Source organism: Plantibacter flavus (genome assembly GCF_002024505.1).
GTDB classification, from domain to species: domain Bacteria; phylum Actinomycetota; class Actinomycetes; order Actinomycetales; family Microbacteriaceae; genus Plantibacter; species Plantibacter flavus_A.
The window spans coordinates 3804936-4032101 of the sequence record NZ_CP019402.1; the positions used below are offsets into that span (position 1 = coordinate 3804936).

General features: G+C 69.7%; 214 protein-coding genes, 2 tRNA genes and 3 pseudogenes (2 of these 219 running past the window's edge). 113 read left to right on the plus strand and 106 right to left on the minus strand.

The features are described 5' to 3' along the window. The 4 genes from BWO91_RS17550 to BWO91_RS17565 form a co-directional block, all read left to right on the plus strand. A protein-coding gene (locus tag BWO91_RS17550; RefSeq protein ID WP_153303540.1) for a hypothetical protein crosses the window boundary here: on the plus strand, positions 1-410 show its 3' portion. 235 nt of this gene lie to the left of the window's left edge; the window shows 410 of its 645 coding nt (coding positions 236-645); the start codon falls outside the window, past its left edge; the stop codon is at positions 408-410. Positions 411-484: 74 nt separating this feature from the next. After that, complete coding sequence (locus tag BWO91_RS17555) at positions 485-1123, plus strand: WhiB family transcriptional regulator (RefSeq protein WP_205847544.1); 639 nt, start codon at positions 485-487, stop codon at positions 1121-1123. 215 nt (positions 1124-1338) lie between these two features. After that, positions 1339-2193: a hypothetical protein gene (locus BWO91_RS17560; protein ID WP_205847545.1), complete on the plus strand. Its 855-nt coding sequence runs from the start codon at positions 1339-1341 to the stop codon at positions 2191-2193. 231 nt (positions 2194-2424) lie between these two features. Beyond that, positions 2425-2769 (plus strand): hypothetical protein, encoded by a 345-nt coding sequence (locus BWO91_RS17565; RefSeq protein ID WP_079003504.1) that lies wholly within the window; start codon positions 2425-2427, stop codon positions 2767-2769. A gap of 22 nt (positions 2770-2791) precedes the next feature. Here the strand turns inward: BWO91_RS17565 and BWO91_RS17570 are convergent, their stop codons facing one another. The 3 genes from BWO91_RS17570 to BWO91_RS17580 form a co-directional block, all read right to left on the minus strand. After that, positions 2792-3250 carry a hypothetical protein gene (locus tag BWO91_RS17570; protein ID WP_079003505.1) on the minus strand — a complete coding sequence of 153 codons (459 nt, stop codon included), beginning with the start codon at positions 3248-3250 and terminating at the stop codon, positions 2792-2794. Between the two features lie 204 nt (positions 3251-3454). Further along, a complete protein-coding gene (locus tag BWO91_RS17575; protein WP_079003506.1) occupies positions 3455-4057 on the minus strand; it encodes a toll/interleukin-1 receptor domain-containing protein in 603 nt (200 codons plus the stop codon). A 599-nt stretch (positions 4058-4656) separates the two neighbouring features. Beyond that, positions 4657-5736: a replication initiation protein gene (locus BWO91_RS17580; protein ID WP_153303542.1), complete on the minus strand. Its 1080-nt coding sequence runs from the start codon at positions 5734-5736 to the stop codon at positions 4657-4659. A 540-nt stretch (positions 5737-6276) separates the two neighbouring features. Between BWO91_RS17580 and BWO91_RS17585 the strand changes: the two genes are divergently transcribed. Then, positions 6277-6714: a hypothetical protein gene (locus BWO91_RS17585; protein WP_079003508.1), complete on the plus strand. Its 438-nt coding sequence runs from the start codon at positions 6277-6279 to the stop codon at positions 6712-6714. A 2-nt stretch (positions 6715-6716) separates the two neighbouring features. Here the strand turns inward: BWO91_RS17585 and BWO91_RS17590 are convergent, their stop codons facing one another. After that, positions 6717-7187: a hypothetical protein gene (locus BWO91_RS17590; RefSeq protein WP_153303544.1), complete on the minus strand. Its 471-nt coding sequence runs from the start codon at positions 7185-7187 to the stop codon at positions 6717-6719. 388 nt (positions 7188-7575) lie between these two features. Here BWO91_RS17590 and BWO91_RS17595 point away from each other — a divergent pair, with 388 nt between their 5' ends. Then, positions 7576-8757: a tyrosine-type recombinase/integrase gene (locus tag BWO91_RS17595; RefSeq protein ID WP_079003510.1), complete on the plus strand. Its 1182-nt coding sequence runs from the start codon at positions 7576-7578 to the stop codon at positions 8755-8757. Positions 8758-8769: 12 nt separating this feature from the next. On the opposite strand, the gene BWO91_RS17600 is transcribed toward BWO91_RS17595, so the two are convergent. From BWO91_RS17600 to serS, 7 genes are all read right to left on the minus strand, one after another. Next, a tRNA-Ser gene (locus BWO91_RS17600) sits at positions 8770-8858 on the minus strand. Positions 8859-8971: 113 nt separating this feature from the next. Next, positions 8972-10312, minus strand: a complete 1341-nt coding sequence (locus BWO91_RS17605; RefSeq protein ID WP_079003511.1) for an LCP family protein — start codon at positions 10310-10312, stop codon at positions 8972-8974. A 60-nt stretch (positions 10313-10372) separates the two neighbouring features. Next, positions 10373-11677 carry a hypothetical protein gene (locus BWO91_RS17610; RefSeq protein ID WP_079003512.1) on the minus strand — a complete coding sequence of 435 codons (1305 nt, stop codon included), beginning with the start codon at positions 11675-11677 and terminating at the stop codon, positions 10373-10375. Positions 11678-11893: 216 nt separating this feature from the next. After that, positions 11894-11978: transfer RNA gene (locus BWO91_RS17615), tRNA-Ser, on the minus strand. Positions 11979-12074: 96 nt separating this feature from the next. Continuing rightward, positions 12075-13322, minus strand: coding sequence for an LCP family protein (locus BWO91_RS17620; protein ID WP_079003513.1), 1248 nt, complete (start codon positions 13320-13322; stop codon positions 12075-12077). Positions 13323-13469: 147 nt separating this feature from the next. Further along, on the minus strand, positions 13470-14294 hold the full coding sequence (locus BWO91_RS17625) for an HAD family hydrolase (RefSeq protein ID WP_079003514.1): 825 nt from the start codon (positions 14292-14294) through the stop codon (positions 13470-13472). Beyond that, positions 14291-15556: a serine--tRNA ligase gene (gene serS, locus BWO91_RS17630; protein WP_079003515.1), complete on the minus strand. Its 1266-nt coding sequence runs from the start codon at positions 15554-15556 to the stop codon at positions 14291-14293. Before serS ends, BWO91_RS17625 begins: the two co-directional genes overlap by 4 nt. 57 nt (positions 15557-15613) lie before the next feature. On the opposite strand from serS, the gene BWO91_RS17635 reads away from it, so the two are divergent. Continuing rightward, positions 15614-16582 carry a diacylglycerol/lipid kinase family protein gene (locus tag BWO91_RS17635; RefSeq protein ID WP_064296871.1) on the plus strand — a complete coding sequence of 323 codons (969 nt, stop codon included), beginning with the start codon at positions 15614-15616 and terminating at the stop codon, positions 16580-16582. Positions 16583-16604: 22 nt separating this feature from the next. Here BWO91_RS17635 and BWO91_RS17640 read toward each other — a convergent pair whose 3' ends face one another. Next, positions 16605-18053 carry an aromatic amino acid lyase gene (locus tag BWO91_RS17640; protein ID WP_079003516.1) on the minus strand — a complete coding sequence of 483 codons (1449 nt, stop codon included), beginning with the start codon at positions 18051-18053 and terminating at the stop codon, positions 16605-16607. Between the two features lie 184 nt (positions 18054-18237). Between BWO91_RS17640 and BWO91_RS17645 the strand changes: the two genes are divergently transcribed. The 10 genes from BWO91_RS17645 (at position 18238) to BWO91_RS17690 (ending at position 28697) form a co-directional block, all read left to right on the plus strand. Continuing rightward, entirely contained in the window at positions 18238-18933 is a 696-nt protein-coding gene (locus BWO91_RS17645; RefSeq protein WP_240555564.1) for an IclR family transcriptional regulator, read from the plus strand. Beyond that, on the plus strand, positions 18930-20021 hold the full coding sequence (locus tag BWO91_RS17650) for an ABC transporter ATP-binding protein (protein ID WP_071260599.1): 1092 nt from the start codon (positions 18930-18932) through the stop codon (positions 20019-20021). Before BWO91_RS17645 ends, BWO91_RS17650 begins: the two co-directional genes overlap by 4 nt. After that, complete coding sequence (locus tag BWO91_RS17655; RefSeq protein ID WP_071260601.1) at positions 20018-20668, plus strand: ABC transporter permease; 651 nt, start codon at positions 20018-20020, stop codon at positions 20666-20668. Before BWO91_RS17650 ends, BWO91_RS17655 begins: the two co-directional genes overlap by 4 nt. Then, positions 20665-21399, plus strand: coding sequence for an ABC transporter permease (locus tag BWO91_RS17660; RefSeq protein ID WP_071260603.1), 735 nt, complete (start codon positions 20665-20667; stop codon positions 21397-21399). Before BWO91_RS17655 ends, BWO91_RS17660 begins: the two co-directional genes overlap by 4 nt. Positions 21400-21474: 75 nt before the next feature. Continuing rightward, positions 21475-22401 (plus strand): ABC transporter substrate-binding protein, encoded by a 927-nt coding sequence (locus BWO91_RS17665; RefSeq protein WP_064296877.1) that lies wholly within the window; start codon positions 21475-21477, stop codon positions 22399-22401. A 132-nt stretch (positions 22402-22533) separates the two neighbouring features. Then, positions 22534-24195, plus strand: a complete 1662-nt coding sequence (gene hutU, locus BWO91_RS17670; RefSeq protein WP_079003518.1) for a urocanate hydratase — start codon at positions 22534-22536, stop codon at positions 24193-24195. Continuing rightward, complete coding sequence (locus tag BWO91_RS17675; RefSeq protein ID WP_153303545.1) at positions 24192-25409, plus strand: allantoate amidohydrolase; 1218 nt, start codon at positions 24192-24194, stop codon at positions 25407-25409. Before hutU ends, BWO91_RS17675 begins: the two co-directional genes overlap by 4 nt. Beyond that, positions 25406-26875 carry a formimidoylglutamate deiminase gene (locus tag BWO91_RS17680; protein ID WP_240555565.1) on the plus strand — a complete coding sequence of 490 codons (1470 nt, stop codon included), beginning with the start codon at positions 25406-25408 and terminating at the stop codon, positions 26873-26875. The genes BWO91_RS17675 and BWO91_RS17680 overlap by 4 nt, the downstream gene beginning before the upstream one ends. After that, complete coding sequence (hutI, locus tag BWO91_RS17685; protein WP_079003519.1) at positions 26872-28068, plus strand: imidazolonepropionase; 1197 nt, start codon at positions 26872-26874, stop codon at positions 28066-28068. The genes BWO91_RS17680 and hutI overlap by 4 nt, the downstream gene beginning before the upstream one ends. After that, complete coding sequence (locus BWO91_RS17690; RefSeq protein ID WP_079003520.1) at positions 28065-28697, plus strand: HutD/Ves family protein; 633 nt, start codon at positions 28065-28067, stop codon at positions 28695-28697. The genes hutI and BWO91_RS17690 overlap by 4 nt, the downstream gene beginning before the upstream one ends. A 295-nt stretch (positions 28698-28992) precedes the next feature. Here the strand turns inward: BWO91_RS17690 and BWO91_RS17695 are convergent, their stop codons facing one another. The 5 genes from BWO91_RS17695 to BWO91_RS17715 all read right to left on the minus strand — a co-directional run bounded on the left by BWO91_RS17695 (position 28993) and on the right by BWO91_RS17715 (position 36075). Further along, a complete protein-coding gene (locus tag BWO91_RS17695; RefSeq protein WP_079003521.1) occupies positions 28993-30567 on the minus strand; it encodes an ABC transporter substrate-binding protein in 1575 nt (524 codons plus the stop codon). Beyond that, a complete protein-coding gene (locus tag BWO91_RS17700) occupies positions 30564-31790 on the minus strand; it encodes an FAD-dependent oxidoreductase (protein ID WP_079003522.1) in 1227 nt (408 codons plus the stop codon). The genes BWO91_RS17695 and BWO91_RS17700 overlap by 4 nt, the downstream gene beginning before the upstream one ends. Beyond that, complete coding sequence (locus BWO91_RS17705; RefSeq protein WP_079003523.1) at positions 31787-33079, minus strand: NAD(P)/FAD-dependent oxidoreductase; 1293 nt, start codon at positions 33077-33079, stop codon at positions 31787-31789. The genes BWO91_RS17700 and BWO91_RS17705 overlap by 4 nt, the downstream gene beginning before the upstream one ends. A 162-nt stretch (positions 33080-33241) precedes the next feature. Beyond that, entirely contained in the window at positions 33242-34597 is a 1356-nt protein-coding gene (gdhA, locus tag BWO91_RS17710) for an NADP-specific glutamate dehydrogenase (RefSeq protein ID WP_071260619.1), read from the minus strand. 188 nt (positions 34598-34785) lie between these two features. Beyond that, the gene (locus BWO91_RS17715) at positions 34786-36075 is read right to left on the minus strand and encodes an MFS transporter (RefSeq protein ID WP_430929513.1); all 1290 of its coding nucleotides are present in this window, start codon (positions 36073-36075) and stop codon (positions 34786-34788) included. Positions 36076-36168: 93 nt separating this feature from the next. On the opposite strand from BWO91_RS17715, the gene BWO91_RS17720 reads away from it, so the two are divergent. Continuing rightward, complete coding sequence (locus tag BWO91_RS17720) at positions 36169-36837, plus strand: GntR family transcriptional regulator (RefSeq protein WP_064296886.1); 669 nt, start codon at positions 36169-36171, stop codon at positions 36835-36837. A gap of 131 nt (positions 36838-36968) precedes the next feature. Here BWO91_RS17720 and pheA read toward each other — a convergent pair whose 3' ends face one another. Next, the gene (pheA, locus tag BWO91_RS17725) at positions 36969-37931 is read right to left on the minus strand and encodes a prephenate dehydratase (protein ID WP_079003524.1); all 963 of its coding nucleotides are present in this window, start codon (positions 37929-37931) and stop codon (positions 36969-36971) included. Positions 37932-38220: 289 nt separating this feature from the next. Between pheA and BWO91_RS17730 the strand changes: the two genes are divergently transcribed. The 4 genes from BWO91_RS17730 (at position 38221) to pgm (ending at position 42248) form a co-directional block, all read left to right on the plus strand. Then, positions 38221-39789 (plus strand): alpha/beta hydrolase, encoded by a 1569-nt coding sequence (locus tag BWO91_RS17730; RefSeq protein ID WP_079003525.1) that lies wholly within the window; start codon positions 38221-38223, stop codon positions 39787-39789. Positions 39790-39914: 125 nt separating this feature from the next. Beyond that, positions 39915-40157: a ribbon-helix-helix protein, CopG family gene (locus BWO91_RS17735; RefSeq protein ID WP_079003526.1), complete on the plus strand. Its 243-nt coding sequence runs from the start codon at positions 39915-39917 to the stop codon at positions 40155-40157. Positions 40158-40159: 2 nt separating this feature from the next. Further along, complete coding sequence (locus tag BWO91_RS17740; RefSeq protein ID WP_240555566.1) at positions 40160-40600, plus strand: type II toxin-antitoxin system VapC family toxin; 441 nt, start codon at positions 40160-40162, stop codon at positions 40598-40600. A gap of 28 nt (positions 40601-40628) precedes the next feature. Further along, positions 40629-42248 (plus strand): phosphoglucomutase (alpha-D-glucose-1,6-bisphosphate-dependent), encoded by a 1620-nt coding sequence (gene pgm, locus BWO91_RS17745; RefSeq protein WP_064296891.1) that lies wholly within the window; start codon positions 40629-40631, stop codon positions 42246-42248. 118 nt (positions 42249-42366) lie between these two features. Here the strand turns inward: pgm and BWO91_RS17750 are convergent, their stop codons facing one another. Next, positions 42367-43224, minus strand: coding sequence for a M15 family metallopeptidase (locus BWO91_RS17750; protein ID WP_240555569.1), 858 nt, complete (start codon positions 43222-43224; stop codon positions 42367-42369). Between the two features lie 81 nt (positions 43225-43305). Between BWO91_RS17750 and BWO91_RS17755 the strand changes: the two genes are divergently transcribed. The 4 genes from BWO91_RS17755 (at position 43306) to BWO91_RS17770 (ending at position 49208) form a co-directional block, all read left to right on the plus strand. Continuing rightward, entirely contained in the window at positions 43306-44400 is a 1095-nt protein-coding gene (locus tag BWO91_RS17755) for an alpha/beta hydrolase (protein WP_153303546.1), read from the plus strand. A 109-nt stretch (positions 44401-44509) separates the two neighbouring features. Next, positions 44510-46306: an MDR family MFS transporter gene (locus tag BWO91_RS17760; RefSeq protein WP_079003529.1), complete on the plus strand. Its 1797-nt coding sequence runs from the start codon at positions 44510-44512 to the stop codon at positions 46304-46306. Positions 46307-46608: 302 nt separating this feature from the next. Then, positions 46609-48057: a GH1 family beta-glucosidase gene (locus tag BWO91_RS17765; protein WP_079003530.1), complete on the plus strand. Its 1449-nt coding sequence runs from the start codon at positions 46609-46611 to the stop codon at positions 48055-48057. 173 nt (positions 48058-48230) lie between these two features. Then, on the plus strand, positions 48231-49208 hold the full coding sequence (locus BWO91_RS17770; protein WP_240555834.1) for a LacI family DNA-binding transcriptional regulator: 978 nt from the start codon (positions 48231-48233) through the stop codon (positions 49206-49208). Positions 49209-49286: 78 nt separating this feature from the next. Here BWO91_RS17770 and BWO91_RS17775 read toward each other — a convergent pair whose 3' ends face one another. Then, positions 49287-50153, minus strand: coding sequence for a DNA-methyltransferase (locus BWO91_RS17775; protein WP_064295765.1), 867 nt, complete (start codon positions 50151-50153; stop codon positions 49287-49289). 70 nt (positions 50154-50223) lie between these two features. On the opposite strand from BWO91_RS17775, the gene BWO91_RS17780 reads away from it, so the two are divergent. The 3 genes from BWO91_RS17780 to BWO91_RS17790 are packed head-to-tail and all read left to right on the plus strand — an operon-like array spanning position 50224 to position 52040. Beyond that, positions 50224-50517 (plus strand): GNAT family N-acetyltransferase, encoded by a 294-nt coding sequence (locus BWO91_RS17780; RefSeq protein WP_071260637.1) that lies wholly within the window; start codon positions 50224-50226, stop codon positions 50515-50517. 60 nt (positions 50518-50577) lie between these two features. Continuing rightward, on the plus strand, positions 50578-51498 hold the full coding sequence (ppk2, locus tag BWO91_RS17785) for a polyphosphate kinase 2 (RefSeq protein ID WP_079003532.1): 921 nt from the start codon (positions 50578-50580) through the stop codon (positions 51496-51498). 41 nt (positions 51499-51539) lie between these two features. Continuing rightward, the gene (locus BWO91_RS17790; RefSeq protein ID WP_079003533.1) at positions 51540-52040 is read left to right on the plus strand and encodes a hypothetical protein; all 501 of its coding nucleotides are present in this window, start codon (positions 51540-51542) and stop codon (positions 52038-52040) included. A 72-nt stretch (positions 52041-52112) separates the two neighbouring features. Here BWO91_RS17790 and BWO91_RS17795 read toward each other — a convergent pair whose 3' ends face one another. The 4 genes from BWO91_RS17795 to BWO91_RS17810 form a co-directional block, all read right to left on the minus strand. Continuing rightward, on the minus strand, positions 52113-52658 hold the full coding sequence (locus tag BWO91_RS17795; RefSeq protein WP_079003534.1) for a HEAT repeat domain-containing protein: 546 nt from the start codon (positions 52656-52658) through the stop codon (positions 52113-52115). Positions 52659-52749: 91 nt separating this feature from the next. After that, positions 52750-53799 carry a lipoate--protein ligase family protein gene (locus BWO91_RS17800; RefSeq protein ID WP_079003535.1) on the minus strand — a complete coding sequence of 350 codons (1050 nt, stop codon included), beginning with the start codon at positions 53797-53799 and terminating at the stop codon, positions 52750-52752. Between the two features lie 57 nt (positions 53800-53856). Next, on the minus strand, positions 53857-55275 hold the full coding sequence (locus BWO91_RS17805; RefSeq protein ID WP_079003536.1) for an NAD(P)/FAD-dependent oxidoreductase: 1419 nt from the start codon (positions 55273-55275) through the stop codon (positions 53857-53859). Between the two features lie 91 nt (positions 55276-55366). Continuing rightward, the gene (locus BWO91_RS17810) at positions 55367-56251 is read right to left on the minus strand and encodes an alpha/beta hydrolase (RefSeq protein ID WP_167620527.1); all 885 of its coding nucleotides are present in this window, start codon (positions 56249-56251) and stop codon (positions 55367-55369) included. A 309-nt stretch (positions 56252-56560) separates the two neighbouring features. Between BWO91_RS17810 and BWO91_RS17815 the strand changes: the two genes are divergently transcribed. From BWO91_RS17815 to BWO91_RS17825, 3 genes are all read left to right on the plus strand, one after another. Further along, positions 56561-57619, plus strand: coding sequence for a magnesium and cobalt transport protein CorA (locus BWO91_RS17815; protein WP_064295772.1), 1059 nt, complete (start codon positions 56561-56563; stop codon positions 57617-57619). Positions 57620-57732: 113 nt separating this feature from the next. Beyond that, complete coding sequence (locus BWO91_RS17820; protein ID WP_229939713.1) at positions 57733-58185, plus strand: MarR family winged helix-turn-helix transcriptional regulator; 453 nt, start codon at positions 57733-57735, stop codon at positions 58183-58185. A gap of 5 nt (positions 58186-58190) precedes the next feature. Further along, positions 58191-59606 carry an MFS transporter gene (locus BWO91_RS17825; protein ID WP_079003538.1) on the plus strand — a complete coding sequence of 472 codons (1416 nt, stop codon included), beginning with the start codon at positions 58191-58193 and terminating at the stop codon, positions 59604-59606. Positions 59607-59721: 115 nt separating this feature from the next. Here the strand turns inward: BWO91_RS17825 and BWO91_RS17830 are convergent, their stop codons facing one another. Then, positions 59722-60651 (minus strand): methyltransferase family protein, encoded by a 930-nt coding sequence (locus BWO91_RS17830; protein WP_079003539.1) that lies wholly within the window; start codon positions 60649-60651, stop codon positions 59722-59724. A gap of 34 nt (positions 60652-60685) precedes the next feature. Next, positions 60686-61066: a DUF3054 domain-containing protein gene (locus BWO91_RS17835; protein WP_079003540.1), complete on the minus strand. Its 381-nt coding sequence runs from the start codon at positions 61064-61066 to the stop codon at positions 60686-60688. A gap of 127 nt (positions 61067-61193) precedes the next feature. Between BWO91_RS17835 and BWO91_RS17840 the strand changes: the two genes are divergently transcribed. After that, positions 61194-61487, plus strand: a complete 294-nt coding sequence (locus tag BWO91_RS17840; protein ID WP_071260650.1) for a DUF4287 domain-containing protein — start codon at positions 61194-61196, stop codon at positions 61485-61487. A 200-nt stretch (positions 61488-61687) separates the two neighbouring features. Here BWO91_RS17840 and BWO91_RS17845 read toward each other — a convergent pair whose 3' ends face one another. The 5 genes from BWO91_RS17845 to BWO91_RS17865 form a co-directional block, all read right to left on the minus strand. Then, positions 61688-62500 carry a CPBP family intramembrane glutamic endopeptidase gene (locus tag BWO91_RS17845; RefSeq protein WP_079004046.1) on the minus strand — a complete coding sequence of 271 codons (813 nt, stop codon included), beginning with the start codon at positions 62498-62500 and terminating at the stop codon, positions 61688-61690. A gap of 225 nt (positions 62501-62725) precedes the next feature. Next, positions 62726-63571, minus strand: a complete 846-nt coding sequence (locus BWO91_RS17850; protein WP_064295754.1) for a transglutaminase family protein — start codon at positions 63569-63571, stop codon at positions 62726-62728. Beyond that, positions 63568-64497, minus strand: a complete 930-nt coding sequence (locus BWO91_RS17855) for an alpha-E domain-containing protein (RefSeq protein ID WP_064295753.1) — start codon at positions 64495-64497, stop codon at positions 63568-63570. Before BWO91_RS17855 ends, BWO91_RS17850 begins: the two co-directional genes overlap by 4 nt. After that, positions 64491-66194: a circularly permuted type 2 ATP-grasp protein gene (locus BWO91_RS17860; protein ID WP_079003541.1), complete on the minus strand. Its 1704-nt coding sequence runs from the start codon at positions 66192-66194 to the stop codon at positions 64491-64493. The genes BWO91_RS17855 and BWO91_RS17860 overlap by 7 nt, the downstream gene beginning before the upstream one ends. Before the next feature lie 73 nt (positions 66195-66267). Further along, entirely contained in the window at positions 66268-67209 is a 942-nt protein-coding gene (locus tag BWO91_RS17865; protein ID WP_079003542.1) for an aldo/keto reductase, read from the minus strand. A 157-nt stretch (positions 67210-67366) separates the two neighbouring features. Here BWO91_RS17865 and BWO91_RS17870 point away from each other — a divergent pair, with 157 nt between their 5' ends. From BWO91_RS17870 to BWO91_RS17880, 3 genes are all read left to right on the plus strand, one after another. Next, complete coding sequence (locus tag BWO91_RS17870) at positions 67367-67807, plus strand: GNAT family N-acetyltransferase (RefSeq protein WP_079004047.1); 441 nt, start codon at positions 67367-67369, stop codon at positions 67805-67807. Between the two features lie 103 nt (positions 67808-67910). Continuing rightward, positions 67911-68342, plus strand: a complete 432-nt coding sequence (locus BWO91_RS17875) for a hypothetical protein (RefSeq protein ID WP_064295749.1) — start codon at positions 67911-67913, stop codon at positions 68340-68342. A gap of 29 nt (positions 68343-68371) precedes the next feature. Continuing rightward, entirely contained in the window at positions 68372-69283 is a 912-nt protein-coding gene (locus tag BWO91_RS17880) for an SMP-30/gluconolactonase/LRE family protein (RefSeq protein ID WP_240555571.1), read from the plus strand. A 12-nt stretch (positions 69284-69295) separates the two neighbouring features. Here the strand turns inward: BWO91_RS17880 and BWO91_RS17885 are convergent, their stop codons facing one another. Continuing rightward, positions 69296-69445, minus strand: a complete 150-nt coding sequence (locus BWO91_RS17885; RefSeq protein WP_240555574.1) for a hypothetical protein — start codon at positions 69443-69445, stop codon at positions 69296-69298. Between the two features lie 451 nt (positions 69446-69896). Between BWO91_RS17885 and BWO91_RS17890 the strand changes: the two genes are divergently transcribed. Beyond that, positions 69897-70646, plus strand: coding sequence for a hypothetical protein (locus BWO91_RS17890; RefSeq protein WP_153303547.1), 750 nt, complete (start codon positions 69897-69899; stop codon positions 70644-70646). A gap of 82 nt (positions 70647-70728) precedes the next feature. On the opposite strand, the gene BWO91_RS17895 is transcribed toward BWO91_RS17890, so the two are convergent. From BWO91_RS17895 to BWO91_RS17905, 3 genes are all read right to left on the minus strand, one after another. Beyond that, positions 70729-71754 (minus strand): LacI family DNA-binding transcriptional regulator, encoded by a 1026-nt coding sequence (locus BWO91_RS17895; protein ID WP_079003545.1) that lies wholly within the window; start codon positions 71752-71754, stop codon positions 70729-70731. Between the two features lie 77 nt (positions 71755-71831). Beyond that, positions 71832-72272 carry a carboxymuconolactone decarboxylase family protein gene (locus tag BWO91_RS17900; RefSeq protein WP_205847546.1) on the minus strand — a complete coding sequence of 147 codons (441 nt, stop codon included), beginning with the start codon at positions 72270-72272 and terminating at the stop codon, positions 71832-71834. An 11-nt stretch (positions 72273-72283) separates the two neighbouring features. Next, positions 72284-73033 (minus strand): SDR family NAD(P)-dependent oxidoreductase, encoded by a 750-nt coding sequence (locus BWO91_RS17905; RefSeq protein WP_064295740.1) that lies wholly within the window; start codon positions 73031-73033, stop codon positions 72284-72286. 301 nt (positions 73034-73334) lie between these two features. Between BWO91_RS17905 and BWO91_RS17910 the strand changes: the two genes are divergently transcribed. The 5 genes from BWO91_RS17910 to BWO91_RS17930 all read left to right on the plus strand — a co-directional run bounded on the left by BWO91_RS17910 (position 73335) and on the right by BWO91_RS17930 (position 80878). Beyond that, positions 73335-74651: an ABC transporter substrate-binding protein gene (locus tag BWO91_RS17910; protein WP_079003547.1), complete on the plus strand. Its 1317-nt coding sequence runs from the start codon at positions 73335-73337 to the stop codon at positions 74649-74651. A gap of 128 nt (positions 74652-74779) precedes the next feature. After that, the gene (locus tag BWO91_RS17915; protein ID WP_064295739.1) at positions 74780-75661 is read left to right on the plus strand and encodes a carbohydrate ABC transporter permease; all 882 of its coding nucleotides are present in this window, start codon (positions 74780-74782) and stop codon (positions 75659-75661) included. Positions 75662-75665: 4 nt separating this feature from the next. Further along, complete coding sequence (locus BWO91_RS17920) at positions 75666-76610, plus strand: carbohydrate ABC transporter permease (protein ID WP_228507330.1); 945 nt, start codon at positions 75666-75668, stop codon at positions 76608-76610. Positions 76611-76635: 25 nt separating this feature from the next. Then, a complete protein-coding gene (locus BWO91_RS17925; RefSeq protein WP_240555576.1) occupies positions 76636-77649 on the plus strand; it encodes an aldo/keto reductase in 1014 nt (337 codons plus the stop codon). 169 nt (positions 77650-77818) lie between these two features. Further along, positions 77819-80878, plus strand: coding sequence for a glycoside hydrolase family 2 TIM barrel-domain containing protein (locus BWO91_RS17930; protein ID WP_079003548.1), 3060 nt, complete (start codon positions 77819-77821; stop codon positions 80876-80878). Here the strand turns inward: BWO91_RS17930 and BWO91_RS17935 are convergent. Both BWO91_RS17935 and BWO91_RS17940 read right to left on the minus strand, forming a co-directional pair. Beyond that, positions 80856-82112, minus strand: a complete 1257-nt coding sequence (locus BWO91_RS17935) for an NAD(P)/FAD-dependent oxidoreductase (protein ID WP_079003549.1) — start codon at positions 82110-82112, stop codon at positions 80856-80858. The two genes, BWO91_RS17930 and BWO91_RS17935, sit on opposite strands and share 23 nt — an antisense overlap. 14 nt (positions 82113-82126) lie before the next feature. Continuing rightward, on the minus strand, positions 82127-82432 hold the full coding sequence (locus BWO91_RS17940) for a DUF3072 domain-containing protein (RefSeq protein WP_064295746.1): 306 nt from the start codon (positions 82430-82432) through the stop codon (positions 82127-82129). A gap of 137 nt (positions 82433-82569) precedes the next feature. Here BWO91_RS17940 and BWO91_RS17945 point away from each other — a divergent pair, with 137 nt between their 5' ends. Further along, complete coding sequence (locus tag BWO91_RS17945) at positions 82570-83286, plus strand: NADPH-dependent F420 reductase (protein WP_079003550.1); 717 nt, start codon at positions 82570-82572, stop codon at positions 83284-83286. A 242-nt stretch (positions 83287-83528) separates the two neighbouring features. Here BWO91_RS17945 and BWO91_RS17950 read toward each other — a convergent pair whose 3' ends face one another. From BWO91_RS17950 to BWO91_RS17970, 5 genes are read right to left on the minus strand one after another with little or no spacing between them, the layout of a single operon-like run. Beyond that, a complete protein-coding gene (locus tag BWO91_RS17950; RefSeq protein WP_079003551.1) occupies positions 83529-84392 on the minus strand; it encodes an NAD-dependent epimerase/dehydratase family protein in 864 nt (287 codons plus the stop codon). A 10-nt stretch (positions 84393-84402) separates the two neighbouring features. After that, on the minus strand, positions 84403-84798 hold the full coding sequence (locus BWO91_RS17955) for an AraC family ligand binding domain-containing protein (RefSeq protein ID WP_079003552.1): 396 nt from the start codon (positions 84796-84798) through the stop codon (positions 84403-84405). Further along, positions 84798-85238 (minus strand): cupin domain-containing protein, encoded by a 441-nt coding sequence (locus BWO91_RS17960; protein WP_079003553.1) that lies wholly within the window; start codon positions 85236-85238, stop codon positions 84798-84800. The genes BWO91_RS17955 and BWO91_RS17960 overlap by 1 nt, the downstream gene beginning before the upstream one ends. A 45-nt stretch (positions 85239-85283) precedes the next feature. Next, positions 85284-86108 (minus strand): phosphoenolpyruvate hydrolase family protein, encoded by an 825-nt coding sequence (locus BWO91_RS17965; protein WP_064295733.1) that lies wholly within the window; start codon positions 86106-86108, stop codon positions 85284-85286. Positions 86109-86110: 2 nt separating this feature from the next. Then, on the minus strand, positions 86111-87409 hold the full coding sequence (locus BWO91_RS17970; RefSeq protein WP_079003554.1) for a Tm-1-like ATP-binding domain-containing protein: 1299 nt from the start codon (positions 87407-87409) through the stop codon (positions 86111-86113). 247 nt (positions 87410-87656) lie between these two features. Here BWO91_RS17970 and BWO91_RS17975 point away from each other — a divergent pair, with 247 nt between their 5' ends. Together BWO91_RS17975 and BWO91_RS17980 are read left to right on the plus strand one after the other, a co-directional pair. Further along, positions 87657-90332, plus strand: a complete 2676-nt coding sequence (locus tag BWO91_RS17975; RefSeq protein WP_079003555.1) for a glycoside hydrolase family 78 protein — start codon at positions 87657-87659, stop codon at positions 90330-90332. A gap of 5 nt (positions 90333-90337) precedes the next feature. Continuing rightward, positions 90338-91351, plus strand: coding sequence for an LLM class flavin-dependent oxidoreductase (locus BWO91_RS17980; protein ID WP_079003556.1), 1014 nt, complete (start codon positions 90338-90340; stop codon positions 91349-91351). 111 nt (positions 91352-91462) lie between these two features. On the opposite strand, the gene BWO91_RS17985 is transcribed toward BWO91_RS17980, so the two are convergent. Further along, entirely contained in the window at positions 91463-91828 is a 366-nt protein-coding gene (locus BWO91_RS17985) for a DUF952 domain-containing protein (RefSeq protein ID WP_079003557.1), read from the minus strand. 44 nt (positions 91829-91872) lie between these two features. Here BWO91_RS17985 and BWO91_RS17990 point away from each other — a divergent pair, with 44 nt between their 5' ends. Beyond that, a complete protein-coding gene (locus tag BWO91_RS17990) occupies positions 91873-92460 on the plus strand; it encodes a TetR/AcrR family transcriptional regulator (RefSeq protein ID WP_079003558.1) in 588 nt (195 codons plus the stop codon). On the opposite strand, the gene BWO91_RS17995 is transcribed toward BWO91_RS17990, so the two are convergent. The 4 genes from BWO91_RS17995 to BWO91_RS18010 all read right to left on the minus strand — a co-directional run bounded on the left by BWO91_RS17995 (position 92448) and on the right by BWO91_RS18010 (position 95523). Further along, positions 92448-92699: a type II toxin-antitoxin system RelE family toxin gene (locus BWO91_RS17995; protein WP_240555578.1), complete on the minus strand. Its 252-nt coding sequence runs from the start codon at positions 92697-92699 to the stop codon at positions 92448-92450. The genes BWO91_RS17990 and BWO91_RS17995 overlap by 13 nt on opposite strands. Before the next feature lie 8 nt (positions 92700-92707). Next, positions 92708-92971 (minus strand): type II toxin-antitoxin system Phd/YefM family antitoxin, encoded by a 264-nt coding sequence (locus tag BWO91_RS18000; RefSeq protein ID WP_079003560.1) that lies wholly within the window; start codon positions 92969-92971, stop codon positions 92708-92710. An 81-nt stretch (positions 92972-93052) separates the two neighbouring features. Next, positions 93053-94468: a carboxylesterase family protein gene (locus BWO91_RS18005; protein ID WP_240555580.1), complete on the minus strand. Its 1416-nt coding sequence runs from the start codon at positions 94466-94468 to the stop codon at positions 93053-93055. 134 nt (positions 94469-94602) lie between these two features. Then, a complete protein-coding gene (locus BWO91_RS18010; protein ID WP_079003562.1) occupies positions 94603-95523 on the minus strand; it encodes a C40 family peptidase in 921 nt (306 codons plus the stop codon). Positions 95524-95785: 262 nt separating this feature from the next. Here BWO91_RS18010 and BWO91_RS18015 point away from each other — a divergent pair, with 262 nt between their 5' ends. Then, positions 95786-96112: a FitA-like ribbon-helix-helix domain-containing protein gene (locus BWO91_RS18015; protein ID WP_064295724.1), complete on the plus strand. Its 327-nt coding sequence runs from the start codon at positions 95786-95788 to the stop codon at positions 96110-96112. Beyond that, positions 96109-96540: a type II toxin-antitoxin system VapC family toxin gene (locus BWO91_RS18020; protein ID WP_079003563.1), complete on the plus strand. Its 432-nt coding sequence runs from the start codon at positions 96109-96111 to the stop codon at positions 96538-96540. Before BWO91_RS18015 ends, BWO91_RS18020 begins: the two co-directional genes overlap by 4 nt. Before the next feature lie 18 nt (positions 96541-96558). Here the strand turns inward: BWO91_RS18020 and BWO91_RS18025 are convergent, their stop codons facing one another. The 3 genes from BWO91_RS18025 to BWO91_RS18035 all read right to left on the minus strand — a co-directional run bounded on the left by BWO91_RS18025 (position 96559) and on the right by BWO91_RS18035 (position 100011). Continuing rightward, the gene (locus BWO91_RS18025; protein ID WP_205847547.1) at positions 96559-97590 is read right to left on the minus strand and encodes a LacI family DNA-binding transcriptional regulator; all 1032 of its coding nucleotides are present in this window, start codon (positions 97588-97590) and stop codon (positions 96559-96561) included. 278 nt (positions 97591-97868) lie between these two features. Then, complete coding sequence (locus tag BWO91_RS18030; protein WP_079003564.1) at positions 97869-99302, minus strand: sensor histidine kinase; 1434 nt, start codon at positions 99300-99302, stop codon at positions 97869-97871. A 4-nt stretch (positions 99303-99306) separates the two neighbouring features. Then, on the minus strand, positions 99307-100011 hold the full coding sequence (locus BWO91_RS18035) for a response regulator transcription factor (protein ID WP_079003565.1): 705 nt from the start codon (positions 100009-100011) through the stop codon (positions 99307-99309). Between the two features lie 197 nt (positions 100012-100208). Here BWO91_RS18035 and BWO91_RS18040 point away from each other — a divergent pair, with 197 nt between their 5' ends. From BWO91_RS18040 to BWO91_RS18065, 6 genes are all read left to right on the plus strand, one after another. After that, positions 100209-101762, plus strand: coding sequence for a sugar ABC transporter ATP-binding protein (locus BWO91_RS18040; protein ID WP_079003566.1), 1554 nt, complete (start codon positions 100209-100211; stop codon positions 101760-101762). Further along, on the plus strand, positions 101759-102811 hold the full coding sequence (locus tag BWO91_RS18045) for an ABC transporter permease (protein ID WP_079003567.1): 1053 nt from the start codon (positions 101759-101761) through the stop codon (positions 102809-102811). The genes BWO91_RS18040 and BWO91_RS18045 overlap by 4 nt, the downstream gene beginning before the upstream one ends. Next, positions 102804-103916: an ABC transporter permease gene (locus tag BWO91_RS18050; protein WP_064294863.1), complete on the plus strand. Its 1113-nt coding sequence runs from the start codon at positions 102804-102806 to the stop codon at positions 103914-103916. The genes BWO91_RS18045 and BWO91_RS18050 overlap by 8 nt, the downstream gene beginning before the upstream one ends. Positions 103917-103986: 70 nt before the next feature. Then, positions 103987-105048 carry a rhamnose ABC transporter substrate-binding protein gene (rhaS, locus tag BWO91_RS18055; protein ID WP_079003568.1) on the plus strand — a complete coding sequence of 354 codons (1062 nt, stop codon included), beginning with the start codon at positions 103987-103989 and terminating at the stop codon, positions 105046-105048. A 126-nt stretch (positions 105049-105174) separates the two neighbouring features. After that, entirely contained in the window at positions 105175-105648 is a 474-nt protein-coding gene (locus BWO91_RS18060; protein ID WP_079003569.1) for a hypothetical protein, read from the plus strand. Further along, positions 105645-106244: a hypothetical protein gene (locus tag BWO91_RS18065; protein ID WP_079003570.1), complete on the plus strand. Its 600-nt coding sequence runs from the start codon at positions 105645-105647 to the stop codon at positions 106242-106244. Before BWO91_RS18060 ends, BWO91_RS18065 begins: the two co-directional genes overlap by 4 nt. A 33-nt stretch (positions 106245-106277) precedes the next feature. Here BWO91_RS18065 and BWO91_RS18070 read toward each other — a convergent pair whose 3' ends face one another. Next, entirely contained in the window at positions 106278-106691 is a 414-nt protein-coding gene (locus BWO91_RS18070; RefSeq protein WP_079003571.1) for a PLD nuclease N-terminal domain-containing protein, read from the minus strand. Between the two features lie 48 nt (positions 106692-106739). Here BWO91_RS18070 and BWO91_RS18075 point away from each other — a divergent pair, with 48 nt between their 5' ends. The 3 genes from BWO91_RS18075 (at position 106740) to BWO91_RS18085 (ending at position 110405) form a co-directional block, all read left to right on the plus strand. Then, complete coding sequence (locus tag BWO91_RS18075; protein WP_079003572.1) at positions 106740-107669, plus strand: aldo/keto reductase; 930 nt, start codon at positions 106740-106742, stop codon at positions 107667-107669. Between the two features lie 130 nt (positions 107670-107799). Beyond that, positions 107800-108861 carry a LacI family DNA-binding transcriptional regulator gene (locus tag BWO91_RS18080; RefSeq protein ID WP_079004051.1) on the plus strand — a complete coding sequence of 354 codons (1062 nt, stop codon included), beginning with the start codon at positions 107800-107802 and terminating at the stop codon, positions 108859-108861. A gap of 101 nt (positions 108862-108962) precedes the next feature. Further along, complete coding sequence (locus tag BWO91_RS18085) at positions 108963-110405, plus strand: L-fucose/L-arabinose isomerase family protein (protein ID WP_079003573.1); 1443 nt, start codon at positions 108963-108965, stop codon at positions 110403-110405. A gap of 47 nt (positions 110406-110452) precedes the next feature. On the opposite strand, the gene BWO91_RS18090 is transcribed toward BWO91_RS18085, so the two are convergent. Beyond that, positions 110453-111061 carry a DNA alkylation repair protein gene (locus BWO91_RS18090; RefSeq protein ID WP_079003574.1) on the minus strand — a complete coding sequence of 203 codons (609 nt, stop codon included), beginning with the start codon at positions 111059-111061 and terminating at the stop codon, positions 110453-110455. Between the two features lie 39 nt (positions 111062-111100). Here BWO91_RS18090 and BWO91_RS18095 point away from each other — a divergent pair, with 39 nt between their 5' ends. Continuing rightward, the gene (locus tag BWO91_RS18095; protein ID WP_079003575.1) at positions 111101-111970 is read left to right on the plus strand and encodes an NAD-dependent epimerase/dehydratase family protein; all 870 of its coding nucleotides are present in this window, start codon (positions 111101-111103) and stop codon (positions 111968-111970) included. A 19-nt stretch (positions 111971-111989) separates the two neighbouring features. On the opposite strand, the gene BWO91_RS18100 is transcribed toward BWO91_RS18095, so the two are convergent. Then, the gene (locus BWO91_RS18100; protein ID WP_079003576.1) at positions 111990-113282 is read right to left on the minus strand and encodes an MFS transporter; all 1293 of its coding nucleotides are present in this window, start codon (positions 113280-113282) and stop codon (positions 111990-111992) included. Between the two features lie 217 nt (positions 113283-113499). Here BWO91_RS18100 and BWO91_RS18105 point away from each other — a divergent pair, with 217 nt between their 5' ends. Both BWO91_RS18105 and rhaI read left to right on the plus strand, forming a co-directional pair. After that, positions 113500-113859 (plus strand): L-rhamnose mutarotase, encoded by a 360-nt coding sequence (locus BWO91_RS18105; RefSeq protein WP_167620528.1) that lies wholly within the window; start codon positions 113500-113502, stop codon positions 113857-113859. A gap of 82 nt (positions 113860-113941) precedes the next feature. Further along, on the plus strand, positions 113942-115108 hold the full coding sequence (rhaI, locus tag BWO91_RS18110) for an L-rhamnose isomerase (RefSeq protein ID WP_175118044.1): 1167 nt from the start codon (positions 113942-113944) through the stop codon (positions 115106-115108). A gap of 163 nt (positions 115109-115271) precedes the next feature. Here the strand turns inward: rhaI and BWO91_RS18115 are convergent, their stop codons facing one another. Then, positions 115272-116105 carry an alpha/beta fold hydrolase gene (locus tag BWO91_RS18115; protein WP_079003577.1) on the minus strand — a complete coding sequence of 278 codons (834 nt, stop codon included), beginning with the start codon at positions 116103-116105 and terminating at the stop codon, positions 115272-115274. A 148-nt stretch (positions 116106-116253) separates the two neighbouring features. Between BWO91_RS18115 and BWO91_RS18120 the strand changes: the two genes are divergently transcribed. From BWO91_RS18120 to BWO91_RS18150, 8 genes and pseudogenes are all read left to right on the plus strand, one after another. Next, on the plus strand, positions 116254-116844 hold the full coding sequence (locus BWO91_RS18120; RefSeq protein WP_079004053.1) for a TetR/AcrR family transcriptional regulator: 591 nt from the start codon (positions 116254-116256) through the stop codon (positions 116842-116844). A 196-nt stretch (positions 116845-117040) separates the two neighbouring features. Continuing rightward, positions 117041-117163: pseudogene (locus tag BWO91_RS20305) on the plus strand (hypothetical protein); the annotation flags it as partial. Between the two features lie 170 nt (positions 117164-117333). Further along, on the plus strand, positions 117334-117798 hold the full coding sequence (locus BWO91_RS20310) for a hypothetical protein (RefSeq protein WP_240555836.1): 465 nt from the start codon (positions 117334-117336) through the stop codon (positions 117796-117798). Between the two features lie 178 nt (positions 117799-117976). Next, a complete protein-coding gene (locus tag BWO91_RS18130; protein WP_079003578.1) occupies positions 117977-120016 on the plus strand; it encodes a bifunctional rhamnulose-1-phosphate aldolase/short-chain dehydrogenase in 2040 nt (679 codons plus the stop codon). Next, on the plus strand, positions 120013-121476 hold the full coding sequence (locus BWO91_RS18135; RefSeq protein ID WP_079003579.1) for a rhamnulokinase: 1464 nt from the start codon (positions 120013-120015) through the stop codon (positions 121474-121476). The genes BWO91_RS18130 and BWO91_RS18135 overlap by 4 nt, the downstream gene beginning before the upstream one ends. A 9-nt stretch (positions 121477-121485) precedes the next feature. Beyond that, positions 121486-122418: a 2-hydroxyacid dehydrogenase gene (locus BWO91_RS18140; RefSeq protein ID WP_071260430.1), complete on the plus strand. Its 933-nt coding sequence runs from the start codon at positions 121486-121488 to the stop codon at positions 122416-122418. A 121-nt stretch (positions 122419-122539) separates the two neighbouring features. Next, positions 122540-123376, plus strand: a complete 837-nt coding sequence (locus tag BWO91_RS18145) for a FadR/GntR family transcriptional regulator (protein WP_079003580.1) — start codon at positions 122540-122542, stop codon at positions 123374-123376. After that, positions 123369-124709, plus strand: a complete 1341-nt coding sequence (locus BWO91_RS18150; RefSeq protein WP_079003581.1) for an alpha-hydroxy acid oxidase — start codon at positions 123369-123371, stop codon at positions 124707-124709. Before BWO91_RS18145 ends, BWO91_RS18150 begins: the two co-directional genes overlap by 8 nt. A 234-nt stretch (positions 124710-124943) precedes the next feature. Here BWO91_RS18150 and BWO91_RS18155 read toward each other — a convergent pair whose 3' ends face one another. The 3 genes from BWO91_RS18155 to BWO91_RS18165 all read right to left on the minus strand — a co-directional run bounded on the left by BWO91_RS18155 (position 124944) and on the right by BWO91_RS18165 (position 133504). Next, positions 124944-131159: a DUF7507 domain-containing protein gene (locus tag BWO91_RS18155; protein ID WP_079003582.1), complete on the minus strand. Its 6216-nt coding sequence runs from the start codon at positions 131157-131159 to the stop codon at positions 124944-124946. Positions 131160-131226: 67 nt separating this feature from the next. After that, positions 131227-131601 carry a DUF3060 domain-containing protein gene (locus tag BWO91_RS18160; protein ID WP_079003583.1) on the minus strand — a complete coding sequence of 125 codons (375 nt, stop codon included), beginning with the start codon at positions 131599-131601 and terminating at the stop codon, positions 131227-131229. A gap of 181 nt (positions 131602-131782) precedes the next feature. After that, positions 131783-133504, minus strand: a complete 1722-nt coding sequence (locus tag BWO91_RS18165; protein WP_167620529.1) for a YncE family protein — start codon at positions 133502-133504, stop codon at positions 131783-131785. A 328-nt stretch (positions 133505-133832) separates the two neighbouring features. Between BWO91_RS18165 and BWO91_RS18170 the strand changes: the two genes are divergently transcribed. After that, positions 133833-134501 (plus strand): NAD(P)-dependent oxidoreductase, encoded by a 669-nt coding sequence (locus BWO91_RS18170; protein WP_167620530.1) that lies wholly within the window; start codon positions 133833-133835, stop codon positions 134499-134501. Between the two features lie 31 nt (positions 134502-134532). Here BWO91_RS18170 and BWO91_RS18175 read toward each other — a convergent pair whose 3' ends face one another. The 3 genes from BWO91_RS18175 to ddaH form a co-directional block, all read right to left on the minus strand. After that, positions 134533-135291, minus strand: coding sequence for a polyprenol monophosphomannose synthase (locus tag BWO91_RS18175; RefSeq protein WP_071260435.1), 759 nt, complete (start codon positions 135289-135291; stop codon positions 134533-134535). 114 nt (positions 135292-135405) lie between these two features. Beyond that, the gene (locus BWO91_RS18180) at positions 135406-135639 is read right to left on the minus strand and encodes a hypothetical protein (RefSeq protein ID WP_079003586.1); all 234 of its coding nucleotides are present in this window, start codon (positions 135637-135639) and stop codon (positions 135406-135408) included. Positions 135640-135765: 126 nt separating this feature from the next. Then, positions 135766-136647 (minus strand): dimethylargininase, encoded by an 882-nt coding sequence (gene ddaH, locus BWO91_RS18185; RefSeq protein WP_346425808.1) that lies wholly within the window; start codon positions 136645-136647, stop codon positions 135766-135768. 162 nt (positions 136648-136809) lie between these two features. Between ddaH and BWO91_RS18190 the strand changes: the two genes are divergently transcribed. Together BWO91_RS18190 and BWO91_RS18195 are read left to right on the plus strand one after the other, a co-directional pair. Continuing rightward, positions 136810-137247: an Lrp/AsnC family transcriptional regulator gene (locus BWO91_RS18190; protein ID WP_064294884.1), complete on the plus strand. Its 438-nt coding sequence runs from the start codon at positions 136810-136812 to the stop codon at positions 137245-137247. An 89-nt stretch (positions 137248-137336) separates the two neighbouring features. After that, a complete protein-coding gene (locus BWO91_RS18195; protein ID WP_079003587.1) occupies positions 137337-137687 on the plus strand; it encodes a GntR family transcriptional regulator in 351 nt (116 codons plus the stop codon). Between the two features lie 56 nt (positions 137688-137743). Here BWO91_RS18195 and BWO91_RS20440 read toward each other — a convergent pair. Then, a pseudogene (locus BWO91_RS20440) lies at positions 137744-141504 on the minus strand (proline dehydrogenase family protein). Positions 141505-141643: 139 nt separating this feature from the next. Here BWO91_RS20440 and BWO91_RS18205 point away from each other — a divergent pair. Beyond that, positions 141644-143431 (plus strand): phytoene desaturase family protein, encoded by a 1788-nt coding sequence (locus BWO91_RS18205; protein WP_079004055.1) that lies wholly within the window; start codon positions 141644-141646, stop codon positions 143429-143431. 29 nt (positions 143432-143460) lie between these two features. Here the strand turns inward: BWO91_RS18205 and BWO91_RS18210 are convergent, their stop codons facing one another. The 8 genes from BWO91_RS18210 to BWO91_RS18245 form a co-directional block, all read right to left on the minus strand. Beyond that, the gene (locus BWO91_RS18210) at positions 143461-144456 is read right to left on the minus strand and encodes a DNA-3-methyladenine glycosylase family protein (RefSeq protein ID WP_240555582.1); all 996 of its coding nucleotides are present in this window, start codon (positions 144454-144456) and stop codon (positions 143461-143463) included. An 88-nt stretch (positions 144457-144544) separates the two neighbouring features. Then, the gene (locus tag BWO91_RS18215; RefSeq protein ID WP_079003588.1) at positions 144545-146494 is read right to left on the minus strand and encodes a hypothetical protein; all 1950 of its coding nucleotides are present in this window, start codon (positions 146492-146494) and stop codon (positions 144545-144547) included. Between the two features lie 141 nt (positions 146495-146635). Further along, on the minus strand, positions 146636-147187 hold the full coding sequence (locus tag BWO91_RS18220; RefSeq protein ID WP_079003589.1) for an acyl-CoA thioesterase: 552 nt from the start codon (positions 147185-147187) through the stop codon (positions 146636-146638). 124 nt (positions 147188-147311) lie between these two features. Beyond that, positions 147312-147746: a hypothetical protein gene (locus BWO91_RS18225; protein ID WP_071260440.1), complete on the minus strand. Its 435-nt coding sequence runs from the start codon at positions 147744-147746 to the stop codon at positions 147312-147314. 85 nt (positions 147747-147831) lie between these two features. Next, the gene (locus BWO91_RS18230; RefSeq protein WP_153303548.1) at positions 147832-149658 is read right to left on the minus strand and encodes a hypothetical protein; all 1827 of its coding nucleotides are present in this window, start codon (positions 149656-149658) and stop codon (positions 147832-147834) included. A gap of 69 nt (positions 149659-149727) precedes the next feature. Further along, positions 149728-150852 (minus strand): bifunctional 2-methylcitrate synthase/citrate synthase, encoded by a 1125-nt coding sequence (locus tag BWO91_RS18235; RefSeq protein WP_071260442.1) that lies wholly within the window; start codon positions 150850-150852, stop codon positions 149728-149730. Positions 150853-150976: 124 nt separating this feature from the next. Next, positions 150977-151876: a methylisocitrate lyase gene (gene prpB / locus BWO91_RS18240; RefSeq protein ID WP_079004056.1), complete on the minus strand. Its 900-nt coding sequence runs from the start codon at positions 151874-151876 to the stop codon at positions 150977-150979. A 31-nt stretch (positions 151877-151907) separates the two neighbouring features. Next, a complete protein-coding gene (locus tag BWO91_RS18245; protein WP_240555583.1) occupies positions 151908-153431 on the minus strand; it encodes an MmgE/PrpD family protein in 1524 nt (507 codons plus the stop codon). A 256-nt stretch (positions 153432-153687) separates the two neighbouring features. Here BWO91_RS18245 and BWO91_RS18250 point away from each other — a divergent pair, with 256 nt between their 5' ends. Continuing rightward, complete coding sequence (locus tag BWO91_RS18250) at positions 153688-154149, plus strand: hypothetical protein (RefSeq protein WP_153303549.1); 462 nt, start codon at positions 153688-153690, stop codon at positions 154147-154149. Positions 154150-154234: 85 nt separating this feature from the next. Here the strand turns inward: BWO91_RS18250 and BWO91_RS18255 are convergent, their stop codons facing one another. The 5 genes from BWO91_RS18255 to BWO91_RS18275 all read right to left on the minus strand — a co-directional run bounded on the left by BWO91_RS18255 (position 154235) and on the right by BWO91_RS18275 (position 158446). Then, positions 154235-154567 carry a helix-turn-helix domain-containing protein gene (locus BWO91_RS18255; protein WP_205847548.1) on the minus strand — a complete coding sequence of 111 codons (333 nt, stop codon included), beginning with the start codon at positions 154565-154567 and terminating at the stop codon, positions 154235-154237. Between the two features lie 180 nt (positions 154568-154747). Next, complete coding sequence (locus tag BWO91_RS18260) at positions 154748-155572, minus strand: SDR family oxidoreductase (protein WP_064294896.1); 825 nt, start codon at positions 155570-155572, stop codon at positions 154748-154750. Beyond that, positions 155569-156402: an enoyl-CoA hydratase/isomerase family protein gene (locus tag BWO91_RS18265; protein WP_079003594.1), complete on the minus strand. Its 834-nt coding sequence runs from the start codon at positions 156400-156402 to the stop codon at positions 155569-155571. Before BWO91_RS18265 ends, BWO91_RS18260 begins: the two co-directional genes overlap by 4 nt. Before the next feature lie 49 nt (positions 156403-156451). Continuing rightward, on the minus strand, positions 156452-157231 hold the full coding sequence (locus BWO91_RS18270; protein WP_079003595.1) for a 3-hydroxyacyl-CoA dehydrogenase: 780 nt from the start codon (positions 157229-157231) through the stop codon (positions 156452-156454). Between the two features lie 33 nt (positions 157232-157264). Next, the gene (locus BWO91_RS18275) at positions 157265-158446 is read right to left on the minus strand and encodes a thiolase family protein (RefSeq protein ID WP_079004057.1); all 1182 of its coding nucleotides are present in this window, start codon (positions 158444-158446) and stop codon (positions 157265-157267) included. A gap of 150 nt (positions 158447-158596) precedes the next feature. On the opposite strand from BWO91_RS18275, the gene BWO91_RS18280 reads away from it, so the two are divergent. The 6 genes from BWO91_RS18280 to BWO91_RS18305 all read left to right on the plus strand — a co-directional run bounded on the left by BWO91_RS18280 (position 158597) and on the right by BWO91_RS18305 (position 164222). Then, entirely contained in the window at positions 158597-159580 is a 984-nt protein-coding gene (locus BWO91_RS18280; protein ID WP_079003596.1) for a rhodanese-related sulfurtransferase, read from the plus strand. 12 nt (positions 159581-159592) lie between these two features. Continuing rightward, positions 159593-160066, plus strand: coding sequence for an SRPBCC family protein (locus tag BWO91_RS18285; RefSeq protein WP_079003597.1), 474 nt, complete (start codon positions 159593-159595; stop codon positions 160064-160066). 144 nt (positions 160067-160210) lie between these two features. Further along, positions 160211-161164, plus strand: a complete 954-nt coding sequence (locus BWO91_RS18290) for an L-lactate dehydrogenase (protein WP_064294901.1) — start codon at positions 160211-160213, stop codon at positions 161162-161164. 214 nt (positions 161165-161378) lie between these two features. Then, complete coding sequence (locus tag BWO91_RS18295; RefSeq protein ID WP_079003598.1) at positions 161379-162284, plus strand: ATP-binding cassette domain-containing protein; 906 nt, start codon at positions 161379-161381, stop codon at positions 162282-162284. Beyond that, positions 162281-163105 (plus strand): ABC transporter permease subunit, encoded by an 825-nt coding sequence (locus BWO91_RS18300; RefSeq protein ID WP_079003599.1) that lies wholly within the window; start codon positions 162281-162283, stop codon positions 163103-163105. Before BWO91_RS18295 ends, BWO91_RS18300 begins: the two co-directional genes overlap by 4 nt. 100 nt (positions 163106-163205) lie before the next feature. Then, entirely contained in the window at positions 163206-164222 is a 1017-nt protein-coding gene (locus BWO91_RS18305) for an MDR family oxidoreductase (RefSeq protein WP_079003600.1), read from the plus strand. Positions 164223-164491: 269 nt separating this feature from the next. Here BWO91_RS18305 and BWO91_RS18310 read toward each other — a convergent pair whose 3' ends face one another. The 9 genes and pseudogenes from BWO91_RS18310 to hemQ form a co-directional block, all read right to left on the minus strand. Next, positions 164492-164782, minus strand: coding sequence for a hypothetical protein (locus BWO91_RS18310; protein ID WP_064294905.1), 291 nt, complete (start codon positions 164780-164782; stop codon positions 164492-164494). 111 nt (positions 164783-164893) lie between these two features. After that, positions 164894-165304, minus strand: coding sequence for a DUF4190 domain-containing protein (locus BWO91_RS18315; RefSeq protein WP_079003601.1), 411 nt, complete (start codon positions 165302-165304; stop codon positions 164894-164896). Positions 165305-165496: 192 nt separating this feature from the next. Continuing rightward, positions 165497-165844, minus strand: coding sequence for a hypothetical protein (locus BWO91_RS18320; RefSeq protein WP_064294907.1), 348 nt, complete (start codon positions 165842-165844; stop codon positions 165497-165499). Positions 165845-165952: 108 nt separating this feature from the next. Further along, positions 165953-167367 (minus strand): annotated as a pseudogene (gene hemL, locus BWO91_RS20325) (glutamate-1-semialdehyde 2,1-aminomutase). Next, on the minus strand, positions 167364-168371 hold the full coding sequence (gene hemB / locus BWO91_RS18330; protein ID WP_064294909.1) for a porphobilinogen synthase: 1008 nt from the start codon (positions 168369-168371) through the stop codon (positions 167364-167366). The pseudogene hemL and the gene hemB overlap by 4 nt, the downstream one beginning before the upstream one ends. A 61-nt stretch (positions 168372-168432) precedes the next feature. Next, positions 168433-169257, minus strand: a complete 825-nt coding sequence (locus BWO91_RS18335) for a uroporphyrinogen-III synthase (protein WP_079003602.1) — start codon at positions 169255-169257, stop codon at positions 168433-168435. Next, positions 169254-170201 (minus strand): hydroxymethylbilane synthase, encoded by a 948-nt coding sequence (gene hemC, locus BWO91_RS18340; protein ID WP_064294911.1) that lies wholly within the window; start codon positions 170199-170201, stop codon positions 169254-169256. The genes BWO91_RS18335 and hemC overlap by 4 nt, the downstream gene beginning before the upstream one ends. Then, entirely contained in the window at positions 170198-171448 is a 1251-nt protein-coding gene (locus BWO91_RS18345) for a ferrochelatase (RefSeq protein WP_064294912.1), read from the minus strand. Before BWO91_RS18345 ends, hemC begins: the two co-directional genes overlap by 4 nt. Beyond that, positions 171448-172170 carry a hydrogen peroxide-dependent heme synthase gene (gene hemQ / locus BWO91_RS18350; RefSeq protein WP_064294913.1) on the minus strand — a complete coding sequence of 241 codons (723 nt, stop codon included), beginning with the start codon at positions 172168-172170 and terminating at the stop codon, positions 171448-171450. The genes BWO91_RS18345 and hemQ overlap by 1 nt, the downstream gene beginning before the upstream one ends. Before the next feature lie 91 nt (positions 172171-172261). Between hemQ and BWO91_RS18355 the strand changes: the two genes are divergently transcribed. After that, a complete protein-coding gene (locus BWO91_RS18355) occupies positions 172262-172723 on the plus strand; it encodes a GNAT family N-acetyltransferase (protein WP_064294914.1) in 462 nt (153 codons plus the stop codon). A 16-nt stretch (positions 172724-172739) separates the two neighbouring features. On the opposite strand, the gene BWO91_RS18360 is transcribed toward BWO91_RS18355, so the two are convergent. The 6 genes from BWO91_RS18360 to hemE all read right to left on the minus strand — a co-directional run bounded on the left by BWO91_RS18360 (position 172740) and on the right by hemE (position 176607). After that, the gene (locus tag BWO91_RS18360; RefSeq protein WP_079003603.1) at positions 172740-172991 is read right to left on the minus strand and encodes a DUF3618 domain-containing protein; all 252 of its coding nucleotides are present in this window, start codon (positions 172989-172991) and stop codon (positions 172740-172742) included. Then, on the minus strand, positions 172981-173403 hold the full coding sequence (locus BWO91_RS18365) for a phage holin family protein (protein WP_064294953.1): 423 nt from the start codon (positions 173401-173403) through the stop codon (positions 172981-172983). The genes BWO91_RS18360 and BWO91_RS18365 overlap by 11 nt, the downstream gene beginning before the upstream one ends. Positions 173404-173420: 17 nt before the next feature. Beyond that, on the minus strand, positions 173421-173843 hold the full coding sequence (locus BWO91_RS18370; protein WP_064294916.1) for a hypothetical protein: 423 nt from the start codon (positions 173841-173843) through the stop codon (positions 173421-173423). 132 nt (positions 173844-173975) lie between these two features. Next, positions 173976-174623, minus strand: a complete 648-nt coding sequence (locus tag BWO91_RS18375) for a protoporphyrinogen/coproporphyrinogen oxidase (protein ID WP_079003605.1) — start codon at positions 174621-174623, stop codon at positions 173976-173978. An 11-nt stretch (positions 174624-174634) separates the two neighbouring features. Beyond that, positions 174635-175519: a protoporphyrinogen/coproporphyrinogen oxidase gene (locus BWO91_RS18380; protein ID WP_079003606.1), complete on the minus strand. Its 885-nt coding sequence runs from the start codon at positions 175517-175519 to the stop codon at positions 174635-174637. Further along, positions 175516-176607: a uroporphyrinogen decarboxylase gene (gene hemE, locus BWO91_RS18385; protein ID WP_240555585.1), complete on the minus strand. Its 1092-nt coding sequence runs from the start codon at positions 176605-176607 to the stop codon at positions 175516-175518. Before hemE ends, BWO91_RS18380 begins: the two co-directional genes overlap by 4 nt. A 120-nt stretch (positions 176608-176727) precedes the next feature. Here hemE and BWO91_RS18390 point away from each other — a divergent pair, with 120 nt between their 5' ends. After that, positions 176728-178170 carry a glutamyl-tRNA reductase gene (locus tag BWO91_RS18390; RefSeq protein WP_240555839.1) on the plus strand — a complete coding sequence of 481 codons (1443 nt, stop codon included), beginning with the start codon at positions 176728-176730 and terminating at the stop codon, positions 178168-178170. Positions 178171-178288: 118 nt separating this feature from the next. On the opposite strand, the gene BWO91_RS18395 is transcribed toward BWO91_RS18390, so the two are convergent. Then, positions 178289-178882 carry a DUF4190 domain-containing protein gene (locus BWO91_RS18395; protein ID WP_064294920.1) on the minus strand — a complete coding sequence of 198 codons (594 nt, stop codon included), beginning with the start codon at positions 178880-178882 and terminating at the stop codon, positions 178289-178291. A gap of 154 nt (positions 178883-179036) precedes the next feature. On the opposite strand from BWO91_RS18395, the gene BWO91_RS18400 reads away from it, so the two are divergent. Both BWO91_RS18400 and BWO91_RS18405 read left to right on the plus strand, forming a co-directional pair. Continuing rightward, a complete protein-coding gene (locus tag BWO91_RS18400; protein WP_139205363.1) occupies positions 179037-179837 on the plus strand; it encodes an esterase/lipase family protein in 801 nt (266 codons plus the stop codon). Then, positions 179834-180265, plus strand: coding sequence for an NUDIX hydrolase (locus tag BWO91_RS18405; RefSeq protein ID WP_240555587.1), 432 nt, complete (start codon positions 179834-179836; stop codon positions 180263-180265). Before BWO91_RS18400 ends, BWO91_RS18405 begins: the two co-directional genes overlap by 4 nt. A 64-nt stretch (positions 180266-180329) precedes the next feature. On the opposite strand, the gene BWO91_RS18410 is transcribed toward BWO91_RS18405, so the two are convergent. Next, positions 180330-181235 carry a serine hydrolase gene (locus tag BWO91_RS18410; RefSeq protein WP_064294922.1) on the minus strand — a complete coding sequence of 302 codons (906 nt, stop codon included), beginning with the start codon at positions 181233-181235 and terminating at the stop codon, positions 180330-180332. Between the two features lie 268 nt (positions 181236-181503). Then, complete coding sequence (locus BWO91_RS18415; protein ID WP_079003608.1) at positions 181504-182274, minus strand: SDR family NAD(P)-dependent oxidoreductase; 771 nt, start codon at positions 182272-182274, stop codon at positions 181504-181506. Between the two features lie 116 nt (positions 182275-182390). Here BWO91_RS18415 and BWO91_RS18420 point away from each other — a divergent pair, with 116 nt between their 5' ends. From BWO91_RS18420 to BWO91_RS18460, 9 genes are all read left to right on the plus strand, one after another. Further along, positions 182391-183119: an SDR family oxidoreductase gene (locus BWO91_RS18420; protein WP_079003609.1), complete on the plus strand. Its 729-nt coding sequence runs from the start codon at positions 182391-182393 to the stop codon at positions 183117-183119. Next, complete coding sequence (locus BWO91_RS18425) at positions 183116-183793, plus strand: FadR/GntR family transcriptional regulator (RefSeq protein ID WP_079003610.1); 678 nt, start codon at positions 183116-183118, stop codon at positions 183791-183793. Before BWO91_RS18420 ends, BWO91_RS18425 begins: the two co-directional genes overlap by 4 nt. Positions 183794-184033: 240 nt before the next feature. Next, positions 184034-185320, plus strand: a complete 1287-nt coding sequence (locus BWO91_RS18430) for a sugar ABC transporter substrate-binding protein (RefSeq protein ID WP_064294926.1) — start codon at positions 184034-184036, stop codon at positions 185318-185320. A 6-nt stretch (positions 185321-185326) separates the two neighbouring features. Beyond that, positions 185327-186298, plus strand: a complete 972-nt coding sequence (locus BWO91_RS18435; protein ID WP_369808448.1) for a carbohydrate ABC transporter permease — start codon at positions 185327-185329, stop codon at positions 186296-186298. 83 nt (positions 186299-186381) lie between these two features. Then, complete coding sequence (locus tag BWO91_RS18440; RefSeq protein ID WP_064294955.1) at positions 186382-187224, plus strand: carbohydrate ABC transporter permease; 843 nt, start codon at positions 186382-186384, stop codon at positions 187222-187224. After that, entirely contained in the window at positions 187221-188849 is a 1629-nt protein-coding gene (locus BWO91_RS20040) for a glycoside hydrolase family 3 protein (RefSeq protein ID WP_079003611.1), read from the plus strand. The genes BWO91_RS18440 and BWO91_RS20040 overlap by 4 nt, the downstream gene beginning before the upstream one ends. Further along, positions 188846-189787: an N-acetylglucosamine kinase gene (locus BWO91_RS18450; protein WP_079003612.1), complete on the plus strand. Its 942-nt coding sequence runs from the start codon at positions 188846-188848 to the stop codon at positions 189785-189787. Before BWO91_RS20040 ends, BWO91_RS18450 begins: the two co-directional genes overlap by 4 nt. Beyond that, positions 189771-190784, plus strand: a complete 1014-nt coding sequence (gene murQ / locus BWO91_RS18455) for an N-acetylmuramic acid 6-phosphate etherase (protein ID WP_079003613.1) — start codon at positions 189771-189773, stop codon at positions 190782-190784. Before BWO91_RS18450 ends, murQ begins: the two co-directional genes overlap by 17 nt. Next, on the plus strand, positions 190774-191643 hold the full coding sequence (locus BWO91_RS18460) for a MurR/RpiR family transcriptional regulator (protein ID WP_071260469.1): 870 nt from the start codon (positions 190774-190776) through the stop codon (positions 191641-191643). Before murQ ends, BWO91_RS18460 begins: the two co-directional genes overlap by 11 nt. A gap of 69 nt (positions 191644-191712) precedes the next feature. On the opposite strand, the gene BWO91_RS18465 is transcribed toward BWO91_RS18460, so the two are convergent. Both BWO91_RS18465 and BWO91_RS18470 read right to left on the minus strand, forming a co-directional pair. Beyond that, positions 191713-192432: an SDR family NAD(P)-dependent oxidoreductase gene (locus BWO91_RS18465; protein ID WP_079003614.1), complete on the minus strand. Its 720-nt coding sequence runs from the start codon at positions 192430-192432 to the stop codon at positions 191713-191715. Further along, positions 192432-193364, minus strand: coding sequence for a helix-turn-helix transcriptional regulator (locus BWO91_RS18470; RefSeq protein WP_079003615.1), 933 nt, complete (start codon positions 193362-193364; stop codon positions 192432-192434). Before BWO91_RS18470 ends, BWO91_RS18465 begins: the two co-directional genes overlap by 1 nt. 128 nt (positions 193365-193492) lie before the next feature. Between BWO91_RS18470 and BWO91_RS18475 the strand changes: the two genes are divergently transcribed. The 5 genes from BWO91_RS18475 (at position 193493) to BWO91_RS18495 (ending at position 200228) form a co-directional block, all read left to right on the plus strand. Continuing rightward, complete coding sequence (locus tag BWO91_RS18475) at positions 193493-194518, plus strand: zinc-dependent alcohol dehydrogenase family protein (RefSeq protein ID WP_205847549.1); 1026 nt, start codon at positions 193493-193495, stop codon at positions 194516-194518. Between the two features lie 80 nt (positions 194519-194598). Continuing rightward, positions 194599-195741 carry an MFS transporter gene (locus BWO91_RS18480; RefSeq protein WP_079004062.1) on the plus strand — a complete coding sequence of 381 codons (1143 nt, stop codon included), beginning with the start codon at positions 194599-194601 and terminating at the stop codon, positions 195739-195741. Between the two features lie 54 nt (positions 195742-195795). Next, positions 195796-196776: a hypothetical protein gene (locus tag BWO91_RS18485; protein WP_079003616.1), complete on the plus strand. Its 981-nt coding sequence runs from the start codon at positions 195796-195798 to the stop codon at positions 196774-196776. 160 nt (positions 196777-196936) lie between these two features. After that, positions 196937-198937 carry an ABC1 kinase family protein gene (locus tag BWO91_RS18490; RefSeq protein WP_079003617.1) on the plus strand — a complete coding sequence of 667 codons (2001 nt, stop codon included), beginning with the start codon at positions 196937-196939 and terminating at the stop codon, positions 198935-198937. A gap of 43 nt (positions 198938-198980) precedes the next feature. Next, complete coding sequence (locus tag BWO91_RS18495) at positions 198981-200228, plus strand: APC family permease (RefSeq protein WP_079003618.1); 1248 nt, start codon at positions 198981-198983, stop codon at positions 200226-200228. 88 nt (positions 200229-200316) lie between these two features. On the opposite strand, the gene BWO91_RS18500 is transcribed toward BWO91_RS18495, so the two are convergent. Then, complete coding sequence (locus tag BWO91_RS18500) at positions 200317-200967, minus strand: GntR family transcriptional regulator (RefSeq protein WP_064294938.1); 651 nt, start codon at positions 200965-200967, stop codon at positions 200317-200319. Between the two features lie 242 nt (positions 200968-201209). Between BWO91_RS18500 and BWO91_RS18505 the strand changes: the two genes are divergently transcribed. The 3 genes from BWO91_RS18505 to BWO91_RS18515 all read left to right on the plus strand — a co-directional run bounded on the left by BWO91_RS18505 (position 201210) and on the right by BWO91_RS18515 (position 206805). Further along, on the plus strand, positions 201210-203597 hold the full coding sequence (locus BWO91_RS18505) for an immunoglobulin-like domain-containing protein (RefSeq protein ID WP_079003619.1): 2388 nt from the start codon (positions 201210-201212) through the stop codon (positions 203595-203597). Positions 203598-203713: 116 nt separating this feature from the next. Next, complete coding sequence (locus BWO91_RS18510) at positions 203714-204379, plus strand: hypothetical protein (protein WP_079003620.1); 666 nt, start codon at positions 203714-203716, stop codon at positions 204377-204379. Positions 204380-204558: 179 nt separating this feature from the next. Further along, a complete protein-coding gene (locus BWO91_RS18515) occupies positions 204559-206805 on the plus strand; it encodes a DUF7507 domain-containing protein (RefSeq protein WP_153303550.1) in 2247 nt (748 codons plus the stop codon). Positions 206806-206935: 130 nt separating this feature from the next. Here the strand turns inward: BWO91_RS18515 and BWO91_RS18520 are convergent, their stop codons facing one another. The 3 genes from BWO91_RS18520 to BWO91_RS20505 all read right to left on the minus strand — a co-directional run bounded on the left by BWO91_RS18520 (position 206936) and on the right by BWO91_RS20505 (position 209150). Further along, positions 206936-207538, minus strand: coding sequence for a hypothetical protein (locus BWO91_RS18520; protein ID WP_079003622.1), 603 nt, complete (start codon positions 207536-207538; stop codon positions 206936-206938). A 133-nt stretch (positions 207539-207671) separates the two neighbouring features. Then, a complete protein-coding gene (locus tag BWO91_RS18525) occupies positions 207672-208007 on the minus strand; it encodes a nuclear transport factor 2 family protein (protein WP_079003623.1) in 336 nt (111 codons plus the stop codon). A 798-nt stretch (positions 208008-208805) separates the two neighbouring features. Continuing rightward, the gene (locus BWO91_RS20505) at positions 208806-209150 is read right to left on the minus strand and encodes a hypothetical protein (RefSeq protein WP_079003624.1); all 345 of its coding nucleotides are present in this window, start codon (positions 209148-209150) and stop codon (positions 208806-208808) included. A 56-nt stretch (positions 209151-209206) separates the two neighbouring features. Between BWO91_RS20505 and BWO91_RS20450 the strand changes: the two genes are divergently transcribed. From BWO91_RS20450 to BWO91_RS18545, 3 genes are all read left to right on the plus strand, one after another. After that, the gene (locus tag BWO91_RS20450) at positions 209207-209794 is read left to right on the plus strand and encodes an HNH endonuclease signature motif containing protein (RefSeq protein WP_079003625.1); all 588 of its coding nucleotides are present in this window, start codon (positions 209207-209209) and stop codon (positions 209792-209794) included. Positions 209795-209986: 192 nt separating this feature from the next. Beyond that, entirely contained in the window at positions 209987-210406 is a 420-nt protein-coding gene (locus BWO91_RS18540; RefSeq protein WP_153303552.1) for a hypothetical protein, read from the plus strand. 208 nt (positions 210407-210614) lie between these two features. Then, entirely contained in the window at positions 210615-211700 is a 1086-nt protein-coding gene (locus tag BWO91_RS18545; protein ID WP_079003627.1) for a GTP-binding protein, read from the plus strand. Positions 211701-211766: 66 nt separating this feature from the next. Here BWO91_RS18545 and BWO91_RS18550 read toward each other — a convergent pair whose 3' ends face one another. Then, positions 211767-212648 carry a LysR family transcriptional regulator gene (locus tag BWO91_RS18550; RefSeq protein ID WP_079003628.1) on the minus strand — a complete coding sequence of 294 codons (882 nt, stop codon included), beginning with the start codon at positions 212646-212648 and terminating at the stop codon, positions 211767-211769. A gap of 118 nt (positions 212649-212766) precedes the next feature. On the opposite strand from BWO91_RS18550, the gene BWO91_RS18555 reads away from it, so the two are divergent. Continuing rightward, positions 212767-213675, plus strand: coding sequence for an EamA family transporter (locus BWO91_RS18555; protein WP_240555589.1), 909 nt, complete (start codon positions 212767-212769; stop codon positions 213673-213675). Between the two features lie 8 nt (positions 213676-213683). On the opposite strand, the gene BWO91_RS18560 is transcribed toward BWO91_RS18555, so the two are convergent. Continuing rightward, complete coding sequence (locus tag BWO91_RS18560) at positions 213684-214349, minus strand: SIMPL domain-containing protein (RefSeq protein ID WP_079003629.1); 666 nt, start codon at positions 214347-214349, stop codon at positions 213684-213686. Between the two features lie 41 nt (positions 214350-214390). On the opposite strand from BWO91_RS18560, the gene BWO91_RS20345 reads away from it, so the two are divergent. Both BWO91_RS20345 and BWO91_RS20350 read left to right on the plus strand, forming a co-directional pair. Continuing rightward, positions 214391-214963, plus strand: coding sequence for a hypothetical protein (locus tag BWO91_RS20345; RefSeq protein WP_139205383.1), 573 nt, complete (start codon positions 214391-214393; stop codon positions 214961-214963). A gap of 62 nt (positions 214964-215025) precedes the next feature. Beyond that, on the plus strand, positions 215026-216174 hold the full coding sequence (locus BWO91_RS20350) for an NAD(P)-binding domain-containing protein (protein ID WP_240555591.1): 1149 nt from the start codon (positions 215026-215028) through the stop codon (positions 216172-216174). Between the two features lie 5 nt (positions 216175-216179). On the opposite strand, the gene BWO91_RS18570 is transcribed toward BWO91_RS20350, so the two are convergent. Beyond that, positions 216180-217115 (minus strand): EamA family transporter, encoded by a 936-nt coding sequence (locus BWO91_RS18570; RefSeq protein ID WP_079003630.1) that lies wholly within the window; start codon positions 217113-217115, stop codon positions 216180-216182. A gap of 90 nt (positions 217116-217205) precedes the next feature. Here BWO91_RS18570 and BWO91_RS18575 point away from each other — a divergent pair, with 90 nt between their 5' ends. Further along, positions 217206-217769, plus strand: coding sequence for a CGNR zinc finger domain-containing protein (locus BWO91_RS18575; protein ID WP_079003631.1), 564 nt, complete (start codon positions 217206-217208; stop codon positions 217767-217769). Between the two features lie 29 nt (positions 217770-217798). Here BWO91_RS18575 and BWO91_RS18580 read toward each other — a convergent pair whose 3' ends face one another. Beyond that, positions 217799-218347 (minus strand): DinB family protein, encoded by a 549-nt coding sequence (locus tag BWO91_RS18580; protein ID WP_079003632.1) that lies wholly within the window; start codon positions 218345-218347, stop codon positions 217799-217801. A 103-nt stretch (positions 218348-218450) separates the two neighbouring features. After that, positions 218451-219749 carry a serine hydrolase domain-containing protein gene (locus tag BWO91_RS18585; RefSeq protein WP_158596528.1) on the minus strand — a complete coding sequence of 433 codons (1299 nt, stop codon included), beginning with the start codon at positions 219747-219749 and terminating at the stop codon, positions 218451-218453. Between the two features lie 146 nt (positions 219750-219895). Between BWO91_RS18585 and BWO91_RS18590 the strand changes: the two genes are divergently transcribed. The 5 genes from BWO91_RS18590 (at position 219896) to BWO91_RS18610 (ending at position 222940) form a co-directional block, all read left to right on the plus strand. Further along, entirely contained in the window at positions 219896-220204 is a 309-nt protein-coding gene (locus BWO91_RS18590; RefSeq protein WP_314140491.1) for a DUF2470 domain-containing protein, read from the plus strand. A gap of 128 nt (positions 220205-220332) precedes the next feature. Further along, positions 220333-220743: a DUF4383 domain-containing protein gene (locus BWO91_RS18595; RefSeq protein WP_064294771.1), complete on the plus strand. Its 411-nt coding sequence runs from the start codon at positions 220333-220335 to the stop codon at positions 220741-220743. 1 nt (position 220744) lies between these two features. Continuing rightward, a complete protein-coding gene (locus tag BWO91_RS18600; RefSeq protein WP_079003635.1) occupies positions 220745-221359 on the plus strand; it encodes a hypothetical protein in 615 nt (204 codons plus the stop codon). Positions 221360-221453: 94 nt separating this feature from the next. Then, positions 221454-222113 (plus strand): heme oxygenase (biliverdin-producing), encoded by a 660-nt coding sequence (locus BWO91_RS18605; RefSeq protein WP_079003636.1) that lies wholly within the window; start codon positions 221454-221456, stop codon positions 222111-222113. Between the two features lie 122 nt (positions 222114-222235). Continuing rightward, positions 222236-222940, plus strand: coding sequence for an alpha/beta fold hydrolase (locus BWO91_RS18610; protein ID WP_079003637.1), 705 nt, complete (start codon positions 222236-222238; stop codon positions 222938-222940). A 51-nt stretch (positions 222941-222991) separates the two neighbouring features. Here the strand turns inward: BWO91_RS18610 and BWO91_RS18615 are convergent, their stop codons facing one another. After that, on the minus strand, positions 222992-223429 hold the full coding sequence (locus BWO91_RS18615) for a hypothetical protein (RefSeq protein ID WP_079003638.1): 438 nt from the start codon (positions 223427-223429) through the stop codon (positions 222992-222994). A gap of 89 nt (positions 223430-223518) precedes the next feature. After that, a complete protein-coding gene (locus BWO91_RS18620) occupies positions 223519-224778 on the minus strand; it encodes an ATP-dependent DNA helicase (RefSeq protein WP_079003639.1) in 1260 nt (419 codons plus the stop codon). A gap of 66 nt (positions 224779-224844) precedes the next feature. On the opposite strand from BWO91_RS18620, the gene BWO91_RS18625 reads away from it, so the two are divergent. Then, positions 224845-225912, plus strand: coding sequence for a hypothetical protein (locus BWO91_RS18625; RefSeq protein ID WP_079003640.1), 1068 nt, complete (start codon positions 224845-224847; stop codon positions 225910-225912). Between the two features lie 68 nt (positions 225913-225980). Here the strand turns inward: BWO91_RS18625 and BWO91_RS18630 are convergent, their stop codons facing one another. Then, positions 225981-227166, minus strand: partial view of a cytochrome c oxidase assembly protein gene (locus tag BWO91_RS18630; protein ID WP_079003641.1) — the 3' portion only. 809 nt of this gene lie beyond the right edge of the window; only the last 1186 of its 1995 coding nucleotides appear in the window; its start codon lies off the right edge, out of view; its stop codon occupies positions 225981-225983.

Sequence of the window (227166 nt, forward strand, 5' to 3'; positions counted from 1 at the left end):
ATGTCAAGCGTTGGTCCACCGGAGCTGCCTACTGGTCAATCCCCTGGCTCAATCTGCCGATGAAGAACCGCCGACCTCTGCTCAAGGAGCACTCCCGATCGGTTCGGTCGATTGGTGAGCTGGTCACCGCTTATCGCTCCCGTCAGTGGGCACTCAGCCGAAACATGGAGTGGGCGCTCACTCGCTACCGCGATGCGCTTCCGAGCGTGCACGTGAGCGCGATGGTCGTGTTCGTACCAACCTCGAAGGGCGGGATGCCTGAGAGCGTGAGCTGGCTGCTCTGGCCTGGGTTGATCCGCTCGTATAGGGCCGATCAGAGCTACGGCGAAATCCAGCATCGCCTCGGCCATAGCTCGAAGCCGTTGGCCCGAACTACCGCACTTTTGGACCGGCTTCAGATATCCGAATAGCTCACGACGCTTCTAACGAAAGGCACCCGCAAATGAACGCGCACCCTTTGGCCAATGAGGGCGAAGGCTCTCTCATGACGACGGGCCTCTTCCAGGATATTGTTGCCAACCTCGTCCCTGTTATGCCCGAAAGACTAGAACGATTCGATACCCCGCTTACATACACGGAGATTCGAGCGCAAGCTCGGCAAGTGCTTCTGGTGTGGTTGCGCGCTCGCCTCACCAAACAACCGTTGAGTTCGCACTTCACCGAGAGCCTCGCATGCTCGACGGAGTCCTCCCGCGACTGGTACTTCCCGGAGTGGCCCTCCGCGAACGACTACGAGGAGGGAGCAGAAGCGGAGGACTTCAAACATGCGTACGCACTGGCCGAGATCGCACAAGCAAGCGCGAAAGCCACCTGTGCGGACTGCCCGCTGCGAGTTCAATGCCTGGCTCTGTCGATCGGGGCAGATCCTTCGGAATCTGCACCCCCTGCCACAGAGGGTGTCTGGGGAGGCTTGGGAGAGCTTGCCAGGGAAGCGGTCGCCAACCGATTCAACATGAGCCGCCGCGCGTACCTGAATCGCCTATCCGTCATGGCCGACGCACCTCACAAGGGTGGGCCCCTGATGGACCCGTCCGAGGTAGAAGCCCTCGAGGAAGCAGCACTGCGCGGCCAGTCTTCCGTCCGGCAGCAGACCGGGAGTTCGCTCGATTTCGTTTCTCGATGAGGTCTCGAAAGTGTCTCGTACGCTCGAAGTAACGACTAAACGAAAGGAACGACTATGGCTAAGAGCAAGTCCGAAGGTGCACCAGGCGCACCGAAGGGTGGCAAGAAGTAACCTCGCCACCTAGCATCATCCCCGGCAGAACGCCGTCAGCCCCCCCCCCCCCCCACGCTGACGGCGTTCTGCGTTCGGCCAACGCGTGAGAAAGCGGAGCACCCGTGAGTAGCAACAACTCGCACGCTGCAGATCGGCAGCCAGCAGGCGGAGGACAAGGTCGTCCATCCAAGCCCTCAATCAGTGATGTCGCATCATCGCTCCTGATCGCGACAATCATCGCGGGCACTGTGGTGCTCGTCGCGCTTACTGCCGAGGCCCTCGCCGTTCTCAAGTGGGCCATCACTTTCTTCGTCGTCATGATGGCGAGTGTGGCCGATCCGCTCATCAGCCGTCGCCTCAATTCACGTGAGGGAAGAGCCGTGGATTGGATCGAACGAACGTTCCTAAACGGCCTCGAGACAGCCCGAGAAACCTCGATTGGTAGGGGGGCCACGAGCTTTGTGGCGTTCCGGATCTATGCCGCCATCGCATTCGGGTTCGCCGTTGCCACTGCTGATTGGCTCATCAACTGGTACATCTACCTCCCAGCCGGGCTAGCGCCCGAGGTTGCGTCGGTGCTCGCACTGAGCACCGTGCTCCTACCCTGCTACTGGGTTGGTGGGTACGAACGCACGCGGAGAGATCAAGGATCCTCGCTCCTCCAGCGCCTCGGCGCTGACCTACTGACCGACCTACATCTCCCCCAAGTGCATGCCGGTCCCATCGTGACCTCTCTGCTGAGCGCGACAGGTCGAGTAGCCGTAAGCGTCATCTGCCGGTCGGTCGGCACGTTCTTCTTCTCATGGATGCTCAGCGTGGAGTTTGGGCGATGGGCACTCCTGGCGGTGATCATCATGACAATCACCATAGGAACATACGTCGTGAGGATGATTCGCTGGTACGGGAGGAACAGAGTCATCCCGGGCTTCACCCCCACAAGCCGGCCCTTGTCCGTCGACGAGCGGAAACCGGACTAGAGCGCAGCGTCGCCGTTGTCGAACATCCTCGATCGCTCAGCGACGATTTGAGCGCACGAACGAATCGATCGATCGACGAACTCGCGCGCGATCTTCTTGGCGTCAGAGAGGGCCCTGCAGGGCTCGCGGATACGCAAACACGAGCGAGGCAGCTATGCAGGACCCGAGAAGCCAAGCGCGGGGGCTACGATCGAGTCGAAGTCACGAACCATCTATCGGAATCGAGTCGATATGAAATGGGACGAGCGCTCGATCTCACAGATCCCAATGTTTGAGCGTAGGACGCTGGTCCAGCAGCATGTCGAAGACATATGTGAGCTGCTGCACTCAGATCCGGTCAAGAGCAGTCTCGTTGAGGCGCTCATTTCGGGCGTGCTCGCCGATGGCGTCGCCGTGCCGGTCGAGCGGTACGTCAAGATCAGGGATAGCGCGCACGAGCTGGCGTTGAAAGCCGCCTTCGAGGATGCGAAGCGAGCGGACGGTTCGTTCGACTGGGAACGCGCTGGTCAAAGAATGGACGAATCCGCCATCTGGGTGTTCGAAGAGTGCGAAGCTCGCGGCTGGACCCCGCGCTAGAACCAGCAACCGCCGAAGCGAATCACCCAATGACTATCAGCTCGAAATCTCGTGCAGAAGCCCAAGCTTGCGCCTGCGAGATGACCGAGGCCTGGTCCAGCTCACCCTGGATCGGAGACTTGGCGCTGGAAGCTGCAGTGCACCAGTACCCCAGGAAGCTGAACACCATGACGACGCCACGCCCGATCTCCGTCTGCTTCTGGTCGACCAGCTGGTACATCTGCCCGAGGATTTCCTCATCGTGCAGACCGTCACCGTTGAACTGAGCGGCGAGGGAGTTGAACTGATCCGTGATCGACTGAACCACCGGGGCTGGCAGGGGCTGACTCGGATCGACGGCCACGACGCTACCGTCCGGAAGCGTGACCTCGCGAGGCCTCTTAGACTCGAGGATCTCCTTCTCGCGCTCCGATAGCTGACCGTTGCCGTCGAGGTCACCCTCGACCGGAGCAACTGCGGTCTCCGTGGGCACCGCCGTCACGGTCGGACCGTTGCCGACGCATGCTGAGAGACTCAATCCCACAATACAGACGGCGGCCGCCACGACGATCCCCAGACGAACCTGTCTACGCATTCCGTTCCCCCTCCCCCAAGGGCGCGAGCGTCAGAACGCTCGCGACTTCCGGACGGTCCTCCGATGTGACGGCCGCCGTAGACTTCGGAGCCTATCGCGAGCAAACGGCGGTCAGATCTCTCCGCCGTCATTCCAGCCGCACTTCTTGCATCGAACGCCCGCGTATTCATCGTCTCGTTCGTAGTCCGTTTCGTGGAAACCTTCGAGATCAACCGCACCGGCGCCACATTCCTTGCAGGCAACTGCCACGCCGTAACCCTCGAAGTACCTGAATCCGAGGTCAAGGGACTCGATGTACTCCTGCATGGCAACGAGCCGAGCCGAACCGGAGTAGCCCATGACCTGATCGACGATATGCCCTGCCCCCGGATTGCCTCGTCCGTCGATCCACTTGTGGTGACGGATGAGAGCTGGCACCGGTTCATCATCGAGCCGCACTACCACGAGGCGTCGACTCGACTTGGCCTCGTCGAGGAAGGTACTCACCGCTGAGCGGTACTCCGCTTTGGTCCAGGCGGATGCAGCCGCTTCCTTCGACCAGAACAGGACGAAGGTCTCATATTCACGGAGGGCGATGTCAATCGCTCCGGGGATTGATGCGCCGACATCGATCGACCATTCGTCGAAGAAGACCTCTTCACCGATCAACGTCAGCTGCGCACCGACATCTCTGACGAGAGGTTTATCGGATTTCGTGTGGGACAGGAATATCATTTACCGCTCCGGTAGTTCGAATGGACTTTGTGTAGATGACCGTACTATCCTGGCCGCCCCCTTGGCGGTCTGTTCGCCGTCGGCGTGCCAGTCCGCTTCTCGTGGCCAGTGGAATGGTCCACGGATGCACCCCCGGCTAGTCCACAAGCAAACCACTCGTCGGCACATACAACCAGCCGGCAAACGTACCTTGATAGGACCTCAATGCACTTCCCTCAGCGACGATCTGAGCGCCCACAATTCTTCGGTCGAGCGATTACTCGTTCGATCGATATACGGCGCCGTAGTGAGCCTTCAGCGTCTTCTGAGGCACAGCCGCGCTTCGCCACGCGCTTCATCGAACGTCTCGGGGCTCATCAAATTACTTCCAAGTACGACTACCTCTAGCGAGCCATAGCCCCGAAACTTTCGACTTGCGCGGAGCGATGATTCTGGTAACACAGCACCGCCAGTCTCGGCGGCGTTATTGACGACTCTCAAGAGACGCTCCGGCTTCTTGCATAGCTTCTTGATTGCTCTTCTATTGAGCTGCATGGAGAGGAAGAAGCGGAAAGAAATATATAGCTACAGTAAATGACGCACCATTGCGTGCGTGCAAGTCAATCCAGTTTTCGAGCACGGGTAATACTGGACCTTGATAACCCTGTGCGCTCCATGATATCTGCGACTGAGAGACCCTCACTCAGAAGCTTCCTCACTTCTTCCTTCCTGTCATTGCTCCGAGCCGCCCGTACCTGCCGACTAGCCTCTGCACCCCTCACCCGCCCGCCTTCCGCAATCCGGTCCCATAGCCCGCTGTCTCTCGTCTGAGCTGCACGCGTTTTACCCCCCGCCGAGCGCTGCGCTGCAGAATATTTCGGGCCACGCGCAATCAACGATCCGTCGTTCGCGTACCTCACGACCGAATCTGCGGCTCCAATAACACACCCCATTTCCCTTGGACCGCGAGGGTCAGCACGGCCCAGTTCTTGATTGATCCAACTGAGGTAGTCGACCATGTGGCGCATGGTGACCGGTCCCCCCGCCGAGAGGAGCCGGCGAGCTTCGGCCAGCCCTGCTCGAAAAATGGTTTCATTGCGCATCACCTGCCCCATCGCGTCAACACTGACGGCGAGGGCTCCCATGCTTATCGTGCGATACGCGGTGACTCCGCCGTGGCTTGATGAGTTCGTCCCCCTCTTTCGCGGCGAAGAAGCCGAGACGGGAGGCGTCGACACTCGCGCCTCCACGGCAAGCGAACCGCCTGCCGCTGCCTCCAGTTCGTCGAGACTGTGCGCCTCGTGATGCACAAGGTGCCAGCTGTACTCGCCGTTGGCCGATAGCGGATTCCGGGCGAGATTGCGGGCAAAGTGGCGATCACCACCATCGAGCACGCTGGAGAGGGATCGCTGAACGCGATTATAGCGACCTCTCTCATTTGAGAACCTCTCCTGCCCCATCACCGGACGATCGAGATAAGAGATCAGCTGGTAATGACCGCTCTTTGCGTTGACGCCGATCCAGTTTGGTATGACTCTGAGTTGCGCAATTGCCGAGAGCGCGAACTGTGCGTCTACATCGATCGTCATGACCGGAGCGTAAGTCTTCTTCGTGAAGGCAACATACTCATAGTTTGGTAGCTCGTCGTAACGCGATGGTCCAAGATGATGTTGACGCTTGAAGTCTCGATCCTTCGACACCAAAAGGCTAAATGGCCGCACCACCTCGTTGAGTAGATACTGGCGATCGCTGTCAGTTGAACCATTCAGTCGAATGTCTGAAGTCTTAATGATGCACCTCCATGAGAGGCACCAAGGTCGCTCATTTTTGGCGCGACAAAGCGACCGGCGTGCGAGCGCAGCTCGCGAGCGTACCGAGGAGCCTTCCTCTATTCCGATTCGTAGTTCGCTCGGCACGTTTCTATTGAGAAGCTGGAATCTTCACAATCGCGCGATCGAGCGAGTAAGAGTATGGTGACAGGCGCTAAGTCGCGTCCGTCGATTTATGAGATATCTAAAGACCGTCGGGGTCGGCTGATGCGAACCGGAGTCCCTTGCACTGTCAGCGGGGCCGTGTAGAATCGAGACGTAGGAGATCTAAGGGGCCTGGAATGCCTCGCTCTTCCGATTCGTTGGCCCCGGTCCCCTGGACCGGGGCCTTTTCGCATCCTCGAGTACCCTGGAGTGGTCTGAACCAGAGGAGTCGAGTTGTCTGACGGGGCATCACAGAAAGCCAGGTCGATGGACAAGGCCTCGGAGAAAACGCCAAACTTGTCCGCGCGCATTTCCGACGACACGCGTCGCGTGCTCAACGAGATCCGAAACACCTACGCACTCTGGCTCGACCATCCGATCTCCCTTGGACATGTCCTCCACATCCTGATCCGAATCCGCATGACCCCTGAGCCTGCCGATCTTCCTTCAGACAACTCCGACCGCACCGTTTTGACCGCGAGACTTCCAGAAGAGAGCCGAGAGCTGCTGGCTGAGATGCAGCTCTCTCTGGAGAGAGACGTTGGTCGGAAGGTCCCCTTGGGACACGTGATCGAATGCCTCATCACGCAGAGCCCGCCAGAGACGACCGACCTAGAGCTCCGCCACACGGAGCGAACGATGATGTCACGCCCAGGAGATCCCAGGCCTCCTGGCCCCGGTGGTCGACGCGAACAGCTGAAGTGAGATCATGCAGCCCATCGGAGGCGGTATCGGTCGATCCTGAGCCGGTGCATGACGATGGTGTGCGTCAGCCGATACTCATGATCGAGGTCCGCTTCCATGCGGGCAAGCGGAACACCGGATCGTCCGGCTAGCCACTCTCCGTTGACCCAAATGGAGAACACGGCTTCGTGTTCCCGGCACCCGAAAACTCGGCGTACGGTAGCTAGCTCCCAGCTCAGGCTGAGAAGCTCGAACGTCGTGGGTCCCTCGAAGTCGAGGCCCAGCTGACGCTTGAGCCAGTCGGGGGCTTCGGCGGGTTGGTGCTCGAAGCAGTACTCCAGGACGCTCGCGGGAACGCCGCCAATCGGAATGCCGCCGAGCTTCCGGAATGCGATCTCGCAGCTAGTGCACGAGTAGCTCGCGCAGACGTGAAGCTGTGCCCCTTCGAGCGAACGTGACGTCATTGGGGTGGTTGAGAAAGAGCTGGCATGCATGGGATCTCCTGTCGCTGTTATGTCCGAACGGTCGTTGCGGCAGGAAGAGATTGGCATCCAAATTCGCGCTCGTCCTATCACGGTGATAGCACCAATGACGAGATGCCTGCTCAACTTGAGACATGACGAAATCACCTCCACCACGGCACGACACAGCTTCGAATACGCACGGATCGGCAACTACCGTCCGGCGAAGTGGGGACCCGCGCGCAGCTGGCACCCCGCCGCTTTTCTATAACGAAAGCGAGACTGCCTCCATCTTGGGCATCCACCGCACGACGTTGCGGGCTCTCGCTCTTGCAGGGGACTGCCCCGTTCCGCCGGTCCAGGTCACGCCCCACAAGCGGCTCTACCGCGTCGTCGATGTTCACCGGCTTGCAGGTCTGCAGTGAGCATCGAGCGCAGGAGGACGAAGGCCGGCCAGGCGCGATTCGTGGCTCGGATCAAGCACAAGGGCGTCCTCGTCGACAGCAAGACATTCCCTCGGAAGGCCGACGCCGAGGCGTGGGAGCGGGAGCAGAAGAGAGCGCTCAACTTTGGGCAGTTCATCCCGTCTGCGCACGCTTCCGTCGTCTTCTCCAGCGTTGCCGACCAGTTCCTCAGCAGTCGTCAGAGCCAGGTGAGCCCGCACTCGTGGCGCACGGATCGCGACAACCTGGCCAGCGTCCCACGCTCCTGGCTGGACCGACCAATCGGCGCAATCAAGGAGCGCGACATCCTCCGGCATCTCACGGACGAGCTCAGCACCAAGGCACGTTCGACGGTCATGCGAGCAAGGACAACCCTGAGTGCGCTCTTCGCCTTTGCGGTACGGGAACGGAAGTTGAACACCAACCCTGTTCTCTCCGTCTCGGTTCCCAAAGGGGAGACGCAGCGATCCGAACGAACCCGAACTTTCAGCGATGCTGAGTTCGCCCAAACGATCCGTCTACAGGCGGCTCTTCGCCCGCAGCTTGCCGAGATCACGGAGTTCATCGGCCTGACTGGTCTTCGCTGGTCGGAGGTACGCGCGCTGCGCGTATCAGACCTGCAAGAGCTGCCGTTGAGGTCGGTCCGGGTCTGGCGAGCTCAATCCGAGGGCTACGCCGAAAAGGGCACCAAGACAATGAGGGAGCGGCGAGTTCCGCTGACCGCACGCCCCTGGGCAATAGCTCTTCCCAGAACCGTGGGCCGGTCACCGTCCGACTACCTCTTCACTACGAAGACCGGGCTTCAACTCCGGGCCAACACCTTCCGGCGCTTCCTTGATTGGGGCACGACAGCACATGGCCACACGATCCATGACCTCCGGCACTATGCAGCTTCCCGATGGTTGAGAGCAGGCATACCCGTGCACCAAGTTGCCGCGTGGCTCGGACACTCGAATCCCAACACGACACTTCGCGTCTATGCGCACGTCCTCGGTGAGTCTCAGGACCTGTCCGCAGTCGCCCGGCTCGATGCCCTAGAGATCGCACCGGGACACTCCCGGGACACTCCGCCCGTCCATGGACCCTCCGACGCTGTTCTTCTGCCTGTCGACGAGGGCCTGAAAATGGCGAAACCCCCTGCAGAACAGGGGGTTTCGTGAAGGATTCCAGTGCGGAGACGGCGGGATTTGAACCCGCGGTCCCCTTACGGGGACTCCACCTTAGCAGGGTGGTGCACTAGGCCGAACTATGCGACGTCTCCATGTGCGCTCGCAAGCGGACGCACGACGACCAGCATAACCGGAGATGGGCGTGGTGACGAATCCCCGGGTCCGCGACGCCCTTCGACACGCTCAGGGAACGAGGTCGGGACGCCTATTGGTCGTCGAGGGTGCGGCCTCGGGAGCAAGTGCGCTGGTCGGCGGTCTGGCCTGTCACCGTCGACGGAAGGACCACCGCACCGCCGGCGGACGTGTCGGTCGCATCGGCGGGCGGAGCCGTCGCGGCAGGATCGCCACCTGCATCCGCACCTTCGGCGGGATCGACCGCGGTCGGGTCGGTCGGGTTCGTCACCGCACCGGCGCCGGTCGCGCCCGAGAGCTGGATGGGCTGGTCGTTACCGAGGGCCTCGAAGAGCGCGGCGGCCGCGTCGTCGATCGGTTCGACCCCGCCCTCGACGGCCGCGTTCGGGTACTGCACGAACGCGATGTTCGACAGGTCGACGTCGCGCAGCGTCATGGCGATCGCGATCATCGTGTCGAGGCTCGTCAGGCTGTCGGACAGCTGCATGTTCTGCGCCGCCGCCTTGGCCAGGGAATAGAGGGTCCCAGGGTTGGTCAGCGTCTCGGCACTCTTGACCTGCTGCATCATCGCCGACAGGAACACCTGCTGGTTGCTGATGCGACTGAGGTCGCTGCCGTCCCCGACACCGTGCCTGGTGCGGAGGAACTGCAGCGCCTCGTAGCCCTCGAGCGTGTGTTCGCCGGCCGACAGGAAGGTGTTCGTGTACTCGTCCTCGATCGGGTCGGCGACGCACACCGTCACCCCGCCGAGTGCGGTCGACATCGCCATGACGCCGCTGAACTGCACCTCTGCGGCGAACGGGATCTCGAGACCGGTGAGCTGCGACACCGTCAGCGCCGTGCACGCGAGCCCGCCGTAGCTCAAGGACGTGTTGATCTTCTGCCGGCTCATCGAGTCGAACGAGCCGCCGGCCGGGTCGGGGCAGGACGGGATGGGGACGAACATGTCGCGCGGGAAGCTGACGACCGTCGCGTTGCTGTGGTCCTCCGAGATGTGCACGAGCATCGTGACGTCGTTGAGGTTGCCGGTCTCCTCCTCGGCGTCGCCGAAGACGGGGTCCTGGCCGGCGCGGGAGTCGCTGCCGACGATGAGGAGGTTGACGCCGCCCGGATACGCTCCGATCGCCGGCAGGTCGGTGACCGCCTCACCCTGCGAGTCGACGAGCGCGACACCGGGCTTCACCGAGGCGGCGACGTCCCAGAGGGCGATCCCCGCGACGATGCCACCGCTGACCAGCGCGACGGCCAGGGTCGAAGCGATGATCTTCAGGCCGGTCCGCACGGCGCTCGGTCGCTGCAACCGCCCGTGACGGGCGATGGTGCTGAGCTTGCGGGAACGTCCCTCACGACCGGTCGCGCCACGGCCCGTGCGGTTCCGCGCGGGCTCGACGGCGTCAGACGTGATCGGGGGCATCGGAACAGTAAAGCAGGTCCGGCTGTGAACGAGGGTGCGCGACCGGGTTTCCGCGACGCATCAGTCCCAGCGCACCACCGGGGTTCCCGAGGTGAAGTCCACCTGCGGGGAGCCGAGCGAGGGACCGAACAGGATGTCGCAACCGCCGGTCGCTCCGTTCTGCGTGCAGCTCGTCGAGGACGCCTTGACGCTCCCGATGTAGTCGCCATAGACCTGGAGCGGGTTGACGAACGTCTCGCGGGGTTCGAGGTTGGCGAGGTTGGCCTGCGCGTCCGCACTCAGCGTGCGCGTGATGGTGCCGTCCGCGACCGCCGTGCCGTCCGACAGTGTGGCCGGGATGTCGAGACCGCACCCTGCGGTGAGGCTGGTCGAGGCGATGCAGGCGTTCACCGCTTCCGTCACGGCGTCGCGGAACTGCTTGACGCCTGCCTCGTTGAGCTCGACCTTCACGTCCGAGAGGAGGTCGTAGGAGTCACCAGCGGCGACGAGGTCGTCTGCTCCGGAGATCGAGAACGATTCCTCGAGCGCCTTGGGGAGCGCGAGCTGGTAGGCGCCGGGGAACACCGTCCAGGAGTCGCCCTTCGCCTCCTGTCCGTTGACCGTAACGGCGACGCCGTCGAGCATCGACGGGTACAGGCTGACCGTTCCTCCCGAGAGGATGGAGTAGCCACCTTTGTACGCCTTGTAGACGGTGAACTCCTGGGTCACGGGGGTGGAACCGACCGAGAACGTCGCCGTGACCGTGGTGGTGGAACTGGATTCCTTCGCGGAGGTCAGCTTGACCTTGCTGATCTTGCCGAGCTTCGCGGACGCTTTCAGGACGTCGTCGGTGAGCAGCGTCTTGTCGCTGATCGACTCGTCGAGGTAGCTCAGTGCCTGCTTGGCGTCGCCGTCCTGCAGGGCGGTGAAGTAGTCGGTGACGATGCTCTTCGGGTCACCCTGCGCCCCGCGGATCGCGGAGCTGATGCCGATACCGGCAGCCGTGACCACGATGATGACGAGGACGACCGCACCCGCGATGATGCCGATGAGTCCGCCGCGGGACAACTTGCGCCGCTTGGCGGGACCGGCGACTCCGGGGGCGTAGGGGGACGGTGCACCGGCGTAGGGGTTCTGGGACGCACCGTACGGATTCTGCGGAGCGCCCGCCGGGCTCTGGGACGCGCCGTACGGGCCCTGCGGGACACTGACGGGATACTGGGACGCACCGTACGGATACTGCTGAGTCCCCGCACCGTTCTGCGGTGCATCGGCACGCGGCGTGGATCCGTCGGTCGACGGGTGCTGTGGGACGGGGCCCTGAGGCGGCGGCACCTGCCCGCTCGTCTCCTGGGGTCTCTCAGGCTGGTCGGAGGGCTCGGTCATCGCTGGTTCTGCTTTCGAATCGTCTGCCGACACGAGTCGACGAGTACGCACTCGAGCCGCTCCATGTCTGCATATCAGTCGATGAATATCATACCGATGAACGGTGCAGCGCAGGCCCACCCAGCCATTCCGAATACGTGCGGAGGGCGTGGGATTCGAACCCCGCGACGCGCCAGCGTTGCGCCGCCAGGCCCGCCCAGCGATCTCGAATACGTGCGGAGGGCGTGGGATTCGAACCCACGAGACATTTCTGCCCACCAGTTTTCAAGACTGGCTCCATCGGCCGCTCGGACAGCCCTCCTGATGGTCGATCGCCCGCCATGACGCAGCTGACGACCAGGATCGAGTGTACCGGATGGGGCCAGCGGCGAAGCGGCCCCATCCGATCACGCGGTGACTACTGGTCTTCCTCCGGACGACCGGCCGTGCAGGTGTTCTGCGCGGCGTTCTGGCCGGTGATCGTGTCGGGCAGGGCGACGGGGCCGGCGGCGGACGGGTCCGCGGGCGCAGCCGGGTCCGCCGTGGCAGCGGGATCCGCCGCCGCATCGGTCGTCGCCGGGTCTGGCGTGACCGGTGCGTTCGGGTCGGTCACGACGTACTTGCCGGTGGCGGACAGCGCGACGGCCTGATCACTCTGCAGCGCCGTCCACAGGACGTCGGCATCGGACGTCGCCGCGACCCCGCCCTCGACCGTGGCCGTCGGCGTCTGGACGAACGCGACGCGGTCGAGGGGGATGTCCTTGAGCGCTGCGGCGATCGACACCATCGTGTCGATGTTGTTCAGGCTGCTCGACAGGGTCACGTTCTTCAGCGCCGCACGGGCGATCGAGTAGAGCTTGATCGGGTCGGAGAGCGTGTCGCTGCTCTTCAGCGTGCGGACGAGCGAGGAGAGGAACACCTGCTGGTTCGAGATGCGCGAGAGGTCACTGCCGTCGCCGACGCCGTGACGCGAGCGGAGGAAGGCGAGCGCGGACGCACCCGAGAGGTCGTGGGTACCGACGTCGAGGTTGATGCCGCTCCAGGCGTCGTTCAGCGGCTCGGTGATGCAAACGGGAACGCCGCCGACCGCGTTGGACATCGAGATGACACCGTCGAAGCCGATCTGCGCGGCGAACGGGATGGAGAGCCCGGTGATGCCTTCGACCGTGGAGACCGCGCAGGCGAGCCCGCCGTCGGCCCCGCCGTACATGAGGGCGGTGTTCATCTTGTCGCGACCGTTGCCGCCGTCGGCGCAGTCGCCGATCTGCACGTACATGTCGCGTGGGAAGCTGACCACGGTCGCGCTCGAGTGGTCTGCCGAGATGTGCATGAGGATCGTGACGTCGTTGAGGTTCTCCTCGCGATCGCCGTACGCCGCATTGCCGTCGCCCGAGTCGCTACCGACGAGGAGCAGGTTGACGCCGCCCTCGATCGCGCCGATGTTGGGCGGCGGTGCACCCGGCGTCTCGTTGTCGAGGTGGGCGACGGGCTTCACGCTGTTGGCGAGGTCGAGTGCGGCCACACCGGCGACCGCGATACCACTCACGCCGACAACGGCGGCCGTCGCGGCGACGATCTTCGCGACGGTGACGAACGGGTTCGACTTGCGGAGTCTGCCGTGACGGACGGCGGCGCGCGGTTTGGACGCGTCGGCGTTGCGGGTCATGGATCTCGCTCTCGTCTCAGGAACAGGGGTTGCCGGAACCCTGGAGACCGGGCTGCGGCGAGTCGTCCGGCGGACACCTGCAGCAGGCTCGCACCGACGCCCCGTGCCCACCGGAAACGGCGTGACGACACGGAGCTTTGGACGATGCTAACCCGAAATGCTCCTCAGGAGCTGAGAGAGACCGTCGTCGGTGACCGTCCCGGTGACCTCCGACGCGACCGCGAGGACCTCCTCGGGTGCCTGGCCCATGGCTACACCACGTCCTCCCGCTGCCGCCCAGCCGAGCATGTCGACGTCGTTGCGGCCGTCGCCGACGGCGACCATCTGCGAGCGCTCGAGCCCCAGCCACTCCCGGACACGCTCCAGCGCGGTCGCCTTGTTGACGCCCTTCGGCGCGATGTCGAGCCACGCCGTCCACCCGATCGCGTAGCTCACCTGGCTGAGCCCGATCTCGTCGACGATGCGGAGGAACTCCTCCTCGTCGTGGCTCGGGGACACGACGACGACGCGCGTCACCGGGCTCGTCACGAGTTCCTCGAACGGCACCTCGATCGCGTTCTCGAGGTTCCAGTCCTCCATACCGACCGTGTACTTGCGGAAGCCGTCGGGGTACTCGACCATGTAGCTGCCTTCGGAGAGGTGCGGCTGGATGAGCCCGAGGACCTCGGTCGGGTCGAAGGTCTCCGTGAAGAAGCGCTCGTAGGAGTCGGGCTTCGACTCGTCGCGCTTCATGATGAGCGCACCGTTCGCGCAGACGACGTACTGCGGCGTCAGCTCGAGCTCCTCGAGCACCGGACGCGTGCTCTCCCAGCTGCGACCGGTGGCGAGCGTCACGATGTGGCCGAGGGAGACCACGCGACGCACCTCGTCGGCGACCGACAGGCTGAGCGAACCGTCCTCGTGCAGCACGGTGCCGTCGATGTCGAGGGCGATGAGCAGCGGGGTGGCGGTGGTGGTCACCTCGTCCGTCATCGGATCGGCCTCGCGACCTCGATGCCGCCCAGGTACGGACGCAGCACCTCGGGGATGACGACGCTGCCGTCCTCCTGCTGGTGCGTCTCGAGGATCGCGACGATCCAGCGAGTGGTCGCGAGCGTTCCGTTGAGCGTCGCGACCGGCGTGGTCTTGCCCGACTCCGTGCGGTACCGGGTGTCGAGGCGACGCGCCTGGTAGGTGGTGCAGTTCGAGGTGCTGGTGAGTTCGCGGTACGCGTCCTGCGTCGGCACCCACGCCTCGACGTCGAACTTGCGTGCCGCGCTCGACCCGAGGTCGCCGGCGGCCGTGTCGATGACCCGGTAGCTGAGGCCGAGCGACTGCAGCATCGCCTCCTGGTACGACAGCAGGCGCTCGTGCTCGGCGGCGGCGTCCTCCGGCTTGGTGTAGACGAACATCTCGAGCTTGTTGAACTGGTGCACCCGGATGATGCCGCGGGTGTCGCGCCCGTAGGACCCGGCCTCCTTGCGGTAGCAGGTCGACCAGCCGGCGTAGCGGAGTGCGCCCTGCTCGAGGTCGAGGATCTCGTCGGAGTGGTACCCGGCGAGCGCCACCTCGCTCGTGCCGGTGAGGAAGAGGTCTTCGCCGGCGATCTGGTAGACCTCGTCGGCGTGTTCTCCGAGGAAGCCGGTGCCCTTCATGATCTCGGGGCGCACGAGCGTCGGGGTGATGAGCGGGACGAAGCCGGCCTCGATCGCGCGGTCGAGCGCGAGGTTCATGAGGGCGATCTCGAGGCGGGCGCCGATGCCGCGGAGGAAGTAGAAGCGCGAGCCGCTGACCTTGGTGCCGCGCTGCATGTCGATGGCGCCGAGGAGTTCGCCGAGCTCGAGGTGGTCGCGGGGGGCGAAATCGAAGGAGGGGCGTTCGCCGACCTCGCGGAGCGTGATGAAGTCGGCCTCGCCGCCGGCGGGTACGCCCTCGAGGACAGGGTTCTGGATGCGGCCGGCGACGTCGGCGAAGTAGACCTCGGCCTCCGTCGCGACCTGCTGGGCCTCCTTGACGCGGGCGGCGAGCTGCTGCGCCTGGGCGACGAGGGCGGCCTTCTCCTCCTTGGGGGCCTTGGCGACCTGCTTGCCGAACGCGTTCTGCTCGGCACGGAGTTCCTCGAACCCGGTGATCGCGGCGCGGCGTGCGGTGTCGGCGTCGATCGCCTGGTCGACGAGGTCGACGGAGGACCCTCGCTTCTGCTGCGACGCTCGGAGGACTTCTGGCTGTTCGCGGAGGAGTAGGGGATCGATCACCCGGCAAGTCTAGCGATCGAGGTCGATGACGAGGCCCCGGGACAGTACCGTTGGGCCATGCCGACTCCCGCGCACGCCGCGCTCGTGTACAACCCGGTGAAGGTCGACGCCACCAGGCTGCGGAGCGCGTTGGAGGCGCGGTCGCAGGAGGCGGGATGGGCGGCTCCGCACCTGTATGAGACGAGTGTCGACGACCCCGGTGTCGGTCAGGCGCGGCGCGCGGTCCTCGACGGCGCCCGGGTGGTGCTCGTGGCCGGCGGCGACGGGACCGTGCGGGCCGTCGCCGAGGGGCTGCGCGGGAGCGGTGTGCCGCTGACCCTCATCCCCTCGGGGACCGGCAACCTGCTCGCGAGGAACCTGAAGCTGCCGCTCGGCGACCAGGTTGCCGCGATCGGGACGGCGTTCACCGGCGACACGCGCGCGATCGACATCGGCGTCGCCATGATCACCCGCGCCGACGGGTCGGAGGAGGAGCACGCGTTCGTGGTGATGGCCGGCATGGGCATCGACGCGATGATGATCGCCACCGCGAACCCCGACCTCAAGAAGTCGCTCGGCTGGCTCGCCTATGTCGAGTCCGGTCTCCGCTCGATCGCCACGGCCGCGCCGTTCCGCATCCACTACCAGTTGCGCGGACACCGTCAACATGCGGCGACCGTGAGTTCGGTGCTCGTCGGGAATTGCGGCACGTTGCAGGGCGGCGTGCAGCTCATGCCGGACGCCGAGCTCGACGACGGCTTCCTCGACGTCGCGGTGCTGCAACCGAAGGGCGCCTTCGGCTGGCTGCTCGTGTGGCGGAAGGTGACGTGGGAGAACCGGGTCCTGCGGCGGACGGCCGTCGGGCGGCGGATGATCCGGTTCACCGAGGGCCGTGGTGGGAACACCGTGACGAACCTGCGTGCTGAGGCGTTGACCGTGCGGGTCGACGAGGCGCAGGACCTCGAGCTCGACGGCGACGCGTTCGGTATGGCGACGATGGTCGCGTTCGACGCGCACCGCGGCGGGCTGCTCGTCAAGCTCCCGTAGTCGGCGACACCGCTGAGCCCGGCTACCCTCCTTCGACGAGGTCCGCGATCTCGGTGAGGAGCGCCGTCGCCCGCTCGAGGTCGGGGCGGAGGTCGCGGTCGGCGTCGTCCGAGCCGAGCGACGCCGATGCCCGGGCGAACACCTCGGCGAGCGCCCCGGTCAGTCGATCGGCCACACCGCGACGCCGCACGACCCGCACCGCTCCGAGGAGTTCGCAGGCGATGAGCGTCCTCGTGGCGACGACCGCGTCCTCCAACTGGGCGACGGCCTGCGCGGCGAACGGCGCGTCCTCCTCGGCTCCGCGCGACAGGACGACCGTGCCGAGCGCCGCCGGTTGCGCCGCGTGTCGGATGTCGGCGACCGCGCCCGCCGCGACGTACTCGACCATCAACAGTCCTGAGGCACCCGGTTCCCCGTCGCCGAGGAACGGCGGCAGCCCCGTGAACGCGGGCTCGTTCAACAGTCGCAGGCGGGAGAACGTGACCGTCGACGTCTGCGCGAGCGCGATCGCGGTCGCGTCGAGCTCGGCGGCGAGCTGCGCCTGGAAGAAGGCGCCATGGTGGAGGACCGCGCGTGATCCGTCATCGGCACCGAGGACGTACAGCGGGTTCTCCTGCGCGGCACCGATGAGCGCTTCCACCTGGTCCGCGAGCCGGTCCGCCGCCGTCACGACCACGCCCTGCGTGATCGCCGCGATGCGGAGTGCGAACGGGTCCTGGATCCGGGCCGGTTGCGGCACGGGTCCGATGAGCGCGCGCACCGCCGCAGCAGCGGCTTCGACACCGGGTGCGGCGGACGCACCCGCGGCCGCCTCGGCGTACGCCTGCGCGTTGCCGTCCAGCGCGTGGAAGCTGAGCGCACAGACCGCCGACCAGACCTGGTGGAGCTTCCGCAGCTCCGTGACCGCGAGCGCCGCGCGCGCGATGGTCAGGGCGCTGCTGCTGATGAACGACAGGGCGCTCTCCGAGCCCCAGGCGCCCAGCGGCTCCAGTGGCGTCGACGCCGGCCGTTCGCCGAGGAGGGTCAGCGCCGTACCGGCGAGCGCGGTGAGGTCGCCGGTCCCGATCGACCCGAGGGTCCGGACGGTCGGCAGTGCGTCGCGGCGCAGCATCTCGGCGAGCGCCGCGACGACCGCGGGCTCGACACCCGATCCGCCGACGGCGAGCTGGTTGAGCCGGACCGCGAGCATCGCCCGCACGACCCGGTCGGGGACGACCTCCCCCGCGTCGACCGCGTGGCTGCGGAGCAGGCGGCGTGCGTGGGCATCGCCGTCGTCGGCCACCGCGGTGTCCTTGTTCGCCCCCACGCCCGTGCTCCTGCCGTAGACGGCCGCGTGCTCGGCGAGGTCCCGCGCGTCGTCATGAGCGGTGGCCAGCCGGTCGAGCACCGCGCGAGGCACCGAGGCCTCCTCCTCGAGGTCCGCGATCCGCCGCAGCTCGTCGATGCCCAGTGCTCCCGCGATCTCGATCATCCCGACACCCTCTCTTGCGCTCCGCCGTCGTGTGCACCATCCTTGCTCACACGGCGAACGTCCCACCAGATGAAATTCGAGTTTTACCTGACGGAAACATTCGAGGCGGTTCGCTGAAACGGCGGAGCCATAACGTGGTGGCTCGACAGAGAGGGATCTGATGGCTGAATCATCGACTCGAACCGTGGAGCGTGCACTCTCGCTCCTCGCCGTGGTGTGCGACCGCGGCCGCACGACCCTCGCCGAAAGCGCGCGACTCGTCGACCTCTCGCCGAGCACCGCTCTCCGGCTCCTCCGCACCCTGGAGTCCACGGGCTTCGTCCGGAAGGACACCGACGGCAGCTACCGACCCGGCAGCCGCGTCGTCCAGCTCGGCACGCAGGCACTCAGCAACGAGTCGCTCGTCGGCTTCTGCCACACGGAGATGCTCGACCTCGTCGAACGCACCGGCGAGTCCGCCTACCTGAGCGTCGAGGGCCACGCGTCCACCGCGCTCTACCTCGCGATCACCGAGGGCACCCACTCCGTCCGTCACGCGAGCTGGGTCGGTCGCACGATCCCCCTCGACGGGTCGGCCGCGGGTGCCGCACTCACCGGTCGGACCCCCACCGCCGGCTACGTCACGGTCGAGCGGGGCGTCGAGTCGGACGTCACCGCGATCGCCGCACCCGTCCGCTCGGGAGCTCGGGTCGTCGCGGCGCTGAGCCTCGTCGTCCCGAGCTACCGGATGACCGACGACCTCATCGCCTCCTACGGCGAGCTCCTCGTCGCCGCCACGGACCGGCTGTCCAGCGGGCTCGCCTCGTACACCGGCCCCATCGACAACACCGCCGCGACCGTCCCCGACGACGCCGCTGACCTTCTGGAGGGACGCGCATGATCCGCTTCACGAACGTCAAGAAGGCCTACCCGGACGGCACGGTCGCCGTCCACGACCTCTCCTTCGAGGTGCCGACCGGATCCCTCACGGTGCTCGTCGGCCCGTCCGGCTGCGGCAAGACCACCTCGCTCCGGATGATCAACCGCCTCATCGATCCGACCTCCGGGTCGATCCTGCTCGACGACGTCGAGACCCAGTCGCTCGACCGCGTCACCCTCCGTCGTCGGATCGGCTACGTCATCCAGAACGCCGGTCTCTTCCCGCACCGCACCGTCGTCGACAACGTCGCAGCCCTCCCGCGCCTCCTCGGCGGCTCGCGTCGGGAGACACGCACGGCGGCCCTCGAACTACTGGAGCGCGTCGGTCTCGACGAGAAGTTCGCGAAGAAGTACCCGTGGCAGCTGTCGGGCGGTCAGCAGCAGCGCGTCGGCGTCGCCCGCGCCCTCGCGACGAACCCGCCGTTCCTCCTCATGGACGAACCCTTCAGCGCGGTCGACCCGATCGTCCGGACGCAGCTCCAGGACGAGTTCCTGCGTCTGCAGGCCGACATCTCGAAGACGATCGTCATGGTCACCCACGACATCGACGAGGCACTCAAGCTCGGCGACCAGGTCGCGGTCCTGCGCGAGGGCGGCCTCCTCGCGCAGATCGCGCCGCCGGTCGACCTCCTGACCCGCCCCCACGACGCGTTCGTCGCCGACTTCGTGGGCGAGGCCCGCGGCTACCGTGCACTCGGCTTCCTCGGACTCGACCACGACGACGCCCTCCACCGCGAGCCCGTCGCCCGGCTCGGCGACTCCGCCGTGACCGGCGTGCACGCGAGCGGCTGGGTGGTGGTCACGGACGATGAACGCCGTCCCCTCGGCTGGTTCGACACGGCAGCCGGTCACGGCTCCGTCTCGACCGACACGATCAGCGGTCACGGCCTGTTCGTCCCGCGCACGGCGTCGCTCCGCATCGCGCTCAACGCAGCGCTCGCGCACCCGAGTCGACGCGTCGGCCTCCTCGACGACGACGGCCGACTCACCGGCACCATCGCCGCCAGCGAACTACTCGAGCGTCCCGCCCCCGAGCGGAGCCTCCGATGACGATCGACTGGATCTGGGAGAACCTCCCGCTCATCGGCGACCTCACGCTCAACCACCTCTGGTTGACACTCACCCCGACGGTGCTCGGCCTCCTGGTCGCCCTCCCGTTCGGCTGGTGGGCGCACCGCTCGCGTCGCGGCCGTCCGTTCATCGTCGGTACCGCCGGGCTGCTGTACACGATCCCGTCGCTCGCGCTGTTCATCATCCTGCCGACGATCCTCGGCACGAAGATCCTCGACCCGATCAACATCGTCATCGCCCTGACCGTCTACACGGTGTCGCTCCTCGTCCGCGTCGTCTCCGACGGACTCTCCTCGGTGCCGGTGGACGCGGTGCAGGCGGCCGAGGCCATGGGCTACCGGTCCTGGCAGCGACTCGTGCTCGTGGAACTACCCGTCGCCGTCCCGGTGATCGCCGCCGGCCTGCGCGTCGCGGTCGTCTCCAACGTCAGCATCGTGACGATGGCCGCCCTGCTCGGCATCCCGCAACTCGGGACACTGTTCACGCAGGGCTTCCAGCTCCGCCTGTTCGTGCCGCTCGTCACCGGCATCCTGCTCTGCGTCGTCCTCGCCGTGATCCTCGACCTCGTCATCGTCCGGCTCGGCTCGCTCGCGACGCCCTGGCGTGATCGGACGGTGGTGGCATGAGCGTCATCGACTGGCTGACCGACCCCGCCAACTGGACCGGCCCCGACGGCATCCCCTCGCAGATGGGCTACCACCTGCTGTACACGGGCATCGCGCTCGTGATCGCCGCTGCGATCGCCGTGCCGCTCGGTGTCCTCGTCGGCTACACCGGCAAGGGCGAGCGCCTCGTCGCCGGATCGGCCAACGCCCTCCGCGCCCTGCCGACCCTGGGCCTCCTCATCCTGCTGTTCCTCCTCATCTCGCCGGTGGTCCCCGGGCAGCTCGTCTACGTCATCCCCACGATCGTCGTCCTCGTGCTCCTCGCCGTCCCGCCCATCCTGACCGGGACGTACACGGGCATCCAGAGCGCCGATCCCGACGCGGTGGGCGCCGCCCGCGGCATGGGGTACACGAGACTGCAGATCCTCTGGCACGTCCAGCTCCCCTGCGCCCTCCCCCTGCTGCTGTCCGGCATCCGCTCGTCCACCCTCCAGGTCGTCTCGACCGCGACGGTCGCCGCCTACCTCGGCCTCCAGGGGCTCGGCCGGTACATCATCGACGGCCGCGCCCAGGCCGACTTCTTCCAGATGGCCGGCGGTGCGATCCTCGTCGCCGCCCTCGCCTTCGCTCTGGAGATCGCCTTCACCCTCCTCGGCACCCTCATCGTCTCCCCCGGTCTGCGGCGCACCAGCCGCAGGCGGCGGACGGCGGCCCCGACCACCGTCACCGGGGCGATCCCCCGGCCGGCCTGAGCCGCACCCGCACCGCCCGACCACCCCCGCACGACCGTACCACCGATCCGTCCATCTCACCGAATCGAGGTCCTCATGCCCTTCCCCACCTTCCCCCGTCGACTCGCGGCCATCGCCGCGACCACCGCAGCCGCCGCTCTCGTCCTCACCGGCTGCGGCGGCCAGGACGCCCTCAGCAGCGACGGCGCGTCCGGCTCCTCCGGCGACGCCGTCATCATCGGCTCAGCCGACTTCACCGAGAGCCAGCTCATCGCCACCATCTACTCCCAGGCGTTGCAGGCCGAGGGCGTCACAGTGAAGGAGCAGTTCAACATCGGCAGCCGCGAGGTCTACATGGCCGCGCTGCAGGACGGCTCCATCGACCTCCTCCCCGAGTACTCGGGCGCACTGCTCAAGTACCTCGATTCCGAGTCGAAGGCCAGCACGAGCGAGGACGTCGTCGCGGAACTCGGCGACAAGCTCCCGAAGGGTGTCAGCATGCTCGACATCTCGCCCGCGGAGGACAAGGACGTGCTCGCCGTCACCCAGGAGACGGCCGACAAGTACGACCTCAAGACGATCTCCGACCTCGTGCCGTACATGTCCGAGCTCAGCCTCGGCGGCCCGCCGGAGTGGAAGACGCGCGTCAACGGCGTCGTCGGCCTCGAGCAGGTCTACGGTCTCACCTTCAAGGAGTTCGTCAGCCTCGACGCCGGTGGGCCGCTCACGATGACCGCGCTCACGAGCGGCCAGGTGCAGGTCGGCGACATCTTCAGCACCGACCCCGGGCTCACCGCGAACAAGCTCGTCGCCCTCGAAGACGACAAGTCGCTCTTCGCGGCCGAGAACATCGTCCCCGTCATCAGCACGAGCAAGCTCGACGACACGATCTCGAAGACGCTCGACAAGGTCTCCGCAGCCCTCACCACCGAGGACCTCATCGAGATGAACGGCAAGGCGTCCGACGGCACGAGCCTGAAGAGCATCGCCGAGGAGTGGCTGAAGGACGCCGACCTGGGCTAGCAGCACCCCTCGACGGGCTCAGGGGCCGAGAAGCAGCTCAGGGCAGAGAACCGGTTCAGGGCCGGCGACCCGCCCCTGAGCCCGTCGGAACCGCACCACCACCACCGCACCGCAGACGTAAAGGACCAGCGCATGCCGACCACCACCCGGACCATCCGTGCCGCCCGCGGCACCACCCTCACCGCCAAGAGCTGGCAGACCGAGGGCCCGCTCCGGATGCTCATGAACAACCTCGACCCCGAGGTCGCCGAGCACCCCAAGGACCTCGTCGTCTACGGCGGCACCGGGAAGGCCGCGCGGAACTGGGAGGCGTACGACGCGATCGTCCGCACGCTCGAAGGGCTGGAGGCCGACGAGACCCTGCTCGTGCAGTCCGGCAAGCCCGTCGGCGTCTTCCGCACGCACGAGTGGGCGCCCCGCGTGCTCATCGCGAACTCCAACCTCGTCGGCGACTGGGCGACGTGGCCCGAGTTCCGCAAGCTCGAGGCCGAAGGTCTCACCATGTACGGGCAGATGACCGCCGGCTCGTGGATCTACATCGGCACGCAGGGCATCCTCCAGGGCACCTACGAGACCTTCGCCGCCATCGCCGACAAGCGGTTCGGCGGCACCCTCGCCGGGACGCTGACCCTCACCGGCGGCGCGGGCGGCATGGGCGGCGCACAGCCGCTCGCCGTGACGCTCAACGAAGGCGTCGTGCTCATCGTCGACGTCGACCCGAGCCGCCTGGAGCGACGCGTCGAACACCGCTACCTCGACGAGATGACGGACGACCTCGACGACGCCGTCGAACGCGTGCTCGCCGCCAAGGCGGAACGGCGCCCCCTGTCGGTCGGTCTCGTCGGCAACGCCGCGACCGTCTTCCCCGAACTGCTGCGGCGCGGTGTCGCCATCGACATCGTCACCGACCAGACGAGCGCTCACGACCCACTCGCCTACCTGCCCGAGGACACGGCGCTCGCCGACTGGCAGACCGAGGCGGCGGCCGACCCGGTCGACTTCACGCGCCGCTCGCGACTCGCCATGGCGAAGCAGGTGCAGGCGATGGTCGACTTCCAGGACGCCGGCGCCGAGGTCTTCGACTACGGCAACTCCATCCGCGCCGAGGCGAAACTCGGCGGTTGCGAGCGCGCCTTCGACTTCCCCGGCTTCGTGCCCGCCTACATCCGACCGCTCTTCGCCGAGGGCAAGGGCCCGTTCCGCTGGGCGGCCCTCTCCGGCGACCCGGCGGACATCGCCGCGACCGACCGCGCCATCCTCGAACTGTTCCCCGAGGACGAGAAGCTGCGCCGTTGGATCACCTCGGCCGGCGAGAAGATCGCCTTCGAGGGGCTGCCAGCCCGCATCTGCTGGCTCGGCTACCAGGAGCGCCACCTGGCCGGCCTGAAGTTCAACGAGATGGTCGCCTCGGGTGAGCTGAGCGCACCCGTGGTCATCGGCCGCGACCACCTCGACTCCGGTTCCGTCGCCTCGCCGTACCGCGAGACGGAGGCCATGGCCGACGGCTCCGACGCGATCGCCGACTGGCCGCTGCTCAACGCCCTGCTCAACACGGCGTCCGGCGCGACCTGGGTGTCGATCCACCACGGCGGCGGGGTCGGCATCGGCCGGTCCATCCACGCCGGTCAGGTGATCGTCGCCGACGGGACGCCGCTCGCCGCCGAGAAGATCGCGCGCGTGCTCGTCAACGACCCGGGCACCGGCGTCATGCGTCACGTCGACGCCGGCTACGAGCGGGCGGCCGAGGTCGCCCGCGAACGCGGCCTGCGGGTGCCGATGTGGGAGGGCGAGTGACCGACGGCCTGATCGCCCACGGTCGACTCGCCGGGCTCGACGAGATCACCGGCGTCGGGGTCGATCCGGCACGCGGCGGGTACTCCCGGCACGTCTGGACGCCGGCCGAGTTCGAGCTGCGCGAGTGGTTCACCGCTCGCGCCGCCCGACTCGGTCTCGACGTCGAGACGGACCGGAACGGCAACCTGTGGGCGTGGTGGGGCGCGCCTGGGCCCGACGCGGTCGTCACCGGCAGCCACCTCGACTCCGTCCCGGGCGGCGGCGCGTTCGACGGGCCGCTCGGCGTGGTCTCAGCGCTGGACGCCGTCGCGCGTCTGCAGGCCACCGGGTTCCAGCCGTCGCGTCCCGTCGCCGTCGTGGTGTTCGCCGAGGAGGAGGGGTCCCGGTTCGGCGTCGCCTGCCTCGGATCCCGGCTCCTGTCCGGGGCGATCACCGCGGACGCCGCCCGAGCGCTGACGGACGCCGACGGAGTCACCGTGGCGGAGGCCGCAGCCGCTGCCGGGCTCGCTCCCGAGCACCTCGGCCGCGACGACGAGGCGCTCGGCCGCATCGGACTCTTCATCGAGTTGCACGTGGAACAGGGTCGCGGCCTCATCGACCTCGGCTCGCCCACCGCCGTCGCCTCGTCGATCCTCGCCCACGGCCGCTGGCGCCTCCGGGTGAGCGGTCAGGGGAACCACGCCGGCGCGACCGGCATGCGCGAGCGCCGTGATCCCGTGGTCGCCGCAGCACGCGCCGTCCTCGCGATCGAGCAGGCCGCCCTCGCGACCGACGACGCCCGCGCCACCGTCGGTCGCCTGCGCATCGTGCCGGGCGGCACCAACGTCATCGCCTCCGAGGTCGACGCCTGGGTGGACGCCCGCGCGGCCACCGACGCCGGCACGCGCGCCCTCGTCGCGGACATCGAGGGCCGGGTGCAGGAGGCCGTCGTCGACTCCGGCTGCGTGGTGGAGCTGATCGAGGAGTCCTGGTCGGGCGTCGTCGAGTTCGACCCCGAGCTCGCCGCGCGACTCGCCGGCACGCTCGGCGGGGTCCCACTGCTGCCGACGGGCGCAGGCCACGACGCCGGAGTCCTGAGCGGCGCGGTGCCGACGGCGATGGTCTTCGTCCGGAACCCGACCGGTGTCTCGCACTCGCCTGAGGAGTTCGCCGAGACGGCCGACTGCGTCGCCGGCGTCGAAGCGCTCGAGGCCCTGCTGCGGAGCGTGCTGTGACGGTCGCGAGCGTCGACCTCGGCGCAGCGGACATGCGGGCCCCCATCTGGGCCGCGACGGCGATCGTCGACGGTCGCCCGACCGGCCGCGTGCGCTTCACGTCCGACGACTCCGGACGTATCGCGACCGTCGAGCGGGGCGTCGAGCCGGAGGCGGGCGACCGACGTCTCGGAACGGTCGTCCCGGGCATGGGGAACGCCCACTCCCACGCGTTCCACCGTCTGCTGCGCGGACGCACCCACGCCGACGGCGGTGACTTCTGGCAGTGGCGCGAGGCGATGTACGCGGCGGCCGCGAGCCTCGACCCGGACCACTACGGCCGGGTCGCACGTGCCGTGTTCGGCGAGATGCTCGTCTGCGGCTGGACGGCCGTCGGCGAGTTCCACTACGTGCACCACCAGGCCGACGGCACCCCGTACCCGACCGCCCACGCGATGGAACTGGCGGTCGCCGAAGCCGCCGCCGACGTCGGCATCCGGCTCACCCTCCTCGACACGGCCTACCTCGCAAGCGGCCTCGGGCCCGCCGGGGGTCCTGCCGCACCGCTGCTCACCGAACAGCTCGCGTTCGGCGACGGCGACGCGGCCGACTGGCTCGCCCGCTGGCATCGACTGCGCGACGCACTGTCCGGCTCCGTCGGTACCGCCGGACTCGTCACGCTCGGTGCCGCGCTGCACTCGGTGCGTGCCGTGCCCGTCGACGCCATGCGTACGATCCTCGCCGGCCTGCCCGACGACGTCCCGCTGCACGTCCACCTGTCGGAGCAACCGCAGGAGAACGTCGACACGCTCGCCAAGACCGGCAGGACGCCGACGGGCGTGCTCGCCGCGCTCGGAGCGCTCGCCCCGCGCATCAGCCTCGTCCACGCGACACACCTGACCGACGCGGACATCACGGCGATCGGACGGTCCGGCGCGACCGTCGTCATGTGCCCGACGACCGAAGCCGACCTCGGCGACGGCATCGGACCGGCCCGCCGCCTCACGGACGCGGGGGCCCGGATCGCCGTCGGCTCCGACCAGAACGCGGTGGTCGACCCGCTGCTCGAACTGCGTGGTCTCGAAGCCGGGGAACGGCTCGCCTCCGGCAGACGCGGCCGGTTCTCGCCCGCCGAGCTCCTCCAGGCGGGCACCGACCACGGCTACCGTTCGCTCGGACTCGGGAGGCACGCGCTGGATGTTGGCGACCCGCTCGACCTCGTCGAGGTGTCGACGTCGAGCCTCCGCACCACCGGCATGGACCCGGCGCAACTCGCCCTCGTCGCGACCGCGTCCGACGTCGAGCGTGTCGTCGTCGGCGGGCGGCTCGTGGCGGAGCGAGGTCGGCTGCTTGCGACATCACGGGAGTCGACGCCGGAACAGCTCCTCGCGGTGGCGCTGGCTGAGCTGGCAGCATCGACGGAGACGCCCCGGGCAGCCGCCTCGCACCCGACACCCGATCACCCCTCGCAGGAGAGGCAGCCATGACCAGCGAACTCATCACCGGCATCGCCGAGCTCACGACCAACGCGGGCTCCGGGCCGGGCGACGTCGACGGCAACCGGATCACCGATGCGGCGGTCGTCATCGAAGACGGCCGGATCGCTTGGCTCGGCGCAGCGGCCGACGCACCCGACGCCGACACGCGGACCGACGTGGGCGGGCGCGCCGTGCTCCCGGGTTGGGTCGACACGCACACGCATCTCGTGTTCGCGGGCGACCGCTCGGCGGAGTTCGAGGCGCGCATGGCCGGCGGCCGGTACGCGGCGGGCGGGATCGCGACGACCGTGGCCGCCACTCGGGCCGCATCGGAGGAGCAGCTCGTCGCGGGTGCGCAGCGGTTGCGAGCGGAGGCGCTCGCGCAGGGGACGACCTTCCTCGAGGCGAAGACGGGCTACGCGCTCGACGTGGAGGGCGAGGCGCGATCCGCTCGGGCGGCGGCCGAGGTCGCCGACGTCGTCACCTTCCTCGGGGCCCATCTCGTGCCGGCCGGCGTCGACCGCCGCGACTACCTCGACCTCGTGACCGGACCGATGCTCGCGGCGGTGGCCCCGTTCGCGTCGTACATCGACGCGTTCTGCGAGGTCGGGGCCTTCGACGTCGAGGAGTCGCGTGAGGTGCTGCTCGCCGGTCGCGCTGCGGGCCTGGGCGTCCGGGTGCACGGGAACCAGCTCGGCGAGAGCGGCGGGGTGCGCCTCGCGGTCGAGCTGGAGGCTGCGAGCGTCGACCACTGCAACCACCTGTCGGACGTCGACGTCGACCTCCTGGCCGGTTCGTCGACGGTCGCGACCCTGCTCCCGGCCTGCGACCTGTCGACGCGCGAGCCGTTCCCGCCGGCGCGCGCGCTCATCGACGCCGGTGCTTCGATCGCGCTCGCGACCAACTGCAACCCGGGCACCTCGTACACGACGTCGATGGCGTACTGCGTGGCGACCGCCGTGCTGCAGATGCGGCTGACGATCGCCGAGGCGGTGTGGGCGGCGACGCGGGGGGCCGCGGTGGCGGTCGGTCTCGAGCACGGTGCCGAGGCCGTCGGATCGCTTCGCGTGGGTGGTCTCGCGGACCTGCAGGTGCTCGACGCGCCCTCGGTGTCGCACCTCGCCTACCGACCCGGTGTGCCGTTGACGGTCGGCGTCCGGCACCGCGGCGAGCGTGTCACGGCAGGGACGACGCAGCGGTGAGCGGCGCGACGGAGGGCCACGCACTCGTGTTGCTGCCGGCCGACCGGCATCGGAGCTACCGCTGGCGGAACGGGCTGGGGACCGCGACGGAGATCGCCGTCGAGGCCGTCGGGCTCCGGACCGATGGTGGGCTCGGCGACGGTGACGGTGACGCGCCGGCCGCTCCGGGGTGGACGCTGAGCATCGCGACGGTCGAGTCGGACGTCGCCTTCTCGTCGTTCCCGGGCGTCGACCGTCAGCTGATGGCGTTGTCGGCGGGTGGACTCGGACTCGTGATCGACGGTGAGCCGGTCGAGTTGGACCGGTGGCAGGTCGCCGCCTTCGACGGGGCCTCAGCGGTCTCGTCGCGGGGCGTGGTCGGGCCGACGCTCGATCTCAACCTGATGGTGTCGCGGGACCGGTTCCGTGGATCGCTCGAGGTCGGCGTCGTCGACGGCTCGAGGCTCGTCACCACGCCCCCGGGTGCCACCACGTTCGTCGTGTTCCTCGATGGGCTGCTGTCGGCGGAGGGGCCAGGTCTGGACCCTCGTGCGCTCCAGCGGCACGACACCCTCCGACTCGAGGCCGGCACCCTGTCCCTGACCGGCGATGCCACGATCGCGCTCGCCCGGATCCTCCCCCGTCGGTGATGGGTGCCAGCGCGGTGCGCTGACGCGAGCGCGCCCCACAGCCGCGAGCGCGGGTCTCCGGAGGGGTGCGCCCACGTCGCTGACCCGCACTCACGCCGACTCGACAGCTCTCGCGCCAGCGCACCGCGCTGACCTGAGACCTCCCCACCGGGTGCCGGCGCGGTGCGCCCGCGTGAGTGGCGCACACCCGGCGTGGGCGCTCCCCACGCGCGTGAGCGCGGGTCTCCGGAGGGGCGCGCTCACGTCACAGATCCGCGCCCACGTCAGCGCACCGCGCTGGCGCAACCAGACCGGGCTACTTCGTTCGGTCGAGGACCGCGAAGCGGAAGGTGTAGGTGGCGTCGAGCGTCTCCTCGAGGCCCGTCACGTTCTTCTGGGCGAGGACCGTCTCGGTGCCCTGGAGGAGCGGGATGATCGGAGCCGCGGTCGCGGTCAGCGCCTGGATCTGCTCGATCGCCGCGATGCGCGCCGCCGGGTCGGTCGCCGTCGCCTCGGTGTCGATGAGCGCGTCGACGGCCGGGTCCGAGTACCCGTTGGCGACGGACGCCCCGGTCGTCGAGTACGCCGAGCGCAGGAAGTTGTCGGGGTCCGGGTAGTCCGGGAAGAACCCCAGCTGGTACGCCGGGTAGCCCGACTCCGGGTTCAGCTCCTTCACGTAGCTCGTCCACTCGGTCGACTGCAGGTCGACGGTGAACAGTCCGGACTCCTCCAGCTGCGACTTGATGAGCGCGTACTCCTGGTCGGAGTCGGGGCCGTAGTGGTCGCTCGTGTACTGGATCGGCAGGGCGACCGGGGTGCTGACGCCCGCGGCCGCAAGGATCGCCGCGGCCTTCGCCGGGTCCGGCGCGTCACCGTACGCGGTCTGGAACGCGGGCGTCGCCCCCGTCTGCCCGTCGAGCACCACCGAGTAGGCCGGCGCGTAGGTGCCCTTGTAGACCTGGTCGGCGATCTCCTCACGATCGATGAGCGACGCGACCGCCTGCCGGATGGCGAGCTTCTGCGCGTCGTTCGCACCCGGTTGGGTGTTCAGGTTGAACGTGAGGAACCGCACCGAACCGCCCGGCCCCTCGACGACCTGCAGGTCGGAGTCGCTCCGGAGGTCGGCGACGTCCGTCGCGGTCAGCGAGCGGTAGGCGATGTCGACGTCGCCCTTCTCCAGGTCGAGCCGCAGGTTCGACGCCGTCGTGTACGGCTTGAGCACGACGTGCTGCGTCTTCGCGCGGGTCCCGGAGTAGCGCGAGTTCGCCTCGAGCGAGAGCAGCCCGCCCGCCTGGTAGCTGTCGACGGCGTAGGGGCCGGAGCCGATCACGTCGTCGTCGCTCAGCAGCTCGTCAGCCGGGAAGACCTCTTCGTCGACGATCGGCCCGGCCATGCTCGTGAGCACGTAGGGCCAGGTCTGGTCGTTCGGCACCGTGAGGTGGAAGACGACCTGGTTGTCGTCACCCTCCTCGACGCTGTCGAGGTTCGCGAGCAGCGGCGACGGTCCGTTGTCGGCGGCGATCTCACGGACGCGGGTGAAGGAGTAGACGACGTCCTCGGCCGTGAGCGCGTGACCGTTGGAGAAGGTCAGCCCCTCCTTGACCGTGCAGACGTAGGTGGTCTCGTCGGTGAAGTCGCACGATTCCGCCGCGTCGGGCGCGGGGACGACGTCGCCTTCGTCGTAGCTGAGGAGGTGCTGGTAGATCTGGTTCTGCGGCGTGAAGGATCCGCGATCCCAGGCACCGGCCGGGTCGAGCGAGACGATCTGATCGGTCGTGCCGATGACGAGCGCGGTGGTCGTGGTGGTGCCGCCCTGGGCTGTGCAACCGGTGAGGGCGGCGACGACACCGAGGCCGACGGCGACCGTGGTGAATCTGGCGGATCGGTTCATGGAGCGGTTCCTTCGGGTGACTGCGGGAGTGCTGATGCTGATGGCGCGACGGGTACCGCGTGGGCGGCGAGCGCGAACCTCGGGTGCGGTTCGGCTCCGTCGACGAGATCGGCGATGAGGCGTCCCAGCACCGGGCCGAACTTGAACCCGTGACCGGAGAATCCCGTCGTGACGATGATGCTGTCGATCCGGTCGATCACGAAATCCTCGCTGGGGCTCAGATCGTAGAGGCAGCTGATGGTATGGGGTGCGGACGCGTCGACGCCGGGCACCCATTCGGCGACGTAGGCGGTGAGCCGCGCGAGTTCCTCGGGTTCGGCGAGGCCGTCGCGTTCGTCGGGGTGGACGTGGACGGCACCGCCGTGCAGCCCGACCTTGACCCCCTCGCCCGGAGTCAGCAGGCCGTACACGCTCGACCCCTCGGCGGGGTAGTGGACGAAACTCGGCCAGGCGTCGGCGCGCAGTCCGCTCGGGAAGTGCGCGGGCTGGACCTGCGTCACGACGATCTCGGGCAGCGGACGACCGACGCTGCGAGCGAGTGCGCCGACGAGGTCGGGCGTCCAGGAGCCTGCCGCGACGACCACGTGGTCCGCGACGACGTCGCCCAGCTCGGTGCGGACGACGGCACCGCCGACACCGGCGGTCGGATCGTTCGACCCAGTCGGTTCGACACCCGACACCCGCACGCCGAAGCGCAGGGTCGCTCCGGCCACCTCGGCGAGGTCGAGCAGGGCCTCGATCGCTTCGGCGGAGTACAGTCGCCCGCCGGTCGCGTGGTGGAGGACCTCGCGGTCGAACCGCAGTCCGGGCCAGCGGTCGCTCGCCTGATCCGGGGTGAGGCGCTCCGACGCGACCCCACCTCGGGTCATCGCCGTCTCGATGGCCGCGAGCATCTCGGGGCGGCCGTGGTCGAGCGCGCCGGTGAGGTCGAGCAGCGTCCGCCCGCTCGCCGATTCGAGCGCCCGCCAGGCCGCGAGCGCCTCCGACGTCAGGGCGACGTAGTCGTCGGCGTCGTAGCCCTGACGGAAGATGCGGGTCGCTCCGTGGGAGGAGCCGTGCTCGTGACCGCGCGGGTACCGCTCGAGAAGCAGGACGTCGCGGCCCTGCTCGGCCAGCGAGCGTGCAGCCGCCGCACCGACGATCCCGGCGCCGATGACCACGACCTCGGCGCGCGCCGGCAGCGCGGTCGGCGTCGCGTCCGCTGCCGGACCCGACGCGGTCATCGGCCCGACTCCGCAGGCAGGCCCGACTCCGTCGTCACGCGCGTCGTTGCGGCAGCGCGCGCGTCGACCGCCCGACGAGCCGGCATCGCGGCGGCCACGGCGGCCTCGTCGGCGAACGGACGGGACGGGAACCGACCGGGGGCGTACCGCGACGCGTCGACGAAGGGGCTCTCACCCGTGACGATCAGTTCGGCGAGCATCCGGCCGAGTCCAGGGCCGTGCGTGACCCCGGACTCGTTGTCGCCGGCCACGACAAACAACCCGTCGAGCTCCGGGACGGACCCCGCGATGAAGCGGCGGTCTGCGGTGTACGACACGATCCCCTGCACGGCTTCGGCGTCGTCGACGACGGGCGCGGCGGCCGGGATGAGCTCGGAGACGATCGGCGACAGGTGCTCGCGCATCGTCTCGACGAGGTCGGGGCGGTCCGGACGACGATCCGCGGGGCTGTCGCGCACCGCGAGCGCCTCGTAGCCGACGCCGTTGCCGTACGTGAGACCACCGAGGTGTTCCCTGATCCACAGTCCGTCCAGCTCCGGGATCATGAGGGTCGGCACCTCGCCGAGGCCGAACGGGGCGGTGGTCAGGCGGCTCGCGATCACCCGCGCGAACGGCAGCACGCGGTCCGTCGCGGCGAGGAGCTCGTTCGTCCAGGACCCTGCGGCGAGGACGACCTCGTCGCCGAGGACGCGCTCGCCGGTGGCGGTCAGCACGCCGACGGCTCGGCCACCTTCGGCGAGGAGATCGACGACGGGTGTCTGCTCGATGATCTCGACACCCTCGGCCCGGGCGAGCGCCGCGAGCGCGATTCCGGCGTCGGGCGCGCTGATCTGGATGCCGTCGGGATGGATGAACGCCCCGACGATCGCTTCGGGGTCGAGACCCGGAACGAGTTCAGCGGTCTCGACGGCGGTGAGCAGGCGGGCGTCCTCGGGGCGGAGCGGGTGCTCGGCGAACGGCAGCAGGTGGTCGAGCACGGCCTGCTCGGTGAGGGCGAGCCACACGTTGCCCGTGTTCCGCAGCCCGATGTCGTATCCGGCAGCGTCGAGCCCGCGGTAGAAGTCGAGGCCGGCCTGCTCGAGGGCGAGTTCCGACTCGTCCCAGTACCAGGCGTAGCCCGCCGCCCAGAGGCCGACGAAGCCCGCTCCCGCTGCGGTCGTGGCGCCGACGGCGGTGCCCGACTCGAGGACCGTCACGCGGCGCCCGGCTCGGGCGAGGTGGACGGCGGTCGCCAGGCCGAAGAGGCCGGCGCCGACGATGACGGTGGTTGCGGGGCGGGGGTCGGTCACCCTTCGAGGCTAGTCACTCGCCGTCCAGGGGCCGACCACCCCGTCGCAATCGGACACGTGCGCGTTCGCAACTCAGGAACGCCGCCGGCGTGTCCGCACCCCGATGGACGAGATGGGGGCGACGCCCCGGCGGCGTCCTGAATTGCGAACGGGAAGAGCCGACTAGATGACCCCCTGGGCGAGCATCGCGTCCGCGACCTTCACGAACGCGGCGGTGTTCGCCCCGACGACGTAGTCGCCCGGCCGGCCGTAGCGCTCGGCGGCCTCATAAGCGGCGCGGTGCACGCCGTGCATGATGCCGCGCAGTTTCACCTCGCTGTCGTCGAAGGACCACCGCTGCCGGGCCGCGTTCTGGCTCATCTCGAGCGCCGAGGTCGCCACGCCACCGGCGTTCGCCGCCTTCCCCGGGCCGAAGAGGACGCCGGCCTGCTGGAACACCCGCACGGCCTCGGGCGTCGACGGCATGTTCGCGCCCTCCGCGACCGCGATGACGCCGTGCTTCACGAGGGCGATCGCGTCGCGTTCGTGCAGCTCGTTCTGCGTCGCGCTCGGCAGTGCGATCTCCCCCGGGACGTCCCAGACACTGCCGCCGGCGACGAAGTGGGCGCCCTGACGGCGGGCGGCGTACTCGGAGATCCGGCCGCGCTCGACCTCCTTGATCTGCTTGAGGAGCTCGAGGTCGATGCCGGCGTCGTCGACCACGTACCCGGAGGAGTCCGACGCGGTGACGGCGGTACCACCGAGCTGGTGGACCTTCTCGATCGCGTACGTCGCGACGTTCCCGGAGCCCGACACGATGACGCGCTTGCCCTCGACCCCGCGGCCGTCGACGGCGAGCATCTCGTCCACGAAGAACACCGTCCCGTACCCGGTCGCCTCGGTGCGCACCTCGGCGCCACCCCAGCCGACGCCCTTGCCGGTGAACATGCCCGACTCGTGACGGTTGGTGATCTTCCGGTACTGGCCGAAGAGGAAGCCGATCTCGCGCGCGCCGACGCCGATGTCGCCGGCCGGGACGTCGGTGTGCTCGCCGAGGTGGCGGTAGAGCTCGTTCATGAAGCTCTGGCAGAAGCGCATGATCTCGGCGTCCGATCGCCCGTGCGGGTCGAAGTCGCTGCCGCCCTTGGCGCCGCCGATGCCCTGCGCGGTGAGAGCGTTCTTGAAGATCTGCTCGAACCCGAGGAACTTCACGATCGACAGGTTCACACTCGGGTGGAAGCGCAACCCGCCCTTGTACGGGCCGAGCGCGGAGTTGAACTGGACGCGGAAGCCGCGGTTCACCTGCACCCGGTTGCGGTCGTCGGTCCACGGCACGCGGAACACGACCTGCCGCTCGGGTTCGACGAGGCGTTCGAGGATGCCCGCCTCGAGGTACTCCGGGTGTTCCTCGAGCGCCGGGCGGATGGACTCGAGGACTTCGAGGAGCGCCTGGTGGAACTCGGGTTCGCCCGCATTGCGCCGCAGGGCGGCCTCCGCGACGGCGTGGACGGGGTCGGTGGACGTGGTGGTGCCGGTCACTGTGGTGCTTTCTGATCGGCCGACCAGGCGTCTCCGGCTGTCGCTCGACGGTGGTCGAAGGCAGTGGAGCGCGACTCGCCGGCGGGGAGGTACACGGGCCGTCGTGGGGCCTCGGCAAGCCTGGCAGCCGCGATAGATATCCGTCAAACGTCGACTAGACGAGCCGACCGGACCGGTGGGACGACGGCCTAGAGGTGGTCGTGCTCCGCGGCCTCGCTCGGGATGATCGGGATCGCGAGGGCCGGGAGCACCGCGACCGCGAGGAAGGCGAGCGGATACCCGACCAGGCCGATGAGCGCACCGACCGCCGGCCCGACGACCGACGCGGCGATGAACTGGCCGGTGTTCTGCGCTCCCAGCGCCCGCCCCGCCCAGGTGGGGCCTGCCATCTCCGCGACCGAGGTGAAGGCGAGCCCGTTGTCGGCGACCGTCACCGCACTGGCGACGACGAGCGCGACGGCGACCGCCACCGGCCACTGCAGCAGCCCGACGCTGGCGAGGAGCAGCATGACGACGACCGCCGACACCGCCACCCAGCGCAGCGGCCGCACCCGGCTGCCGAGGCGGTCGCTCAACACCCCGACGCCGATCCGACCGATCGCTCCGACGAACTGCGCGACACCGACGAGCACGCCCGCCGCGAGCGCGTTCCAGCCCTGATCGGCGACGAGCCAGACGAGCGCGAAGGTCGTGAGGGTGAACTGCGGCACCACGAGCAGGATCGACACGGCGTGGATGCGCCAGAGGAAGCCGTCGTCTCGGTAGGGGTTGCGGGGTCGCGCGGCCACGGGGTTCGGCGTCGTCTCCGTCGGGACCGGCTTCGGCACGGCGGTCCGTGGCGGATTCCGGAGTCCGATCGTGCAGGCCACGGCGAGGACACCCGTCGCGACGAGCGAGATCACGAGGGCGGCGGAGATGCCCGACGCCGCCGCCACGGACGGCACCGTCACCGCGGCCGCCGTGACGCCGAGGGGCTGCGACATCTGGCGGATCCCCATCGCGAGACCGCGTCGGTCCTTCGGGAACCAGCCGACGACGATCCGGCCGCTCGCCGAGTTCGTGCTCGCGGAGGCGGCGCCACCGAGCAGGAGCAGGATTCCGAGCGGACCGTAGCCGAGCGACGGGATGAGGCCGTCCGCGGCGACCGCCCCGGCCGCGGCGACGGCGGTGAGGGCGAGGCCGCCGGCGATGACGATGCGCTCGCCGACACGGTCGGCCAGCCAACCCCAGGCGATGAGCGTCAGCACCATGCCGAGGGTGGGGGCGGCGGCCAGGACGCCGGCCTCGGCGAGCGACATGCCCCGATCGGCGTGCAGGAGCGGGATGAGGAACGCCGGGGTGCTGACGAAGAGCGTGCCGGCGGTCTGCGCGGCGACACCGAGCCCGAGGACGGTCCAGGCCCGACCGGCGTTCGGCATCGGTGGACGCGCCCCGCGAGCGGTCGCCGGGGCCTCGGGGGCTGGTGTCGATCCGGTCATCGTGCCGCTTCCTGCGGTGGGTGTCTCCCGCTGCTAGCATGACGGTACACCATTTTGGTATACCAATTGTCACCGGCCGGATCGGGAACACGGATGAGCACTCCGACGCAGACCACGCAGCTCTACGAGCGCCTCCGCGGGGCGATCCTGACCCTGGACCTCGCGCCCGGGCAGCCGCTCACCGAGCGCGGGCTCGAGCAACGGTTCGCGGCGTCACGGACGCCCGTGCGCGCCGCCCTCACCCGGCTCGAGGCCGAGGGTCTGGCGCGTCGGGACGGCCGCGGCTGGATCGTGGCACCCATCGACCTCGAGGAGATCGGGCTCATCGCCGAGGTCCGTGAGGCGCTCGAGACCGCCGGCGTCCGGCTCGCCGCCGAACGCGCGACCGAAGCGCAGCTCGCCGCGATCCGCACCCTCCTCGACGAGCCCCGCCCCGACGACGAGCACACGGTCCTCCGCGTCGGCGGCGACTTCCACGAGGAGCTCGCGGCGCTGTCCGCGAACCACCTGCTCGCCGAAGGGGTGCGCGGCGCGATGGTCCGGCTCGCCCGCACCCGTTGGCTCGAGGTGCGGACGCCCGAGGCCCGAGAGCAGGCCGCCACGGAGCACCGCGCCATCCTCGATGCGGTCGCGGCGCGCGACCCCGAGCGCGCGGCGGACCTCGTCGCGCGCCACATCCGCGGGACGAACGAGCGGCTCATCGCATCGCTCACCGCCGACCAGCGGCGCCTCCGCGGTCACGGTGTCGACATCGTCAGCTGAACCCCGGCGACACCTCGTCGGCGCTCACAACTCCTGCACCCCGCTGCGGATAGCGCCGACACGCCGTCCCCGACGTCGACCCCGTCCTCGAATACGGACCGACAGCAGGAGCTGCGCGCGAGCGTGACGGCTCAGTCCTCGAGTGGCTCCGCCGACAGCAGCCCGCGCAACCAGTCACGGGCCTCGATGAACACCTCGTCGTTGTAGCGCGAGTGGTAGTCGACGGCGGTGCGGTCGGCGCTCGGGTACGAGCCCAGGAAGATCACGTTCGGGCTGAACCGCCGGAGCCCGAGCAGGGCGTCGGCCATCCGCTCGTCCTCGATGTGGCCGAGGGCGTCGATCACGAAGCGGTAGCGGCCGAGCGCGTCGCCGATGGGCCGGGACTCGATGAGACTCAGGTTCACGCCTCGCGTGGAGAACTGCTCGAGCATGCCGAGCAGCGAGCCGGACTCGTCGTTCGGCAACTCGACGATGAGGCTCGTCTTGTCGGCGCCCGTCCTGGCCGGGATCTCCCGTGAACGGCTGACGACGACGAAGCGGGTCACGGCGTTCGGGTTGTCGCCGATGTTCTCCGCGAGGACATCGAGGTCGTAGTGGTTCACGATGCCGGGCGGGGCGACCGCGGCGTCGGCGGTCGAGGTGCCGTCGAGCAGGGAGGCTGCGGCGGCGACGTTGCTCGACGCCGGGATGTGTCCGTGCGAGGGCAGCTTGGCGTCGAGCCAGAGGTGGCACTGCCCGTAGGCGACGGGGTGCGCGTTCACGACCGCGACGTCCTCGAGGCGGGTTCCGGGGCGGGCGACGAGTACGAAGTTCACCGGCACGAGCACTTCGCCGACGATGCGGAGACCGAGCATCGTGGCGAGTGCATCCTGCGCCACCGACACGCCCCCGTCGACCGAGTTCTCGATGGCGATGACCGCGGCCGTGCTGCGGCCCTCGAGGACGTCGCCGAGCGCCTCGCCGACGTTCGACACGGGCTTCCAGATCTGACCCTTGGCCTCCTCGACCTGGCCGAGCGCCACCTCGGTGAAGGTCCCGCTCGGACCGAGGAAACTGTAGCTCCGGAGGGCGTCGTCGGCGGGTGCGGCTGGCATGCCTCCGAGCGTACCGTGTGCTTCGCGACACGCTCTGGAACGGCCGTTGACTCCCATCCAGGTCACATTCGGGTGATTTCCAGGAAGATCGGGCCATTTCGGCCCCGATACCCCCCGTTTTGAGCTATTCAAATCACGCCAATACCCGCCACAATGGATACAAGGGTGTATTGAGCGCTGCCGCTCGTCTCGGGAAGCGAGTTCACGGCCGTTCGTCTCCCCGATCTCGATGCGTGACCCATGTCGCGTGAGGCTCCACCCGACGGGCTGAGACAGGAACAGGAGTGACGTGACGAGTGTCTTCACCGACGCCGCCCCGCGGTCCACTCCACGGCTGAACCTGGCGAGCGGCGGCGAGGCCGTGTTCAGCCTCGGCTCCTCCTGGAACCTCCCGTCGTTGTCGCTGCCGGCCTGGGTGCACCGGCCGATCTCGGCGGCCCGCGCGACTCTCGTCAAGTCGCTCGTCATGACCATCGCGATCGCCGCGATCCTGGCCGGCGTCGTCACGGTGACGCAGACCTCGACCGCCGGCGCGACCGCGATCTCCGCCACCGACTTCGCACCGGTGGCCTCCTCCGTCCCGACGATGACGGCCGCCGCCTTCACCACCGCCTACGCCGGCGACCTCGCTGCGGCGGCGACGGCCCTCACGACGATGTCCTCATCGCAGGTCGCGCAGCTGTGGACCGAGCTCGCTCCCGGCTACCGCGCACTGCTCATCACCGGTTACCCGGCGGTCATCGGCAACCTCGAGGGCGTCGCCTACACGGATCGGGCGACGGCCAACGTCTCCCGCCTCGCCGGCCTCCTCGCCGACACCGAGGCGAGCTACCGCTCGCTGACGGTGAGCAGCGACCAGGTCGACGGGCAGGCGGACTCGGCGGCCCTCGCCACGACCCTGTCGCGCCTGGACGCGATCAAGCTGCTCGTCGACCGGTACTCGCCGGACGCGATCGCCGCCCGCCTCCAGCCGGAGTACCTCATCACCTTGCAGGCGGGCGGCTCCGGACCCCCGCGGGTCGCGGTCGCCGTGGGAGACGTGGACACCGCCGCCTACGTCACGGTGTTCGTCCCCGGGATGAACAGCAGCGCCCTCGAACTCGACGACTACCTGCGCGGGGCGAAGCGCATCCAGAGCGCCGCAGCCGACAGCGCGGTCATCCTCTGGATCGGCGGACACAGCCCGAGCGCGCTCGAGGTGCCGTCGAACGACCGGGCAGTCGAAGGGGCACCCCTGCTCGCCGGAGTGCTCGCCGGATACGACGCCGTCCGTTCCGCGCGCGGCATCGTCTCCCAGTTGAGCGTCGTGGCGCACTCCTACGGCACGGCGACGGCCTCGCTGGCGTTGGCGTCCGGCGACTACCACGTCGACGACTTCGTCATGCTCGGCTCGGCCGGCATCCCGACGGAGATCGGGATCGAGGATCTGCACGTCCCGGCCGGCCGCGTGTACGCCTCCCAGGCGAGCGCCGACACCCTCGCCGGTCTCGGCCAGTTCCTGTCCGGTCGGGCCGATCCTGCGATGAGCTCCTGGGGCGCGACCACCTTCGGCTCCGACGGCCTGACGCTCGGCGACGGCGACCACCTCGGCGCCGTCGACGGGCACAACGCGGTCGGGTCGAGCAACGCCGACGACCGGGGGAAGTACCTCGGGCCGGCGACCGAGAGCCTCTACGCGATCCAGCGCATCGTCACGGGTCAGGCGTCCGCGGTCGCCGATCTGACGACGCCCGGGTCGTCCCACCAGCGCGGCTCCATGCCGGATGCCGCGGGCGTCGGGGCGGGCGCATCCACGACGAGCTCCTCCACGACCACCTCCGCTTCCGCCTCGGCCGCGGCGCTCCTCGCCACGCACTAGTCGACGGCCCTCCACAGGTACCTGGAGCAGCGCCCACTCCACAGATCCGTGTCGGCTCACCCCTGCGCCGATGGGAGAAGGTAGCGTCGTTGACATACCGACATACGCCTTCGTAGGCTCGGGTCATGCGAACGACCATCCGACTCGCCGACGAGTTCTACGAGGCCGTCCGCGAGCACGCCTCGCAGGAGGGGAAGACCGTGACCGCCTACATCGAGGAGGCCCTGCGCGCGAAGCTGGCCGCGGCGGCCGCACCGCCCGAGCGGGAGCCGTACAAGGTCGTGCCGTACGGCCGGGGAGGACCCCACCCAGGAATCGACCTCACGAACAACGCGCAACTCGAGGACATCATGGACGGTTTCGAGTGAAGGTGGTCGACACCAACGTCCTCATCGGCGCGTTCCGACCCGACTCACAACACCACCGCGCGCTCGCAACCTGGTTGGAAGATGCCGTCCGATCGAGAGAGCCCCTGGGCGTCAGCGAAGCCGTGCTCGCGGGGTACATCCGGATCGTGACCCAGCGTCGGATCTTCGTCGATCCCACTCCGATCCCCGTCGCGCTGGACCAGATGCAGCGACTCCGCGACGAGCCCGGGGTACAGGTGGTCCGCCCTGGCCCGTCGTTCTGGACGGTCTTCACCTCGCTCTGCGCAGCGGTCGAGGCCCGAGGCAACCTCGTCTCGGACGCGGCCAATGCCGCACTCGCGATCGAACACCGGGCGACCTTCGTGACGCTCGATCGCGACTTCGCGCGCTTCCCGGACCTCCGGTGGGAATCGCCACTCGCCACGGGTCAAGCGCCTTCCTGACATCGGTCGTTCCTGCCAGACTGGTGCGATGAACGATCGCGCAGGTACCCCCGCCACCGAAGCAGATCTGATCGACGTCCCGTCGCTCATCGACGCCTACTACACACTGAAGCCGGACGTCTCGATCCCCGAGCAGCGGGTGGTGTTCGGCACCTCCGGCCACCGCGGCTCCTCGCTGAACACCGCGTTCAACCAGGACCACATCGCCGCGACCACGCAGGCGATCGTCGAGTACCGCACGAGCCAGGGGATCACCGGGCCGCTCTTCATCGGATCCGACACCCACGCGCTCAGTGGGCCGGCGCAGACGACGGCGCTCGAGGTCCTGGTCGCCAACGGTGTGCGCGTCCTGGTGGACGAGTTCGACGACTTCGTGCCGACCCCCGCGCTCAGCCATGCGATCCTCAAGTACAACGCCGAGGGCAACGGCGACCAGGCGGACGGCATCGTCGTCACGCCCAGCCACAACCCGCCGGCTGACGGCGGCTTCAAGTACAACCCCCCGCACGGCGGACCTGCCGACTCCGACGCGACCTCCTGGATCGCGAACCGCGCCAACGAGCTCATCGCCGGTGGGCTGCACGACGTCAAGATGGCGGAACCGTCCGCCGTCGAGACGTACGACTTCCGCGGCAACTACGTCGACGATCTGAAGCACATCATCAACCTCGACGCCATCAAGCGCAGCGGGATCCGCATCGGTGCCGACCCCCTCGGCGGTGCGAGCGTCCACTACTGGCAGGCGATCGCCGACCGTTACGAGATCGACCTCACCGTCGTGAACCCGCACGTCGACCCGGCCTGGGCGTTCATGACGCTCGACTGGGACGGCAAGATCCGCATGGACCCGTCGTCGCCCTCCGCCATGGCGGCGCTCGTCGCACGACGCGACGAGTTCGACCTCCTCACCGGCAACGACGCCGACGCCGACCGCCACGGCATCGTCACGCCCGACGCCGGGCTCATGAACCCCAACCACTACCTCGCCGTCGCGATCGACTACCTCTACGCGAACCGGCCGGGCTGGCGCGACGACGCCGCCGTGGGCAAGACCCTCGTGTCGTCGTCGGTCGTCGACCGCGTGGCCGAGTCCCTCGGACGCCGCCTCTGGGAGGTCCCGGTCGGCTTCAAATGGTTCGTCCCCGGTCTCGTCGACGGTTCGGTCGGCTTCGGTGGCGAGGAGAGCGCCGGCGCGAGCTTCCTCCGCTTCGACGGCTCGGTGTGGACCACCGACAAGGACGGCATCCTCCTCTGCCTGCTCGCCGCGGAGATCCTCGCCGTGACGGGCAAGACCCCGTCGGTGCTCTACCGCGAACTGACCGAGCGCTTCGGCGACCCCGTGTACGAGCGTGTCGACGCCGCAGCCTCGAAGGAACAGAAGGCGCGGCTCGGCAAGCTCGACGGCGACGCCATCACGGCGACCGAGCTCGCCGGCGACCCGATCGTCGCGAAGCTCAGCCACGCGCCGGGCAACGACGCGGCCATCGGCGGCGTCAAGGTCGTGACCGAGCACGCGTGGTTCGCCGCGCGTCCGTCCGGCACCGAGGACGTCTACAAGATCTACGCCGAGTCGTTCAAGGGCGCGGAGCACCTCAAGCTCGTCCAGGCGGAGGCGAAGCAGATCGTCGACGCCGCCCTCGGCGCCTAGCTCATCTCCTGGTTCCTGAGCCTGTCTAAGGGCGCACTTCGACAGGCTCAGTGACCGGTCTTCCCTGACGCCGCGCCGATCCCTGAGCCGACGCCCGGTCCCTGAGCCTGTCGGAGGGCTAGTTCAGGTACCCGGGAGCCGGCGGGAGCCCGAAGAACTCTTCGAGCGTCGTCACGCCCGTGTTGTGCATCTCGGTCGCGAGCGGCACGCCGATGTAGCGGTAGTGCCACGGCTCGAACGAGAAGCCGGTGACGTCGACCTTGTCGGCCGGGTACCGCAGGAGGAACCCGAAGCGGTAGGCGTTCGCGGCGAGCCACTGCCCCTCCGCCGTGTCGCCGAAACAGGTGTTGAGCGAGCAGTTGCCGCTCTCGGCACCGATGTCCATCGTCCAGCCGGTCTGGTGCTCGCTGTAGCCGGGGCGTGCGGTCGTCGAGTCGTCGGGTTCGCTGTCGTACACCGACACCTGGCTCGAGTAGCTGCGGTACGCGCTGTTCGAAGCGAGCGACAGGCCGGCCTCGGCTGAAGCGGTGTCGAACAGCTGCACGATCGCGGCGGCGGCCTCGGCACGCAGCAGCGGGTCCCAGGTGTGGGCGACGGGGACGGACACGAGGTCCGGTGGCGTGTAGTCGACCGGGTTCAGCGGCCGGGTCTTGTTGACGACCACCCACGGGCTCAGCGGGTCGTCGATCGAGTAGGCGGCCTTGTCGAACGCCGGCGGGGCGGGGGGCGCGACCGGAACCGTCTCCGTCGGCGTCGGCGTGGGCGTGGGGGTCGGCGTCGGGGTGACGGACGGGGTCGCACTCGGTGTCTTCGTGGCAGCGGCCGGGGTGGGCGTGGCGCCGCCGGCGATGTTCACGACGAGCACCACGAGCAGGATCGCGAGCGCGGCGGCCAGGACGCTCAACGCGATCACGCGGTTGCGTCGGACGCGCCGCGAGACCGGGCGTCGGTGGGAGGGCTGGTGGGCTGCGGTCACACGTCGAGCCTAACCGCGACACGGCGCATGCGCCTCTGCCACACTGTCGACAGGCTTGCACACCGGACGAGGGGCCCGACCATGACCGCAGGGACGCCAGCACACCACGCGCCGACGCACCGGAAGCGCCCGCGGTTCCGTCGGCTCCTGACCGCGGCCGCCGTCGTGATCGGTCTCGGCCTCGTCGTCGCGGTCGTCGCTGCCATCACCCCGTGGCCGTCCGCGCTCCTCATCCGCTCGGTGTTCGAACGCGGCGGTGCTGCGACGGTCGCCGAGATGGAACCGTACGTCCCCGACACGAAGCTCACGGAGTTCCGCGACATCGCCTACGCGGCACCGAGCGGCGGCCGACCACAGGTGGACACCACCCTCGACGTCTTCACCCCGGCGGACGGCACCGAACCGCTGACCACGATCGTCTGGATCCACGGCGGCGCCTGGATCTCCGGCGAGAAGGGGAACGTCGAGCCCTACCTCCGCATCCTCGCGGCCGAGGGGTACACGACGATCGCGGTCAACTACACGATCGCTCCCGAGGCCGTCTATCCGACGGCCGTGAACCAGCTCAACGACGCCCTCGCGTACATCTCGGAGCACGCCGCCGAGTGGAACGGGAACCCGGACCGCCTGGTGCTCGCGGGCGACTCAGCGGGATCGCAGCTCGCCAGCCAGCTCGCCGTCCTCACGACCAACCCCGACTACGCGACGCTGTCGGGCATGACCCCTGGCATCGCTGCGGACCAGCTCGTCGGGACGATCCTCAACTGCGGGGTCTACGACCTGCCGGCGATGGCCGAGCTCGACGGCATCGGCGCCTGGGGCCTCCAGACCGCCCTCTGGGCCTACGCCGGTACGAAGGACTGGTCGGAGACGTCGACCGGCGCGCTCATGTCGACGATCGACTTCGTCACCGCCGACTTCCCGCCGACCTTCATCACGGGCGGGAACGGTGACGCCCTCACCTGGCTGCAGTCGGTCCCGATGAGCAGTGCCCTCGAGGACGCCGGCGTCGACGTCACGAAGCTCTTCTGGGCCGCGGACCACGAGCCGGCGCTCCCCCACGAGTACCAGTTCCACCTCGACCTCGACGACGCCCACGTGGCACTCACGGCCACCCTGGACTACCTCGCGGCGCTCGACGCGGACCTCGCCGCAGCGCAGACCGCCACACCCTGACCGAAGCGGTTGCCGCGGAACTTGCGCCGGGTGTAAGTTTGCACACTACGCAAAATCCCCAACGTCGGTGCGCCTTCAGACCGGCGCGCCCAGAGTCGAACGAGACCGCATGTCATCCAGTTCCCCCGCCTCGACCGAGCCGTCGGGATCCGCCCCCGTCCTCAGCCACCGGCAGATCCTCTTCATCATCTTCGGCCTCATGGCCGGGATGTTCCTCTCCGCACTCGACCAGACCATCGTCGGCACCTCGATGCGCACGATCGCCGACGACCTCGACGGCATGGCCCTCCAGGCGTGGGTCACCACCGCGTACCTGATCACCTCGACCGTCTCGACGCCGATCTACGGCAAGCTGTCCGACATCTTCGGCCGCCGCCCGCTGTTCATCATCGCGATCTCGATCTTCCTCATCGGCTCGCTGCTCGCCGGTATGTCCGGTTCGATGTACGAGCTGGCGATCTTCCGTGCCATCCAGGGCCTCGGCGCCGGTGGCCTCATGGCCCTGCCGCTGACGATCATGGGCGACATGCTCGCCCCGCGCGAGCGCGCCAAGTACCAGGGGTACTTCCTCGCGGTCTTCGGTGTCTCGAGTGTCATCGGCCCGCTGATCGGCGGCCTGTTCGCCGGGGCCCCCGAGCTGCTGTTCATCACCGGTTGGCGCTGGGTGTTCCTCATCAACCTGCCGATCGGTGTCATCGCGCTCGCGATCGTCCTCCGCTTCCTGCACATCCCGCACACCCGCCACAGCGTCCGCATCGACTGGTGGGGTGCCGCAACGGTCGTCCTCGCCGTCGTGCCCCTGCTGCTCGTCGCCGAGCAGGGCCGCATCTGGGGCTGGGCCTCGGCAGGGTCCATCGCCTGCTACGCCATCGGGGTCGCCGGCATCGTCGGGTTCATCCTCGTCGAACGGGCGATGGGCGACGACGCTCTCATCCCGTTGAAGCTCTTCAAGAACTCCACCTTCCGGGTCGCCACCATCCTCGGCGTGCTCGTCGGGTTCGGGATGTTCGGCGCGATGATGACGGTGCCGCTGTTCCTGCAGCTCGTCGAAGGCGCGACACCGACCGAGTCCGGTCTGCTGATGCTGCCGATGATCCTCGGCCTCATGATCTCGTCGATCGCGAGCGGCCAGATCATCGCCCGGACCGGCAAGTACAAGGCGTTCCCGATCGTCGGTACCTTCCTGCTCCTGAGCGGCTTCTTCTACTTCAGCTTCGCGACGGCCGACAAGCCCGTCTGGTGGATGATGGGCGGCATGCTGCTCGTCGGCCTCGGACTCGGCCAGCTGATGCAGACGCTGACGATCGCGAGCCAGAACGCCGTCGAGGCACGCGACATCGGGGTGGCGACGAGCTCGTCGACCTTCTTCCGTCAGATCGGTGGAACGCTGGGCACGGCCGTGATCTTCTCCGTGCTCTACACGCGGATCCCGACGACCATCGCGGCGGCGTTCGCGGATCCGACGCTCAGCGAACGGGTCCGGGCCGCGGCGCAGGACCCGGCCGTGCTGTCGGACCCGGCGAACGAGGGCATCCTCAAGGTGCTGCAGCGGGCGCAGGAGAACAGCGGCTCGGCCGGTTCCGCGCTCGACGGCGACACCTCGTTCCTCGTCGGTGCGAACCACGACCTGGCCGCGCCGTTCCTCACGGGGTTCGCGGATGCGACCGTGACCGTGTTCTGGGTGAGCTTCGCGGTGGTCGCCGTCGCATTCGTGCTGAGCTGGTTCCTCAAGGCGCCGCCGCTGCGGGCGAAGTCGGCGCTGCAGGAGCGAACCGACGCCCAGGCTGCGGAGGACGCCGAGGGCGAGTTGTCGCTCGCCGCCCAGCGTGCCGCCGAGCTGGCGGGGTCGCAGCTGTCACCCGACACCGCGAGCAACCGCGTCGTCGATCCCTCCACCCGTCGCTGACCGTCGTTCGTCGGTTTGCCAGCGCACCGCGCTGACGTGACCGCGGGCTGACCGCCGCCAGCGCACCGCGCTGACGTGGTCATCCGGGTGCCAGCGCACCGCGCTGACGTGAGCGCTGTCGAATCGGCGTCACCGCGGCCCCAGCACGTGAGCGCGCCCCTCTGGAGGGGCGCGCTCACTCCGTAGACCCGCGCTCGCGTCAGCGCACCGCGCTGGCGCCACACCCCACCCACGCGAGACCGACATGAGAGCGCTCTCAGCAGGCGATAGCATGGGCGTGCACCCAGCCACGAGGAGCTTCGATGACGCACGCCCCCCAGCCCACCACCCGCCCGGCCCTGATCCTGCCGCCGTTCCTCTGGGGTTCCGCCACCGCGGCCGCCCAGGTCGAGGGGGCGGCACACGAGGACGGCAAGGAGGACTCCATCTGGGACGCCTTCGCCCGGGTGCCCGGAGCGATCGCCAACGGTGACGACCTCGAGGTCGCCGTCGACCACTACCACCGCACCGCCGGCGACATCGCGATCATGTCCGAGCTGGGCCTCGACGCCTACCGCTTCTCCACGAGCTGGGCGCGCATCAAGCCGGGCGACCGCGACGTCAACCCAGCCGGCCTCGACTTCTACAGTCGCCTGGTCGACCAGCTCCTCGACGCCGGCATCCTCCCCTGGCTCACCCTGTACCACTGGGACCTTCCGCAGGCGCTCGAGGAGCAGGGCGGCTGGACGAACCGCGACACCGCCCTGCACTTCGTCGACTACGCCGAGGCGACCTACGACGCGCTCGGCGACCGCGTCCGGCACTGGACGACCTTCAACGAACCGTTCTGCTCCTCACTCCTCGGCTATGCGGTCGGCGTGCACGCACCGGGTCGCCGCGACGAGGCCGCCGCGCTCGCCGCCATCCACCACCAGCACCTCGCCCACGGGCTGGCGACCACCCGCCTCCGCGAGCTCGGTGCCGAGCAGATCGGCATCACCCTCAACCTCACCAACGCGATCCCGGCGGACCCCACCGACCCGGCCGACGTCGACGCCGCCCGCCGCGTCGACGGCATCATGAACCGCATCTTCCTCGAACCGATCGTCCTCGGCGAGTACCCGGCCGACGTCGCCCAAGACCTCGAGGGCCTCGGCCTCGACACACTCATCCACGACGGTGACCTCGAGACCATCTCCGCCCCGATCGACTTCCTCGGCGTCAACCACTACCACGACGACCTCGTGTCGGGTCACCCCGACGACTCCGGCGCCGACGGCGGCCACTCCGGCGCGACCGAGCGCGAGGCAGGTTCGCCGTGGCTCGCCTCCCCCGACATCTCCTTCCCGAGCCGCGGACTCCCGCGCACCGCGATGGACTGGGAGGTGCACCCCGCCGGCCTCCGCACCCTGCTCGTCCGACTCGGCCACGAGTATCCGACGCTGCCGCCGCTGTACGTGACCGAGAACGGTGCGGCCTACGACGACGTCGTCGCGGAGGACGGCCGCATCCACGACGTCGACCGCGACGCCTTCATCCAGGACCACATCGACCAGGTGGAACTCGCGATCGCCGACGGCGCCGACGTGCGCGGCTACTTCGTCTGGTCACTGCTCGACAACTTCGAGTGGGCCTACGGCTACGACAAGCGGTTCGGCATCGTGCGGGTCGACTACGACACGCAGGAGCGCACGATCAAGGACAGCGGACTGGCGTACGCACGCCGCATCGCCGCCTCGCGTGTGGTGCCCACCGTGGCGGAGCTTCCCTGACGCAGGAACACTCCGGCGTGTCGCGATCGAGGGGCCGCGACACGCCGGTCACCTCCAGAGGAGCGACACCGGCCACGGACGTCCAGACGCCCGGCGATACACTGCACTCGGCACGCTCACCCGCTCGGAAGGGGACGATGATGCAGTCCGGTCAAGGGGCCCCGACACTCGAGATGGTGGCGGCACGCGCAGGCGTCTCCCGCGCGACCGTGTCGCGCGTCGTCAACGGCTCGCCGAAGGTCACGGCCGAGGTCGTCGCGGTCGTGAACGAGGCGATCGCCGCGCTCGACTACGTCCCGAACCGCGCCGCCCGGTCCCTGGCCTCCCGCCGGACCCAGGTCATCGCGCTCGTCGTCCCGGAGTCGACCGCCCGGGTGTTCTCGGACCCCTTCTTCGCGGCGGTCGTGCAGGGAGTGGCCCTCGAGCTGGCGGAGACCGACTACACACTCAACCTCCTCATCGCGAGTGAGGCGAACTCCGAGAAGACCCGCCGATACCTGCTCGGCGGCAACGTCGACGGCGCGCTCGTCGTGTCACACCACAGTGGCGACCACTCGTACACGCGGCTCGGCCAGGAGCTCCCGATCGTGTTCGGCGGTCGCCCGATGGGTGCCGACGTCGTCGACAGCACCTACGTCGACGTCGACAACGTCGAGGGCGCGAGGACCGCGGCCCGTCACCTCATCGAGGCCGGCCGGACCCGGATCGCGACGATCGCGGGCCGTCAGGACATGCCGGGTGGAGTCGACCGACTCGCCGGGTGGCGCGCGGAGCTCGAGCTCGCGGGTCTTCCGCACGACCTCGTCGAGGTGGGCGACTTCTCCCCGGCCGACGGCGCTGCCGCGATGCGGCGTCTCCTCGCGCGCGGCGTGCCCATCGACGGACTCTTCGCCGCGAACGACCAGATGGCCGCCGGCGCCTACTCCGTCATCCGCGAAGCCGGCCTGACGATCCCCGGCGACATCGCCGTCGTGGGCTACGACGACGACCGCTACGGCGAGACCGCCGCACCGCCGCTCACGACGATCGCGCAGTCACCCATCGACCTCGGTGCCGAGATGGCGAGGCTGCTGGTCCGTCGCCTCGCCGGCGAACCGGTCGAGCGCGTCACGATGATGCCGACCCGCCTCGTCCCGCGCGCCTCCGTCTGACCCTCCCCGCCAGCCCGCGAACGGTCACCAGACGATAGTCCCGGGCGCAGCGACTGTGCTGAACTGACCGTTCGCGGGCTAGGAGAGGCGGGAGCGGATGATCTCGATCGCCTGCGGGTTCTCGTCGACGAGGACGTAACGACGACCGAGCGCCTTCGCGACCGCCCCCGTCGTGCCGCTGCCGGCGAAGAAGTCGAGCACCCAGTCGCCCTCGCGGGAGGACGCCTGCACGATGCGACGCAGGATCCCTTCCGGCTTCTGCGTCGGGTACCCGGTCTTCTCGCGGCCGGTCGGCGACACGATCGTGTGCCACCAGACGTCGGTGGGGAGCTTGCCGCGCGCCGCCTTCTCCGCGGTGACGAGCCCGGGCGCCATGTAGGGCTCGCGGTCGACGGTCGCGTTGTCGAAGTGGTACCCCTTCGGGTCCTTCACGTAGACGAGGATCGTGTCGTGCTTCGTCGGCCAGCGGCTCTGCGCCTTCGCGCCGTAGTCGTAGGCCCAGATGATCTCGTTGAGGAAGCACTCCCGACCGAAGAGGGCGTCGAGGAGAACCTTCGCGTAGTGCGCCTCGCGGTAGTCGAGGTGGAGGTAGAGGGTGCCGTCGGCGGCCAGGACGCGCCAGGCCTCGACGAGTCGCGGCTCGAGGAAGCCCCAGTAGTCGTCGAAAGCGTCGTCGAAGCGTCTGAGGTCGCCGCGGATGCGCTCGTACGCCTGCCCTTTGAAGCCGGCGAAACGGTTCACCCCCGTCTCAGCGGTGCGCACCGAGGTCGAGGAGTGGCGACGCTGCACGCGGCCGGTGTTGAAGGGCGGGTCGAGATAGATGAGCGTGAACGCCTCGTCGGGCAATTGGGCCACGACGTCGAGGTTGTCGCCCTCGAGGACGAGGTCGGGGCCGTCCGGGGTCCATCGCAGCGGCACTTCATCGGCTGCTGCGGCGAGGGACATGTGCCTATTCTGGCAGCCCGCGGCCTGCACACCCGGGAAGGAACGACCGACCCCGCGCGTTGTACCGCGTATGACCACGGAGTTCGCCAACGAGACCGATGCCCAGCGCTACACCATGCACGTCGACGGCCAGCTGGTGAGCGTCGTCGACTACCGCATCTCGGGCGACTCGATCTCCTTCCCCCGCACCTTCACCACGCCGCCGTTCCGCGGCAAGGGGTACGCGGGCGAACTCGTCGCCTACGCGGTCGACGACGTCGAGCAGCACAGCGACCGTCGGATCGTCCCGATGTGCTGGTACGTGGGCGAGTGGTTCGACGCGCACCCCGAGCGTCAGGACCTCCTCACCCGCTCCGCCGGCTAGCCACGAGCGCGTCACCCACCGGCCACCTGGCGGTCACGCACGGGGACTAGCGTCCCGACCATGCAGCAGCTCGTCTCGCACTACGCACCACCGCCCGCACTCGACCAGGTCGACGGTTACCAGGTGGTCGATGTCGACGACGACGACCCCATCCTGCTCGACGCCGCGGGTAGCCACGTCGACACGTGGCGCGAGGGCTACCCGTATGCGGAGCGCATGTCGCGTGAGCAGTACGAGAGCGACAAACGGCTGCTCCAGATCGAGCTGCTGAAGCTGCAGAACTGGATCAAGGCGAACGACCGTCGGCTGGTCGTCGTGTTCGAGGGACGCGACGCCGCGGGCAAGGGCGGCACGATCAAGCGCTTCACCGAGCACCTCAACCCGCGCGGCGCCCGTGTCGTGGCGCTCGAGAAGCCGACCGCCCGCGAGTCCACGCAGTGGTACTTCCAGCGCTACGTCCAGCACCTGCCGGCCGCCGGCGAGATCGTGCTGTTCGACCGGTCCTGGTACAACCGCGCGGGCGTCGAACGCGTGATGGGGTTCTGCACCCCGGCGCAGTACGACGAGTTCATGCGCCAGGCACCGCTGTTCGAGCAGATGCTCGTCGGCGACGGCGTCGACCTCGTGAAGTTCTGGTTCTCCGTCTCCGCCGACGAGCAGCGGACGCGCTTCGCGATCCGGCAGGTCGACCCGGTGCGGCAGTGGAAGCTCTCCCCGATGGACCTCGCGTCACTCGACAAGTGGGGCGATTACACCCGCGCGAAGGAGGCGATGCTCGAAGCGACGGACACCGCCGACGCCCCGTGGACGATCGTCAAGAGCAACGACAAGAAGCGCGCCAGGGTCGAGGCGATGCGGCACGTGCTGCACCGCTTCGACTACGACAACAAGGACCACGAGGTCGTCGGCACGCCCGACACCAACATCGTCGGGCCCGCCGCCTCGGTCTACGAGCGCGGCGAGCGCAACGTCGGCGACTGAACCGGGGACGCAGGGCCGCAGTGCCCGCTATCCTCTGGATCATGCAGCCGAAACCGTCACCGTTGCGACGCCTCACCTCGTCGAGCGCGATCTACGGCACCGTCGTCTACGCCGGCCTCGTCGGCGCGTCGAGCGTGTACGAGGACGACGACGTCGAACAGGTGCTCATCACGAGTGCGCTGACCCTCATCGTGTTCTGGCTCGCGCACGTCTACTCGGCCGCCCTCGCACACCACGGCGACGATCGGCACGAGGCGTTGGTGACACTCGGAGCGTCGATCAGGCACGGGTTCCAGGAGTCGTCCGGGATGCTCCTGTCCGCCGTGCTCCCGACGATCCCGCTCGTGTTCGGCATCGCCGGTGTGCTCAGCCATGAGCACGCCGTGATCCTGGCGTTGCAGGTGTCCACGCTGATGCTCTTCGTGCTCGGCTGCGCGGCCTTCGTGGTGCGCGGGTCACGCTGGTGGTGGTGTCTCCTCGGCGGTGTCGCGACGGCCCTGTTCGGGATCGTCATCATCCTGCTCGAGGCCGGCACCCACTAGTCCGGCCCGCGACGGGTCCCGAATGGCTGGTGCCGAGCGTCCGGGACCGACCGCTCGGGCCCCTTCGCGAGCTCAGCGGCGGGCGGCGAGCGCTTTCGCCGACTGCTGCGCGGCGCGACGGACCTCGCGGTCGGGGTCACGGAGGAGCGCTTCGAGGAGCGGCTTGGCGTCCTCACCACCGACGACGGCGAGCGCCCGGGCTCCGGCTGCGCGCACGCGGGCGTGGTCGTCGCTCAGCAGTGGGGCGATCGCGGCGACGTCGCCGATCCGACGCTCGGCGCAGACGCGTGCGGCCATCTCGCGGACGCGCCAGGCCTGGTTGCCGAGTGCTCCGACGACGGGCGCGGTGGCCGAGTCGTCCCACACGTGCAGCAGGGCGCGGGTGCCCCAGAGCTCGGGCCAGTACAGCGCGGGCGCTCCGCCGAGGATGCCCTCGGCGTGGTGTCCGCCGACGACGCGGAGGAAGTCCTCACCCTCGTAGCGACCGGCGAGCAGGGAGACGCAGCGTTCGACGACCCGGGTCTCGCTCTCGGCGGCCACCGCGTTGGCGAGCCGTTGCTCGAGGGACGCCTGCGTGGCGGGGGTCGACGGGTCGGGTGTCTCGTTCTGCGCTGTCATCGTCCCCCCACCCTAGCCCGCGAGCTGTCACCAACGGTGGGTGATGCAGGCCTACACCCGCCACTGGTGACAGTTCGCGGGCTGCGGCAGGTTATGGGACGCGGGTGAGCCAGGCGTCGGTGGCGAACTTGTCGGTGACGAGCTGCTCGGCGGCGGCGCGCTCGGCATCGGTGACGTGGCCGGGGGTCGCGCCGGCGATCTCGACGAAGGTGTCCTTCATGCGGTCGATGATCTCGGCCCGCGAGAGCCCGGTCTGGCTGCGGAGCGGGTCGACGCGCTTCGCCGCAGAAGTCGTGCCCTTGTCGCTGAGCTTCTCACGCCCGATGCGGAGCACCCGGGTCATGAGCTCCCCGTCCATGTCGTAGCTCATCGTGACGTGGTGCAGGACGGCGCCGTTCCCGAGTCGCTTCTGCGCGGCACCGCCGATCTTGCCCGACGGGCTCGTGATGTCGTTGAGCGGCTGGTACGTCGCCTCGATGCCGAGCGAGCGGAGGGCGACGAGCACCCAGTCGTCGAGGTAGGCGTAGGAGTCGGCGAAGGTCATGCCGTTCACGAGCTCGGCCGGGACGTAGAGCGAGTAGGTGATGATGCCACCGCGCTGCATCATCATCGCGCCACCGCCGGAGACGCGGCGGACGACCTCGAAGCCGTTCGCCTTCGCGTTGTCGAGGTCGACCTCGTTCTTGAGCGACTGGAAGCTGCCGATGACGACCGCCGACTGGTCCCACTCCCAGATGCGGAGCGTCGGACCGCGGCGGCCCTCGCCGACCTCGTTGGTCAGGACCTCGTCGAGCGCGAGGTGGAGCTGCGGTGACACCGAGCCCTCGTGGATGAGCTTCCAGTCGTAGTCGCCCCAGCCCGTCGCCTTCGCGAGCGAGCGGCGGATCGCCGTCGCGACGGCCTCGGGCGTGAAACCGAGGAGCACGGCGTCCTCGGGCAGGGCGCCGCGGATGGCTGCGGCGAGGCCTGCGGCGTCGGTGGTGGCGGGGAGCCCCGTGACGGCGCGGTCGATCAGCGCGAGTGCGTCGTCGGGTTCGAGGAAGAAGTCACCCGCGAGGCGGAAGTCCGCGATGCGGTCGTCGACCACCTCGAGATCGACGACGACGAGCTTGCCACCCGGGACCTTGTACTCACCATGCATGCCCCCAGCCTATTCCTGGACGGCGTCCGGATTCCCCGGAAGGGGCGTCGAACCGGGTCAGGAGTCGAAGCCGATACCGAAGCGGTCCATGACCTTCAGGAGCAGGCCGTCGCGGCCCTCGTTCGCGTCGGAACGGGCGACCGCACGGCGGACGGTCTGGATCGCGGGGTTCGCGATGGGCTCCGGAGGGATGGGGATCGGCTTGGACCGGACCATCTTCAGGCGGGTCAGCTCGGTCGACTCGCCACTCAGCAGATCGAGCATGACCTTCGCACCGAAGCGCGTGGCGCCGACCCCGAGTCCGGTGAACCCGGCGCTGTAGGCGACGCGTCCGCCGAGTGCCGTGCCCTGGAACGCCGAGAGCCGCGAACACATGTCGATCATGCCGCCCCACGCGTGGGTGAACCGGACGTCGAGTTGCGGGTAGGTCGTGAAGAAGTGGTCGGCGAGGGTCTCGAACGTCTCGCGGCGCTGATCATGCTCCGGCCGGATCCTGCCACCCCGGTGGTAGACCGCGTCGAAGCCGCCGTAGAGGATGCGGTCGTCGGCGGACCTGCGGGAGTAGTGGAACTCGCGACTCGAGTCGGCGATGCCGAAACGATCGGTCCACCCGATGCTCTCGAGCTGCTCCGGGGAGAGCGGCTCGGTCATGAGCACGTAGTCGTACACGGGGATCGTCAGGAGCTCCGTGCGCTTGAGGAGCGACGGGAAGCCGTTGGTGGCGAGCGCGACGTGCCGAGCCTGCACCCCGCCCTGCTTCGTGGTCACCGCGACGCCGTCGCCCGAGCGTCGCAGCCGGGTCGCCGGGGTGTGCTCGAAGACCCGCACTCCGAGCTCGATGCAGGCGCGCTTCAAACCCCAGGCGAGCTTCGCCGGGTGCACGAGCGCAGTGCTCTTCCACTCCCGCTGACCAGCCAGGTAGACGGGTGAGTGCACGAGCGCCTGGACGGCCTCGCGATCGAGGAAGACACCGTCGCCCGACACCTCGCGCAGCGCGTCGACCTGATGCGGCTCGGTCGCGACCGTGAGCACACCGGTGTGCTCGAACTCGGCGTCGATCCCGAGGCGGTCGAGCGTGGCGACGAACTCGTCGAAGTTCTCGTCCGCCAGGCGATCGAGCTCCGGCAGTTCGTCGGCGAAGTGGCGCTCGCCGTTGTCGACACCGTGGGTGAGGCTCTCCTCGAAGAAGCCGCCGTTCCGGCCACTCGCCGCCCATCCGACCTCCTTGCCCTCGATGAGCACGACGTCACGCGAGGGGTCGGCCTCCTTGGCGATGAGGGCCGTCCAGAGTCCGGAGTAGCCGCCGCCGACGACCAGCAGATCCGCCGTGACCTGGCCGACGAGTCGGGGCTCCGGCGTCGGCCGGTCGGGGCTGTCGAGCCAGTACGGGACCGTACTCGCTCCCGCGAGCGACCGCGCGATGCGCTCGGCCGAGTTCCGTCTGCGGTGGCTGTAGGTGGGTCCGTCCGAGGTCACCGGGTCTCCTCTGCGTCGAGTATGGGTGTCGCGACTGTACCCCGCGGCCCCTGAGCTTGTCACCGGTCCGGATACCCGGCGACCCGCCCGCTCAGGTGCGCTGGTCGAGCCACTCCACGACGTCGCGCTCGACGTCCTCGCGGTTCAGCTCGTTGAAGATCTCGTGCCGCGCCTCGGGGTAGATGACGAGCGTCACGTCCGTCAGCTTCGAGCGCTTCACGTACGCGTCGCGAAGCAGGGTCAGGCCGCGGACGCCGCCGAGGGCATCGTCGGAGCCGCCGAGGATCAGCACGGGCAGCTTGCGCGGCAGGCGCTTCGGCGGGCGACCGAGGAAGGCGAACGCCTGGATCGGGTTCCACACCGGGGTGACGCCGATGTCGAAGTTGCGCTCGTCGGCGGCGAACGCGGCCCAGGCTGCAGGGTCGCGGTTGAGCCACTCGAGACCGGTCTTCCCGGTCTTCCGCCAGCGCTTGTTGAGGTCGCCGGCGTTGATGACGCCGGGCATCGCGAGCGAGGTGCCGGAGAGGATGAGGAGTTCGTACAGATCGTGTTCGGCGACGACCTTCTGCGCCATGAGCGAGCCCCAGCTGTGACCGAGCAACGCGAGCCGCGACTCGGGGAAGCGGGTCCGCAGGTACCGGCCGACGGCGGCGACGGAGTCGATCGCGCCCCGGGTGGTCCGCGGGCCGAGCTTGCCGAGGCCGAGGTGCTCGAGGCCCGTGCGACCGTGGCCGCGGTGGTCGTCGGCCACGACCGTGTATCCCGCGTCGTTGAGCCGTGCGGCGAGACGCCCGTACCGGAGGGCGTGCTCGCCCGCGCCGTGGGCGATGTGCACGACGGCCCGCGGGTTCGGCACCTCCCACAGGTAGACGTAGACCGTGACGCCGTCGTCGTCGACGATCGTCTCGGTCGCATACGGTCGTGGCTCGACGGGGCGGTTCGCGTCGTCGACGGGTGGCGGGGTCTGCTCGCTCATCCCGCCAGCGTATGCCCTCGGACCGTCCGCGTCGCGAGTCCGTTTGCGGTTCCCGGAGGGCAGGCGTACGGTGAACGAGGCCCGAACGGCGGGCCGGCAGGTTTCGACGGAAGCGAGGTGAGCGGCCATGGCTGGTGACAGTACCCGCGCCACCGCATCGACGAGCCGCCCCGCCTCCCTCACCCGGTAGGCGCTGCCACCGCCGGTGCCGAGGCGCCCTCACTCACACCTCCCCGGGTGCGATCCACCGAGATCGCCTGCACCCGCGCGGCCGCCGCACGTTCCCGTCGATCGATGGACGGAGACCTCATGGCACTCATCGACAACGGCATCTACGTGACCGGACGGCGCTCGGCGAGCCCGCGATCGCTCGACGCCACGTACGAGCTCCTCAACGAACAGCGCGGCATGGCCTGGATCGGTCTGTACCGCCCCGAACCGTCGGAAATCCGCTCCGTCGCTCAGGAGTTCGACCTGCATCCGCTCGCCGTCGAGGACGCCTTGAAGGGCCATCAGCGGGCGAAGCTCGAGCGGTACGGCGACACGCTGTTCGTCGTGCTGCGTCCCGCCCGCTACCTGGACGAGGAGGAGCGGGTCGAGTTCGGCGAGGTGCACCTGTTCGTCGGACCCGGGTTCGTCGTCACGGTCCGCCACGCGGAGAAGCCCGACCTCGGCCAGGTCCGGCGGCGACTCGAAGCCCGGCCCGACATCCTCGCACTCGGTCCCGACGCCGTCCTGCACGCGGTGCTCGACCAGGTCGTCGACGGCTACGGTCCGGTCGTCGCGGGGCTCGAGAACGACATCGACGAGATCGAGGACGAGCTCTTCGGCGACGCCGCGGACGTCTCGCGTCGCATCTACGAGCTGCTGCGCCAGGTCATCGCGTTCCAGCGCGCGACCACGCCCCTGCGGGCCATGCTCCACGGCCTGCTGCAGGGTGCCGACAAGTACGGTCTCGACGAGGAGCTGCGCAACGGCTTCCGCGACGTGCTCGACCACACCCTCCGGATCGCGGAGCGCGTCGACTCCTTCCGCCACCTGCTCCGGAACGCGCTGACGGTGCACGCGACGCTCATGACGCAGCAGCAGAACGAGGAGATGCGACGCCTCTCGGAAGCGAGCCTCGCGCAGAACGAGGAGTCGCGTCGGATGAGCGAGACGGCGCTGGCGCAGAACGAGGAGATCAAGCGGATCTCCTCCTGGGCGGCGATCCTCTTCGCCCCGACACTCATCGGCACCGTCTACGGCATGAACTTCGACGACATGCCGGAGCTGCACTGGCAGTTCGGCTACCCGGTCGCCATCGGAGCGATGCTCGTCCTCTCCGGGACCCTGTACGCCATCTTCCGAGCCCGCCGCTGGCTCTGACCCCCCCCTGCTCGCGAACTGTCACCATCTGCCAGTCCTGCTCCCCGTGCACTGTCGGTTTGTGACAGTTCGCGGGTATACTTAGGGTGGCTAATGAGCTAGGCTAATGGATCGTGGCAAGCGGAGCAGCGACGAAGACCAGGGCACTGACGATCGCCGAGCAGGCGTCCGAACTCCGGATGGGCACCTTCCGGCTCGCGAGACGACTGCGCGGGGAGAAGTCGGTCGACGACCTCAGCGACCCGCAGTTCTCCGTCCTCGGAGGGCTCTACAAAGAGGGCTCCGCAACCCTGCGGGCACTGGCCGAACGCGACCGCGTGTCCGCGCCATCCATGAATCGCACCGTCAACTGCCTCGAAGAGGCCGGGTACGTCACCCGAGAAACCGACGCGGCCGACCGCCGGAAGGTCACCATCGCCCTCACCGAAGCGGGCCACACCACCGTCACCGAGACCGTCCGGAAACGCGACGCGTGGATCACCCAGCAGCTGCGCGCGCTCACCCCGGACGAACGCGACACCCTCGCCCGCGCAGCCGAGATCATGAGGAGACTCGCCACCCAGTGAGTGCAATGTTCCGTTCCCTGTCCAGCGTCAACTACCGCATCTGGTTCATCGGCGCACTCGTGTCGAACGTCGGCGCCTGGATGCAGGCCACCACCCAGAACTGGGTCGTGCTGACCGACCTCACCGACAACGACGCCGTGGCCGTCGGCGCCACCATGGCCCTGCAGTTCGGGCCGCAGCTCGTCCTCGTGCCGATCACCGGTCTCATCGCCGACCGCTTCGATAAGCGGAAGATCCTCATCCTCACCCAGTCGAGCCTCATGCTCCTGGCCGCAGCCCTCGGCGCCCTGCTCATCTTCGGTCACGCCGAGCTGTGGCACATGTACCTCTTCGCGCTGGCCCTCGGCATCATCAACGCCGTCGACGGCCCGGCCCGCCAGACCTTCGTCTCCGAGCTCGTCGACGAGCACAACATGTCGAACGCCGTCGCGCTCAACTCGGCGTCCTTCAACGCGGCGCGCATGGTCGGCCCCGCCATCGCCGGTCTCCTCATCGTCGCGATCGGCTCAGGGTGGGTGTTCGTCGTGAACGCCTTCACCTTCCTCGGCGTCATCGGCGCCCTGTTGGCCCTGCGCACCGGCAAGCTCCGTCGGGCGCCGCGCGCACCGCGGGCTCGAGGACAGTTCGTCGAGGGCTTCCGCTACGTCCGCGGACGGCCGGACCTCATGGTGATCTTCGTGATCGTGTTCATCATGGGCGCGTTCGGCATGAACTTCCCGATCTTCGCCTCGACCATGGCCGTCGAGTTCGGCAAGGGCGCGGGCGAGTACGGCATCCTCTCCTCGGTGCTCGCGATCGGTTCCCTGACCGGCGCGCTCCTCGCGGCGCGGCGTGCGCAGGCCCAGATGCGGATGATCGTCGGCGCGGCCGGGCTCTTCGGCGTCGCTGCGCTCACGGCCGCGTTCATGCCGAGCTACTGGTCGTTCGCCGCCGTGCTGATCCTCGTCGGCTTCTCGACGGTGACGCTCCTGACGACGGCGAACGGACTCGTGCAGACGAGCACCGAGGCCGCCGTCCGTGGCCGGGTGATGGCGCTGTACATGGCGATCCTCATGGGTGGCACCCCGATCGGCGCGCCCATCGTCGGATGGGTGGCGAACACCTTCGGGCCGCGCTGGGCGCTCGGCCTGGGCGCTCTCGCCGGGTTCGCGGCCTGCGCCACCGGTTTGGCCTACGGGGTGTTCCGTCATCACCTCCGTCTGCGCGTCGCACCGGACTCCCGCTGGCGCCTGCAGTTCACCCACGACGGGGTCGTCTCACCGGTCACGCCGGAGGACTTCTCGGAGCAGATCGCGCTCACCTCGCCGATCCCGCTGCCGAAGCCGAAGTCGCGCGCGAAGGCGCCCGAGCCGCGTCCGGAGTCGCGTCCCGAGTCGTCGCCGGTCGACGAGTCGACGACCCTCACCGGCTCCCGCCGCTAGACGGTCCTCCGCTCCGACCCGCTCGGCGTCCACAACTCCTGCATCCTGCGACCGCCGGGGCTCCCTGCCGGTCGGGGCGGCGGGTGACGCGGCCGGTCGTCACGCGCAGCAGGAGTCACGAACGACCCGACACCGGGCGGGCACTCGGGACCCAGCACCGCAGCTCATCGCGGTAGCGGCGGTAGGGCTCGCCGAAGCGCGCTTCGAGGTCGGCCTCCTCGACGGGCCGGACCAGGACGTTCCAGACGACGGCTCCGAAGACCGCGTAGACGACCACGATCCAGGACGACAGCAGGAGTCCGACGCCGATGCCCTGGACGATGCTGCCGACGGCCATCGGATTGCGGACGAAGCGATACGGGCCGGCGATGACGAGTCGGTTCGGCATCGCGGCGGGTAGCGGCGTCCCACCACCGGTCGTCGCCATCGCGGCTGCGGACCAGAGCCCGACGACGCTCCCGAGCACCAGGACGACGATGCCGACGGCCACGGCGAACTGCTCGGCACCCGGCGGCAGGGCGACCGCGACCTGCCACCGCGACTCGAAGAAGCGCAGGACGGCGGGGATCACCGCGAGGAAGACACCCCAGAACGCGACGATCTCGACGGCGGTCCTCACGAGTTGCGAACCGGTCGACGCCGACGCATCCGCCGGGCGGAAGGCGAACGGCCCGACGGCGATCCACGCTCTCGGGATCCCGCCCGTGAGGACGAGCGCGAGTGCCGTGACCGAGCCGAACGCGGCACCGATCATCAGCAGGGCACCGACGCCCGCCTCCTGGGTCACGGCCGCGAAGATCCCCAGTGACACGGTGACCAGCAGCGTCCATCCGGTCGCGAGGATCGCCGCCCATTGGATGGCGCATGCGGCGAGCGCCGAGGCGACGACGAAGAACGGGACGTCGAGCACGGCTGTGACGACGGGGTCGAGGCTGCCGAGCGTCGCCGCACGGACGGGCGGGACGAGGAACACCGACACCCACCACGCTGCACCGGCGAGGGCCTGCACCGCGAAGTACCAGCGTCCCCAGCGCTCGGCGCTCATGTGCTCGTCGGTGTCGGGGTCGGGGTCGGGGTCGTCATCGGCGTCGGCGCGCGATGAGCCACGCGACGAAGCGCCACCCCAGGAGGAGAGCGGCGAGGACGAGGACGGTCACGATGACGAAGCTGAGTTGGACGCCCTGGCCGGAGACCGCGCGCAGCACCATTCCGACGACGACGGTCGACACCCAGACGACGACGCCCGCCCAGCGGACGGAGCGGGTCTCGCGCTGACCGAGGACGAGCGCGAGCACGTGTCCGACGAGGAGCCCGACGGCGAACGGCCACAGCGTCACGAGGAGTCCGAGGACGCCTTCGCCGTGGCTGGCGCGGCCGATGAGGACGAACACGATGACGGCGAGGAGGTCGATGCCGACGGTCGCGGCGAATCCGGCGGGGGTCCTGCTGGGGCGGTCCATCCCCTCACCCTATTGGCGTCGTCGCCGCCCACCCTGGAGGGAGGCCGCATGGCGCGCTGCGAGGCCTATCGCTCGGTGCCGGCGCTGGCTACGATGGCGCTGACACCCGATCGACGAAGGAGCCGTCATGTCGTTCCAGGCCTATCTCGATGCCGCCGAGGCGAAGACCGGCAAGACCCCGCGCGCGCTCGTCGACGAGGCGCACGCCCGCGGCTTCGACGCGTCGACGAAGGCCGGTGAGATCCTCGAGTGGCTGAAGGCGGACTACGAGCTCGGCCGAGGTCACGGGATGGCGCTCGTGCACGTCATCAAGAACGGTCCGACGATCAGCGAGAAGCACGTCGGCACCGACGGGGTGCACCGTGACGAGTCGACCGAGCTCTGGCTCGACGGAGCGGCGACGAAGCCCGCCGCCCCCTGATTCCCCGTCCGGCTTGCTGCCAGCGCGGTGCGCTGACGCGAGCGCGGGGCTGTGGCGTGAGCGCGCCCCTCTGGAGACCCGCGGTCACCCGCCAGACCCGCGCTGGAACCTGAACACCGCCGCTCGCGTCAGCGCACCGCGCTGGGCCCGGAACAGCGACCTTCGCGTCAGAGCGGTGCGCTGGCGGACGAAGTCTTCGCTCAGTACCAGAAGATCGGGATCCAGTCGCGATGGTGGGCGTGCACGATCGCGAGGAAGACGATCGCGTCGAACAGCAGGTGGACCGCGAGGATGTACCCGAGCGACCGCGTCTTCGAGAACAGGTACCCCTGGAGGAGTGCGAACGGGAACGTCAGCAGCGGACCCCACGAGCGGTAACCGAGTTCCCACAGGAACGAGACGAAGATGACGGCCTGCAGGAGGTTGGCCTGCCAGACCGGGAAGTGCCGGCGCAGCAGGGCGAAGCAGGTGCAGATGAAGAACAGCTCGTCCCACGCGCCGACCGCGTTGACGCCGACGAAGAACCGGCCGAGTTCCCCGGCGTCGCTGATTACCGGCCAGTTCTCGTAGGCGCCCGAACGGATGAAGTAGAACGGGAGGATCGCCCAGCCGAGCAGCGGGACGGCGACGAGGTAGGCGATCTCGCCCTTCGTCTTCTTCTCGCGGCTGCGCCAGGGGAAGGTGATCGCCTTCCGCCGGTAGACGAATCGGTCGATGAGGAACGGGACACCGACCGCCAGCAGGAGGACGGTGCCGATGCGGAAGAAGCTCGGCCAGGAGACGTCCGCCTCCACGGATGTGGTCGAGACGATCCCGATGCCGATCGCGATGAGGAACAGGTCTTTCGCGAGTTCTCGGTCGATGAGGATCGCGGTCGCGAGCGCGGCGACGAGGAGCGGGTAGCCGGCGAGCGGCTGCATGAGGCCGAAGAGGCAGAACGCGGACGCGGCGAGCAGCACCGCAGGGATCAGCTTCATCGGGCGGCGGGCCGGGACGATCATCTCGGTCTGCATGCCGTCGATCCTACGGGTGCCGGCGCGGGGCGCTGACGTGACCGCGGGGTTGCGGGCGTCGGCGCGATGCGCTGACACGAGAGCGCCCGAACGGGCACGACCGCGGGGCTGGCGCGTGAGCGCGACGCTCCGGAGACCCGCGCTCACGCGCATGACCCGCGCTCACGTCAGCGCGCCGCGCTGACGCACCCACCGAGGAGGGTGTGCCCCGCGTCGGCCGGCGGGTCAGGCCTCTCGGGTGATCTCGACCTTCACGAAGAGCTTCGAGCGGTAAGGGCCCGCGTAGACACCGCGGAGTGGGGAGACGTCGCCGTAGTCACGCCCCCGCCCGATGAGGACGTGACGCTCACCCACGTCGACCATGTTCGTCGGGTCGAACCCACGCCAGTCACCGCAGAACCACTCGACCCACGCGTGCGACTCACCCGTCACCGTCTCGCCGATCGCCGCGTGCGGCTTCGGGTGCAGATACCCCGACACGTAGCGGGCCGGGATCCCGACCGAACGCAGCGCCCCGAGGACGATGTGCGTGATGTCCTGACAGACGCCCTTGCGGTTCGCCCACGCCTCGGCAGCGGTCGAGTACACACTCGTGACGCCCTGCACGTAGTCCATCTGCTCGCCGATCTCCCGACTGATGGCCATCGCGGCCTCGCACGGGCTTTCGTGGCGGTCGGCGATGGTCCGGGCGAGCTCGACGAGGTCGTCCGGCGGCGTCGTGCGGCGCGTCTGTTCCAGGTGCTCCACCCGGGTCACGGCGGCCTGGGTCGCGATGTCGAGCTGCTCCCAGCCCGTCGGGTGCGGTTCGTGCTGGCGCGGCCGGACCTCGACGAGGCTCGTCGCCGTGAGCGAGAGCTCGTCGTGTGGGGTCAGCACCTCGAACGCCGAGACCTTCATGCCCCAGTAGTCGGTGTACGTCGACTGCGACGCCCCCGGCTGGATGTCGATGTGCGAGTACAGGACGTACTGGTCCTCGGTCGTCACCGGCAGCATGCGCGCCTCGTTGTACGACGCGTTGACCTTGCCGCCGTAGGAGAAGCCGGTGCTGTGCTTGATGTGGAGCCGGGTCATGAGTTCTCTCCGATCCACGCGGGCACCGCGTGAGTGGGGAAGTAGCGTTCGCGGATCGCCTCGGACACCTGGCTGGTGACGTTCTGCACGGCGTCCATCCGACCGGGGAGGTCGACGAGCGTGTCCTGGATGGGCCGGTATTCGAGGTCGCTCCGGATCTGTCCGAGCAGGCGCTGGGCGGAATCGACCGTCCCGACGCGGCCTCGGCGCGGTTCGAGGTCGCGCATGCACTCCTCGGCCCGACTGATGGAGAACATGACCGACCTGGGGAAGAGCTGGTCGAGCAGCAGGAACTCGGCCGCGTTCTTCGCGCTCGGCATGCCGCGGTACGTGCGCAGGTAGGCCTCGTAGGCGCCGCAGGAGCGGAGGATCGTCGTCCAGGACGGGCCACTCGCCTCGGTGAGCGACCGCGTCGCCAGGAGCCGCGCGGTCATGTCGGCGCGTTCGAGGCTGCGACCGAGGGTGAAGAAGCGCCAGGCGTCGTCACGACTCGTGGCGGAGTCGACGATGCCGACGGCGAGGGCCGAGCGCTCGCGCACCCACCCGAAGAACTCGTGCACCTTGTCGCTCGCGACCCGGCGCGGCATCCGGGCACGCGTCGTGTTGAGACACTCCCAGAGCTCGGTCGACACGATCTCACGGGCACGACGCGCGTTCTCGCGGGCTGCGCCGAGCGAGTAGGCGATCGACGCCGGGTGGGTGCGGTCGACGGCGAGCTGCGCGAGGACGTCCTGGCGGGTGAGCTCCTGGTCGGCGGGCGCGTCGCTGCCCATGACGGACAGCAGTGACCGGCAGGCGGTGTCCTCGTCGATCCACGGGTCCTCGAGCAGCAGCTGCAGGTGGACGTCGAGGATGCGCGCGGTACCGTCGCTGCGCTCGATGTAGCGGCCGATCCAGAAGAGGCTCTCGGCGATGCGGCTCAGCATGATGCGTCCTCCTGCCCGGTGACAGCGGGCGTGGAGAGCGTCTGCTGCTGTTGCTCCTGCTGGTCCTGGTTGCCGACCGGACGGTCCTGGGGCGAGTGCTCCGGGATCGTTCCGTGGTCGTAGATGATCGGGATCGACGTCGTCTCGGTCGTGGCCTGTTCGGCGACGAGACCCTGGATGTCGTGCGACGAGGCCTCGGGCGCGGCGTTCGGGTCGAAGGCCCGGCCGACCACCCAGGTGTCCTTCGAGCCACCACCCTGGCTGGAGTTCACGACCAGCTGCCCCTCCGGCAGGGCGACGCGCGTGAGTCCGCCTGGCAGCACCCAGACGTCGTTGCCGTCGTTGACCGCGAACGGTCGCAGGTCGGCGTGGCGGGGACGCATGCCGTCCTCGACGAGCGTCGGGATCGTGGAGAGCATGACGACCGGCTGCGCGATCCAGCCGCGCGGGTCCTCCTGCAGCTTCGTCTTGAGGGTCGCGAGCTCCTCCTTCGAGGCGTCCGGACCCACGACGAGGCCCTTGCCGCCGGAACCGTCGACGGGCTTGATGACGAGCTCGTCGAGGCGGTCGAGGACCTCTTCGAGGGCGAGCGGGTCCTCGAGACGCCAGGTGTCGACGTTCGGGAGGATCGCGTCCTCGGCGAGGTAGTACTTGATGAGGTCGGGCAGATACGTGTAGACGAGCTTGTCGTCGGCGACACCGTTCCCGACGGCGTTCGCGATGGTCACGTTGCCGAGACGTGCGGCGAGCATGAGCCCGGGCGAACCGAGCATGGAGTCGGCACGGAACGACAGCGGGTCGAGGAACTCGTCGTCGACGCGGCGGTAGATGACGTCGACGCGAGTGGGTCCGGCGGTCGTGCGCATGAAGACCTTGCCGCCGGAGCAGAAGAGGTCACGGCCCTCGACGAGTTCGACGCCCATGAGCCGCGCGAGCAGCGTGTGCTCGAAGTACGCGGAGTTGTACACGCCGGGGGTGAGGACGACGACGTTCGGGTCCTCGACGCCGGGCGGGGCCGACGCACGCAGCGCCTGCAGGAGCTTGTTCGGGTAGTCACCGACGGGCCGGACGCGCATCGAGACGAACAGCTCGGGGAGCGTCTGCGCCATCACGCGACGGTTGGAGATGACGTAGCTGACGCCGGACGGGACCCGGACGTTGTCCTCGAGGACGCGCATCTGACCGTGCTCGTCGCGGATGAGGTCGATACCGGAGACCTGGATGCGGACGCCGTTCGCAGCCTGGATCCCGTAGGCCTGCCGGTGGAAATGCGACGACGAGGAGATGAGCTTCGCGGGGATGACGCCGTCGCGCACGGCGAGCTGCGGGCCGTAGACGTCGGCGAGGAAGGCCTCGAGCGCCTTGACGCGCTGTTTGATGCCGGCCTCGACCTGTGTCCACTCCTGCTGCTCGATCACCCGCGGGACCGCGTCGAGCGGGAACGGACGCTCCTCACCGGCGAAGTCGAAGGTGACGCCCTGCGCGAGGTAGGAGCTGGCGAGGGCGTCGGTGCGACCTCGGAGCTCCTCCTGGGTCATCCGAGCGAGGGAGCTGTAGATCTCCTGATACGCCCGCCTGGCGGTCGCACCACCCGCGTGTTCCGCCGCCTCGCCGAACATCTCGTCGAAGGCGGGGACGCCGCCCGGAGTCTTGCGCGGGGCGAGCGTGCCGCCATAGCCGTTGAACAGGTCACCCATGGGCCGACTCTACCGGGACACGTGTTGCCGGGGTGTTTCGGAGCGCGGGGAGGTGCCCTCGCCGGTGCCGCCCCTACGCGACCGAGGCGGCGGTGAGGGCGGCCAGCTCGTCGGCGGAGAGTTCGAGCGTGGCGGAGGCGAGGAGGTCGGGCAGCTGCTCGACCGTGCGGGCGCTCGCGATCGGCGCGGCGACGGTCGGCTGCGAGCGGAGCCACGCGAGCGACACCGTCGCGACGGAGACGCCGCGGGCCGCGGCGACCTCGTCGAGGACGGGCAGGAGCGCGGCGTGGTCGGCGAGGTAGGCCTGAGCGCCCTCGGCACGGACGCTGTCGACGCTCGACCCCTCGCGGTACTTGCCCGTCAGGAAGCCCTTCGCGAGCGAGAAGTACGGCAGCACCGCGAGCTGCTCGCGCTCGGCGATCGTGCGCAGCTCGCCCTCGAACTCGCGCTCGACGAGGTTGTAGTGCGGCTGGAGGGCGATCGGGCGGTGGAGCCCCTTGGCCTCGACGATCTCGAACCACTCGGCGATGCGCGCTGCGGAGTAGTTGGAGATGCCGAGGTGGCGGACCTTGCCGGCGTCGACGAGGGACGACAGTGCCGTCACCGTCTCCTCGAGCGGCACCGACTCGTCGTCGAAGTGCGCGTAGTAGAGGTCGATGTGGTCGGTGCGGAGGCGCTCGAGCGAGGCGTCGGCCGCCTTGAGGATGTTGTCGGCCGCGAGGCCTGTGAAGTCGGGGTGCTGGCTGACCTTGGTCGCGATGACGAGCTCGTCGCGGTTGCCTCGGAGTTCCTGCCACTCGCCGATGAGTCGCTCGGAGTCACCACCGGTGTTGCCGGGCACCCACGCCGAGTAGCCGTCGGCGGTGTCGATGAAGTTGCCGCCGCCCGCGACGAAGGCGTCGAGGATGTCGAACGAGGTCTGCCGATCGGCGGTCCAGCCGAACACGTTGCCGCCGAGGTTCAGCGGGAAGACGGACAGGTCGGACGTTCCGAGGGTGGTGCGGGCGTGAGTCATCTGATGATCCTCCAGGGTTCGGTGCATCGCTGGTACTTCTCTTCACGCTAAGCCCGCGGACGGCTCGACTATTCCGTCGTGTCGTTCGATGACGAGCGGGCCACCGAGGCCGGACTGGCTCTCCACGGTCCGGCGCCGGCCGTCCTACGGTGGCTCGATGGGCTATCGCATCGACGACTCGAAGGACCGCATCGACCGGGACGCCGTGTGGGCCCTGCTCCGCGAGGTCTACTGGGCGAAGTGGCGCAGCCGAGCCGACGTCGAGGCGCAGATCGACGACGCCTGGCGCGTGATCGGCGTGTACGAGGAGGAGACGGGCGCACAGGTCGGTTTCGCACGAGCGGTGTCCGACGGACTCGGCTTCGGCTACCTCGCCGACGTCATCGTGGACGAAGCGCACCGGGGCCACGGGCTCGGCAAGCGGATCGTGCAGGCCATGATCGACGACGGTCCCGGCGCGCACTTCCGGTGGACGCTCTTCACGAGCGACGCGCACGGCCTCTACGAGCAGTTCGGGTTCACCGACCCCGGCCCGACCGCGCTCGTCCGTCCAGCCGCGCAGCTGCCTGTCCACCCGACGCAGGTACCCACCGCCTGAGTCGCGGCACGTCGTCGCTGAACCGCGGCCCGGGCGACCGATCGCCTCACTTCACCTCATCACTCTCGCCCGGCCTCCAGCCGCGACGGGCTAGCGTTGACGTATGTGGATCTCCGACGACGGCCGATACAACATCGTCGATGTGCCCGCGGAAGCGTATCCGGGGCGCGCCTATCTCCTCGAACTCGTCGCCGGACTCGATCCCGACGAGCTGCAGACGCTCGTGACCCGCATGCAGACGTTCGATGACGCGATGATCGACCGACTCGAGGTCCTCGTCGACGACGAGGCGCCCGAGGTCGCACCGGATCCGGAGCGTGAAGCGCCGTACGTCGATGAGATGATTCCGCGACGCGTCCTCGATTCGATCGACTGGGACGCGATCCTCACCCCACCGTTCCGGATCGAGGCGATCGACGTCGCCGGTGACCGCTGGCGCATGGATGCGTGGGCCTTCCTGGAGTCGATCGTCGAACCGCCCGTCACCCGACCGAGCGCTCGCAACCTCGGCTCCTCCCCCATCGATCCGGCGTAGACCCGCACCTGCCGAATAGGCTGGGTGTCATGACCGACGACGACGTCACCATGACGAACGAACCCTCGCCGCTGCTCGCCGAGGGAGCCGAACTCGAGCACCTGTACACGGGCGCGATCTGGAGCGAGGGGCCCGCATGGATCGCGGAGACCGGCCGCGTGCGCTGGAGCGACATCCCGAACGACCGCATCCTCGAGTTCGACACCGCGACCGGTGAGACGGCCGTGTTCCGTGACGGCGCCGAGTACACGAACGGCCGCACGATCGACCGCGAGGGCCGGGTCGTGCAGTGCAGTCACGGGCGGCGCGCGGTCGAGATCGAGGGGCCCGACGGCCCGATCACGCTCGTCGACCGCTGGGCCGGCGGCCGCTTCAACTCCCCGAACGACGTCGTCGTGCACGCCGACGGCTCGATCTGGTTCACCGACCCGCCGTACGGCATCGATCCGAGCGGGGAGGAGGGCCACCCGGGCGAGCAGGAGTACGGCGGGTGCTACGTCTTCCGGTTCGAGCCGGACACCGGAGCGGTCGAGCCGGTCATCACGGCGATGCTGCACCCGAACGGACTGGCGTTCTCACCGGACGGGTCGATCCTGTACGTGTCGGACACGGGTGACGGCGCACTCCGCATCGCCGCGTACGACGTCGCCGAGGACGGCGTCTCGGTCGTCTTCGGCGACACCCCGGGACGCACCTTCGCGAGCACCGCGGTCCCCGCATCCGACGGCTTCCGGATCGATGTCGACGGCAACGTCTGGTCGTCGGCCGGCGACGGCGTCGAGGTCTTCGACCCCACCGGCGCGACCATCCTGCGCATCCCGGTCCCCGAACGCACGGCGAACGTCTGCTTCGGCGGCGAGGACGGCATGACGCTCTACATCACCGCGTCGAGTTCCCTGTACCGCATCCGCACGGCCACCCGGCAGTCGCCGCGGCCCTGACGGTCGCGCCGCTCAGACGGAGGAGGCCCGGACGACGAGCTCGGGCTGGAAGACGAGGTGGCGCGCGGACAGCGGCGGGATCGGCGCACCCTCCGCGACGGCGAACTCGCCGAGGAGCAGCTCCACCGCGGCGACACCGAAGCCCTCGTGCGGCGCCCGCACCGAGGTGAGCGGGATGATCGACGACTCCGCGAACTCGATGTCGTCGTAGCCGACGATCAGCGATGTCCTCAGGCACCGGGACGACCGTCAAGGACGCGCTCGAGCCATCGATCCGATCGTCCACCTGGTATCTCGATATTTCGCCGCTCAGAAGCATACACATGTTTGATATAAAAGTTTTCTGCGTATACATATTGCGCGCAAAAATGAGAAGTATTAGCTTCATGGGAAGTCGGTCGGAGGGATCAATCTCATGCCATCTCATCTGCAACCGCGGTCGCGCAGGCCTCACAAAGCTTGGGGAGTCGGTCTCATCGCGGTCTCGGCGCCGATCATGTCCATGAGCCTGATTCTCCCGTCACCCGCAGCAGCGATCGGGTTCCTCTCGGTGCCATTGCTCTGCGTCGCTGGCGCGCTGCTCCTTGCGGCGTCCGCCTCAGAACGATGAAGAGTGCCACACAACGAAACGGAGAATGCAGTGGAGCTTATGGGAGTATCACGATTTGTCGCGGCGCTGACGGCCGCTACCCTGTGCGCGGTCGTGATGACCGTTGCACCCGCACAAGCGCGCGCTGAGGACTCGACTACACCCACATCATCCGACGTCCTTCGAGTGGTCACAGACGCGAGCGAGCTTTCGACGACCGACATCACCGGCTCGGAACGAGACCGCTTCCTCCGAGCAGCTTCACAACATCTCGAGGTTCAAGGGGGTGCGCACGTCGACGTTGCTCGGGCTTCCGTCCTCAAAGTTGAAGAGTCGACTGTGGCCGCCAGATTCGATCTGGTTGGCGAAAACGTGGTGGCACCGTCTTCGCTGACAGTGTTCTTGAACGACGGTGCTGAAGTCGTATCCACGGTGGAGATGCTGTTCCAGCCCGATGGTCGAGGTGGCGGAAGCATGAGCGTTTGGCAGGACTCCATCTTCACGTCGACACAGTCCGTGACCGCGTCTCAAGCCGCCGACGCTCTCTCGGGGACCGTATCGGTCAGCGGAAGTGGCGACTGGTGGGGCGAGTTGAGCTCTTGCTTGAGCCAGAGCGGCGTCCCCGTCTGGGCGGCCAGCCTCCTGGCTACCGCTTGCGCCGTGGCTTGCGCAGTCACGGTCGGCATCGGATGCGGCGTGTGCCTGGCCGCGCTGATCGGCACCTCTACAGGCATCACCGCAGCCTGCATCGACTACGCGAACAGCCACGCTTAGCTCAGCGCCACGATAGTCGATGAACGAATCGGGCATCGCCTCCACGGCGATGCCCGATTCTCGCGCTTGTACGACAAGCGAACTACTCGCGCGTTGAGGCCCGGACGACGAGCTCGGGCTGGAAGACGAGGTGGCGCGCGGACAGCGGCGGGATCGGCGCACCCTCCGCGACGGCGAACTCGCCGAGGAGCAGCTCCACCGCGGCGACACCGAACCCCTCGTGCGGTGCGCGCACGGAGGTGAGCGGGATGATCGACGACTCCGCGAACTCGATGTCGTCGTAGCCGACGATCGCGAGGTCGTCCGGGACGCGGACCCCGTGCTCGACGACGAGCGTCTGCATGATGCCGAGGGCGAGCAGGTCGTTCACCGCGAACACGGCGTCTGGACGCGCCTCGGGCGGGCGGCTGGCGATGGCCCGGCCGAGCTCGCGGCCCTCGGCGATCGTTCGCTCGGTGCCCGCGATCACCTCGAGGGTCGCCCCGGGCACGGCGGCCACGGCGGCGCTCGCCCCCTCGAACCGGTCGGCGACCTGACGGATGCCGAGTGGACCACCGACGAAGGCGAGTCGCCGACGACCGGTCGCCAGCAGGTGCTCGGCCGCGAGGAACCCACCGCGCACGTCGTCGACGGACACCGAGGGCTGGTCCGGCGAGGAGGCCAGCTGCCCGACGAGGACCGAAGGGATGCCCCGCTGCCGGATGCTCGTCAGCCGCTCCTCCACCGACTCGTGCGACGCGACGAGCATGCCCTGCACCCGCTGCGCCTCGAACATGCCGAGGTAGGCGTCCTCGCGCTCACGGCTGCGGTTGGAGTTCGCGATGAAGACGGAGAGCCCGTCCTCGGCGGCGCGCTGTTCGACCCCCTCTGCGATCGTCGCGAAGAACGGGTTGCTGACGTCGGGCGCGATGTAGGCGATGGTGCCGCTCCGGCCGAGACGCAGCTGCCAGGCGGCGTTGTTGCGGACGAACCCGAGCTGGTCGATGGCCCGCTGGATGCGCTCCTGCTTCTCGGGCGAGACGCGGTCGGGGTGGTTGATGTAGTGGGAGACCGTGCCCATGGAGACGTCGGCGAGCGTCGCGACCTCGCGGATACCGACTCGTCCCATGCTTCACCCCTGCCCTCGTGCTGCGTGCCCCGGGAGCGTTCCCGCGGCCCGGCTCAGTCTAGATCGCCCCGTCTCGGTCAGTCCTGACCGCGGTGCGGCTCCGGTCCGAGGGGCTCGGGGATCTCCACGCCGACCTCGATGAGGGCGTCCGTGACGACCCGGATCGCGTTGAGCGCACGTGGGAACCCCGCGTACTGCACGGTGTGGATGACCGTCTCGAGGATCTCCGTCGCGGTGCAGCCGACGTTGATCGCACCGCGGGTGTGGCCGCGCAGCTGTGGTTCCAGCCCACCGAGCGCGACGAGAGCCGCGAGGGTGATGAGCTCCCGCTGCGCCAGCGTGAGCCCCGGCCGGGAGTAGATGTCGCCGAAGTTGAACTCGATGCCGAAGCGCGCAAGGTCCTGCGCGAGCCCGGTCTGCATCGCGACGAGCCCCTCCGACTTCCCCTCGCCGTACACCTCGTCGAACTTCGCCTTGCCGCGCTCGAGTCTCGTCATGTCCTCTGGTCCTGTCGTCATCGTCCGTCGCCTCAGATCGAGTGTCCGCCGTCGAGCGGCAGGATGAGGCCGGTGAGGTTCACGGCGGCGGGTGAGGCGAGGAAGACGACCGTCTCCGCGAGGTGCTCCGGCTCGCCGAGCAGCCGGGTGGGGATCTGCGCGAGGAGCGCCTCGCGACGCTCCGGGGTGTCGTTGTCGCGGCCGGGGGTCGCCTGGGCTCCGGGGGCGAGCGCGTTGACGGTGACCCCCTGCTCGGCGACCTCGATCGCGAGCGCCTTCGTGAGTCCGACGACGCCGGCCTTGGCCGCGGCGTAGGCCGTCGCCCCGCGCACGAGGCGTCCGCCACTGACGGCGGCGATGGATGCGATGCTGATGATGCGACCGGAGCGCTGTTCGAGCATCGAGGGCAGGACCGCGCGCGTGACGTTGAACACCGAGTTGAGGTTGCGGTCCATCTGGGTCATCCAGGTCTCGTACGTCATCTCGTGGAAGAAGCTAACCGCGCCGCCGCCCGCACCGTTCAGCAAGATGTCGACCCCGCCCCACTCGTCGACGATGCCGCCGACGGCAGCTTGGACGGCGTCGAAGTCGGTCAGGTCGGCCGTCGCCGATGCGGCCCGCACCCCGTGTGCACGGACGAGCTCCGCCGTCTCCTCGAGCCCGGCGGCGTTGAGGTCGAGGCCGGCGACGTCGGCCCCCTCCGCGGCGAGCTTCTGGGCGATCACCCGGCCGAGCGCTCCTGCTGCCCCGGTGATGACGGCTCGTTTGCCCTGCAACCTCATGTGCGGTTCCGTTCCTCGTCCGGCGGGTTGAATCGCCGTGCATCGTCGTTGACTGTGGTCGTGCCGACATGATCGAGATCACGGGACGACGATCACCCATTCTCGTCGCCGTCTTGAAACGTGTCAATATGCATTCCGTCCAGCCCTCGTCATGCTCGAAGTGCCTCGCCGAGCGGAACTGATCCAACGCTTGACATGCGACCCGTGCGCGGTTAGCCTCGGCCATTGAAACGCTTCAACTTTGCTCGCGACCATCACCGCTCGCGTCTCAACATCACTGCCACATCTTCAAGGAGGAAATGTGTCCACAGCGCACCGGGCCCCGAAACGTCGGTCGGCCACCGCCATCGCCGCTCTCGGCGTCACCGCTCTCGCCCTGACCGCCTGCGCAGGGAACGGCGGTGCCTCGAGCGCCACGTCGTTCGACTACCTCGCGGCCGTCGAGAACTCGATCGTCCGCGATGAACTCACCGCTCTCGGCGACGGCGCGTGCGCCGCGAACGAGAAGGCGCTGCCGCTCAAGGTCGAGACCCTGCCCCAGGCCGACGTGCTCCAGCGCGTCACGCTGCTCGCCAGCCAGAACGCCCTGCCCACCACCTTCACCGCACCGACCGCACCGCTGCGGCCCGGCGGCACCCTCGGCGACGACGACACCGTCCTCGACCTCGAAGACACCCTCACCGAGCTGGGCGTCATGGACGACATCCTCCCCTCGGCCGTCGCCACCGTGAAGAACATCTACGGCGACCGGTTCGTCTCGATGCCCTACCAGTACAACGTTGAGGGCTTCTTCTACAACAAGACGATGTTCACGGACCTCGGCATCGCGGTCCCGCAGACGTGGGACGAACTGCTCGACGCCGCCGACACCGTCCAGGCCTCCGGCAAGTCCGCCTTCACGGTCTCCGGTGCCCAGGGCTGGACGATCACCCGCTACATCAGCACCTACCTCTTCCGGCTGCTCGGCCCGGACGCGATGAACGACATCGCCTCGGGCGACGCCAAGCTGACCGACCCCGAGTACGTCGAGGCGATCACCGCCGTCGCGGACCTCGGCAAGTACTTCGGTGCCGGCATCACGACGATGGACATGCAGACCGCGACGAGCGAGTTCTTCACCGGCAACGCGGCCATGATGTACAACGGCACCTGGATGCTCGCCGACGTCTACAACACCGAACTCAACCAGATCGGTGAGGACGCCGTGGGCTTCATGCCGTTCCCGACCGTCGAGGGCGGCAAGGGTTCGATCGACCAGTACCCGGCCAACACCGGTGCGGCGACCTCGTTCTCCACGAAGGGCTACGACGAGGAGAAGGTCGGCGGCTGGCTGAGCTGCATCGCGGAGAACTACGGCTCCAGCGTGCTGAAGAACCAGGGCGTCATCTCCGGGTTCAAGCTCAACGAAGAGGTGACCGACGTCCCCGCGCTCACCGCCGAGGTGCAGGGCATCATGGCCGACACCGATGAGACGGTCACCTGGTTCGAGACCTTCCTCCCCGAGAAGGCCGGCGTCGACGCCCAGACCAACGCCGCCCCGCTGCTCACCGGCGGCATCTCCCCCGAGGACTTCGCGGCGCTCGTCCAGGCCGGCGTGGACGCGGGTCTCAAGAAGTAACCGGCGATCCGGTCGCCCGGCAGTCGCCCGGCGACCGGATCCGTCCGTCCGCGGACATCCACCTCTGCAGCGGGTCTCGCACCTCGCCGCCCAGCCTCACGGTCCCCCGACCGACTCAGGAGCACAGCATGAAAGACGTCCTCGGCGACAGGAAGGCCATCGCCATCCTGCTGGGCCCGGCCCTGCTCATCTTCACCCTGGTGAAGCTCGTCCCGGTGATGTGGTCGTTCGGCCTCACCTTCTTCCAGGGCGACCTGCGCGGCTTCGAGTTCGTCGGCCTCGACAACTTCGCCCAGCTGTTCGCCGACCCGACGGCACCGGAAGCGATCTTCTTCAGCATCAAGTACTCGCTCATCGCGACGGTCGCGCAGATCGCCCTCGGGTACGCTCTCTCCCTCTTTTACGTCTTCGTCCTCAAGAAGGCGTCGACGCTCGTCCGCACGCTCGTGTTCTTCCCCGTGGTGCTGCCGACCGTCGCCGTCGGTCTGCTGTTCAAGCGCCTGTTCGAGGTCGCGCCGCAGACCGGACCGGTCAACGCCATCCTGAACGGCTTCGGCATCGACTCGGTGGACTGGTTCAGCTCGCCCGACAGCGCGTTCGTCGTGATCATCATCATGGACCTCTGGCGGTCGATGGGCTTCTACGCCGTCCTGCTCTATGCGGGGCTCCTCGACATCCCCGAGGAGGTGATCGAGTCGGCCCGCATCGACGGCGCCCGCGGCCTGAAGCTCGTCCGGTACATCATCGTGCCGCTGTCACTCCCCGTCCTGCTGTCCGCGGTGATCTTCAGTTTCAACGCGACGCTCAAGGTGTTCGACTCGGTGCTCGCCTTGACGGGCGGCGGGCCAGGGACGGCCACGACCCCGCTGACGCTCTACATGTACAACACGACGTTCACGTACCAGAACTACGGCTACGGCTCGACGCTCGCGTTCGTGCTCACGATCATGTGCTTCCTCGTGACGCTCCTGATCTTCAAGACCTCCCGCAAAGACCTGACGAAGGACTGACGCCATGACGACCGCCATCACCCCGGCGCCCGGCGCCACCACACCGGCCTCGAGCGGCAGCGGCGACGGATCCGGCACCGCCGTCCGCCGGCCGAAGATGCGTCGCGCTCCTCGCTCGCGCGCCTACTACCTGCGGAAACTGCCCTCGGTCATCCTCATCGGACTCCTGCTCGTGATCGAGATCTACCCGATCGTCTGGCTGTTCCTGTCCTCGTTCAAGAACCAGCGCGAGTTCCTGCAGGAGTCCACCTTCTCCCTCCCGGAGTCGTGGAGCTTCGACAACTACGTCACCGCCTGGACGACCGGCAACATCTCGCAGAACCTGCTCAACAGTGTCATCGTGACCCTGCCGTCACTCGTCTTCATCCTCATCTTCGGCGTCGCCGCCGCCTTCGCCCTCGAGGTGATGGTGTGGAAACGCCGCAACCTGACGCTGCTGCTGTTCATCTCCGGCATCATGATCCCGGGCCAGATGATCCTCGTGCCACTCTTCGTCGCCTACTTCAACCTCGGCCTCACGAACACGTACTGGCCGATGATCATCACCTACACGGCGCTCGGGATGCCGCTGACGGTCTTCATGATGACCGCCTACTTCCGGGCCGTGCCGCGCGAGGTGTTCGAGGCGTCGACGATCGACGGAGCCGGCATCATCCGTTCCTTCTGGTCCATCGGACTGCCGATGGTGCGGAACGCGCTCTTCACGATCGGGCTCGTCCAGTTCCTCTCCATCTGGAACGACCTGCTCATCTCGCTGACCTTCACGACGAACGCCGACCTCCGCACCATCCAGGCGGGTCTGCTGAACTTCAGCGGGGAGTTCGGCCAGGTCGACTACGGGCCGCTGTTCGCGGGCATCTGCATCAACGTGTTCTCACTGCTCGTCGTGTTCGTGTTCCTCAACCAGCGGATCATGAAGGGGCTGGCATCCGGCGCGCTCAAGGGGTGACGCCGAAGTGCCCGAGGACCGCAGGATGGACGACATGATCGACGACGACACGACCCACACCTCCTCCACCGACCGGACGACCGCGGCAGTGGCGACACCAGACGACCTCCGACCGCTCGGCTCGACCGGGCTCGTCGTGAGCCCGGTCACGGTCGGCACCTCAGGACTCGGCACGCCGGCGAGCGCCGACGGCTCCACCGGCCCGGGCTCCACGGCGTTCGCATCGGCCGCCCTCCGTGGTCCGAATCTGCTTGTGGACACGTCGAACAACTACTCGGACGGACGCAGCGAGACGGCGATCGGCGACGCCATCCGTCAGAGCGGTCTGCCCGAGGGACGCGGAGTGGTGACGAAGGCCGACCAGGATCCGTCGACGGCGGTGTTCGACCGCGACCGGGTGCTGCGGTCCTTCGAGGAGAGCCTCGAGCGGCTCGGCGTCGAGCGCATCCCGGTGTTCCACCTGCACGACCCGTACTCGGTGTCGTTCGAGGAGGCGTCGGCACCGGGTGGTGCGATCGAGGGCATGCTGGCACTCAGGGAGCAGGGGCTGGTCGACACGATCGGGATCGCCGCGGGTGCCATCAGCGTGATGCTGCCCTACGTTCGCACCGGCGTCTTCGACGTGCTCCTCACCCACAACCGGTTCACCCTCGTCGACCGATCGGCGACCGGCTTGCTGGAGGAGGCGCGCTCGCTCGGGATGGGCGTCTTCAACGCGGCTCCGTTCGGGGGCGGACTCCTCGCCGGACGGCGCGGGCGCGACGGCAAGCCGGCCACGTACGCGTACCAGGCCGGTTCGCCCGAGTTGCTGGCCTGGGTCGACCGTGCCGACGAGCTGGCCACCCGCCATGGCGTCCCGCTCGCGGCTGCCGCACTCGCGTTCTCGACGAGATCGGAACTCGTCGACTCCACCGTCGTCGGGATGAACCGGCCCGAGCGATTGGAACAGGTCGAGACGCTGCGAACGACCCACATCCCCGAGGACTTCTGGTCGGACCTCGACGCACTCGGCACCCCGCCGAGCACCATCACCGACTGAGCCCGTTCTCCATCCATCCATCCACCCACCCGCTCCCCTTTCCCTTCCACTGTCCCTTTCTCAGGAGTCCGCCGGCGTGGCGTCCGCTGGCCGGGCCGGCGCGCCGATGACCTCCTGAGAAAGGGACGCCCGACGATGAAGGCCGCATCACGATGAAGGTTGCACGACGATGAACGACTCAGCAGGGCTCGCGGCGTCGTGGGTCGAAGACCCGATCCCGGGGACCGGCCGGCGGCGACCCCGTGCCGACGAACTGAGCGACGCACGTCGGCTGTCCCTCAACGGCGACTGGGCGTTCACGCTCTCGCCCACGGCCGACGGGACGGGCGACACCTTCGGTGATCCGTCGCTCGACGACTCCTCCTGGGACCGCATCCGGGTGCCCGCGCACTGGGTCCTCGAGGGCCACGGGCAGCCGCTGTACACGAACACCGCGTTCCCGATCCCGATCGACCCGCCTCGCGTGCCCGAGGAGAACCCGACGGGCGACTACCGCCGTACCTTCACCCTGCCGGAGGACTGGCGTCGCGCTGACACGGTGCTGCGCTTCCAGGGTGTCGACTCCTGCGGGACCGTGTGGTTGAACGGTGTGCTCCTCGGCCACAGCAAGGGCAGCCGTCTCCCGGTGGAGTACGACGTCGGCGAGCACCTTGTCCCCGGTGAGAACGTCCTCGCCGTGCGGGTGCACCGGTGGTCGAGCGGCACGTACCTGGAGGACCAGGACATGTGGTGGTTGCCGGGGATCTTCCGCGACGTCGACCTCCTGGAACGCCCGGCCGGCGCGATCGACGACGTCCAGGTCCGCGCGAGCTACGACCATCGCGACGGCATCGGCGTCCTGCGCGTCGACACCGACGTCCCCGGCCTCGTCGACGTCCCCGAGCTCGGCATCCTCGACCTCCCCACCGGCACCGCGACCGCTCTGCCGGTCGAGCCCTGGAGCGCCGAGGTACCGCGCCTCTACACGGCGCACCTCAGGCCGAGGCCGACCGATGAGACGCCCGTGGCCGACGAGACCGTCGAGCTGCGCATCGGGTTCCGCACCGTCTCCATCGAGGACGGCCGCTTCCTCGTGAACGGCGTCCCGGTGCTGTTCCGCGGGGTCAACCGGCACGAGCACGACCAGGACCGCGGCCGTTCACTCGACACGGAGACCATGCGGCAGGACATCCTGCTCATGAAGCAGCACAACCTCAACGCCGTGCGCACGAGCCACTACCCGCCCCACCCGGACTTCCTCCGCCTCTGCGACGAGCTGGGGCTGTGGGTGGTCGAGGAGTGCGACCTCGAGACCCACGGCTTCATCTACACCGACTGGGCCGGCAACCCGCCGACGGAGCCGGTCTGGGGCGACGCGATGCTCGACCGTGTCCAGCGGATGGTCGAGCGAGACAAGAACCACCCGTCGATCGTCGTGTGGTCGATGGCGAACGAGAGCTGGGTCGGCGAGAACTTCGACGTGCTGGAGCAGTGGATCCGCGAGCGCGATCCGTCTCGGCCGATCATGTACGAGCGCGATCCGTCGTATCGGAACTCGGACTTCTCCAGCCTCATGTACCCCGACCAGGAGCTGCTCGAGGCCATCGGCCGTCGCGAGGAACCGAGCCCCGTGGGCGTCGTGGCGGGGTCGCCGGACGACGTGCGTCGGCGGCGACTCCCGTTCCTGCTCTGCGAGTACGCGCACGCGATGGGCAACGGCCCGGGGTCGCTCGTCGACTACCAGCGGATCCTCGAGTCCTCCGACCGGTTCTGCGGCGGCTTCGTCTGGGAGTGGATCGACCACGGCTTCCGCAGCACCGACGCCGCCGGGAACGAGTTCGTCATGCACGGTGGCGATGTCGCCTTCCGACCGAACGGCGGACGCTACTGCCTCGACGGACTCGTCTTCGCCGACCGCACGCCCTCCCCCGGCCTCGCGGAGCTGCACGCCGCGATCAGTCCGGTCGAGCTCCTGGCGGACGCCACCACCGGCACGCTGACGGTCAGGAACAAACACGACATGCGGTCACTCGATCACCTGGCGCTCCGGTGGCAGCTGGAGGACGACGGCCTCGCCGTCGCGTCGGGTGCGTTGACGACACCGCCCGTCGACCCCCGGAGCGCGGCGACCGTCGACCTGCCGGCCGAGGCGACCGTGCCGACCGCCGGTGTCGATCCCGTCTCCGGCGCACCCGTCGAGCGTTGGCTCACCGTGCGCGCGGTCCTGGCGACCGACGAGCCGTGGGCGGCAGCGGGACACGAGGTCGCGTTCGGGCAGGCGCGGATCGCCGCCGACCGACCGGCGGATCCGACCGGCGTCACCGTTCCCGTGGCGGCCGCGGCACGCAGACCCCTCGCTCACGCCGACCGCACGCCGGGCCACCGCATCACCCTCGGCGCAGGCTCCTTCGACGCCCGCACCGGCCGACTCCGCGCGCTCGGCGATCTCGAGTTCGACGGGCCCGTCCTCGACATCATGCGCGCACCCACCGAGAACGACCGGGGCCAGGGGCCGCGGAACACGGCCGCAGCCAGTTGGAAGCTCACGGGACTCGACCGCTTCCTCCACCGGACCGACGCCGTCGAGCGGATCGACGACGGGCAGGGCGGCGGCCTGCGGGTCGCCGGCCGCAGCGCCCCGGCCGCGCACGGGCTCGGCCTGCACTGGACGTTCGACTGGACCGACGTGGGCGGCGCCCTGGACCTGTCGGTCACCGTCGTCCCCGAGGGGATCTGGGAGCACACCCCCATCGGCGATCACGTGCTGACGCTGCCGCGCCTGGGCCTCCGACTCGGACTACCGGGCAGCTACACGGATGCGACCTGGTTCGGTCGGGGCCCCGGCGAGTCGTACGTCGACAGCCTCGCCGCGGCGCGCGTCGGTCGCTTCACGAGCAGTGTCGACGGGCTCCAGACCGACTACCCGGTGCCCGAGGAGAACGGCAACCACGTCGGGACGCGGTGGGTGGAACTCTCCGGCGACGGCCTGCCGACCCTGCGAGCCGAGCAGCTGCAGGACACCGGCTTCGACTTCACCGCCAGACGATGGACGAGCGAAGCGCTCGAGGAGGCCCGCCACCCGCAGGACCTCCGAGACTCCGGCCGTGTGTGGCTCAACCTCGACCACGCGCAGCACGGGCTCGGCAGCTCGTCGTGCGGGCCGGCCCTGCCCGAGCGCTATCGGGTGCCGGTGGCGGAGACGACCTTCGGTGTGCGGCTGCGGACGCTCACGCCCGACCCTGCAGGATGAGGTTCCAGTACACCCAGGGCAGGACGTAGCGGTCGGCGATGAACGTGAACCGACGCTCCTTCGCGAGTCCGTTCCAGAACGGGATCGAGGGCTTCGGGCGGTAGCGGTCGTCGAACTCGGCGAACACCACCGTCCCGCGGGAGACCGTGAACGGGCACACCGAGTAGCCGTTGTAGACCGTGCTCGGCTCCCGGCCGGACCGCACGGCGACGAGGTTCTTCGCGAGGGTCTTCGTCTGTTGCCGGAGGGCTCCGCCGGACTTCGAGCTCATCACCGCGGCGGCGTCGCCGAGCGCCCAGACGTCCGGGAAGCGCGGATGCCGCAGGGTCAGCGAGTCGACCTCGACGAAGCCACCCGGGTTGCCGGGCTCGGCGAGCGCCGTTGCCGCGAGCCAGTCCGGAGCGGACTGCGGCGGCACCGCGTGGAGGACGTCGTAGGGGATCTCCTCCCGGAGTCCCCCCGTCACGCCGTCCTGCCCGCGATCCGGGCCGTCCTGCGGGTCGGTCTGCGCGATGGTCACCACGCGCTGCTCCGGGTCGACCGCGACGAGCTCGCGCGAGAACCGCACCTCGATGCCGTACTCGGCGACCTTGCGGTCGAGTTCGGCGTCGATCATCGGCATGCCGAACATCGTGGGTGTGGGCACGACGAGCACCACACGGATGTCGTCGAGGACGCCCGTCTGCCGCCAGTGGTCGCACGCGAGGTACATCGGCTTCTGCGCGGCGCCCGAGCAGCTCGCGGGGCCTGCGGGCTGCGTGAACACGACGGTGCCGGAGCGGACCGACCGGAGCACGCGCGAGGCCTTCTGGGCGTACTCGAACGTGTAGTTGGAGATCCCCACCGGCGAGGCCATCGCCTCCGTCAGACCGGGCACGGCGTCCCAGTCCTGCTGGATGCCCGGAGCGACGATGAGCTGGTCGTACTCGACGGCGGTGCCGGATTCGAGTGTCAGCGTCTTCGCGACCGGGTCGACGGACCGGACCCGGTCCTGGAACCAGGTCACGCCCTTCGGCGTCACCGCGCGCTGGGGCCTCGTGGCCACCGACGCGGACGCGGTCCCGCCCGCGACGTGCGAGAACATCGGCTGGTACCGGTGGTGTTCGCGCGGTTCGATGACCGCGACGTCATCGACCCCGTATCGCCGGAGCCTGCCGGCGACGGACAGACCGGCGTTGCCGCCACCGATGACGACCACCTCGTGATGGAGCGGAGCCCTGCTGGAGTCGGTCACGGTGGCGGCGGCGCTCAGGATCCGGACTGACCGCGGCCGGTGGCGTTCTGCAGCCGGTCGATGTGCTCGGAGGCCTGCGCCTTCGTCAGGTCGGCGGGGAGCTCCTCGCCTGCCTCGCGCGCCAGGGTGTCGAGGTAGCTGCGCTGCGGGCCGGTCATCGGCTCGTCGCCGGTGACCCAGTCTTCGGGGTCCTTGCTCGCGCTCGTCGAGCTGTCATCGCCGCGGGCCCCGAGGGTCTCCTCGGTGGCGCCGATCGTCTCGGGCGAGCCGGAGGTCGTTGCGTCGGGGGTCGTTGCGTCGGTCTGTTCTGCGTCAGTCATGCGGCAACGGTACGTCGAGCGGGCGATCGCGGAGGAGGGGTTGCGCGTCCACGTCGGACCGGTCTCGGAATAGCGATGGACGACCCCCGGTTGACCCAGGCGACCGCGTGCGGCCGCACCGTCCACGAAGGAGACCCATGTCCGACACCGCTTCCGGAACCGTCCGATCCGTCGACGAGCCGACTCCGTCGCAGAGCGTCACCATCGGCATCCTCGGTGCCGGCAAGGTCGGCACGGTCCTGGCACGACTCGCGGTCGCCGCCGGCTACCGGGTGCTCATCAGCGGTTCGCGCGACGCCGCCCGGATCGCCCTGACGATCGACGTCCTCGCTCCGGGTGCCGTCGCCACGACCGCCGCCGAGGCAGCGACCCAGGCCGACATCGTCATCCTCGCGCTGCCCCTCGGCAAACATCGCTCGGTGCCCGTCGACGAGCTGCGCGGCAAACTCGTCATCGACGCCATGAACTACTGGTGGGAGGTCGACGGCCACCGCGAGGACCTCAGTGCGCCGGAGACCTCGACGAGCGAGCTGGTCGCCGCCTTCCTGCCGGAGTCCCGGGTCGTGAAGGCGTTCAACCACATGGGGTACCACGACCTCGACGGGGAGCCACGTCCCACCGGCGCACCGGGCCGCAAGGGCATCGCGATCGCCGGCGACGCCCCCGCGGACCGGGCGGCCGTCTCGGCCGTGGTGGACGCCCTCGGGTTCGACCCGGTCGAGATCGGGCCGCTGCGCGCTGGCGTCGTGCTCGAACCGGGGCACGAGCTCTTCGGGGCGAACATCGGTGCCGACGAGATCCGCGAGGTCGCCGAGGTGCGGGCGTTGGCCGAAGCCGAGGCCGGCGTCCGCTAGGCGACGCGGCGGGTTCCCGGACCGGTCTCGACCGTTCGTACCACTCTCGGGTGCAGCGCCGACTTTGGGCGTGCCGACCCGGGTCGCCTCGTCGAGCGCGTCGTCAGTGCCGTACTCAGCGAGGAGGAACACCCGGCCGGCCTCGGATGCCCCGTCGCCGGTCAACGGCATCGCGCTCGCGCGAACCGGGGTGCACTCATCCGTCGATCGTCCGATCAGCGCCTCGTTCGTTTCCGTGCCGATCAGCCCCGCACTGCCTGCTCGCGCTCGAACTCGTCCCGCCAGGAGTACTCGGGCTCGAAACCGAGTCGTGTGCGGGCCTTGTCGATGGACATGAACGTCTCGAACTCGCCGAGCCCCGCCCGCAGCGGGACGCCGGGGAAGTGCCTCGCCGCGAGCTCCGCCGACGGCACGGTCGTCCCGTTGTCGGAGGCGCACACGTCGTAGACCTCGAAACCGGGCTCCGCTCGCGTCAGCGCCAGCGCGACCGCCTGCGCACCGTCGCGTGCGTCGACGTAGCTGAACAGGAGGTCGCGCCGGTACCCGGGCTCCGACGCCCGCGCGAACGTCCCGTACTCCCCGGGCGCCATGACGTTCGTGAACCGCAACGCGGTGATCGACGTCCCGTCGGCCCACCGCACCAGCTGTGCGGCCATCGCCTCCTCGGCGACCTTCCCGAGCGCATAGGTGTTGTTCGCGCGACTGACGGTCTCGTCGATCGGCAGGAACTCGGGCGCCTCCTCGAACGGGAATCCCATGGCCGTGATGCTCGACGCCGTCACGATCGTCCGGATGCCCGCCCGCAGCGCCGCGTGCAGCACGTTGAACGACACGGTCAGGTTGTTGTGGAACGTCGCCGCATCCGGCACGAGCCCGTTCACCGGGATCGCGGCCAGGTGCACCACGGCGTCGAGACCTGCGAACCTCGCCGTCACCCCGAGCAGGCTGTCGATCGTCTGCCCGTAGTCGGTCAGGTCCACACGGGTGAACCCCGGCCCGGCCGTGCCCGCGACGTCGAGTCCGTGCACGTCGTGGCCGTCCCGCAGCAGTCGTTCGACGGTGGCGGAGCCGAGCTTGCCCGAACTCCCGGTGACGGCGATGCGCATACCGACGATCCTAGGCTCGGGCCGGGAAGTCGGCGGGCAGCGGGAGTGCGGTCACCACGTGCCCGGCTGCGTCCTCCTCGTTCGCGTGCAGATGGCCGACGCGCCCACCGGCCGGGAGTCCCGTCTCCGTGAAGAAGCCACGGATCGTCTCGTACACCTCGACGATGTCGTGGGTGTCGCCCGCCTGCGTCAGCACGATGTCGCCCGACTGCACGTAGCGCTCGCCACCGTCGACGAGCACCTTCCCCTTGCCCTCGGTGATGAACCAGATCTCGTGGTCGTCGTGGTGGTGGCGGTCGAACCGTCCTCCGTCGACCGACACCGCGAAGCGCCCGATCGTGCCGATGTCGCTCCAGTCCGGCTTCGAACCCGGATGCACCCAGGAGCCCGGTTCGATCACCGGCATCAGCGGTCCTGCTTCCAGCTCGGCGCCGTTCCGGCGTCGACGATGCGCGCGTCGGGCAGGCCGTCGAGCCCCGTCTCCGCGCCACCAGGGGTGTACACGACCGACAGTCGCAGCGGGCGCCACGTCGTGTTGTAGGTGGAGTGCACGGTGTCCTTCGGGATGTACACGGCGTCGCCCTCGCGGATCGGGAACGCGGGACCGTCGCCGACGGTCTGCACGCCCTCGCCGGAGATCACCGTGATGACCTCCTCCTCGCCCGGGTGCTGGTGGGGTGCGTGGCCCTGTCCGGGGTAGACGATGACCTCGCCGACCGTGAGTCCGGCGCCCTCGTCGAGGTGCGGGGTGACGAGCCACTTGATGGTGCCCCAGTCGAAGACCCGGGTGGGGACCTCGTCGGGGCGACGGCCGGCGGTGGCGGGGGTGATGGCTGGTTCGGTCATGGGATGCTCCTCGTCGAGTGGTCGGGTGGTCGGTCGTGCCGTCGGTCAGCGGGTCTGGATGGCCTTGAAGTCTTCGATCTGGCGTTTGATCGCCCGCTCGGTCGGGAGGCGTTCGGCCGAGGACGCGCCGAAGAACCCGGCGACGCCCGTCGTGTTGGCGAGGATGAAGGCGGCGTCCTCCGGTTCGGCGATCGGACCGCCGTGGCACAGCACGATGACGTCCGGGTTGATCGCGACGGCCGCGTCGCGCATCTCCTGCACCCGGTGCGCCGACTCCTCCAGCGAGAGTGCCGTGGTCGCGCCGATCGTGCCGGCCGTCGTGAGGCCCATGTGCGGGACGAGGACGTCAGCACCCGCCTCGGTCATCGCGACCGTCGACTCGACGTCGAAGACGTACGGGGCCGTGAGGAGGTCACGCTCGGCGGCGAGGCGGATCATGTCGACCTCGAGGTCGTAGCCCATGCCCGTCTCCTCGAGGTTCTGGCGGAAGACGCCGTCGAAGAGCCCGACGGTCGGGAAGTTCTGCACGCCGGTGAACCCCATCGTCTTGAGCTCGTCGAGGAAGCGCTCCATGATCCGGAACGGGTCCGTCCCGTTCACGCCGGCGAGCACCGGGGTGTCGCGGACGATCGGCAGCACCTCCCGACTCATCTCCACGACGACCTGGTTGGCGTCCCCGTAGGCGAGCAGGCCCGACAGCGAGCCGCGACCGGCCATCCGATACCTGCCGGAGTTGTAGATGATGATGAGGTCGACGCCGCCCGCCTCCGCGGACTTCGCCGAGATGCCGGTGCCTGCCCCGGCGCCGATGACGGCCTGTCCGCGCGCGACGGTGGCGCGAAGTCGTTCGAGTGCGATGGTCCTGTCCATGGTCAGTCCTGTTCCGTGGTGTCGGTGCGGTTCCTGTTGCCGTCTCGCTCGATCACAGCGTGGAGGGCGTCGGCGGCGAGCCTCGCGAACACCGGATCATTGAGATGTTCGGGACGGTCGACGACCGTGACCGCGCTGCCCTGCACACCCGCGAGCACGGCTTCCATGAGTGCAGCATCCGCCTCCGCGTCGCGGAAGGGCAAGCCCTCGGCGTCGAGCGCCGAGACACCGCCGCGCGGGATCAGCAGCACGGTGGGGGCCTCGGCGCCGCTGAGCTTCGCCCCGATCCGCTCGCCCAGCTCGCGGTTCTCGTCGACCGTGGTGCGCATGAGCGTCACCGTCGCGTTGTGGACGAAGAAGTCGCGATCGGCGAACCGCTCCGGCACGGTGTCACGAGGGCCGAAGTTGACCATGTCGAGCGCACCGAGGCTGACGAGCTGTGGGACGCCTGCCGCGCCGGCCGCGGTGAGTCGGTCCGGGCCCGCCGTCAGCACGCCGCCGACGAGATCGTCCGCGAGTTCGGTGGTGGTGAGATCGAGGACCCCTGCGAGCATGCCGCTCCGAGCGAGCGATTCCAGGGCCCGCCCGCCCGAACCGGTGGCGTGGAAGACGAGGACCTCGTAGCCGAGTTCGTCGAGCCGCTCGCGGGCCACGTCGACCGCCGGCGTCGTGACCCCGAACATCGACGCCCCGACGAGCGGGCGGTCCGTCCGCTCGGCGGACGAGGCCGGACCGCGCGCCTGCGCAGCCGCCGCCATGCCGGCGATGGCCGCCACCGCGTTCCCGAGGACGGCACGGGAGATCTGGTTGATCCCGGCGATGTCGACGACGCTGTACATGAGCGTCACGTCGTTCGCGCCGACGTACGGCGCGACGTCCCCGGACGCCATCGTCGACACGAGGAGCTTCGGGGCCCCGATCGGCAGTTCGCGGAAGACCCGGGCGGCGATGGCCGAGCCGCCGCTGCCACCGAGGGCGAGGACGGCGTCGACCCGCCCGGTGGCGTGCAGCCGGCCGATCACCGTCGCGGCACCTTCCGCCATCGCACTCACGGCGGCTCCACGGTCATCCGCGGCGAGCAGCGTGTCGAGATCGGTCCCGCCAGCGGCGGCCACCTCGTGGTTCGGGTGGTCCACGGCAGCGTCGTACCCGTGGGGCTCACGCGTTCCGGCGTCGACGACCACGACGTCCGCGCCCAGTTCGCCGAGACGACCGGCGACCCATCGGTACTCGGCGCCCTTCGTATCGAGGGTGCCGACGAGGGCGACGGTCGGTCTGGCTGGTGCTTCGGGTGCGGTCATCGTCGCTCTCCATCGTCGTCGTCGTGAGCGCAGGACGGCCGTGTGTCGGCGCGCCCCACCTGACGGATCCGCTTCGACCCCGCCAGCGCCTCCATCCTGGTCCAGGTTTTGAAACGTGTCAAGAAGAGTTGCATCTTCCTCGCTTTCTCGCATACCAACGCTGTAGCATCGGGTTTTGAAACGTGTCAGAGTTGATCGCCGAGCGAGCTGCGACGCGCCCAGCCTGACGAAAGGACCAGCAGCCACGATGGTGACCACGAGCGCCCCCAGATTCGAGCACCTCCGCGAGGCCCGAGGGATCGGCGACGCCACCCCGAGGCTGAGCTGGACGAATCTGGCGCCCGCCGGCTGGGAGCAGCACGCCGCCGAGATCGAGATCACCCGCGACGGACGGGTCACGACCACGGGCCGGGTCGCCACCGGTGAATCCGTCCTCGTCGCCTGGCCCGCCGCTCCGCTCCGCTCGCGTGAGGTGGCATCGGTGCGCGTACGGGTGTGGGGCACCGACAGCGGCCCTGGCCAGGCGGTCGAGGTGGCCGACTGGAGCCCGGTGGCGACGGTCGAGGCCGGCCTGCTCGCACCGGGCGACTGGGTCGCGGTGCCGGTCGCAGCCGACTGGGATGAGGAGCCGGAGAGCGACACGCGTCGGCCACCGCTGCTGCGGCGGGACTTCACCGTCGGTGCCGACCTCGTGTCGGCGCGGTTGTACCTCACAGCGCACGGTGTCTACGAGGCGGAGATCAACGGTCGTCGCGTCGGGGACGAGGCGCTCGCGCCGGGTTGGACCAGCTACGCGAGCCGGCTGCGCACGGCGACGCACGATGTCACCGAGCTCCTGCACCCCGGCGACAACGCGATCGGCTCCTGGATGGGCGACGGCTGGTACCGGGGTCGACTGGGGTGGCGCGGTGGCTTCCGCAACCTGTTCGGCTCGGACCTCTCGCTCATCGCCCAGCTCGAACTCCGCTATGAGGACGGTCGCGTCGAGACCATCGCGACCGACGAGCACTGGCGCGCCTCGTTCGGCCCCATCGTCAGCTCCGGCAACTACGACGGTGAGCACTACGACGCCCGCGAGGAGCTCCCCGGATGGTCGGAGCCCGGCTTCGACGACCGCGGGTGGGCCGGCGTACGGATCGGCACACGCGACCCGGCCACCTTCGTCGCACCGCAGGGACCCCCGGTGCGCGCGACGCAGGAGGTCGCGCCGATCGCGGTCCTCACGAGCCCGAGCGGCAAGCGCATCCTCGACCTCGGCCAGAACCTCGTCGGTCGACTGCGGATCCGGGTCACCGGTCCGGCGGGCGAGACGGTCGTGATCCGGACCGCGGAGGTCATGCAGGAGGGCGAGATCTACACCCGTCCACTCCGCGAGGCGAAGGCGACCGACAGCTACACCCTCGCCGGCCGCCCGGCTCCGGCGGACGGCGGTCCCGCGGAGGAGTGGGAGCCGCGGTTCACGATCCACGGTTTCCGGTACGCGGAGATCACCGGATGGCCGGGCGATCTCGACGAAGCGGTCGCGAACGGCGACGTCGTCGCGCGGGTCTACCACTCCGACCTCGAGCGGACGGGCTGGTTCGAGAGCTCCGACGAGCGGGTGGACCGCCTGCACGAGAACGTGCTCTGGAGCATGCGTGGGAACTTCGTCGACCTCCCCACCGACTGCCCGCAGCGGGACGAGCGCGTGGGCTGGACCGGCGACCTGCAGGTCTTCGCACGCACCGCCTCGTTCCTCTACGACGTGTCGGGCATGCTCGGCTCCTGGTTGCAGGACGTCGCGGTCGAGCAGCACGAGGACGGCACCGTGCCCTGGTACGTCCCGTTCATCCCCGACGACGGCCAGTGGACGCCGAACCGACCAGGCGCGGTGTGGGGCGACGTCGCCGTCCTCACCCCATGGGTGCTCTACGAGCGCTTCGGCGACATCGGCGTCCTCGCGGCCCAGTACGACAGCGCGAAGCGGTGGGTCGACCTCGTCCACCGGCTCTCCGGCCCTAACCACCTGTGGAACGAGGGGTTCCAGCTCGGCGACTGGCTCGACCCGGCCGCACCACCGGATCGGCCGGCGGAGTCGCTCACCGACCGCCACCTCGTCGCCACCGCCTACTCGGCCTGGTCCACGGCGCACCTCGCGAAGACCGCCGCCGTGCTCGGTCGCATCGACGACGCCGAGCACTACGCCGAGCTCGCTGAGGCGACCCGCCGGGCGTTCCTCGCGGAGTACGTCGGCGAAGACGGGCTGATGACCAGTGATGCGCAGACCGCGTACTCGCTCGCGATCGCGTTCGAGCTCCTGCCGGACCCGGCGGCAGTGGACCGCGCCGGCGAGCGGTTGAGCGCCCTCGTCGCCGCCGCCGGTAACCGCATCGCGACGGGCTTCGTCGGGACGCCGATCGTCAGCGACGCGCTCACGACGTCGGGCCATCTCGACCGCGCCTACGACCTGCTGCTCGAGGACGAGTGCCCGTCCTGGCTGTACGCGGTGGGCCAGGGCGCGACCACGATCTGGGAGCGCTGGGACAGCATGTTGCCCGACGGGACCGTGAACCCGGGTCAGATGACCTCGTTCAACCACTACGCGCTCGGAGCGGTGGCCGACTGGCTGCACCGGGTCGTCGCCGGCATCGCTCCGTCCGCACCCGGCTACCGCTCGATCCTGTTCCGGCCCCGACCCGGCGGTGGGCTCACCCACGCCTCGGCCGTGCACCTGACGCCCTACGGTCGGGCGTCGATCGTTTGGCGGATCGAGGCTGACACGCTGCACGTCGAGGTCGAGGTGCCCACGGGGACGACGGCCGTCGTCGACCTGCCGGGCGCCGAGCCGGTGTCGGTGACGAGCGGTACGCACCGCTTCGAGGTGACGGTCGGGACAGTAGGCGATCCATTCAGAGGAATAGAACCGCTCCGCGCGACGCTGTAGTCAGCGTGAAGAAGATCGGGTTCCTGTCCTTCGGACACTGGCAAGACGTTCCGGGCTCCAGCGTGCGCACCGGACGTGACGCACTGCTGCAGAGCATCGACCTCGCGGTCGCAGCAGAGGAGGTCGGCGTCGACGGCGCCTACGTGCGCGTGCACCACTTCGCCCGGCAGCTCGCGTCACCGTTCCCACTGCTGGCGGCGATGGCGGCGAAGACCTCGACGATCGAACTCGGCACCGGTGTCATCGACATGCGGTACGAGAACCCGCTCTACATGGCCGAGGAGGCGGCGGCCACCGACCTCATCAGCGACGGCCGACTGCAGCTCGGCGTGAGCCGGGGATCACCCGAGACGGCGCTCCGCGGGTCGGAGTCGTTCGGCTACGTACCGAGCGACGACGAGACCGACGCGGACATCGCCCGCTCGCACACCGAGGTGTTCCGGGCGGCCATCGCCGGAGCCGGTGTGGCCCGCGCGAACCCGCAGATGACGGGGACGAACGGACTGCTCGCGATCCAGCCGCAGTCGCCGGAGCTCGGCGAGCGCATCTGGTGGGGTGCCGGCTCGCGGTCCACCGCGGTGTGGACGGCGGAGCAGGGCATGAACCTCATGTCGTCGACGCTCCTCACCGAGGACACCGGGGTGCCGTTCGACGAACTGCAGGCGGAGCAGATCCAGATGTTCCGTGACGCCTGGACCGAAGCCGGTCACGAGTGGCAGCCGCGGGTCTCCGTGAGCCGCAGCATCCTGCCGCTCATCGACGACGAGACGCGCCGCTACTTCGGTCTGCGCGCCCAGGCCGACTCGAAGGACCAGGTCGGACACCTCGACGGCGGACTCGCGCGCTTCGGCCGCAGCTTCATCGGCGAGCCCGACGTCATCGCCGCCGAGCTCGCGGCCGATGCCGCCGTGCAGGCCGCCGACACCGTCCTCGTCACTGTCCCGAACCAGCTCGGCGTCGCTTTCAACGCGCGCATCCTCGAGGCGATCGTCAAGGACATCAAGCCGTCCCTGGGGTAGCCCCCGAGGTTCACAACTCCTGCTGATCGCCCGTCGGCAGGCTGACATGCGCACCAGGCGCTGTCTCCACGGTCGACGGCAGACCATCCGCAGGAGTTGTGGTCACCTCGCTCAGGCCAACAGCTCGTCGAGCATTGTCGGCACCTGCCAGGCGCCGGCTCCGTCGCGCTCGAGCGGGAGCTCGGCGGTGATCGCCGGGCCGGCGGTCGGCAGCGGCGCGAGGATGCGCGGTTCCGGCTCCAGAACCACCTCGATGCCGGTCGCCTGCAGCTCCTCCACGTCGAGCACGATGAGCACGAGCGGCAGCTGGAGTGACCCGTAGACGCGCTCGAGCACTTCGGGCAGCCGGTCGGCGGTCGTCGCGTGGACGAAGCCGGCGTCGACGAACGGCACGGCTCGCGTCGACACCTCGTACTCGCCGAACGGCCGACTGGCCTCCCAGTCGTCGACGATCGCGACATGCAGGATCTTCGTCATCTCCACCCTCTCCATTTAATGAGACGTTACCGTATCATTAGAGCATGGAATCGAGACGTGGTCGCCCGACGGCAGCCGAACGCGACCGCCGCCGCGACGCGATCCTCGACGCCGCCATCCGCCGGTTCACCGAGTACGGGTACGGCGGGACGACGATCGAGGCGATCGCCGCCGACGCGGGCGTGACGAAGCGGACGATCTACACCTGGTTCGGTGATCTCGCCGGCGTGCTGACCGCGGCGGTCGAACGCCAGCACGGGTACCTCCTCGCGGCCGACGAGCCAGGCTCCGAGGCGGAGCCTCTCGAGGACGCGGCTGCCCGACTGGTCATCGCGCTGCACTCGGACGTCTCGGTCGCGCTGCACCGACTCGTGATCGCGGAGTCTCCGCGCTTCCCCGAGGTCGCCGCCGGTTTCTACGCGGCCGGCCCGGCCCGCTCGATCGCGTTCCTCTCCGGCCATGTCGGCGAGCGGGCGGAGCAGCTCTACACCCTGCTCCTCGGCGAACCGCATCGACGCAGGCTGCTCGGCCTGGCCGCTGCGCCGACGCCGGATGCAGCACGGGCGCACGCCCGCGCGTGCCTGGCACTGGTCTCCAGCAGGAGCCACCCACCGCGCGCTCAGCGGTCGTAGACCTCGCGACGGTGCGCGATCCGGAACACGGTCACCAGCACGACACCGTCCAGGATTTCGTAGAGGACGCGATAATCGCCGACCCGAATCCGCCATGCGTTCTCGAACCCAACCAGCTTGCGCGCACCAGTCTGTCGGGGGTCGGCCTCCAGCTCACCGATGGCGAGGAGCAGCCGTCGCCGCAACGGGGGATCGAGCTTCCTGACCTCACGAGCGGCAGCGGAGCTGAACTCGACCACGTACCTCGTCAAGCGTCGAGCTCGGCGCGCAGCTCGTCGAGTGAAACGCGGGTTCCATCGTCTTCAGCCTGAGCCGCCCGGAACTCCGCCTCGTCTCGTGCCGCCTCGAAGGACTCCAGCAGTTCGAGGTCCTCGACACTGATGACCACCGCGGCGAGCTTCCCGTGCCTCGTCACACCGATCCGCTCGTGCGCATAGCCGACCCGCCCGAAGACGTCTGCGAGGCCTTCACGAAGATCTCGCGTCGAGAGGGAGTGGGTGATCGTGTTCATCGCCCCATGGTATCAAACTGTGTACACAATTACATCTGTTCACAGATGGTGTATTCGGGGCATCAGCGTCCGGAAGTACGCTCAGCGGTCAAGCGTCACCACGTCGCTCAGGCCTGCGGTCGCGTCAGCGGCCAGGACGCCGTCCCGCGCGAAGTCGGCCCACATCTGACGCAGGAAACGGCCGCGTCGGTCGACCTCCTCCCAGGTCGCCGAGCCGATGAGCGCCGTACGACTCCACGACCGTTCGGTGCCGAGCAGGAGCGGCAGGTCGGTCACGTGCGACGCGCCGTACGGGCTGCCGGGCGGCGCCCAGCTGAGCTCGTACCGCGTGGCCCGACCACCCGACGCCCGATGCCGTTCGACGAACTTCCGGGCGTCGCGGGTGTAGGTCACGTGCGTGGTCGCGCCGACGAGCGCCCGCCGGATGGGGTCACCGACGAGCGGCGCCGAGGTCATGCGGGCGAAGGCCGGAATGAGCGGCACGTACAACCGGGTCTCCTCCGTCGTCGAGCCGATGAGCACGTCGATGCGCGACGCCGCCTCACGCCAGGCGGCGTCGCGGTCGGCCTCCGCCGGAAGCGGCGCGTGACCGTACTGGGTGCCGAACGCCATGCCTCCGCGCAGTCCGAACCGACGAGCGGCTCGCTCCACCCGCTCCTCGAGCGCCAGCAACTCGAACACCGGCGTGTCCCGTGTCGGGCTGCCCGCCGCTCGCATCATCGCGCTCGCCATCTTGGCGCGCCCACTGCTGATGCCGAGGGGCGCGCTCTGGATGATGGCCCGCTGGAAGAGTCCCGCGGTGCCGTCGCTGATCATGAGGTGCGCGATCGCATCGCCGCCCGCCGACTGCCCGAACAGCGTGACCGACGCCGGATCGCCACCGAACGCGCCGATGTGCTCGTGGATCCACCGGAGCGCGAGGACGAGGTCCAGCAGGCCGAGGTTCGCCGGCAGCGTCTCGCCGTCACCGAGGAAGCCGAGGATCCCGAGCCGGTACGTGACCGACACCACGATGACCCGCTGCTCGACGACCAGGCTGATCGGATCGTAGACGTCGAGGTCGCCGGCACCCGTGACGTAGGCACCACCGTGGATCCACACCATCACCGGCAGCGACTCGTCCGGCCGGGCGTCCGCAGGGATCGTGATCGAGAGCGCCTGGCAGTCCTCGGAGTCGACCATGCCCTCACCGGCGCCCTCGAGGACGGCCTCGAGCACCCGCGAGGAGCGCTGCGGTGAAGCAGGCGCCCGCTCGAAGGCCCGGAACGGCACTGGATCGCCGTCGGAGCCGACGGGAAGACCGATCTGCTCCGGCACCTCGAAGCGCCCCGCGCGGGCGTACGGGATGCCGCGAGCTCGCACCACCGCGCCGTCGACCCGCCCCAGGATCGTGCCGAGGGAGGTCTCGAAGCCGCGCACGTCCGCCTGCGGCATCGGAGGCGCGGAGGCCTCATTGCCAGGCGCTTCGGACGTCGGGCTCGCGTGTGACTCGGTCATCTGTCCACGCTATCCCCGAGCGGCCTGCGCACGACTCCTGCTCGACGGGCTCACACCGAAGACACGGCAGCCCGAACCGGGCCGAGCTGCTCGCCGATGGCCGGTCGAGCAGGAGTTGCAGACGACGGTCCTGTCTACGGAATGCGGATGTAGACCGGATCTCCCCAGATCGTCAGACGGTGCTGGACGTAGCGACCCCAGTCGGGAGAGTCGTACATGCCGCCCGCGCCGTCATAGATCGCGATGTGACCTTCCGGCCAGTAGAGCAGGTCACCGGCGACGGCCTCCGACGCCGAGATCTGCACGCCCGATGCGGCCTGCGCACCGGCACCGCGAGGCAGGGACACACCGAACGCCGCGAAGACGTACTGCACGTAGCCGTCGCAGGCGAAGCTGTCGGACGGGTCGTTGCCGTTGCCGTAGGGGACGACACCGACGAACTGCGCCGCGTAGGCGAGGATCGCCTCGCCGGATCGGGCGACGGCTGGGGCCGCGTAGGTGCGCCCCGCCGAAGCCGACGCGGACGACGAGGAGGCGGCGGATGCACTCGCGGCCGCCTCGGCTGCGGCAGCTGCGGCGGCGGCCGAGGCGGCGTCGACCTCCTCCTGGCTGGTCGCGCCGTAGCCGTCGCGCACGAAGGGCACATCGGTTGCGGTCGACGGCACGGAGTACGACACCGACTGCATCGTCGCCGCAGACGGGATCGCGCCACCGGTGGCCGCATCGACGTCGACGCCGGCAGCGGCCGCCGGCAGTGACACCGACACGAAGAGCCCGGTTGCGAGCGTCATGACGCCGAACGTGGCGAACGGCTTGGCGCGCTTCGCGAAGCAGCTCTTGGCGCGTGGGGCCGAGGGCCGCTTGGTGGGCACGAGGTCGACGTGACGTCGCTCCTCCTCGGCGGAGGCGGTCCAGCTGGCGTCCTCGAGGCGAGCCGCGCGACGGGCGGCCCGCGGGCTGAGGGCCACGTGGCGGCCGCCGGTCCGGGCGAGGGTCGCGGCCGGAGTGTTCGGGTCGCGGCGCTCGAGGGCGCGCGCAGGGGTGGTGCTGGTCATGTGCGGGGTACCGTCCTGGGTCTCGGTCGCGTCGGGGGCGCGCTCGGTTCATGCTCGGTGGGTGCAGCATCGCCTCGGCAGAGCCGTCCCTCGATGACCGCGGTCGACCGGTTGCCCGATCCGAGGAAGGCGAAACGGCCACCCTACGTGGGCCTCCCTGAAAGGAACCTCCGCTCGGCGTGGCCTGTGGAGGACCGATGAAGCCGGACCCACTGTCCTGCTAGCATCGTGCTAGCACTCCATTTCCGCGAGAGGTGACGACATGCCCACAGTGACCGTCCGCAATCTCGACGACGACACGAAGCGCGGTCTGCAACAGCTCGGCGCCTTGCACGGACGATCCATGGAAGCGGAGATCCGGGCGATCCTCGCCGCGGCTGTCAGGACGACGACGCCTGAAGACCTCCGCGCCGCCTCGGCCGCAGACATCGACCGACCCGGGCTGGCGGAGCGTATTCATCAGCGCTTCGTCGACCTCCACCTCGACGGTGAACTCGTCATCGAACTGCCCGAGCGCACCACGACCGTCCGACCGAATCCGTTCGAGGACGCTGCGAGCGCCGACGCGGATGACCAGACCCCGAGGTGATCATCCTCGACACGAACGTCGTCTCGGAACTGTTCAGACCACGGCCCCACCCGACGGTGGTCCGGTGGCTCGATCGGCAGGACGAGGCCGCCCTCCACCTCACGGCGATGACCGCTGCCGAGCTCCTCGAAGGAGCCCTGCGCCTCCCTGCAGGCGCTCGCCGATCGGCGCTCGTCGGGGCCGTGGCGACCGTGCTCGATGCCGACTTCGCAGGGCGCGTCCTCCCCTTTTCTGCGGAAGCCGCGCTCGACTACGCGGAGCTCATGACGACGCGACGCCGCTCCGGCAACCCGATCGGACCTCAGGATGCGATCATCGCGGCCATCGCGAGATCCTCCGACGCCGCGCTCGCGACGCGGAACACGCGCGACTTCGCGGGTGTCGGTCTCCGCCTCATCGACCCGTGGGTCCCCGACCACCCGGCGTGACGCAGGGTGGCACCAGACTCAGGCCGGGTCGACGCCGACCGTCGATTGCCGGACGACGAGCTCCGGTTGGAAGATGATCTGCTCGGGCACGCGTCGAGCGCCCGCGTCCGCCTCACGGAGCAGGAGCTCGACGGCGGTGTGGCCGATGAGCGCGCTCGGCTGACGGATCGACGACAGTGGGACGACCGCCGCCGACGCGAAGTCGATGTCGTCGTACCCGATCAGCGCGATGTCGTCCGGCACGCGCACCGAACCGAGCATGCTGAACGCCTGCAGGACCCCCATCGCGAGGAGGTCGTTGGCCGCGAACACCGCGTCGGGCCACTCGTCGCGAGGACGGTTCCGGACGGTCTCGCCCGCGGAACGGCCCTGCAGCACCGTCAACGCGGTGGTCTCCACGACCTCGAGGGAGACCTCGGCACCACCTGCCGCGGCTGCATCGACCGCCTGGCGCGCACCGGCGAGCCGATCGACGACCTGACGGAGCGAAGACGGACCGCCCACGACCGCGATGCGACGCCGACCGAGTCCGATGAGGTGCTCGACCGCGAGCCGCCCGCCCGCGACGTCGTCGACGGCGACCGATGAGAAGCTCGTGTCATCGGTCTGCCGGTCGACGAGGACCGTCGGCGTCCCGCGGTCGCGCAGCCGGCTGAGCCGGGTGAGATCGTCGCCGAGCGGGGTGATCAGGACGCCGGCGACCCGCTGCTCCTCGAAGAGGTCGAGGTAGGCGCGCTCGCGGTCGATGCTCTCGTCGCTGTTGCCGAGGAGGACCGACCATCCCTCGGCATCGGCTCGATCCTCGGCGCCGCGGGCGACGTCGGTGAAGAACGGGTTGCCGACGTCGAGCACGACGAGGCCGACACTGCGGCTGCGACCAGCCCGGAGCTGGCGGGCCGCGTCGTTCCGGACGAAGCCGAGCTCGTCGATCGCCGCGTGGACGCGGTCGACCGTGACGGGCGAGACCTTCTCGGGGCGGTTCAGCACGTTGGAGACGGTCCCGACCGAGACGCCGGCTCTCGCCGCGACGTCCTTCACGCTCGCGCTCACGGCTCCCCTTCGCCTGTCGGGCCCGCCGGGTGACGCCGGACGGGCTGGCTCATTGTTGCACGCAGGGCCTCCTCGCGCCCGCGCAGTCGGCTGTCCCCGGTCGTCTCCGTCCCCGACTCAGGAGTTCCCCGGCGCGGCGCCCGCACCCGCCCCCGACACACCGGGCGACTCCTGAGAACAGGCCACCCACCCACATCCGTCCCCGACTCAGGAGTTCTCCGGCGCGGAGCCCCCGCCCGCCCCCGACACACCGGGCGACTCCTGCGAACGGGCGACGATCAGGCGGGATCGCCCGGCCTGGCCGACGCGGCGGGCAAGGTGACGACGACCTCGAGACCGTGGCCAGGACGGTTGTGGAGCACGATCTCGCCACCCGCATTGCGCGCGATGGCGGCGACGATCGCGAGCCCGAGACCGGAACCGTGCCCGGAGGAACGCGTCGCGTCCGAACGGCTGAACCGCTCGAGCGCCCGCGGTTCGAAGGCCGGGTCGAGCCCTCCGGCGTTGTCCGAAACCCGCAGCGTGAGCTGACCACCGTCGTCGTCGAGCATGACCGACACATGGCGCACAGCACCCCCGCGCTCGGTGAACGCCTGCAGCGCGTTCCCCGCGAGGTTGTCGACGACCCGGCCGACCTCGTCGGCGCGCACGGCGTACACCGCCGCGCCATCCCCCGGCCCGCTCTCGGCGATCGCACTCACGTACTCGACCTCGATCCCGGCCAGCGCGTCGTCCGCGGCGACCCGGAACCGTGCGCGCTCGACCGCTTCGAGCACGTCGGCCTCCAGCCTGGCCGCGCTCGTCCGGTCCTCCGGCGTCGCCGCCTCGATGCGGGACAACTCGAGCAGCGAGGTGACGAGCGCCGACAGCCGCGTCGCACTGCGCTCGGCCCCCTCGATGTCAGCGAGCAATTGCTCGCGCGACGAGTCCTCGAGGCGCGCGAGTTCAAGCTGGGTTCGGAGGATCGCGAGCGGCGTCCGGAGCTCGTGACTCGCGTCGGACACGAGCTGCCGTTCGCGGTCGGCCGAGGCCCGCAGCCGCTCGATGAGGTCGTTGAGGGTGATCGCGAGCTGCGCGATCTCGTCGTCGGCACGGCCGACCGGCAGCACCTCGTCCGTCGACCGCTCGCTGAGGCTCTGCGCACTCACCCGGAGCCGGGTGACGGGTCGGAGCGACACCGTCGTCAGGATCCATCCGCCGGCCGCCACACCGAGGACGAGGAGCGCGAAGGACCCGACGAGGAGGAGCCGCATCTGGACGAGGACGGTCGTCTCCTCAGCCTCGTCGCGACCGGCGATGACGTACCAGGTGTCGCCACCGACGGTCACGGGCTGCGACAACAGGATGTAGGTGGCGGGACCGGCGTCGACCGTGGTGACCTCCCGCGTCGCGGCGAGCGCCGGAAGTTGCGCGGCGAGCGTCGTCGGCAGGCTGAAGACCGGGATGGAACCGTCGGGGGCGATGACGGCGATGCGGGTCCCGAGGCCGGGTCCCTGGAGCGGGTCGTCGGGTCTCGCCTGCAGCGCGAACACGTATTGCGCGCCGTCACTGCGGAGCGCCTGGACGGTGCCGTCGCGGACGATGCGCTCCAGCTGGGCGTTGATCGCGAGCCCGGCGAAGAGCGACACGACGACGGCGATGAGCAGACTGCCCCCGGCGATCCGCGTGCGGATGCCGTGGTGCCGCGTCGACCGGCGACGCTCCGCCGACACGCCCTCAGCTCCCTGCGGCGACGAGCGAGAAGCCCACGCCGCGGCTCGTCACGATGCGGACACCCGCCTCCGCCAGGTCGAGTTTGCGACGGAGACGACTGATGTACTGATCGACGACGTTCGGGTCGATGTTGTCGAAGGTCTCCCAGACCTCCCGCAGCATGGCCGCCCGGGAGACGACGACGCCCGGCTCGGTAGCGAGCACCCGGAGGACGTCGAACTCGGTCCCGCTCAGCGGCACGTCGTGGTCACCGACACGCGCGCGGTGCCGGTGCAGGTCGAGCGTCAGCCCACCGACCTCCAACCGCGGCTGCACGGTGAGCGCGTCCCGCCGCCGGACCGCGCGGATCCGGGCGGCGAGCTCGGCGAAGGCGAACGGCTTGATCATGTAGTCGTCGGCCCCCGCATCGAGCCCACGGACCCGGTCGTCCACGGCGTCGCGCGCCGTGAGCAGGATCACCGCGAGCGTCGGGTCGAGGCCTTTGAGCTCGCGGCAGACGGCGAATCCGGAGAGCCCCGGGAGCATGACGTCGACGACCGCGACCTGGAAGCCCGCGTCGCCACCGGACGCCGGCGCGATCGCCTGCCGCGCGAGGTCCAGTGCGGCCGGGCCGTCGAACGCCGTCGTCACGTCGTGGCCGTCCGACCCGAGACCGCGGGAGAGGAGGCCCGCCATCTCGCGTTCGTCATCGACGACGAGGATCCGCACGGTCGTCCTCCTTCGCCATCGAGCATCCACAGCCTAGGCGAGACGACCTGGGCACCGTTTCTGAAGGTCCTGTCAGGAACGACCGCTTCGCCTTGCCGCCCGCGATCCGGCGGCCATACAGTGCAGGTGCTCCCGACCCTGAATCGATTCACATCTCGCCGGGAGCAAGCCCCTCACCGTGGAGGAACGGACCCTCAATGACGATCGACCATCCAGCGCAGCCGGCGCGCACCGAGCCCGCCGGGCGCAGCGCCCAGCCGGCACTCTCCCTCATCGGAGCCGCCAAGACCTTCGGCCCCGTCGTCGCCCTGGCCGACGGTACCATCCGGATCGAGGCCGGCGAGATCCACGCGCTCGTCGGTGAGAACGGCGCCGGGAAGTCCACGCTCGTGAAGATCCTCGCCGGGCTCTACACCCCCGATGCCGGCGACTTCACCCTCGCGGGGAAGCCCGTCGCCTTCCGCGGGGTCGCCGACAGCAAGGCCGCGGGCATCTCCGTGATCTACCAGGAGCCGACCCTGTTCCCCGACCTCACCGTCGCCGAGAACATCTTCATCGGCCGCCAGCCGAAGAACGGCCTCGGCCTCATCAGCACGGGCGCCATGCGGAAGGCCGCCCGCGCCCTGTTCGACCGCCTCGGCGTCCAGATCGACCCCGACCGCGTCGCCGAGGGCCTGTCGATCGCCGACCAGCAGATCATCGAGATCGCGAAGGCCATCTCGCTCGACGCCAAGGTCCTCATCATGGACGAACCGACCGCCGCGCTCTCCGGCGTCGAGGTCGACCGCCTCTTCCAGGTCGCCCGCTCCCTGCGCGACGCGGGCGCCGGCATCATGTTCATCTCCCACCGCTTCGAGGAGGTCTTCGCGCTGTGCGACCGCATCACGGTCATGCGCGACGGCCGCTACATCGCCACGCACGTCACGAGCGAGACGACGGTCGACGCGATCGTCCGGCAGATGGTCGGTCGCGACATCGCCGCCCTCTTCCCCAAGCAGGACGCGGAGATCGGCGACGCGGTCCTCACCGTCGACGGGCTGTCGCGCGCCGGCGTGTTCTCCGACATCTCGTTCACGGTGCGCTCGGGCGAGATCGTCGCCCTCGCGGGACTCGTCGGCGCCGGGCGCACCGAGGTCGCCCGCGCCGTCTTCGGCATCGACCCCTACGACACCGGACGCGTCACGCTCGACGGCAAGCCGGTCAAGGCCGGCGACCCGCAGGCGGCGATCGACGCCGGCATGGGCTTCGTCCCGGAGGACCGCCGCAAGCAGGGTCTCGTGATGGACCTGTCGGTCGCCCGCAACGCGACCCTCACCCTCCGCCACCGGCTCGCGCGGTTCGGGATCATCTCCGGCCGCCGCGAACGCCAGGCGGCCGAGGAATGGTCGGCCCGCCTCCAGGTGAAGACCGGCTCCCAGGAGTACGCGGTCTCCACCCTCTCCGGCGGCAACCAGCAGAAGGTCGTCCTCGCGAAGTGGCTCGCGACCGAGCCGATCCTCCTCATCGTCGACGAGCCCACCCGCGGCATCGACGTCGGCACGAAGAGCGAGGTCCACCGCCTCATCTCCGAACTCGCCGGCCGCGGCATCGCGATCCTCATGATCTCCTCCGAACTGCCCGAGGTCCTCGGCATGGCCGACCGCGTCCTCGTCATGCACGAGGGCCGGATCACCGCCGAGCTCACCCGCGAAGAAGCGACCCCGGAGACCGTGATGCACGCGGCCACCGGTTCCCTGGAAGGCGCACGATGACCGACACCACCACCAAGCCGGGAGGCGGCGGCCCCGTCACCGTCGCGACCGAGCGCACGACGAACCCGATCGCGTCGATCGTGCGACTCCGGGAACTCCCGGTCACCGTCGCCCTCGTCGTCCTCGTGCTCGTGACCTACCTCGCGAACCCGCTGTTCCTGTCGGCGCAGGGGGTGAAGGACCTCCTCCTCAACGCGACGATCATGATCATCCTCGCCGTCGGTCAGGCGCTCGTCATCATCACCCGCAACGTCGACCTGTCCGTCGGCTCGATCCTGGGGCTCGTCGCCTTCGCGACCGGCACGATGTTCGCGACGATGCCGCAGCTGCCGATCATCGCGGTGTTCGCCATCGCGATGCTGCTCGGCGCGGTGCTCGGTGCGATCAACGGTGCGCTCGTCACGATCGCGAAGGTCCCCGCCCTCGTCATCACCCTGGGCACGCTCTACATCTACCGAGGATTGAACAACGCGTGGGCCGGTGGCACGCAGTACTTCGCGGACGACCGACCCGACGCGTTCGGGAACCTGTCCGTCGACACCGTCCTCGGCTTCCCTGTCATCACCCTCATCGCGATCCTCGTCGTGGTCGTCGTCGCCGTCTACATGGCCGGCGCACGGTCCGGCCGCGACCTCTACGCGATCGGGTCGGACCCGGACGCCGCGAAGCTGTTCGGCATCCCGGTCGGCCGCCGCGTCTTCCTCGCCTTCCTGGCGAACGGCCTGCTCGCCGGACTCGCCGGCGTGCTCTACGCCTCCCGCTTCAACTCGGTCGGCGCGACCACCGGGTCGGGCATGGAGCTCGACGTCGTCGCAGCGGCCGTCGTCGGTGGTGTCGCGATCTTCGGTGGCAGCGGCTCCGTCGCCGGGGCCGCGATCGGCGCGATCCTCCTCACCACCATCACGAGCGCCCTCACCGCCCTGCGCGTCGACAAGTTCTGGCAGCAGGCGATCGTGGGCATCCTCATCCTGGCCGCGATCGTCATCGACCGCGTCGCCAGCCTCCGTACGGCCAAGAAACTGCGAATGAGCGAGGCACGCGATGTCTGATCTGAAGACCCCGACCACCTCGGGCACCACCCCGAAGGCTCCGTTCACCAAGGGCTCCGGCCCGCTCGGCACCGACACCACCGGCGTGCTCGTGGCCGAACCGAAGGGCCGCACCGGCGCTTCGCGCATCCTGCTCGGCCGCGACGCCATCATGATCTACGCGCTGCTCGTCGTCGTCATCGGCGCCTGCCTGCTCATCCCGCGGTTCGCCTCCCCCGTCACCGTCGGCTTCCTCCTCCTCGACGTGATCCCGATCCTCCTCATCGCGATGCCGATGACGCTCGTGATCATCACCGGCGAGATCGACCTGTCCGTCGCGAGCACCGCGGGCCTCACGAGCGCCGTCATCGGTGTGCTGTGGGCCGGCGGCGGGATGGACATCGGGGTCGTCCTCCTCATCGGGCTGCTCGTCGGAGTCGTCGCCGGCGCGTTCAACGGCTTCCTCATCGCGGTGGTCGGACTCCCGTCGCTCGCGGTGACGATCGGCACGCTCGCGCTGTTCCGCGGCCTCGCGCTCGTCGTGATCGGCGACAACGCGGTCGCGAACTTCCCACCCGAGCTCACCGCGTTCTTCACGTCGAAGATCGGCTCGACCGGCATCCCCGTGGTCATGGTCGGGGTCCTCGTCGTCGTGCTCGCCTTCGGGGTCGTCCTGCACCTGACCCCCTTCGGCCGCGGGCTCTACGCGCTCGGGTACAGCACGGAGGCCGCGAGCTTCGTCGGCATCAAGGTCGCCCGCTCGAAGTTCTGGCTCTACGTCGCGACCGGCGGCGTCTCCGCCCTCGCGGGGGTGTTCTGGACGCTCCGCTACTCGAGCGCCCGCAGCGACAACGCCTCCGGGCTCGAACTCGCCGTCATCGCGGCAGTGCTCCTCGGCGGCGTCTCGATCTTCGGCGGCAAGGGTTCCATCCCGGGCGTCGTCGCGGGTGTGCTGCTCATCGGCACCATCAACTACGCGCTCCGGCTCGGCCGCGTCTCCGACGTCGTCCTCATCATCGTGACCGGGACCCTGCTGATCGCCTCGGTGGTCGGCCCCAGTATCTTCGAATCTGTCAAGCAGTGGAACCACCACCGACGGATCCGACGCAGCCTGCCCCAGCACTGATCTCCCGATCGGCGCAGCCCTCGGGGCACCCCACGCCACAGCACCAGGCGTATCCAGAAAGGAACAGACAATGCAGTCGATTCGAAACCGCGCAGCAGGCCGTCCGGCCCGTCGCGCAGCGGCCCTCATCGCCGCAGCAGCCTCCCTCGCACTCATCGCGACGGGGTGCGCCACCGGCGACTCCGCGGGATCAGGTGGTGGCGCCGGTGCCGCGGAGAGCATCACCTTCATCCCCAAGCAGCTCAACAACCCGTACACGGACGTCGTGCTCGGCGGCGGCAAGGACGGCGCGAAGGCGGCCGGCTTCAGCGCCACCGAGGTCGTCGGCCCGCTCGAGGCGAGCGCGTCCAGCCAGGTGTCGTTCATCAACGCCGAGACCCAGGCCGGCACGAACGTCATCGTCATCGCGGCGAACGACCCCGACGCCGTCTGCCCCGCCCTCAAGGAGGCCCGCGACGGCGGCGCGAAGATCGTCGCGTTCGACTCCGACACCAGCAAGGACTGCCGCGACGTCTTCATCTCCCAGGTCGTCGCCAAGGACGTCGCCCTGATCCAGACGAAGCTCATCTCGGAGCAGATCGGCGGCTCGGGCGAGATCGCGATCCTCTCGGCCACGGCCAACGCGACGAACCAGAATGAGTGGATCAAGTACATGGAGGAGGAGCTCGCCTCCAACCCGGACTACAAGGACATCAAGCTCGTCGCGAAGGTCTACGGCGACGACGACGACACGAAGTCGTTCCAGGAGGCCCAGGGTCTGCTCCAGGCGCACCCGAACCTCAAGGGCATCATCTCGCCCACGACGGTCGGCATCGCCGCGACCGCCCGCTACCTCTCCACCTCGGAGTACAAGGGCAAGGTCGCGCTGACCGGCCTCGGACTCCCGAACGAGATGCGTCCGTTCGTGAAGGACGGCACCGTCACCGCGTTCGCGCTGTGGGACCCGGCTCAGCTCGGCTACGTCGCCGCGTTCGCCGGCAAGGCACTCGCCGAGGGCACGATCACGGGCAAGGAGGGCGACACCTTCGAGGCCGGCGACCTCGGTGAGCGCGAGGTCGGCGCCGACGGCACCGTCATCGTCGGCCCGCCGACCACCTTCGACGCGTCGAACATCGACAAGTACGACTTCTGACCCGTTCGCAATTCAGGACGATCTCGGCGCGTCGCCCCCGGACCCTCGGATCCGGGGGCGACGCGCCGTTCGCGTCCTGAATTGTGAACCGCACGTGCATCCGATGGCGGCGATATCGTGAACGCTGTGCCTCCGACCGCCGAGCCCGACACGACCGAGCTGACGCGGCACCTCCCGTGGAAGGAGGTCGTCGCCGACCAGCCCTGGGTCTTCCGCGACGCCGCCGTCGGCGCGGGCGTGGTCGTCGCGAGCGGGCTGTACCTCTGGTGGGCGGCCACCAGCCTGCCGCTGCGTCTCCCGGACGGATGGGAGGGCCTCGGCAGCGGGATCGAGATCGTCGCCGGCATCGTCGCCGTGGTCGCCGTGCTGGCGGTCGTCCTCGGCGGTTTCCTCCTGACGCAACCGCTCACCGAGCGTCGCCTCCTCCGCGTTCGTCGCTTCGCCGCCGACAACGGTCTGGAGTACCGGGCCAACGGTGCGCCGCCCCACCGGTCGGCGTCGTCTTCGGTACGGGCCTGCACATCGCGGTCACGAACCAGCTGCGCAGTCCGGAGGGGCGACGGATCCGCGGACGGACCGGGCCGGCGACGGTCGGCGTGACGATCGGCGACGCGACCCTCTCGGAGCGTTCGGCCTCGGGCGGTGCCGGCAAGACCCGCGGTTCGGTCGGTTTCGTGCACGTCTCCCTGCCCACGCGGTCACCGCACCTGCTGCTCGACGGTGTCGCCAACAACGGCGGCGCGCGTCGCGGGATCGCACGCACCGTCGAACACGAACAGCTCGTCTCCCTCGAAGGCGACTACGACCGGCACTTCGCCCTCTACGTCCCCCGCGACTTCCAGGTCGAGGCGCTGCAGGTGTTCACCCCGGACGTCGTGGCGCTCCTCATCGACCACGGCCGGCGCTGGGACATCGAGATCGTCGACGACAACCTCTTCGTCACCACGAGCGGGAGCTTCCGGCTCTGGGACGCGTCGGAGACGCTGCGGCTGTTCCGGTTCATCGACCTGGTCGTCCCGAAGCTCGGTGGACGCATCGCCCGCATGAGTCCGGTCACCCCGCGTCCGTCGCGTTTCGACGCGGGGACCACCCGTGGGGCGCGCCTGCGTCCGAGCCGGAACTGGGTGCTCGTCCCCGTCCTCGTGGTCGCCGGACTCGTCGTCGGTGCCGAGCTCCTCGTCGCCGTCCTCGACTGACCGTCGTGCAGACCGCGTCGTGCGCAGCAGCGGTCAGCGGGGCTCGTCGCGACGGTCGTCGTCCCGCGCGAGCTCGGCTTCCAGCTTGCGGATGCGCTCGGCGTCCTCCGCGGCCTGGATCTCGCGCTCCAGAGCTGCGAGCTGCTCCTCGGTGCTGCTGACCGCGCGGTCGGGCTGGGACGGCGAGCGAGACGAGGATGCCGCGGGACCCCAGGAGCCGCTCGAACGGGACGCACTGCGCGGCCGACGCTCGGGGAACCTGATGCGGCTGTTCGACCAGTCCTTGCCGAGCAGGAACCACAGTCCGACGCCGATGAGCGGGATGAAGACGATGAGCAGCACCCACACGATCTTGGGCAGGTTGCGCACGACCGGTTCAGGCTGACCCACCACGTCGATGAGCGCGATGATCGTGAGGACGATGAGCAGCAACGACAACACGAACATGTCGTCAATCCTAGGCAGACCAACGGTGGGTTCGGCCAGGATGGTCGGATGAAGACCATCCCCCTGCCCCAGACCGACCTGACCGCGTCCAGCATCGTCCTCGGCCTCATGCGCATCGAGCCCCTCGACGACGAGGCGATCCGCACCCTCTTCCACACCGCACGAGACGCCGGCGTCACCGTGTTCGACCACGCCGACATCTACGGCTCGGAGCGTCACGGCTGCGAGCGCCGCTTCGGCGACGCCGTCACCCTCACCGCCGCCGAGCGCGAGCAGGTGCTCATCCAGTCGAAGGTCGGCATCCGCCCGGGCTTCTTCGACTTCTCGGAGGAGCACATCCTCCGCACCGTCGACGAGTCGCTCGCCGCCCTCAAGACGGACTACCTCGACCTCCTGCTCCTGCACCGCCCCGACAGCCTCGTCGAGCCGGAGGAGGTCGCTTCGGCGTTCGACGCCCTGCAGGCCTCGGGCAAGGTCCGGAACTTCGGTGTCTCCAACCACACGCCGGCACAGGTCGAGCTGCTGAAGGGCTCCGTCGAGCAGCCGCTCATCGTCAACCAGGTGCAGCTGAGCATCACCCACGCCCCGATCATCGCGTCGGGCGTCGCCGCGAACATGGCCGGCCTCGACCAGTCGATCGACCGCGACAACGGGATGCTCGACTACAGCCGCCTGACCGGCATGACCCTGCAGGCGTGGTCGCCGTTCCAGGCCGGCTTCTTCACGGGCGTGTTCATCGGCGACCGCGAGCACTACGCGGAGCTGAACGACGTGCTCGACGAGCTCGCAGCCGCACACGGCGTGACGCCGTCCGGCATCGCGACCGCGTGGATCACCCGGCACCCCGCGAACATCCAGGTCGTGCTCGGCACCACCAAGCCGTCGCGCGTCGAGGAAGCGGCCGCAGGTTCCGACGCGACCCTGTCGCGAGAGGAGTGGTACCGCCTCTTCACCGCCGCGGGCCACACCCTCCCGTAGCGGTCGCCTCCGGACCGTTCTCAGGACTTCCGCGGCGTGTCGGGTGGAGATCGCCCCACCACACCGGAGGAGTCCTGAGAACGGGACGAGGGTCGCGCCGGGTACGCTCGGAGTGGAATCGGAGGGCAGCATGGCGAAGCACGACATCGGGTTCGCCGCCGTCGCCAGACTCGCCGGCGTCTCGAACGCGACCGTCTCCAACACGCTCAACCGCCCCGAGATCGTCGCCCCCGCAACGCGCGAGCGCGTCCTCGCGGCGATCGAGGAGCTCGACTTCGTCCCCAATCGCGCCGCGGCCACCCTGCGGCAGGGCACGAACCGGCTCATCGGCCTCGTCATCCCCGACATCGCGAACCCGTTCTACTCGGCGATCACCCGCGGGGTCACCGAGGCCGCGGCCGAGCACGGCTACACGGTCGCGCTCTGCGTGAGCCATGACGACCCGGACCTCGAACTCCGGCACTTCGAGATGCTCGCCGAGCACCGGGCTGCCGGCGCACTCGTCGCTCCGTTGACGGCCGACGCCTCCCGGCTGGCCCAGCTGCGACGGGTCGGCAGCCGCCTCGTGCTCATGGACCGCACCGCTCCCGAGGGCACCGGCTGCTCCGTCGCGATCGACGACGTGCACGGCGGGGAGCTCGCGGTCGCGCACCTGCTCGCCGATCCCGCCCGAGTGTCCGCCGGACGCGATGCTTCCGCCCTCGCCGACGGGTCGATCGTGCTCGTGAACGGCGACCTGGCGATCCCGCAGTGCGCCGATCGACGCGAGGGTGCCCGGAACGCGTTCGTCGCGGCCGGTCTCGACCCCGACGACCTCCGCGAGGTCACCGTGGACGAGATGACCGTCGACTCGGGGCGCATCGCGGGCCGTCGGATCGCGGCAGAGACACCGCGTCCGACCGGCGTGTTCTGCACGAACGACCAGCTCGCGCTCGGCGTCATCAGGGGGTTGAACGACGGTGGTCTCGCGGTGCCCGACGAGGTGTCGGTGGTCGGCTACGGCGATCTCGCGCTCGCGGCCGACGGGCGGGTGCCGCTCACCACGGTCGAGCAGCCGAAGGACGAGCTCGGGCGCATGGCCGTCGAGATCCTCCTGGCCGAGCTGGGCGCCGACCGCGCGGCACACGAGCATGTCACGCGGACGCTCGAGCCCCATCTCGTCGTCCGCGAGTCCGCTCCGATCCCTGCCTGAGCAGCGGCGAGGCTGGACGCGGCGGTGACGCCCGGGTACAGTCGTCACCAGTATTTAATCGATTAAATACTCCCGTACCCGCACCCATCCAAGGATCGACGATGACCCACACCGCAGCAGCCGTCCACCCGCTCCTCACCCCGAAGGCACGGCGGAAGCCCCGCATCGGCCTCGTCGCCGGCGGCCTCGGTACCTACTGGCCGCAGTTCCCGGAGCTGCTCCCCCAGCTCCAGGAATCGGCCCGGTACGTCTCGGAACGCTTCCAGCAGATGGACGCCGAGGTCATCGACGTCGGCTTCATCTCGGACGCGCAGGAGGGCGACGCCGCGGCGGAACAGCTCCGACAGGGGGACTGCGACCTCATCGTCCTGTTCCTCACCACCTACCTCACCTCCTCGATGGTCCTGCCGATCGCCCAGCGCGCGAACACCCCGGTCCTCGTCATCGACCTGCAGCCGACCGAGCGGATGGACCACGCGAGCTTCGACACCGGCGCCTGGCTCGCCTACTGCGGGCAGTGCCCCGTGCCCGAGGTCGGCAACGTCTTCCGTCGGGCGGGCATCCCGTTCCGCTCGGTGTCGGGGTGGCTGCGTCAGGAGTCGGCGTGGGACCGCATCTCGCAGTGGATCCAGGCGGCGCACGTCCGCGCAGCCCTCCGTCACGCCCGCCACGGCCTCATGGGACACGTCTACCCCGGCATGCTCGACGTCTCCACCGACCTCACCCTGCTGCCGACCACCTTCGGCTCGCACGTCGAGGTCGTGGAGTTCGACGACCTCCGGGTCCTCGTCGACGAGGTGACCGATGCCGAGGTCGCCGACCGCATGGCGCTCGCCAGGGAGGTCTTCACCCTCGACGACACGGTGGTCGAGGACGACTTCGCGTGGGGAGCGAAGGTGTCGGTCGGGCTCGACCGGCTCGTCGACGAGTTCGCGCTCGACAGCCTCGCCTACTACCACCGGGGCCGCGACGGCGAGCAGCACGAGCGACTCGGTGCCGGCATGATACTCGGCGCGTCCCTCCTCACCGCTCGCGGTGTCCCCACGACCGGCGAGTACGAGCTGCGGACGACGGTCGCCCAGCTCGCGACGCAGGTCGTCGGCGCCGGTGGGTCGTTCTGCGAGATCCAGGCGCTGGACTTCGAGGACGGAGTCGTCGAGATGGGACACGACGGACCGGCGCACCTCGCCGTCAGCTCCCGCGACCCGCTGCTGCGCGGCCTCGGGGTCTACCACGGCAAGCGCGGCTGGGGTGTGAGCGTCGAGTTCGACGTGCGGCACGGGCCCGTCACACTGCTGGGGCTGGGGCAGGACCGCGACAGCTCGCTCGCCTTCGTCGCTTCGGAGGGTGAGGTCATCCCGGGCCCGCTGCTCGCGATCGGCAACACGACGAGCCGCGTCGACTTCGGGCGCGACCCGGGGGTCTGGGTCGACGAGTGGAGCGCGACCGGTATCGGGCACCACTGGTCGCTGTCACTCGGGCACCGGGCGGCGGACTACCGGGCTGCGGCGAGCCTCCTGGGGATCGACTTCCGCCAGGTGTGAGGCGCCGTCGGTCTCCGAGTCGAATGCGGACCTCGCGACAGGACGGATCAGAGCACGGCGCGAAGACGCTCCATCGCGGGCTCCACCACGGCGATCGGCGCCGGCCGCTGCAAGCCGTCCAGGGCGACGGCCAGCCGACGGGTGGCGCGATCGATATCGCCGCCACCGGCACCGAGCTCGCGGATCGGGGCGAGCAGCGCCGCGCGTCGCAACCAGGGCTCGTCCTGCATCCAGCGGTCGAGGACGCTCTCGGCCTTGGCCCGGGGCGTCCCGTCGAGGCGCTCCAGGAGCGGTCCGATGACGTCGGTGGCCAGCGGGTCGGCGAGCTCGGGCACCCGACCGGCGCGGACGAAACCTTCGATCCGCGTCAGGTCGGTGTGCTTGAGCACCGGGACGCTCGACTGCAGCAGGACGATCGCGGCGAGCCGGCGCTCGAAGACCGGCACGGCCCACAGCTCCGAGGCGAGGGCTGTCAGCTCGTCGTGCTCCAGCCCGCGGAACTTCCGGAGGGCGTCCCGCACGGTGCCGCGCACGGCCCCGACCGAGGAGCCGTAGGACCGGAGCCCGTCGCCGAGCCGCTCGGCCACGTCCGCCGCGCGATAGCCGTCGCCCTCGTACTGGAGCGCCGCGTCGATGAACTCCCCCGCAGCACTCATCCCACCATTCTCACCCCTGGCGCCGGGTACGGTGGAGCGATGACCGTCGTGATCGTGGGACTCGGACAGCTCGGCTCGGACGTCGCCGGGAGGCTCCTCGCCCGTGGTGACGACGTCGTCGGCGTGAAGCGCTCGGCTCCCGAGTCGAACCCGGCCCCCGAGCCGAACCCAGCGCCCGGTTCGGTCGAGGGGCGCTTCACGCTCCAGCTCCGCGACCTCACGACCTCCGTCCCCGACCTTCCTGCGGACACGACGGCGATCGTCGTGGCCCTTGCGCCCCGGGCACGCTCGGTCGAGGCCTATGACGCCCTCTACCGCGACGGTGTCGGGCACCTCCTCGCAGCCGTAGCCGCACTGCCCGGCACCCCGCCTCGCATCCTGTTCGTCTCGTCGACCGCGGTGTGGGGCGAGGACGGCGGGGAGACGATCGACGACACCACGCCGGCCGTCCCGACCGCCGGTACCGCGCGCGCCCTGCTCGCAGCCGAGGAGACCGTCCTCGCCGCCGTGCCCGAGGCGAGCGCCATCCGCTTCGGCGGCCTCTACGGTCCGACGGCCACGATGTTCGTCGACCAGGTCCGCGACGGCCGCGTCACCCGGCCGTCCGGCTGGACCAATCGCATCCACCGTGACGACGCCGCTGCCGTGATCGTGCACCTGCTCGACCTGCCGGCGGCATCGCTCCCGCCGGTCGTGGCGGGCATCGACGAGGAGCCGGTCCTGCTGTCGACGGTCGCCGACTTCCTCGCCGATCGACTCGGCGTCGCTCCCCCGACGCTCGACGACGCCGGTCGCACCCCGGAAGAACCGCACCGCGGCAAGCGCATCACGGCGGCCGCCCTCCGCGACACCGGATTCGCCTACCGCTATCCCACCTACCGCGAGGGCTACTCGGCGCAGCTCCCCTGACCGGACGACCGGAGCCGGATCACGGCTGCTTCGTCACCTCGGCCATCGCCCGTCGCCCGGACGGCACGAGCACGGCGACGGCGAGCACCACGAAGGTGAGCACGCCGGCGACGACGAGGAGCACTTCGACGGACACTGTGTCGGCGAGCGGCCCGAACACGATCATCCCGAGCGGCATCGACACCGCCATGACGATGCCGACGAACCCGAACACGCGACCCTGCCGCTCCGGTTGCACGCGCTCCTGCAGGAGGGTCATCGACGTCGTCGAGAAGAACGGTACCGCGAGCCCGAGCAGGAACATGAAGCCGAAGAAGACCCAGAGGTTCGTCGAGAGTCCGAGGCCGATGGACAGCGCCCCGAACACCACCGAGGAGCCGACGATGAGGAGCACGCGGTTCTTGGTGCCGCCCCAGATCGCGATGATCGCGCCGCCGCCGACCATGCCGACGCTGAAGGCGAGTTCGTTCATGGTCAGCATCCACACCTCGTCGCCGAAGGTGCGGGCGATCATGAGCGGCGTGAGGTAGGACGGCGCGACGATCAGCAGGAACACGATCGCGAAGAGGATGAGCAACCAGCGCACGAAGCCGTGGTGCCAGACGTAGCGCACACCCTCGGTGAGGTCGGCGAAGTAGCCGGGACGCTCGCCCGAGCGCACGAGTGTGCGCACCGGCACGAGCAGCAGCAACCCGATCCCGATGGCGGCCGTGACGACGTCGACGAAGAAGATCGCGACGAGCGACGCGCTCGCGTACAGCGCACCGGCTGCAGCCGGCGCGACGAGCATCATGGCCGACTGGATGGAGCCGTTGATTCCGTTGACCCGCATGAGCTTGTCGGTCGGCGTGATCTGCGGGATGAGCGCCGACACCGCCGGCATCTGGATACCCGCGCCGACCGAGCGGATCGCGAGCGTGAGGAAGATGAGCCAGAGCTCGGCGGCGCCGTTGATGAGGAAGATCGCGAGCGCGAGGGTCGTGATGGCGATTGAGCCGTCGGCCGCGATGATGAGCAGCTTGCGGTTCATGCGGTCGGCCCACACCCCGCCGAAGATCGACACGATCGCCTGCGGCAGGAATCCCGCGACGGCGGCGAACGCGAGCACCACACCGGACTTCGTCTCGAGTGTGAGGTGCCACATGATCGCGTACTGCACGAGCATCGAGCCGAACAGCGAGACCGTCTGGCCGGACAGGAACACCGCGACGTCGCGACGCCAGTGCGGGCTCTCCGAGGCGACGGTCGTCTCCTCCGAACCGTCGGAACCGTCGATCGTGGGTGCATCGGGTGGCGCATCATCGGCAGCCATGCGTTCCACGCTAGGGACTTGGCTCCGAGGTGTCCAGGGGTGATCGTCGCGGACGACGGGCGCGCCCTGACCGCCGAACGGTCGAGGCACCCTGTCCAGATCTTCAGACGTCCGGTCAGCCGGTGCGTTGACCCGCGGCCGATCGCCCGGATACGCTGCTTGCGATCCTCTGAATCGATTCAGAGTGTCCGTGAACCGAACCGAAAGGTGCGCCTCGATGACGAGTGCCCGACCCCTGCACCGCGTGTGCTTCCAGCTCCAGGTCAAACCCGAGCGCCTCGCGGAGTACCGCGAACGCCATGCCGCCGTCTGGCCGGACATGCTGCGGGCCCTCGCCGACACCGGCTGGCACAACTACTCGCTCTTCATCCGCGACGACGGCCTCCTCATCGGGTACTTCGAGACGGCCTCCCTTGAAGCGGCCCAGGCCGGCATGGCCGAGACCGAGGTCAACGCGCGCTGGCAGGCCGAGATGGGTGAGTTCTTCGTCGACCTCGACCTCCCGCCCGACCAGGGCTTCCTCCGGCTCACCGAGGTGTTCCACCTCGAGGACCAGCTCGCCGCCCTGTACGAGTAGCATCATTGAAACGATTCACGTATGCTGCAGTCAGCGCCGTGAACGCACCCAAGACCACCGGAACACGCACAGAGAAGTGACCATGACCAGTTTCGACACCATCACCCCCCTGCTCGAGAAGCAGGCCATCGAACTCCCCTCCTGGGCGTTCGGCAACTCCGGCACCCGCTTCAAGGTGTTCACGACGCCCGGCACCCCGCGGACGCCCGAGGAGAAGATCGCCGACGCCGCCAAGGTGCACGAGTTCACCGCCCTCGCGCCGAAGGTCGCACTCCACATCCCGTGGGACCTCGTGGACGACTTCAGCGCGCTCCGTCGCTACGCCGAGGACCACGGCGTCGCGCTCGGCACGATCAACTCGAACACCTTCCAGGACGAGGACTACAAGTTCGGCAGCCTGACCCACAGCAACCCGGTGATCCGTCAGAAGGCGATCGACCACCACTTCGCCTGCATCGACGTCATGCACGCGACCGGCTCGCAGGACCTCAAGATCTGGCTCGCCGACGGCAGCAACTACCCGGGCCAGCAGGACATCCGCGGCCGGCAGGACCGCCTGGCCGACTCGCTCCAGCAGATCTACGCCCGCCTCGGCGAGGAGCAGCGACTCGTGCTCGAGTACAAGTTCTTCGAGCCGGCGTTCTATCACACCGACGTCCCCGACTGGGGAACGTCCTACGCCCAGGTGGCCCAGCTCGGCGACCAGGCCCTCGTCTGCCTCGACACCGGCCACCATGCGCCTGGCACGAACATCGAGTTCATCGTCGCCCAGCTCCTGCGTCTCGGGAAGCTCGGATCGTTCGACTTCAACTCGCGCTTCTACGCCGACGACGACCTCATCGTCGGTGCAGCCGACCCGTTCCAGCTGTTCCGGATCCTTTACGAGGTCGTCCGCGGCGGCGGCCTCGACGACGACTCGCCGGTCGCGTTCATGCTCGACCAGTGCCACAACGTGGAGGACAAGATCCCCGGTCAGATCCGCTCGGTGCTGAACGTGCAGGAGATGACCGCGCGCGCACTGCTCGTCGACCGCGACGCACTGACGGCGGCACAGGAGGCCGGCGACGTGCTCGGCGCGAACGGCATCCTCATGGACGCGTTCTACACCGACGTCCGCGGGCCGCTCGCCGCCTGGCGCGAGAGCCGCGGCCTGCCCGCCGACCCGTTCGGCGCCTACCTGGCCTCGGGCTACCAGCAGCACATCGCCGAGGAGCGCGTCGGCGGGACGCAGGCGAGCTGGGGCGCTTAGGCACACCCGAGCACGAGGAAGCCCCGCGACCGACCCGGTCGCGGGGCTTCATCCACATCCGGACGTTCACAACTCAGGACGCGCGCGGCGTGTCACCACGGGCGCGCCGGCCGAGTTCGCCGACGCGCCGGAACGGACCTGAATTGCGAACCGACCGAGCTGACTACTTCGCGAGGAAGGCGAGCAGCTGCTCGTTGACCTCGCGGTAGTGGGTCCAGAGCATGCCGTGCGGCGCGCCCTCGATCTCGACGTACTCGGCGGAGGGCAGCGCCTTCGCGAACACGCGACCGGTGGAGTCGATCGGCAGGACGCGGTCGCCGGTGCCGTGCACGATGAGCGACGGGACGTCGATCTTCGCGACGTCGGCCCGGAAGTCGGTCAGCCAGGTCGGCTGCGCCGCGACCGACGCGTACGGCGACGCGTTGTAGGCGAGCTGCGTGTTGGCCCGCAGCGCCTCCTCGCTCAGGCGCGAGCCGAGGTTCTCGTCCGTGTTGAAGAAGTTCTCGAAGAAGCTCGTGAAGAACGCGTAGCGGTCGTCGGTGACGGCGGCGAGGAGCCCGTCGAACACGTCCTGCGGGACGCCCGTCGGGTTGTCATCGGTCTGCAGCAGGTACGGCTCGAGCGATCCGAGGAAGACGGCCTTCGCGACGCGCTCCGAGCCGTAGGTGCCGAGGTAGCGGCCGACCTCGCCGGTGCCCATCGAGAAGCCGACCAGGACCGCGTTGTGGAGGTCGAGCCCGTCGACGACGGCCTTGAGGTCGGCGGCGAAGGTGTCGTAGTCGTAGCCCTCGGTGGGCTTGGAGGACTTGCCGAAACCGCGGCGGTCGTAGGTGATGACGCGGTAGCCGGCGTCGAGGAGCGCCGCGGTCTGCTTCTCCCACGACGAGCCGTCGAGGGGGTAGCCGTGGATGAGGACGACGGGCTGGCCGCTGCCGTGATCCTCGACGTAGAGCTCCACGGAGGTGCTGTTCTCGGTTCCGACGGTGATGAACGACATGGTTCGATTCCTTTCGTCTTCGGCGTCCGGGCTCGTCGCCCGGTTCCACGCCCCGAATTGAGAACGAGCGTTCTCTTCGGTGTCCATCAGCATAGGGAACGATCGTTCTCAGTGCAAGTACACTGATGGAATGACCAGCGAACAGACGATGACCATCGCGTCGCCGAGCCCGGCGGTCGCACCCGCGGCACCGGCCTCCGTGCGCGACATCATCGTCGACGCCGCCGACCGCCTGTACTACGCGAAGGGCATCCAGTCCGTCGGCATGGACGAGCTGCGCTCGGCGGCAGGCGTGTCGCTGAAGCGCCTGTACTCGGAGTTCCCGAGCAAGGAGGACATCGTCCTCGCGGTCATGGAGCGCCGGCATGAGCTCTGGACCACCGGCGTCAGCGCGCTCGTCGACCACGCCGAGACACCCCGAGACCGCCTCCTCGCGATCTACGACTACCTGGCCGGCTGGTTCAGTGACGACTCGTTCCGCGGCTGCGGCTTCATCAACACCTTCGGGGAGCTCGGGGGCGTCTCACCGGCGGTCGCCACCATCACCCGCGAACACAAGGCGTCCTTCCAGGACTACGTCGCCGACCTCGTCGCCGACGCCGGCGCGCCGGCATCACTCGCTCCCCAGCTCGCGATCCTCGCCGAGGGCGCCCAGACCACCGCCGCCATCACGGGCTCCCCCGAGGCTGCGCTGCACGCTCGTCGCGCCGCCGAGACGCTCATCGACGCCGCCTCCTGAGATACCTCGGCGTCCGTGACGCACGCTGGTCCGCAACTCAGGACGCTTGCGGCGCGGCGCGGCGCCACGCCGCGTCACGCGACCAACGCGCCGAAGGCCTCCTGAGTTCTGAACCAGACCGAGACCTCCCCCGCTGTGACATCCTGTTCACACGGACACGAACGGACACGTCCGACACCGAAGGACAGGGGGCGGCATGGCCACGACCGGCACGCTCGGCGCCGAGGAACGACGGACCCGACTGACGGCGATCCTCGAACGCGACGGCAGCATCCGCCTCGACGACGCGGCTGCGGAGCTCGACGTGTCCTCGATGACCGTGCGACGCGACCTCGCCGACCTCGAGCAGCTCGGCCTGGTACGGCGCGTCCGGGGCGGGCGATCCCGACCCTGCGCCCGAGGACCTTCACCGAGCGGTCCGCGACGGGCGTCCGCGAGAAGGGTGCCATCGTCGAGAAGCTCCGGTCACTCATCCCGACGGACGGCGCGATCGCGATCGACGCCTCCAGCACGGCCGGCGGCATCAGTCGACTGCTCGGCGAGTCGACGCTCACGGTGGCGACCAACTCCTACCCGAACTTCCTCCTCGCCGGCGCGAACCGCGAGGTCACGGCCATCCTCGTCGGCGGCCAGGCCGAGCCGCGCACCGACAGCTTCATCGGCCCCATCGCCTGCCAGGCGGCGTCGTCGGTGCTCTACCGGCGCTTCTTCCTGTCGGCCGCCGCGATCGACTCGACCGTCGGCAGTTCGGAGGTCACCCTCGAGGAGGCGCAGGTCAAGCAGGCGTTCGCCCGTGCCTCGGACGAGACGATCCTCGTCGCCGCGTCCTCGAAGCTTGGGCAGCGCGCGATGGCGGTCGGCTTCGCCCTGGCGGACGTCGACCTCCTCGTCACGGAACTCGACCCCACCGACCCCGCGCTCGACGCCTACCGCGACGCCGTCGAACTCCTCTGAGGACCCGGCCCCGCACGTCCCGTTCTCAGGAGTCACCCCGCGCGTCGCTCCGCGACGACCGCAGCGCGCCGAGGCTCTCCTGAGATCGGGACATCCGTCATTGCGAGATCTGTCACTTCGTGTGACACTTAACACGATTGAACACTGGGCACGGACGTGCCCCGACGAAGGAGTGCGAATGTCCGTGAACCCCACCGCTGCAGAGCTCATCGCCCGCAGCAACCGCCTCGGGAGCGACCCGAAGAACACCAACTACGCCGGCGGCAACACCTCGGCCAAGGGCACCGAGATCGACCCCGTCACGGGCGAGCCGGTCGAGCTCCTCTGGGTCAAGGGCTCCGGCGGCGACCTCGGCACGCTCAAGCCCGAGGGTCTCGCGGTCCTTCGCCTCGACCGCATGCGCGCCCTGCAGGACGTCTACCCCGGCCTCGACCGCGAAGACGAGATGGTCGCCGCCTTCGACTACACCCTGCACGGCAAGGGTGGCGCGGCCCCGTCGATCGACACCGCCATGCACGGCCTCGTCGACGCGGCCCACGTCGACCACCTGCACCCCGACTCCGGCATCGCCATCGCGACCGCCGCCGACGGCCCGGCGCTCACGACGACGATCTTCGGTGACAAGGTCGTCTGGGTCCCGTGGCGTCGACCCGGTTTCCAGCTCGGCCTCGACATCGCCGCCATCAAGGCCGACAACCCGCAGGCGATCGGCACCATCCTCGGCGGGCACGGCATCACCGCCTGGGGCGACACCTCCGAGGAGGCCGAGGCGAACTCATTGTGGATCATCGACACCGCGGCCGCCTACATCGAGGCGAACTCCCGCCCCGAGCCCTTCGGCCCGGCGCTCGACGGCTACGCGGCCCTCCCCGAGGCCGAGCGTCGTGCGAAGGCGGCGGCCCTCGCGCCCACCATCCGCGGGCTCGCCTCCGCCGACCGTCCCGTCGTCGGCCACTTCACCGACAGCCCCGAGGTCCTCGACTTCCTGGCCTCGGCGGAGCACCCGCGCCTCACCGCACTGGGCACGAGCTGCCCCGACCACTTCCTCCGCACCAAGGTGAAGCCGCTCACGGTCGACCTGCCCGCCACGGCGAGCGTCGAGGAGGTCATCGAGCGTCTCGGCACGCTGCACGAGGCGTACCGCGAGGACTACCAGGCCTACTACGACCGCCACGCCACGGCCGACAGCCCGGTGATCCGCGGTGCCGACCCGCTCATCGTCCTCGTCCCGGGCGTCGGCATGTTCAGCTTCGGCAAGGACAAGCAGACCGCCCGCGTCGCCGGCGAGTTCTACGTCAACGCCATCAACGTCATGCGCGGCGCCGAGGGACTCTCGACCTACGCGCCGATCGACGAGGCCGAGAAGTTCGCGATCGAGTACTGGGCGCTCGAGGAGGCGAAGCTGCAGCGGATGCCGAAACCGAAGCCGCTCGCGACCCGCATCGCGCTCGTCACCGGTGCCGCATCCGGCATCGGCAAGGCCATCGCGACGCGTCTCGTCGCGGAGGGTGCGGTCGTCGCGATCGCCGACCTCTCACTGGAGAAGGCGCAGGCCGCGGCAGCCGAGCTCGGCACCACGGACGTCGCGATCGGCATCGCCGCCGACGTCTCGAACGAGGCAGCCGTCCAGGCCGCGATCGACGAGACGGTCCTGGCCTTCGGCGGGCTCGACCTCGTCGTCAACAACGCCGGTCTCTCGCTGTCGAAGTCGCTCCTCGAAACCACCGAGGCGGACTGGGACCTCCAGCACAACGTCATGGCGAAGGGCTCGTTCCTCGTCTCGAAGGCCGCCGCACGCGTGCTCATCGACCAGAAGCTCGGCGGCGACATCGTCTACATCTCGTCGAAGAACTCCGTGTTCGCCGGCCCGAACAACATCGCCTACTCCGCGACGAAGGCCGACCAGGCCCACCAGGTCCGTCTCCTCGCCGCAGAGCTCGGCGAGTACGGTGTGAAGGTGAACGGCATCAACCCCGACGGCGTCGTCCGCGGCTCCGGCATCTTCGCCTCGGGCTGGGGTGCGAACCGCGCGAAGACGTACGGCATCGACGAGCAGGACCTCGGCAAGTTCTACGCGCAGCGCACCATCCTCAAGCGCGAGGTCGTCCCCGAGAACGTCGCGAACGCGGTCTTCGCGATCTGCACGAGCGACTTCAGCCACACGACCGGACTGCACATCCCCGTCGACGCGGGCGTGGCCGCGGCCTTCCTGCGATGAGCGCGGCAGGCCGGAGCGGCACCGTCGCGGCGGTCGACCTCGGGGCCACGAGCGGGCGGGTCATGCTCGGCCACGTCGGCCCCGGCGAGCTGCGCCTCGTACCGGTCGCGCGGTTCCCGAACACGCCCGTCCGCACGCCGGACGGCCTGCACTGGAACATCCTCGAGCTGTACCGCTCGATCATCGCGGGGCTGTCGGGCGCAGCGAAGCAGGAGCCGCACCTGGCGAGCATCGGCATCGACTCATGGGCGGTCGACTACGGCCTCCTCCGGCAGGGGCGCCTCCTCGGCGCACCGTTCCACTACCGCGACGAACGGACGGCTGCAGGTGTCGAGGCGGTCCACGGAACGGTCCCGTTCGCCGACCTCTACCGCGTGAACGGCCTGCAGTTCCTGCCGTTCAACACCGTCTACCAACTCGCGACCGAGCGCGACGCCGGCATGCTCGACGTCGCCGACACCGCGCTCCTGGTGCCCGACCTCATCGCGCACTGGCTGACGGGTGCCCGTGTCGCCGAGGCCACCAATGCGTCGACCACGGGCCTCGTCCGCGCCGGCGAACCGACCGCCTGGGACACCGAGCTCCTCGGCCGACTCCACATCCCGGCGACGATCCTCCCGCCCATCGTCCAGCCGGGCGATCGCATCGGGACGCTCCTCGAGGCGGTCGCCACCGAGGTCGGCCTGGCCTCCTCCACCCCGGTCACCGCCATCGGCTCGCACGACACGGCGTCAGCGGTCGTCGCCGTCCCGATGACGACCCCGGATGCCGCCTACATCTCGTGCGGCACCTGGGGACTCGTCGGGGTCGAGCTCGAACGCCCGGTCCTCACCGAGGCGAGTCGAGCGGCGAATTTCACGAACGAGGGCGGCGTCGACGGACGCACCCGCTTCCTGCACAACGTGATGGGACTCTGGCTCCTGAGCGAGTCGGTGCGCACCTGGGAGCGCGGGGGCGAGACGATCGACCTCCCCGGGCTCATCGCCCAGGCCGCCGCGGTCGACGCACCCGTCTCGGTGTTCGATGCGAACGACCCCCGGTTCCTCGCCCCCGGTGACCTGCCGGCGCGCATCGCCGGGTTCCTCACCGAGCACGGGCGGGCGGTCCCGCAGTCCCGTGCCGAGTTCGTCCGGTGCATCATCGAGAGCCTGGCGCAGGCGTTCGCGGACGCCGTCCACACGGCCTCCGAGCTGTCCGGGGTCCAGGTGCGTGCGATCCACGTCGTCGGCGGCGGATCCCAGAACACGCTCCTCTGCCAGCTGACGGCCGACCGTGCGGGAATCCCCGTCATCGCCGGCCCGGTCGAGGCGACGGCACTGGGGAACGTCCTCGTCCAGGCGAGGGCGGTGGGGATCATCGACGGCGACCTCGAGTCCCTGCGCGCCCTCGTCGCCCGTTCCTTCGAGCCGACCCGCTACGAGCCGCGCAAGCCTGCCGGCTCCACGACCGTCAGCCGGTAGCGTCGCAGCATGACCGCTTCTCCACTCATCGTCAGCCTGCCCGCCGACCTGCGCGAGGAGGTGCTGTCGCAGGGACCCCTCCCCGAGGGCGTCGAGTTCGTCGAATGGGATCTGCGCACCGAACCGCCGGTCGAGCACATCGACCTCGTCGTGCCCGTGTACCTCGGCTCGAACAAACCGCTCGCGAACGTCGGTGCGGTGACGCCGAAGCTCGTCCAGGTGCAGTCGATCGGTTACGACGGCCTCGCGGACCTCCTCCCGGAGGGCATCACCCTCGCCAACGCGGCGACCGTCCACGAGGCCTCGACGGCGGAGCTCACGGTCGGGCTCATCCTCGCCTCGCAGCGCGGCATCCCCGACTTCGTGCGGGCCGAGCGGACGGGCGAATGGCTGCAGAGCCAGCGCCCGAGCCTCGCCGACCGCCGCGTGCTCCTCATCGGGTACGGCGGGGTCGGTGCGGCCATCGAGGAGCGCCTGCTCCCGTTCGAGGTGGAGGTCACCCGGGTGGCGTCGAGCGCGCGGGAGGACGAGCGGGGGCCGATCCACGGCATCGACGAACTGCCCGAACTCCTGCCGCACGCGGAGATCGTCATCGTCGTCGTCCCGCTGACCGACAGCACCCGCGGCTTGATCGGAGACGACTTCCTGGCGGCACTGCCCGACGACGCCCTGGTCGTGAACGTCGCCCGCGGCCCCGTCGCCGACACCGACGCCCTGGTGGAGCACGCGACGAGCGGTCGCATCCGACTGGCGCTCGACGTGACCGACCCCGAACCACTGCCCGCCGACCACCCGCTGTGGTCCCTGCCGAACGTGCTCGTCTCCCCGCACATCGGGGGTGCGACGAGCGCCATGCTGCCGCGGATGGCGCGTCTCCTGCGTCGGCAGATCGAACATCTGTTGGCCGACGAGGAGCCGGAGAACATCGTCCTCCGCACCTGAGACGGGCGTCGATATCCGTCGGAACCCCCTCGCAGAAAAATCTGAGACGAGGGCTCGCGTTGAATCGGTTCAAGAGGTAGGGTTTGTGGTCTGACCACACCGAAGTGTCGAAGGAGGATCGATGAACGCACCAGCGACGGCCGCGCCGGCCGCGGCCCAGGCGACGCAGCCCGCCACCGCAGCGGCGGAGCCCCGGGCCTGGGAGGTCGTGCTCGCCCGCATCGAGTCGGACCTCCTCAGCGGTGTCCTCACCCCCGGTGACCGCCTGCCCGGCGAACGACAGCTCGCGATCGACCTCGGCGTCGGTCGGTCCAGCGTCCGCGAGGCGATCCGCGTCCTCGAGGTCCTGGGACTCATCCGCACCCACACGGGATCCGGCCCCACCGCCGGCGCGATCATCGTCGCCACGCCGTCCGGCGGCATGGCCACCCTCATGCGGCTCCAGGTGGCCGCGCAAGGCTTCGCCGTCCAGGACGTGGTCGACACCCGGCTCGTGATCGAGACCGCGGTCGTCCACAGTCTCGCGTCGCGCGCCGGAACGACCGTCCCCGATCTCACACACCCCGAGTCCCTGCTCGACGCGATGGACCAGTCGACGCTCACGGAGGCCGAGTTCCTCGCCCTCGACGCGCAGTTCCACCTGTCGCTCGCCGAGGCGGAGGGCAACCAGGTCCTCGTCGCCACGATGTCCGGCCTCCGCGACTCCATCGAGCGCTACGTCCTCGCCGGTGTCCCGCAACTGGCGTCGTGGTCAGCCACCGCCGACCGCCTGCGCGCCGAGCACCGGGGCATCGTGGAGGCGATCCGCCACGCCGACGCCGAGCTGGCCCGCCAGTCCGTCCGCTCCCACATCACCAACTACTACCAGGCTCGCGAACGGTCAGAAGACGACAGTCCGCACCCCTCGACACCCACCTCAAGCGACAGTTCGCGGAAAGAAGAGACAGACCATGGTTGAACGCCGCATCCCCAAGCCCCATGACCTCCTGCCGCTCATGCAGTTCAAGAAGCCGGAGTTCAACGCTCGCCGGCGACGCCTGGCGGCCGCCACCACCATCAGCGACCTCCGGGCGATCGCGAAGAAGGTCACACCGACGGCGCCCTTCGATTACACCGACGGCGCCGCCGAGGGCGAGATCTCACTGGCTCGGGCACGGCAGGCGTTCCAGGACATCGAGTTCCACCCGGCCGTCCTGAAGAACGTCGCGAACGTCGACACCGGCTGGGACGTCCTCGGCGAGCGTGTCGCGTTCCCCTTCGGCATCGCGCCGACCGGCTTCACCCGCATGATGCAGACTGAGGGCGAACGGGCGGGGGCCTCCGCCGCCGCGGCCGCGGGCATCCCCTTCACCCTGTCGACCATGGGCACGACCTCGATCGAGGACGTCAAGGCGGCGGCACCCGGTGGGCGCAACTGGTTCCAGCTGTACATGTGGAGCGAGCGCGAACGGTCGATGGCGCTCGTCGATCGCGCGGCCGCGGCCGGCTACGACACCCTCGTCGTGACGGTCGACACCCCGGTCGGCGGCGCCCGCCTGCGCGACGTCCGCAACGGCATGACGATTCCGCCGTCGCTCACCCCGAAGACCATCGTCGACGCGCTCCCCCGCCCGGCATGGTGGATCAACTTCCTCACCACGGAGCCACTGGCTTTCGCGAGCCTCGACCGCTGGTCGGGAACCGTCGCGGCGCTCATCGACACGATGTTCGACCCGACCGTCGGCCCGGACGAGGTCAAATACATCCGCGAGCAGTGGAAGGGCAAGCTCATCGTCAAGGGCGTCCAGTCGGTCGCCGATGCGAAGCTCGCCGTCGACCTCGGTGCGGACGCCGTCCAGCTCTCCAACCACGGCGGCCGCCAGCTCGACCGCGCGCCGATCCCGTTCCACCTCCTGCCGAGCGTCGTGCGCGAGGTGGGCAAGGACGCAGAGGTGCACCTCGACACCGGCATCATGAACGGCGCCGACATCGTGGCCTCCGTCGCGCTCGGTGCGCGCTTCACCTTCATCGGCCGCGCCTACCTGTACGGGCTCATGGCCGGTGGACGCGAGGGCGTCGATCGTGCGATCCAGATCCTCTCGGGTGAGATCGTGCGCACGATGAAGCTGTTGGGTGTCGCGTCGCTCGACGAGCTGCAGCCTCACCACGTGACGCAGCTGTCGCGGTTCACGACCCTGCAGCCGCTGCCCGAGCAGTCGACACTGAGTGCCGGACGCTCCACAACAGCGAAGCCCGCGACGTCGCCCGCCCGCAAGGCTCCGGCGCGGAAGCCCGCAGCCGCGAAGGCGTAACCGCCTCCTCACTCGACCGGCCCCGGTCACCGCGCGCGTCGAAGGATCCTTGTCGACACGCTTGGTGACCGGGGCCTTGGACGTCCTCGCAGGCGCACAGTTCCGTCCCGCGCTCTCGCCAGACGGCACGCCGCACGACGCGAGCGCGGGGCCGCCTCACGCTTCCGCATGAGACGACCCCGCCGCCGGCCTGGGCCGATCAGTCCTGCCCGAACCCCGGGCAGGACCGTGTCGTCATTCCGTCAGATCCGAACCGACCTCCTCACGCTGACGGCGGCGCACGATGAGGCCGAAGCCCAGGGCGATCCCGAGCAGCGCGAGTGCCGCTGCGCCTCCGAGGAAGGCACCCTCGGCTCCGGTCTTCGCGAGCGGACCGTCCGTCGATCCGGACGAGACGACGGGTGCCGGCGTGTTCGGTTCGGGCGTCTCCGGTACGACGATTCCGACGTACCAGGACTCGGTGGAGGCGGATACCAGCGAGCGAGGCTGCACGCCGTCGTCGAACGATCCAGACCCGTCTTCCGCGGCCGCCGTGACGATCCGGTGGTGTGCGCCGAGCTCGGCGCGCTCCTCGAGATCGACGCTGACCGACGCACCTGGTGCCAGCGCACCGTCGACGGACAAGGCCGACCGGGGCTCCATGCCGTCGTCGAGGACGACGTCCGTGAGTGTCCGCGGACCGGTGTTCGTCACGATGTACGTCCACGTGATGCCGTCGGCAGCCAGGATCTCCGGCCCGGGAGCCTCCTCGACGATTTCGCCGTTCAGCAGCACCTCGACGCTGATCTCACCGGCGGTCGGCAGCTGCACTTCGGCCAGGTCGTCGTCGGAGACCCGCGATCCATCGGCAGCATGTGCTCCCGACGCCGACACCTCGCGCGAGACGAAGCCCGCGTCGATGTCCGACTGCGTGATCGTGGTCTCGAACGTGGTCACTTCGATCGAGCCGGGGGCCAGGGACTCCCAGGTCCCGATCGTCTGCTCGTCGTCGTGGACCTCGACGTTCCGCAGCGTCGGCAGCCCGGCGTTCTCGACCGTCACGGTCCAGTCCACCGTGGCACCGACCGCGACCTCGTCGCGGACGCTGCCCACGATCGACACCGTCACCGCAGCACCCGTGGCCAGATCGATGGTGACCGAGTCACCGGCCTCGACCGTGTCGCCGGCGAGGTCGACGCCGGACGCGACCGCATCCGTGGTCAAGGACCCTCGATCGATGTCAGCCTGCGTCAACGTGTACTCCACCGTCGCGACCGCGGACTCCCCGAGCTGCAACGTCCCGGGCTCGCCCGGCCACACCACCTCCGGCTCACCCATGCCCGCGAACCGGTCGCGGACCTGGACCTCCGTCAATGCGGTGCCGGCGCTCGTGTTCGTCGCGGTGAGCTCGAACTCGATCACCGAGCCGACGACCAGGTCGCCGTCAGGCAGGATCGCCCGCTCGTTCAACGTAATCACGGAGTCGATCACACCCTGATACCAGCTGACGTCCTCAGCACGCACCGGACCCACCGGCCGATCGCCCGCCTCAACACCGGAGACCACGGCACGAACGAGCTGCTCAGCGAACACCGCGTCGGCTGACACCGTGATGTCCGTGCTCTCGCCAGGGGCCAGCGTCTCGATGACCGCCAGCTCCGACCCGAACGAATCCGAGACGGACAGGTCGGCAAGGGTGCGGATACCGGTGTTCGTGACCACGTACGTCCACTCGATCGACTCACCGACCGTCACCTCAGGACCAGGAGCCGAAACGACATCCTCTCCGTTCAACAGCACCTCGATCGACACCGCACCAGCCACGTCGAGCGGTACCTCCGCAGTGTCCTCATCGGTCACCGGAGCGCCATCGGCGGCATGCTGACCAGAAGCCGACACCACCTGGGAGACGACACCTGCGTCGATGTCGTTCTGGGTCAGCGTGGTCTCGAACGTGCTCATCTCGATCGAGCCGGGGGCCAGGGACTCCCAGGTCCCGATCGTCTGCTCGTCGTTGTAGACCTCGACGTTCCGCAGCGTCGGCAGCCCGGCGTTCTCGACCGTCACGGTCCAGTCCACCGTGGCACCGACCGCGACCTCGTCACGGACACTGCCCACGATCGACACCGTCACCGCAGCACCCGTGGCCAGATCGATGGTGACCGAGTCGGAATCCTCGACGGTCTCGCCGGCGAGGTCGACGCCGGACGCGACCGCATCCGTGGTCAAGGACCCTCGATCGATGTCAGCCTGCGTCAACGTGTACTCCACCGTCGCGACCGCGGACTCCCCGAGCTGCAAGGTCCCAGGCTCGCCCGGCCACACCACCTCCGGCTCACCCATGCCCGCGAACCGGTCGCGGACCTGGACCTCCGTCAGCGCCGTGCCGGCGCTCGTGTTCGTCGCGGTGAGCTCGAACTCGATCACCGAGCCGACGACCAGGTCGCCGTCAGGCAGGATCGCCCGCTCGTCGACCGTGATCGAGGAGTCGATCACACCCTCGTACCAGCTGACGTCCTCAGCACGCACCGGACCCATCGGCCGATCGCCCGCCTCGACACCAGCGACCTCCGCGGTGACCGTCTGCTCAGCGAACACCGCGTCGGAATCGACCGTGATCTCGCGGCTCTCGCCCGGGGCGAGCGTCTCGATGACCGCCAGCTCGGACCCGAACGAATCCGAGACGGACAGATCAGCAAGGGTGCGGATACCGGTGTTGGTGACCACGTACGTCCACTCGATCGACTCGCCGACCGTCACCTCAGGACCAGGAGCCGAAACGACATCCTCTCCGTTCAGCAACACCTCGATCGACACCGCACCGGCCACGTCCAGCGGCACCTCCGCAGTGTCCTCATCGGTCACCGACGAACCGTCCGCAGCGTGGAACCCTTCCACCTCCACCGATCGGGATACCAGGCCGGCATCGATGTCGGACTGGGTCAGGGAAGTCTCGAACGTGGTGATCTCGATCGCCGCGGGCGCGAGGGTGTCCCAGCTGCCGATCGACTGTTCGCCATCGCGAACCTCGACATCACGCAGCGTCGGCAAGCCGGCGTTCTCGACGGTGACGGTCCAGTCCACCGCGGCACCGGCCGCGACCTCGTCGCGCACGCTGCCCACGATCGACACCTTCACCGCAGCCCCCGTGACGAGATCGACGGTGATGCTGTCGTCATCGCTGACAGCGCTTCCGAGCGCGTCGGTCCCGGCGACGGTCGCATCGTTGGTCAGGCGACCACGGTCGATGTCGGACTGCGTCACGGTGTAGCTCGCCGTCGCCTGCACGGTCGCCCCGGCAGCCAGCACACCGGATTCGGCGGGCCAGTCGAAGGCGAGTTCGCTCAGGCCCCGGAGGTCGTCGTCCAACTGGACGTCACTGAGGGTTCCTTGCCCGCTGTTCGTGGCGACGAAGGTGTAGTCGATGACCGAGCCGACCTCGAGATCCCCCTCGGGCAACGTCGCACGCTTGTCGAGCACGATGCTCGAGTCGACGGTCTGGTACCCGAACACGAGGTCGTCGCGACCACTTCCCATCGGGACCGTGAACGGACCGGCGACGTCGTCTCGGCGATCCTGCCAACCGGCGGTCTGCAGGTGTGACGCCGGGAGCGTCGTGCCGTCGACGACCACCTCGTACTCCTGGCTGGAGACGAGCCCGTCGATCGAGAACGTCCCGTCCGATGCGGTCGAGCTCTGCTCGATCGCATCGCCGCCGGCCGGACGGAGGTCGAGCCTCACGTCGGCCAGGCCGGGCTCGTCGGCCTGCTGCACGCCGTCGCCGTTCCGGTCGTCGAAGACGACACCGCCGACCGTGGAGCCGACGACCTCGGACGTCTGGTTCGGCGTCCGGAGACGGACCGAGTTCGATCCGAAGTAGGCGTCGGCGCTGTTCTGGTAGACGTCTCCCGCCTCCTGCCCCTCCACCGAGAGGTCGAGACGGAGGCCACCCGCGGCCGTGGAGTTGAACCCGACGTAGACGACACGCACAGCGGTGACGGACGAGAGATCGGCGTCCTCGGCGAGATCGACCCACTCGACCTCGTCGCCGGGCGCATCGCCGATGAGGCGAGGATCGGCGGTCGTGACCTGCACCGTCGCCGGCTCGACGCCCAACAGGCGAAGGCTCTGGAGCGTGGCGGTCCCCGAGAAGCTGGAGCCGCGGGCGTCGCCGTTGTACGGCAGGACGTCGAGGAACACGACGTTGCCCTCGTAGTTGCTCCGGGTGAAGTTGTACCAATAGGTCGTGAAGTCGATCGACGTGTCGTCGGACTCGATCTGCGGCTTCCCAGCGGCGCCGCTCAGCGAGAGGGTGTCCACCTGCACGACGTTGACACGCGAGGACGCCTGGAGCGCCGTGTCGCCGATGCCGGAGAGGGTGCTCAAGGTGGACAGCGTGCCGTTGGTCCCGCCGGTCCAAGCATTCGGCTTGACCGGCCGCTGGACCGACACCGTCGTGCCGATGCGAACGGGCTTGAGCGACGTGGACGATGCATCGAGCACGACCGGGGCCGTGCTTTCGAGCGTGACGTACGCGGGGGCGCGGTCGTCGCGGGTGCCGGGGAGGCCATCGGGGCCGAGGTCGGCCTCGCGCACGCCGACGACTCGCCACGCCGGGTCGAGACGCGACACGTCGAAAGCCGTCACCGCGGAGTCGAGTCGCACCTCGGTGCGGACCGCGTCGAAGGTGATGGGCGCAGCGTCGAGGCGTGCGCCGGCCGGTCGAACCAGGCTGGTCTGCGCGATCTGGTCGACGGAGTTGCCACCGACGACCGACGCCGAACCCGCTGCCAGCGAATGGTTCGTGGTGAACAGCTCGACGCAGGTGCTCGTCCGCTGTCCGCGGGCACCGGTCTCGTCCGCCGTCCAGGTGTGATTGATCGTGATGCAGGATCCGACCGGCGCACGCGCCTCCAACGGGACACGGACGGACAGCTTGAAGTCGGCAACGCGCCCGATCACGTCCTTCTGCCAACTCTCTCCGAGGTACTGCACGCGCACTCCGGTGATCGCCGTGGGGCCCCCGGCCTCCTGCGGCGTGTCGAACCAGGCGTTGCTCTCGGGGTCCTGCTGATCGGTTCCGTTCGTGTACTGGACGAGGAACCGGTCGGCCGGCTGCTGCTGGAGGGTGCTGTCGCGGACGACACCGAAAGCCACGGCCGGGGTGTCGAGGACGAACTGAGCCTCCTCGGGATTCCAGAACTGGTGGGTGACCAGGTTCGTCAGCCCCTGGCTGCGGGTCTGGCCGGACTCCGCGCGGGTCGGCGGGGTGACCGTCCCCTCGGAGAAGAGCTCGGCGTCCGGCGACACCAGACTGTTGCTCACGCTCGTCCAGCGGGACGCGTTGAGCGGCGGATAGCTCGGCGTTCCGGAGATGTAGCGTGCTGCGGAGATGCCCGCCGTCGGCGGAGCGAGGACCCAGCCGCCCTCTTCGTCGTCCTTCAGGTTCTGCGTCAGACGCGCTGAGGACTGACCACCGATCGCACCGACGATGGTCGAGCCACCGTTGGTGGTCCAATCGGGACCCGTCAGGGTGTAGGGGATCACGATGGCATCGGCCGCCTTCTCAGGGACGTCGTCCTTCGGGTACCAGAGGGTCGGCCGGATGGCCAGGCGGGTGGGAGCCACGTCGCTGATCGGGAGGGAGGTGATCCGTAGGGTGATCTCCTTGCCGTCGACGGAGACGATTTCCGCAAGGTCGCTCTCGAGTTCGACGCCACCGGCGGTGGGACCGTCGTACGTCAGGGTGACGTCGATCGGGAGGTCGATCTCCATGGGCCGGCGCTGTCCGGCTTCGAGCAACGAGGTCAGCTGTACGCCGATGGACAGTGGAATCGCGTCCTCCAGACCGTTCCCGAAGTCGTACTGGCCGAGCGCGTTGGACTGGCCACCGACCGGCGTGAGGTCCGAGCGGTACTCACCCACGGTCGTGAGCGTCCCGCCGGACGCCTCTCGAGCGCCCGTGCCGTCCTCGTAGACGACCGTCGCGTCGTACACCGTGCCGGGGGCCGTCGTGAATCCGTTCATCGTCGCGGTGAGACCGTCGACCGTCACGAGCGACCCCGAGGGGATCGACATCGTCGCACGGAGCGTGCGCCCACCGTCCTCGAGCACGTAGCGGGAGGTGAACGTCGGAGAGTCGTTGTTCAACTTGATGAGGGACGATTCGTCCCAGACCCACCCCTCGGGCAGGGTCTGCGAGGCGACACCGTCGGTGAGTCCGTCGCTTCCGAGCGACCAGGCGAACATCGCCGAGGAGCCGGTCGCGATGAGTCCGTTGTCGGCAGCCGGGTCGAGCGTGCCGACGATGCCGTCGTCCGTGATCGAGAGCTTGAACTCGGTGAACGAGCCGACGGCTTGGAGGTCGGTGGTCGCCGCAGCCGGCGCCGAGAGCACACCACCGAGCGCGGTCGTGATGGCCAGGGTGCCGGCCATGAGTTGCAGGCGCGAACGCCAGCGAGGGGGTTTCATGCTGTTTCCTTCGAGAGAACGATTGCGGCCGGGCGGCCGCACGGGGACGGGATGTCGGGGAGGGTGGTCACTGAGCCGGCGCCAGGGTGTTGCCGGGGAAGGCGTCCTCGGCGAGCTCGGCGCCGTCGAGCCAGGCGAGGTCGTTGCCGGATCCGACGACGTCGACACGCTCGACGAAGTCGATGCTGATCGTGTTGTCGTCGCCGTCGACCGTGAGCGAGGTCGCCGAGTCCGCATGCAGCGTGACGGCGTCGGCTCGCACCGTCACGGCACCGCAGTCGCCGATGAGGCGCACGTTCGCGCCGTCCGAGCCGATGGTGACATCACGGCCGGTGCACTGGGTCACGGCAGGTTCGGCCACGCTGGCGATCGGTGCGGACGTACAGGCGACGAGGGTGCCGGCGAGCGCAAGGGTCACGGCGGCGAGGACGGCTGGTTTCATGGGGAGATCTCCGGTCGGTTTCCGAATGTCTAATTCTACACGTGAAATACTAGCCGACGAATGAGTGATATACAAGCGGTCACAAGAGCGCAAGCCGACACAACGACGGAACGCGCGACCCCTCAGGGCCGCGCGTTCCGTCGGATGCGCTGCGTGCGCGTCGGTGCCTGGGGCTCCGCCCCTACCCCACCCTCCTCCGCGCGCACGAGATCGCGATCGCAATCGCGGAGGACCCGAGCCCGGCGAGGATCAGGATCGCCGCCAGCGCGAACGGCCCGGAGTCGGCCCCCGTCCGGACAAGCGCCCCTTCCTCGGACGACCGATCGATCGGGGTCGGAGGCGGAACGACCACCGTCGCAGCGGTGATCGTCCAGGTGAACGTCGTGGAGGCGACCAGTTCGCCTGCGGTCGCCGAGACGGTCACGGCGAAGACACCGACGGTGGTCGGGATCCCCTGCAGCAGGCCCGTCGACGGGTCCAGACCGATGCCGCCGGGCAATCCCACCGCCGAATAGGTGACGGCTGAGCCGTCCGACGTCGTCGCGTTCGCGGCGACGGAGACCGCATCTCCCGACCGGTCGCTCCGATCGGCCAAGGGATCCAGTGCGATCGTCGGTGCCGGTGGATCCACCGTCAGGGTCGCTGCCGCAGTCGGCGTCGACCCGACCGAGTTCGTGAAGACCGCACGGTATCGCTGGCCCGACTGATCGACCGTCGCCGCCTCGATCGTCAGCGACGGTGCGGTCTCGTCGGCGAGATCACTCCAGGTCGCGCCCCCGTCGGTACTGACCTGCCAGACCACGGTGGTCGCCTCGACGCTCGAGGCCTGGGCCTCGAAGGTCGCATCACCGCCGGCAGCCACGCGCTGATCGACCGGGTCGGAGACGATGGACGGTGCCGTGGCGATGGGATCGATCACCGTCAGGTTGTTGCTCCGGATGCTCGTCACGAAGGTCCGATGGCGGGTCGGGTCGGTCGCGATCTGGAACGCGCCGATCGCGGGCACGTCCTGGACACGGGCGCCGGTGGCCGCATCGACCACCACGACCGTTCCGCCGTTCGACTGCGGGGACGTGAGGAAGGCCGACTCGAGCGCACGGTCGGCGGAGGTGAAGTAGGTGTTCGTGACGTCGATGGACCCGGACACCGCCCCGGTCGAGGTGTCGTGGACGGTCGCCGTCGGGCCGAGCTGCGCCGTGACGAAGGCGCTCGTCTCGTCCGAGGAGAGGAGGAGGCTCTGCGGCACGCGGTTCGTCGACCAGCTCGTCCGCAGCGTCCCGTCCGCGGTGTCGAACACGAGCACCTGGTCGTTGTTCGGCGCGACGGCGTACGCGGTGGTTCCTGCGGCGTCGACGGTGACCTCCTGCATCCCGGTCACAGCCGACCAGGTGGTGACCGGGACCGGAGCCGCCGGATCCGAAGCGTCGAGCACCGAGAGGTAGGCCGAGGCGGAGTTCACCACGTAGATCTGCTTCGTCGAGAGGTTCAGGCTGACGCCCGTCGGCGCGTTTCCGACGGGCACGCTGGCCACGACCGACGCGGACACGGGATCGATGACCGCGAGGGACCCCTGCAGCAGGTTGCCGGTGTACTGCGACACGTAGACGTAGCCGCTCGCCGGGTCGACCGCGATCTGTGATGGCAGGTTCGGAACGGCGACCGTCGTCACCCGCTCCAGCGTGTCGGCGTCGTAGACCCAGACGACGTTCGACGTCCGGCCCGACACGTAGACGAGCCCACGGTTCGGATCGACGGCGACCCCGTACGGTCGAGCGTCGAGTGTCAGGACGCGGCTCGCCTGATACTCCGGCGCGGCCGCCGACGCCGCTTGCGGCAGGCCGACCGACATGGTCATCGCCGCAACCGCGATCACCGCGGCGACGACCTTCTGAATCACGGGCATACGCCACCCCATCGCTCGAGCCACTCCCCCCACCGAGATCGTCGAGGAGTCCGGACCGCACCGACCGATCGCCTGAGCGAGGATCAGTTCTGCGGCGACTTCGCGACAGTTGTTGGTGAGGATAGCGGTCACGGGACCGCACCGACAACCGGTCGCGGAAATCGGCCAGCGCCGGTCGCTCGGGCCGGACTCGCGCGCTCACACCATCACACCGCCCTCCCCGGGTTGTCCCCGATGCCCTCCGTCGCTCCGTCGGGGACGATGGATCCGTCCGGACGGTCGCAGCACCTGCGCCGTCGGGCCGGTGTTCGACGATCGGGAGGCGACGGTGGCACACCTCCTCGTGATCGGTGGGAGCGGCCGCACCGGGCGGCTCATCATCGGCGAGGCACTGCGCCGCGGCCACTCGGTCACCGCGCTCGTCCGCGACCCCGCCGCCGTCGTCCCCGGCGACCGCCTGACGGTCGTCCAGGGGTCTCCACTGCGGAGTGAGGACGTCGAGGAGGCCATGCGTGGCGCGCAGGCCGTGATCATCGCCCTCAGTAACATCGGCTCGTCCGACTGGCCGTGGGCGCGCCAGGTGAGTCCTCCCGACCTCATCTCGAACGCCGTGCGGGTCGTGACGGATGCAATGCGCTCGCGTGGCCTGCGTCGAATCGTCCTCCTCTCCGCACTCGGAGCCGGCGAGTCGGTCCGGAGCGTCCCCGCCGGCCTGCGGTGGGCGACGCACTTCCTCCGACTCGGCACCGTCTACGCCGATCACGAGCAGGCGGACGCGTTCCTCCGCCGCTCGGAACTCGACTGGACCATCGTGCACCCGACCGTGCTCTCCGCCAGTGACGCCCGACGCCCGGTCGTGTCCTCACCACCGGGGAGCTGGCCGAGCTCGCTCCGCATCCCTCGCTGCGACGTCGCCGCATACCTCGTGGATGCGGTCGACGACGAGGACCTTATCGGCTCTGCCCCGGTCATCTCGTCAGGGCCGCGCCGCAGCTGACGACGAACCCGCCGACGGGCGCCATCGCGACTCAGGAGCCGGCGGCCGCCCGTGACGCTGCAGGACGACGCCCGATGATGCGGTCCGTCAGTTCGCAGACGCCCCACCAGGTGACGCGGAGCATGGCTTCGACGACGATGCCGCTCGTCATCTTGGACGCCCCGAGCGTCCGCTCGGTGAAGGTGATCGGCACTTCGACGATCCGCAGACCGGCGCGGTTCGCGTGCCAGAGCATGTCGACCTGGAAGCCGTAGCCGTGGCTGTGGACCTCGTCGAGCATCAGCCGCCGCAGTGCGTCAGCACTGAACACGCGGTAGCCGCCGGTCACGTCCCGCGCGGGCAGCCGGAGCGCGAACCGGGCGTAGGCACTGCCGACCCGCGAGATGGCCTCGCGATGCTTGGGCCAGTTGACGACGGTGCCGCCCGGGACCCAGCGCGACCCGAGGACGACGTCCGCCTCCGCGGTGGCCGCGAGAAGTGCCGGCAACTGCTCGGGGGCATGGGATCCGTCGGCGTCCATCTCGACCACGTTGCCGAATCCGCGGCCGATCGCCCAGGCGAAACCGGCCTTGTAGGCGGCGCCGAGCCCTTCCTTGCCGGTGCGGTGCAGCACGTGCACCGCGTCGTCCTCGGCGGCGAGACGGTCGGCGATCGCTCCGGTGCCGTCGGGTGAGTTGTCGTCGACCACGAGCACCTCGACGGATGGTGCAGCGGTACGGACGCGCGCGACGATCCTCTCCAGGTTCTCGCGTTCGTTGTAGGTGGGGATGATGACCACCGTGGAATCCATGTGCCGTCCTCGTGTCTGCTCAGCCAGCGTAGCGCGCTGAACAGGACCGTATCGGCGGCCTCCGACCGGACGTCCGGACGCTCAGGAAACGGTCGGCGAACGTCCGGCTGGGGATCAGTTGTTGCTGGCGAAATGCGCCGGGATGAAGATCGCGAGCGCGATCATGAGGATGCCACCCATGAACCAGACGGCCTGCAGGACGTCCGCGCGGAACGCCTCGCCGAACGCCCACATGCCGCCGGCGAACAGGGCGAAGGCGATCACGACCCAGAACCCCGTCGCATCACTCAGGGTGCCGGAGCGTCCTGCGTCGGCGCGGTCGTGGTCACGTCGTTCTCCGGCGTCCATGGGTGCCCTTCCTCAGGTTCAAGCGGTCAGTGCAGGTATACGCCGCGCCACCGGCACCCGCAACCCCTCGACATCGACCCCGGCCCCTGAGACCGCTCCGGTCCGGTCCCTGAGCTTGTCGAAGGGCTAGCCGCGCAGCTCCAGCGTGCAGCACTTCACGCCGCCGCCGCCGAGGAGCAGCTCGGACAGGTCGACGCCGATCGGCGTGTAGCCGCGCTCGCGCAGTTGACGCTCGAACCCGACGGCCCGGGCGGCGATGACGACCTCACGACCGTTCGAGATCGAGTTGAGGCCCAGGACGGCTGCATCCTCGGTGCTCACGTGGATCGCGTCGGGGTAGCGCTGCTCGAGGATGCGGTTGCTCGCCTCGTCGAACGCGGTCGGCAGGTAGGCGATGTTCGCGGGCGAGCCGTCGGCGGGAGCCACCGGGTCGAGTACAGCGATCGCGGTGTCGAGGTGGTAGAAGCTCGGGTTCACGAGGTTGAGGGTCACGACCTCGCGGTCGAAGATGCGCCGCACCTCGTCGTGGCTGCGGGGATCGGTGCGGAAGCCGGTCCCGGCGAGGATGGTGTCGCCGACGAGCATGATGTCGCCCTCGCCCTCGTTCACGAACTCGGGGCGCTCGACGCGGAAGCCGTTCGCCTCGAACCAGTCCATGTAGGCCGGCCCCTCGGGGATGCGCTCCTGGTAGGTGAACTTCGCCCCGTAGGCGGTGCCGTCGAGCGTGAAGCCGCCGTTCGCCGCGAACACCATGTCCGGCAGGCCGTCGAGCGGGTCGATGAGGTCGATCCGGTGGCCGAGATCGAGGTAGGCCTGGTGCAGCTGCTCCCACTGCGACACCGCGAGCGAGGTGTCGGTCGGGTCGTCCGGGTTCATCCAGGGGTTGATCCGGTAGCTGACCGTGAAGCGGTCCGGCCGGCACATGAGGTACCGGCGACGGTTCGCGACGCGGGTGCCGGTCGTGGCGTCCTGCGTGGTGGGGGTGGGGTGGTTGAGCGTCGACGACACGTCGGCCTCCAAACGAGCGAGGGTCGGCGGACGAGGTCCAGGGGCCCGGGGGCACGCCACGTTCATCATTGCATGCGATTCGCAGCGTTTTCACGGAGTTTGGCGCAGGAATACTGCGAAGTGGCAGCTTTTCGCGCAATGATTGCGCTTACACTGAGTCTCATGGACAACCTCGACCGCGGCATCATCGATCTGCTCCGACAGAACTCACGCGCCGGCTACGGCGACATCGGCGCGGTCGTGGGCCTGTCGGCCTCAGCGGTGAAGCGACGCGTCGACCGCCTCGTCGCCGACGGGGTCATCCAGTCGTTCACGATCCAGGTCGACCCCACGGTCGACGGCATGCAGACAGAAGCCTACGTCGAACTCTTCTGCCGCGGCACCGTGTCCCCCAACGAGCTGCTGCGGATCCTGTCGGGCGTCCCGGAGGTCGTCGACGCCGGCACCGTCACCGGGAGCGCCGACGCCATCGTGCACATGCGGGCCCGGAACATCCCAGCCCTCGAGGACGCCTTGGAGAAGGTGCGGATCGCCCCCAACGTCGACCACACCCGCAGTGCGATCGTCCTCACCCGCCTCATCCACCGCCACATCGACTGACCCCTCCCCCGGCCCGCGAACGGTCACCAACGCACAGTGCGGCTCGTCGGAAGTCGCCATTCGTGACCGTTCGCGGGCAGGATGGGCGAATGGAGTGGACGATTCAAGCGGGGACCAGTGTGTTCGAGCAGCTGCGGACGCAGGTGATCGAGGCCGTCCGCGACGGGCGGTTGGCGACCGGCGCGAAGCTCCCGACGGTGCGCGGTCTGGCCGACGAGCTGGGGATCGCACCGAACACCGTCGCGAAGGCGTACCGACTGCTCGAGACCGACGGGGTCATCGAGACCCGGGGACGCGCGGGGACCTTCGTGTCAGCGCACGGCGACGCGATCGACCGGCAAGCGCAGCTGGCGGCGGCTGCGTACGCGGACCGCATCCGGGACCTCGGCGTCTCGCCGGAGGACGCCGTGGCGCTCGTGGAGGCCGCGCTCCGCGCCTGACGGCGGCTCGCCCTTCGACAGGCTCAGGGACCGGGGGAACGGACTCAGGGTCAGGGTCAGATGACGCTCTGGGACCACGGATCGGGGTTGCCGAACCGATGCGCGGTGATCGAGATCGCCTGTTCACGCAGGAACGGCAGGAGCTCCACCCGTCCGGCCTGGGTGACCGGTCCACCCCAGATCGCGATCTCGGGATCGCCGCCGAGCACCTCAGCGAGTCGCTTCGCGAGCGGCTCGGGCTCGGAGGCCTCCGTTCCGGGTTCCGCCTCCGCGACCGTCTCGGGACGCGGGCCGACGATCCGCACCCGGGTCGCGACCGGTGGCTCCTGGCCCAGCTCGCCCGTGTCGATCGACCCGCGTGCCGCCATCCGGGTCAGCCACTGCTCGTCGGTCTCGAGCGAAACCGGGATGCTGAGCTCCGACAGCCAGTCGCGCACCTCGCGCGGCAGCCGCCCACCGAGGCTGACGGTGAATCGCGACCGCGACCGCACCGCGGCGATGAGGACCCGCAGCGCGTCGCCCAGGTCGGCCCCCGACGCGACCCGCACCGCGACCGGAACCGGCCGGTAGCGCAGCAGGTTCCGTTCCACGCCGAGCTGCGAGACGTCCTTCACCTCGCCGAACTCGTTCCCCCACGCGATCGCATCACTGAGCGCCGACCGTCGCAGCACGTCGAAGGCTTCGTAGGTGAGCGACGGCTGGGCGGACTCGATGAGCTTCACGATGCGGGTGTCGAGCCCGCGGAGGTGCAGACTGCGGCTCGCCGATCCCGGATCAGGGCGCCACTCGCCGAGCCCGAACAGGTAGTTGGGGCCGCCGGCCTTCGTACCGGTCCCGACCGACGAACGCTTCCACCCGCCGAAGGGCTGGCGCTGCACGATCGCACCGGTGATGCCCCGGTTGACGTACAGGTTGCCCGCCTCGACGGTGTCGAGCCATTCCCCGAGATCGACCGGGTCGAGGGTGTGCAGGCCCGCGGTCAGTCCGTAGGGGGTCGCGTTCTGCAGGGCGATCGCCTCGGTGAGGTTCGCGGCCTGCATGACACCGAGGACCGGTCCGAAGTACTCGGTCACGTGGAAGGGCGAGCCGGGCTGGACACCGGTGCGGACCCCCGGCGACCAGAGGCGCTCGCTCGGCCGGCCGAAGTTGACCGAGGAGTCGTCGAGCAGCTTCGGCTCGACGAGCCACTTCTCGCCGAGGCGCAGCTCGGTGAGCCCGGCGAGGAGCTTCTCCCCCGCCGGCTCGACGATCGGCCCATCTGCGTCCGCGCATCGGACGGCCAGCCGACCCGGAGCGAGCGGACGGCGTCCTCGAGCTGCCGCAGGAAGCGGTCGGATCGTGCCACTGAGCCGACGAGGATCACGAGCGACGCGGCCGAGCACTTCTGCCCGGCGTGCCCGAAGGCGCTCTTCACGATGTCGGCGACGGCGAGGTCGAGGTCGGCGCTCGGCGTGACGATGATCGCGTTCTTCCCGCTCGTCTCCGCCAGCAGCGGCAGGTCGGCACGCCACCCACGGAACAGCTGCGCCGTCTCGAAGGAGCCGGTCAGGATCACCCGGTCGACGGCCGGGTGGGAGACGAGCCGACGACCGAGTTCACCCTCCGCCACATCGGCGAGCACGAGGAGGTCGCGCGGCACCCCGGCGTCCCAGAGCGCCTCGACGACCACGGCCGCGCACCGCTTCGCCTGTGGAGCTGGCTTGATGATCACGCCACTGCCGGCGGCGAGGGCCGCGAGGACGCCTCCGGCCGGAATGGCGACGGGGAAGTTCCAGGGCGGCGTCACGACCGTGAGCGCGGAGGGGACGAAGCGCGCGCCGTGCACGCTCTCGAGCAGGGGTGCGTTGGCCGCGTAGTAGTGCGCGAAGTCGACGGCCTCGCTCACCTCGGGATCGGCCTCGGCGATCGTCTTGCCGGTCTCGCTCGCCATGACCTCGATGAGGTCCGCCCGACGGGAGGCGAGGACCCGAGCTGCAGCGTGCAGGATGGCGGCCCGTTCGGCGGCGGGGCGGGCTCCCCATCGCTCACCGGCGGTGCGGACCATCGTGATCGTGCGTTCGAGGACACGTGGGTCGTCGATGGCTGCGGCCGCGACCGCGGAGCCACCGAGGGTCGACTGCGGGACGCGCGCCAGGATCGACGCTCCCCACGCCCGGTTCGCCGCGAGCGAGGGGTCGGTGTCTGCGGTGTTCTCGAAGCCCGGGGCGCCGTCGACGACACCACCACGCTCCGAGCGGGCGAAGACCGCCGTCTCGACGTACGCGGAGGAGGGGTCGGCGTGGAAGCGGTCCTCGCCGCCGCTCGATCCGCGTTCCAGCCCGAGGACCTGCTGCGTGAGTCCGGCGTCGGGCGCCTGCGCAGGATCGCGGAAGCGGTCGTCCCCGTCGTTGTCGGACAGCGGTGCCTCCGGGGCCTCCGCGGCGCGGTCCTGCGTCCGGTTGGGGGTAGGCACCTGCCCGGCGGTCTCTCCGAGGGCGTCGACCGAGGCGAGGAACCGACGTCGCTCGCGTGCGAACAGGGTCGGCTTCTCGGCGAGCTCGAACACCGCCGACATGAAGTTCTCCTCGCTGGCGTTCTCCTCCAGACGGCGGACCAGGTAGGAGATCGCGACGTCGAACTCCTTCGGGTTCACGACGGGCGTGTACAGCAGCACCGCCCCGACGTCCCGCTTGATGGCCTCGACCTGACCGGTCGCCATCCCCAGCAGCATCTCGAAGTCCACCCGCTCACGTACACCGCGGTCGCCCGCGAGGAGCCACGCGTAGGCGATGTCGAAGAGGTTGTGCCCGGCGACCCCGACCCGCACGACGTCCGTGTGCGCCGGCGTGAGCGCCCAGTCGAGCACGCGCTTGTAGTTGGTGTCGGTCTCGCGCTTCGATCCGGTCGTCGCGAGCGGCCAGCCGTGGATCGCCGCGTCGACCCGCTCCATCGCGAGGTTCGCGCCCTTCACGAGCCGCACCTTGATGGGCGCGCCACCGGCGGCCACGCGCTGCTTCGACCAGGCGGTGAGCTGCATCATCGCCTCGAGGGCGTCGGGCAGATAGGCCTGGATGACGATGCCGGCCTGGTAGTGCAGCAGCTGCGGCTGGTCGAGGAGTCGGGTGAAGACCGCGATGGTGAGGTCGAGGTCGCGGTACTCCTCCATGTCGAGGTTGATGAAGGTGCCGGTCGCGAGCCCCTCCTCGTAGAGCGGCACGAGGCGACGGACGATGCGGTCGACGACCTGCTCGAACGACCACATGGACAGCTGACTGGCGATCGACGAGACCTTGATGGACACGTAGTCGACGTCGGGGCGCTGCAGGAGCTCGCGGGTGCCGGCGAGCCGTCTCGCCGCCTCGCCCTCGCCGAGGACGGCCTCCCCGAGGAGGTTCAGATTGAGCCGTGAACCGTCGGCGCGCAGCTTCGCGATCGCGTTGCCGAGCTCGCGAGGACGGCTGTCGACGATGAGGTGGCCGACCATGCCCCGGAGGACGCGTCGCGCGGCGGGTACGACGACCCAGGGCAGGACCGGACCGACCAGACCACCCGTGCGGACGGCGGCCTGCTCGTACCAGGGCAGGAACCGCGGCGTCCGACCCGCGAGGGCGGCGAGGGCGTTGCCGGCGACGAGCGGGTCCTCCGGGCGCATGACGCCGTCGACGAACCCGACGGTGAATTCGAGACCGTTGGGGTCGCGCAGCACGCCGGCGAGCCGCTCGGCGGCGGGATCGGTCGGAGCTTCCGCCCCTTCGTCGACCCACCTCGACGCGAGGGCGATCGCACGATCCGCGAGTCCGACCGCTTCGGTGGGACCCTCGTTCGCAACGTTCGCCATGCTGCTCAGCCTATGCTCCGATCCGGCGATCCCAGCTGAGGCTCGCGAGTACACGCCTGGCGGCTGAGGAGCCCGGTCGCCGAGCGCCCTCCCCCGGTCACTGAGCCTGTCGAAGTGCGGCTGCGAATAGGGTGTGGTCATGCATTCCGTCGAGCAGTACGACGCCGTCATCGTCGGCGGCGGGCACAACGGCCTCACCGCCGCCGCCTACCTCGCACGCGCGGGCAAGCGCGTCCTGCTCCTCGAACGCCTCGACCATACGGGTGGAGCAGCCGTCTCGGAACGTCCGTTCCCCGGCGTGGACGCACGTCTGTCCCGGTACTCGTACCTCGTCAGCCTGCTGCCCCAGAGGATCATCGACGACCTCGGGCTCGACGTCCGGCTCGTCCGGCGCCGCTTCTCCTCGTACACGCCCGACCCCGCGAACCCCGGTACGGGTCTCCTGATCGACAACCGTGACGACGACGCCACCGTCGCGTCGTTCGCGTCCATCGGGCATCCGGAGGACGCCGCGGGCATCGCCGAACTGCACCGTCGTATCGGCCACCTGGCCTCGGTGCTCTGGCCGACGGTGCTCGAGCCGCTCCGCAGCCGTTCCGATGCGCGTGACGCGGCGATCGCCGCCGCCGCGGACCTCGGGGTGCCGGCCGCTGAGGTCGCGTCGATCTGGTCGGCGGTGTTCGACGAGCCGATCGGCCGGGCCATCGAGGACGCCGCGCGTTCCGACCTCGTCCGAGGTGTCGTCTTCACCGATGCGCTCATCGGCACCTTCGCCCGCGCCGGCGACCAGACCTTGCAGCAGAACATCTGCTTCCTCTACCACCTGATCGGCGGCGGGACGGGCGACTGGGACGTCCCGGTCGGCGGCATGGGCGCGGTCACGGACGCGCTGCGCCGCGCGGCCGAGGAGGCCGGCGCCGAGATCCGGACGCTCGCCGAGGTGACCTCCATCCAGCCGGAGCACGGGCTCGTCGCCTACGTGGACCTCGCCGCGGAAGCGGAGCTCGAGGCGACCGAACCGATGCCGACGCTCGACCGGTTCCGGCCCCGCCCCGGGGTCGTCGTCCGCGGCGAGTGGATCCTGTCGGGCGCTGCCCCGGCGGTGCTGGAGCGCCTCCTCGACCCGGCGGCGGAGCAGCGGGCGGCCGCGGCCGCATTCGCCGCGTGGTCGGCAGCGCGGGGGACGCCGGTGCAGTGGAGTGGTACCGAAGCGATCCTTCCCACGGTGCCAGCGCCGGAGGACGGTGTCCCGCATCCCGAGGGCGCTCAGGTGAAGGTGAACCTGTTGCTGCGGAGACTCCCGAAGCTCCTCGACCCGGCCGTCGATCCGGCGGCGGCGTTCGGCGGCACCTTCCACATCAACGAGGGCTGGGCCCAGCTGGAGCACGCGTACCTCGAGGCGGAGGCCGGCCGGATCCCCGACCCGCTGCCGTGCGAGATCTACTGCCACACCCTGAGCGACCCGAGCATCCTCTCGCCGGAGCTGCAGGCCTCAGGGGCGCAGACGCTCACCGTGTTCGGCCTCCATGTGCCGCACCGGCTCGCGGTCGCGGCGGACGCGGTCCCCGGCGGCCACGACGCCTTCCGTGACGCACTGCAGGCCGCGGTGCTGCGATCGTTGGACTCGGTGATCGCGGAGCCGATCGAGGACCTGCTGCTGCGCGACGCCGAGGGGCGGCCCTGTATCGAGACGCGGACGACGCTCGACCTCGAGCGCTCCCTGGCGATGCCGGGCGGGAACATCTTCCACGGCCCGCTGTCGTGGCCGTTCCTGGAGGACGACGCCCCGCGGACGACGGCGGCCGAGCGGTGGGGCGTCGCGACGGCGCACCCGCGCGTCCTCCTCTGCGGCGCCGGGGCCCGACGTGGTGGCGCGGTCAGCGGACTCGGCGGGCACAACGCTGCGATGGCCGTCCTGGACGCCTGACCCGCACGCCGGAGAACGCGCTGCCGCGCTCAGTGGTGGCGGTGGTCCTGGATGGTGATCTTCGGGCCGCGACGCGGCTTGTGGATGCCGCTCCGGCCGATGAGCCGCAGCACCCGCTGCCGGTGACCAGCCCAGGGTGCGAGCAGCTCGAGCATGCCGTCGTCGTCCACGGGTGAGCCGGTGAGCGCCTGACCCACCGAGGCTGCGAGGTGGTAGTCGCCGACACTCACGGCGTCGGGGTCGCCGTGCGCTCGGAGCGTCACCTCGGCGGCCGTCCATGCGCCGATGCCTGGCAGGCTCTGGAGGCGCCGTGACGCGTCATCGGGGTGCTCGTCGATCGTCCGCTCGATCGCGGCGGCGAGTCGCGACGACCGCACGACCGTCTCCGACCGTTGCGGCCCGACACCCGCCGTGTGCCACTCCCAGCTCGGAACCATCCGCCAGGTCTCGGCGGACGGCGCGACGACCATGCCCTCGGGTGCCGGCCCTGGTGCCGGGTCACCGTGTCGCCGCACGAGCAGGCGCCACGCACGCCACGCTTCGAGTGCGGTCACCTTCTGCTCGAGGATCGACGGCACGAGCATCTCGAACACGAGCCGGTTGCGGCTCAACCGCAACCCCGGGTTCCGTCGGGACACCTCGGTGAGGAGCGGGCTCCGGCTCACGTCGAGCTCCGACCAGTCGTCGTCGCGCCCCAGCAGCTCAGGCACGCCGGCGATCATCCACTCGGCTCCCGGGCCCCAGGCGGTCGCCTCGACCCTGCCGTCGCGGACCGTCGAGACGTACAGCGTCGCGCCACCGTGCGGTGTCCGCGCCGTCAGCCAGACCCCGCCAGGCGTACGGCGGTAGCAGGGTCCGTCGCCTCCCCGGGCGATCAGCCGCAGGGTGCCATGGACGTCGAGTGGACCGCTCGGGCGGTACACCGTCCGCATCGGCTCCGCCTCGCGCGACACCGATCCGGTCGGCTGCAGCGCGGCCTCGACGGAGGACAGTGATGGAGCGGCGAACGATGCAGAGGCGGACATGGTGGTCACCCTACGTGGTGACCACCGACATCCGGCGACGCCGACGGCGGCTGAGGATCGTGAGGACGCCCCGACCGCCGCCGATCCGCTATCGCACCAAGCGGAAGTCATACCCGGCCTGATCGATGAACGTTCCGTTCACGCGTTGCTCGACGCGTCCGCCCTGGTAGCGGCCCGGGAGGTAGTCCCGACTCCATTCGACGGTCCACGAGCCCGAGGAGTCGGCCTTCGTCGTCCCGAGTCGGGTGCCCCAGGCTCCGATGATCTCGATGTCGGCCAGCGGTGTCGCCGTGCCGGTGAACACGGGCCGCGTACCGGTGAGGGTGTCGCCGATCCTCGGCGACGTCACCCTGAGGACGGATGCGACGGTGAAGTCGTAGACGGAGCGGTGCGTCTCGACGCCGCCGATGATCTGTCGGACGGTGCCACCCGCGTACCGGGCGGGGAGCAGCGACTTGTTCCAGCTGATCGTCCAGCGTCCACTCGCAGCGACGGCCTCGGTGGTGCCGACGAGATCGCCCCATGCGCTCCAGATCTCGAGCCTCGCACCGGGCTGTGCCGTGCCGCTGAACACGGGCACCGACGAGGAGATGACGCCACCGCTCGCGGGCGACTCCACGACAAGCGGTGCGACGACCGCGCGGGCGGCCACGGTGAAGTCGTACGGCGCGCGAGACTGCTCCACCCCGTCGATCTCCTGGCGCACGGAGCCGCCGCTGTACCGACCGGGGGTCAGGCTCTTGTTGATCGGCGCCGCCCAGCGATGGTCGTCTCCGACCTCGGCTGCAGCGATCTCCGTACCCCAGGCACCGATCACCCGGATGGTCGCGCCCGGCTCTCCACGACCGCTGAACACCGGGTCTGCGGTCTCGATGGTCTCCCCGATGGCGGGCGAGAGCAGGGTGACGTCCTCGACCGGGCCCGGCTCGGGCATGGGCTCCCGATAGGTGAACCGGAGCGGTGCCGTGGTGCGCTGTTCCCCGAAGACCTGCGTCGCGGTCGCGGTGTACGCGCGCGGCTCGAGCGTCCGGAGTGACTGCTGACTCCAGGCGCCGCTTCCGTCCACCTCGACGTCGACCAGCGTCACACCCGTCGTGTCATCGAGGACGGTCACCCGCGCGCCCGGTTCTCCGAGACCGGAGAACACCGGACGCGGATCGTCCACCGTGGCGTCGAGTGCGGGCGTTCGGACCGTCACCGCTGTGACGACGCGGTAGGTCAGCGACCAGTTCGCGGTCGAGTCGTCAGAGCGTTGACGAACGGTGCCGGACTGCGCTCCGGGCGCGAGATCGCGGGTCGGAACGGCAGACCAGGTGCCCTCTGCGGTGACGGTCGCCGTGGCGAGTGGTCCGCCGGACGAGTCGAGGACCTCGACGACCGCATCGGGCGTGCCTCGCCCGCTGAACACGGGACGTGGCTCCCGGACGACGGACCCGGGCGTCGGCGCTTCGAGGGTGACCGGGATGGCGACGGGGACGGGATCGAGTCCCTCCGGGGTGACCCGGTCGGCGTCCACGACCGAGCCGAACCCGCCCACGGCCAGCCTGCCGTCGAACTGACGGAGGAAGCCACCTGCTCCGCCGTTCGAGACGAGGCCGTATCCGCTGACACGGTCGTTCGCGAAGACCTCCCAGCCCCATTGCTGCGCGGTCGAGCCGGTGCAGACCGCCGGGTACACGTACTTGTAGGCCTGCGACGGATCAGGCTGGAGGCACCTCGTGACGCCTCCGACCGTGGTCATGACCGGACCGGACGCGTCCACCGACGGGAACGTCCAGCGGCCGGATGCGGCGAGCGCCTGGTCGAGCGTGGCGTGCAGCGTCACCCTGGCCGGGTTCAGGACGTCCGTCGAGCCACCGACCGCGAAGAAGGCGTCCGAGCCGGAGGGGAACGCCTGGCCGACGAACCTGCCCTCGACCGAGGACACCGCCGGGGTCGTGTCAGGCGCCGGCTCGGTGGCCCGGGCGGCCGGACCGGTGAGCAGACTCACCGTCATGCCGAGCAGACTGACGATGGCGATGGGGATGGGGAGTTTCATGGGCGACCTTTCGCAAGGGTGCGCCCGAGACGACCCGAGGGAGGGCCGTCCGGACGCACCGGCGGAGCGTTCGCGAACGAACGCGGTCAGCCTACAAGTATTCCAGTTGCTTAATCCAGTATGTCGACCGACTCTTCCGGTTCACCAGTCGCTCGGTGCCGACGCCTTCGTGGGCGGCAGGGCCACATCCCTCGCCCACTGCGCCTGCCATGCAGGGAGGTCGGTTGGAGCCGGGCCGGTGAGCTCGATGAGTTCCGAGAGCGCCACCACGCCGCCCGAGCGCTTGAGGAACCGACCTCGGACGAGGGCTTGCGTGTAGATCTCCCCGCCCACGACCACCCGGTGTTCGATGAACACGCCCTTGTCGTCATAGCCCGTCACGCGGGTCTCGACGGTGAAGCGCTGCCAGGGCTGCAGCGATTTCCGGAACGTGATGCTCTCACTCGACACCACCGGGTACCAGCCCAGGTGCTTGAAGCGATCCCAGAGTCCGTTCCGGATCAGGAGGTCGAACCGGCCGAGGTCGAAGATCGACAGGTAGACACCGTTGTTCATGTGGCCGAGGACGTCGAGGTCGGTCGGCAGCACGCTCAACCGGATCCGTCCGACGTCCCAGGTGTCGAGGCGCTCGCCGCGGCGGGCTCGACGGCGGGACTGCAGGAACATGGCGATGGTGCGGAAGATGAGGTGCACGGATGCGACCGTATCCCGCCGGCGCGGCGTCGTGCACCACGGTTGTCCCGACTCGACAACACCCGGGTCCTGGGACGCCTGGCGACGTGTGGCGTCCGACACACCTGGGCCGGATCGCCGACGGTCAGTCAGCGGCGACGGTGTTGCCCTCCCCACTGTCGGTGACCACCGGCGCCGACGAGGTCGCGACCTTGTTGCCGTTGGCTCCCTCGACGAACGTGACGTTGTCGACGGTCGAGACGTTCACGAGGGTGATGGAGCTGTTGAACGAGAGGTTCACGACGGCTCCCGTCACGGTCACGATGCTGTTGGAGGCCTCCACGACGACGTTCTCGCAGTCGCCGTCGATGGTCACGTTCGAGCTGTCGTCGACGATGGTCGCCGTGCCGTCGACGCACTCATCGGTGACGTCGGGGATCGTGTACTCGGAACCGGTGGTGGACTCGGCGGCGACCGTCGGTGACGCGCTCGTCGTCGACGTCGCATCCGCGTCGGTGCATCCGGTGAGGGCGATGACGGCGAGGCCCGCGGCGGCGAGGAGGGTGGGTTGCTTGGGCATGGGTGCTCCTTCGGAGGCTCGGTAGGGGGAGGCAGGAGCCGCCGGCCCGGTGCAGTGACACCGGGCCGGCGGCCCGATGGTCAGCTCACTGGGTGAGGGTGAAGTCGTACCCGGACGAGGCGATGACCTTGCCGCCGACGGTCTCGGTCACGGTGCCGCCGAAGTACCGCGCCGGGAGATAGTCACGCGGCCAGGTGATGGTCCACTCCCCGGTCCGTGGGTCGGCGATCGCGGAGCCGAGGTCGGTGCCCCACGCGCCCGTGATCTGCACCCGCGCCCCCGGGTTCGCCGTACCGGTGAACACCGGCCTGGTGCCGGTGAGGGTGTCGCCGACTCTCGGCGAGGTGACGACGAGTCGAGGCTGGACGATCGTGAAGTCGTAGACGAAGGTGTGCGTCGGTACCCCGTCCACGAACTGCTTCACGGTGCCTCCGGCATACCGGCTCGGCAAAAGGCTCTTGTTCCATGTGATCGACCAAGCACCGCTCGCGTCGACCCGCTCCACTGAGCCGAGGACGTCGCCCCACGCGCCACGGATCTCGATGCGCGACCCCGGCTCGCCGGTCCCACTGAATACGGGGGTCGTCTCACTGATCGTCTCGCCGCGCCTCGGCGACTCGACCACCAAGGGGGCGATCGGCTCGTCCGGTGCCCTGACGATGTTCGCCGTGAAGTCGGCGATCGTGATGCGGGAGGAACCGTAGGTGACCTTGCCGCCCGTGGCCTCGCCGACGGGAGCGTCGTCGTTCGCCCGCAGCGTGAACCTCAGCGTGGTCGCGCCGACCGGCAAGACACCCCCGATGCCCAACGCGTCGAGTGTGAAGGCCGGGTGGTCGACCGCAGTGATCCGCGTGTTCGCCGGGTGGTAGACGTCGATGCGCTGACCACCGGCATCGGCGTTGAACGTCGCCTCCACCTCCACGGACTGACCGGGGGCGAGCGTCGGCGTGGGGATCGAGGCGCCGGGCGCGAGCGGCGACGGGACCGTGAAGTCGAAACGCACCTGGACATCCGAACCGGTCCCGCTCTGGGTCGCGGTGCCCGTGTAGCGGCCGGGCTCGAGCTGGATCGACGGAACCGACCAGGACGTCGAGTCCAGGGGGACACTGGTGCTCGCGAGCAGGGCCTGCGCGTCGGTGCGGATCGAGATGGACGATCCGGGCTGCCCGATACCGCTGAACGTGGGGGACGGCGTGTCCACCGTGGCGCCGATCGCCGGCGTACGCAGTTCGAACGGCTCGATCGGGGCCAGCTGCGACTCCACGACGACGTCGGTGAGCGCGTCCATCGTGAGCTCGACGAAGGTGTCGGTGTCGGTCCCACCCAGGGAGTACCGACTCGACACCGGGTACAGCGCGTAGCCGGCGACCCACGTGTTCGAGACGTAGCGCCACTCGAAGTCCTGCGACGGGGAACCGGTGCACGTCCGGGCTGCGACGAACGCCCGGGAGCCGTCGCCGGCGGGCGTCAGGCAGAGCGTCGAGGAGGCTCCCACGCCGGTGATCGGCCCGGCCGCACCGACGGAAGGGAGGGAATACGTTCCCGCGAGCGACGCTGCTCCGCCCACCGAGGACGAGTACAGCCGCTGGACGTTCCGACCCGACTCCGGCGCGGAGAGCCCGACGTACGCCGAGGATCCACTGGACCGGTTCTGCAGGACGAGCTTGCCGATCACCCTCGAGGTGCCTGCCGAAGGGGCCACGGCGTCCGGCGCACCGGGGACGTCCCCGGTGCCGAACGCGTCACGGGGTCCGTCGTCGTGCTCCCGGGGGTCGGCGATGGAACCGACGGGCGGAGCGGCGGACGCCGGGACCGGGACTCCCACCGCGGTGAGCAGGATGGTCGCAGCGGCCAGGGCCGAGAGCGTGGATCGCAGGAGCAAGGAGCGCGGAGCACGAATCAGAGCAGTCACGAGGACCGAGGCTACTCATCTGGAATATCGCCATGGGGGCTGCCGCCGAATCTGTGGAGAACTCGTCCCTCAGTCGGTCGGCACGTGCCGCTCGTCGGGCCCGACGTACTCGGACAGTGGACGGATGAGCGCGTTCGACGCGAGCTGCTCGGCGATGTGCGCCGTCCACCCGACGATCCGAGCGGCGACGAACAGCGGCGTGAACGTGGCCGTGTCGAACCCGATCAGGTTGTACGCCGGGCCCGAGGGGTAGTCGAGGTTCGGCTTGATGTTCTTCCGCGCGACCATGTCCGCTTCGAGCGTCGTGTACAGCTCGAGGATCTCGGGCTTGCCGTAGTGCTCGGCGAGCCGCTCGAGCGCCTTGAGCATCGTCGGCACGCGCGAGTCGCCGTTCTTGTAGACCCGGTGTCCGAAGCCCATGATTTTGCGCTTCTCGGCGAGCGCCGCGTCGAGCCAGGCGCTGGCCTGGTCAGCCGTCCCGATCTCGTCGAAGACGTGCATGACGGCCTCGTTCGCCCCACCGTGCAGGGCGCCCTTGAGCGCGCCGATCGCTCCGGTGACCGCCGAGTACAGGTCGCTGAGGGTCGAGGTGATGACCCGGGCGGTGAACGTCGACGCGTTGAAGGAGTGCTCCGCGTAGAGGATCATCGACACGTCGAACGCGTCGACGACGACCGGATCGGCCTCTTCGCCGAAGGTCATGAAGAGGAAGTTGGCGCTGTAGCCGAGGTCGTCGCGCGGCGGGACGAGCTCGAGGCCGTGGCGGCGGCGCTGGTCGTACGCGACGATCGCGGGCAGCTTCGCGTACAGGCTCGCGGCCTTCACCGCGTTGGCCTCAGGGGTGTTCGTCTCGGCGGTCGGATCGTTCGCACCGATCACGCTGACCGCCGTCCGGAGGGCGTCCATCGGGTGGCTCGTCGTCGGGAGGAGGTCGATGGCCGCCTTGACGTTGTCGTCGAGTGCGCGCTGGCCCCGCTCCGACGACGTGAACTCCGCGAGTTCGGCCCCCGTGGGCAGTTCACCGTTCCAGAGCAGGTACGCGACCTGCTCGAAGCTGCAGTGCTCGGCGAGCTCCTGGACCGGATACCCGCGGTAGAGCAGCGAGTTCGTCTCCGGGTTCACCTTCGAGACGCTCGTCACGTCGACGACGACGCCGGCGAGACCCTTCTTGATGTCGCTGGTCGCTTCGGTCATGCGTTGCTCCTTTGCGTACTGCCTGCGCGCGTCCTGCGCGCGTCGGTCGAGCTTGGCACCCGGCTCGCCCCTCGACAAGCTCGGGGAGCGGAGACCCAGGTGGTGTTCACCGGTGAGGGGACGCCTACCGGTCGATGGTGAAGTTGAAGACCGAGGTGTCGAAGCGGTTGTAGCCCTCGTAGTCGATCAGTTCGTAGAGGTCGGCACGGTGCTGCATCTCACCGAGCTTGCTCGTGAGCGAGCCCTCGTCGTTCAGCGTGTCGAGCGCGCGACCCGCGGCGCCCATCGCGATGCGGAGGAGCGACACCGGCCAGATGACGAGGTTCACGCCCACATCGGCGAGCTGCTGACTCGTGAACAGCTCGCTCTTGCCGAACTCCGTCATGTTGGCGAGGATCGGCACGTCGACCGCGTCGCGGACGGCGGCGAACTCCTCGAGCGACCGCATCGCCTCGGGGAAGATCGCGTCGGCTCCGGCGTCGACGAGCTGCTTGGCCCGGTCGATCGCGGCGTCGAGCCCGTCGACGGCGGCGATGTCGGTGCGCGCCATGATGAGCAGGTTCGCATCGCGCCGAGCGTCGACAGCGGCACGGATCCGGCCGAGTGCGGTGGAGGTGTCGACGACCTGCTTGCCGTCGAGGTGGCCGCAGCGCTTCGGGTTGACCTGGTCTTCGATGTGGAGCCCGGCGAGCCCGGCGTCCTCGATCTCCTGGACGGTGCGCGCGACGTTCATCGGCTCCCCGAAGCCGGTGTCGGCGTCGACGATCGCGGGCAGCTCGGTCATCCGGGCGATCTGCTTGGCGCGAGCGGCGACCTCGGTGAGGGTCGTCAGTCCGATGTCGGGCAGCCCGAGGTCGGCGGAGAGCACCGCGCCGGAGATGTAGACGCCGTCGAAGCCCTTCTGCTCGATGAGCCTCGCCGAGAGCGGGTTGAACGCGCCCGGGAAGCGCAGCAGCTCACCGGTGGCGAGTCGCTCCCGGAACAGCCGGCGCTTCTCTGCCGGCGTGGTCTCGCTGTACAGCATCAGCACGGTCCCTTCTGGAGGTCGGCCGGCATCAGAACAGGCCGGCCGGGTGGGGTGCCGAGGCGAGGACCCCGGAGGCGGCCTGGATGCTCAGCTGCTTGACCTCGTCGGCGTCGAGCTCCGGGAGGCGTTCGGCGAGCGCGAGGAAACGCTCGATCTCCTCCGCATCGAGGACGTCGGCGGCGAGCGTGCGGAACTTGTGGATGTAGTCGGCGCGTGCGAACGGCCGGGCTCCGAGCGGGTGGGCGTCGGCGACGGCGATCTCGTCGACGATGGTCGACCCGTCCGTGAGCGTGATCTCGATGCGCCCGCCGAACGCCTGTTCGGCCGGGTCGAGCGAGTGGTAGCGGCGCGTCCACTCAGCGTCCTCCGCCGTCGAGATCCGGTGCCACAGCTCGACGGTGTCGGCGCGGGTGGCACGTTCGGGACGGTAGGAGTCGACGTGGTGCCACGCGCCGTCCTGCAGCGCCACCGCGACGATGTAGGGGATGGAGTGGTCGAGCGTCTCGCGCGACGCCGTCGGGTCGTACTTCTGCGGGTCGTTCGCGCCGGAGCCGATGACGTAGTGCGTGTGGTGCGAGGTGTGGAGGACGATGCGGTCTACGGCTCCGGGCACGAGGACTTCAGGGTGCTCGTGGTGCAGCTTGCGGGCGAGGTCGATCCACGCCTGCGCCTGGTACTCCGCCGAGTGCTCCTTCGTGAAGGAGTCGAGGATCGCGAGCTTCGGCTCACCGGCGCCGGGCAACGGGACGTCGTAGGAGGCGTCGGGGCCGTCGAGCAGCCAGGCGACCACGCCGTCCTCGCCCTCGTAGATCGGTGACGGGCTGGTCTCGCCGCGCATCGCCCGGTCGACGGCCTCGACCGCCATCTTGCCGGCGAATGCGGGAGCGTGCGCCTTCCAGGTGGAGATCTCGCCCTTGCGCGACTGGCGAGTGGCCGTCGTGGTGTGGAGTGCCTGGCCGATCGCCTGGTGGATGGTGGCCTGGTCGAGGCCGAGCATCGTGCCGATGCCGGCCGCGGCGCTCGGGCCGAGGTGTGCGACGTGGTCGATCTTGTGTCGGTGCAGGCTGATCGCCTTCGCGAGGTCGATCTGGATCTCGTAGCCGGTCGCGATCCCTCGAACGAGGTCGGCGCCCGTGCAGCCGACGTGCTGGGCCACCGCGACGATGGGCGGGATGTTGTCGCCCGGGTGCGAGTACTCGGCGGCGAGGAAGGTGTCGTGGAAGTCGAGCTCGCGCACGGCGACGCCGTTGGCCCAGGCGGCCCATTCCGGGGAGACGCGGCGGGCGAGGTCGGGCCCGAACACCGTGGCACCGTCGCCGCCGGTGCTGACGGGGTGGCTGAGCGCCTGGGCGCGAGCCGAGGAGACGGGCCGGCGCGTGAGCGAGGCGGCTGCGACGGCGGCGTTGTCGATCACCCGGTTGATGATCATGTCGACGACCTCGGGCGTCACCTCCACCGGATCGGTCGCGACTCGGGCGAGCTGCCAGGCGAGCTGTCCTTCGCGGGCGAGGTTCTCGTCGCTGCGATGGACGCGCAGGTGGTGCTGGATCACGGGTGTTCCTTTCGGGTGCGGCCCGTCCGAGTGTGCTGCGGGGCGTCGCATCCTCCAGCCTACGCCCGCGGGTCCGTCGCGCCGCAGCAGGAGAACCGCCTGGGAACAGGACATTTCGCGTGGAACGGTCCTGCTGTCGCGCCGATCTCCTGGCATCTCGTTCTCCGCATTCACCCAGCCCGCGTACACCGCGCATACGGCGGCCGCGGCCAGAGTGACACACATACCGACCCCTGACGAACCGAAGGAGACGACCGTGCCGATGCACACCCCTGGGGTACCGCAGACCCCGCACCTGTTCGGCGACGTGGTTCGAGCCGAGGCGCTCCACTACACCGAACTGTTCGCGGAGAAGCCGTTCGTGCCGGCCCTGCTGCTGTACTGCTCGAACGGCGCGTACCGCATCCTGTCGCCGGGCGAGGACCACCCCGGCAGTTACGTCGCCGAGGGGCCGCTGTCCGCTGAGCGGGTGCGCGTGAACTTCATCTCGTGGCCGTCCGAGGACTGGAACCGGAACGTCGCCTTCCACGTGCTCGACTTCGACCGGACGACCGGAGGGTTCACCCAGCGGCTGCGACTCCCGGGCGATCCCGAGCCGAAGCACCAGGCCGGCCGCCACACCGCGGTCACCGACCTCGGTGGCTGGGATGCGGACACGACGTGGGAGACGGCCGAGCCGCTCCTCCGCGAGACCTTCGAGGCACTCGCCCGCGGCTGACGGAGGGAGTGATGGGCCGAGCGAGCGGCAGGCCGTCACCGGACGGGACGAAGCACCGTGTCCGGACGACCGCCGACGGTCGGGGTCAGGCGGCGAGCAGCTGCGGGTCGGCCGCCGGGCGCAGCGGAGTGATCGTCGCATCGGCGAGCGCATCCTCGGCCAGCGGCAGGTCGACGACGATCGGAGCCGCCGCGGTCTCGAAGCGGTCCGCGATGTCGAACATGAGCGCGTCGAGGCGGGTGCGGAGCGCGTCGGCGATGGTCACCACCACCTCGGAGGAGGCGTCCTTCCGGCCGCGTTCGATCTCCGACAGGTAGGGCGTCGAGACGGCTGCGGCGGTCGCGACGTCCTGCAGGGTGCGCCCCTGTTCGAGTCGACGCGTGCGCAGGGCCGCGCCGAGGGCTTCGCGGTACAACATGGCGACTCCTTCCGGCTGCGGGCGCGGGCTCCGTGACCGCGTGTTCTCACTGTAGGCGCGGGCCGGCCAGGCTCGGGGAGCACGCGTTCTGCCGTCAGCGGACAGCATTGCCCTTCGACAAGCTCGGGGACCTACACGCCCGCCCTTCGACGAGCTCAGGGACCGATGCCGAGGGCACCGCTACAGGAAGATGTCGGGGTAGAGCTCCGACTCGTCGACGCCCGGTGAGTACTTCGCGAGGTCGGTGACCCCGGCCTCCGCGAGGACGTCCTCCACGATGAGCGACCGACCCGTGAGCTCACGCGCCGACGCCGTCAGGACCTCGTAGGCCGCGTCGGCGTAGATCTCCGGGGTGCGACTCTTCGCCAGGAGGGCCTCGCCGCCGAGGATGTTGCCGACCGCCGCCGTCTTGATCGTCGTCTTCGGCCAGAGCGTGTTCGCGGCGATGCCGTCGCGTCCGAACTCGGCCGCGAGACCGAGCGTCACCATCGACATGCCGTACTTCGCGAGTGTGTAGCCGGTGTGCGCGCCGAGCCACTTCGGATCGAGGTTGAGCGGCGGTGACAGCGACAGGATGTGCGGGTTCTCCGCGTCCTTCAGCATGGGGATGGCCGCCCGCGACAGCATGAAGGTGCCCCGCACGTTCACGTCCTGCATGAGGTCGTACCGCTTCGCGTCGAGATCGAGGGTCCGAGCGAGGCTGATGACGCTCGCGTTGTTGACGACGATGTCGATGCCGCCGAACTCACCGGCGGTCTCGAACACGGCCCGTGTGATGTCGTCGTCGTTCCGGACGTCGCCGAGGATCGGGAGTGCCTGCCCACCGGCCTCGCGGATCGCGTCCGCTGCGGTGTGGATCGTTCCCTCGAGGCGGGGATCGGGGGTGTCGGTCTTGGCGAGGATCGCGACGTTCGCGCCGTCGCGGGCGGCACGCAGGGCGATCGCGAGGCCGATGCCGCGGCTGCCGCCCGACATGAGGATGGTCTTGCCGGCGAGGGTGGTCATGCGGTGGGCTCCTTCGGGGTGGTGGTGGTCGACGCAGCCGAGCGTTTCGCCGACGCGGCGGCGAACGCTGCGACGCGCGCGACCGACTCGGGTGTCTCGATCGCCGCACCGATCGTGCGGGCTTCGTCGTCGAGGGCATCCTGATAGCCGCGGCCGACGCTCTCGCGCAGCAGCCGCCGCGCCTGACCGAACGCGGCCGTGGCTCCGGCCAACCAGAACGCGGCCACCTCGCGGGCACGGGCGTCGAGATGCTCGGCGGGGACCACCTCGGTCACGAGCCCCCAGTCGAGTGCTTCGTCCGCGCTCAGCATCCGCGGCCCGAGGGTGAGCTCGAGCGCCCGACGCATGCCGACCGCCTCGGGCAACAGGGTGCTCACGCCGCAGTCGGGCGTGAGGCCGATGTCGGCGTACTTACTGACGAACTTCGCCCGGTCGGATGCGATGATCACGTCGGCGACGAGCATGAACCCCAGTCCGCCGCCGGCGACGGCGCCCTGGACGGCGGCGACGATCGGCTTCGCGACCGATTGCAGCGTCCGATGGCCCTCGTGGATGATGTCGGCGAGCTCGGTGACGAAGGCGCCCGTCGATCCTGCGCTGCCGTCACCCATCCGCGACATCGCGAGGACGTCGCCGCCCGCGCAGAACGCGGGTCCGTTGGCGTCGAACAGGACCGCCCGGACGTCGTCGCGCTCCGCGATCTCGAGGGCGAGGTCGCGCCACCGTCTGGCCGCACGGTCGTCGATCGCGTTGAGGCTCGCGGGCCGGTTGAGCGTGAGGTGCGCGAGGCCGTCGCTCACGTCGAAGAGGATGGTGTCGTCGCTGGTCACGGAGTGGCTCCCTGGTCGGTGGATGGGTTCGTCGGCATCGGAGAGCCGGTCATTTCGGCGCCATCCGGATCGCGCCGTCGAGGCGGATCGTCTCACCGTTGAGGTAGCCGTTCTCGACGATGTGCAGCGCGAGTGCGGCGTACTCGTCGGGACGACCGAGGCGGGCCGGGTACGGCACCTGGTGCCCCAGCGACTCCTGCGCCGCCTCGGGCAGTCCGGCGAGCATGGGCGTCTCCATGATGCCGGGTGCGATCGTCACGACCCGGATCCCGAAGCGCGCCAGCTCGCGGGCGATCGGCAACGTCATCGAGTGCACCGCCCCCTTGGACGCGGCGTAGGCGGGCTGGCCGATCTGTCCGTCGAAGGCTGCGACGGACGCGGTGTTGATGATGACGCCGCGGTCTCCGGCGCCGTCGACGGGATCGCCGTCCGGATCGTTGTGCTGCATCGCGTCGGCGGTGAGCCGGATGACGTTGAAGGTGCCGAGGACGTTGACGCGGAGGACGCGTTCGAAGGCGCCGAGGTCCGCCGGACCGTCGCGGCCGAGCACCTTCGCCGGTGGCGCGATGCCGGCACAGTTCACGACGACCCGCAGCGGTCCACGCGACACCGCCGCTTCGACCGCCGCCTGCACCTGCTCACCGTCGGCGACGTCGGCGGGCACGAAGGTCGCGAACCCACCGAGCTCCTCGGCCCGCTCTGCCCCTGGTGAACCGGGGAGGTCGACGAGCACGACGCGCGCGCCGGCACCGGCCAGCCGCGTCGCGGTCGCGAATCCGAGTCCCGAGGCGCCGCCGGTGACGATCGCCGAACTACCGGTCACATCCATGTCGTGGTTCCCTTCACGTGGTGGGCGCGCCCGTCAGAGGCGCTCGATGATCGTCGCGTTGGCCATACCGCCGCCCTCGCACATCGTCTGCAGACCGTAGCGGCCGCCGGTCGCCTCGAGCTGGCCGAGGAGGGTGGCGAGGAGCTTCGTCCCGGAGGCGCCGAGCGGGTGCCCGAGGGCGATCGCCCCGCCACGCGGGTTGAGCCGGTCGTCGTCCACCCCGAACTCGCGTTGCCACGCGAGCGGGACGGAGGCGAACGCCTCGTTGACCTCGAACGCGTCGATGTCGTCGATGTCCAACCCGCTGCGCTCCAGGATGCGGCGGGTCGCGGGGAGGATGCCGGTGAGCATCTCGATCGGGTCGCTCCCGACCGCGGCGAAGGAGACGAAGCGCGCACGCGGCGTCAGCCCCAGCTCGAGCGCCCGGACCTCGCTCATGACGAGCGCGGCGGAGGCGCCGTCGGTGAGCGGTGAGGCGTTCCCCGGCGTGATCCGCCAGGCGATCTCGGGGAAGCGCGCCGCGAGCCGCTCGTCGCGGAAGACGGCGGGGAGTCCGGCGAGCGCCTCGGGGGTCGTCCCGGCACGGACCGTCTCGTCGGTCGTGACGACGGAACCGTCGGGGAGGGTGACGGCGACGACCTCGCCGTCGAACCCGCCGGACGCCCAGGTCGCGGCGGCGCGCTCATGGGAGCGGGCGGCGAAGGCGTCGAGTTCATCGCGGCTGAGGTTCCAGCGGGCGGCGATGAGTTCGGCGGAGACGCCCTGGCCGACGAGGCCCTCGGGGAAGCGGGCTCGGAGCTCGGAGCCGAAGGGGTCTGCACCCTGCACGTTGGAGCCCATCGGCGCTCGACTCATCGATTCGACCCCGCAGGCGATGACGACGTCGTTGCCCGCCGACATGACGCTCTGTGCGGCGAAGGTGGTGGCCTGCTGGCTGGAGCCGCACTGCCGGTCGATGGTGGTGCCGGGCGTCTCCTGCGGGAGGCCTGCGGCGAGCGCCGCGTTCCGCGCGATGTTCTGCCCCTGCTCGCCGGACTGGGTGACGCAGCCGGCGTAGACGTCCTCGACGACCGCGGGATCGATGCCGGTCCGCTCCACGAGCGCGCGGATCGTGCCGGCGAGGAGGTCCGTCGGGTGCACGGCGTTCAGCGCACCGCCCGGTTTGCCCCGGCCGGACGGCGTCCGGATCGCGTCGACGATCACTGCAGTGCGCATGGCCATCTCCTTCGAGGTCTGCGTCCACCCTAGGCCTGGCGCCTGCGCGGAAGGCGGCGGTTGTGGCCCTTCGACAAGCGAGGGGCCGGAACGTCCGTGTCCGCTGGACCGGCCCGACGATCCGCGGTCGGCGCCACGTACGATTGAGCGGTGGCCGACCCGAAGATCCTCCTCTACTACGCGTTCGCTCCCCTGGCGGACCCGGAGGCGATCCGGCTGTGGCAGCGCGACCTCTGCGAGTCGCTCGGTCTCCGTGGTCGCATCCTCATCTCGAAGGACGGCATCAACGGCACCGTCGGCGGCGAACTCGACGCCTGCAAGCTCTACGTCCGGAAGACGAAGGAGCACCCCGCGTTCCGCGACCTCGATGTGAAGTGGAGCGACGGCTCCGGCTTCGACGAGGACGACCCCGTCCGCACGGCCAGGCACCGGCCCGCGCCCTGGCGTCGGAGTAGCGACTTCCCGAAGCTCAGCGTGAAGGTGCGCGAGGAGATCGTGTCCTTCGGCGCCCCCGGTGAGCTCGTGGTGGACGAGCACGGCGTCACCGGCGGCGGGGTGCACCTGCAGCCGACGGAACTGCATGAGCTCGTCGCGGAGCGCGGCGACGACGTCGTGTTCTTCGACGGCCGGAACGCGTTCGAGGCCGAGATCGGTCGGTTCGCCGGCGCGGTCGTCCCCGACGTCGCGACCACTCGTGACTTCGTCGCCGAACTCGACAGCGGGAAGTACGACCACCTCAAGGACAAGCCCGTCGTCACCTACTGCACGGGCGGCATCCGCTGCGAGGTGCTCTCGGGACTCATGCGATCGCGAGGGTTCGGCGAGGTGTACCAGCTCGACGGCGGTATCGTCCGGTACGGCGAGCAGTTCGGCGACGACGGCCTGTGGGAGGGATCCCTGTACGTGTTCGACAAGCGTGGCTCGCTCGAGTTCAGCGATCACGCGGCCGTCATCGGGCACTGTGTCGTCTGCGACACGTCGACCAAGCACCTGCAGAACTGCGCGGACCCCTCCTGCAAGACGCAGTTGGTCGTGTGCGAGGCGCACGCGGACGGGCCTGACGGCGGCCCGCGATGCGCCGTGCACGCAGGGTCCGACGCCTCCACCGATGCTCGCACCGGCCAGCCCGCCTGAGCCGCCACCGTCATGACCGCCCACTTCCGCCTCCGCACCGAGCTCGCCGGGACGATGCAGCAGGCATTCGACCTCTCGCGGTCGATCGACGCCCACCTCGGCTCGATGGCGGACACCGGTGAACGGGCGGTCGGCGGCGTGACCTCCGGGCTGATCGGCCTCGGTGAGACCGTCACCTGGCGGGCGAGGCACTTCGGTGTGTCGTGGACGATGACGAGTCGGATCACCGCGCTCGAGGAACCCCACCGGTTCACCGACGAACAGGTGTCCGGTCCCTTCCGGACGTTCCGCCACGTCCACCTCTTCGAACCACTCGAGCGACCGATGGGGACGGCGCGGACCATCATGCTCGACGACGTCACGTTCTCGGCGCCGTTCGGTCCGCTCGGCCTCGTGGCCGAACACGTCGCGCTCACCCGGCACCTGCGACGGCTCATCGAGTCGCGGAACCGGTGGTTGGCGGAGGCACTTCGACAGGCTCCGTGACCGAAAGGTGCGGCTCAGTGACCGGAGGGTGTGGCGGTCCGGTCCCTGAGCCTGTCGAAGGGCGGATACCTCGACATCGAGACAACCCGACACCCGTCGTGCCGCGCCCTGACCGCGCACATCCACCCCTGCCAAGATGGAGCCATGGGTGCTCGCACGAAGTCGAAACTGGCCATCATCGGGGCGGGGAGCGTCGGTTCGTCCCTCGCCTACGCCTCGCTCATCCGCGGCAGCGCCCGGCGGGTGGCGCTCTACGACATCGACGGCAAGCGCGCCTCGGCCGAGGTCCTCGACCTCGCCCACGGGACGCAGTTCACCGGGTCGAGCAGCATCACGGGCGGTGACGACATCTCGGTCGTGGCCGATGCGGACGTCGTCGTGATCACGGCCGGCGCGAAGCAGGAGCCAGGCCAGACCCGACTCGACCTCGCGGGCACGAACATCCGCATCCTGGAGCAGCTGCTCCCGAAACTCGTCGAGCAGGCTCCGGACGCCGTCTACATGCTCGTCACGAACCCGTGCGACGTCCTCACCGTCGCCGCCCAGCAGATCACGGGGCTGCCGCGCGAACGCGTCTTCTCCTCCGGCACCGTCCTCGACACCTCCCGGCTGCGCTGGTTGCTCGCTGAGCACGCGGGTGTCGCGACCTCGGCGGTGCACGCACTCATCGTCGGCGAGCACGGCGACAGCGAACTGCCGCTGTGGTCGCAGGCGACCATCGGCCCCGTCCCGATCCTCGACTGGGAGCTGCCCGACGGATCGCGCTTCACGGAGCAGCAGCTCGACGAGATCGCGGTCGACGTCCGGACGGCCGCCTATCGCGTCATCGAGGGCAAGGGCGCGACGAACTACGCGATCGGGCTCTCCGGTGCACGCATCGTCGAGGCCATCCTCGGCGACGAGCACGCCATCCTGCCGGTGAGCACCGTGCTCGACGGGTACCACGGTGTCAGCGGGGTCGCCCTGTCGGTGCCGAGCATCGTCGACCGCTCGGGCGTGCGGTCGGTGGTCGAGGTCGCGATGTCGCCGCGCGAGGAACAGCAGTTCGCCGACTCGGCCGCCGCCGTCCGCGCGTCGCTCGACTCGCTCGGGCTGTAGCAGCCGACCTCGTCCTCGGCTCCGCCGTCCCTGTCTCAGGAAAGGTGCGGCGCGGTGCCCCGATGCGAGCCCGCCACGCCGGGTATCTCCTGAGACGGGGCCACAGGCGCCTGCACCGGGATCTCCCCCGAGCGGCCGATGCGCAACCGGTCTCGGGCCCGATAGCGTTGCGGGACGAGGCGCGGATCCGGCCGCGCCCCTGGGGAGGCACCGGATGACCGCTGGCGTGACGATCGAGTTCGATGGACTCTCGAAATCCTTCGGGGCGGTGCAGGCGGTCGACGACCTGACGTTCCACGTGGAACCGGGCAAGGTCACCGGTTTCCTCGGCCCGAACGGCGCCGGGAAGACGACGACCCTGCGCATGCTGCTCGGCCTCGTGCAACCGACGTCCGGGAGGGCGACGTTCGGCGGCGTCCCCTACGCCAAGCTGCCGGTGCCTGCCGCGACCGTCGGCGCGGCTCTCGAGGCGGCGAGCTTCGTCCCGGGCCGCACCGCCCGCAACCATCTCCGTGTGCACGCCTCTGCAGCGCGTCTGCCGGCGAACCGGGTGGACGTCGTGCTCGCGCAGGTCGGGCTGCTCGACGTCGCGGACCGACGCGTCGCCGGGTACTCACTCGGCATGCGACAACGGCTCGGCCTCGCGACCGCGCTCCTCGGCGACCCCGGTGTGCTCGTCCTCGACGAGCCGATCAACGGGCTCGACCCCGAGGGGATCAAGTGGATCCGCGGCTTCCTCACCGCGCTCGCGGCCGAGGGTCGGACCGTCCTCATCAGCTCGCACCTGCTCAGCGAGGTGCAGCAGTCCGTCGACGAGGTCGTGATCATCGCGAAGGGGCGGCTCGCGCACGTGGGCACGCTCGCGAGCCTCGACGCCGCCGACACCCTCCGCGTCGTCGTGAACTCCCCGGAGCACGAGCGGCTCGCCACGGCGCTGACCGCCGCGGGGTACACCTTCGACCAGGCCCGCTCGGGGCTCGTCGTGCACGACGTGGAGGCGATCGACATCGGCCGGGTCGCGCTCGCCGCCGGCATTCCGCTCAGTGCGTTGTCGCGGCATCGATCAGGGCTCGAGGATTCGTTCCTCGCGCTCGTCAGCGGTGGGGAGGACCACGCATGACCTCACTTCTGGCAGCCATCCGCTCCGAGTTCCTCAAGGTGTTCACCACCCGCGTGTGGTGGGGCCTCGCGCTCATCCTGTTCGTGTACGTCGGTTTCGCCGCGGCCGGGGCCGCACTCCTCTTCGCCAACATCCCGGGCGCGGCCGAGTCCAGCGGGGCCGGAGCGCAGGCGACGAGCGAGATGCTCACCCAACCCGGTCTCATCTACGGCTTCGCGACGAGCATCGGCTACGTCTTCCCCGTCCTGCTCGGTGCGCTCGCCACGACCGGCGAGTTCCGGCATCAGAGCCTGACGCCGACGTTCCTCGCCAACCCGAACCGCGGTCACGTCCTCGTCGGCAAGGTCCTGGCGCTGACCGGGGTCGGCGCACTGTACGGCGTGATCGCGCTTGTTGCGTCCGTCGGTCTCGGCGGCGGCGCCCTGGCGATCAGCGGCATCGATCCGATGCTGACCGACTCCGACACCTGGGCGCTCATCGGCCGTGCGGTGCTCGCGATGGCCCTGTGGGGTGCGATCGGTGTCGGTCTCGGGGCGGTGCTGCCGAGCCAGGTGGGCGCGATCATCGTCGTGCTGGCCTTCACACAGTTCGTCGAGCCGCTGCTGCGCCTCGCCTCCTCGTTCTCGGAGGTCACCGCGTCCATCGGCCGGTTCCTGCCGGGTGCTGCGACGGACGCCCTCGTCGGGCCGAGCTTCTACACGATGATGTCGGCGCAGCAGGACGCGCTGACCTGGTGGCAGGGCGGACTCGTCCTCCTCGGTATCGGGGTCGTCGTCGCGCTCATCGGCTACGCCACGACCTGGCGTCGCGACGTCACCTAGGCACGGCGCGCGATGGCTCGCACCAGGCGGCCCCTCGGCGGGGAGGCGTAGGCTCGACGGACAGCCACCGACCGGTCGCCGCACCAGAGACAGGAGCACCATGGGCCGCGCATACCTCGTCGAGCAGGTCGAGCACGAGGGTGGCAAACCCACCCGGACGGTCGACCTCCGCGACCTCCCCGACGCCTCACTGCCCGACGCCGCCGTCACCGTCGACGTCGAGTACTCGAGCATCAACTACAAGGACGCCCTCGTCCTCACGGGGAAGCCGGGCGTCGTGCGGTCGTTCCCGATGGTCGCGGGCATCGACCTCGTCGGCGTCGTCGCGGCATCGAGTGATCCCGCGTGGACGGCCGGCGACCGCGTGGCCCTGTTCGGCGACGGCCTGAGCGAGACCCGGTACGGCGGGCTCTCCGAGCGTGCGAAGGTGCGGTCCGACGCGCTCGTCCGCGTCCCCGACCACGTCTCGAGCGCACAGGCCGCCGCGATCGGCACAGCCGGGTACACCGCGGCCCTCGCAGTGCTCGCGCTCGAGCACGGCAGCGCGACCTCCGGCGCCGTCCGCGTCGGCGGGCTCCCCGTGCTCGTCACAGGAGCGGGTGGCGGCGTCGGAGGCATCGCGATCGCACTGCTGGCCGCCGCCGGCTTCGAAGTCACCGCCTCGACGGGGCGGGTCGACGAGCTGGGTGACGCCCTGCGGCGGCTCGGTGCGACGTCGATCGTCGACCGCGCCGAGTTCGCCGAGGCCGGTCGCCCGCTCGGCAGCCAGCGCTGGGCGGGAGCCGTCGACTCCGTCGGCGATCAGACGCTCGCGACGGTCCTGTCGCAGGTCGAGTACGGCGGGACGGTCGCCGCCTGTGGTCTCGCCGGCGGGTCCGATCTCCCGACGTCGGTCATGCCGTTCATCCTCCGCGGAGTCACGCTCGCGGGCGTGAACTCCGTCGAGGCACCGCTCCCCCTGCGGCAGGCCGCCTGGGAGCGCGCTACCACCGCGCTCGACCTCGACGTCCTCGACACCCTGACCGAGACGGTCCCCTTCGCCGACGCGACGGATGCGGCCGAGCGGGTCCTCGCAGGCTCGGTCCACGGCCGGATCGTCGTCGACGTCCGCGCCTGATCGGGCCCAAGGAACAGGCCCGGCCGTCCCCAACTCAGGAGAGTTGCGGCGCGGCGCACGCCCACCCCGGCGACACACCGGCCGACTCCTGAGACAGGGACATCACCCGACCCGCCGTCCCCAACTCAGGAGAGTTGCGGCGCGGCGCACGCCCACCCGGGCGACACACCGGCCGACTCCTGAGACAGGGACACCGCGCAGCGCTCCAGGAACGCGACAGCGGCCGGTGCCCGAAGGCGACCGGCCGCTGCCGACGGGACTGCTGAGACTCAGTAGCCGGCGGTCGACATGACCGAGCCGAGCGCGACGGCGTAGAAGATGCCGCCGATGATGCCGAGCACGACGAGGATGATGCCGATGATGACACCGATCTTGGCGAGCTGGTTCGGGTAGCCGGCGTCCTTCGACTGCTTCTGCGCGACGAGGCTGATGATCAGGCCGACGAGCGGCACGACGATCGCGAGGATGAGGCCGACGAGGCCGAGCGTCTTGCCCGGGTAGTCGGCGGGCAGGGCGCCGCCCGGCTGCTGCGGGGCGTTGTACTGGGGTGCGTTGGTCATGATGGTTCCTCTCGAGGATGGTAGATGCGCCACGGGCGCGAGCCAACAGTAGTGGGTTAGGTACCCGACAGGCGATGGGGACAACTCCCCAATCGACCGGATGTCACCGGGTTACGGGCAGGTGATGGTGGTGCCGCCGCTCGTGTGCGTCCCTGAGCCGAGCTCGCCGCAGACCTCGGAGATGGCCGATGCACCGATCGCGATACCCGCGATGATCGCGATGATCGCCAGCACGATGAAGACGATCGACAGGATGAGGCCGACCTTCGCCAGCGTGTTCTTGACACCCGCGTTCTTCGACTGCACCAGTGCGACGATGCTCAGGATGAGGCCGATCGGCGGAGCGAGGAACGCGAGGATCAGCCCGACGATGCCGAGCGTCTTGCCGGCGGTCGCGTCGCCGGCGGGAGCTGCGCCGCCGGAGTACGCGGGAGCGGAGCCGTACTGATCCTTCGGGGGCTGCGGCGCCTGGGGAGCCTGCGGCGGCTGGCCGGGGTACTCACCGGGAGGAGGAGTCGACATGGCTGTGGTCCTTTCGAACAGGCGGATCTGCGGAGGTTCGAGCGCGCCCAGAATACCGGTCAGACGTCGTTTTGTGCCCTGTTCGAGGGAAATGGTTGCGAACGGCCCTGATCAGCGCCAGGATGCGCTGGCACCGCGCCCTGGTCCACGATCCGGGCCCGGCCGAGACCGCCGTGCGTCCGGCAGCTCGTCCTAGTGCAGGTCGAGGGCCGCGATGAGCTCGGCGCTGCGACGGGTCGTGATGATGAGCCGCGAGTACTCCGCGTCTTCGAGATCGATGACGACCGACGGTTTGGTGCCCTTGATGACCAGGAAATCCATGCCACCGTGGAACTTCCACTGGCCGATGGCGAGCGTCAACGGGATCGCGGTGCCGGGCGCTCGGATGCCCCGGACCCAGATCCACGGGTCGTCGGTGATGGTGGCGGAACGGATGCTCGACCGTGGCACGACGACGTTGCTCCGACGCAGCGAGAGCGCTTTGTCGTACGCGGACAGCTCGATCTCCAGTCGGTCGGGGTGCAGACGCAAGGAGGCCATGCCTCTAGTCTGCCAACCCCCACCGACGTTCGCGTTGCCGGAAGTTCACAAAGCGGTAACGCATGCCCTGTGCGACGTCCGCCGTCGGCGGTGGGGCGACCGTCCGACTCAGCGGATGGCCGCCGCAGCCGCGCGGGCCGCCGCGGGCAGGGCGTCGACGATGCGCCCGATCGCTTCGTCGTCGTGCGCCGCGGAGACGAACCAGGCCTCGTACACGCTCGGCGGGAGCGACACCCCGGCGTCGAGCATGCGGTGGAAGAAGGCCGGGTACCGGAAGGCGTCCTGCCGCAGGACCGCGGCGTAATCGGTCGGTGCCGTCTCGCTGAAGGCGAAGGAGAACAGGTTCCCGGCGCGTTGCACGGTGTGCGCGACCCCGGCCTCCGTGAGTGCGTTCGAGGTCGCCTCGGACACGATCGCGGCCGCCGCGTCGACCCGACGGTAGACGTCCTGGTCGGCGAGGCGCAACGTCTCGATGCCGGCGGCGAGGGCCACCGGGTTCCCCGAGAGCGTCCCGGCCTGGTAGACCGGGCCGGTCGGCGCGAGCAGGTCCATGAGCTCGGCGCGTCCACCCAGCGCGGCGAGGGGCATGCCGCCGCCGATGACCTTGCCGAAGGTGAAGAGGTCGGGCTGGTACACACCGACGGGGATGCTGATGGCACCGGTCGAGTTGGCGACGGCGTGGTTGCCGGCCTCCCAGGCCTCTGCGCCCGGCACGGGCTCCGTGCCCGGTGCGACGGCGGCGAGTCCGCGGTTGTCGAGCCCCACCAACCGGCGGAGGAGACGCGGAACCCGGTGAGCACCTCGTCGATGATGACCAGCGCGCCGTACTCGTGCGCGAGCTTCACGACGCTCGCGTTGAACCCCGGAGCCGGCGGCACGACGCCCATGTTGGCGGAGGCCGCCTCCATGATGATCGCGGCGATGTCCTGGCCCCGCTCGGCGAAGACCTCGCGGAGTGCCGACCGGTCGTTGTACGGGACGACGATCGTCTGGGCGGCAGTCTCGGCGGTGACCCCGGCGGACCCCGGCAGGGCGAGGGTCGCGACGCCCGATCCCGCTTCGGCGAGCAGGCCGTCGGAGTGGCCGTGGTAGTGGCCGGCGAACTTCACGATGAGACTGCGACCCGTGGCACCGCGCGCGAGGCGGATGGCCGTCATAGTCGCCTCGGTGCCGGTGGAGACCATGCGCAGCTTCTCGATCGGCGCGACACCGGACGCCTGGACGCGCTCCTTGACGAGCTCCGCGAGCTCGGTCTCGGCCGGGGTGGACGCGCCGAAGGAGAGACCGCGGGCCGCAGCGGCCTGCACGGCCTCGACGACCTGCGGGTGCGCGTGTCCCAGGAGTGCGGGGCCCCACGCGCTCACGAGGTCGACGTACTGCACGCCCTCGGAGTCGGTGATGTAGGGGCCGGTCGCGGACACCATGAACCGCGGCGTACCGCCGACGGAGCGGAAGGCTCGGACGGGCGAGTTCACCCCGCCGGGGATCGATCGCTGGGCTCTGACGAATGCTGCGTCGTTCATCGGGTTCCTCCTGCACGCAGGCCGCGCGCCTCATCCAACCAACCGGCGAGTTCGACGGCCCAGTAGCTCAGGACGACCTCGGCTCCGGCGCGCTTGATGGACAGCACCGACTCCTCGATCGCGCGTCGACGGTCGATCCAGCCCTGCTGGGCGGCGGCCTCGATCATGGCGTACTCACCGGACACCTGGTACGCCCAGACCGGGATCGACACCGTGTCCGCCACGTCGGCCAGGACGTCGAGGAAGCTCCCCGCGGGCTTCACCATGACGATGTCGGCGCCCTCGGCCTCGTCGATGAGGGCCTCGCGCAGACCCTCACGACGGTTGGCGGGGTCGAGCTGGTAGGTGCGGCGGTCGCCCTGCAGTTGCGAGTCGACGGCCTCGCGGAACGGCCCGTAGAGCGCGGATGCGAACTTCGCCGAGTAGGCGAGGATGATCGTGTCGTCGAACCCGGCGGCGTCGAGCGTCTCGCGGACGGCGGCGACCTGGCCGTCCATCATGCCCGAGAGCCCGAGGAGGGCCGAACCCGACTCGGCCTGGGCCAGCGCCATGTCGCGGTAACGGTCGAGCGTGCGGTCGTTGTCGACGCGCCCGCGGTCGTCGAGGACGCCGCAGTGTCCGTGATCGGTGAACTCGTCGAGGCAGAGGTCGGTCTGCACGACCAGGGCGTCGCCCACCTCGGCGACGAGCGCACGGGTGGCCACGTTGAGGATGCCGTCGGGGTCCGTCGCGCCGGAACCCACGGCGTCGCGCTCGGCCGGGACACCGAAGAGCATGACCCCACCGATGCCGGCCGCGGCCGCCTCGGCCGCGGCGCGCTTCGCGCTGTCGACGGTGTGCTGCCGGACGCCCGGCATCGAGGAGATCTCGACCGGCTCGGAGACGCCCTCCCGAACGAACATGGGGAGCACCAGCTCCGCCGGATCGAGTCGCGTCTCGCTGACGAGGCGACGGATGGCCGGCTGCTGCCGGAGACGACGGGGACGGGTCTCGGGAATGCTCACCCGTCCAGCCTACGCGCCGCTACCGACGCGCCCTCCCGGTTCGCGCAGGGCGAGAAGCCGGTCAGCGGTTCTCGTCGCCGGCGTCCTCGTCGTGCTTCTGGCTGAGCGCCACGGACACGATCGCCTCGATCAGCGAGTCGACCGTCTGCTGCTCCGCCACGACGTCGACCCGGAGCCCGTAGCCTCGGGCGTCACGAGCCGTGCGGGGTCCGATCGCGGCGATGACGGTGCTCTCGGGGATCTCGGGGAACTGCGAACGGACCTGCTCCGCCACGCTGCCCGAGGTGACGAGGATGGCACGCACCCGGCCGCTGGCGACGTCGGCGACGATCTTCTCGGCGACCGGGACACCGACCGTGCGGTAGGCGACGACGGACTGGACGTCGTGCCCGGCGGCGATCAGGCCCTCCGTGAGGAGCGGCTTGGCGATGGCCGAGCGGAGCGTGAGGATGCGCTTCGGGTGCGGTTCGAGCGCCGTGAGCTCCTGCACCATGCCCTTGGCGGAGTTGTCCTTCGCCGGCACGAGGTCGACGCTGTAGCCGACGGCGGTGAGTGCGGCAGCGGTGGTCTCGCCGACGGCGGCGATCCTCGTCGTCTCGGGGATCCGGATCCGCTGCGAGGACAGCACGTCGACCGTGGTCGCGCTCGTCACGGTGAGCCAGTCGAACTCGCCCGCCTCGAGCGCCGCGAGCGCGGTCCCGAGGGTCTCCGGGTCGTCGGTGCTGGCGAAGTTGATCATCGGGGCGACGACGGGCGACCCGCCCTTGCCACGGACCGTCCCGGCGACCGAATCGCCCCACGGACCGCCGCGCGGCACGAGGACGCGCCACCCGCCGAGCGGCTTGGTGGCGGTGGGAACGGTGTTCGACTTCGTCCAGTCCTTCACGCAGCGCCTCCCAGCGGGGCAAGGTCGGCTGCGCCGGCCTCGATGAGCTCGTCCGCGAGCGAGACACCCAGCGCGTCGGCCGCTTGCAGCAGCTCCCGCCCGTGTCCGTCGCCGGAGAACCCCTCCGCGCGGCTCTCCCGGTGGATCATCTCGGTGCCGTCGAGCGAGTAGACGGCCGCCTGCAGCACGAGGTCCTCGTCGTCGAGCCACGCTGCGGCGCCGACGGGGGCCGAGCAACCGGCCTCGAGTCGACGGAGCACGGCCCGTTCCGCCGTGGCCTGCCATCGGCTCGGCGCGTGGTCGAGCAGCGCGATGGAACCGGCGATGGACGACTCGTCGTCGTCGAGGCACTCGATCGCGAGTGCCCCCTGCCCCGGCGCGGTCGGCCAGGTGTCGAGGTCGAAGAGCCCGGTGACGGCATCGAGCCGTCCGAGGCGGGTGAGACCGGCGGCCGCGAGGACGACGGCGTCGAGGTCGTCGTCGATGCGGCGCAGGCGGGTGTCGATGTTGCCGCGGATGTCGACGACCTCGAGGTCGGGCCGAATGCGCTTCAGCTGGGCGATCCGTCGCGGTGAGCCGGTGCCGATCCTGGCCCCCTGCGGCAGGTCGTCGAGCGAGCGGTCGTCCGAGGCGCACAGCGCGTCGCGTGGATCCTCGCGCATCGGCATGGCGGCGATCGTGAAGCCCTCGGCCGGAGCCGTCGGCAGGTCCTTCAAGGAGTGCACGACGAGATCGCACGCGCCGTCGAGCAGGGCGTCGCGGAGCGCGTTGACGAACACGCCCGTCCCGCCGATGGTGGAGAGCGACTCACGACTCGTGTCGCCCTGCGTCGTGACGGTGACGATCTCGACGTCCTCACCGGTGGCCGCCGTGAGGGCGTCGGCCACATGACCGGTCTGCGCCAGCGCCAGGGCGCTGCCGCGGGTTCCGATACGAAGGGTCATGGGGCGATCCCCGAGAACGCCGGTTTGAAGCCCAGCCGGGCGTTCTCGCAGCACCCGGGGCGGCAGACGTCGTACCAGGGGCCGAGGTCGGTCATGTGCGGTCGTTCCTCGACGGGCGTGCCGTCGCGGCGCTCGAGGACGAGGTCGACGAGTCCCTTGACGTAGGCGGCGGCGGTGCCCGGCGTCGGGACGCGGACGGCGGCCAGGCCGTGTTCGCCGGCCGTCTCGATGGCCTCGTTGTCGAGGTCCCACATGACCTCCATGTGGTCGCTCACGAAGCCGAGCGGCACGATGACGATGGCCTTGCGGCCGGCGGCGGGCAGCTCGGCGATCGCGTCGTTGATGTCGGGCTCGAGCCACGGCATGCTGGGCGGGCCCGACCGGGACTGGTAGACGAGCTGCCACGGCACCGAGACGCCGCTGCCGACCGCGCCACCGAGGACACCGGCCTCACGGAGCTGGTCGATGGCGTTCGCCATGACGACCTCGGCGACCGCGAGGTGCTGGGCCTCGTACGCCCCGTGGTCGCCGAAGCCGCGGAAGTCGGGGCCGGAGCGCGCGGCGTCGCCGGTGGGGATCGAGTGCGTCGCGAAGAGCACCTCGATCTCCGTCTCGGCGGAGAGCTCGGGCTGTTCGCGCAGGTACTCGGCGATCGCCTCGCGGACGCCGTCGATGAACGGGGTCACGAAGCCGGGGTGGTCGAAGAACTGACGCACCTTGTCGATCTGGATCTCGCCCTGGAGGTTCGTCTCGTCGACGGCGATCGCGAAGTCCTCGCGGTACTGCCGACAGCTCGAGTACGAGGAGTAGGCGCTCGTGGCGATCGCGATGAGCTTCGTGAAGCCGCGCTCGTGCGCCTCGGTCAGCGCGTCGCGCAGGTACGGATCCCAGTTGCGGTTGCCCCAGAGGACCGGGAGGTCGATGCCACGGGACGCGAGTTCGAGCTCCAGGGCCGCCTTGAGCGCACGGTTCTGGTCGTTGATGGGGCTGACGCCGCCGAAATGGCGGTAGTGGTGGGCGACCTCTTCGAGACGCTCCTCGGGGATCCCGCGCCCGCGCGTGACGTTGCGGAGGAACGGGATGACGTCGTCCTGGCCCTCGGGCCCGCCGAAGCCGGCGAGGAGGATGGCGTCGTAGTCCGTCGGCTCGGAGACGTGCTCAGGACCGGCCGCTGCGGCGTCGGTCGCGCCGCGGACGATGCGCTCGGGGGCTTCGGCTCCGGTGCTCCCCAGGTTCATGGCTGCCATCAGCGCACCACCTCCAATGCCTCGGCGGGCGTGATACGGCGGCCCGTGAAGAACGGCACCTCTTCGCGCACGTGGCGGCGCGCTTCGGTGTTGCGCAGGTCGCGCATGAGGTCGACGAGTTCGACGACGTCGTCGGCCTCGAGCGGCAGGAGCCACTCGTAGTCGCCGAGGGCGAAGGAGGCGACGGTGTTGGCGAGCACACCCGTGAACGCCGCACCCTGACGGCCGTGCTCGGCGAGCATCTTGCGACGCTCCTCCTCCGGCAGGAGGTACCACTCGTAGCTGCGCACGAAGGGGTACAGGCAGAGCCAGCCCTTCGGCTCGATGCCGCGGAGGAACCCGGGGACGTGCTGCCGGTTGAACTCGGCGTCGCGGTGGACGCCCATGGCGTTCCAGGTGGGTGCCAGCGAACCGAGGATGGCGGTGCGGCGCAGCTCGCGGAGGCCGGCCTGCAGGCCCTCGGCGGTGTCGCCGTGGAGCCACAGCATGAGGTCGGCGTCGGCGCGGAGGCCGGAGACGTCGTAGATGCCGCGCAGGGTCACGCCCTGGGCTTCGACGAGTGCGATGGATGCTTCGAGTTCGGAGACATGCTCTTCGCCGAGCGGCAGCGCACTCGCCGGCTCGCGGCGCAGGACAGCCCAGAGGGTGAATCCTGAGGGGCCAGTCGGGGTGGCTGAGTCGGTCGGGTGGTGCGATGCCTCGGCAGAGGCCGGGTGAGTCATAGTCCTATCCTCACCCAGTTCGGTCGATTGGGCAAAAGGGACAGGTCACGATTGACACCGAGCCCAGCCTCACCGGCGATACAGTCGGGTGATGACCAGCGAGCAGCCTCCCGTCCAGTACCACGTCGCCAGAGCGGCCGAGATGGATCCGGTGACGCTCTACCGTGTGCTGAAGATCCGCGTCGACGTCTTCGTCGTCGAGCAGACGGCGCTCTTCGCCGATCTCGACGGACGCGACATCGAGGACGGGACCCTCATCGCCTGGGCGCAGGAGGGCGACGAGGTGCTCGCGACGATCCGGATCCTGACCGAGGCCGAGCACTCGGAGATCGGACGGGTGGCCACGGCGTTCACCGCCCGCGGGCGAGGTCTCGCCGCGGAACTGATCCGCCGCGCGGTCGCCGACCACGGGCATCGGGAACTCCGCATGGGCGCCCAGAAACGCCTCGCCGACTGGTACGGCCGGTTCGGGTTCGAGATCAGCGGCCCCGATTATGTGGAGGACGACATCGTGCACGTCCCGATGACGCGCGTCGCCACGCCGAGCGACTGACCGGCGGCGGGACGCGTCAGCGCGCGATGGCGCGGACGATGCCCCATACGGCCAGCCCCGCCGCACCGGCGAGGCCCGCGACACCGGCGTAGAAGACCGCCGGGCGTTCGACCTTGACGGTCGCGATCTGCACGATGGCACGACGCTTGGCGCGGTGCACCTGCTTCGGGACGTTGAGCTTGTCCTCGATCGCGTTCAGTGTGGCGACGAGCTCGGCACGAGCCTGCTCGGGCGAGGGCGTCGCCCCCGGGAACTGGTCAACGGTCATACTCGCCGAGTCCCTTCACTGCCTTGATGTCTTCCTTCACGTTGTCCATCGGGCTCGGGTCCTCGTTGATCTTCTTGAAGTAGCGCAGCGCGATCAGTACGAGGACCGCAGCGACGAGGACGAAGAGCACGAAGACGCAGAGCGCCGCCAGCCACGAGGGCATGACGAGCGCGAGCGCGAGGATCAGTACAGCGACGAGCACGCCGACCGCGAAGAAGAGGAACACCGCGGCACCGGCGACGAAGGCCGCGCCGATACCCGCGTACTTGCCCTTGTGGGCGAGCTGCGTCTTGAGGTTGGCGATCTCGGCCTTGACCAGGTTCGAGACGACCCCCGGCAGCTGGCCGACGAGGGTCAGGAGGGACTCGTCGCGCTTGTCGTAGCGCGGCTCCGAGCGGTTGCGGTCACTCATGAACGGCATCGTCGGTGCTACTCGCCGCTCTTGGGCTTGGGTGCCGTCGTCTTGGGCGCGGCAGGCTTCCGCACTGCGGGCTTCGAGGCCGACGACGTCGAGGTGCCGGAGGCCGTGCGGGCGTCCTTGACCGTCTCGGACACGTCCTGGACGGTGTCCTCGGTCTTCGAGATGGCCTTGTCGAGCTTCTGGCCGGGCGTCGAACCCTGCTGGCTGACGACCTTCGCGACGGCGCTGACGCCGCTCCACAGAGCCGCGGGGACCTCGCTGATGCGTGCCTTCGCGAAGTCCTCGACCTTGCCGCGCTGCGCGCGCACCGGCTTCGCGTTCCACAGCTTGACCCACTGCGTCTTGATCTGCTCGTAGCGTTCGCGTCCGGCGCGGGTACCGAGCACGTAGCCCGTGAGCCCACCGACGACGAACATGACCTTGCCCTTCATGGCGCCTCCGTCTGTTCGAGTGGTGCTGTGATGCTGCATCCAACGGGACCAGCGTAGTCGGGTGTCACTCCCACGCCACCATCCGGTCGGGGGTTGACAGGAAAAGATGCCGGGTCGGGCATATGGGCGCGTCTACCGCTGCAGCGCCTGATGGCGGAGTCGTGCCGCCGCCTCGTGGGCGTCGGGGACCACCGAGGCGAGCCCCGTCCCCGACAACCAGGCACCCGTGACCGCGAGGTCGGGCACCTCGGCCACCGCTTCCCGGATGGCCGTCGAGCGTTCACGCTGGCCGCGCGCGGCGGTCGGTTGCGTCCCCGTCCAGGAGATGCGGTGGAAGCCGCGGACGCTGCCCGGGTCGAGCTGGACGCCGAGCATCGCGGACGCGTCGTGCAATGCCGTCGAGAGCAGCTCCTCGTCGGTCGACGCGCTCGTCGCGTCGGCCTCGCCCTGACGGCCGAAGGACAGGCGGACGACGTGGCGGTGCTCGCCATGCTCCTTCGCGCGGTCGGCGAGCCAGGCCCACTTCGCCGTCGCGTGGGTGAGCGCCTTGGCGTGGAGCGTGGAGCCGGGTGCGACGAGCAGCCCGGAGCCACGCGGTGCGGCGTCGAGTGCCGGTTCGTCGAGCACGATCGTCACGAGTTCGATCGGCGCGGGCAGGACCGGGTCGCCCGCATCGTCGCCGGCGGCGGGGAGGTCGCGGAGCGCCGGCCCGACGTCGGCCAGCAGGTTGCGGGCCGGCTGCTCGGGCGTCGCGATGAGGACGAGATCGGCCTCGAGCACCCGACCGTCGGTCAGGGCGACGTACCAGGGGCCTTCGACGCGCCCGCGGCGGCGGGACGCTCGCTCATCCGCGGGAGGCCGGCGTCGCCGAGGCCGACACCCGGTCCGTCCACGTCGATGTCGAACGGGTTCCGGGAGATCGCCGTGACGGCGACGCCGGTGATGAGCGTCGACCCCCACCGCTCGAGCTCCGCGGTCAAACCGTCGACGAGGACGGTCATCCCACCGTCGAGGCCACCGACCGCGGCACCGGCGGGCGCGTTCTCCCGGAGGGCCGCGACGGCGAGGGACAGCGCCCCGGTGCGGGTCAGCGCGGCGTTCAGTCCAGGAGCCGCGCGGTCGACGTCGAGGTCGTCCGGAGCGGCCGAGTAGACGCCCGAGGTGACCGGTGCGACGAGGAGGTCGTGGACGGCCGCGCCCATGCGCTTCCGGACGAGCGCACCGAGGTTGTGCTCGGTGCCGATCGTGAGCGGCGGGCGGATGCGGTCGAGGTAGGCGCGCAGGGCCCCCTTCCAACCGATGACCCGACGGACGTCGTCGGCGAGGGGGTTCGTCGGGATGCCCAGCAGTCCCGCCTTGGGGAGCGGGACACTCCGCTGCGGCTGTCCGGGCTTGGCGACGTGCAACCAGGCCCCGGCCCGATTGGGACGCACGACGCGGTCGGTCAGTCCCAGCTGCTCGATGAGCTCGGCGACCGAGTCACCGCGCGTCGCGAAGCTCTCGGCACCGACGTCGACGCGGAGACCCGCGACCTCGGCGGCCGCGAGCGCACCACCGAACGACTCCTGCGCATCGACGACCGTGACCGAGATGCCGACATTGGCGCAGTCGACCGCGCCGACGAGTCCGGCCACACCACCGCCGATGACGACGAGACGCTTCGGCTCGAGACTCATGCGGGCTGCCAATCGTGGGCGAGGGCGACGATGCGGGTCAGGACGTCCGGGTCGGTCTCGGGCGGGACCCCGTGGCCGAGGTTGAGGACGTGCGACGGCGCCGCCGTCCCGCGCTGGAGGATGTCGAGGACGTGCGCCTCGAGGACCGACCATGGGGCGGCGAGCAGTGCCGGGTCGATGTTGCCCTGCACGGGTACGCCGCCACCGAGACGTCGGATGCCCTCGTCGAGCACCAGCCGGTAGTCGATCCCGACCACGTCGGCGCCGACCCGGTGCATCGCACCGAGCAGTTCACCGGTCCCGACGCCGAAGTGCACCTTCGGGACGGGGAGGTCGGCGACGTGCGCGAGCGCGGCCCGGGAGGCCGGGGCGACGTGACGCTCGTAGTCCTCGAGGGAGAGCGCCCCCGCCCACGAGTCGAAGAGCTGCGCGGCCGACGCGCCGGCGAGCACCTGGGCGCGGAGGAAGCGACCGGTGACGTCCGCGCACCAGGCCATGAGCTTCGCCCACGAGTCCGGGTCGGCGTGCATGAGGGTGCGGGCGGCGAGGTGGTCCTTCGACGGCCCGCCCTCGACGAGGTAGGCGGCGAGCGTGAACGGCGCGCCCGCGAAGCCGATGAGCGGCGTCCGGCCGTCGCCGATCCCCGCGAGCCCGGCGACGGTGAGCGCGACGCCTTCGCGGATGGGCGCCAGTGTGTCGTCGAGGACGGCCGGATCGAGCGCGACCAGCGCGTCGACCTCGGCGGCCGTCCGGACCGCCGACCCCATGACGGGACCACGGCCCGGCACGATCTCGACCGCGACGCCGGCCTGCTTCAACGGCACGACGATGTCACTGAAGAAGATGGCCGCGTCCGTCCCGTGCCGTCGGATGGGCTGGAGGGTGATCTCGCTCGCCATCGCCGGGTCGAGGCAGGCGTCGAGCATGGCCGTCCCGATCCGCAACTCGCGGTACTCGGGCAGCGACCGGCCGGCCTGCCGCATGAACCAGACGGGCGTCCGCTCGGGACGGGTGCCGCGGTACGCGGTGATGAGCGGCGACGACCGGGTCACGCCGGTGACGAGGGGGTGTTCGGGTGGGAGACTCACCCCTCCATCCTCCCATCTCCGCCCTGAGAGGGAGGGGCGTGCGTGCGATCGGGTGAGGGTCACCTGGGTGGCTTCCAGGAGAGGCCGCCGTGCGCGCTCGGGTAGACTCGTCGGGTGCTCATGTGTGTGACGGCGAGCCATAAGAACGCCACCTTCGACCTCCTCGAACGACTCTCAGTCGGTGCCGAGGGCGTCGCCGCGCGCCTGGTCGAGCACCACGAGTGCGTCTCGGGTGCCGTCGTCGTGGCCACCTGCAACCGGTTCGAGGCGTACATCGACCTCGACGAGCCCGTCACCGCCGCCGCATCCGTCGCCTTCGAGGCCGCTGCGGAGGCCGTCAGCGAGACCACAGGCATCCCCGCCGAGCAGCTGCGGGAGGTGTTCGACCTCAGCGTCGGCACCGCAGCCGCTGAGCACCTCTTCGCCGTGTCGGCCGGACTCGAGTCCGTCGTCGTCGGCGAGGGCGAGATCGCCGGCCAGGTGCGGCGCTCCCTCGAGGCAGCTCGCGCCGGTGGCACCACCAGTTCCGAGCTCGAGCGTCTGTTCCAGCGCGCGTCCCAGACCTCCCGCGGCATCAAGAACCGCACGCCGCTCGGTCGCGCCGGGCGCTCCATCGTGCGTCTCGCCCTGGACCTCGCGGAGAGCCGTATCGACGACTGGGCCACGCAGCGCGTGTTGCTCGTCGGCACCGGTGCGTACGCCGGCGCGAGCCTCGCCGCCCTCCGCGACCGCGGCGTCACCGACGTCCTCGTGTACTCGCCCTCCGGCCGTGCCGAGAAGTTCGCGCGCTCCCACGAGATCGGCTGGATCGGACACGACGACCTCGCCCGCACCACCGGTGAGGTCGACATCATCGTGACCTGCACCACCGCCGAGGGCCACGTCGTCGACGCCGAACTGCTCCGCGCGGGTCGCACGGCCGTCGCCGCCGACCACCGCGCACGAGCCGCGGCCGCCACGGACGCACCGACGCTCTCACTGGTCACCCCGGCCGCTCCCGAGCCCACCGGGGTCTCCGCCCTCGTCCACGACGTCATCACCGAAGCCGCCGCCGAGTGCCCGGTGCCGCACGCCTCGGCCCAGCTCGTCATCGACCTCGGCCTGCCGCGCAACGTCGACCCCGACGTCTCCACCGTTTCCGGTGTCGTCCTGCTCGACCTCGAGACCATCCGCATCCACGCGCCGCTCGAGGAGCTGCAGGCCACCGAGGTCGCGCGCTCCATCGTCAGCCGCGCCGCGCAGAAGTTCGCCGCGGTCGGCGAGGAGCGCAGCCTCGAGCCCGCCGTCGTCGCCCTCCGCAGCCACGTGCACGCGCTCGTCGAGGCCGAGGTCGCCCGTGCGACCGCGCGTGGCGACGACGACGGCTCGACCGCCCGCGCACTGCGTCACCTCGCCGGCGTGCTCCTGCACGAACCGACGGTGCGGGCGCGGAACCTCGCCCGCAACGGCGAGCAGGCCGCGTACACGACGGCGCTGCAGACGCTCTTCGGTATCGAGGTCCCCCAGGCACCGGCGGTCGTCGCTCCGGTCGCCGACACCGATTCGGCAGCTTCCGCCTCCTAGGCTTCCGACCCCACTGAGCCGTCTGGTCGCTGAGCCTGTCGGAGGGCGCTCGAACGACGAACGGGCACCGGCGCGATGCCGATGCCCGTCATGATCCGCCTGCCGAGCAGGCCGTGGATCAGTAGTCGTAGTTGTAGCTGCTCGCGGTACCGATCGCGCCCGCGATGAGCAGGACGTAGAAGATGATGAAGATGACACCGACGAGGACCGAGACGCCGCTCACGATCGTGCCGGCGAGGGCCAGGCCGCGGCCCTGCTCACCGGTGCGCTTGATCTGACCGAGCGCGATGATGCCGAGCACGAGGCCGACGACGCCGAACCCGACGAACGGGGCGATGAGCGAGATGATCGCCATGACGTTTGTCTTCGGGCCGGTCGGCTGCGCGTAGCCGTACGGGGCCTGGGGCTGACCGTAGGGAGCGGCGGGCTGACCGTAGGGGTTCTGCTGCTGACCGTAGGGAGCGGCGGGCTGACCGTAGGGGTTCTGCTGCTCGCCGTACGGAGCCTGCGGCTGGCCGTACTTGGGCTGCTCGCCGTACTGCGGAGCCTGCTGGCCCGACTGCTCGCCGTAGGGCGAGGGCTGACCGTACTGCGGCGCCTGTTCCCCGTACTGCGGAGCCGGCGGAACCTGCGATTCGCCGTAGGCCGGCTGCTGGGGGTTCTGGCTCTGACCGTATGGGTCGTTCGGCTGGCCGGAGTTCGGATCAGTCATGAAGGTGCACCTCGCGCATAGGGGTTCGACGAACGGACTCATGCTTGCAGCGTGCCGTCGCCTTGTCAACACAGGGTAACCCGCGATCCCTGATGTTCACTGGGCTCGCGCGGCGCGCACCGGAGGCGGTGGCAAGATGGACGAGGGGGTGCGGATGGACGAGGAATCGGTGGCGGAAGCCGAGGACGTCTCGCTCGCCGACGCCCCGCCGGTCGCCGAGCGACCTGGCGCGCTGGCCATCGCCGGGATCGTCGCCGCCGACTGGGTCCACTCGGTCGTCTGGCACACGCGGGCCTTCTTCAGCGGGCGCATCCCGAAGGAGTACGCCCGTGGCGACGCGAGTCGACCGGTCGTCGTCCTCATCCCCGGCGTGTACGAGACCTGGGCGTTCCTGAAGCCGGTGGCCGACCGCCTGAACGCCGACGGCTACCGGATCCGCATCGCGCGCGGCCTCGGCTACAACCGCAAACCCATCCGCGACACGGCTGCCCGCTTCGCCCGTGCGCTCGGGCGGTTGCCGAAGCCCGCCGCAGGGTGCGTCATCGTCGCGCACAGCAAGGGAGGGCTCGTCGGGAAGGAGCTGCTCCTCACCGAACGCGAGCGGCTGGGCCTGCTCGGGGTCGTCGCGATCTGCTCGCCGTTCTCCGGATCGGTGCTCGCGAAGTACGTGGTCGACCCGAGCCTCCGTGCGTTCCTCCCGACGGACGAGACCATCGTCGCGCTCGGCGCCCCGCACGACGTCAACACCGACATCGTCTCGATCTACAGCACCTTCGACCCGCACGTGCCGTCCAGCAGCGTGCTGCCCGGAGCGACGAACGTGCTCCTCCCGGTGCCGGGTCACTTCGTGATCCTCAGCACGGACGAACTCAAGGACGCCGTGGAACTCGCCGTCGACGGGTTCGCCGACCGGGTGCGGCCCGCGCTGGACCCCGAGAGCCCGGCCGACCGGTGAGCCGTGCACCCGCGGGCTCGGGCAGCCCGCTCCCCGACATTCTCGTGTCCGCGGTCGCGATCGTCCGCGGACGCCGGGTCCTCATGGTGACGGCTCGCGGTCGCGACGTCCTGTACATGCCCGGCGGGAAGATCGACGCGGGCGAGACGCCGGCCGAGGCCGCGGTCCGGGAGGCACGCGAGGAGGTCGCGGTCGAGATCGATCCGGCGCGGGTCTCGCCGTTGTTCACGGTGGTCACGCAGGCGCACGGCGAGCCCGAGGGCCGGTTGGTGCGGATGCACGTCTTCGCCGCCGAGACGGACGAGACACCGACGCCCTCCGCCGAGGTGAGCGCGGTCCACTGGGTGGGCACGGAGTCACTCGACCGCTGCCCACCCGCGGGGCGTGAGGTGCTCGAACGCCTCGCGGCGGCGGGGCTCATCGACTGAGTGGGCGTTCGACAGCCGCATCCTGCCCTTCGACACGCTCAGGGACCGGAGGAGCGAGACCGGCTCAGTGCACGTACTCGAGGAGGTCCTGGCCGAGGATCCGGACGGCGTCGACCACCCCGAGGCGCGTGCCGAGCTCCGTGTCGTCGTAGCTCGTGCACACGGCGTAGCTCACGGCGCCGTTCGGGCCTCGGAGGATGCCCGCCTCGGCTCGCACACCGACCCCGGATCCGGTCTTGTTGAAGAGTTGGATGCCGTGGTCGGGCTCACGGTGGGCCAGCGGATCGAGCCCGAAGCCCGAGGCGACGAGCGAGAGGTCCGTGTTCAGCGACAACCAGGCCAGGACCCGGCGGCTCGTGGTGGCGTCGACGATCTCGCCCGTCGCGAGCGCCTGGAACAGCCAGGCGAGTTCGCGGGCGGAACCGACGGAGAGCTGCGGTGCGTTGTCGGGGCCGCGGTGGTCGCGGACGATGTCGAGGAGGGCCGTGCGCTTCAGCCCGATCTCCTCGGCACGGTGGCGGACGGCGTCGAGACCGATGTGGCGGAGCAGGACGTTCGTGGCGAGGTTGTCGCTCGTCGCGCCGACGAGGGCCGCGAGGTCGGCGACCGGGAGGGACGGCGCTTGGAGGTGCTGCCAGATCCCGGAGTCGGCGACCGCGTCGAGCGGCTCGCGGTCGAGAATGGTGAGGCCGCTGAAGTCGGCGTCGCCGAGGCGGGCCGCGACCTCGATGAGGAGGAGGACCTTGCCGATCGAGGCGGTGGGCACGACGACGTGGTCGTCGGCCGACATGAGCATCTCGCCGGTGGTGATGTCGTTGATCCGGAGGCTGACCTGCGCGCCCGACGCGGCCAGCTCACCGAGGGCGCTGAACCCGCGGGTGAAGGGTTCGATCTGGGCTGAGGCACGGTGGCGCCCTCGACGCGCATCGCGCGAACGGCGACGTTCCGACTCGTGCACTCGTGAAGCCACGGCTGACCGAACTCCTCTGCTCCAGATGGTGATCCCGACGATCCTGCGGCTGTGGACCTGCCCCGGTCAGCCCACTCGACGGCCCTCCGCCGACCCGCGCAGCGGGCCTCCGGATGTGCCGTCCACGGTATCGTAAGCGGCCTTCGCGCTGGCTGCGAATCCGGGCCTGGGAACGTCGTTCCCGGGCGCGTCGGTCCGACATCCGTCGCTTCACCACCCGTGAATCCGGCCGGTCCACCGCCCGGATCCCGTCGGGTCCGGAGCCTGATCAGACGCGAGCGCGGGCTGGGAACTGGGTCGCGAACTTGCCGCCACTGACGTCGATCAGCGCACCGGTGACGTAGCCCGCCTGGTCGCTCGCGAGGAACCGGACGACGTTCGCGACGTCCTCCGGTTCCTCCCAACGGCGCACCGAGAGTGTGTCGAGGAGTTCGTCCTGCTGCGCCGTCGGGAGCTCGGCGAAACCGTTCATCGCCGTCGGCACCATGCCGGGGGCGTAGGCGTTCACCGTGATGTCCCACGGTCCCAGCTCGCTCGCGAGGACCCTGGTGAGCTGCACCACCGCGGACTTCGACGCCGCGTAGGCCGCGCTGCCGACGCTCGGGATGACCGCGGCGAAGCTCGCGGCGTTGATGATGCGCCCGGAACGCTGTCCCTTCAGATACGGGATGACCGCCTTCGACACCCGGAACACGCCGCCGACGTTGACGTCGAAGCACCTGGTCCACGCGGCGTCGCTCGTCTCCTCGAGCAACGACTGCACGTTGATCCCGGCGTTGTTCACGAGGACGTCGATCCCTCCGAGCTCGGCGGCAGCCGCCGCGACCGCGCGCGACACGGAGTCCTCGGATCGCACGTCACACGTGATGGCGACGAGGCCACCGTGGTGGGTTGCCACGAGCGCGTCGAGGGAGGAGACGTCGAGGTCGAGCACCGCGACGCGGGACCCCTCGGCGAGGAAGGACTCCACGAGGGCGAGCCCGATCCCCCGAGCACCTCCGGTCACGATCACCCGTCGGTCCGTCAGGTCCAGCAGCATCGGTGTCTCCCGTCGTCCGAGCGCAACCCTCGACGCGTCGACCCGGTGCCGACGGCCGCGTACGCACCAGGCGAGTAAAACATACTTATGGTCGCCCGGCTCGCTACACTGGCGCCATGACGGATCGAGTGCTCTGGGTGACGGGTGGCGGCAGCGGTATGGGACAGGCCGTGGCGGTGTCGGCCGCAGAGGCGGGATGGCGCGTCGCCGTGACGGGGCGGCGGCGCGAGGCGCTCCTCGAGACGGTGGAAGCCGTCACCTCCGCCGGCGGTGTGGCCGTCGACGCGGAGGCCGACGCGACGGACCCCGCTTCGCTCGCCCGAGCCCATGAACGCATCGTCGCCGAGCTCGGCCCGGTCGACGACCTGGTCACCGCGGCGGGCCTGAACGCACCTCGGCGCCGGTGGGACGACCAGACGATGACGGAGTTCGCCGCGATCGTCGACACCAACCTCACCTCGGTCGCCCGCACGATCGACCTCGCGCTGCCCACCATCCGCGACGCGCAGGGACGGATCGTCGTCATCTCCTCCTTCGCCGGCTGGCGCTTCTCGACCAAGGGTGGCGTCGCCTACAGTGCGAGCAAGACCGCGCTCGCCTCGCTCTGCGCGACCCTCAACGAGGAGGAGGGACTCCACGGCGTCGGCGCCACCCACCTCTGCCCGGGCGACGTCGACACCCCGTTCCTCTCCATGCGGCCGCAGGTGCCGGACGCGTCGGCACGCGAGACGATGCTGACGCCCGGGGACATCGGCCGCGCCGTGCGGTTCATCCTCGACGGCCCGCCGCACGTGCGGATCGACGAACTCGTGATCTCCCCCACCCGTCCGTCAGCACGGTCGTGAGTCGCGCACCGGGGACATCGGCCTTCGAACGCACGCTCGACCGGATCGGCACCGACATCGTCGACGGCGGACTGCCCGCCGGCACGGTGTGCACGGTGGACGAGCTGGTCGCCAGGGCGGGGCATTCCCGCTCGGTCGTCCGCGAGGCCACCCGCGTGCTGACCGGCCTCGGGCTCCTCACCAGCAAGGCGCACGTCGGCCACACCGTGCAGCCGTCGTCGAGCTGGGACTGGTTGCAGCCCCGGGTGCTCCGCTGGGCGCTGGCGAGCGGACGACGGGAGTCCACCCTCCTCGCGATCCGCGAGCTCCGTGCGGCGACCGAGCCGGAGTCGGCACGGCTCGCGGCCGAGCGACGCCGCGACGGCGACGCCCGTGAGCTCCGCGAGACGAGCGAGGCACTCCGCGCGGCGGCGGCTCGCCAGGATCCGATCGCGTTCCTCGAGGCAGACCTCCTGCTGCATCGCCTCATCCGACGGGCGGCGGCGAACCCGATCCTCGACCGGGTCGGCGACGCCGTCGACGAGGCCCTCCGGGATCGTGTGGACCAGCTGCCCGGCGACGGCATCGACCACCACGACGCGGCGTTGCACACGGACCTCGCGTCGGCGATCGAGGCGCAGGACGGCGAGCGGGCCGCCGCGACGATGCGCGCGATCATCCTCCGCACGGCCTGACGACGGCGGTGGCCGACCGCCATCCACACACACGGTTCTCGCAGCTTCGCGAAACACGTCCGTCACGCAGGTAACGACCGTGTTGCAGTGCTGGAAAATATTTGCAAGCTTCCTGTACTTATTGAATACTGTTTCCACACCCACTGAAAACAGCAGGGATCGACCGCGGTTTCCCGGTCATCACGGATCCCGGGCCAACGACGGCCCGGACTCCCGATCCCAGAATCGAGGAGCAGCACCATGCGCAAGCGCACCCTTCCGCTGGCCGTCCTCGCCACCGCGGCACTCGGCCTCACCGCCTGTGCCGGTGGCGGTTCCGGCTCAGGCGACGTCTCGGCAGACGGCCAGACGCTCACCGTCTGGATCATGCAGGGCACCAACCCCGACTCCGAGGCCTTCTTCAAGGAGGTCGGCTCGGCCTTCAAGAAGGAGACCGGCGCCACCCTCAAGGTCGAGTACGTGCAGTGGGCCGACGCCCACGACCGCTTCGTGACGTCGATCGCCGGGAACACCACCCCCGACGTCGCCGAGACGGGCACCACCTGGACGGCCGAGTTCGCCGATGCCGGCGCCCTCGCCCCCATCGGCGACTACGTCGACAAGGCCGGCCTGAAGGACGACCTCGTCAAGGGCCTCGCCGACTCCGGCACCTACGACGGCGAGCTCTACGGCATGCCGTGGTACGCCGGCGTCCGCTCGATCGTCTACCGCACCGACGTCTTCGAGGAGCTCGGCCTCAAGGCGCCGACCACCTGGCAGGAGATCATCGACGCCGGCACCGCGATCAAGGCCGCCAAGCCCGACATGATCCCGTTCCCCGTCCCCGGTGACGCCGAGTTCACGGCGTACCCCTGGGTCTGGGGCGCCGGCGGCGAGGTCTCCGAGCTCGACGGCGACACCTGGAAGTCGGGTCTCGCGAGCGACGACTCGCGCAAGGGCATCCAGTTCTGGACCGACCTGGCCACCAAGTACGACCTCTCCTCCTCGGGTGCCACCACCTGGAAGGAGACCGACGTCCTCGACAACTTCGTGCAGGACAAGGTCGCCATGGCGATCATGGGCTCCTGGACCCCTGCGACGATCGTCCAGAAGAACCCGGAGCTCGAGGGCAAGTTCGCCGCCATCCCGATCCCGGGTGAAGACGGCGGCATGTCGCCCTCCGTGCTCGGCGGTTCGCACCTCAGCATGTTCAACACCTCGAAGAACAAGGACCTCGCGTTCCAGTTCATCGAGATGATGACCACCGGCAAGTTCGCCTCCGAGTGGGCCGAGCAGACCGGGTACTTCCCCGGCCAGACCTCGCTCCTCAGCGACTCGACCGAGAGCGACGACCCGCTGGTGAAGCCCTTCGCCGAGCAGTTCGTCGACGGCGGCGCTTCCCTCCCCGTGACCCCGAAGTTCGGTGCGGTGCAGGCGAAGAAGACCACCAACGCGATGATCCAGGCCATCCTCTCCGGGAGCAAGTCGGTCGACCAGGCGACGACCGACGCCGCCAAGGAGATGGACGACATCATGAACGGCAAGTAGCCGATCGTGTCGACCCTCACCCCGCCCACGGTCACCCGCGAAGCCCCCGCTTCGCGGGTGGCCGGGGGCCCCTCCCCCAAGCGGCTGCGCCTCCTGATGCGCACCCGCCCCTGGCTGCTGCTCACGCCGGCGCTCCTCATCCTCGCCGTGCTCCTCCTCTGGCCGCTCATCCGCGTCGTCCTGTTCTCCCTGCAGGACTACGGCCTGCGCGAGATCGTCAGCGGCGACACCAACTTCAACGGCGGCGCGAACTACGCCGAGGTCTTCGCCGACCCGACCCTCTGGACCGTCGTCCTCCCGAACACCGTCCTCTTCGCCGCCGCGGCCGTCATCGGTACCGTCGTCCTGGGCACCCTCGTCGCCCTCCTCATGGCGAACCTCGGCTCCTTCTGGCGCACCATCGTCGGCAGCGCCATCATGGTCGCCTGGGCGATGCCCGCCGTCACCGGCACCTACGTCTGGGTCTGGATCTTCGACGCCGACCGCGGCATCGTCAACCAGACGCTCATGGGGCTCGGGCTCATGGACGAGCCCTTCAACTGGTTCACGAACCAGTTCACGTTCTACGGCATCGCGCTGCTGAACGTGATCCACCACGGCTTCCCCTTCGTGGCCATCACCGTCCTCGCCGGCCTGCTCGGCGTGTCCAAGGAGATGCTGGAAGCCGCCGAGATGGACGGGGCGGGCGCGTTCCGTCGCTTCTTCCAGATCACCTTCCCATCGCTGCGTCAGGTGTTCTCGGTCGTGATCATCCTGTCGACCATCTGGGACTTCAAGGTGTTCGCGCAGATCTACCTCATGCCGGGTGGTTCCGGCTCGAACCGCGAGGTGTTGAACCTCGGCGTGTGGTCGTACGTGGAGTCCTTCGGACAGAACCGCTACGGCTTCGGCTCCGCGATCGCGGTGCTGTTGACGCTCGTCCTGCTCGGCATCACGATCGTCTACATCCGCGCCCTCATGAAGGAGGACGAACTGTGACCACCCAGGCTCCGGCCCCCACCGCAGACCGTCGACCGGCTCAGAAGCCAGGCATCGACCGGTCCGCCACGCCGCAGGTCCCGATGCACCGGAAGGCGAGCGGTCGGAAGATCCGCTCGAACACCGTCAAGGCGATCCTCGTCACCCTGCTGCTCGTCTTCACGCTGTTCCCGGCGTACTGGATGCTGTCGAGCGCGTTCGACGCACAGGCGTCGAGCGGCGGGCAGTCGTTCTTCCCGAAGGAACTGTCGCTCACGAACTTCCAGTCGGTCCTGACCGACGGCGGCTTCGGCGTCTTCCTCCGCAACTCCGCGATCGTGGCAGCCGCCACCGTGCTCATCTCGGCGGCCGTCGCGCTCCTCGCCTCGGTCGCGGTCGCCCGCTTCCGGTTCAAATTCCGCACCGCGGTGCTGCTCATGATCCTCGTCGTGCAGATGGTGCCGCTCGAGGCGCTCGTGATCCCGCTGTTCGTGCAGATCCGCGACCTGCAGCTGCTCAACACCCTGCTCGGGCTCATCATCGTGTACGTTGCGCTCGCGCTGCCGTTCGGCATCTGGATGCTCCGCGGCTTCGTCGCGGCGGTGCCGGTGGAGCTCGAAGAGGCGGCCTTCCTCGACGGTGCCAGCTGGTGGCGCATGTTCCGCTCGATCATGCTCCCACTCGTGGCCCCGGGCCTCGTCGCGACGAGCGTGTTCAGCTTCATCACGGCCTGGAACGAGTTCATCTTCGCGATGACCTTGCTCGGCGGCTCGACGGAGAACTACACGGTCGCCATCGGCCTCAAACAGTTCTTCGGCCTGAACTCCAACGACTGGGGTTCGGTCATGGCGGCGTCGACCATCATCACGATCCCGGTCATGATCTTCTTCATCCTCGTGCAGCGCCGCCTCTCCGGCGGACTGGTGTCCGGAGCGGTGAAGGGATGATCGACCCAGACGTCGCGCGGCTCGTCCGGGGCGTCCTCTGGCCGGGGTTCCTCGGCCGGACCGCCCCGGATTGGCTGCTGCGCGAACTGGACGGCGGCCTCGCGGGCGTCGTGTACTTCGGGCAGAACCTCTCCTCGGACCCGGCGGAGGTCGCGGCGCTGTCGGCCGAACTCCGCGTCCACCGGCCCGAGGTCCTCATCGGCGTCGACGAGGAGGGCGGCAACGTCTCCCGCCTCGAGGCGCAGACGGGTTCCACCCTGCCCGGGCATGCGCAGCTCGGTGCACTCGACGACGTCGAGACGACGCGCGCGGTGGGTTCGGTACTCGCCGAGCGGCTCCACGCGGCCGGGGCGAACGTCGCACTCGCGCCCGTCGCCGACGTGAACACCAACCCCGCGAACCCGGTCATCGGGGTGCGCTCGTTCGGACCCACCGCCGACCTCGTCTCCCGCCACGTCGCCGCGATGGTCGACGGATTGCAGACCGGCGGGGTCGCCGCGTGCGTCAAGCACTACCCCGGACACGGCGACACGGCGAGCGACTCGCACCTGGATCTGCCCCGCATCAACCTGGACCTGGCGGAGCTCGAAGCCGAGCATCTGCCACCGTTCGACGCGGCGATCGCCGCCGGCGTCGCGAGTGTCATGACCGCCCACATCGTCGTCCCGGCGTTCGGTGACGCCCCGGCGACACTCAACCCGATCCCCCTCCGCCGGCTGCGCGAGAGCGGCTTCGACGGTGTCATCATCTCCGATGCACTCGACATGGCGGCCATCCGTTCCACCACCGGCTCCGGACGCGGGGCGGTCCTCGCCCTCCAGGCCGGGGTCGATCTGCTCTGCATCGGCAACCCGTCCAACCTCGGGCCGAAGCAGGGCGCGACGACCGACGAGGACGACTACCTCGAGGTGTTCGAGGCGGTCTGCGCCGCGGTGGCCGACGGTGAGCTCGATCGAACGATCGTCGAGCGCGCGGCCGCCCGGGTGGCGTGGCTCGCACGGTCCGTCAGCCCTTCGACAGGCTCAGGGAACGGGGAATCGGTCCCCGAGGAGTCCCCGGTCCCCGAGCGGTCCACGCTCCCTGAGGTTGTCGAAGGGCCCTTCTCCGACGCCATCCGCCGGGTCGTGCGCGTCCGGGGCGAGGTCGCGATCGACGTGTCGGCGATCACCCTCGTCGACCTCCGCGACCGACCGACCTTCGCCGTCGCCTCGGCCCACGATCCGTTCGCCGAATCGCTCGCCGAACGGTTCGCCGTCGCCCGGCTCGCTGCCGGCCCGAGCCTCCGGACACCGGATCCGCACGCCGAGGCGCCCGCCTCCGACGAGCTGGCCCTGCTGCTCGAGACGATCCCCGCTGACGACGGCGTCGTCCTCCTCGCGGACCGCCTCGGCGGCGACACCCCGCAGCGGCTCGCGGTGGACCGTGTCGCGGTGGTCCGGCCGGACGCCGTCGTCGTGAGCGTCGGACTGCCGCTCTCCGAGGACGCCGTCCTTCCCCTGCCGGTGATCGACACGCTCGCAGCCTCCCGGGCGTCCGCCGACCGGGTCACCGAACTCCTGTCCGCGGCCTCTGCCGCGGCGCCGACGCACCACCTGCACAACCAGCACCACCGGAACGGATCATGAACCACCTCGCAGCACCCGTCCTCGCCATCGATCTCGGGAAGACCTCCTGCCGCGCCCGCATCACGAGCGGATCCGGCGACGGCCTGACCGTCCTCGCGGAGGCGCGCGGCCACGGGGCACCGGGCCTCGCCGACCACGAGGGCGCGGAGCTGTCGGCCCGCGCAGTCCTCGAAACGGTCGCGCACCTTCCCGCAGACCTCCTCGCCGAGGTGGAGCACGTCGGGATCGGCGCCGCCGGGGTGGAGGCGGCGCCGCACGAGGTCGCCGCATTCACCGCCGAACTGCGCCTGGCGCTCGGTGCGACGATCGCCGTCGTGAACGACGCCCTCGCGGCCCACGCCGGTGCGTTCGCCGGTGGTCCCGGCACGGTGCTCATCGCCGGCACCGGCTCCGTCGTGTTCGACGTCGACGCCGACGGCTCCGTGAAGCAGATCGACGGTTGGGGTCCCTGGCTCGGAGACGAGGGCAGCGGTCGGTGGATCGGGCAGCAGGGCCTCGAGGCGTGCATGCGTGCCTTCGACGGCCGCGGCCCCGCCACCACCTTGCTCGCCGACGCCGAGGCGCTCATCGGCTCGATCCCCGCGCTCCCCCGCTGGGTCTCGAGCACCGGAGCACCGGCCCGCCAACTCGGCACCTTCGCGCCCACGGTCATCACCCGAGCCGAGGAGGGCGACGCGGTCGCCGCGGACATCGTCGACGCCGCCTGCGCCCATCTCGCCGTGAGCGCCGCCGCTGCCCGCACGGGTGCCGTGTGCGTCGTCGGCGGGATCGCCTCCCACCCCTACGTCGCCGTACATCTCGCGACGGCCCTGCACGAGGTCGGCGTCGACCTCGTCGCACCCCGCGGTGACGCACTCGACGGAGCCAGACTCGTCGCACTCGACACCGCGATCTCCTACGACGGAAGGGTCGTGCGCGACGATGTCCACGCAGCCTGAGGACGCTTCGGCCGCCCACCGTTCGACAGGCTCAGGGACCGGTGAACGCGACACCATCCGCGCGGAGCTCGCCACGCTCTCGACGGAGCAGGTGAACGAACGACACCCCGACCTCGACGCCCTCTCCACCCGGGAACTCGTCACCGCGATGAACGAGGACAACCGTTCCGTCCCCGACGCCATCGCGGCAGTGGAACCCGAGATCGCCGAGGCCGTCGAAGCGATCGTCGAGCGCCTCCGCCGGGGCGGACGACTCGTCTACCTGGGCGCCGGGACCGCCGGACGGATGGGCATCCTCGATGCGAGTGAGGCGCCACCCACGTTCGGGACCGACCCCGGCCTCATCGTCGGACTCATCGCGGGTGGTCCGGGCGCCATCCAGCAGGCGGTGGAGAACGCCGAGGACCGCGACGACCTCGGACGGGCGGATCTGGAGTCGCTGTCGATCACCGCGGACGACGCCGTCGTGGGGGTCTCCGCGTCCGGCCGCACGCCCTACGTCCTGGGCGCCCTCGAGTACGCGCGCTCGATCGGTGCGATCACGATCGGCCTGTCGTGCAACGCCGGCTCGCCGCTCGCCCGGGACGCGGACATCGGCATCGAGGCGGTCGTCGGTCCGGAGCTCCTCACGGGATCGACCCGGCTGAAGGCGGGGACGGCGCAGAAGCTCGTGCTCAACATGCTGTCGACGATCACGATGGTGCGGCTCGGGAAGACGTACCGGAACCTCATGGTCGACCTCCTCACCACGAACGAGAAGCTGCGGGCGCGGGCGGAACGCACGGTCATGTTGGCGACCGACGTCGACGCCGCCACGGCCGCGAAGACGCTCGCATCCGTGGACGGCTGGGTGAAGGCCGCTATCCTCGTCCTCGTGACCGGCATCGCCGCAGACGAAGCCGTCGCCCGCCTCCGTGGCGGCGACGGCTCCCTCAGCGCGGCCATCGCAGCGCACGCCGTCGAAGACCCGACGGGGGCCGCACCGGATGTCCACTGACGCGCTGCTCGTGCTCCGCCAGGCGATCCCTCGTCTGAGCGCCGCCGAGACGCGCGTCGCCGAGACCATCATCGGCACCCCCTCGCTCGTCGTCGAGCTGACCATCACCGAACTCGCGAAGGCGTGCGGCACCTCCCAGGCGACCGTCGCGCGGTTCTGCCAGACCATCGGGTACACCGGCTACCGGGAGTTCCGGGTCGCCGTCGCGACCTCCACGAGTCGCGAGCAGGCGGAGCGTGACCGGTTCGAGGTCGACGACGCCGACATCGACCCGGACGACTCGGTCGAGACGGTCGTCGCGAAGGTCGCGTACCAGGAGGTGCAGGCGATCGAGCTCACGGCCCGCTCGCTCGACCGCGACGCCCTGGACGCGGTCGTCGACGCCCTCCTCGTCGCCCCACGGATCGACGTCATCGGCTTCGGGTCCTCGAACCTCACGGCGCAGGACCTCCACCAGAAGCTCTACCGGATCGGCATGCCGGCCAACACCTTCGTCGACGCCCACCTCGCACTGCCCTCGGCCGCCCTCCTCGGGCCCGGCGGGGTGGCCATCGGCATCTCGCACTCCGGGCTCACGGTCGAGACCGAGCAGGCGATGCAGCTCGCGCGGGCCGCCGGCGCGACGACCGTGTGCATCACGAACTTCCCCGACTCTCCCATCGCCGGCCGGTGCGACCTCGTCCTCGCGACGCAGGCGAGGGAGAGCCGTTACCGTTCGGGTGCGATGTCGTCGCGCATCGCCCAGCTCGCGCTCGTCGACCTGCTCTTCATCCGTGTCGCCCAACGTCGTTACGACGCCGCGGCCGAGTCCCTCCGCGTCACCTACGAGTCGATCCAGGACCACCGCATCGACACCTGAGTCCGGCCCGGCCGGCGAGAGCGCAGTCGATGCTCTCGAATTCGCCCCGTGAGCGCGTCTCCTGCGCTCTCAGGAGAGCGACACGCCTGTGTGCTCGGCGAGCGCGAGCAGCAGCTCGTCCTGGAACGCCTCGTCTCGGACCGCGCGGTGCGGCTCCTCGCGTCGCTGGTGGTGCCAGTATCCGGAGGTGTCGGCGCCGCGCCCTTCGGCGAGCGCCACCTGGGTCCGGTGCCCGAGTTCCAGATCGTCGGGCGCGTTCGGCCCGCCCATCCGTGTCGGCACCCACCCCGGGTCGACCGCGTTGCTGAACACCCCGGGACGCACTCGCGCGATGGCCGCCGCGAGGACCGTCACGAGGAGTTTGCTGTCGGAGTAGCTCGCCGTCCTCGTGGAACCCGACCAGTCGAGGCCGTCGAGCGTCGCGGTACCGCCGCGGTGCATGCTGCTGCTGAGGAACACGAGTCGCCGCGCGGGGACGAGGGCGGTGAGCAGGTAGGGCGCGACCACGTTGACCGGCAGGACGGCCGTTCCGTCGAGGACGCCGGCGTTGTGGATGATCGCGTCCACGGGACCGGCTGCGGCGACCTGCTCCGCGAGCTCATGGACGCCGTCGAGGGTGGTGAGGTCACCGGTGACGAGGTGCGCGGAGGGCTCGTCGAGCAGTCGGACACCGTCGGCGCGGGCAAGGCTCCGTGCGTGGACGAGCACCTCGTGCCCGTGGTCGACCAGCTCGGTCGCGGCGCCGAGCCCCAGGCCGACGGCGGCACCGGTCACCAGGATGCGCGCCATCAGCGACCCCCTGCCCGTCCGGCCTCGCTGGTGTCGGGCTCGTTCGTGACCGCCGTGTCGTCACGTTGCGCAGCCTGCCGCTGGGACGCCGCCCAGTTCGCGAGCAACTGCAGTCGCTCGGCGGACGGCGAGCCGGGCTCCGCCGTGTAGACGAGCACGACGTGACCGGGGTCGGCCGTGATCGCGAGCTCCTCGTAGGCGAAGGTCATCTCGCCGACGATCGGGTGGTTGAACCGCTTCGTGCCCGTGCCGTGCGTGCGCACGTTGTGCGCTCCCCAAAGCGTGCGGAAGGCGTCGCTCCGGGTCGACAGCTCGCCGACGAGGTCGTGCAGTCCTTTGTCGTGCGGGTCCCGGCCGGCCTCGGCACGCATGACCGACACGCACATCTCGGCGAAGACGTCCCAGTCGGGGTAGAAGTCACGGGAGGCCGGGTCTAGGAACTGGAACCGCGCGAGATTCGGGGTGCGCCCGCCGTCGCCGATGACCGGTGAGTAGAACGCGCGCCCGAGCTCGTTGGTCGCGAGGAGGTCCTGGTGGGTGTTGCGGACGAAGGCGATGCCGTCGGTGATCGCATCGAGCATCCAGTGCAGGCTCGGCCGGGTCGCGGGGTTCTTGGCCACCCGGCGACGCGGTCGACCGGAGAGTGGGACGCCGTCGGCCGCGCGGGCGAGGTCGAACAAGTGTGTGCGTTCCGCCTCGTCGAGCTGGAGCGCCCGGGCGATGGCGTCGAGGACGGTCGAGGACGCTCCGGCGATGGCTCCGCGCTCCAGCTTCGCGTAGTACTCGACACTGACCCCGGCGAGCGCCGCCACCTCGGAACGCCGCAGCCCGGTCACCCGACGGTTGGGGCCCGCGGTGAGGCCGGCGAGTTCCGGGGTCAGCCGTGCCCGACGCGTCATGAGGAACTCGCGTACGTCTGCTCGATCGTCCATGCCTCCGACGATACGTCCTCGGCGCGAGCAGACAGGTGCCCTCTCGGTACACCTCTCAGGCGGGACTCCCTCCCGCGTCGCGCGGGGCGTTGACTGGTCGCCTGCACCACCCGACAGAAGGAGCACACATGCGCGCAGTCGTCATGCACTCGCCCGGCGACGTCCGGGTCGAGGACCGTCCGGACCCCACCGTCATCGACCCGACCGACGCCGTCATCCGGCTCACGGCGACCTGCATCTGCGGGTCCGACCTGTGGCCGTACCGCGGGGTCGAGCCCGTCGACCACACGAACATGGGGCACGAGTACGTCGGTGTCGTCGAGCAGGTCGGCGAGGACGTTCGGACGATCGCCGTCGGCGACTTCGTCGTGGGCTCCTTCGTGACCTCCGACAACACCTGTGAGATCTGTCAGGCGGGGTACCAGTCGAAGTGCGTGCACGCCGAGTTCGTGTCGGTCGCCGCCGGCACGCAGGCGCAGCTCGCCCGTATCCCCCACGCCGACGGCACGCTCGTGGCGACGCCGGGGCAGCCGGACGCGGAGCTCATCCCCTCGCTGCTCGCCGCGTCCGACGTACTCGGGACGGGCTGGTTCGCCGCTGTCGCCGCCGAGGTGGGGCCGGGGAAGACGGTCGCGGTCGTCGGTGACGGGGCCGTCGGACTCATGGCCGTCCTCGCGGCCCGGGAGCTCGGGGCGGAACGCATCATCGCGATGTCCCGTCACGCCGACCGGCAGGCGCTCGCCCGCGAGTTCGGCGCGACCGACATCGTCGAGGAGCGTGGTGCGGCGGGCGTCGCACGGATCACGGAGCTGACCGGCGGTCTCGGCGCGCACAGCGTCATCGAGGCGGTCGGCACCGAGGAATCCATGCTGCAGGCGATCCGCTCCACCCGCGGGGGCGGCCACGTCGGCTTCGTCGGCGTCGCCCACGAGGGTGTCTCGCTGCCGCTCGACGAGCTCTTCTTCGCCGAGGTGCACCTCCACGGTGGGCCGGCGCCGGTGCGACGGTTCCTCCCCGAGCTCATCCGGATGATCTGGGAGCGGAGGATCGACCCGGGGAAGGTCTTCGACCTCACGCTGCCGCTCGAGGACGCCGCCGAGGGCTACCGGGCCATGGACGAGCGTCGTGCGATCAAGGTGCTGCTGACACTGTGAACCCCGCGGAACCGATCACCTCGACCCCGGACGCTCCGGCCGGGGCGTCACCTCTCCCGACAGCCGGGGCGCCCACCCGGATGCCCTGGTTCGCGCTCGCGGCCCTCGCCGCCATGGGGTTCGTCCTCGTGGCCTCGGAGACGATGCCGGCAGGGCTCCTCCCGGTCATCGCCCGAGATCTCGAGACGAGCGAAGGCCTGATCGGTCAGTTCATCAGTGTGTGGGCGCTCGGGACCGTCATCGTCACGATCCCGGCGCTCGCCATCACCCGTGGGCTGCGTCGCAAGCCGCTCCTCCTCGGCGCGATCGTCGGGCTCATCCTCGCGAACACCGTGACCGCGGTCGCCGGGGACGTCGTCGTCGCGCTGGTGTCGCGGTTCGTCGCCGGTGCGTTCTGCGGGGTGATCTGGGGCATGCTCGCCGCCTACGGGCGTCGCATCAGCCCGCCCGACCGTGGAGGCCTCGCACTGTCGATCGTGTCCGTCGGAGCGCCCGCCGGGCTGGCGCTCGGGACACCGCTCGGCGCCTGGCTGGGCACCGCGTTCGACTGGCGCTGGGCGTTCGGAGGACTCACGGCGCTCGCCCTCGTCGTGCTCGTGTCCGTCGCGGTCGTGGTGCCCGACGCGCCTGGGCAGCCTCGCTCTGCCCGGCTCCCACTCCGACGGGTGTTCGTCCTGCCCGGTGTCGCGGTCGTCCTCGCGGTGATCGTCGTCTGGATGCTGGCCCACAACACCGTCTACACCTACATCGCACCGTTCCTTCGGGGCGCGGGCTCGGGACTCGGGGCCGATCTCGTGCTGCTCGTCTACGGCGTCGCGTCCATCGCGGGCATCGGTCTCACGGCGGCGCTCATCGACCGGGCTCCTCGCGCGCTGCTCCACGCGAGCGTCTCGGTGTTCGTCGTGGCGGGCTTGCTGCTCCTGATCGGCCACGCATCGATCGTCGCCGTCCTCGTCGCGACGGTCCTGTGGGGGCTGGCGTTCGGTGGCTCCTCGGCCCAGCTGCAGTCGGCGCTCACCCGATCGGGACGCGAGCACTCGGACGTCGCGAACTCCTTCCTGCCCGTCGCGTTCAACCTCGCGATCTTCGCGGGTGGTGTCCTCGGGGCGCTCCTCCTCGGTACCTTCGACGGCCTGATCCTCCCGGTGGTCATGATCGCCCTCGGACTCGCTGCGCTACTGCTCACGATCGCGGGACGCCGGTCGGCCTTCGCCGCGGGGTGACGACGAGGCCGAGCCGGCGGCGGTGGTCGCATGAGACCATCGGGCATGGCTTCCATGGATGATGCACCACGGATCGGGGACCTCGAGGTCGACGGCGACGCACTCACCGGCGACGGCACGACACTCTCGGCGCTGGCGGACGAACTGGCCTGTGGCGTCGACGACGCCACCACCGCCGAGGCCCCGTCGGATGGTTGGCGGGTGCTCCGCCGGTTGGAGAGCGGTGCGGTGTATCTCGGTTCGCCGGTCGATGCGGACCACCGGACCTGGCGCCTGGCACAGGTGCATGAGGGAGAGCGGCCTCCGGTGGTGCGCGTGCACCCGGACACCTTGGACGTGCGACCGAGCCGAGCGGAGCGCCGACAGGGATTGGTGCTGCGATGGCCGCGGTTCATCGCGGAGCTGGCCGACCCGAGCGAGCTCGTCATCGACATCGTCAACGCGGGCACCACCAGATGGACGCCCACCGACGAGGGGTTCTTTGCCATCGGCGCACTCACCACTCCAGGCGAGACCGGGTTCTCCTTCGGATGGATGGGTTCCGCGGCGGGCCGCGCCGTCCCGCTCGACCCCGGGGAGTACAACCGCGTCCCGGTGCAGCTGCAACTGCAGTCCGACCCGTCGTCATTGCGACCCGGCCCCTACGATCTGCACGTCGTGGTCGTCGAACTCGGCCTGCGCCTCGCCGAGCCGCTGCGGGTCGAGCTGACTGCAGAGATGGTGGCGCGTCAGGTCGCCAACCAGAACCGTCACCGGGCCGACCCCGCGAGCGAGCGCCGAGCCTTCGAACGACAGATCGAAGCAGAGCAGCTGCGAGTCGGCGCCCGCCGGTCCTGGCCCGAGATCGCCGAGGTGGTCGGGAGCGCGGTGTCGGACGACGAGGCGTTGGAGCGCATCGCAGCCGTCCTGGACTGTGAGCCGGAGCAAGCGGCGTCCGTGTACGACTCCTCACTGCGTGCGATGGTCAGGGCGGACGCCGACCGACGTGACGAGCAACTGCAGGAACTCATCCGCCGTCGCGACGCCGTCGGGTGACGGCCCGCCCACCGAGAGCGCAGAAGATGCTCACTGCGACCGCGTTTGAGAGCGTCTTGTGCGCTCTCGGTGAGCGCATCAGCGCTCGCGCTCGCTCAGCCGGGCCGGATACGCTGGCGAGCGGGGCGAGACGACCGCTCGACCGACGAGGGGATGCCGGATGCTGACTGACGCACTCACCATCGTGCTGGCGGTCGTGTCGGCGCTGCTCCTCGGGTTCGCCGCCCGACGCGTGCTCGATGCCCCGGTGGGTTGGCCACGCAGCATCCTGGTCGGGCTCGTCGTGTTCGTCACCGGCCCACCGTTCGTGAACTGGCTACTGCAACAGACCGGCCTGGTCCAGCCCGGTGAGGCCGGGGACGCTCGAGCGGCCTTCGCGGCGATCGCCGTCGCCCTCCTCGCGATCGGCTGGATCTTCGCCCTCGGGCTCGGTGTCCTCGTCGCCATCGAGGTCATCATCCCGACTCGGCCGCTGATGAACCCGATCGACGTCGTCCGCTCCGCGATCAGACGACGGCGACGGACGAGGCGATACCTGCAGATCCTCGCCATCGCATCACGACACGGCGCGGGCTGGCTCGTGCACGGCCGATCCCGCGTCCAGCTCGAACTCACCACGAGCGAGCAGCGTGCCAACGCGATCATCGCCACGATCAACGACTCCGGCGTCACCTTCGTGAAGCTCGGACAGGTGCTCTCGACGAGACGCGACCTCGTGCCCGAGCCGTACCTCAGCGCCCTCGCGTCCCTGCAGTCCGAAGCGACCACGCTGCCCTGGCACGAGGTCCAGGTCGTCATCGAGACCGAGCTCGGCGCACCGATCGACACCGTGTTCGCGTCGATCGACTCCGAACCGCTCGCGGCTGCGTCCGTCGCCCAGGTGCACACCGCCGAGCTGCTCGACGGCACCCCCGTGGTCGTGAAGGTCCAGCGACCGGCGGCCCGCGTGCAGGTCGAGGCAGACGCCGACATCGTCGTCCGCCTCGCCGAGCGCGCCGAGACGCACACCAAGTTCGGGCAGGACCTCCGCCTCGCCTCCGTTGCGCGGGCCTTCACCTCGACGCTGCTCGAAGAACTCGACTACCGGATCGAAGCCCGCAACGTGGAGATGATCCGCAGCACCTTGAAGCGTCGCGATGAGCGCGACGAAGGCGTCCGGATCACGGTCCCACGCGTCTATCCGGCGGCCTCCGGCGCCCGCCTGCTCACCATGGACCTCGTCGACGGGCTACCGCTCAGTCGAGCGCGGGACCGCATCGCGACCATCCCCAAAGAGGAACGCGAGACCCTCGCGACCGGCCTCATGGAGGTCGTGCTCGAACAGATCCTCGTGCACGGGGTCTTCCACGCCGACCTCCACCCGGGCAACGTCATCCTCCGCGAGGACGGATCCCTCGGGCTGATCGACTTCGGGGCCGTCGGCGTCATCGAGCGCAGCCAGCGGCAGCGACTCACCGCGGTGATGCTCGCGACCGTCAGCGAGGACGACATCGCGGCGACCGACGCCCTCCTCCTCATCGTCGACCTGCCCGAGGACGCCGACCTCGACGCCCTGCGCCACGACGTGGGCATCGTGATCACGACGGAACGTCACCGCCCGGGTGGCGACGGCTCGATCTTCAGCCGACTCCTCGACGTCATCCGGCAGCACCACATCGCGCTCCCCGGCGACCTCGCCGCCGCGTTCCGCAGCTTCGCGACCCTCGAAGGGTGCCTCAAAGCGCTCGACCCCGACTTCGACATGTTCGAACAGGCCCTCCCGATGGTCCCGCGCCTGCTCCGCCGCTCGCAGTCCATTCGGCAGACGGCGGTCACCCTGCAGGCGCAGGCCGCCGTCACCGCCGCCTTGGCCCGCAACCTCCCGCGCCGACTCGATTCGCTGCTGTCCGGCCTCGAAGACGGGACGGTCGGCGTGACGCTGAAGGGCTTCGCCGATGAACCGGCGAAGGGGCTCGTGGAGGGTGTGACCGCGGAGATCGTGGGAACCCTGATCTCGATCGCCGCCCTCGTGATCGCCGTGGTCCTCGTCGTCACCGGTGCCGGCCCGGTCCTCCCCGGCGGCCTCCGGGTGTTCGACCTGATCGCGGCGTTCATCGGGTTCCTCGGCTTCCTGGGGCTGTTGCGCGTGCTGCGGCAGACCGTCGTCCGCCGAGGTCGGTGACCGGAGCACCCTGCTGTTCACCTGACGGCACTACCGTGATCGGGTGAGCGATCCCCGACTGCAGCGACGCCTGGGCACGAGCGCCGCGGTGTTCATCGGCCTGGGGTCGATGATGGGCGCCGGCGTCTTCGCGGTGTTCCAACCGGCGGCGGAGGTCGCCGGCGCCGGACTCCTCATCGGGCTCGTGATCGCCGCGGTCGTCGCCTGCTGCAACGCGATGTCCTCCGCGCAACTCGCCGCACAACTCCCCTCGGCCGGCGGCACCTACCTGTACGGCCGCGAACTCATCGGGCCGTGGTGGGGCTTCGCCGCCGGATGGAGCTTCGTGGTGGGCAAGACGGCGAGCGCCGCAGCCATGGCGGTCGCCTTCGCCGCGTACGCTGCACCGGCCGAGTGGAGTCGTCCGGTCGCCGCGTTCGCGGTCGCCCTCGTGGTCGTGACCAACTGCCTCGGGGTCACCCGCACCGCGACCGCGACCCGGGTGATCGTGGTGGCCGTCCTCCTGGTCCTCGCCGTGGTCGTCGGCTCAGGCCTCGTCGGACCGGACGCCGGTTCGACGGGGCTCGCGTCGCTCGGGTTCGACGCCGGCCCGCTCGCCGTGCTGCAGTCCGCCGGGTTGCTGTTCTTCGCTTTCGCCGGGTACGCGCGGATCGCGACCCTCGGCGAGGAGGTCCGCGACCCGGCCAATACGATCCCGCGCGCCATCGGGATCGCGTTCGCCGTCGCGGTGATCGTCTACGCGGCCGTCGCGGTCGTGTCGCTGCTCACGCTCGGCGCAGACGGTCTCGCGTCCAGTGCGCGCCCCTTGGCCGCGGTGGTGGAGACGAACGGGTGGCCGTGGGCTGCGACGCTGGTGCGACTCGGTGCGGCGGCGGCCTGTCTGGGGGCGCTCCTCGCCGTGTTCGCAGGCATCGGACGGACCGCCTTCGCGATGGCGAGGACCGGCGACCTGCCCCGGGTGCTCGACGCGGTGCACCCGCGCTTCGCGACCCCCTACCGGGCGGAGCTCCTCGTCGGCGCGGTCGTCGTCGTCCTCGTCCTGCTCATCGACCTCCGGAGCGCGATCGGGTTCTCCTCGTTCGGCGTGCTGCTCTACTACGTGGTCGCCAACGTCGCCGCGTTCCGCCAGACGCGCGAGCACCGACGGTACCCTCGCGCGGTCAGTGTGTTCGGCGCCGTCGGTTGCGTCGTCCTCATGTTCACACTGCCGCCGACGTCGGTGCTCGTGGGCGGCGGCGTCGTCCTCGTCGGGTTCGCCGGGCGGGCGGTGGCACTTCGGCAGGCTCAGTGACCGGAATTCGGCTCAGTGACCGGACGCTGATCCCTGACCTTCGACAAGCTCAGAATCCGCCTGTCGAAGGGTGGCCGACGGAAGGGGACTACAGCTGCGTGGAGAGGCGGAAGATGTTCTCGACCGCCAGTTCGGCGGCGATCGCGTCACCGGCCTCGACCGCCTCACGGAGCTCCGGATAGCCCTGCTCCTTGGCCGCCCAGTCCGTGTTCTCCTCGGTGCGGGTCGCGGAGGACCGGTAGGTGAGGCCGTCGATGATGTCCTTCGTCGCCGCGACGAGCGTGGCGTTCGGGCACGCGGCGATGAACGCGTCGAAGAGCTCCCAGCTGAGTCGCCCGTGCTCGGCCATGTCTCGCTGCTCGACGACCACGATCACCTGGTTGATCGCGCGGACGAGCGCCTTCTTCTGCGTCGCGCCGAGACCGGGCACGGTGACGCGGACGACACCGCCGAGCATCGCGCCCAGCGTCTGCATGACCTCGGTGCGCTGTGCCGGGTCGGGCAGGGCGACGCGGGTGTACCGCTGTGCGGCCATCTCGATGAGGCCGACGCGGGCGAGGTCGTTGAGGGCCTCGCGGATCGGCGTGCGGGAGATCCCGAGCCAGGACTGGAGTTCGCCGTCGTTGAGGTGCTCACCGGGCTCGAGGGTGCCGTCGAAGATGGCCGTGCGGATGCGTTCGACCGCGACCTCGCGGAGTGACCGACGCTCGACGGGCGGGTTGGCTGAGGGCACGGGCATGCGGGATCTCCTTCGTCGGCGAATGCTATGCCATCAGCGTACCGAATATCAGCGGATCCACCCGGGGTTGACGGCAGAGTCGACGACACCTGACGGGCGGGGTCACCGCGCGGTCACCGCAGGGTCGCCCGCCCGCAACCGCGCATTCATCCGATCTCCGTACCGTGATCGGCTGCCGAGCGTTGCGATTCGCTCGGCGGTGCGGGCGATGCCTGCACCTCGGAAGAACACTGGAGATCTGCGTGAACGACATCACCGGCGCGACTGACACGCGCCACCGCTCGCGACACCGCGCGACGCGACTCGCCGGCGGCACCCTCGGAGCGCTCGTGCTCCTCGTGGGCGTCGGCACCACCGCCGCCGCACCGGCGCAGGCGGCCTCGTACCCCGACACCTTCCTCGACACCGCGTCGACCGTCTGGAGCTACTCCGACGACGCGAGCGACCCGGCCGCCGGTTCCGCCGATCGCCTGGTCTGGACGCAGGGCGGCTTCGACGACAGCGCATGGAAGACCGCGAACGGCAGCTTCGGCGCGAAGAACGGTCGCGCGACCGGCATCGGCCCGTACACCGCGAAGACCCTGCTCAACCAGTACATCGACGGCAGCGCGGCACCCGATGTGCCGACGTATCACTTCCGTTCGGACTTCGAGTTGACCGGTGAGCAGCTCGACGGACTCGACAGCCTCCAGGGCAGCATCGTGTACGACGACGCCGTGCAGGTCTTCGTGAACGGCACCAAGGTCGCCGGCTTCGTCGACGAGCAGGTCGAGGCGGCGCCGGAGGCGTCACGCAACCAGATGTACGCCGGCGCCAGCAACGGCGATCCGCTCACCTCCACGTTCACCGTCCCGGCGAGCGCACTCGTCGCCGGCGAGAACACCGTCGCGGTCGCGCTCCACCAGGATCGGGCCACGAGCTCGGACATCTACTTCGACCTGACCTCGCTCGCCCCGGTCGCAGCCGACGAACCCGTGTCGATCTCCGACGTCGTCCTCACGATCGGCGCCGATGAGAGCGAACGCGGCATCACCTGGTACAGCGACCGCGATGTCGCCCAGGTCGCTCAGGTCGCACCGGCGTCCGCGATGACCGGTGACGCCTTCCCCGAGGCGTCGGCGGTGAACGTGCCGGGTGTCGGCGGCGTCACGACGAGTGGTGAGTTCAACCACTTCGCGACGATCACGGGACTCGCCGAGAGCACCGGTTACGTCTACCGGGTCGGCAGTGACGACAACGGCTGGTCGGAGGTCTCGGCGTTCACGACCAAGTCCTTCTCCGGCGACTACGACTTCCTCTTCGTCGGGGACCCGCAGATCGGAGCCTCCGGGAACGTGGCGGACGACCAGGCCGGCTGGGCCGACACCCTGGACGTCGCACAGGCCGCCTACCCCGATGCGGAACTGCTGTTCTCAGCGGGTGACCAGGTCGAGCGCGCCGGCAACGAGGACCACTACAACGCCTTCCTCGCCCCCGAGCAGCTCCGCACCATGCCGCTCGTGCCCGTCAACGGCAACCACGACGTCGGCTCGAAGGCCTACGAGCAGCACTACAACGTGCCGAACCTGGACCCCACCGCCGGCGCGGCGACCTCCGGTACCTCCTCGGGCGGCGACTACTGGTTCTCCTACAAGGACGTCCTGTTCATGGTGATCAATTCGAACAGCAGCGACTACGACTCGCACGCCGCGTTCCTCGAGCAGGTCGTCGCCGAGCAGGGTGCGTCCGCGAAGTGGAAGGTGCTCGCGTTCCACCACTCGATCTACTCGGTGGCGGCGCACACGAACGACACGCAGATCGTGGACATGCGGGCGAAGCTGCCGTCGATCATCTCCGACCTCGGCGTCGACCTCGTCCTCCAGGGACACGACCACAGCTACACGCGCAGCTACCTCATCAAGGACGGCGAGCTCGCGAACCCGGACGAGACCGCCGCACAGGGCACCGTCACCGCGGGCCCAGGCGAGGTCCTCTACGTCACCGCAAACTCCGCGAGCGGGTCGAAGTACTACGACGTCAAGGCGCCCGACGCCTGGTTCGCCTCGGTCATCAACCAGGAGTACACGCGCAACTACTCGAACATCCGGGTGACCGACGACTCCATCACGATCACGACGCTCCGGAGCGAGGCCAACAGTGCGGCCCGGGCGGCGGTGAACAGCGTCGTGGACGAGGTGACCCTGCAGCGCGAGGACACCGTCGCGCCGCAGCTCGTGCTGCCTGAGACCGAGACCACGGTGGAGCAGGGCGCTGCGTTCGACGCGCTCGCCGGCGTCACGGCGACGGATACGCGCGACGGCGACCTGACCGCGGCGATCACCGTCTCAGGATCGGTCGACACGATGACGCCGGGCACCTACGCCCTGAGCTACGCGGTGTCCGACGCCGCCAGCAACACGGCGACGGCGAGCCGCTCGGTCACGGTCACCGCTGCCCCCGCCGTTCCCGGCACACCGGGCGCCGGCAGCGGGACGGGTCCAGGATCCCCGACGCCGGTCGCGTCCGGCTCCGACCCGCTCGCGAACACGGGCGCGGAGATCGGCGGGATCGTCGCGATCGCGTTCATGCTCCTGTTGGGCGGCGCGCTGACGCTGCTGCAGCGTCGGGCCCGCGCGCGTCGCGAGGGCTGACCTCGGGCGGGTGCCCCGTCGTCCATGGTCGTCCGCGACCCGACGGCGGGGCACCTCTGCTTCCGCGTCCGGCCCCGGTCGGTCATCTCGTCATCGCCTGCACGATCGGATCCCACATGTCGTCCACCCGCACGCGCCCATCGCGCGTCGCCCGCTTCCACTCCGCAGCCGTCTTCGCGCTCGCACTCGCACTGACCGGGTGCTCCGGAACCGGTGGAACCGACGGGGTCCTGACGGCGCCGACCGGTCGGACCGACGCTGCGCCGTCGGTGCCGGGCGCGACGAGCACGCCCGAGCCCGCCTCATGGGCCGACGCCGTCGCACCGGAGGGGTTCACGGTCACCGTCGTGACCGCAGTGCCCCCGGGCACCGACCCCGAGATCGACGCCGCGGTGGACGCCATCGGCGCGCGAACCGGCGCGGCCGTCAGCAGGACGGTGGTGCCTCCCGGTGGCGCCGACACGGGAGATCCCCTCACGGACGTGCTCGCCGGCTCCCCCGACCTCGTGGTCGTGCTCGGCCTGGAGCTGCTCGACGTCGCCGACCGCTCCTCGGCGTCCAATCTCGGGCAGCAGTTCCTCATCATCGGCGCACAATTGCCGGAGCCGACGGCGAACGTCACCGCGGTGGTCTGGCCGGGTGCGACCGCGCGACGTGCCGACGAGCCCCGTGCGGCGCCGAACGGCTTGCCGGGGGTCGCCGCGCATGCGGGTGACGCCATCCAGGCTGGCCTCGCGGCACTGATCGCCGACGCGACGGGCGGGGTGATCGTCCTCCCGTGAGCAGGTGGGACGGGGAGGGTGGCGACCATCGTCGCACAAGACATGAACGCTGAACATATCTTTCATATCAGACTGATATACTGATCCTTCATCGTGAGCTGAGCTCCGTTCGCCGGAAGTCCGTCCGCGCCGTGGCGAGAGCCATGGTCTTCGACCAGCTCCCCCATCGAAGGAATCTCATGACCCCTCTGTCACTCGTCCAACCCGACCCAGGCGTCGGTGCCGCTCCGCCGCGGAGACGGGCGCCCGTGCTCCGCTCCATCGCCGCGCTGGCGATCGGCGCCGTCGCGGCGATCGCCAATGCCACGCCAGCGCATGCCGCAGACGTCACGTTCGCCGATGCCAACCTCAACTACTGCGTCCAACAGGCGCTCGGGCTCCCATCCGGGACGCCCATCTCCGAGGAGCAGGCTGCCACGGTGACCACACTCCGCTGCGGCACGACCGTCCAGTCGCTTGTCGGCATCGAGTCACTCACCAACCTCACGTCACTCTCACTCACCCGCGCACCGCTCTCCGCCGGCGTCGAGCCGCTCGCGTCCCTCGCATCGCTCACGAGCCTGTCGCTCACCGGAGCATCGAGTCTCGACCTGTCGGTCATCGCCGGGATGACACAGCTCACATCGCTCAACATCCAGTCCTCGCCACTGACCGAGCTGTCGCCGCTCGCCTCGATGGTGAACCTCACGAGCCTCGGACTCAACGACGTCGGAGCCAGCGATCTGAGCCCACTCAGCGGTCTTTCCGGCTTGGAGGCCCTCTCCGTCAAGGGGAACCGGCTGACCACGCTGGCACCGCTGTCGACACTCACCGCACTGCACTCGCTCGAGGCGGCGTCCAACCAGATCTCCGACGTCTCGCCGGTGGCGAGCTTGACGAGACTGCAGCACCTGAACCTGCTCTCCAACCAGATCGAGGACGTCACGCCGATCCAAGGCCTCACGAACCTCCGCACCCTGAACCTGCAACTCAACCGCGTGTCCGACGCCGGCCCGTTGAGCACCCTGACGAGGTTGACCTCCCTGGCGCTCGACGACAACCGGATCACCGACCTCTCGCCCTTCATCCCGCTCACCGCGCTCCAGGTGCTCACGATCAACGACAACCTGATCGAGGACGCCACACCGCTCCGCGAACTGGTCCACATCGAGACCCTCGAGTTGTCCGGGAACCGCATCTCCTCCATCGCACCGCTCGCCGGCCTGGTCGCGACGAACTACGTCCGCCTGGACCGCCAGGTGATCGCGCTCCCCGAGATCGCCGTCGGCGCACCACAGGAGAACCCGATCCGGTCGCTCGACGGAACCCCGGCGCCCGTCACCTCGGCCACCGCGCAGTACGACTCCGCGAGCAACACCTGGACGTTCGCAGCGGTCGGCAACAACTCCCTCGCATGGACGGTCCGCGACCTCGGCATCGGCTCGTACTCCGCATTCTCGGGGCGGATCACCCAGCGCTCGGTCGCGACGGTCGGGTCGCTCGAACTCGAGCAGTCCATGGCGCTCGAGGAGACCGGCACCCACCCCGCCCCCGGCGACACGGTGACGCACACGTACACCCTCCGGAACACGGGCACGGCGACGGTCTCCGACGTCTCGATCACCGACACCACTCCCGGCCTCTCCGGATTCAGCTTCGACTGGCCCGCGGCCGAGCGCGTCCTCGCGCCGGGACAGGTCGCGACGGCGACGGCGACGAGCGCGCTGACGCAGACCGACATCGATGCCATGCGCCTCGAAAGCTCCGCCACCGCCACTGGAGCCGCGGCAACCTCGCCGGTGGTCTCGAACGAAGCGGCCGCGAACCTCCCGATCGACGGACTGAACGAGATCAGTGTGGCCATCACGGCGGACACCACGTCCGTCGGCGAACCGGCGGCGGTCGGCGACCCCATCGGCTACGCCATCATCGCGGCGAACACCGGCACGCGGACCCTCACCGGCACCGCGATCACCGCGTCGCTCCCGGAACTCTCCGAGTTCGTCGTCGAGTGGCCGGGCGCAGCGGGCGTCCTCGCTCCGGGTGAGCAGGTCCGCGTCACGACCGGGTACGCCATCACGGCGGCGGACATCGAGCTCGGGTCGGTCACGAACGTGGCGACCGCGCGAGGGACCGGGCCTGACAGCGTCGACGTCGACAGCAGCGCCTCCGTGTCCGCCGAACTGAGCAGCACGATCGTCACGCCGGACCCGGACCCGACCCCGGATCCCACGCCGACCCCGGAGCCCTCCCAGTCGCCCGCTCCGGGAACGGTCGCCCCGGCACCCGGTGCGACCACCGGTGACCTCGCGAAGACCGGCGTCGAAAGCGGCGCGCTCGCCGGACTCACCCTCGGTGCACTGCTCCTGTTCGGTGTCGGCACCGCGGTGCTCGCGGAGACGCGCCGGCGGTCACGCGCCGCAGCAGGCGCTGAGCGGAACGCGTAGACGCATCAGCTGGTGCAGCGGAGGGCGGGTTGTCGACAACCCGCCCTCCGCTGTGTTCCCGGAGCGACTCCGCTCGTCGGCTTGATCGCCGAACGGCCGCCCAAGCTCGAATCCCGATCAGGCCTTCGGATCAGGCCTTCGGGATGAGCGGGATGACGTCGCGGCTCGGCGGAACGACCTCGCCGCTCTTGCTGCCACCGATGACCTTGCCCTCCGGGCGGTCGTAGACGAGGTCGAACTCGGTCTCATCAGTGCGCACCCAGGCGCCGATCCAGCCGGTCGCCGTCTCACCGGCCGGTGTCGCCTGCAGGAGTGAGTACCCGGCCGACGCCATGGGAGCCTTCAGCTCGTCGGGCGTTCCGAGGCCGAGCGTGACGTAGTCGAGGTTGACGGCACGGGTGGTGACGGAGACCCGGTGCGGGAAGACGCTGCCGCCGTACTCGTCGCCGGCTTCGAGTCGGACCTGGACGAGCATCGGACGCAGGCCGTCGGTGGTGCCTGCAGGCGCCGGGAAGTCGTCGACGATCGCGAGGGCGGTCACCGTGGTGCCGTCGACATCGTCGGTGAGGGTGTGCTCCTGCAGCGGAGTGCTCGGTGGCTGCGACACGGACGGCGTCGGCGAGGCGGAGGATCGGTCCGCATCCGACGAGGAGCCGGTGGAGCAACCGGCGAGGGCGAGGGCGGCGACCGCGAATGCTGCGGCCAGGGTCGTTCGACGAGAACTGATGCGCATGACTCAATCCTGTCAGACACGCCCAGGTGCGATCCGTCGCCGGATGGTCGGGCGCGGGCGACGCGGGCGCACGGAACGGCCATGTGGCGCTGCAGTCCCGTGCGACCACGATGCACGCGTTCGATCCAGCCCCTCAGACAGCGCCACCGAAATAGACCTCGACCTCCTGGACGGTTCCGTCCACGACACGAGTCGCTTCCAGGTTGCGGTACGTCTTCCCTTGCACGACGTACTCGTAGCGGTGGAGGACGATGTCGTCGGTCTCGACGATCTGGAGCGTCACGCCCGGGGTGTCGAAATGGTCGGCGGTCGGGAAGCAACGCTCGAGCCAGGTCGCTCGGTCGAGGTGGTCGTCCTGCGGGCTGGTGAAGACGAAGTCCGCATGCATGAGCGCCTCGGCAGCATCCCGATCCTGCTCGCGGAACGCCCGCATGAACGCCAGAACCGTGTCGATCGCCGATGAACGCATGCGGTGATCCTACGCGCGGGCATGGCGCTGCGGTTGGGGAAGATGTCCGCGTGGGCCCTTCGACACTTTCAGGGACCGGCTGCCGGCGTTTCGACCCCTGCGCCGGTCGCGGGGCCCGCTTGAACCTCCCGCGACGCTCTTCGATCGCCGAGGAGACTCGGTCCCTGAGCTTGTCGAAGGGCACCCCGAGCAAGCATCAACTGTGGGATAAATTCCCAGATCAGGATCTGATTCTTTGGCCCTTCGGGTGTCAGTGGTCCGTGTTTGGATGGACCCATGACCAGCACCGCACCGAACCCCCTCACCGCCGCCGCGGTCGGGTTCGATGCGGTCTGGCAGAGCGCGCTCGATGCGATCCGTCCAGGCGTCGGTGTCGCGGAGCAGCTCGAGAACATGAACGATGAGGCGATCCTCCGCGTCCTCGACGAGCTCGGTGCCGTGCAGCATGCGGTCGAGGTCCTCGCCGCACGCGTCACCGGCGCGATCGCCCTGCGCCCGTCGCCTTCCCGCCGCGACGGCACCCTGGTGCGCGCCGCCGGTTATGCGAACCCGGGTGTCATGCTCGCCGAGCGGTGGCGGGTGGCGCGCGCCCGCGGCGCGGCGATCGCGGAGGTCGGTGCCGCCATCACGCAGCCGCGCGGGTTGCTCGGCGAGCTGGAGGAATGTCCGTTCCCCGCAGTCGCGGCAGCACTCGAACCGACCCACGATCTCGACGCCACAACCGAAGCAACCGCCGACCCACACTCCGCCATGGCGGAAGATGACCCGCACGACCACGGCGCCCTCGGCAGCCCACGCTCACCCCTCAGCGTCGACGGTGCCGCGGTCATCGTCCGCGAGCTCCGCAGCGCGGGCCGCATCTGCACCAGAAGCGAACTCGAGACGGCGTCGGTCATCGCCATCGAGCACGCCGCCCACGCGCCCCTGCAGGACGTCACCCGCATCGCCAAACTCGTCCGCACCCGCCTCGACCAAGACGGCCGCGAACCCCGCGACGAACTCCTCCGCCGCGCAGAACGCTGCACCATCCACGAACTCCCCACCGGCATGACCCTCCTCCGCGCCGAACTCGCCCCCGAAAGCGCCGCCTTCATCCGCGCCGGCCTCGACGCCCTCATCGGCGCCACCACCCGCAAACCCCACTTCACCGACCCCGAGCAGCCGTCCGACACCGACGCCCCGACGACTCCGGTCACCCCATGCCCCACGGGCCCACCCTCATCCCCATCGACCGACGACGCGCCATCGCCCTCACCGAGACCTTCCGCCACCTCGCCGGCTGCAGTGGCGCCGCCACCGAACTCACCCCCGTCACCGTCATCATCCGCACCGACCGAGACACCCTCGAAACCGGTCTCGGCACCGCCACCATCGACGGCATCGACGAACCCATCGGAGCTGGCGCCCTCCGCCGCCTCGCCGCGGACGCGAACCTCATCCCCATGATCCTCGGCGGCCCATCCCAAGTCCTCGACCTCGGCACCAGCACCCGCCTGTTCACCCGCGGACAGAAACTCGCCCTCGCCGAACGCGACGGCGGCTGCGCCTGGACCGGCTGCACCCACCCACCATCCTTCACCGAAGCCCACCACATCACCTGGTGGTCACAAGGCGGCCCCACCAACCTCGACAACGGGGTACTCCTCTGCCCCTTCCACCACCACCGCATCCACGACGACCACTGGAGCATCACCATCCAAAACGGTGTCCCCTGGTTCATCCCACCCAGCCACATCGACCGCCACCAAACCCCCATCCGAGGCGGACGCATCCACCTCGCCGCCTGAACCAAGGCACCCGCCTGCCCTTCGACAAGCTCAGGGACCGAAACCGGAACCAGCACGCGTCGACGCCGCATGGGCACCGCTCCCCATCGCGGGTGGACAGCCGACCTCGGTACCGTGATGGACGAGCCGACGGTCGCGCGGGTGCCGTGTGTTCAGCTGCGCGTCGCGACCGACACCCGAAGAGGAGCACACATGATCATCTGGACCCGCTGGGGCATCGTCGTCTTCCTGATCTTCGGGCTGTCCGTCGGCGCCGGCTTCCTCATCAAGGCGGTCGTCTCCCCCGACGGCGGATCGGCGCAGTCCGGGGTGTTCGTCGGCATCGGCTTCCTGCTCGGCGCCGTCGCGTGCTGGGCCTTCGGGAAGTTCGCGCTGGCGAAGCTTGATGCACCGCGGCCGGTCGTCGTGTGGCAGCAGCTCGCGCAGCCGTACGTCAACGAGCACGGCATCACCGTGAAGCAGGAGGCCGTGCCCGTGCGCCACCCGCAGACCGGCGAGCAGCTCTACAGCCGCCCGAGCTCCACACTCTTCTTCATCCCCGTCCGCTTCTGGGCGTACGTCATCGCCGCGCTGGGTATCGTCACGATCGTCGTGAACGTGGTGCGCGGCTGACGCTCAGCCCTGGCGACCCTTCCACCGCGGGTTCTGCCGAACACCCAGCCACGGCGGCGGACGATCTGCGACCCCGGCCTGTCCTCGAGCGACTGGAGTGATGCGCGGACCTTCCTGGTGACGTCCTGGCGATCACGATGCGTGCTACCTTGTTGAGAACAATTCTCAACAGAACGCACTGTAGACCCATCGACCAGGAGAACCCGCCGTGACCACGCCTCGCATCCCGCTGACCGTCACGCTCGTGCTCGGCACCTGTCCGCCGGAGCGTCGCACCGTGGCCCGACAGATCGCCGGTCGATCCGCGGCGCTCGTCACGATCGAGCGGCAGGGCGAGGCTGAAAGCGCCCACCCTGACATCGACGACGCGATCGACGCCGTTGCACGACACCCGCTCGCTCCCCGGCACCTCGTCCTCGATTGCGGGAGCACGGTCCGCCCGGTCGACGCGGTCTCCGCCGTCCTCGGGCACCGCGACACGGCCGTCTTGGATGCCGTCGTGACGGTCGTCGACGCAGCCCATCTCCTGCACGACCTCCAGGACGACGAGTGGGTCACCCACGACGAGGACGGCGACACGGCATACACCGCACGGTCGATGATCACCGTGGAGCAGCTTGAGTACGCGGACACCATCGCCGTCGCCGGCCGACGCGGCGTGACGCACGAACGACTCGCGGTGCTCCTCGCTCTCCTCAGCCACCTGAACCCGACGGCGCTGACGCGGATGGTCGAGCCGGTCGCGGCCCGGCCACGGGCCACACCCGGCACTCCGGCGACCGCGAGCAACCGCGAGCCGCTCGCGCGCTACCGCGACTCCCCGTTCGAACTGGACCGTTTCAGCACGTCCCCCGGGTGGATAGCGATGCTGAACGGCGAACACCGGCCATGGGTGGATCACGACCGCGTGACCACCCTGCGGTTCGACAGCCCCCGACCGATGCACCCGGAACGACTCCTCGCGTGCTTCGACGGACCGATCGAGGCGGGGCGGTTCGGCCGGCTCATCCGTACGGCGGGGTTCCTCATCCTCGCGACGCGCGCCTCCCGCGTCGGCGTCCTGCAGCACGTCGGCTCGATGATCGATCTGGAACCCACATCGTTCGAGACGAACGACCCTGGCGCACCGCTCGGCCAGGAGCTCGTCGTCACCGGGATCGACCTCGACGAGCCCGCCGTCACCGCCGCCTTGCACGACTGCACGCTGACGGACGAGGAACTCCTCGCCGGGCCGGCGGCGTGGGCGCACTACCCGGACGCCTTCACGCCATGGAGCACCACCCGCGAGCACTGAGCAGCAGGCCCGCCAACTGCCCGAAACGGTTCGGATCTCGGTCGATTTCGTGCAGGTTCGGGCGACTCAGTGGATCCGCGCGCTCACCCACTCCTCGCGCACGAACCGCACGAACTGCTCGACGGCCGGCGACACCGCCCGGGCACGGCTGGTGGCGACACCGATCACCCGGACCGCCTCGTCGTCGAGCGGGACGAGCACGACGCCCTCCATGCTCGTGGAATCGGGGAGAACGGCGATCCCGACCCCGGCGCGCACGAGACCACGGAGCGTCGACAGCTCGGACACCTCCATCGTCACCCGGGGCACGACGCCGTGCCTCGCGAAGTACGCGTCCGCGATCTGCCGGAGCCCCGAGTCCGTCGTCATCGCGAGGAACTCCGTCTGCTCGAGATCGGACGCCGCCAACGACGTTCGGTCGGCGAACGCATGCCCGACCGGCACGCCCAGCGCGAGCCGCTCGGAGGTGAGCGGACGCCACTCGATCTCCGGATCACGCGGTTCCGGGCTGAGGAAGGCGACGTCGGCCGAGCCGGAGCGGAGCGCGTCCAGCACACTGTCGGCCTTCCCACCGTCGAGGACGAACCGGATGTCCGGCAGCAGCTGGCGGTACTCGCTCACGATGCGCGGGATGAGCCAGCCGCCGAGGGACGAGACGTAGGCGATGGACACGAGACCGGCCGAGGGGTCTCGGAGCTCGTCGATCCGCGACTGCGCGTTGTCGAGCTCGGTCTGCGCACGGAGCGCGTGCACGAGGAGGATCTCGCCGTAGCGGTTGAGTTCGAGCCGGCTGCGGTGACGGTCGAACAACTCGACCCCGGCGTCCGCCTCGAGCCGACCGATCGCCCGCGTCAGCGTCGACTGGGAGATACCGAGCGCCTCAGCGGCGTACGGGACGTGACCGTCTTCGGCGAGCGCCCGAAGGTACGCGAGTTCGTCGATCCTCATGCCCTCATGATGCCGCACCGGCGAGCCCGGCTGGGGCGGCACCTCGACAAGCTCGGTGACCGGGGAGCCGCTCGGCGACGGGATGAGTTCGGCGACCGGGGCGCGCTAGCGTGGTGCAGTGATCCGCAGACCGCGACCGAGCCAGGCGGCGACCGGCGCCCTCCTCGTCCTGGCCGGACTCGTCTGTCAGGAGCTCGGCGCATCGATCGCGGTCACGCTGTTCCCGCAGGTCGGTCCGATCGGCATGGTGACGCTGCGCCTCGTGTTCGCCGCGCTCATCCTGCTGGCCGTCGCCCGCCCATCCCTGGGCGGACACCCGAGGAGCGCCTGGGTGTCGGCGGTCGGTTTCGGAGTCGTCCTCGCCACGATGAACGTCTGCTTCTACCTGGCTCTGGACCGCATCCCGCTCGGTCCGGCGGTGACCCTCGAGATCCTCGGCCCACTGGCGCTCAGCGTCATCGCGGGTCGTCGATGGACGAGCGCGCTCTGGGCGGGCGTCGCCCTCGTCGGCGTCCTCCTCCTCGGCGGGGTGCTCCTCCACAGCGGACCGACGGCCGCACTCGATCCGATCGGCGTCGTCCTCGCGCTCGCCGCCGGCGCCCTCTGGATCGGCTACATCCTGCTGTCGGCGCGGACCGGGACGGAGTTCCCCGGCCTGAACGGTCTGGCGATCGCCGCCGCCATCGGGGCTCTCGTGACCATCCCGCTCGCCGCGACGACCGCCGGCACCGCGCTGTTCGATCCCGTCATCCTCCTGCTCGGCCTGGGCGTCGCCGCGCTCTCGTCTGCTGTGCCGTACGCGCTGGAGTTCGTAGCCCTCCGACGACTCAGCGCTGCGACCTTCGCGATCCTGCTCGCATCCGCGCCGGCCATCGCCGCGATCGCCGGACTTCTCGTGCTCGGTCAGGAGCTCACGACACCGCAGTGGCTCGGCATCGCCTGCGTGGTCGGTGCGGGCATCGGCGCCGTGCTCTCAGCCCGACGGGGTCCCTCACCCGAGGTGCAGCCGAGCATCGCGCCGAGCTGATCGTCAGGTCAGGACGCGGAGAAGCGGGCGTGCACCCGGGAGGACACGGTGATGTCCTCCGGCTTGAGGTCGAGGGCGGTGTCGCCGGCAGGAGCCGCGGCCCCGCGCATCATCGGTGCCGCGGCCTGACTCGACGGCGAGCGGGTGTCGTCGCCCAGCATGCCGGGTTCCGCCAGGGCGACCGGCCGCACGGCGCCGAGCCCGAGGCTCCTGGCGTAGGCGGTCGCGCGGTCCACGGCGTCGCGGACGGCGTTGTGCTGAGCCTCGGCCGTGATGCGGTGCTTCGTCGCATCGGTGAGCGCCCAGGTGACACCCGTCACCGTGACGCCGTCCTGGGTCGCGATCTCCTCGGCCCAGCGGGCCAATGCCTGCAGGTCGGCGAACTTGACCTCGAGCGCGACCGTCGCGTGGTGCACGAGCGGCAACTGCTTCCCGTCCTTGTTCCACGGCCGCTCGCTCCACACCCGCAAGCGATCGGCCGACCACCAGGTCACGGCCGACTGTGCGCGGAACTGCTCCGCCGCCTGACTGAGCGCACGGTGCAGTGCGGTGGTGTGGGAGACGACGGGCTCACGTTCCGGCCCCTGGAACCCCGCCGAGATGAGGACGGTCCCACGTTCGGCCGGGTGGTGGTAGTCGAAGCGGCCCTCGACGGTGATGATCGTTTCACTCATACCCGGCACTCTATCCCGCGACGGCGGCTACGCTCTGGACCATGACGGACGGCGGAACCTGGGCGGATCGACGACATGGACGACGGGGGAACGAGTACGGTCCAGCCAGTCGGGGACTCCCGCCGGGCGATGTGGAGACCGTCGCGAAGTACCTCAAGGAGCGCGTCTACGCGACCTTCACCGGCCTCGCGATCGTCCTCGTGCTGGCGGCGAACGTGGAGCACCACGACGCGCCCGACGCGCTCTTCTCGCTCGTCATCGGCGTGGTCGGCATCACCCTCGCCGGCCTGGTCGCCGAGATGATCGCGCACCTCGCCGCCCACGGTGCGTTCCCCGACGAGCGCGGGTGGCACTCCATGCTCCGGATCGCCTGGGGCTCGCTGCTCACCGTCGCGACCCCCACCATCCTGCTCGTGCTCGCCGTGTTCGACGTCATGGAGGTCGAGACCTCCCTCCGCGTGTCCGCGATCGTCTACCTCGTCACCCTCGGGCTCAGCGGTTGGTTCGCCGTCCGCCGCGCACGGCTGTCCGTCTGGCAGCAGCTCATCGCGCTCGCGGCCCTCGTGCTCCTGGGGGTCCTCGTCATCGGCGTGCAGGTCCTGGCCCACGGCTGAATCGCGGACGCGGGCTCGGCCCCGTCGGAAATGTCGGCGCGGTCGACGACGTTGAGGAGCACGTGAGCACCCCGGAGACCGTCGACGTCGTCGTGATCGGCGCGGGTCAAGCCGGGCTGTCGGCCGCGTACCACCTGCATCGCCGCGGATTCGTCCCGCTGGGCACCGCCGAGGGCGCGACCGCAGCACGCACCTTCGTCGTCCTCGACGCGAACGACGCCCCGGGCGGTGCCTGGCAGCACCGATGGCGGTCGCTCACCATGTCGACCGTCAACGGGATCTACGACCTGCCCGGCATGCCGAAGCCCGAGCTCGATCCCGCGTCGCCGAGTGTCGACGTCATCCCGCCGTACTTCGCGGCGTTCGAGGAGCGTTTCGCCCTCGCGGTCCGCCGCCCGGTGCAGGTCCGCGCCGTCCGCCGCGAGGACGACGACCCGCACGGTCGACTCCTCGTCGAGACCGCGGCGAGCGCCGACTCCTCGGGCGCCGACTCCCCCGCCGCCGTGTTCCGGGCGCGGGCGGTCGTGAACGCGACGGGCACGTGGACGAAACCGTTCTGGCCCGCGTACCCGGGGCGGGAGCGCTTCGCCGGACGCCAGCTGCACGTGGCCGACTACGTCTCAGCTGACGAGTTCCGCGGCCAGCGCGTCGTCGTCGTGGGTGCCGGCATCTCCGCCATCCAACTGCTCGAGGAGATCTCGCGGGTGGCGGACACGGTGTGGATGACGCGACGCGAACCGGAATGGGTGGAGGACGACTTCGACACCGCCGCGCGGGTGGAGGCGATCAAGGGCGTCGAGGAACGCGTGCGCCAGGGCCTCCCGCCGGGCAGCGTGATCTCCGTGACGGGGATGCACTGGACGCCGTGGGCGCGGGCGGCCGAAGCGCGCGGTGTCCTGGTGCGTCAGCCGATGTTCCGCCGGATCGAGGAGCACGGCGTGGTTCTCGCCGACGGTTCCTTCCTCCCGGTCGACGCCATCCTCTGGGCCACCGGGTTCCGGGCGGCGCTCGACCACCTCGCACCGCTCGGCATCCGGCTGCCCGGGGGCGGCATCCGGATCGACGGCACCAGGGCGGCCGACGAGCCGCGCGTGCACCTGATCGGGTACGGCCCCTCAGCCTCGACGGTCGGCGCGAACCGGGCCGGGAGGGCGGCGGTCCTGGCGATCCTCGCCGACCTCGACGCCACCGTCGCCCTCCCTCAGCACTGACCCCGTCACTGCACCGGCACGGGGATGGGCACCGCGGGAGCCCGCTCGGAGCGCACGAAGCCGATCCCCAGCAGGATGCACACCCCGCCGAGGAGCTGCGCGAGCGACAACTGCTCCCCCAGGAGGATCCAGGCGAACCCGGTCGCCGCGACCACTTCGAGGAGGCCCGCGAACGACGCGAGTCGGGAGCCGAGCATCTGACTCGCGGTGATACTCGCCGCATAGGCGACCGCTGTCGACACCACCCCGACGAACAGGAGCGGCACCCACCAGGCGACGTCGGTGCCGAGCACCGTGACGTCGGCGTCGGAGGTCGTGAAGGGCACGCCGACGAGCCCGGCGAGCCACAGACTGAGTGCCCCGATGAGCAGACCGATGGCGGCGAACGCCACCGGAGGCAGCCCCTTCGCCGGCCGCGCCGAGATGACGTAGTACGCGCCGCAGCCCACCATCGCGAGGATGGCGAACAGCAGACCGACCGGGTCGAGCGTCGAGCCACCGCTCGGAGCGACGACGAGCACGAGCCCGACGAGCGACACGACGGAACCGACGAGGACGACCGTCGCGGGACGACGTCGGGTCAGCACCCACGCGACGGCGACGAGCAGCAGCGGCGCCATGTACTCGACGAGGATCGCGGTCCCGACGGCGATGGTCTGCAGCGCCGCGAAGTAGACGAGCTGCGTCGCCGCCACCCCGATGAGGCCCATGCCGAGGAGTCGCCAGCGGCCACGCCAGACCGCGTCCCAGCGACCGCGCAGTGCGATGAGGGCGAACGGGGCGAGCACCAGGCCACCGATCAGGGCGCGGACGGTGACCGCGGCAGCGGGGCTCCACCCCGACGCGAGCACCGGTTTGATGAACGCTCCGGAGGTGCCGAACGCGACCGCCGCGAGCACCGCGACGAGCAGACCGACCGTGGTCGAGGACGTGTGCTTCATGGGTGTCTCCAGCTGCCGCGAGTGGGGCCGGCGGAAGAGGTGGACGCCCGGCTGAGATGAAGCTACTCTCGGAGAGAGTAAGGAGTCAACTTGCGTTTTGCCCCTGACACCGAGGATGCGCTGCATTTCGCCGCGCTGCTCGTGAACACCCGCTCATCGGCGTCCCGCAGCGGTGGCGACGAACTCGCGACACCGCCGCAGCTCGTGGAGCTCCTGCGCGTCAGTCGGTACTCGGGTCGGGTCGACGGCGACGAGCCCGAGCGGGCCGCAGTGGCGGCACTCCGAGAGCGGATCCACGCGCTCTGGGCCTCCGACGCTGACGCCCCGGACACCCGCGACCGGGCCGTCGCCGAGATCAACGCGATGCTCCGGGAGTCAGCCGCGCTCCCCCAACTGCGCCGCCACGACGGCTTCGACTGGCACCTCCACGCCACCGAGTTCGACGCACCGCTCGTCGATCGCGTCCAGACCGAGATCGCCATGGCACTCGTCGACGTCGTCCGGTCCGACGCCTGGGACCGCCTGCGGCTCTGCGCCGCCGACGACTGCGACGGCCTGCTCGTCGACCTGTCCCGCAACGGTTCGAAGCGCTACTGCTCCGTCCGCTGCAGCAACCGCGTCAACACGATCGCCTTCCGCGCGAGAGCGCAGTAGCGGGCGTCACCAGACCCGGATGACGACCATCACTGCGATCTCGTCACATCCCAGAGGTGGTGCACCGGGTCATGGATGAAGTAGCGGCCGAGGGTCTCGGTCGTGAAGCGCGCGCCGTCGCTCCGGCGGCCCGTCCGCGCGAGCGCGTCGTCCGGCACCCGCTCGAACGCTGCGGCGAGCACCGTCGCGGCCTCGACCAGTTCCGCGGAGACCCGTTTCGGGTCCTGCTCGCCGTAGCGCTCCTCGAGAGCCGTCGCATCCTGGTCCCAGTTCTCGAACGCGGGCTCGTCCTCGTCGAGGACGAGCCGCAACCGGACGTCGAAGATGCGGAACACGTCCCGCACGTGGGCCGCGTACTCGAGCGGCGACCAGGTCCGCGGGTCGGGCCGCTCCCGGACGTCGGCACGCTCCAGCACCGCCGGCCACGCGGCGGCGTTCGCCAGGATCAACCCGGGGAGGTCCCGGAAGCCGAACCGCGAGGTGTCCATCCCGCACTCGGAGCAGGCGCGCTCAAGGACCCAGGTCCAGTTCTTCGTGTCCGGGACGATGGTGTCGCCGTCGGGGGTGTTCGTCGTCATGGGTTCACTCTAGGAAACGGCATGGCCCAGCACCCTCGCGAAAGCGTCATCGTGCCGCGATCCGCCGCCACCGTCCGCTGGCGGCGCCGCGCCGATGCCTCCGTTACCCGGCGGGGGCGACCGGCGGGGCGCAGACCATCGCCGAGGCGGCGAGCTGCTCCGCCATCTGCTGCTCGGACCACGGGAGTGCGATCTCGGGGGCCTTCTGCCCGCTCGCCGGTGCCGCCTTCGCACCGATCGAGGCGAGCTGCATCGCGAGCGTCTGCGCGAAGCCCGCACCGAGCGTCGAGTTGTTCAGCATGACGACGACCGTCAAGCCGGAGGTCGGGTCGGAGAAGGCCGCCGAGAGCGACCCGGGGATCGACCCGGCCTGCCCCCGGAGCGGACCGATCTGCAACCCGCCCACGCCGAAGCTCTTCCAGGTCGGCTCAGCCTCACCCAGCGAGACGGGGTCCTTCCACTGCTTCTTGTACGTGCTGTCGTTCAGCAGCGAGCCGGACGCGAAGGACTGGGTGAACTTCCGCAGATCGTCGACCGAGGAGACGACGCCACCGGCGGTCCACACCATCGAGGTCGACAGCTCGGTCTCGTCCGTCGGTGCGTCGCACTGGTAGGTGCCGTCCGCGATCCGCGGCGTCAGGTACCCCTTGGGGTGCGATCCCGGAAGCTCGACGGTGGAGGCGTCGGGGAAGCTGGACTTCGACATGCCGAGCGGCGAGAAGACGTAGTGGTCGTACAGGGACTGCCAGGACTGACCGGTCAGCTCCTCGAGCGCCATGCCGAGCAGGATGTAGCCGGTGTCACTCGAACCGAAGAGCGCCCCCGGAGCCGTCCGCGTACCGCTCGCGAGCCCGTTCGCGAGGATCTCGGCCATCGACCAGTTGCGGGTCGGGTTGGTGACGAACTGGGCGTTGAGCGCGGGCGTGTAGGTGCCGAGCCCCGACGTGCCATTGCACAGCTGCTGGTAGGTGATGCCCTCGATGCCCTGCACCTGCGGAAGGGTCTTGTGGACCTGGTCGGTGAGCTTGATCTTGCCCTCGTCGACGAGCTCGAGGAGCACCGTGCAGGTCATCGGGCGCGTGGTGTCGCCGATGCGGTAGACCATGGACGGATCCATCTTGGTCTTGCCACCCGGCTCGGTCGTGCCGACGCCGGCCGTGAAGCTCCCGGCCCACGGCGCCCAGACGCCGACGATGGCACCGGAGGATCCGGACTGGGTGACGGCGGCCTCGACCGCCGCCGTGATGGCGTCGGTCGTGTCGCCCGCGAGCGTGCCGCTGACCTGGTCGGGGAAGTCGGTGTCGGACACCGAGGGGCCCGAGCACCCGACGAGTACCGTCGCGAGGGTCGCCGCGGTGAGGAGTGCGGCGAGACGCCGGCGCCTCGGAGCTGTTGCAGTCAAGTCATCCCCCTGATGAGCGGTCTGCGGAGCTGCAGACTGTTCCCGATTGTAACCGGGCGCGGCTGAGAGCTGCGGTCGCACGCCGCGTGCCGGTCACACGGGCGGCGGACCTGGTGCGGGGCCCGTCGATGGTGTTCCCTGGAGAGGTGACCTCGAACGCCTTCCCGCAGACCACCGTCGACGCCGTCCTGGCGCACATGAACGGCGACCACCCCGACGACAACGTGCTCATCGTGCGAGCCTTCCTGGAACCAACGGCCGAGGCCGCCACCATGATCTCGCTGGACGGGACGGGTGGCGAATGGACCTGGACGGTCGACGGCACCGCCGCGGGTGGACGGGTGCCCTGGCCCGCCGGCGCGATCACCGAGCGCGGCGAGATCCGACGCGAGGTCGTCGCCCTCTACGACGCCGCGTGCGCCCGTCTGGGCGTGGAGCCACGCCCGCACGACTGAGCGACCGCCACCCCTCGGCCGTCGACCTCGGACGACGGCCTCAGGTGACCAAACCGTCGACGCCCGCACCTCCGAACTCCTCAACGCCCCGGGACGACTCGCGGCACGAAGGATCAGGAGGCATTCCCATGCGTCATTCACCCAACCGGCTCCTCGCCGCCGTCTTCGGCGCGGTCTACGTGGTCGTCGGACTCCTCGGCGGGATCGTCGCCGGCGGCCTGCCGTTCCTCACCACCGAGGGCGGTCTCCTGCTCGGGATCTTCGAGGTCAACCCGCTGCACAACATCGCGCACGTCCTCATCGGGGCGGCCCTGCTCATCGCCGGGCTCTCGAACGTCGTCGCGGCCAAGACCGTCAACACGGTGATCGGTGGGTTCTACCTCCTGCTCGGTGTCGTCGGATTCTTCATCGTGGGCTCCGCGCTCAACATCCTCGCGCTCAACACGGCCGACCACTTCCTCCACCTCGCGAGCGCCGTGGTGCTGCTCGGCGCCGGGCTGGCTGCGGACAAGCGCACGCACCGGGCGGCGACGGCCTGACATGTCGGTCTCCGTCGAACGGCAGGACGCCCGGACGGGTGAGGACGACGCGATCCGCTCCGGCACGACGTCGATCTCGAACTGTCTGCTCGCGATGTGCGCACTCGGCGCCGGTCTCGTGTTGATCGCGACCGGCGCCGGGTCCTCTCCCGTGGGTGCGATCCCGCTCGTCACCCTCGGCGTCGCCGCACTGCTCTGGTCCGTCGTGGTCCTCGTCCGTGACCGCGTGCCGAGCCTCCGCGCGTCCTTCGCCGGCGCGGTGGGCGCGGTGGTCGTCTGGGTGGCGCTCTACGGACTCGCCTCCCTCGGCGTCACGACCGTGCCGCCGTTCCTGCCGACCCTCTCGTCCACAGTGTTGCTGCTCATGGTCGCCGGGGTGCTCGCACGGCGACTCCGGCGGGTCACCCTCGCATCGACGGCGCCGGACGAACTCGAGCTCGACGCCCTGGTGACGCGCGCGAGCCGTCGGCCACATCGCGAGCCGAGCACCGGACGGTACGTGCTCACCCTGCTCGTCGGGGCGGCGTTCGTGGCGGCCCTCACCACACCGGCGCTGGCGCAGACCAACGCCGGTGCGTTCGCGGTCCCGCACGGTTCCCTGCACAGCAGCCACTGATTTCCTCCACAGCGACAGATCCACCCTCCCGTTCAGGAGCCCGGCCCGTTACACTTAGGCAACCCTTACCGAGCCAGCCGACGCGGAGTCCGACATGAGCACTGTGATCCCCTTCTCCCAGGCCCTGCGCGAGCGCACGTCCTCCGGCCACTCCTCCAGCGAGGGGGCGGACTTCATGAGCGACCTCATGACCGGGAAGGGCTCGAAGGAGGACTACATCGCCCTCGTCGCACAGCACTTCTTCATCTACGAGGCCCTCGAGGCCGCCGCCGACCGCATGCGCGCCGATGCCGTCGCCGCTCCATTCATCAGCGACAAGCTGACGCGGCTCCCCGCCATCGTGCAGGACCTCGAGTTCCTCATGGGTCCGGAGTGGCGCGAGCAGATCACCCCGCTCCCCACCACCGCCCGGTACGTGGCACGGATCAACGAGGTCGGCGCCGTCTGGCCCGGCGGCTTCGTCGCGCACCACTACACCCGGTACCTCGGCGACCTCTCGGGCGGGCAGATCATCCGCACGCTCATGCAGCGCCAGTTCGGCTTCGACACCAACGGCGTCGGCTTCTACCTCTTCGGCGACATCGCGAAGCCGCGCGAATTCAAGGACACCTACCGCGAGCAGCTCGACGCCGTCCCGTGGGACGACGAGGAGCAGGCCCGCGTGATCGACGAGGTCATGGTGGCGTACCGCTTCAACACCGACCTCTTCCGCGACCTCGCGACCGCGAAGGCCGCAGCGACCGCCGTCGCCTGATCTCCCGTCCATTCGCCCATTCTTGGGCGAATGGGTGTTCGTTCGCCCAAACATGGGCGAACGAACTGCGGGCGGCGAAGCACCCCTCCCGCCGCTCGCAGGCCCGGCGTAGCATCTCGGGCATGGACGTCATCCTCGTACCCGGTTTCTGGCTCGACGCATCCTCCTGGAGTGCGGTCACACCCCCGCTCGAAGCGGCAGGCCATCGGGTCCGACCGCTCACCCTCCCCGGCCTCGAGAGCGTCACTGCCGACCGCGCCGGCATCGGCCTCCGCGACCACGTCGACGCCGTGGTCGCCGAGATCGACGCCGGTGCCGAGCCCGTCGTGCTCGTCGGGCATTCCGGCGGCGGCGCCATCATCTCCGCCGCGATCGACGCCCGCCCTGACCGCGTCGTCCGCGCCGTGTACGTCGACTCGGGTCCGCTCGCCGACGGTGCGTGCATCAACGAGGAACTCCCCTCGTCGGGTTCCGACATCCCACTGCCCGACTGGACGGTGTTCGACGCGGAGGACCTCGTCGACCTGGACGACGAGGTCCGTGAACAGTTCCGGGCCAGAGCCGTCCCGCAACCGAAGGGCGTCGCCGTCGACCGACAGCAGCTCTCCGACGACGACCGTCGCCTGTCCGTCCCGGCGACCGTGATCGCCTGCGAGTTCTCCTCGGAGATGCTTCGCGGCCTGATGGAACAGGGCCACCCGTACGTCGCGGAACTGGCACGGCTGCGCGACGTCGAGTTCGTCGACCTGCCGACGGGCCACTGGCCGCAGTTCACGAAGCCGGCCGAGCTCGGCGCGATCCTGCTCCGGGCCGTCGATCGCACCTGACCTCTGCTCAACCCCCGACCAGGCTGGTCAGCGGGAGGCGTCGACGGGCGCTCAGGTCATGAGGTACGCGAGCGGGACGACACCGAGTATCGCGATGAAGATCACTGCCAGCACGGCGTACATCGCGATCTGTGCGCCGCGCCCCTTGATGACCGCCTGGCCCCTCGGTGCGAGCGAACCTGAGACCCACTGCTGCGCCGGGGCGATGTAGTCGAGCGTGGGCGCCTCGCCGGGCTGGAGCAGGTAGTCGGCGCGGCCGAACTCCCGCAGCCAGGCCATCGAGCACGAGACCTGCACGGGCCGGTCGGCCGGAACCGTGAACCGCGACGGGCCCCAGGCTGGACGGTGTTCGAAGCCGTCGATGCGCACGACGGGCGGGATGAACCCCCAGTACCCGGCGAGGGGTGGCTTGCTGGCGTTCAGCTCGAGCGTGCGCCAGGCGGTGATCGGACCGGGCTGCGGCCAGCCCTGCTGCATGGGATGCGTCATAACCGACAATCGTAGGGTCACCGAACCCGTTCGTTCGCCCCTTTTCGGGCGACAGAGCGCCGATTCGCCCGACAATGGGCGAACGGACGCTACTGCCCCGACATGAACCGCTTCACGTCGGTGTCGACGATGATGTCGCTCGGGCGCAGCGGCCGGGAGAGGTAGAGACCGTCGAGCGTCGAGATCCGGCTGAGCGCGACGTAGCTCTGCCCAGGGCTGAACGCGCGGCTGCCCAGGTCGACGATCGCGCGATCGTAGGTCTTGCCCTGCGACTTGTGGATGGTGACCGCCCACGCGAGCCGCAGCGGGAACTGGGTGAACTCGGCCACGATGTCGCGCTTCAGCTGCTTCGTCACCGAGGAGTAGGAGTACTTGTACTTCTCCCACGTCGCCGGCTCGACCTCGAACTGCTCGCCGTCGACCTCGACCCAGACGGTGGAGTCGATCTTCACCACGGTCCCGAGCGTGCCGTTCACCCAGCGACGCTCGCTGTCGTTGCGGAGGAACATGACCTGCGCACCGACTTTGAGGTCGAGCGCCTCGTCGGCGGGGAACGCCCGCCCGCCGAAGTCGCCCGAGACCTCCGCGTTGGCGGTGAGCGGCTTGCCGTCGAGCTTGGCGAGCGCCGCCTTGTTGATGCGGTCGACGGTGTCGTTACGGCTCGCGAGGGTGATGACGCCGTCCTCCGGTGGGGTCCTGGCGCCCATGCCGTTCAGCCGGCCGGCCATCTCGGCGGTGACCTGGCCGTGCCGGACACCGTTGAGGAGGTACTTGAACTCGGCCTCGTGCTGGCGGTGGATCTCCGTGAGCTCGACGAGCTGCAGCGGCGTCTCGGACCACACCTTGGCGTCGAAGAACCAGAACGAGCGGTAGGTGTCGGCGATGTACGCCCGTTCCTCGAGGCTGCCCGGCACGGGAGCGAGCTGGTACGGGTCGCCGAAGAGGACGATCTGCACACCGCCGAACGGCTCGCGCGGCCGCTGCCGGGCCTGCCGGAGGCTCCGGTCCATCGCGTCCATGAGGTCGGCGCTCACCATGGAGACCTCATCGACGACCAGGGTGTCGATGGAGTTGAGCAGCTTGCGGGTCTGATCGTTCTGGTCGATCGTGTGGTCGGCGATGAGCCCGATCGGCAGGCGGAACAGCGAGTGGATCGTCTGACCGCCGACGTTCAGCGCGGCGACACCGGTCGGGGCGCAGATGGCCAGCTGCTTCGAGGTGTTCCAGGCGAGGTGGTTGAGGAGCGTCGACTTCCCGGTGCCCGCTCGACCCGTCACGAACAGGTGCTCGCGGGTGCTCTCGATGCGGTCGAAGACGGCTTGCTGCTCGGCGGAGAGGGCTACGCTCATGATGCTTCGGTTCCCTCCCGTTTTCGCCCTCCAATCCTATGCGAGGTGCCCGCCTAGGATGTCAGGATGAGCCATGTCGCGACACGTGGGGAGCTGCGACGCCCGGGAACGGTGCGCGGTGCGCTCGTCCGCGCCGTCGTGCTGTGGCTCTGCATCGCGGCTCTGCTCGTCGCGGCCATCGTCTCCGCCTGGTCGGCCGTCGCCCGCGACGTCTACGGCGCCGGTTCCTTCGCGCGCGGGTACCTGGACGCCCTCGCAGACGACGATGCCGCGACCGCGCTCGCGTTGCCGGGAGTCGCCCTGAGCTCCGCCGAACTCGCCGACGCGGGCCTGCCGGCCGACAGCTCGGACGCCCTGCTCCGGAGCGAGGCACTCGGCACGATCGAAGACGTGCGCCTCGTCTCCGACGTCACGACCGCCTCGGGCGCCCACGAGGTGACCTTCTCGTACCGACTCGCGGGTCAGCCGCACCGCACGGCGTTCTCGATCACGAGCGGCGAGCGCACCTTCGGGCTGTTCCCGTCGTGGCGCTTCGAGACGAGCCCGTTGAGCGTCGTCCAGCTGACCGTCGCACACACGACCGGGTTCCGGGCGAACGGCTTCGAGCTCGACACCCGCCGCGTCGCGGAGGGGAACGAGGGGGCCTTCACCTCCACCATCCCGCTCCTCACCTTCACGCCGGGCAGTGTCGACTTCGACGTCGACACCACCTACCTGGCGGCTTCGGTGGAGACGGCGACGACGACCGAGGTCGCGAGCGTCGTCGACGCCGAGGTGACCGCGAGTGCCACCCCGGACTTCGTCGGAGAGGTCCAGACGCAGATCGACGGTTACCTCGACAACTGCGCCACTCAACAGGTCCTCCAGCCCACCGGGTGCCCGTTCGGCATGGTGATCCGCGATCGCGTGGACGACCTACCGGTGTGGTCCATCGCGGCCTACCCCGTGGTGGCGGTCCAGCCGGGCGACACCGGTTGGCAGATGCCGGCGACGGCCGGAGCCGCGCACCTCGTCGTCGACGTGAAGTCGCTGTTCGACGGCACGGTCTCGACCCTCGACGAGGACGTCCCGTTCACGTTGTCGGCGTTCGTGACGATCCGCGACGACGGCTCCCTCTACATCGACCTCCGCTGAAGCCCGCGAACTGTCACTCCAGCACAGTCCGACACCCCTCACACTGTTCCGGAGTGACAGTTCGCGGGCTAGGAGCGGGTGTCGTTGGCCGCCATGCGCGCGAGACGCTCGTTGTACTCGTTGAGCTCCGCGTCGTTCGTGCGGTCCGCGTTGCGATCGAGTCGCTTCTGGTCCTTCGCGTCGCTCTTGCTCCACGAGATCGCGACGGCGACGGCGAGCGCCAGGGTCGGGATCTCGCCCACGCTCCAGGCGATCCCGCCGCCCGTCTGCTGGTCGAGGAGCGGCACCTGCCCCCAGGTGCGTCCCATCGCCCCGAACCAGTCGGCGAGGAACAGCCCGGTCGAGGAGATGATCGCCAGCCCGAAGAACGCGTGGAACGCCATCGTCGCGAAGAGCAGCAGCAGCCGCATGGGGTACGGCAGGCGGTACGGGACCGGGTCGATGCCGATGAGCGACTGCACGAAGAGGTAGCCGGTGATGAGGAAGTGCACGACCATCCACTCGTGACCGATGTGATCCTCCATCGACCAACGGAACAACGGCGTGTAGTAGAAGACCCAGAGTGATCCGGCGAAGAGCACCGCGGTGACGATCGGGTTCGAGATGATCCCCGCGAACTTCGAGTGCACGGCCAGGAGTACCCACTCCCGGCCCCCTCGGGATTCGTCGGAGCGCTTCCGCACCGCCCGCGCGAGCAGCGTGACCGGTGCTCCGGGGACGAGGAGCACGGGGACGAGCATGGTGAGGCCCATGTGCCCGAGCATGTGCACGCTGAAGAGGTATGGCTGGTAGACGTTGATGCCGCCGCAGGTGAGGTAGAAGAGCACGAGCAGCCCGAGGACCCAGCTGACGGTGCGCAGGATCGGCCAGGAGTCGCCGCGGCGGTGCAGGCGGACGACGCCCGCGATGTAGAAGAAGATGCCGAAGGCGCAGGCCAGCAGCCACAGGAGGTCGATGTTCCACTCGGTGAAGTACCGAGCGAAGGTCAGTTCCGGCGGCAGTTCCTCCCCGGTGAGCAGCACCGCTGGTGTCGGCGCGGTCGGCACGGTCTGGTCGACCGGCGGGGCGGTCTTCGCGAGGGCCGCGGCGGCACCGGAGGCGATGCCCATGAACCCGAGCTCGAGGGCGACCAGCCACCAGAAGGTGCCGGTGCGGCCCGCGGGGCTGTCCGCGCGCGCAGCGGCGGAGCGCTCGATGCGGCCGATGAGCACCCGACGCTGCAGCGCGCCGAACAGGCCGAGCGCAAGCAGCGCG

Bases quoted from the DNA above. Each gene is read 5' to 3' on its own strand.
- BWO91_RS17555 (WP_205847544.1), top strand. From the start codon at position 485: ATGACGACGGGCCTCTTCCAGGATATTGTTGCCAACCTCGTCCCTGTT.
- BWO91_RS17565 (WP_079003504.1), top strand. From the start codon at position 2,425: ATGAAATGGGACGAGCGCTCGATCTCACAGATCCCAATGTTTGAGCGT.
- BWO91_RS17575 (WP_079003506.1), bottom strand. From the start codon at position 4,057: ATGATATTCCTGTCCCACACGAAATCCGATAAACCTCTCGTCAGAGAT.
- BWO91_RS17585 (WP_079003508.1), top strand. From the start codon at position 6,277: ATGGACAAGGCCTCGGAGAAAACGCCAAACTTGTCCGCGCGCATTTCC.
- BWO91_RS17590 (WP_153303544.1), bottom strand. From the start codon at position 7,187: ATGCATGCCAGCTCTTTCTCAACCACCCCAATGACGTCACGTTCGCTC.
- BWO91_RS17605 (WP_079003511.1), bottom strand. From the start codon at position 10,312: ATGCCCCCGATCACGTCTGACGCCGTCGAGCCCGCGCGGAACCGCACG.
- BWO91_RS17610 (WP_079003512.1), bottom strand. From the start codon at position 11,677: ATGACCGAGCCCTCCGACCAGCCTGAGAGACCCCAGGAGACGAGCGGG.
- BWO91_RS17620 (WP_079003513.1), bottom strand. From the start codon at position 13,322: ATGACCCGCAACGCCGACGCGTCCAAACCGCGCGCCGCCGTCCGTCAC.
- BWO91_RS17625 (WP_079003514.1), bottom strand. From the start codon at position 14,294: ATGACGGACGAGGTGACCACCACCGCCACCCCGCTGCTCATCGCCCTC.
- BWO91_RS17635 (WP_064296871.1), top strand. From the start codon at position 15,614: ATGCCGACTCCCGCGCACGCCGCGCTCGTGTACAACCCGGTGAAGGTC.
- BWO91_RS17640 (WP_079003516.1), bottom strand. From the start codon at position 18,053: ATGATCGAGATCGCGGGAGCACTGGGCATCGACGAGCTGCGGCGGATC.
- BWO91_RS17650 (WP_071260599.1), top strand. From the start codon at position 18,930: ATGATCCGCTTCACGAACGTCAAGAAGGCCTACCCGGACGGCACGGTC.
- BWO91_RS17655 (WP_071260601.1), top strand. From the start codon at position 20,018: ATGACGATCGACTGGATCTGGGAGAACCTCCCGCTCATCGGCGACCTC.
- BWO91_RS17660 (WP_071260603.1), top strand. From the start codon at position 20,665: ATGAGCGTCATCGACTGGCTGACCGACCCCGCCAACTGGACCGGCCCC.
- BWO91_RS17665 (WP_064296877.1), top strand. From the start codon at position 21,475: ATGCCCTTCCCCACCTTCCCCCGTCGACTCGCGGCCATCGCCGCGACC.
- hutU (WP_079003518.1), top strand. From the start codon at position 22,534: ATGCCGACCACCACCCGGACCATCCGTGCCGCCCGCGGCACCACCCTC.
- hutI (WP_079003519.1), top strand. From the start codon at position 26,872: ATGACCAGCGAACTCATCACCGGCATCGCCGAGCTCACGACCAACGCG.
- BWO91_RS17695 (WP_079003521.1), bottom strand. From the start codon at position 30,567: ATGAACCGATCCGCCAGATTCACCACGGTCGCCGTCGGCCTCGGTGTC.
- BWO91_RS17700 (WP_079003522.1), bottom strand. From the start codon at position 31,790: ATGACCGCGTCGGGTCCGGCAGCGGACGCGACGCCGACCGCGCTGCCG.
- BWO91_RS17715 (WP_430929513.1), bottom strand. From the start codon at position 36,075: ATGACCGGATCGACACCAGCCCCCGAGGCCCCGGCGACCGCTCGCGGG.
- BWO91_RS17720 (WP_064296886.1), top strand. From the start codon at position 36,169: ATGAGCACTCCGACGCAGACCACGCAGCTCTACGAGCGCCTCCGCGGG.
- pheA (WP_079003524.1), bottom strand. From the start codon at position 37,931: ATGCCAGCCGCACCCGCCGACGACGCCCTCCGGAGCTACAGTTTCCTC.
- BWO91_RS17735 (WP_079003526.1), top strand. From the start codon at position 39,915: ATGCGAACGACCATCCGACTCGCCGACGAGTTCTACGAGGCCGTCCGC.
- pgm (WP_064296891.1), top strand. From the start codon at position 40,629: ATGAACGATCGCGCAGGTACCCCCGCCACCGAAGCAGATCTGATCGAC.
- BWO91_RS17755 (WP_153303546.1), top strand. From the start codon at position 43,306: ATGACCGCAGGGACGCCAGCACACCACGCGCCGACGCACCGGAAGCGC.
- BWO91_RS17760 (WP_079003529.1), top strand. From the start codon at position 44,510: ATGTCATCCAGTTCCCCCGCCTCGACCGAGCCGTCGGGATCCGCCCCC.
- BWO91_RS17765 (WP_079003530.1), top strand. From the start codon at position 46,609: ATGACGCACGCCCCCCAGCCCACCACCCGCCCGGCCCTGATCCTGCCG.
- BWO91_RS17770 (WP_240555834.1), top strand. From the start codon at position 48,231: ATGGTGGCGGCACGCGCAGGCGTCTCCCGCGCGACCGTGTCGCGCGTC.
- BWO91_RS17775 (WP_064295765.1), bottom strand. From the start codon at position 50,153: ATGTCCCTCGCCGCAGCAGCCGATGAAGTGCCGCTGCGATGGACCCCG.
- BWO91_RS17780 (WP_071260637.1), top strand. From the start codon at position 50,224: ATGACCACGGAGTTCGCCAACGAGACCGATGCCCAGCGCTACACCATG.
- ppk2 (WP_079003532.1), top strand. From the start codon at position 50,578: ATGCAGCAGCTCGTCTCGCACTACGCACCACCGCCCGCACTCGACCAG.
- BWO91_RS17790 (WP_079003533.1), top strand. From the start codon at position 51,540: ATGCAGCCGAAACCGTCACCGTTGCGACGCCTCACCTCGTCGAGCGCG.
- BWO91_RS17795 (WP_079003534.1), bottom strand. From the start codon at position 52,658: ATGACAGCGCAGAACGAGACACCCGACCCGTCGACCCCCGCCACGCAG.
- BWO91_RS17800 (WP_079003535.1), bottom strand. From the start codon at position 53,799: ATGCATGGTGAGTACAAGGTCCCGGGTGGCAAGCTCGTCGTCGTCGAT.
- BWO91_RS17810 (WP_167620527.1), bottom strand. From the start codon at position 56,251: ATGAGCGAGCAGACCCCGCCACCCGTCGACGACGCGAACCGCCCCGTC.
- BWO91_RS17815 (WP_064295772.1), top strand. From the start codon at position 56,561: ATGGCACTCATCGACAACGGCATCTACGTGACCGGACGGCGCTCGGCG.
- BWO91_RS17825 (WP_079003538.1), top strand. From the start codon at position 58,191: ATGTTCCGTTCCCTGTCCAGCGTCAACTACCGCATCTGGTTCATCGGC.
- BWO91_RS17830 (WP_079003539.1), bottom strand. From the start codon at position 60,651: ATGAGCGCCGAGCGCTGGGGACGCTGGTACTTCGCGGTGCAGGCCCTC.
- BWO91_RS17835 (WP_079003540.1), bottom strand. From the start codon at position 61,066: ATGGACCGCCCCAGCAGGACCCCCGCCGGATTCGCCGCGACCGTCGGC.
- BWO91_RS17840 (WP_071260650.1), top strand. From the start codon at position 61,194: ATGTCGTTCCAGGCCTATCTCGATGCCGCCGAGGCGAAGACCGGCAAG.
- BWO91_RS17845 (WP_079004046.1), bottom strand. From the start codon at position 62,500: ATGCAGACCGAGATGATCGTCCCGGCCCGCCGCCCGATGAAGCTGATC.
- BWO91_RS17850 (WP_064295754.1), bottom strand. From the start codon at position 63,571: ATGACCCGGCTCCACATCAAGCACAGCACCGGCTTCTCCTACGGCGGC.
- BWO91_RS17855 (WP_064295753.1), bottom strand. From the start codon at position 64,497: ATGCTGAGCCGCATCGCCGAGAGCCTCTTCTGGATCGGCCGCTACATC.
- BWO91_RS17860 (WP_079003541.1), bottom strand. From the start codon at position 66,194: ATGGGTGACCTGTTCAACGGCTATGGCGGCACGCTCGCCCCGCGCAAG.
- BWO91_RS17865 (WP_079003542.1), bottom strand. From the start codon at position 67,209: ATGACTCACGCCCGCACCACCCTCGGAACGTCCGACCTGTCCGTCTTC.
- BWO91_RS17870 (WP_079004047.1), top strand. From the start codon at position 67,367: ATGGGCTATCGCATCGACGACTCGAAGGACCGCATCGACCGGGACGCC.
- BWO91_RS17875 (WP_064295749.1), top strand. From the start codon at position 67,911: ATGTGGATCTCCGACGACGGCCGATACAACATCGTCGATGTGCCCGCG.
- BWO91_RS17880 (WP_240555571.1), top strand. From the start codon at position 68,372: ATGACCGACGACGACGTCACCATGACGAACGAACCCTCGCCGCTGCTC.
- BWO91_RS17895 (WP_079003545.1), bottom strand. From the start codon at position 71,754: ATGGGACGAGTCGGTATCCGCGAGGTCGCGACGCTCGCCGACGTCTCC.
- BWO91_RS17900 (WP_205847546.1), bottom strand. From the start codon at position 72,272: ATGACGACAGGACCAGAGGACATGACGAGACTCGAGCGCGGCAAGGCG.
- BWO91_RS17905 (WP_064295740.1), bottom strand. From the start codon at position 73,033: ATGAGGTTGCAGGGCAAACGAGCCGTCATCACCGGGGCAGCAGGAGCG.
- BWO91_RS17915 (WP_064295739.1), top strand. From the start codon at position 74,780: ATGAAAGACGTCCTCGGCGACAGGAAGGCCATCGCCATCCTGCTGGGC.
- BWO91_RS17920 (WP_228507330.1), top strand. From the start codon at position 75,666: ATGACGACCGCCATCACCCCGGCGCCCGGCGCCACCACACCGGCCTCG.
- BWO91_RS17925 (WP_240555576.1), top strand. From the start codon at position 76,636: ATGGACGACATGATCGACGACGACACGACCCACACCTCCTCCACCGAC.
- BWO91_RS17930 (WP_079003548.1), top strand. From the start codon at position 77,819: ATGAACGACTCAGCAGGGCTCGCGGCGTCGTGGGTCGAAGACCCGATC.
- BWO91_RS17940 (WP_064295746.1), bottom strand. From the start codon at position 82,432: ATGACTGACGCAGAACAGACCGACGCAACGACCCCCGACGCAACGACC.
- BWO91_RS17945 (WP_079003550.1), top strand. From the start codon at position 82,570: ATGTCCGACACCGCTTCCGGAACCGTCCGATCCGTCGACGAGCCGACT.
- BWO91_RS17950 (WP_079003551.1), bottom strand. From the start codon at position 84,392: ATGCGCATCGCCGTCACCGGGAGTTCGGGCAAGCTCGGCTCCGCCACC.
- BWO91_RS17955 (WP_079003552.1), bottom strand. From the start codon at position 84,798: ATGCCGGTGATCGAACCGGGCTCCTGGGTGCATCCGGGTTCGAAGCCG.
- BWO91_RS17960 (WP_079003553.1), bottom strand. From the start codon at position 85,238: ATGACCGAACCAGCCATCACCCCCGCCACCGCCGGCCGTCGCCCCGAC.
- BWO91_RS17965 (WP_064295733.1), bottom strand. From the start codon at position 86,108: ATGGACAGGACCATCGCACTCGAACGACTTCGCGCCACCGTCGCGCGC.
- BWO91_RS17970 (WP_079003554.1), bottom strand. From the start codon at position 87,409: ATGACCGCACCCGAAGCACCAGCCAGACCGACCGTCGCCCTCGTCGGC.
- BWO91_RS17975 (WP_079003555.1), top strand. From the start codon at position 87,657: ATGGTGACCACGAGCGCCCCCAGATTCGAGCACCTCCGCGAGGCCCGA.
- BWO91_RS17985 (WP_079003557.1), bottom strand. From the start codon at position 91,828: ATGACGAAGATCCTGCATGTCGCGATCGTCGACGACTGGGAGGCCAGT.
- BWO91_RS17990 (WP_079003558.1), top strand. From the start codon at position 91,873: ATGGAATCGAGACGTGGTCGCCCGACGGCAGCCGAACGCGACCGCCGC.
- BWO91_RS18000 (WP_079003560.1), bottom strand. From the start codon at position 92,971: ATGAACACGATCACCCACTCCCTCTCGACGCGAGATCTTCGTGAAGGC.
- BWO91_RS18005 (WP_240555580.1), bottom strand. From the start codon at position 94,468: ATGACCGAGTCACACGCGAGCCCGACGTCCGAAGCGCCTGGCAATGAG.
- BWO91_RS18010 (WP_079003562.1), bottom strand. From the start codon at position 95,523: ATGACCAGCACCACCCCTGCGCGCGCCCTCGAGCGCCGCGACCCGAAC.
- BWO91_RS18015 (WP_064295724.1), top strand. From the start codon at position 95,786: ATGCCCACAGTGACCGTCCGCAATCTCGACGACGACACGAAGCGCGGT.
- BWO91_RS18040 (WP_079003566.1), top strand. From the start codon at position 100,209: ATGACGATCGACCATCCAGCGCAGCCGGCGCGCACCGAGCCCGCCGGG.
- BWO91_RS18045 (WP_079003567.1), top strand. From the start codon at position 101,759: ATGACCGACACCACCACCAAGCCGGGAGGCGGCGGCCCCGTCACCGTC.
- BWO91_RS18050 (WP_064294863.1), top strand. From the start codon at position 102,804: ATGTCTGATCTGAAGACCCCGACCACCTCGGGCACCACCCCGAAGGCT.
- rhaS (WP_079003568.1), top strand. From the start codon at position 103,987: ATGCAGTCGATTCGAAACCGCGCAGCAGGCCGTCCGGCCCGTCGCGCA.
- BWO91_RS18070 (WP_079003571.1), bottom strand. From the start codon at position 106,691: ATGTTCGTGTTGTCGTTGCTGCTCATCGTCCTCACGATCATCGCGCTC.
- BWO91_RS18075 (WP_079003572.1), top strand. From the start codon at position 106,740: ATGAAGACCATCCCCCTGCCCCAGACCGACCTGACCGCGTCCAGCATC.
- BWO91_RS18080 (WP_079004051.1), top strand. From the start codon at position 107,800: ATGGCGAAGCACGACATCGGGTTCGCCGCCGTCGCCAGACTCGCCGGC.
- BWO91_RS18085 (WP_079003573.1), top strand. From the start codon at position 108,963: ATGACCCACACCGCAGCAGCCGTCCACCCGCTCCTCACCCCGAAGGCA.
- BWO91_RS18090 (WP_079003574.1), bottom strand. From the start codon at position 111,061: ATGAGTGCTGCGGGGGAGTTCATCGACGCGGCGCTCCAGTACGAGGGC.
- BWO91_RS18095 (WP_079003575.1), top strand. From the start codon at position 111,101: ATGACCGTCGTGATCGTGGGACTCGGACAGCTCGGCTCGGACGTCGCC.
- BWO91_RS18100 (WP_079003576.1), bottom strand. From the start codon at position 113,282: ATGGCTGCCGATGATGCGCCACCCGATGCACCCACGATCGACGGTTCC.
- BWO91_RS18105 (WP_167620528.1), top strand. From the start codon at position 113,500: ATGACGAGTGCCCGACCCCTGCACCGCGTGTGCTTCCAGCTCCAGGTC.
- rhaI (WP_175118044.1), top strand. From the start codon at position 113,942: ATGACCAGTTTCGACACCATCACCCCCCTGCTCGAGAAGCAGGCCATC.
- BWO91_RS18115 (WP_079003577.1), bottom strand. From the start codon at position 116,105: ATGTCGTTCATCACCGTCGGAACCGAGAACAGCACCTCCGTGGAGCTC.
- BWO91_RS18120 (WP_079004053.1), top strand. From the start codon at position 116,254: ATGACCATCGCGTCGCCGAGCCCGGCGGTCGCACCCGCGGCACCGGCC.
- BWO91_RS18130 (WP_079003578.1), top strand. From the start codon at position 117,977: ATGTCCGTGAACCCCACCGCTGCAGAGCTCATCGCCCGCAGCAACCGC.
- BWO91_RS18135 (WP_079003579.1), top strand. From the start codon at position 120,013: ATGAGCGCGGCAGGCCGGAGCGGCACCGTCGCGGCGGTCGACCTCGGG.
- BWO91_RS18140 (WP_071260430.1), top strand. From the start codon at position 121,486: ATGACCGCTTCTCCACTCATCGTCAGCCTGCCCGCCGACCTGCGCGAG.
- BWO91_RS18145 (WP_079003580.1), top strand. From the start codon at position 122,540: ATGAACGCACCAGCGACGGCCGCGCCGGCCGCGGCCCAGGCGACGCAG.
- BWO91_RS18150 (WP_079003581.1), top strand. From the start codon at position 123,369: ATGGTTGAACGCCGCATCCCCAAGCCCCATGACCTCCTGCCGCTCATG.
- BWO91_RS18155 (WP_079003582.1), bottom strand. From the start codon at position 131,159: ATGAAACCCCCTCGCTGGCGTTCGCGCCTGCAACTCATGGCCGGCACC.
- BWO91_RS18160 (WP_079003583.1), bottom strand. From the start codon at position 131,601: ATGAAACCAGCCGTCCTCGCCGCCGTGACCCTTGCGCTCGCCGGCACC.
- BWO91_RS18165 (WP_167620529.1), bottom strand. From the start codon at position 133,504: ATGCCCGTGATTCAGAAGGTCGTCGCCGCGGTGATCGCGGTTGCGGCG.
- BWO91_RS18175 (WP_071260435.1), bottom strand. From the start codon at position 135,291: ATGGATTCCACGGTGGTCATCATCCCCACCTACAACGAACGCGAGAAC.
- BWO91_RS18180 (WP_079003586.1), bottom strand. From the start codon at position 135,639: ATGGACGCCGGAGAACGACGTGACCACGACCGCGCCGACGCAGGACGC.
- BWO91_RS18190 (WP_064294884.1), top strand. From the start codon at position 136,810: ATGGACAACCTCGACCGCGGCATCATCGATCTGCTCCGACAGAACTCA.
- BWO91_RS18195 (WP_079003587.1), top strand. From the start codon at position 137,337: ATGGAGTGGACGATTCAAGCGGGGACCAGTGTGTTCGAGCAGCTGCGG.
- BWO91_RS18205 (WP_079004055.1), top strand. From the start codon at position 141,644: ATGCATTCCGTCGAGCAGTACGACGCCGTCATCGTCGGCGGCGGGCAC.
- BWO91_RS18210 (WP_240555582.1), bottom strand. From the start codon at position 144,456: ATGTCCGCCTCTGCATCGTTCGCCGCTCCATCACTGTCCTCCGTCGAG.
- BWO91_RS18215 (WP_079003588.1), bottom strand. From the start codon at position 146,494: ATGAAACTCCCCATCCCCATCGCCATCGTCAGTCTGCTCGGCATGACG.
- BWO91_RS18225 (WP_071260440.1), bottom strand. From the start codon at position 147,746: ATGCCCAAGCAACCCACCCTCCTCGCCGCCGCGGGCCTCGCCGTCATC.
- BWO91_RS18235 (WP_071260442.1), bottom strand. From the start codon at position 150,852: ATGACCGAAGCGACCAGCGACATCAAGAAGGGTCTCGCCGGCGTCGTC.
- prpB (WP_079004056.1), bottom strand. From the start codon at position 151,876: ATGCTGTACAGCGAGACCACGCCGGCAGAGAAGCGCCGGCTGTTCCGG.
- BWO91_RS18255 (WP_205847548.1), bottom strand. From the start codon at position 154,567: ATGTTGTACCGCGAAGCCCTCGGCGCGGCCCTGCGCACGCGTCGACTC.
- BWO91_RS18260 (WP_064294896.1), bottom strand. From the start codon at position 155,572: ATGACCACCCTCGCCGGCAAGACCATCCTCATGTCGGGCGGCAGCCGC.
- BWO91_RS18270 (WP_079003595.1), bottom strand. From the start codon at position 157,231: ATGGATGTGACCGGTAGTTCGGCGATCGTCACCGGCGGCGCCTCGGGA.
- BWO91_RS18275 (WP_079004057.1), bottom strand. From the start codon at position 158,446: ATGCGCACTGCAGTGATCGTCGACGCGATCCGGACGCCGTCCGGCCGG.
- BWO91_RS18285 (WP_079003597.1), top strand. From the start codon at position 159,593: ATGACCGCCCACTTCCGCCTCCGCACCGAGCTCGCCGGGACGATGCAG.
- BWO91_RS18290 (WP_064294901.1), top strand. From the start codon at position 160,211: ATGGGTGCTCGCACGAAGTCGAAACTGGCCATCATCGGGGCGGGGAGC.
- BWO91_RS18295 (WP_079003598.1), top strand. From the start codon at position 161,379: ATGACCGCTGGCGTGACGATCGAGTTCGATGGACTCTCGAAATCCTTC.
- BWO91_RS18300 (WP_079003599.1), top strand. From the start codon at position 162,281: ATGACCTCACTTCTGGCAGCCATCCGCTCCGAGTTCCTCAAGGTGTTC.
- BWO91_RS18305 (WP_079003600.1), top strand. From the start codon at position 163,206: ATGGGCCGCGCATACCTCGTCGAGCAGGTCGAGCACGAGGGTGGCAAA.
- BWO91_RS18310 (WP_064294905.1), bottom strand. From the start codon at position 164,782: ATGACCAACGCACCCCAGTACAACGCCCCGCAGCAGCCGGGCGGCGCC.
- BWO91_RS18315 (WP_079003601.1), bottom strand. From the start codon at position 165,304: ATGTCGACTCCTCCTCCCGGTGAGTACCCCGGCCAGCCGCCGCAGGCT.
- BWO91_RS18320 (WP_064294907.1), bottom strand. From the start codon at position 165,844: ATGGCCTCCTTGCGTCTGCACCCCGACCGACTGGAGATCGAGCTGTCC.
- hemC (WP_064294911.1), bottom strand. From the start codon at position 170,201: ATGACCCTTCGTATCGGAACCCGCGGCAGCGCCCTGGCGCTGGCGCAG.
- BWO91_RS18345 (WP_064294912.1), bottom strand. From the start codon at position 171,448: ATGGCAGCCATGAACCTGGGGAGCACCGGAGCCGAAGCCCCCGAGCGC.
- hemQ (WP_064294913.1), bottom strand. From the start codon at position 172,170: ATGACTCACCCGGCCTCTGCCGAGGCATCGCACCACCCGACCGACTCA.
- BWO91_RS18355 (WP_064294914.1), top strand. From the start codon at position 172,262: ATGACCAGCGAGCAGCCTCCCGTCCAGTACCACGTCGCCAGAGCGGCC.
- BWO91_RS18360 (WP_079003603.1), bottom strand. From the start codon at position 172,991: ATGACCGTTGACCAGTTCCCGGGGGCGACGCCCTCGCCCGAGCAGGCT.
- BWO91_RS18365 (WP_064294953.1), bottom strand. From the start codon at position 173,403: ATGAGTGACCGCAACCGCTCGGAGCCGCGCTACGACAAGCGCGACGAG.
- BWO91_RS18370 (WP_064294916.1), bottom strand. From the start codon at position 173,843: ATGAAGGGCAAGGTCATGTTCGTCGTCGGTGGGCTCACGGGCTACGTG.
- BWO91_RS18380 (WP_079003606.1), bottom strand. From the start codon at position 175,519: ATGAGTCTCGAGCCGAAGCGTCTCGTCGTCATCGGCGGTGGTGTGGCC.
- BWO91_RS18390 (WP_240555839.1), top strand. From the start codon at position 176,728: ATGTGTGTGACGGCGAGCCATAAGAACGCCACCTTCGACCTCCTCGAA.
- BWO91_RS18395 (WP_064294920.1), bottom strand. From the start codon at position 178,882: ATGACTGATCCGAACTCCGGCCAGCCGAACGACCCATACGGTCAGAGC.
- BWO91_RS18400 (WP_139205363.1), top strand. From the start codon at position 179,037: ATGGACGAGGAATCGGTGGCGGAAGCCGAGGACGTCTCGCTCGCCGAC.
- BWO91_RS18415 (WP_079003608.1), bottom strand. From the start codon at position 182,274: ATGCTGCTGGACCTGACGGACCGACGGGTGATCGTGACCGGAGGTGCT.
- BWO91_RS18420 (WP_079003609.1), top strand. From the start codon at position 182,391: ATGACGGATCGAGTGCTCTGGGTGACGGGTGGCGGCAGCGGTATGGGA.
- BWO91_RS18430 (WP_064294926.1), top strand. From the start codon at position 184,034: ATGCGCAAGCGCACCCTTCCGCTGGCCGTCCTCGCCACCGCGGCACTC.
- BWO91_RS18440 (WP_064294955.1), top strand. From the start codon at position 186,382: ATGCACCGGAAGGCGAGCGGTCGGAAGATCCGCTCGAACACCGTCAAG.
- BWO91_RS20040 (WP_079003611.1), top strand. From the start codon at position 187,221: ATGATCGACCCAGACGTCGCGCGGCTCGTCCGGGGCGTCCTCTGGCCG.
- BWO91_RS18450 (WP_079003612.1), top strand. From the start codon at position 188,846: ATGAACCACCTCGCAGCACCCGTCCTCGCCATCGATCTCGGGAAGACC.
- murQ (WP_079003613.1), top strand. From the start codon at position 189,771: ATGTCCACGCAGCCTGAGGACGCTTCGGCCGCCCACCGTTCGACAGGC.
- BWO91_RS18460 (WP_071260469.1), top strand. From the start codon at position 190,774: ATGTCCACTGACGCGCTGCTCGTGCTCCGCCAGGCGATCCCTCGTCTG.
- BWO91_RS18465 (WP_079003614.1), bottom strand. From the start codon at position 192,432: ATGGCGCGCATCCTGGTGACCGGTGCCGCCGTCGGCCTGGGGCTCGGC.
- BWO91_RS18470 (WP_079003615.1), bottom strand. From the start codon at position 193,364: ATGGACGATCGAGCAGACGTACGCGAGTTCCTCATGACGCGTCGGGCA.
- BWO91_RS18475 (WP_205847549.1), top strand. From the start codon at position 193,493: ATGCGCGCAGTCGTCATGCACTCGCCCGGCGACGTCCGGGTCGAGGAC.
- BWO91_RS18480 (WP_079004062.1), top strand. From the start codon at position 194,599: ATGCCCTGGTTCGCGCTCGCGGCCCTCGCCGCCATGGGGTTCGTCCTC.
- BWO91_RS18485 (WP_079003616.1), top strand. From the start codon at position 195,796: ATGGATGATGCACCACGGATCGGGGACCTCGAGGTCGACGGCGACGCA.
- BWO91_RS18490 (WP_079003617.1), top strand. From the start codon at position 196,937: ATGCTGACTGACGCACTCACCATCGTGCTGGCGGTCGTGTCGGCGCTG.
- BWO91_RS18500 (WP_064294938.1), bottom strand. From the start codon at position 200,967: ATGCCCGTGCCCTCAGCCAACCCGCCCGTCGAGCGTCGGTCACTCCGC.
- BWO91_RS18510 (WP_079003620.1), top strand. From the start codon at position 203,714: ATGTCGTCCACCCGCACGCGCCCATCGCGCGTCGCCCGCTTCCACTCC.
- BWO91_RS18515 (WP_153303550.1), top strand. From the start codon at position 204,559: ATGACCCCTCTGTCACTCGTCCAACCCGACCCAGGCGTCGGTGCCGCT.
- BWO91_RS18520 (WP_079003622.1), bottom strand. From the start codon at position 207,538: ATGCGCATCAGTTCTCGTCGAACGACCCTGGCCGCAGCATTCGCGGTC.
- BWO91_RS18525 (WP_079003623.1), bottom strand. From the start codon at position 208,007: ATGCGTTCATCGGCGATCGACACGGTTCTGGCGTTCATGCGGGCGTTC.
- BWO91_RS20450 (WP_079003625.1), top strand. From the start codon at position 209,207: ATGCCCCACGGGCCCACCCTCATCCCCATCGACCGACGACGCGCCATC.
- BWO91_RS18540 (WP_153303552.1), top strand. From the start codon at position 209,987: ATGATCATCTGGACCCGCTGGGGCATCGTCGTCTTCCTGATCTTCGGG.
- BWO91_RS18550 (WP_079003628.1), bottom strand. From the start codon at position 212,648: ATGAGGATCGACGAACTCGCGTACCTTCGGGCGCTCGCCGAAGACGGT.
- BWO91_RS18560 (WP_079003629.1), bottom strand. From the start codon at position 214,349: ATGAGTGAAACGATCATCACCGTCGAGGGCCGCTTCGACTACCACCAC.
- BWO91_RS20345 (WP_139205383.1), top strand. From the start codon at position 214,391: ATGACGGACGGCGGAACCTGGGCGGATCGACGACATGGACGACGGGGG.
- BWO91_RS18570 (WP_079003630.1), bottom strand. From the start codon at position 217,115: ATGAAGCACACGTCCTCGACCACGGTCGGTCTGCTCGTCGCGGTGCTC.
- BWO91_RS18580 (WP_079003632.1), bottom strand. From the start codon at position 218,347: ATGACGACGAACACCCCCGACGGCGACACCATCGTCCCGGACACGAAG.
- BWO91_RS18595 (WP_064294771.1), top strand. From the start codon at position 220,333: ATGCGTCATTCACCCAACCGGCTCCTCGCCGCCGTCTTCGGCGCGGTC.
- BWO91_RS18600 (WP_079003635.1), top strand. From the start codon at position 220,745: ATGTCGGTCTCCGTCGAACGGCAGGACGCCCGGACGGGTGAGGACGAC.
- BWO91_RS18605 (WP_079003636.1), top strand. From the start codon at position 221,454: ATGAGCACTGTGATCCCCTTCTCCCAGGCCCTGCGCGAGCGCACGTCC.
- BWO91_RS18610 (WP_079003637.1), top strand. From the start codon at position 222,236: ATGGACGTCATCCTCGTACCCGGTTTCTGGCTCGACGCATCCTCCTGG.
- BWO91_RS18615 (WP_079003638.1), bottom strand. From the start codon at position 223,429: ATGACGCATCCCATGCAGCAGGGCTGGCCGCAGCCCGGTCCGATCACC.
- BWO91_RS18620 (WP_079003639.1), bottom strand. From the start codon at position 224,778: ATGAGCGTAGCCCTCTCCGCCGAGCAGCAAGCCGTCTTCGACCGCATC.
- BWO91_RS18625 (WP_079003640.1), top strand. From the start codon at position 224,845: ATGAGCCATGTCGCGACACGTGGGGAGCTGCGACGCCCGGGAACGGTG.